Annotated in this window: 206 protein-coding genes, 2 tRNA genes, 20 pseudogenes and 2 riboswitches (2 of these 230 cut by a window edge); of the genes and pseudogenes, 110 read left to right on the forward strand and 118 right to left on the reverse strand. The window is 61.3% G+C overall.

The window, feature by feature from the left end:
* From ACERZ8_RS02275 to ACERZ8_RS02300, 6 genes and pseudogenes are all read left to right on the forward strand, one after another.
* Positions 1-1,284: pseudogene (locus ACERZ8_RS02275) on the forward strand (aspartate aminotransferase family protein); it begins 37 nt to the left of the window's first position.
* An 18-nt stretch (positions 1,285-1,302) separates the two neighbouring features.
* A complete protein-coding gene (locus ACERZ8_RS02280) occupies positions 1,303-2,901 on the forward strand; it encodes an FMN-binding glutamate synthase family protein (RefSeq protein WP_407590495.1) in 1,599 nt (532 codons plus the stop codon).
* 141 nt (positions 2,902-3,042) lie between these two features.
* Positions 3,043-4,204, forward strand: a pseudogene (locus ACERZ8_RS02285) (acyl-CoA dehydrogenase family protein).
* A 38-nt stretch (positions 4,205-4,242) separates the two neighbouring features.
* Positions 4,243-6,261 (forward strand): acetate--CoA ligase family protein, encoded by a 2,019-nt coding sequence (locus tag ACERZ8_RS02290; RefSeq protein WP_407590496.1) that lies wholly within the window; start codon positions 4,243-4,245, stop codon positions 6,259-6,261.
* A gap of 3 nt (positions 6,262-6,264) precedes the next feature.
* Entirely contained in the window at positions 6,265-6,873 is a 609-nt protein-coding gene (locus ACERZ8_RS02295) for a DJ-1/PfpI family protein (protein WP_407590497.1), read from the forward strand.
* Positions 6,870-7,655, forward strand: a complete 786-nt coding sequence (locus ACERZ8_RS02300) for a carnitinyl-CoA dehydratase (protein WP_407590499.1) — start codon at positions 6,870-6,872, stop codon at positions 7,653-7,655. Before ACERZ8_RS02295 ends, ACERZ8_RS02300 begins: the two co-directional genes overlap by 4 nt.
* Here ACERZ8_RS02300 and ACERZ8_RS02305 read toward each other — a convergent pair.
* A complete protein-coding gene (locus tag ACERZ8_RS02305) occupies positions 7,652-8,629 on the reverse strand; it encodes a cytochrome-c peroxidase (protein WP_407590500.1) in 978 nt (325 codons plus the stop codon). The genes ACERZ8_RS02300 and ACERZ8_RS02305 overlap by 4 nt on opposite strands.
* A 5-nt stretch (positions 8,630-8,634) precedes the next feature.
* Positions 8,635-8,958: a cytochrome c peroxidase gene (locus ACERZ8_RS02310; protein WP_407590501.1), complete on the reverse strand. Its 324-nt coding sequence runs from the start codon at positions 8,956-8,958 to the stop codon at positions 8,635-8,637.
* On the opposite strand from ACERZ8_RS02310, the gene ACERZ8_RS02315 reads away from it, so the two are divergent.
* The 4 genes from ACERZ8_RS02315 (at position 8,959) to ACERZ8_RS02330 (ending at position 11,534) form a co-directional block, all read left to right on the forward strand.
* Complete coding sequence (locus tag ACERZ8_RS02315; protein ID WP_407590502.1) at positions 8,959-9,429, forward strand: tetratricopeptide repeat protein; 471 nt, start codon at positions 8,959-8,961, stop codon at positions 9,427-9,429.
* 230 nt (positions 9,430-9,659) lie between these two features.
* Complete coding sequence (locus tag ACERZ8_RS02320; protein ID WP_407590503.1) at positions 9,660-10,415, forward strand: SDR family NAD(P)-dependent oxidoreductase; 756 nt, start codon at positions 9,660-9,662, stop codon at positions 10,413-10,415.
* A gap of 75 nt (positions 10,416-10,490) precedes the next feature.
* Complete coding sequence (locus tag ACERZ8_RS02325) at positions 10,491-10,979, forward strand: GNAT family N-acetyltransferase (RefSeq protein WP_407590504.1); 489 nt, start codon at positions 10,491-10,493, stop codon at positions 10,977-10,979.
* Between the two features lie 45 nt (positions 10,980-11,024).
* The gene (locus ACERZ8_RS02330) at positions 11,025-11,534 is read left to right on the forward strand and encodes a DinB family protein (RefSeq protein ID WP_407590506.1); all 510 of its coding nucleotides are present in this window, start codon (positions 11,025-11,027) and stop codon (positions 11,532-11,534) included.
* Positions 11,535-11,856: 322 nt separating this feature from the next.
* Here the strand turns inward: ACERZ8_RS02330 and ACERZ8_RS02335 are convergent, their stop codons facing one another.
* From ACERZ8_RS02335 to ACERZ8_RS02365, 7 genes are all read right to left on the reverse strand, one after another.
* Entirely contained in the window at positions 11,857-12,273 is a 417-nt protein-coding gene (locus tag ACERZ8_RS02335) for a hypothetical protein (RefSeq protein WP_407590507.1), read from the reverse strand.
* A gap of 70 nt (positions 12,274-12,343) precedes the next feature.
* On the reverse strand, positions 12,344-13,402 hold the full coding sequence (locus tag ACERZ8_RS02340) for a TRAP transporter substrate-binding protein (protein ID WP_407590508.1): 1,059 nt from the start codon (positions 13,400-13,402) through the stop codon (positions 12,344-12,346).
* 32 nt (positions 13,403-13,434) lie between these two features.
* Positions 13,435-14,964, reverse strand: a complete 1,530-nt coding sequence (locus tag ACERZ8_RS02345; protein ID WP_407590509.1) for a TRAP transporter large permease — start codon at positions 14,962-14,964, stop codon at positions 13,435-13,437.
* Positions 14,965-15,546, reverse strand: coding sequence for a TRAP transporter small permease (locus ACERZ8_RS02350; protein ID WP_407590511.1), 582 nt, complete (start codon positions 15,544-15,546; stop codon positions 14,965-14,967).
* 152 nt (positions 15,547-15,698) lie between these two features.
* Entirely contained in the window at positions 15,699-16,211 is a 513-nt protein-coding gene (locus ACERZ8_RS02355; protein ID WP_407590512.1) for a flavin reductase family protein, read from the reverse strand.
* Positions 16,211-17,101 carry an aldo/keto reductase gene (locus tag ACERZ8_RS02360; protein WP_407590513.1) on the reverse strand — a complete coding sequence of 297 codons (891 nt, stop codon included), beginning with the start codon at positions 17,099-17,101 and terminating at the stop codon, positions 16,211-16,213. The genes ACERZ8_RS02355 and ACERZ8_RS02360 overlap by 1 nt, the downstream gene beginning before the upstream one ends.
* Complete coding sequence (locus ACERZ8_RS02365) at positions 17,101-18,255, reverse strand: LLM class flavin-dependent oxidoreductase (RefSeq protein WP_407590514.1); 1,155 nt, start codon at positions 18,253-18,255, stop codon at positions 17,101-17,103. The genes ACERZ8_RS02360 and ACERZ8_RS02365 overlap by 1 nt, the downstream gene beginning before the upstream one ends.
* Positions 18,256-18,361: 106 nt before the next feature.
* On the opposite strand from ACERZ8_RS02365, the gene ACERZ8_RS02370 reads away from it, so the two are divergent.
* Positions 18,362-19,072, forward strand: a complete 711-nt coding sequence (locus ACERZ8_RS02370) for a GntR family transcriptional regulator (RefSeq protein ID WP_407590515.1) — start codon at positions 18,362-18,364, stop codon at positions 19,070-19,072.
* A 13-nt stretch (positions 19,073-19,085) separates the two neighbouring features.
* Positions 19,086-20,192 (forward strand): Gfo/Idh/MocA family protein, encoded by a 1,107-nt coding sequence (locus ACERZ8_RS02375; protein WP_407590516.1) that lies wholly within the window; start codon positions 19,086-19,088, stop codon positions 20,190-20,192.
* Between the two features lie 393 nt (positions 20,193-20,585).
* Here the strand turns inward: ACERZ8_RS02375 and ACERZ8_RS02380 are convergent.
* Positions 20,586-21,907 (reverse strand): annotated as a pseudogene (locus tag ACERZ8_RS02380) (GH1 family beta-glucosidase).
* Positions 21,908-21,911: 4 nt separating this feature from the next.
* Positions 21,912-22,937 carry a substrate-binding domain-containing protein gene (locus ACERZ8_RS02385; RefSeq protein ID WP_407590517.1) on the reverse strand — a complete coding sequence of 342 codons (1,026 nt, stop codon included), beginning with the start codon at positions 22,935-22,937 and terminating at the stop codon, positions 21,912-21,914.
* 247 nt (positions 22,938-23,184) lie between these two features.
* Between ACERZ8_RS02385 and ACERZ8_RS02390 the strand changes: the two genes are divergently transcribed.
* The 5 genes from ACERZ8_RS02390 (at position 23,185) to ACERZ8_RS02410 (ending at position 29,853) form a co-directional block, all read left to right on the forward strand.
* Positions 23,185-24,543 (forward strand): ABC transporter substrate-binding protein, encoded by a 1,359-nt coding sequence (locus ACERZ8_RS02390; RefSeq protein WP_407590519.1) that lies wholly within the window; start codon positions 23,185-23,187, stop codon positions 24,541-24,543.
* Between the two features lie 111 nt (positions 24,544-24,654).
* Positions 24,655-25,890: a carbohydrate ABC transporter permease gene (locus tag ACERZ8_RS02395; protein ID WP_407590520.1), complete on the forward strand. Its 1,236-nt coding sequence runs from the start codon at positions 24,655-24,657 to the stop codon at positions 25,888-25,890.
* Positions 25,890-27,044: a carbohydrate ABC transporter permease gene (locus tag ACERZ8_RS02400; RefSeq protein WP_407590521.1), complete on the forward strand. Its 1,155-nt coding sequence runs from the start codon at positions 25,890-25,892 to the stop codon at positions 27,042-27,044. Before ACERZ8_RS02395 ends, ACERZ8_RS02400 begins: the two co-directional genes overlap by 1 nt.
* A 9-nt stretch (positions 27,045-27,053) precedes the next feature.
* Positions 27,054-28,709: an alpha-glucosidase gene (locus ACERZ8_RS02405; RefSeq protein ID WP_407590522.1), complete on the forward strand. Its 1,656-nt coding sequence runs from the start codon at positions 27,054-27,056 to the stop codon at positions 28,707-28,709.
* 52 nt (positions 28,710-28,761) lie between these two features.
* Positions 28,762-29,853, forward strand: a complete 1,092-nt coding sequence (locus ACERZ8_RS02410; RefSeq protein ID WP_407590524.1) for an ABC transporter ATP-binding protein — start codon at positions 28,762-28,764, stop codon at positions 29,851-29,853.
* A 24-nt stretch (positions 29,854-29,877) separates the two neighbouring features.
* Here ACERZ8_RS02410 and ACERZ8_RS02415 read toward each other — a convergent pair whose 3' ends face one another.
* A complete protein-coding gene (locus ACERZ8_RS02415) occupies positions 29,878-31,080 on the reverse strand; it encodes an ROK family transcriptional regulator (RefSeq protein WP_407590525.1) in 1,203 nt (400 codons plus the stop codon).
* 149 nt (positions 31,081-31,229) lie between these two features.
* On the opposite strand from ACERZ8_RS02415, the gene ACERZ8_RS02420 reads away from it, so the two are divergent.
* From ACERZ8_RS02420 to ACERZ8_RS02440, 5 genes are all read left to right on the forward strand, one after another.
* On the forward strand, positions 31,230-32,249 hold the full coding sequence (locus tag ACERZ8_RS02420) for a sugar ABC transporter substrate-binding protein (RefSeq protein WP_407590526.1): 1,020 nt from the start codon (positions 31,230-31,232) through the stop codon (positions 32,247-32,249).
* Positions 32,250-32,417: 168 nt separating this feature from the next.
* A complete protein-coding gene (locus tag ACERZ8_RS02425) occupies positions 32,418-33,485 on the forward strand; it encodes an ABC transporter permease (RefSeq protein WP_407590527.1) in 1,068 nt (355 codons plus the stop codon).
* Positions 33,485-34,252 (forward strand): ATP-binding cassette domain-containing protein, encoded by a 768-nt coding sequence (locus ACERZ8_RS02430; protein ID WP_407590528.1) that lies wholly within the window; start codon positions 33,485-33,487, stop codon positions 34,250-34,252. Before ACERZ8_RS02425 ends, ACERZ8_RS02430 begins: the two co-directional genes overlap by 1 nt.
* Position 34,253: 1 nt before the next feature.
* Entirely contained in the window at positions 34,254-34,871 is a 618-nt protein-coding gene (locus tag ACERZ8_RS02435) for a nucleoside/nucleotide kinase family protein (protein ID WP_407590530.1), read from the forward strand.
* A complete protein-coding gene (locus ACERZ8_RS02440) occupies positions 34,868-35,785 on the forward strand; it encodes a carbohydrate kinase family protein (RefSeq protein WP_407590531.1) in 918 nt (305 codons plus the stop codon). Before ACERZ8_RS02435 ends, ACERZ8_RS02440 begins: the two co-directional genes overlap by 4 nt.
* Here the strand turns inward: ACERZ8_RS02440 and ACERZ8_RS02445 are convergent, their stop codons facing one another.
* Positions 35,786-36,688: a LysR family transcriptional regulator gene (locus ACERZ8_RS02445; protein WP_407590532.1), complete on the reverse strand. Its 903-nt coding sequence runs from the start codon at positions 36,686-36,688 to the stop codon at positions 35,786-35,788.
* 101 nt (positions 36,689-36,789) lie between these two features.
* Between ACERZ8_RS02445 and ACERZ8_RS02450 the strand changes: the two genes are divergently transcribed.
* Both ACERZ8_RS02450 and ACERZ8_RS02455 read left to right on the forward strand, forming a co-directional pair.
* Positions 36,790-37,425 (forward strand): YceI family protein, encoded by a 636-nt coding sequence (locus ACERZ8_RS02450; RefSeq protein WP_407590533.1) that lies wholly within the window; start codon positions 36,790-36,792, stop codon positions 37,423-37,425.
* Positions 37,426-37,428: 3 nt separating this feature from the next.
* A complete protein-coding gene (locus ACERZ8_RS02455) occupies positions 37,429-38,169 on the forward strand; it encodes an SDR family oxidoreductase (RefSeq protein WP_407590534.1) in 741 nt (246 codons plus the stop codon).
* Positions 38,170-38,223: 54 nt separating this feature from the next.
* Here ACERZ8_RS02455 and ACERZ8_RS02460 read toward each other — a convergent pair whose 3' ends face one another.
* From ACERZ8_RS02460 to xylF, 13 genes are all read right to left on the reverse strand, one after another.
* Positions 38,224-39,492, reverse strand: a complete 1,269-nt coding sequence (locus tag ACERZ8_RS02460) for a type I glutamate--ammonia ligase (RefSeq protein WP_407590535.1) — start codon at positions 39,490-39,492, stop codon at positions 38,224-38,226.
* A 5-nt stretch (positions 39,493-39,497) separates the two neighbouring features.
* Entirely contained in the window at positions 39,498-40,718 is a 1,221-nt protein-coding gene (locus ACERZ8_RS02465) for a cytochrome P450 (protein WP_407590536.1), read from the reverse strand.
* Positions 40,715-41,428 carry a type 1 glutamine amidotransferase gene (locus tag ACERZ8_RS02470; protein WP_407590537.1) on the reverse strand — a complete coding sequence of 238 codons (714 nt, stop codon included), beginning with the start codon at positions 41,426-41,428 and terminating at the stop codon, positions 40,715-40,717. The genes ACERZ8_RS02465 and ACERZ8_RS02470 overlap by 4 nt, the downstream gene beginning before the upstream one ends.
* Before the next feature lie 48 nt (positions 41,429-41,476).
* On the reverse strand, positions 41,477-42,409 hold the full coding sequence (locus ACERZ8_RS02475) for a tripartite tricarboxylate transporter substrate-binding protein (protein WP_407590538.1): 933 nt from the start codon (positions 42,407-42,409) through the stop codon (positions 41,477-41,479).
* 34 nt (positions 42,410-42,443) lie between these two features.
* The gene (locus tag ACERZ8_RS02480) at positions 42,444-43,934 is read right to left on the reverse strand and encodes a tripartite tricarboxylate transporter permease (RefSeq protein WP_407590539.1); all 1,491 of its coding nucleotides are present in this window, start codon (positions 43,932-43,934) and stop codon (positions 42,444-42,446) included.
* Position 43,935: 1 nt separating this feature from the next.
* Complete coding sequence (locus tag ACERZ8_RS02485; RefSeq protein ID WP_407590540.1) at positions 43,936-44,676, reverse strand: tripartite tricarboxylate transporter TctB family protein; 741 nt, start codon at positions 44,674-44,676, stop codon at positions 43,936-43,938.
* The gene (locus ACERZ8_RS02490) at positions 44,673-46,031 is read right to left on the reverse strand and encodes an aminotransferase class III-fold pyridoxal phosphate-dependent enzyme (protein ID WP_407590541.1); all 1,359 of its coding nucleotides are present in this window, start codon (positions 46,029-46,031) and stop codon (positions 44,673-44,675) included. Before ACERZ8_RS02490 ends, ACERZ8_RS02485 begins: the two co-directional genes overlap by 4 nt.
* Entirely contained in the window at positions 46,028-46,408 is a 381-nt protein-coding gene (locus ACERZ8_RS02495; protein WP_407594133.1) for an IclR family transcriptional regulator domain-containing protein, read from the reverse strand. Before ACERZ8_RS02495 ends, ACERZ8_RS02490 begins: the two co-directional genes overlap by 4 nt.
* A 45-nt stretch (positions 46,409-46,453) precedes the next feature.
* Positions 46,454-46,828, reverse strand: a complete 375-nt coding sequence (locus ACERZ8_RS02500; protein ID WP_407590542.1) for a helix-turn-helix domain-containing protein — start codon at positions 46,826-46,828, stop codon at positions 46,454-46,456.
* Between the two features lie 170 nt (positions 46,829-46,998).
* A complete protein-coding gene (locus tag ACERZ8_RS02505; RefSeq protein ID WP_407590543.1) occupies positions 46,999-47,916 on the reverse strand; it encodes a glucokinase in 918 nt (305 codons plus the stop codon).
* Entirely contained in the window at positions 47,909-48,664 is a 756-nt protein-coding gene (locus ACERZ8_RS02510; protein WP_407590544.1) for an ATP-binding cassette domain-containing protein, read from the reverse strand. The genes ACERZ8_RS02505 and ACERZ8_RS02510 overlap by 8 nt, the downstream gene beginning before the upstream one ends.
* Positions 48,664-49,926 carry a sugar ABC transporter permease gene (locus ACERZ8_RS02515; protein WP_407590545.1) on the reverse strand — a complete coding sequence of 421 codons (1,263 nt, stop codon included), beginning with the start codon at positions 49,924-49,926 and terminating at the stop codon, positions 48,664-48,666. Before ACERZ8_RS02515 ends, ACERZ8_RS02510 begins: the two co-directional genes overlap by 1 nt.
* Before the next feature lie 122 nt (positions 49,927-50,048).
* Positions 50,049-51,038, reverse strand: a complete 990-nt coding sequence (gene xylF / locus ACERZ8_RS02520; protein ID WP_407594134.1) for a D-xylose ABC transporter substrate-binding protein — start codon at positions 51,036-51,038, stop codon at positions 50,049-50,051.
* Positions 51,039-51,259: 221 nt separating this feature from the next.
* Here xylF and ACERZ8_RS02525 point away from each other — a divergent pair, with 221 nt between their 5' ends.
* From ACERZ8_RS02525 to ACERZ8_RS02540, 4 genes are read left to right on the forward strand one after another with little or no spacing between them, the layout of a single operon-like run.
* On the forward strand, positions 51,260-52,462 hold the full coding sequence (locus ACERZ8_RS02525) for an ROK family transcriptional regulator (protein ID WP_407590546.1): 1,203 nt from the start codon (positions 51,260-51,262) through the stop codon (positions 52,460-52,462).
* Positions 52,455-53,300 (forward strand): FG-GAP repeat domain-containing protein, encoded by an 846-nt coding sequence (locus ACERZ8_RS02530; RefSeq protein WP_407590547.1) that lies wholly within the window; start codon positions 52,455-52,457, stop codon positions 53,298-53,300. Before ACERZ8_RS02525 ends, ACERZ8_RS02530 begins: the two co-directional genes overlap by 8 nt.
* Positions 53,282-53,611, forward strand: a complete 330-nt coding sequence (locus ACERZ8_RS02535) for a hypothetical protein (protein ID WP_407590548.1) — start codon at positions 53,282-53,284, stop codon at positions 53,609-53,611. The genes ACERZ8_RS02530 and ACERZ8_RS02535 overlap by 19 nt, the downstream gene beginning before the upstream one ends.
* A complete protein-coding gene (locus ACERZ8_RS02540; protein WP_407590549.1) occupies positions 53,599-53,952 on the forward strand; it encodes an ASPIC/UnbV domain-containing protein in 354 nt (117 codons plus the stop codon). Before ACERZ8_RS02535 ends, ACERZ8_RS02540 begins: the two co-directional genes overlap by 13 nt.
* Before the next feature lie 47 nt (positions 53,953-53,999).
* Here ACERZ8_RS02540 and ACERZ8_RS02545 read toward each other — a convergent pair whose 3' ends face one another.
* From ACERZ8_RS02545 to xylB, 3 genes are read right to left on the reverse strand one after another with little or no spacing between them, the layout of a single operon-like run.
* On the reverse strand, positions 54,000-55,268 hold the full coding sequence (locus tag ACERZ8_RS02545) for a cytochrome-c peroxidase (protein ID WP_407590550.1): 1,269 nt from the start codon (positions 55,266-55,268) through the stop codon (positions 54,000-54,002).
* A gap of 16 nt (positions 55,269-55,284) precedes the next feature.
* Positions 55,285-56,592, reverse strand: coding sequence for a xylose isomerase (xylA, locus tag ACERZ8_RS02550; RefSeq protein ID WP_407590551.1), 1,308 nt, complete (start codon positions 56,590-56,592; stop codon positions 55,285-55,287).
* A complete protein-coding gene (gene xylB / locus ACERZ8_RS02555) occupies positions 56,589-58,037 on the reverse strand; it encodes a xylulokinase (RefSeq protein WP_407590552.1) in 1,449 nt (482 codons plus the stop codon). The genes xylA and xylB overlap by 4 nt, the downstream gene beginning before the upstream one ends.
* 197 nt (positions 58,038-58,234) lie before the next feature.
* Between xylB and rpe the strand changes: the two genes are divergently transcribed.
* A complete protein-coding gene (rpe, locus tag ACERZ8_RS02560) occupies positions 58,235-58,924 on the forward strand; it encodes a ribulose-phosphate 3-epimerase (protein WP_407590553.1) in 690 nt (229 codons plus the stop codon).
* Positions 58,925-58,949: 25 nt separating this feature from the next.
* On the opposite strand, the gene ACERZ8_RS02565 is transcribed toward rpe, so the two are convergent.
* Positions 58,950-60,350 (reverse strand): class I adenylate-forming enzyme family protein, encoded by a 1,401-nt coding sequence (locus ACERZ8_RS02565; RefSeq protein ID WP_407594135.1) that lies wholly within the window; start codon positions 60,348-60,350, stop codon positions 58,950-58,952.
* Here ACERZ8_RS02565 and ACERZ8_RS02570 point away from each other — a divergent pair.
* Positions 60,282-60,431, forward strand: coding sequence for a hypothetical protein (locus ACERZ8_RS02570; RefSeq protein WP_407594332.1), 150 nt, complete (start codon positions 60,282-60,284; stop codon positions 60,429-60,431). The two genes, ACERZ8_RS02565 and ACERZ8_RS02570, sit on opposite strands and share 69 nt — an antisense overlap.
* Before the next feature lie 40 nt (positions 60,432-60,471).
* On the opposite strand, the gene ACERZ8_RS02575 is transcribed toward ACERZ8_RS02570, so the two are convergent.
* The 5 genes and pseudogenes from ACERZ8_RS02575 to ACERZ8_RS02595 all read right to left on the reverse strand — a co-directional run bounded on the left by ACERZ8_RS02575 (position 60,472) and on the right by ACERZ8_RS02595 (position 65,840).
* Positions 60,472-60,825, reverse strand: a complete 354-nt coding sequence (locus ACERZ8_RS02575) for a PaaI family thioesterase (RefSeq protein ID WP_407590554.1) — start codon at positions 60,823-60,825, stop codon at positions 60,472-60,474.
* Positions 60,806-61,876, reverse strand: a complete 1,071-nt coding sequence (locus tag ACERZ8_RS02580) for an acyl-CoA dehydrogenase family protein (RefSeq protein WP_407590555.1) — start codon at positions 61,874-61,876, stop codon at positions 60,806-60,808. The genes ACERZ8_RS02575 and ACERZ8_RS02580 overlap by 20 nt, the downstream gene beginning before the upstream one ends.
* Complete coding sequence (locus tag ACERZ8_RS02585) at positions 61,873-63,072, reverse strand: acyl-CoA dehydrogenase family protein (protein ID WP_407590556.1); 1,200 nt, start codon at positions 63,070-63,072, stop codon at positions 61,873-61,875. Before ACERZ8_RS02585 ends, ACERZ8_RS02580 begins: the two co-directional genes overlap by 4 nt.
* 3 nt (positions 63,073-63,075) lie before the next feature.
* Positions 63,076-65,168 (reverse strand): annotated as a pseudogene (locus ACERZ8_RS02590) (FAD-dependent oxidoreductase).
* Positions 65,169-65,342: 174 nt separating this feature from the next.
* On the reverse strand, positions 65,343-65,840 hold the full coding sequence (locus ACERZ8_RS02595; RefSeq protein ID WP_407590557.1) for a class I SAM-dependent methyltransferase: 498 nt from the start codon (positions 65,838-65,840) through the stop codon (positions 65,343-65,345).
* Positions 65,841-65,984: 144 nt separating this feature from the next.
* Between ACERZ8_RS02595 and ACERZ8_RS02600 the strand changes: the two are divergent.
* The 4 genes and pseudogenes from ACERZ8_RS02600 to ACERZ8_RS02615 all read left to right on the forward strand — a co-directional run bounded on the left by ACERZ8_RS02600 (position 65,985) and on the right by ACERZ8_RS02615 (position 71,848).
* Positions 65,985-67,753: pseudogene (locus ACERZ8_RS02600) on the forward strand (ABC transporter ATP-binding protein).
* Positions 67,746-69,667 (forward strand): annotated as a pseudogene (locus ACERZ8_RS02605) (ABC transporter substrate-binding protein). Before ACERZ8_RS02600 ends, ACERZ8_RS02605 begins: the two co-directional pseudogenes overlap by 8 nt.
* Entirely contained in the window at positions 69,664-70,692 is a 1,029-nt protein-coding gene (locus ACERZ8_RS02610) for an ABC transporter permease (protein WP_407590559.1), read from the forward strand. Before ACERZ8_RS02605 ends, ACERZ8_RS02610 begins: the two are co-directional and overlap by 4 nt.
* Before the next feature lie 4 nt (positions 70,693-70,696).
* Complete coding sequence (locus ACERZ8_RS02615) at positions 70,697-71,848, forward strand: ABC transporter permease (protein ID WP_407590561.1); 1,152 nt, start codon at positions 70,697-70,699, stop codon at positions 71,846-71,848.
* A gap of 24 nt (positions 71,849-71,872) precedes the next feature.
* On the opposite strand, the pseudogene ACERZ8_RS02620 reads toward ACERZ8_RS02615, so the two are convergent.
* Positions 71,873-73,887 (reverse strand): annotated as a pseudogene (locus ACERZ8_RS02620) (DEAD/DEAH box helicase).
* Between the two features lie 92 nt (positions 73,888-73,979).
* Positions 73,980-76,310 (reverse strand): mechanosensitive ion channel family protein, encoded by a 2,331-nt coding sequence (locus tag ACERZ8_RS02625; RefSeq protein ID WP_407590562.1) that lies wholly within the window; start codon positions 76,308-76,310, stop codon positions 73,980-73,982.
* Positions 76,311-76,594: 284 nt separating this feature from the next.
* Here ACERZ8_RS02625 and ACERZ8_RS02630 point away from each other — a divergent pair, with 284 nt between their 5' ends.
* The 8 genes and pseudogenes from ACERZ8_RS02630 (at position 76,595) to ACERZ8_RS02665 (ending at position 83,720) form a co-directional block, all read left to right on the forward strand.
* A complete protein-coding gene (locus tag ACERZ8_RS02630) occupies positions 76,595-77,818 on the forward strand; it encodes a glycosyltransferase family protein (RefSeq protein WP_407594136.1) in 1,224 nt (407 codons plus the stop codon).
* Positions 77,815-79,052 (forward strand): annotated as a pseudogene (locus ACERZ8_RS02635) (glycosyltransferase family 4 protein). Before ACERZ8_RS02630 ends, ACERZ8_RS02635 begins: the two are co-directional and overlap by 4 nt.
* A 62-nt stretch (positions 79,053-79,114) precedes the next feature.
* Positions 79,115-80,116 (forward strand): glycosyltransferase family 4 protein, encoded by a 1,002-nt coding sequence (locus ACERZ8_RS02640; RefSeq protein WP_407590564.1) that lies wholly within the window; start codon positions 79,115-79,117, stop codon positions 80,114-80,116.
* Entirely contained in the window at positions 80,113-80,697 is a 585-nt protein-coding gene (locus ACERZ8_RS02645; RefSeq protein ID WP_407590565.1) for a histidine phosphatase family protein, read from the forward strand. The genes ACERZ8_RS02640 and ACERZ8_RS02645 overlap by 4 nt, the downstream gene beginning before the upstream one ends.
* Positions 80,694-81,830, forward strand: a complete 1,137-nt coding sequence (locus tag ACERZ8_RS02650; protein ID WP_407590566.1) for a glycosyltransferase family protein — start codon at positions 80,694-80,696, stop codon at positions 81,828-81,830. The genes ACERZ8_RS02645 and ACERZ8_RS02650 overlap by 4 nt, the downstream gene beginning before the upstream one ends.
* A complete protein-coding gene (locus ACERZ8_RS02655) occupies positions 81,820-82,566 on the forward strand; it encodes a polysaccharide deacetylase family protein (RefSeq protein WP_407590567.1) in 747 nt (248 codons plus the stop codon). The genes ACERZ8_RS02650 and ACERZ8_RS02655 overlap by 11 nt, the downstream gene beginning before the upstream one ends.
* Entirely contained in the window at positions 82,563-83,042 is a 480-nt protein-coding gene (locus ACERZ8_RS02660; protein ID WP_407590568.1) for a class I SAM-dependent methyltransferase, read from the forward strand. The genes ACERZ8_RS02655 and ACERZ8_RS02660 overlap by 4 nt, the downstream gene beginning before the upstream one ends.
* A 111-nt stretch (positions 83,043-83,153) precedes the next feature.
* Entirely contained in the window at positions 83,154-83,720 is a 567-nt protein-coding gene (locus ACERZ8_RS02665) for a PA14 domain-containing protein (RefSeq protein WP_407590569.1), read from the forward strand.
* Between the two features lie 62 nt (positions 83,721-83,782).
* Here ACERZ8_RS02665 and ACERZ8_RS02670 read toward each other — a convergent pair whose 3' ends face one another.
* Positions 83,783-84,097 carry a TraR/DksA family transcriptional regulator gene (locus ACERZ8_RS02670; RefSeq protein ID WP_407590570.1) on the reverse strand — a complete coding sequence of 105 codons (315 nt, stop codon included), beginning with the start codon at positions 84,095-84,097 and terminating at the stop codon, positions 83,783-83,785.
* A gap of 687 nt (positions 84,098-84,784) precedes the next feature.
* On the opposite strand from ACERZ8_RS02670, the gene ACERZ8_RS02675 reads away from it, so the two are divergent.
* On the forward strand, positions 84,785-85,342 hold the full coding sequence (locus ACERZ8_RS02675; RefSeq protein WP_407590571.1) for an REP-associated tyrosine transposase: 558 nt from the start codon (positions 84,785-84,787) through the stop codon (positions 85,340-85,342).
* Positions 85,343-85,405: 63 nt separating this feature from the next.
* Here the strand turns inward: ACERZ8_RS02675 and ACERZ8_RS02680 are convergent, their stop codons facing one another.
* Positions 85,406-86,197, reverse strand: coding sequence for a hypothetical protein (locus ACERZ8_RS02680; protein WP_407590572.1), 792 nt, complete (start codon positions 86,195-86,197; stop codon positions 85,406-85,408).
* 273 nt (positions 86,198-86,470) lie between these two features.
* Positions 86,471-88,266 (reverse strand): annotated as a pseudogene (gene lepA / locus ACERZ8_RS02685) (translation elongation factor 4).
* A gap of 65 nt (positions 88,267-88,331) precedes the next feature.
* Between lepA and ACERZ8_RS02690 the strand changes: the two are divergent.
* Together ACERZ8_RS02690 and ACERZ8_RS02695 are read left to right on the forward strand one after the other, a co-directional pair.
* Positions 88,332-89,201 carry a hypothetical protein gene (locus tag ACERZ8_RS02690; protein WP_407590573.1) on the forward strand — a complete coding sequence of 290 codons (870 nt, stop codon included), beginning with the start codon at positions 88,332-88,334 and terminating at the stop codon, positions 89,199-89,201.
* Positions 89,102-89,770: a hypothetical protein gene (locus ACERZ8_RS02695; protein ID WP_407590574.1), complete on the forward strand. Its 669-nt coding sequence runs from the start codon at positions 89,102-89,104 to the stop codon at positions 89,768-89,770. The genes ACERZ8_RS02690 and ACERZ8_RS02695 overlap by 100 nt, the downstream gene beginning before the upstream one ends.
* Before the next feature lie 205 nt (positions 89,771-89,975).
* On the opposite strand, the gene ACERZ8_RS02700 is transcribed toward ACERZ8_RS02695, so the two are convergent.
* Positions 89,976-90,101, reverse strand: coding sequence for an entericidin, EcnA/B family (locus tag ACERZ8_RS02700; protein WP_299726999.1), 126 nt, complete (start codon positions 90,099-90,101; stop codon positions 89,976-89,978).
* A 188-nt stretch (positions 90,102-90,289) separates the two neighbouring features.
* Between ACERZ8_RS02700 and ACERZ8_RS02705 the strand changes: the two genes are divergently transcribed.
* A complete protein-coding gene (locus tag ACERZ8_RS02705) occupies positions 90,290-90,652 on the forward strand; it encodes a hypothetical protein (protein ID WP_407590575.1) in 363 nt (120 codons plus the stop codon).
* A 7-nt stretch (positions 90,653-90,659) separates the two neighbouring features.
* Here ACERZ8_RS02705 and ACERZ8_RS02710 read toward each other — a convergent pair whose 3' ends face one another.
* The 9 genes from ACERZ8_RS02710 to ACERZ8_RS02750 all read right to left on the reverse strand — a co-directional run bounded on the left by ACERZ8_RS02710 (position 90,660) and on the right by ACERZ8_RS02750 (position 96,500).
* Positions 90,660-91,241, reverse strand: coding sequence for a GNAT family N-acetyltransferase (locus ACERZ8_RS02710; protein ID WP_407590576.1), 582 nt, complete (start codon positions 91,239-91,241; stop codon positions 90,660-90,662).
* Positions 91,238-91,633: a ketosteroid isomerase-related protein gene (locus ACERZ8_RS02715; protein WP_407590577.1), complete on the reverse strand. Its 396-nt coding sequence runs from the start codon at positions 91,631-91,633 to the stop codon at positions 91,238-91,240. Before ACERZ8_RS02715 ends, ACERZ8_RS02710 begins: the two co-directional genes overlap by 4 nt.
* A complete protein-coding gene (locus tag ACERZ8_RS02720; RefSeq protein ID WP_407590578.1) occupies positions 91,630-92,091 on the reverse strand; it encodes an arsenate-mycothiol transferase ArsC in 462 nt (153 codons plus the stop codon). Before ACERZ8_RS02720 ends, ACERZ8_RS02715 begins: the two co-directional genes overlap by 4 nt.
* Positions 92,092-92,571 (reverse strand): UPF0262 family protein, encoded by a 480-nt coding sequence (locus ACERZ8_RS02725; RefSeq protein ID WP_407590579.1) that lies wholly within the window; start codon positions 92,569-92,571, stop codon positions 92,092-92,094.
* Between the two features lie 168 nt (positions 92,572-92,739).
* Complete coding sequence (gene hisD / locus ACERZ8_RS02730) at positions 92,740-94,041, reverse strand: histidinol dehydrogenase (RefSeq protein ID WP_407590581.1); 1,302 nt, start codon at positions 94,039-94,041, stop codon at positions 92,740-92,742.
* Positions 94,042-94,114: 73 nt separating this feature from the next.
* The gene (locus ACERZ8_RS02735; RefSeq protein WP_407590583.1) at positions 94,115-94,618 is read right to left on the reverse strand and encodes a GNAT family N-acetyltransferase; all 504 of its coding nucleotides are present in this window, start codon (positions 94,616-94,618) and stop codon (positions 94,115-94,117) included.
* A complete protein-coding gene (locus tag ACERZ8_RS02740) occupies positions 94,611-95,078 on the reverse strand; it encodes a DUF2948 family protein (RefSeq protein ID WP_407590584.1) in 468 nt (155 codons plus the stop codon). The genes ACERZ8_RS02735 and ACERZ8_RS02740 overlap by 8 nt, the downstream gene beginning before the upstream one ends.
* Complete coding sequence (murA, locus tag ACERZ8_RS02745; protein WP_407590585.1) at positions 95,075-96,346, reverse strand: UDP-N-acetylglucosamine 1-carboxyvinyltransferase; 1,272 nt, start codon at positions 96,344-96,346, stop codon at positions 95,075-95,077. Before murA ends, ACERZ8_RS02740 begins: the two co-directional genes overlap by 4 nt.
* Positions 96,339-96,500 carry a hypothetical protein gene (locus ACERZ8_RS02750; RefSeq protein ID WP_407590586.1) on the reverse strand — a complete coding sequence of 54 codons (162 nt, stop codon included), beginning with the start codon at positions 96,498-96,500 and terminating at the stop codon, positions 96,339-96,341. The genes murA and ACERZ8_RS02750 overlap by 8 nt, the downstream gene beginning before the upstream one ends.
* Positions 96,501-96,584: 84 nt before the next feature.
* On the opposite strand from ACERZ8_RS02750, the gene ACERZ8_RS02755 reads away from it, so the two are divergent.
* Positions 96,585-96,659 (forward strand) — tRNA-Thr (locus ACERZ8_RS02755).
* Positions 96,660-96,970: 311 nt separating this feature from the next.
* Here ACERZ8_RS02755 and ACERZ8_RS02760 read toward each other — a convergent pair.
* Positions 96,971-97,108 (reverse strand): annotated as a pseudogene (locus ACERZ8_RS02760) (phosphonate metabolism transcriptional regulator PhnF); the annotation flags it as partial.
* Here ACERZ8_RS02760 and ACERZ8_RS02765 point away from each other — a divergent pair.
* From ACERZ8_RS02765 to phnN, 6 genes and pseudogenes are all read left to right on the forward strand, one after another.
* Complete coding sequence (locus ACERZ8_RS02765; RefSeq protein WP_407590587.1) at positions 97,103-97,246, forward strand: phosphonate C-P lyase system protein PhnG; 144 nt, start codon at positions 97,103-97,105, stop codon at positions 97,244-97,246. The pseudogene ACERZ8_RS02760 and the gene ACERZ8_RS02765 overlap by 6 nt on opposite strands.
* Before the next feature lie 80 nt (positions 97,247-97,326).
* Positions 97,327-98,604, forward strand: a pseudogene (gene phnH, locus ACERZ8_RS02770) (phosphonate C-P lyase system protein PhnH).
* A 129-nt stretch (positions 98,605-98,733) separates the two neighbouring features.
* Positions 98,734-99,606, forward strand: coding sequence for an alpha-D-ribose 1-methylphosphonate 5-phosphate C-P-lyase PhnJ (locus ACERZ8_RS02775; protein ID WP_407590588.1), 873 nt, complete (start codon positions 98,734-98,736; stop codon positions 99,604-99,606).
* On the forward strand, positions 99,603-99,995 hold the full coding sequence (locus tag ACERZ8_RS02780) for a VOC family protein (RefSeq protein WP_407590589.1): 393 nt from the start codon (positions 99,603-99,605) through the stop codon (positions 99,993-99,995). Before ACERZ8_RS02775 ends, ACERZ8_RS02780 begins: the two co-directional genes overlap by 4 nt.
* Positions 99,982-100,677 carry an ATP-binding cassette domain-containing protein gene (locus ACERZ8_RS02785; RefSeq protein WP_407590590.1) on the forward strand — a complete coding sequence of 232 codons (696 nt, stop codon included), beginning with the start codon at positions 99,982-99,984 and terminating at the stop codon, positions 100,675-100,677. Before ACERZ8_RS02780 ends, ACERZ8_RS02785 begins: the two co-directional genes overlap by 14 nt.
* Positions 100,655-101,140: a phosphonate metabolism protein/1,5-bisphosphokinase (PRPP-forming) PhnN gene (gene phnN, locus ACERZ8_RS02790; RefSeq protein WP_407590591.1), complete on the forward strand. Its 486-nt coding sequence runs from the start codon at positions 100,655-100,657 to the stop codon at positions 101,138-101,140. The genes ACERZ8_RS02785 and phnN overlap by 23 nt, the downstream gene beginning before the upstream one ends.
* Here the strand turns inward: phnN and ACERZ8_RS02795 are convergent.
* Positions 101,122-101,802, reverse strand: coding sequence for a DUF1045 domain-containing protein (locus ACERZ8_RS02795; protein ID WP_407590592.1), 681 nt, complete (start codon positions 101,800-101,802; stop codon positions 101,122-101,124). The genes phnN and ACERZ8_RS02795 overlap by 19 nt on opposite strands.
* Positions 101,803-101,836: 34 nt before the next feature.
* Here ACERZ8_RS02795 and ACERZ8_RS02800 point away from each other — a divergent pair, with 34 nt between their 5' ends.
* Positions 101,837-102,979 carry an alpha-D-ribose 1-methylphosphonate 5-triphosphate diphosphatase gene (locus ACERZ8_RS02800; protein WP_407590593.1) on the forward strand — a complete coding sequence of 381 codons (1,143 nt, stop codon included), beginning with the start codon at positions 101,837-101,839 and terminating at the stop codon, positions 102,977-102,979.
* 51 nt (positions 102,980-103,030) lie between these two features.
* On the opposite strand, the gene ACERZ8_RS02805 is transcribed toward ACERZ8_RS02800, so the two are convergent.
* Complete coding sequence (locus tag ACERZ8_RS02805; protein ID WP_407594137.1) at positions 103,031-103,519, reverse strand: fasciclin domain-containing protein; 489 nt, start codon at positions 103,517-103,519, stop codon at positions 103,031-103,033.
* Between the two features lie 146 nt (positions 103,520-103,665).
* On the opposite strand from ACERZ8_RS02805, the gene ACERZ8_RS02810 reads away from it, so the two are divergent.
* Together ACERZ8_RS02810 and ACERZ8_RS02815 are read left to right on the forward strand one after the other, a co-directional pair.
* Positions 103,666-104,517: a DUF6502 family protein gene (locus tag ACERZ8_RS02810; RefSeq protein ID WP_407590594.1), complete on the forward strand. Its 852-nt coding sequence runs from the start codon at positions 103,666-103,668 to the stop codon at positions 104,515-104,517.
* The gene (locus tag ACERZ8_RS02815) at positions 104,514-105,485 is read left to right on the forward strand and encodes a hypothetical protein (protein ID WP_407590595.1); all 972 of its coding nucleotides are present in this window, start codon (positions 104,514-104,516) and stop codon (positions 105,483-105,485) included. Before ACERZ8_RS02810 ends, ACERZ8_RS02815 begins: the two co-directional genes overlap by 4 nt.
* Here the strand turns inward: ACERZ8_RS02815 and urtE are convergent.
* The 10 genes and pseudogenes from urtE to ACERZ8_RS02865 form a co-directional block, all read right to left on the reverse strand.
* Positions 105,482-106,177, reverse strand: a complete 696-nt coding sequence (gene urtE, locus ACERZ8_RS02820; RefSeq protein ID WP_407594139.1) for an urea ABC transporter ATP-binding subunit UrtE — start codon at positions 106,175-106,177, stop codon at positions 105,482-105,484. The two genes, ACERZ8_RS02815 and urtE, sit on opposite strands and share 4 nt — an antisense overlap.
* A gap of 1 nt (position 106,178) precedes the next feature.
* Positions 106,179-106,919: an urea ABC transporter ATP-binding protein UrtD gene (gene urtD, locus ACERZ8_RS02825; RefSeq protein ID WP_407590596.1), complete on the reverse strand. Its 741-nt coding sequence runs from the start codon at positions 106,917-106,919 to the stop codon at positions 106,179-106,181.
* A pseudogene (gene urtC, locus ACERZ8_RS02830) lies at positions 106,916-108,153 on the reverse strand (urea ABC transporter permease subunit UrtC). Before urtC ends, urtD begins: the two are co-directional and overlap by 4 nt.
* A gap of 43 nt (positions 108,154-108,196) precedes the next feature.
* Positions 108,197-110,152 carry an urea ABC transporter permease subunit UrtB gene (urtB, locus tag ACERZ8_RS02835; protein WP_407590597.1) on the reverse strand — a complete coding sequence of 652 codons (1,956 nt, stop codon included), beginning with the start codon at positions 110,150-110,152 and terminating at the stop codon, positions 108,197-108,199.
* A gap of 67 nt (positions 110,153-110,219) precedes the next feature.
* The gene (urtA, locus tag ACERZ8_RS02840; protein ID WP_407590598.1) at positions 110,220-111,497 is read right to left on the reverse strand and encodes an urea ABC transporter substrate-binding protein; all 1,278 of its coding nucleotides are present in this window, start codon (positions 111,495-111,497) and stop codon (positions 110,220-110,222) included.
* A 291-nt stretch (positions 111,498-111,788) separates the two neighbouring features.
* Positions 111,789-112,172, reverse strand: coding sequence for a hypothetical protein (locus ACERZ8_RS02845; RefSeq protein ID WP_407590600.1), 384 nt, complete (start codon positions 112,170-112,172; stop codon positions 111,789-111,791).
* 148 nt (positions 112,173-112,320) lie between these two features.
* Entirely contained in the window at positions 112,321-113,031 is a 711-nt protein-coding gene (locus ACERZ8_RS02850) for a class I SAM-dependent methyltransferase (RefSeq protein WP_407590601.1), read from the reverse strand.
* Positions 113,032-113,465: 434 nt separating this feature from the next.
* Positions 113,466-113,542, reverse strand: a tRNA-Arg gene (locus ACERZ8_RS02855).
* Positions 113,543-113,586: 44 nt separating this feature from the next.
* On the reverse strand, positions 113,587-114,051 hold the full coding sequence (locus ACERZ8_RS02860) for a GNAT family N-acetyltransferase (protein ID WP_407590602.1): 465 nt from the start codon (positions 114,049-114,051) through the stop codon (positions 113,587-113,589).
* Positions 114,039-114,350, reverse strand: coding sequence for an ETC complex I subunit (locus tag ACERZ8_RS02865; protein ID WP_407590603.1), 312 nt, complete (start codon positions 114,348-114,350; stop codon positions 114,039-114,041). Before ACERZ8_RS02865 ends, ACERZ8_RS02860 begins: the two co-directional genes overlap by 13 nt.
* A gap of 98 nt (positions 114,351-114,448) precedes the next feature.
* On the opposite strand from ACERZ8_RS02865, the gene ACERZ8_RS02870 reads away from it, so the two are divergent.
* Both ACERZ8_RS02870 and uvrB read left to right on the forward strand, forming a co-directional pair.
* Positions 114,449-115,603, forward strand: coding sequence for an adenylate/guanylate cyclase domain-containing protein (locus tag ACERZ8_RS02870; RefSeq protein WP_407590605.1), 1,155 nt, complete (start codon positions 114,449-114,451; stop codon positions 115,601-115,603).
* A 55-nt stretch (positions 115,604-115,658) separates the two neighbouring features.
* On the forward strand, positions 115,659-117,839 hold the full coding sequence (uvrB, locus tag ACERZ8_RS02875) for an excinuclease ABC subunit UvrB (RefSeq protein WP_407590606.1): 2,181 nt from the start codon (positions 115,659-115,661) through the stop codon (positions 117,837-117,839).
* Positions 117,840-117,879: 40 nt separating this feature from the next.
* Here the strand turns inward: uvrB and ACERZ8_RS02880 are convergent, their stop codons facing one another.
* Together ACERZ8_RS02880 and ACERZ8_RS02885 are read right to left on the reverse strand one after the other, a co-directional pair.
* Positions 117,880-118,062 (reverse strand): helix-turn-helix domain-containing protein, encoded by a 183-nt coding sequence (locus ACERZ8_RS02880; protein ID WP_407590607.1) that lies wholly within the window; start codon positions 118,060-118,062, stop codon positions 117,880-117,882.
* 143 nt (positions 118,063-118,205) lie between these two features.
* The gene (locus ACERZ8_RS02885; RefSeq protein ID WP_407590608.1) at positions 118,206-118,622 is read right to left on the reverse strand and encodes a hypothetical protein; all 417 of its coding nucleotides are present in this window, start codon (positions 118,620-118,622) and stop codon (positions 118,206-118,208) included.
* A gap of 315 nt (positions 118,623-118,937) precedes the next feature.
* Between ACERZ8_RS02885 and ACERZ8_RS02890 the strand changes: the two genes are divergently transcribed.
* Both ACERZ8_RS02890 and ACERZ8_RS02895 read left to right on the forward strand, forming a co-directional pair.
* Entirely contained in the window at positions 118,938-119,357 is a 420-nt protein-coding gene (locus ACERZ8_RS02890) for a hypothetical protein (protein ID WP_407590609.1), read from the forward strand.
* A gap of 204 nt (positions 119,358-119,561) precedes the next feature.
* Entirely contained in the window at positions 119,562-119,900 is a 339-nt protein-coding gene (locus tag ACERZ8_RS02895) for a hypothetical protein (RefSeq protein ID WP_407590610.1), read from the forward strand.
* Here the strand turns inward: ACERZ8_RS02895 and ACERZ8_RS02900 are convergent.
* Entirely contained in the window at positions 119,897-120,157 is a 261-nt protein-coding gene (locus ACERZ8_RS02900; protein WP_407590612.1) for a TFIIB-type zinc ribbon-containing protein, read from the reverse strand. The two genes, ACERZ8_RS02895 and ACERZ8_RS02900, sit on opposite strands and share 4 nt — an antisense overlap.
* A 70-nt stretch (positions 120,158-120,227) precedes the next feature.
* The gene (locus tag ACERZ8_RS02905; protein ID WP_407590613.1) at positions 120,228-120,698 is read right to left on the reverse strand and encodes a DUF427 domain-containing protein; all 471 of its coding nucleotides are present in this window, start codon (positions 120,696-120,698) and stop codon (positions 120,228-120,230) included.
* Positions 120,699-120,868: 170 nt separating this feature from the next.
* On the opposite strand from ACERZ8_RS02905, the gene ACERZ8_RS02910 reads away from it, so the two are divergent.
* Positions 120,869-121,465, forward strand: coding sequence for a hypothetical protein (locus ACERZ8_RS02910; protein ID WP_407590614.1), 597 nt, complete (start codon positions 120,869-120,871; stop codon positions 121,463-121,465).
* A gap of 39 nt (positions 121,466-121,504) precedes the next feature.
* On the opposite strand, the gene ACERZ8_RS02915 is transcribed toward ACERZ8_RS02910, so the two are convergent.
* Positions 121,505-123,790, reverse strand: a complete 2,286-nt coding sequence (locus ACERZ8_RS02915) for a glycosyl hydrolase family 28-related protein (RefSeq protein WP_407590615.1) — start codon at positions 123,788-123,790, stop codon at positions 121,505-121,507.
* 229 nt (positions 123,791-124,019) lie between these two features.
* On the opposite strand from ACERZ8_RS02915, the gene ACERZ8_RS02920 reads away from it, so the two are divergent.
* Positions 124,020-124,835 carry a cobalamin B12-binding domain-containing protein gene (locus ACERZ8_RS02920; protein WP_407590616.1) on the forward strand — a complete coding sequence of 272 codons (816 nt, stop codon included), beginning with the start codon at positions 124,020-124,022 and terminating at the stop codon, positions 124,833-124,835.
* 24 nt (positions 124,836-124,859) lie between these two features.
* Here ACERZ8_RS02920 and ACERZ8_RS02925 read toward each other — a convergent pair whose 3' ends face one another.
* Complete coding sequence (locus ACERZ8_RS02925; RefSeq protein ID WP_407590618.1) at positions 124,860-125,285, reverse strand: tellurite resistance TerB family protein; 426 nt, start codon at positions 125,283-125,285, stop codon at positions 124,860-124,862.
* A 143-nt stretch (positions 125,286-125,428) separates the two neighbouring features.
* On the opposite strand from ACERZ8_RS02925, the gene ACERZ8_RS02930 reads away from it, so the two are divergent.
* Together ACERZ8_RS02930 and ACERZ8_RS02935 are read left to right on the forward strand one after the other, a co-directional pair.
* Positions 125,429-127,006 carry a lysine--tRNA ligase gene (locus ACERZ8_RS02930; protein ID WP_407590619.1) on the forward strand — a complete coding sequence of 526 codons (1,578 nt, stop codon included), beginning with the start codon at positions 125,429-125,431 and terminating at the stop codon, positions 127,004-127,006.
* 63 nt (positions 127,007-127,069) lie between these two features.
* Positions 127,070-127,471 carry a DUF4864 domain-containing protein gene (locus ACERZ8_RS02935; protein ID WP_407590620.1) on the forward strand — a complete coding sequence of 134 codons (402 nt, stop codon included), beginning with the start codon at positions 127,070-127,072 and terminating at the stop codon, positions 127,469-127,471.
* Positions 127,472-127,474: 3 nt separating this feature from the next.
* Here ACERZ8_RS02935 and ACERZ8_RS02940 read toward each other — a convergent pair whose 3' ends face one another.
* The 4 genes from ACERZ8_RS02940 to ACERZ8_RS02955 are packed head-to-tail and all read right to left on the reverse strand — an operon-like array spanning position 127,475 to position 131,831.
* Positions 127,475-128,125, reverse strand: coding sequence for an ABC-type transport auxiliary lipoprotein family protein (locus tag ACERZ8_RS02940; RefSeq protein ID WP_407590621.1), 651 nt, complete (start codon positions 128,123-128,125; stop codon positions 127,475-127,477).
* Positions 128,122-129,900: an MlaD family protein gene (locus ACERZ8_RS02945; protein WP_407590622.1), complete on the reverse strand. Its 1,779-nt coding sequence runs from the start codon at positions 129,898-129,900 to the stop codon at positions 128,122-128,124. Before ACERZ8_RS02945 ends, ACERZ8_RS02940 begins: the two co-directional genes overlap by 4 nt.
* 18 nt (positions 129,901-129,918) lie before the next feature.
* Positions 129,919-130,710 (reverse strand): ABC transporter ATP-binding protein, encoded by a 792-nt coding sequence (locus ACERZ8_RS02950; RefSeq protein WP_407590623.1) that lies wholly within the window; start codon positions 130,708-130,710, stop codon positions 129,919-129,921.
* Positions 130,707-131,831, reverse strand: a complete 1,125-nt coding sequence (locus ACERZ8_RS02955; RefSeq protein WP_407590624.1) for an ABC transporter permease — start codon at positions 131,829-131,831, stop codon at positions 130,707-130,709. Before ACERZ8_RS02955 ends, ACERZ8_RS02950 begins: the two co-directional genes overlap by 4 nt.
* Before the next feature lie 208 nt (positions 131,832-132,039).
* Positions 132,040-132,133: riboswitch (glycine riboswitch) on the forward strand.
* Positions 132,134-132,149: 16 nt separating this feature from the next.
* A riboswitch (glycine riboswitch) is annotated at positions 132,150-132,257 on the forward strand.
* Between the two features lies 1 nt (position 132,258).
* On the opposite strand from ACERZ8_RS02955, the pseudogene ACERZ8_RS02960 reads away from it, so the two are divergent.
* Positions 132,259-133,551 (forward strand): annotated as a pseudogene (locus ACERZ8_RS02960) (D-amino acid dehydrogenase); the annotation flags it as partial.
* A 34-nt stretch (positions 133,552-133,585) separates the two neighbouring features.
* Here ACERZ8_RS02960 and dacB read toward each other — a convergent pair.
* From dacB to ACERZ8_RS02975, 3 genes are all read right to left on the reverse strand, one after another.
* On the reverse strand, positions 133,586-135,079 hold the full coding sequence (dacB, locus tag ACERZ8_RS02965; protein ID WP_407590625.1) for a D-alanyl-D-alanine carboxypeptidase/D-alanyl-D-alanine endopeptidase: 1,494 nt from the start codon (positions 135,077-135,079) through the stop codon (positions 133,586-133,588).
* A gap of 47 nt (positions 135,080-135,126) precedes the next feature.
* A complete protein-coding gene (locus ACERZ8_RS02970) occupies positions 135,127-135,741 on the reverse strand; it encodes a nicotinate-nucleotide adenylyltransferase (RefSeq protein ID WP_407590626.1) in 615 nt (204 codons plus the stop codon).
* A gap of 63 nt (positions 135,742-135,804) precedes the next feature.
* Complete coding sequence (locus tag ACERZ8_RS02975; RefSeq protein WP_407590627.1) at positions 135,805-136,275, reverse strand: MOSC domain-containing protein; 471 nt, start codon at positions 136,273-136,275, stop codon at positions 135,805-135,807.
* Positions 136,276-136,425: 150 nt separating this feature from the next.
* On the opposite strand from ACERZ8_RS02975, the pseudogene ettA reads away from it, so the two are divergent.
* The 3 genes and pseudogenes from ettA (at position 136,426) to ACERZ8_RS02990 (ending at position 139,722) form a co-directional block, all read left to right on the forward strand.
* Positions 136,426-138,079 (forward strand): annotated as a pseudogene (gene ettA / locus ACERZ8_RS02980) (energy-dependent translational throttle protein EttA).
* A gap of 227 nt (positions 138,080-138,306) precedes the next feature.
* On the forward strand, positions 138,307-138,648 hold the full coding sequence (locus tag ACERZ8_RS02985) for a hypothetical protein (RefSeq protein ID WP_407590628.1): 342 nt from the start codon (positions 138,307-138,309) through the stop codon (positions 138,646-138,648).
* A 705-nt stretch (positions 138,649-139,353) separates the two neighbouring features.
* Positions 139,354-139,722, forward strand: coding sequence for an eCIS core domain-containing protein (locus tag ACERZ8_RS02990; protein ID WP_407590629.1), 369 nt, complete (start codon positions 139,354-139,356; stop codon positions 139,720-139,722).
* Between the two features lie 161 nt (positions 139,723-139,883).
* Here the strand turns inward: ACERZ8_RS02990 and ACERZ8_RS02995 are convergent, their stop codons facing one another.
* From ACERZ8_RS02995 to ACERZ8_RS03035, 9 genes are all read right to left on the reverse strand, one after another.
* Entirely contained in the window at positions 139,884-140,147 is a 264-nt protein-coding gene (locus ACERZ8_RS02995; protein ID WP_407590631.1) for a hypothetical protein, read from the reverse strand.
* A 119-nt stretch (positions 140,148-140,266) separates the two neighbouring features.
* Positions 140,267-141,256, reverse strand: a complete 990-nt coding sequence (locus tag ACERZ8_RS03000) for an ABC transporter substrate-binding protein (protein ID WP_407590632.1) — start codon at positions 141,254-141,256, stop codon at positions 140,267-140,269.
* A 40-nt stretch (positions 141,257-141,296) separates the two neighbouring features.
* Complete coding sequence (locus ACERZ8_RS03005) at positions 141,297-142,142, reverse strand: ABC transporter permease (protein WP_407590633.1); 846 nt, start codon at positions 142,140-142,142, stop codon at positions 141,297-141,299.
* Positions 142,142-143,002: an ABC transporter permease gene (locus tag ACERZ8_RS03010; RefSeq protein WP_407594141.1), complete on the reverse strand. Its 861-nt coding sequence runs from the start codon at positions 143,000-143,002 to the stop codon at positions 142,142-142,144. The genes ACERZ8_RS03005 and ACERZ8_RS03010 overlap by 1 nt, the downstream gene beginning before the upstream one ends.
* A 54-nt stretch (positions 143,003-143,056) precedes the next feature.
* The gene (locus tag ACERZ8_RS03015) at positions 143,057-143,836 is read right to left on the reverse strand and encodes an ABC transporter ATP-binding protein (protein ID WP_407590634.1); all 780 of its coding nucleotides are present in this window, start codon (positions 143,834-143,836) and stop codon (positions 143,057-143,059) included.
* Entirely contained in the window at positions 143,829-144,326 is a 498-nt protein-coding gene (locus ACERZ8_RS03020; protein WP_407590636.1) for a DUF4760 domain-containing protein, read from the reverse strand. The genes ACERZ8_RS03015 and ACERZ8_RS03020 overlap by 8 nt, the downstream gene beginning before the upstream one ends.
* A gap of 33 nt (positions 144,327-144,359) precedes the next feature.
* Positions 144,360-145,820, reverse strand: a complete 1,461-nt coding sequence (gene hydA / locus ACERZ8_RS03025) for a dihydropyrimidinase (protein WP_407590637.1) — start codon at positions 145,818-145,820, stop codon at positions 144,360-144,362.
* Positions 145,821-145,889: 69 nt separating this feature from the next.
* A complete protein-coding gene (locus tag ACERZ8_RS03030) occupies positions 145,890-146,210 on the reverse strand; it encodes a hypothetical protein (protein ID WP_407590639.1) in 321 nt (106 codons plus the stop codon).
* A 10-nt stretch (positions 146,211-146,220) separates the two neighbouring features.
* Positions 146,221-147,471, reverse strand: a complete 1,251-nt coding sequence (locus tag ACERZ8_RS03035; RefSeq protein WP_407594143.1) for a Zn-dependent hydrolase — start codon at positions 147,469-147,471, stop codon at positions 146,221-146,223.
* Between the two features lie 158 nt (positions 147,472-147,629).
* On the opposite strand from ACERZ8_RS03035, the gene ACERZ8_RS03040 reads away from it, so the two are divergent.
* Entirely contained in the window at positions 147,630-148,241 is a 612-nt protein-coding gene (locus ACERZ8_RS03040) for a TetR family transcriptional regulator C-terminal domain-containing protein (RefSeq protein WP_407590640.1), read from the forward strand.
* Positions 148,242-148,291: 50 nt separating this feature from the next.
* Here the strand turns inward: ACERZ8_RS03040 and ACERZ8_RS03045 are convergent, their stop codons facing one another.
* Positions 148,292-148,435, reverse strand: coding sequence for a hypothetical protein (locus ACERZ8_RS03045; protein WP_407590641.1), 144 nt, complete (start codon positions 148,433-148,435; stop codon positions 148,292-148,294).
* Positions 148,436-148,778: 343 nt separating this feature from the next.
* On the opposite strand from ACERZ8_RS03045, the gene ACERZ8_RS03050 reads away from it, so the two are divergent.
* Positions 148,779-149,273, forward strand: coding sequence for a GNAT family N-acetyltransferase (locus ACERZ8_RS03050; protein WP_407594144.1), 495 nt, complete (start codon positions 148,779-148,781; stop codon positions 149,271-149,273).
* A gap of 70 nt (positions 149,274-149,343) precedes the next feature.
* On the opposite strand, the gene preA is transcribed toward ACERZ8_RS03050, so the two are convergent.
* Both preA and ACERZ8_RS03060 read right to left on the reverse strand, forming a co-directional pair.
* Positions 149,344-150,645, reverse strand: a complete 1,302-nt coding sequence (gene preA / locus ACERZ8_RS03055; RefSeq protein WP_407590642.1) for an NAD-dependent dihydropyrimidine dehydrogenase subunit PreA — start codon at positions 150,643-150,645, stop codon at positions 149,344-149,346.
* 25 nt (positions 150,646-150,670) lie between these two features.
* Positions 150,671-151,999 (reverse strand): NAD(P)-dependent oxidoreductase, encoded by a 1,329-nt coding sequence (locus tag ACERZ8_RS03060; RefSeq protein ID WP_407590644.1) that lies wholly within the window; start codon positions 151,997-151,999, stop codon positions 150,671-150,673.
* Positions 152,000-152,288: 289 nt separating this feature from the next.
* On the opposite strand from ACERZ8_RS03060, the gene ACERZ8_RS03065 reads away from it, so the two are divergent.
* Positions 152,289-152,495 (forward strand): cold-shock protein, encoded by a 207-nt coding sequence (locus ACERZ8_RS03065; protein ID WP_407590645.1) that lies wholly within the window; start codon positions 152,289-152,291, stop codon positions 152,493-152,495.
* Between the two features lie 176 nt (positions 152,496-152,671).
* Here ACERZ8_RS03065 and ACERZ8_RS03070 read toward each other — a convergent pair whose 3' ends face one another.
* Together ACERZ8_RS03070 and ACERZ8_RS03075 are read right to left on the reverse strand one after the other, a co-directional pair.
* On the reverse strand, positions 152,672-153,286 hold the full coding sequence (locus ACERZ8_RS03070; protein ID WP_407590646.1) for an SOS response-associated peptidase: 615 nt from the start codon (positions 153,284-153,286) through the stop codon (positions 152,672-152,674).
* A 1-nt stretch (position 153,287) separates the two neighbouring features.
* Complete coding sequence (locus tag ACERZ8_RS03075) at positions 153,288-153,923, reverse strand: arylesterase (protein ID WP_407590647.1); 636 nt, start codon at positions 153,921-153,923, stop codon at positions 153,288-153,290.
* Positions 153,924-153,974: 51 nt separating this feature from the next.
* Here ACERZ8_RS03075 and ACERZ8_RS03080 point away from each other — a divergent pair, with 51 nt between their 5' ends.
* The 4 genes from ACERZ8_RS03080 to ACERZ8_RS03095 all read left to right on the forward strand — a co-directional run bounded on the left by ACERZ8_RS03080 (position 153,975) and on the right by ACERZ8_RS03095 (position 158,674).
* Positions 153,975-154,667, forward strand: coding sequence for an ABC transporter ATP-binding protein (locus ACERZ8_RS03080; RefSeq protein ID WP_407590648.1), 693 nt, complete (start codon positions 153,975-153,977; stop codon positions 154,665-154,667).
* Positions 154,664-157,192 carry an ABC transporter permease gene (locus tag ACERZ8_RS03085; protein ID WP_407590649.1) on the forward strand — a complete coding sequence of 843 codons (2,529 nt, stop codon included), beginning with the start codon at positions 154,664-154,666 and terminating at the stop codon, positions 157,190-157,192. The genes ACERZ8_RS03080 and ACERZ8_RS03085 overlap by 4 nt, the downstream gene beginning before the upstream one ends.
* Before the next feature lie 67 nt (positions 157,193-157,259).
* Positions 157,260-158,129, forward strand: coding sequence for an inositol monophosphatase family protein (locus ACERZ8_RS03090; RefSeq protein WP_407590651.1), 870 nt, complete (start codon positions 157,260-157,262; stop codon positions 158,127-158,129).
* Positions 158,126-158,674, forward strand: coding sequence for a gamma-glutamylcyclotransferase family protein (locus ACERZ8_RS03095; RefSeq protein WP_407590652.1), 549 nt, complete (start codon positions 158,126-158,128; stop codon positions 158,672-158,674). Before ACERZ8_RS03090 ends, ACERZ8_RS03095 begins: the two co-directional genes overlap by 4 nt.
* Here the strand turns inward: ACERZ8_RS03095 and ACERZ8_RS03100 are convergent.
* The 3 genes from ACERZ8_RS03100 to ACERZ8_RS03110 all read right to left on the reverse strand — a co-directional run bounded on the left by ACERZ8_RS03100 (position 158,645) and on the right by ACERZ8_RS03110 (position 161,935).
* Complete coding sequence (locus ACERZ8_RS03100; protein WP_407590653.1) at positions 158,645-160,039, reverse strand: MATE family efflux transporter; 1,395 nt, start codon at positions 160,037-160,039, stop codon at positions 158,645-158,647. The genes ACERZ8_RS03095 and ACERZ8_RS03100 overlap by 30 nt on opposite strands.
* A gap of 75 nt (positions 160,040-160,114) precedes the next feature.
* On the reverse strand, positions 160,115-161,437 hold the full coding sequence (gltX, locus tag ACERZ8_RS03105) for a glutamate--tRNA ligase (protein WP_407590654.1): 1,323 nt from the start codon (positions 161,435-161,437) through the stop codon (positions 160,115-160,117).
* Between the two features lie 69 nt (positions 161,438-161,506).
* On the reverse strand, positions 161,507-161,935 hold the full coding sequence (locus tag ACERZ8_RS03110) for a DUF1801 domain-containing protein (RefSeq protein ID WP_407590655.1): 429 nt from the start codon (positions 161,933-161,935) through the stop codon (positions 161,507-161,509).
* Between the two features lie 99 nt (positions 161,936-162,034).
* Between ACERZ8_RS03110 and ACERZ8_RS03115 the strand changes: the two genes are divergently transcribed.
* Positions 162,035-162,964, forward strand: coding sequence for an MBL fold metallo-hydrolase (locus tag ACERZ8_RS03115; RefSeq protein ID WP_407590656.1), 930 nt, complete (start codon positions 162,035-162,037; stop codon positions 162,962-162,964).
* Positions 162,965-163,000: 36 nt separating this feature from the next.
* On the opposite strand, the gene ACERZ8_RS03120 is transcribed toward ACERZ8_RS03115, so the two are convergent.
* A complete protein-coding gene (locus ACERZ8_RS03120; protein WP_407590657.1) occupies positions 163,001-163,795 on the reverse strand; it encodes an alpha/beta hydrolase family esterase in 795 nt (264 codons plus the stop codon).
* Between the two features lie 90 nt (positions 163,796-163,885).
* Entirely contained in the window at positions 163,886-165,544 is a 1,659-nt protein-coding gene (locus tag ACERZ8_RS03125; RefSeq protein WP_407590658.1) for an NAD+ synthase, read from the reverse strand.
* 257 nt (positions 165,545-165,801) lie between these two features.
* Here ACERZ8_RS03125 and ACERZ8_RS03130 point away from each other — a divergent pair, with 257 nt between their 5' ends.
* From ACERZ8_RS03130 to ACERZ8_RS03150, 5 genes are all read left to right on the forward strand, one after another.
* Positions 165,802-167,235: an MORN repeat-containing protein gene (locus tag ACERZ8_RS03130; protein WP_407590659.1), complete on the forward strand. Its 1,434-nt coding sequence runs from the start codon at positions 165,802-165,804 to the stop codon at positions 167,233-167,235.
* A gap of 2 nt (positions 167,236-167,237) precedes the next feature.
* Positions 167,238-167,930, forward strand: a complete 693-nt coding sequence (locus tag ACERZ8_RS03135; RefSeq protein ID WP_407590661.1) for a hypothetical protein — start codon at positions 167,238-167,240, stop codon at positions 167,928-167,930.
* 280 nt (positions 167,931-168,210) lie between these two features.
* Positions 168,211-168,912: a VPLPA-CTERM sorting domain-containing protein gene (locus tag ACERZ8_RS03140; RefSeq protein ID WP_407590662.1), complete on the forward strand. Its 702-nt coding sequence runs from the start codon at positions 168,211-168,213 to the stop codon at positions 168,910-168,912.
* A gap of 218 nt (positions 168,913-169,130) precedes the next feature.
* The gene (locus ACERZ8_RS03145) at positions 169,131-169,493 is read left to right on the forward strand and encodes a hypothetical protein (RefSeq protein WP_407590663.1); all 363 of its coding nucleotides are present in this window, start codon (positions 169,131-169,133) and stop codon (positions 169,491-169,493) included.
* On the forward strand, positions 169,486-170,682 hold the full coding sequence (locus ACERZ8_RS03150; protein WP_407590664.1) for an HlyD family secretion protein: 1,197 nt from the start codon (positions 169,486-169,488) through the stop codon (positions 170,680-170,682). The genes ACERZ8_RS03145 and ACERZ8_RS03150 overlap by 8 nt, the downstream gene beginning before the upstream one ends.
* Positions 170,683-170,710: 28 nt before the next feature.
* Here ACERZ8_RS03150 and ACERZ8_RS03155 read toward each other — a convergent pair whose 3' ends face one another.
* Genes ACERZ8_RS03155 through ACERZ8_RS03165 form a run of 3 tightly spaced genes read right to left on the reverse strand, consistent with a single transcriptional unit; the run spans position 170,711 to position 174,329 of the window.
* Positions 170,711-172,084 carry a TrkH family potassium uptake protein gene (locus ACERZ8_RS03155; protein WP_407590665.1) on the reverse strand — a complete coding sequence of 458 codons (1,374 nt, stop codon included), beginning with the start codon at positions 172,082-172,084 and terminating at the stop codon, positions 170,711-170,713.
* 59 nt (positions 172,085-172,143) lie between these two features.
* Positions 172,144-173,673, reverse strand: coding sequence for a cryptochrome/photolyase family protein (locus tag ACERZ8_RS03160; RefSeq protein WP_407590666.1), 1,530 nt, complete (start codon positions 173,671-173,673; stop codon positions 172,144-172,146).
* On the reverse strand, positions 173,667-174,329 hold the full coding sequence (locus ACERZ8_RS03165; RefSeq protein ID WP_407590667.1) for an SDR family NAD(P)-dependent oxidoreductase: 663 nt from the start codon (positions 174,327-174,329) through the stop codon (positions 173,667-173,669). Before ACERZ8_RS03165 ends, ACERZ8_RS03160 begins: the two co-directional genes overlap by 7 nt.
* 306 nt (positions 174,330-174,635) lie before the next feature.
* Here ACERZ8_RS03165 and ACERZ8_RS03170 point away from each other — a divergent pair.
* The 10 genes and pseudogenes from ACERZ8_RS03170 to ACERZ8_RS03215 all read left to right on the forward strand — a co-directional run bounded on the left by ACERZ8_RS03170 (position 174,636) and on the right by ACERZ8_RS03215 (position 184,738).
* A pseudogene (locus ACERZ8_RS03170) lies at positions 174,636-176,206 on the forward strand (2-isopropylmalate synthase).
* A gap of 68 nt (positions 176,207-176,274) precedes the next feature.
* Positions 176,275-176,889 carry a VPLPA-CTERM sorting domain-containing protein gene (locus tag ACERZ8_RS03175; RefSeq protein ID WP_407590668.1) on the forward strand — a complete coding sequence of 205 codons (615 nt, stop codon included), beginning with the start codon at positions 176,275-176,277 and terminating at the stop codon, positions 176,887-176,889.
* Positions 176,890-177,120: 231 nt separating this feature from the next.
* A complete protein-coding gene (locus ACERZ8_RS03180; protein ID WP_407590669.1) occupies positions 177,121-178,167 on the forward strand; it encodes a rod shape-determining protein in 1,047 nt (348 codons plus the stop codon).
* 144 nt (positions 178,168-178,311) lie between these two features.
* Positions 178,312-179,211, forward strand: coding sequence for a rod shape-determining protein MreC (gene mreC / locus ACERZ8_RS03185; RefSeq protein WP_407590670.1), 900 nt, complete (start codon positions 178,312-178,314; stop codon positions 179,209-179,211).
* On the forward strand, positions 179,208-179,747 hold the full coding sequence (locus ACERZ8_RS03190; RefSeq protein WP_407590671.1) for a rod shape-determining protein MreD: 540 nt from the start codon (positions 179,208-179,210) through the stop codon (positions 179,745-179,747). Before mreC ends, ACERZ8_RS03190 begins: the two co-directional genes overlap by 4 nt.
* Positions 179,744-181,687, forward strand: coding sequence for a penicillin-binding protein 2 (gene mrdA / locus ACERZ8_RS03195; RefSeq protein ID WP_407590673.1), 1,944 nt, complete (start codon positions 179,744-179,746; stop codon positions 181,685-181,687). Before ACERZ8_RS03190 ends, mrdA begins: the two co-directional genes overlap by 4 nt.
* The gene (rodA, locus tag ACERZ8_RS03200) at positions 181,684-182,823 is read left to right on the forward strand and encodes a rod shape-determining protein RodA (RefSeq protein ID WP_407590674.1); all 1,140 of its coding nucleotides are present in this window, start codon (positions 181,684-181,686) and stop codon (positions 182,821-182,823) included. The genes mrdA and rodA overlap by 4 nt, the downstream gene beginning before the upstream one ends.
* Positions 182,824-182,828: 5 nt before the next feature.
* Positions 182,829-183,302, forward strand: a complete 474-nt coding sequence (locus ACERZ8_RS03205; RefSeq protein WP_407590676.1) for a hypothetical protein — start codon at positions 182,829-182,831, stop codon at positions 183,300-183,302.
* A 96-nt stretch (positions 183,303-183,398) separates the two neighbouring features.
* Positions 183,399-183,809 (forward strand): VOC family protein, encoded by a 411-nt coding sequence (locus ACERZ8_RS03210; RefSeq protein WP_407590677.1) that lies wholly within the window; start codon positions 183,399-183,401, stop codon positions 183,807-183,809.
* Complete coding sequence (locus tag ACERZ8_RS03215; protein WP_407590678.1) at positions 183,806-184,738, forward strand: 2-hydroxyacid dehydrogenase; 933 nt, start codon at positions 183,806-183,808, stop codon at positions 184,736-184,738. The genes ACERZ8_RS03210 and ACERZ8_RS03215 overlap by 4 nt, the downstream gene beginning before the upstream one ends.
* An 88-nt stretch (positions 184,739-184,826) precedes the next feature.
* Here the strand turns inward: ACERZ8_RS03215 and ACERZ8_RS03220 are convergent, their stop codons facing one another.
* From ACERZ8_RS03220 to ACERZ8_RS03245, 6 genes are all read right to left on the reverse strand, one after another.
* On the reverse strand, positions 184,827-186,842 hold the full coding sequence (locus tag ACERZ8_RS03220; RefSeq protein ID WP_407590679.1) for a M3 family metallopeptidase: 2,016 nt from the start codon (positions 186,840-186,842) through the stop codon (positions 184,827-184,829).
* A 37-nt stretch (positions 186,843-186,879) separates the two neighbouring features.
* Entirely contained in the window at positions 186,880-187,935 is a 1,056-nt protein-coding gene (locus tag ACERZ8_RS03225; protein WP_407590680.1) for a HesA/MoeB/ThiF family protein, read from the reverse strand.
* Positions 187,935-188,396, reverse strand: coding sequence for a dUTP diphosphatase (dut, locus tag ACERZ8_RS03230; RefSeq protein WP_407590681.1), 462 nt, complete (start codon positions 188,394-188,396; stop codon positions 187,935-187,937). The genes ACERZ8_RS03225 and dut overlap by 1 nt, the downstream gene beginning before the upstream one ends.
* Before the next feature lie 46 nt (positions 188,397-188,442).
* A complete protein-coding gene (coaBC, locus tag ACERZ8_RS03235; protein ID WP_407594145.1) occupies positions 188,443-189,636 on the reverse strand; it encodes a bifunctional phosphopantothenoylcysteine decarboxylase/phosphopantothenate--cysteine ligase CoaBC in 1,194 nt (397 codons plus the stop codon).
* A gap of 129 nt (positions 189,637-189,765) precedes the next feature.
* Positions 189,766-190,545 carry a ChaN family lipoprotein gene (locus ACERZ8_RS03240; protein ID WP_407590682.1) on the reverse strand — a complete coding sequence of 260 codons (780 nt, stop codon included), beginning with the start codon at positions 190,543-190,545 and terminating at the stop codon, positions 189,766-189,768.
* Entirely contained in the window at positions 190,542-191,420 is an 879-nt protein-coding gene (locus tag ACERZ8_RS03245) for an RNA polymerase factor sigma-32 (protein WP_407590683.1), read from the reverse strand. Before ACERZ8_RS03245 ends, ACERZ8_RS03240 begins: the two co-directional genes overlap by 4 nt.
* A gap of 92 nt (positions 191,421-191,512) precedes the next feature.
* On the opposite strand from ACERZ8_RS03245, the gene cobU reads away from it, so the two are divergent.
* From cobU to ACERZ8_RS03265, 4 genes are all read left to right on the forward strand, one after another.
* Positions 191,513-192,034: a bifunctional adenosylcobinamide kinase/adenosylcobinamide-phosphate guanylyltransferase gene (gene cobU / locus ACERZ8_RS03250; protein ID WP_407590684.1), complete on the forward strand. Its 522-nt coding sequence runs from the start codon at positions 191,513-191,515 to the stop codon at positions 192,032-192,034.
* On the forward strand, positions 192,031-192,603 hold the full coding sequence (locus ACERZ8_RS03255; RefSeq protein ID WP_407590685.1) for a histidine phosphatase family protein: 573 nt from the start codon (positions 192,031-192,033) through the stop codon (positions 192,601-192,603). The genes cobU and ACERZ8_RS03255 overlap by 4 nt, the downstream gene beginning before the upstream one ends.
* 59 nt (positions 192,604-192,662) lie before the next feature.
* Complete coding sequence (locus ACERZ8_RS03260) at positions 192,663-193,340, forward strand: glutathione S-transferase (RefSeq protein ID WP_407590686.1); 678 nt, start codon at positions 192,663-192,665, stop codon at positions 193,338-193,340.
* A 66-nt stretch (positions 193,341-193,406) separates the two neighbouring features.
* On the forward strand, positions 193,407-194,918 hold the full coding sequence (locus ACERZ8_RS03265) for a YifB family Mg chelatase-like AAA ATPase (protein WP_407590687.1): 1,512 nt from the start codon (positions 193,407-193,409) through the stop codon (positions 194,916-194,918).
* Here ACERZ8_RS03265 and ACERZ8_RS03270 read toward each other — a convergent pair.
* From ACERZ8_RS03270 to rsmI, 4 genes and pseudogenes are all read right to left on the reverse strand, one after another.
* Entirely contained in the window at positions 194,888-195,805 is a 918-nt protein-coding gene (locus ACERZ8_RS03270; RefSeq protein WP_407590688.1) for an alpha/beta hydrolase, read from the reverse strand. The genes ACERZ8_RS03265 and ACERZ8_RS03270 overlap by 31 nt on opposite strands.
* Positions 195,802-196,736, reverse strand: a pseudogene (gene gshB, locus ACERZ8_RS03275) (glutathione synthase). Before gshB ends, ACERZ8_RS03270 begins: the two are co-directional and overlap by 4 nt.
* A 106-nt stretch (positions 196,737-196,842) precedes the next feature.
* On the reverse strand, positions 196,843-197,265 hold the full coding sequence (locus tag ACERZ8_RS03280) for a YraN family protein (protein ID WP_407590689.1): 423 nt from the start codon (positions 197,263-197,265) through the stop codon (positions 196,843-196,845).
* Positions 197,266-197,289: 24 nt separating this feature from the next.
* On the reverse strand, positions 197,290-198,147 hold the full coding sequence (rsmI, locus tag ACERZ8_RS03285) for a 16S rRNA (cytidine(1402)-2'-O)-methyltransferase (RefSeq protein ID WP_407590690.1): 858 nt from the start codon (positions 198,145-198,147) through the stop codon (positions 197,290-197,292).
* Positions 198,148-198,236: 89 nt separating this feature from the next.
* On the opposite strand from rsmI, the pseudogene ACERZ8_RS03290 reads away from it, so the two are divergent.
* Both ACERZ8_RS03290 and ACERZ8_RS03295 read left to right on the forward strand, forming a co-directional pair.
* Positions 198,237-199,425: pseudogene (locus ACERZ8_RS03290) on the forward strand (penicillin-binding protein activator).
* Positions 199,426-199,453: 28 nt separating this feature from the next.
* Positions 199,454-202,225: a [protein-PII] uridylyltransferase gene (locus ACERZ8_RS03295; RefSeq protein WP_407590691.1), complete on the forward strand. Its 2,772-nt coding sequence runs from the start codon at positions 199,454-199,456 to the stop codon at positions 202,223-202,225.
* Between the two features lie 6 nt (positions 202,226-202,231).
* On the opposite strand, the gene ACERZ8_RS03300 is transcribed toward ACERZ8_RS03295, so the two are convergent.
* Positions 202,232-203,296, reverse strand: coding sequence for an AI-2E family transporter (locus ACERZ8_RS03300; RefSeq protein WP_407590693.1), 1,065 nt, complete (start codon positions 203,294-203,296; stop codon positions 202,232-202,234).
* Between the two features lie 290 nt (positions 203,297-203,586).
* Here ACERZ8_RS03300 and murJ point away from each other — a divergent pair.
* A pseudogene (gene murJ, locus ACERZ8_RS03305) lies at positions 203,587-205,124 on the forward strand (murein biosynthesis integral membrane protein MurJ).
* Here the strand turns inward: murJ and ACERZ8_RS03310 are convergent.
* Entirely contained in the window at positions 205,121-205,837 is a 717-nt protein-coding gene (locus ACERZ8_RS03310) for a rhomboid family intramembrane serine protease (RefSeq protein WP_407590694.1), read from the reverse strand. The pseudogene murJ and the gene ACERZ8_RS03310 overlap by 4 nt on opposite strands.
* 38 nt (positions 205,838-205,875) lie before the next feature.
* Here ACERZ8_RS03310 and trpS point away from each other — a divergent pair, with 38 nt between their 5' ends.
* On the forward strand, positions 205,876-206,895 hold the full coding sequence (gene trpS / locus ACERZ8_RS03315; protein WP_407590696.1) for a tryptophan--tRNA ligase: 1,020 nt from the start codon (positions 205,876-205,878) through the stop codon (positions 206,893-206,895).
* A gap of 170 nt (positions 206,896-207,065) precedes the next feature.
* A complete protein-coding gene (locus ACERZ8_RS03320) occupies positions 207,066-207,839 on the forward strand; it encodes a penicillin-binding transpeptidase domain-containing protein (RefSeq protein WP_407590697.1) in 774 nt (257 codons plus the stop codon).
* A gap of 279 nt (positions 207,840-208,118) precedes the next feature.
* On the opposite strand, the gene ACERZ8_RS03325 is transcribed toward ACERZ8_RS03320, so the two are convergent.
* Positions 208,119-209,261, reverse strand: coding sequence for a lytic murein transglycosylase (locus ACERZ8_RS03325; protein ID WP_407590698.1), 1,143 nt, complete (start codon positions 209,259-209,261; stop codon positions 208,119-208,121).
* A gap of 181 nt (positions 209,262-209,442) precedes the next feature.
* Here ACERZ8_RS03325 and ACERZ8_RS03330 point away from each other — a divergent pair, with 181 nt between their 5' ends.
* The 4 genes from ACERZ8_RS03330 to ACERZ8_RS03345 all read left to right on the forward strand — a co-directional run bounded on the left by ACERZ8_RS03330 (position 209,443) and on the right by ACERZ8_RS03345 (position 212,444).
* Entirely contained in the window at positions 209,443-209,928 is a 486-nt protein-coding gene (locus ACERZ8_RS03330; RefSeq protein WP_407590699.1) for a VOC family protein, read from the forward strand.
* 83 nt (positions 209,929-210,011) lie between these two features.
* Positions 210,012-211,118 carry a class II histone deacetylase gene (locus tag ACERZ8_RS03335; RefSeq protein ID WP_407590700.1) on the forward strand — a complete coding sequence of 369 codons (1,107 nt, stop codon included), beginning with the start codon at positions 210,012-210,014 and terminating at the stop codon, positions 211,116-211,118.
* Between the two features lie 61 nt (positions 211,119-211,179).
* Positions 211,180-211,758, forward strand: coding sequence for a nitroreductase family protein (locus tag ACERZ8_RS03340; RefSeq protein ID WP_407590701.1), 579 nt, complete (start codon positions 211,180-211,182; stop codon positions 211,756-211,758).
* A complete protein-coding gene (locus tag ACERZ8_RS03345; RefSeq protein ID WP_407590702.1) occupies positions 211,755-212,444 on the forward strand; it encodes an EI24 domain-containing protein in 690 nt (229 codons plus the stop codon). The genes ACERZ8_RS03340 and ACERZ8_RS03345 overlap by 4 nt, the downstream gene beginning before the upstream one ends.
* Here the strand turns inward: ACERZ8_RS03345 and ACERZ8_RS03350 are convergent.
* Together ACERZ8_RS03350 and mce are read right to left on the reverse strand one after the other, a co-directional pair.
* Complete coding sequence (locus tag ACERZ8_RS03350; protein WP_407590704.1) at positions 212,431-212,706, reverse strand: DUF1467 family protein; 276 nt, start codon at positions 212,704-212,706, stop codon at positions 212,431-212,433. The genes ACERZ8_RS03345 and ACERZ8_RS03350 overlap by 14 nt on opposite strands.
* Positions 212,706-213,110 (reverse strand): methylmalonyl-CoA epimerase, encoded by a 405-nt coding sequence (gene mce, locus ACERZ8_RS03355; protein WP_407590705.1) that lies wholly within the window; start codon positions 213,108-213,110, stop codon positions 212,706-212,708. The genes ACERZ8_RS03350 and mce overlap by 1 nt, the downstream gene beginning before the upstream one ends.
* Before the next feature lie 131 nt (positions 213,111-213,241).
* On the opposite strand from mce, the gene ACERZ8_RS03360 reads away from it, so the two are divergent.
* Entirely contained in the window at positions 213,242-213,961 is a 720-nt protein-coding gene (locus tag ACERZ8_RS03360; protein WP_407590706.1) for a response regulator, read from the forward strand.
* Between the two features lie 6 nt (positions 213,962-213,967).
* On the opposite strand, the gene ACERZ8_RS03365 is transcribed toward ACERZ8_RS03360, so the two are convergent.
* The 5 genes and pseudogenes from ACERZ8_RS03365 to katG all read right to left on the reverse strand — a co-directional run bounded on the left by ACERZ8_RS03365 (position 213,968) and on the right by katG (position 221,605).
* A complete protein-coding gene (locus ACERZ8_RS03365; protein ID WP_407590707.1) occupies positions 213,968-214,693 on the reverse strand; it encodes a GNAT family N-acetyltransferase in 726 nt (241 codons plus the stop codon).
* Positions 214,694-214,745: 52 nt separating this feature from the next.
* Positions 214,746-215,918, reverse strand: coding sequence for a DUF1501 domain-containing protein (locus ACERZ8_RS03370; RefSeq protein ID WP_407590708.1), 1,173 nt, complete (start codon positions 215,916-215,918; stop codon positions 214,746-214,748).
* Between the two features lie 10 nt (positions 215,919-215,928).
* Positions 215,929-217,320 (reverse strand): DUF1800 domain-containing protein, encoded by a 1,392-nt coding sequence (locus ACERZ8_RS03375; RefSeq protein WP_407590709.1) that lies wholly within the window; start codon positions 217,318-217,320, stop codon positions 215,929-215,931.
* Positions 217,321-217,415: 95 nt separating this feature from the next.
* Positions 217,416-219,265, reverse strand: a pseudogene (aspS, locus tag ACERZ8_RS03380) (aspartate--tRNA ligase).
* A gap of 165 nt (positions 219,266-219,430) precedes the next feature.
* On the reverse strand, positions 219,431-221,605 hold the full coding sequence (gene katG / locus ACERZ8_RS03385) for a catalase/peroxidase HPI (RefSeq protein ID WP_407590710.1): 2,175 nt from the start codon (positions 221,603-221,605) through the stop codon (positions 219,431-219,433).
* 219 nt (positions 221,606-221,824) lie between these two features.
* On the opposite strand from katG, the gene ACERZ8_RS03390 reads away from it, so the two are divergent.
* From ACERZ8_RS03390 to ACERZ8_RS03410, 5 genes and pseudogenes are all read left to right on the forward strand, one after another.
* Entirely contained in the window at positions 221,825-222,715 is an 891-nt protein-coding gene (locus tag ACERZ8_RS03390; RefSeq protein ID WP_407590711.1) for a hydrogen peroxide-inducible genes activator, read from the forward strand.
* A 78-nt stretch (positions 222,716-222,793) separates the two neighbouring features.
* Positions 222,794-223,498, forward strand: coding sequence for an ABC transporter permease (locus tag ACERZ8_RS03395; RefSeq protein ID WP_407590712.1), 705 nt, complete (start codon positions 222,794-222,796; stop codon positions 223,496-223,498).
* Entirely contained in the window at positions 223,492-224,205 is a 714-nt protein-coding gene (locus ACERZ8_RS03400; protein ID WP_407590714.1) for an ATP-binding cassette domain-containing protein, read from the forward strand. Before ACERZ8_RS03395 ends, ACERZ8_RS03400 begins: the two co-directional genes overlap by 7 nt.
* Positions 224,202-225,005 carry a substrate-binding domain-containing protein gene (locus ACERZ8_RS03405; protein WP_407590715.1) on the forward strand — a complete coding sequence of 268 codons (804 nt, stop codon included), beginning with the start codon at positions 224,202-224,204 and terminating at the stop codon, positions 225,003-225,005. Before ACERZ8_RS03400 ends, ACERZ8_RS03405 begins: the two co-directional genes overlap by 4 nt.
* Before the next feature lie 262 nt (positions 225,006-225,267).
* Positions 225,268-226,619: pseudogene (locus ACERZ8_RS03410) on the forward strand (IS66 family transposase); it runs 9 nt beyond the window's last position.

Here is a 226,619-nt window from a genome sequence, read left to right on the forward strand (position 1 = left end):
CACCCGTCGCGGTGTCAGGACAGGGCTGCTATCTGATCGATCTCGAGCGGCAAGCAGTACCTCGACGGATCGGGCGGTGCGGCAGTGTCCTGCCTTGGCCATGGCGACAAAGTTGTGACCGAAGCGATCAAGGCACAGCTTGATCAACTGGCCTTTGCCCATACCGGTTTTTTCACCTCTGAACCTGCCGAAGCGCTGGCGGATCTGTTGATCGAACATGCGCCCGCGGGCCTCGACCGTGTCTATCTGGTGTCAGGCGGGTCCGAAGCGACCGAGGCCGCGATCAAACTCGCGCGCCAATATCACGTCGAGAAGGGCGAACCGGACCGGGGCCGCCTGATCGCCCGCAAGCAAAGCTACCATGGCAACACGATCGGTGCGCTGAGCGCCGGCGGCAACGCGCGGCGGCGCGCGCAGTTTGCACCCTTGTTGCTGGACGTCAGCCATATTGATCCGGTCTATGAATATCGCCTGCGTCATGACGGTGAGAGCCTTGAAGACTACGGCCTGCGCGCTGCACAAGCCCTTGAGGATGAAATCCTGCGTGTTGGCCCCGAAACGGTCATGGCCTTCATGGCCGAACCGGTCGTGGGCGCGACGGCAGGCGCCCTGACTGCGCCGCCGGGCTATTTCAAACGCATCCGCGAGATTTGCGACAAATATGGCGTGCTGCTGATCTTGGACGAAGTCATGTGCGGCATGGGGCGCACGGGATCGCTCTTTGCCTGCGAACAGGACGGCGTGTCACCCGATATCCTGTGCATCGCCAAGGGGTTGGGGGCCGGATACCAGCCCATTGGGGCGATGCTGTGCAGCAGCGATATCTACGACGCGATTTCGAACGGCACCGGGTTTTTCCAGCACGGTCATACCTATCTGGGTCACCCGGCTGCGGCGGCAGGCGGATTGGCGGTTGTGAACGCCCTGCTGGATCGCAACCTGATCCCGCGCGTGCGCGAACAGGGTGACAAACTGCACGACCGGCTTGTGGCCCGTTTTGGCCAGCACCCCCATGTCGGCGATCTGCGCGGGCGCGGCCTGTTTCGTGGCGTCGAACTGGTCGAGGATCGGGATACCAAGACGCCCTTTGACCCCTCTCGCGGGGTGGCAGGCAAGATCAAGAAGGCAGCGTTCGAGGCCGGTCTGATTTGCTACCCGATGTCGGGCACCATTGACGGCAAGACCGGCGATCATGTGTTGCTGGCCCCCCCGTTCATCATCGAGGACGGCCAGCTTGACGAGTTGGTCGACAAGCTCGACACAGCCATTTCCGCCGTTATCTGATCTTCAAGGACATTTGATATGACGCGCTACAGCCTTCTTTTTGCGTCCACAGTGCTGACGCTTGTCAGTCTGATTGCCCTGTTCTGGTCAGGCTGGATGATTTTGTTCGTTGCACTCTTTGCGTTCCTGACCGCCCTTGGTGTCTACGACGTCATGCAGCCCAGCCATTCGATCCTGCGCAACTACCCCGTCATGGGCCATTTGCGGTTCCTGTTCGAAGGCATCCGCCCCGAAATTCGCCAATACCTGATGGAAAGCGATCAGGACGAAGAACCGTTTTCGCGCGATCAACGCTCGCTTATTTATCAGCGCGCCAAGGGGGTCGAAGACAAGCGCCCCTTCGGCACCCAGCAGCGTGTTTACGACTCGGGTTATGAATGGATCACGCATTCCGTGGTCCCGCAGCACCTGACCAACCACGATTTCCGCATTACAATCGGCGGCCCGGACTGCAAAAAGCCCTACGAGGCATCCATCTACAACATATCCGCGATGAGTTTCGGATCGATGTCGGCAAATGCCATTCTGGCCCTGAACACAGGTGCCAAAAAGGGCGGCTTTGCTCACGACACCGGCGAAGGCGGGATCAGCCGCTATCACCGCGACGGCGGCGGCGATCTGATCTGGGAAATCGGATCAGGCTATTTCGGCTGCCGCACCCACGAGGGGCGGTTTGACGTCGAAAAATTCGCTAAACAGGCCCGCGACCCGCAGGTCAAGATGATCGAGGTGAAATTAAGCCAGGGGGCCAAGCCCGGACATGGCGGCGTCTTGCCTGCCTCGAAAATCACCCCCGAGATCGCCGAAGCCCGCGATATTCCCATGGGCCAGGATTGCGTGTCGCCCTCGGCGCACCCCGAGTTTTCGACCCCCATCGAATTGATGCAGTTCATCGGCACGTTGCGCGACAACGCGGATGGCAAACCGGTCGGCTTCAAGCTGTGCATCGGGCACCGGCGCGAATTCATGTGCATCGTCAAGGCAATGATTGAAACCAAGATCGTGCCGGATTTCATCGTCATCGATGGCAAAGAGGGCGGGACAGGCGCGGCGCCTCTGGAATTTGCCAACCACGTCGGCATGCCACTGGTCGAGGGGCTGACATTTGCCCACAACACGCTGCTGGGTGCCGGTCTGCGCGACCGGATCAAGATCGGTGCCTCGGGCAAGATCGTGTCGTCCTTCGATATGGCCAAGATGCTGGCCTTGGGCGCGGACTGGGCCAATTCGGCGCGCGGCTACATGTTCGCCATTGGCTGCATTCAGGCGCAGGCCTGCCACACGAACCACTGCCCTGTGGGTGTGGCGACCCAAGACCCACTGCGCCAGCGTGCGCTGGTCGTGCCGGACAAGGCCGAACGGGTTTACCGGTTTCACAAAAACACCCTAAAGGCATTGGCAGAAATGACCGGGGCCGCTGGTCTGGCTCATCCCAGCGATTTTCGCCCGCACCACCTGCTGATGCGCGAGGGGGACCGCAACATGGTTACCGGCCAACAGGTTTATCCCTACATGCCGGACGGGTTTCTGCTGCGTGCAGAAGAAGATAAATACGGCTATCTCAAACGCTGGAATCGCGCCCGCGCCGACAATTTCGAACCCTTCGACGTCGAATAGCCCGGCACCCGTCAGGTCAGAACGGTTGCGTCTTGCGCGCATTTTTGTCTGAACTTGCCCACGCCCTGTCGGATTTGCCATGGCGTGCGCGGGCGCGTTGGGTTTTGGTACGTCCTGACCACCACGGACAGGACCCACACCATGCACTTTGGCCTCAGCGACGAACAAGAGATGATTGTCTCGACCGTGCGCAGCTTTGTCGAGAACGAGATCTATCCCCACGAGGCCGAGGTCGAGCGCACCGGCGAAGTCCCGCATGAACTTGGCGAGGCGATCAAGGAAAAGGTCATCGCGCTTGGGTTTTACGCCTGCAACTTCCCCGAAGAGGTGGGCGGCGCGGGGTTGAGCCATCTCGATTTCACGCTTGTCGAGCGCGAGCTGGGGCGCGGGTCGATGGCGCTGACCCACTTCTTTGGCCGCCCGCAAAACATCCTGATGGCCTGCGATGCGGATCAACGCGAACGCTATCTTTTGCCTGCGGTGCGGGGCGAACGCATGGACGCGCTGGCGATGACCGAACCGGGGGCCGGGTCGGACGTGCGAGGCATGAAATGCAGTGCGGTGCGGTCGGGCGGTGATTGGGTTGTGAACGGGTCCAAGCACTTTATCTCCGGCGCCGATCACGCCGACTTCTTTATCGTCTTCGTCGCCACCGGCGTGGATGAGACTGCCAAGGGCCCGAAAAAAGCGGATCACCACCTTTCTGGTGGATCGTGGCACGCCGGGGTTCGAGGTGCGCGAAGGGTACAATTCAGTCAGCCACAAGGGCTACAAGAACTGCATTCTGGATTTCGATGATTGCCGCTTGTCCGACGCGCAAGTGCTGGGCGAGGTCGATGGCGGGTTTGCGGTGATGAATGAATGGCTTTACGCCACGCGCATCACTGTCGCCGCCTTTTCCGTGGGCCGTGCGCGGCGCTGTTTCGACTACGCGCTGAGTTACGCGGCTGAACGCGAGCAATTCGGCCAGCCCATCGGCAAGTTTCAGGGTGTGGGTTTTCAGATCGCCGACATGATCACCGAAATCGACGCCGCCGACTGGCTGACCCTTGCCGCCGCATGGCGTCTTGATCAGGGCTTGCCTGCGAACCGCGAGATTGCCAGCGCAAAGGTATATGCCTCCGAAACGCTGGCGCGGGTGACGGATGCGACGCTGCAGATCTATGGCGGCATGGGCCTGATGGACGATTTCCCGATTGAACGATTTTGGCGCGACGCGCGGGTTGAACGCATTTGGGACGGAACCAGCGAAATTCAGCGCCACATCATCGCGCGCGATCTGTTGCGCCCGTTGGGGGCGTGACGGTGCGTGGCGACTCCGTACTCTGGGCGGCACTATAGATGCGCAGTCTGGACCGCCTGTTACGTCCCCGCTCAATCGCGGTGATCGGCGGGGGCGCGTGGTGTACGCAGGTCATTATCCAGTCGGAAAAGATCGGTTTTGTCGGCGCGATCTGGCCCGTGCATCCACGGGAGGCAATGGTCGCAGGGCACGGGGCGTTCCCGTCGCTTGACGACCTGCCGGAACCGCCCGATGCCGCATTTGTCGGGGTGAACCGAAACACCACAATCGATGTCGTCAACGCCCTGTCGCAAATGGGGGCCGGGGGTGCGGTCTGTTTTGCCTCCGGCTTTTCCGAAGCGGCGGCCGAAGACGCAGAGGCACAGGATCTGCAGGCGCGTCTTGTTGCTGCGGCAGGCGATATGCCGATCTTTGGGCCAAATTGCTATGGGTTCATAAATGCGCTCGATGGTGCGCTGCTTTGGCCCGATCAGCATGGCTGCACCCCCGTTGAGCGAGGCGTAGCGATCCTGACCCAAAGTTCCAACATCGCCATCAACCTGACCATGCAGCAGCGCGCCCTGCCCATTGCGTACATGATCACATGCGGAAACATGGCCCAGACTGCCCAAGCTCAGATCGCCATAGCCCTGCTGGACGACCCTCGCGTCAGTGCGATCGGGCTGCATATCGAAGGCTTTGGCAACCTGCGCCATTGGGAAGAACTGGCAGCCAAAGCGCACGCGCGCGGTATCCCCCTGATCGCCCTGAAGGTGGGTGCATCGGATCAGGCGAAACAGTCGACGGTATCCCACACGGCCTCGCTTGCAGGCAGCGAAGCTGGCGCACAGGCCCTGCTTGATCGGCTGGGTATTGCCCGGCTGCGCGCCCTTTCCGACTTTCTGGAAACATTGAAACTGCTGCACGTCTACGGACCGCTTGGCGGGACAAGGCTGGCTTCGATCAGCTGCTCTGGTGGAGAGGCCAGCCTGATTGCAGACATGGCGCTGGACACAGCCCTGACCTTTCCCCCGCTGGAGCACACGCAGGAAACCCAGTTGCGCGCCGCACTTGGCCCCATGGTCGCGCTGAGCAATCCACTGGATTACAACACCTACATCTGGCGCGACGCAGATGCGATGGCCGCAGCGTGGTCCGGGATGACCGGCGATGGGATCGATATGACCGTGTCGGTGGTGGACTATCCGGTCACAGATGCGGGCGACTGGACCTGCGCCACCGATGCCGCACTGAAAGTGCGCGCAGATACAGGCCGTCCATTCGGTGTGGTGGCCACCCTGCCCGAACTGATGCCTTTGGACGTCGCCTCCCAACTGATGGACGGCGGTGTGATCCCGTTCTTCGGATTGCGTGAGGCATTGGCGGCGATCGCGGCAGCTTCGACGCTGACCAAACCGCATGATCTGCCCTTGTGCCTGCCAGGTGACGGTGTGCCGACACAGACGCTGAACGAGGATACGGCCAAAACGGCTTTGTCCGCATACGGATTGGACTGCCCCGCGCGTATAAGCGGAGCCGTGCAAGACGTGATCGATATGGTGCAAAACTTGCGTGCGCCGCTGGCCGTCAAGGGCGTCGGGCTAGCCCACAAGACTGACGCCGGTGCGGTTCTTCTTGATCTCGATCACCGCGATATTGCCGATGCCGTGGCCCGTATCGGCACCCGTGACATACTGGTCGAAGAGATGGTGACAGATGGCGTGGCCGAACTGCTGATCGGGGTGACACGGGACAAGGCGCATGGGTTTGTCCTGACGCTGGGCGCGGGCGGCGTTCTGACGGAAGTGCTGCGCGTCACCGCCTCACTTTTGCTGCCGGTGACCGACGATGACATCAGGGCGGCCCTCGATACGCTCTCCATTGCACCAGTACTTGACGGCTATCGCGGCGGCCCTGCCGCAGACCTTGATGCCATCGTCAACGCCGCACTTGCGATCCAGGCCTATGTCCTTGCGCATCACAGCACGCTCAGCGAAGTTGAGGTCAACCCGCTGATCTGCACCCCCACACGCGCCGTCGCAGTGGACGCGCTGATCCAACTGGCCGAGGAGGCGTAGCCCATGCGGAAAATTGCCGCCGTGATTTTCCCCGACTTCGAGATGCTCGACCTTTATGGACCGCTTGAGATGTTTTCGTTTTTCCCCAAGGCCTTCGAAATCCGGACTGTGTCCACAGCGGCCGGACCGGTCAAAGCCTCGGGCGGGCCAAGCACTGTGGCCGAGGAGGCGTTTGGCGATGGAGTGGACTATGACATCCTGCTTGTCCCAGGCGGGCGTGGTACCCGGATCGCGCACAGTGACGAAACCTTGCTGTCATGGCTGAAAGATCAGGCAAGCAAGGCGGAATACACCACCTCGGTCTGCACCGGATCGCTGCTGCTGGCCAAGGCGGGCGTGCTGGAGGGGCGACGGGCCACCACGAACAAGCTGGCCTTTGACAAAGTGGCGGATCAGACCGATGGCGTCGACTGGCACCGCAAAGCGCGCTGGGTGAAAGACGGTTCGATATACACCTCGTCCGGCGTCTCCGCAGGCATGGACATGGCGCTGGCCGTGATCGAAGACTGCCTTGGTCCCAAGGCCGCGCAGGATGCTGCAACATATGCCGAATATATCCGCAATCCCGACCCCGACAATGACCCCTTTGCCGCCACAGGAGAGACCAAATGACAGACAGCCCGGTGAAGACACGTCGCGACGGTGCAATCCTTGAGGTCACCCTTGATCGGCCCAAGGCCAATGCCATCGATCTGGCCACCAGCGTGATCATGGGCGACACGTTCATGGCCTTTCGCGATGATCCCGAACTGCGGGTGGCGATCATCACCGGTGCGGGTGCCAAGTTCTTTTGCCCCGGCTGGGACCTCAAGGCGGCCGCAGACGGTGACGCGGTTGATGGCAATTATGGTGTCGGCGGTTTTGGCGGCTTGCAGGAAATGCGGGACATGAACAAACCCGTCATCGCGGCCGTCAACGGGATTGCGTGCGGCGGGGGCCTTGAACTGGCGCTGAGTGCTGACATCATTCTGGCGGCGGATCATGCATCCTTTGCCCTGCCCGAAATCCGGTCGGGTACCGTCGCGGATGCCGCGTCGGTCAAATTGCCCAAACGCATTCCCTATCACATCGCGATGGAATTGCTGCTGACCGGGCGCTGGTTCGATGTGCAAGAGGCGCATCGCTGGGGGCTGGTCAATGAAATCGTGCCCGGCGACGGGTTGATGGAACGGGCATGGGAACTCGCCCGCCTGCTCGCCTCGGGCCCACCCCTTGTCTATGCGGCCATCAAGGAAATCGTGCGTGACGCCGAGGATGCCAAGTTTCAGGACGCCATGAACCGCATCACCAAAAGCCAGCTGGCATCTGTCGAAACGCTGTATCGATCCGAGGATCAGATGGAGGGCGCGCGCGCCTTTGCGGAAAAACGCGATCCCGTCTGGAAAGGGCGCTAGGGCAGAGGCCCGTCCACCGGCAGCCCGCTGGGCACAGCGTCCGGAATGCCCAACCGGTCCGCCTGCGCCGTTGCACCGGTAAGAGCGTTCAGAAAAGCGATGATGGCATCGACGTCGCCGTCATTCATCGCAATCACCGTCCGGTTCTGCACCGCCCGCTGCCGCGCCATTTCGCGACTGTCCTGCCAGACCGCAAAGTCGATTTGCGCCAGCCATGGCACGTCCGGGAGTGCTGCGAGATCAGGCGACCAGTCATCAAACGACGCGGCGGGATTAAGGTGATGGCGCACAATCCCCTCAAGCGTCGGGTAGGCGCCGTTGTGCCCGTAAGGTGCAGTCAGAGCCACGTTGCGCAGCATGGGCGTGCGGAAGGCATAGGCATCTTCGAGCCGGTTGCTTTCCCCCATATGCCCCACATCGCGCACCATAGGGTCCCACTGGCGTGTGCGCCCCGGTCCGAATGGTGGTAGACCCAGTGCGTGAAACTTCTGATCCGTCATCAGCGCACCACTGTGGCAGTCGGCACAGCCCGCCTCTCCATAGAACAGGTCCAGCCCCCGTTTCTGTAGAGGTCCTAGCGCCTCGCCATCTCCGGCAAGGTAGGCATCAAAGGGGCTGTCAAAGCTGGTCCATTCCCAAATCATGAAAGCGCTGAGGGCATTGGCAATATCGGCAATGGTGATGTCGCTCGACTGGTCGATATGTGGGTATGCGTCGACAAACAGCGCTGCATACTCGGGAATGTGACGCACCCGATCCGTGAGGATGGGCCACGCATAATCGATGCGGTCATGCACCGCGCCCGCCACTTCGTTCTCCTTCGGATTCCCGGCCATTTCGAACTGCGCGACAAGGGGGAACACCGCCTGCGCGGCCAGCAAGTTGTCGAGACCGTCCGGCAGCCGTTCTTCGGCTGGGGAATTGAACCCGTTCTCGAAAGTGTCGGCGAGGCTGAGCCGTCCATCATGGAACATGACGGTCAGGTCCCGCGCGCCGAGGTTCCACAGACCCGGCGCATTGCGCGGGATGCGCTTGCGGATGCGGTCGTCACCGGTGCCGGCGGTGCGGTGCGGGCCAAGGCCAACACCCCCTCACCGATCCCGAGGCTGAGCCCGTCACCGGTGCCAAGGTCAGGGTGATGGCAGGTGGAACAGGCGATATTGCGGTTGCCCGACAGGATACGATCATAGAACAGCAATTGCCCCAGTTTGGCTTGTGCCGCGTCCACTGTGATGAAATCATCTGCGCCCAAAGGCTGCGGCAGATCGGTGGCAAAAGCCGGTGTCGCACTCAGGAGGATCACATGCGCAAACTTGCGATAGCCCTTGTTTTTCTTGCCGCCCCGGTTTTCGCCGAGTTGGAAGAGGCGCGCGACATGATGGAGGCCGGTCAGTACGAGGCCGCCTATGACGCTTTGTGGCCTGCGGCGCGGTCGGGCAATGCGGAGGCTGAGGAGTTGATCGGAGTTCTCTACGCCCTTGGCCTCGGGGTCGAGCGGGACGACGAGCGGGCGTTTGAGTGGTACCTGCGCGCCTCGATGAAGGGGCATCCCGGCGCGCAATCGGGCGTGGGCTGGTATTACGAGGTCGGGCGCGGCATGCCTGCCCCGGACCTTGTGCGCGCCTATATGTGGTACACTCTGTCGGCCATCGGAGGTGACCCCGATGCCGCCATCAGCCTTGAAGAGGTGGTCAAGAAAATGACCCGGGAAGAGATTGATCGCGCGCATATTCTGGTCAGTGACTACAAGGTCTGGATGTATCCGTTCCGCTAGAGTTTGGCAGGGCTTTCCACCTTTGAAAAGGACTACCGTGCCCGGCCTATCCCATGGGGTGTCCCATGGGGTGTCCCACGCAGGGACACGCCCCGCCCCTAAGGATATCAACAGGTTACAGAGGCGGTTTAACGATTTGTTCAGAAATTGACGACCTGAAGACCAACTGTGTTCTGGTCACAAAGGCCCCTCCGCGCTAGCGTGTTGCATTGATGTTAGGGGAACGGATTTTGAAAACAGTATTGATCACGGGCGGCTCAAGTGGTGTGGGTGCTGCGACCGCCAGGCGGCTGGCGCGCGACGGCACGTCGGTCATATTGCTCGCCCGCTCGGGCGATGCGCTGCAAGCCGTTGCAAAGGAGATCGGGCCAAACGCCACCCCTATTCCCTGCGACGCCTCTGACCCGGATGCGGTTGCACAGATGGCCGGGGACGTGATCGACCGCTTTGGCGTGCCGGATGCCATCATCAACAGCGCGGGTGCGGGCCAGTGGAAGACGGTGCAGGACACGACACCCCAAGAAGCGATGGCGATGATGCAGGCGCCGTATTTTGCGGCCTTCAACACGGCCCACGCGTTCCTGCAAGGGATGCTGACGCGTGGCAGCGGTGTGATCGCCCATGTGAATTCGCCCGCCTGTTTTGCGCCGTGGCCCTCAAGCGTTGGCTATGCCGCCTCGCGCGCCGCTTTGCGTGCCCTGCACGAAGCGATGTCGCAGGATCTGGTGGGCACGGGCGTGCACAGTTGTCACGTCGTCTTTGGCGAGGTCACGTCGCCCTATTTCGACAACAACCCCGGCACGGCAGAAAAGATACCGATGCTTGGCAAGATGATCCCGAAGATGAGCATGGAGGCTTGCGCGGATGTGCTGGCGGACGTGTTGGCCCGGCCAAGGGCGCAGGTGATCCAGCCCTTCATGTTGAAACCCAACGTGCTGACCGCGCGGCTGTTTCCGCGATTTGCGCGGTGGGCGTTGAGGTTCTGAGATAGCGTCAGCGCCAGACACCAAACGGCCGATTTCGGGACGACGCACAGCCGGTGAACCTGCTAGGCTGATCGTATGACCGGCATCCTCACCTACAGCTTTCGGCGCGTGACTGCTGATGATCTCGCCCTGCTTGCCACATGGCAATCACAGCCGCATGTGCGCCGTTGGTGGGACGCAGATGCGCCCTATGAGGCCGAAGATTTGGCCGACCCGAAAGTGGCGCGCTGGATCGTCTCGCTGACTGATCGCCCGTTTGCCTTCATGCAGGATTACACCGTGCATGGCTGGGACGACCATCACTTTGCCGGTCTTCCGCAAGGATCGCGGGGCATCGACCAGTTTATCGGAGAGCCCGAGATGATCGGCTGCGGGCACGGATCGGCGTTCATCAAACAGCGAATGAAAGCTCTTTTCGAGGACGGGGCCCCTGTCATCGCAACCGACCCGCACCCGGACAATGAGATGGCGATTGCAGTCTATAAAAAGCTGGGCTTCAAGCCGCTGGGACCAACTCAGGACACCCGGTGGGGTTTGATCCTGCCGATGGCTGCGAAACGATAGCGCAATCCTGATGACCAAAGCGCCTGCACCAAGGAGTAAGCTGTAATGATCGAAAAGAAATATGCCCAGACGATGGCGCGCTATGACAGATGGCAGAACCAGTCGCTTGTCGCGGCGGCGGACAAGTTGACGGACGCAGAGCGGTGGGAAAAGCGGGGCGCGTTCTTTGGCTCAATCGCGGAAACGCTCAATCATATCCTGTGGGATCATCGCATCTGGCTTGCGCGCCAGCGGGGCGACAGTGCGACGGCCCGTGAAATTGGCCCGAACCATCCCTACACCGATGCGCCGCGTGACTGGTCGGATTACAAGCGCCAGCGGGCTGAACTGGACGATGAGATCAGAACATGGTGCGATGGCCTGACCGATGCTGACATGTCGCGAGACGTGCAGTGGATGCGGGGCGATATGGCTGTCGAGACAGGCTTTGGCTTTAACCTTGTTCACATGTTCAACCACGCCACGCACCATCGGGGGCAGGTCCACGCCATGCTGACGGGTGCCGGTATTGATCCGGGGTCAACGGATCTGCCGATGATGCCGGAGACTGTTTGAACAGGAAGAGGCGGCGGGTTTTAGGTGCGCGAGGCGCAGGCTGACGGTGGCCGACCTGTGCGAGCGGGAGCCGATCTATTGCCAGTCCGCGGGGTGGCGATGCCACGCTCATTCCCGGGCACTTTATGGATCGAGGTTATCGCATCGCTGGCCTTTCATGCCAGCGTCAGCCAAATCGCCAGCCCGGGGGGCGGACTGGCGATGGATCGGCGCCTTCGGCTTGACTCCGATCCGGTTTTTGAGTGGTGGCGTTTCGATACGCGGCACGTTTGTCCCGCATCGCCGACCTCAACCGGATGCCGCGTCGCGCAGTTCGCCGCCGCTAAATCTCCACCGATGCGAAACGGGTGCGTTCCTTGACCGCCGTCCGACCGTCCGCGCGGTCCATCACGAAAGGGCCACCAACCTCGAACGGGAACTGGATGCGCCACGTGCCCTTGATCCGCTGGCCGTCCTCGCTGACTTGCCCGGCGTAGAACACGACTTCTTCACCGCCCTGCACAGAGGCCTGGTATTCCTTGGAAAAGGTGACTTCCCGCCCTGTCCGCAGGCCGGAAATCGACGCCACCAGATCCTTGTCCGGGATCGGGGAAAAGCTGTTGGGTTCGGATGTTTCGCCCCAGATCACGCCCGCGATGTCCGTCAGAGTGGCGACAAAGCTGACCGCGTCCTGGCCCGGGTTGTCGTAGTCGTAGACACCCGTCCACGCCCCGCTCAGGCTGAGGGATGGTTTGGTCATGACGCAAGGCTTTCAAAAACGAAACAAGCGGCGCCGGGATAGCGCCGCTTGCATTGAACGTCGAGTCCGATCAGTTCAGATCGGCTGCTCGGCTTGCATTCACGTCTTCTTCGGCCGCAGCAACGGCTGCTGTCAGCGCGTCAAAGATTTCGGGGCCGCGGGCCACGTTGTCCTTGAACCAGTCATAGACTGGTGTTGCGGCTTCGGCGAAGGCTGCCTTTTGCTCGGGCGTTGGGACGTAGAGGTCACCGCCACCGGCGACGAACTCTTCATAGGCGGCAATCGACTTGCGCTTGGGCGAGGCGAATGTGGCCTGTTGCAGGGCATAGAACCCGTCCACCACGACGCGGCGCATGTCTTCGGGCATCGCCATGAAGTTCTGGTTGCTCATCCACCAGAGCGCACCCATGTAGGCGTGCCCGTCCAGCGTGACATATTGCAGGCCCGCATCTGGGAATTTCATGCCCATAATGTCGGTGATGCCGTTTTTGGAGCCTTCGACAACGCCCGTCTGGAACGAGGTGAAGAGTTCAGGCCATGGGATCGGGGTCGGGGATGCGCCCAGCGCCTTGACCAGTTCCTGTGGCAGGTCGGCGACCACGGTGCGGATTTTCAGCCCTTCCATGTCGCCGGGCTCGGCCACGCGGCGTTTGGTGTTGGCAAAGTTGCGCCACCCGCCTGTATTGCCCACGGTCATCAGGCGGATCGCGCCGCCGGAATCCTCAAGCGCCATGTCGCGCATGGTGCGGGTGAAGTCGCCGGACAGAACGTGTTCGGCGATGCGGTCGTCGGCCATCAGGTAGGGCAGATCGAGCACCTGCACGTAAGGGAAGATGCCGGAGGCGCCGCCCGATGTGGAGATGTAGACGTCAATCGAGCCGTCGGCCACGCCTTGCAGGCACTCGGCGCCGTTCGAGCACAGTTGCGTGCCGATGAACAACTCGACTTCCATGGCGCCGTTGGACGCGGCCTCCACATAGTTCTTGAAGACGACGAGGCCGTCATAGTCTTCGTCATTCTCGTTCGAGTTGGCGGTGGCGCGGATCGTGTATTCCTGCGCGGTTGCCATCATGGCAGAGCCTGCGACAAGCGCGGCACCCATGAGGGTTTTGAGGGTTGTGTTGAGCATGTATTTGGTTCCTCCCGTTATGTCTCAATCGTTTAGTTTGCGAACCCCGTCAGACGGGGAATGGTCATCGAAATGGCCGGCACGTACGTAATCAGAAAGATGACAGCAATTTCGACCGCAAGGAAAGGCAAGATCGCCTTTGCGATGGTTTCTACTTTCTCCCGACTGACTGCGGCGGCCACGAACAGCACCAGCCCCATGGGCGGCGTGGCAAGCCCCACGGTCAGGTTGACGCTCATGATGATGGCAAAATGGATCGGGTCGACGCCAAGATCGGTGAAGATCGGGGCGAGGATGGGGCCGAGTATGATGATCGCGGGCCCCGCATCCAGGAACATGCCGACGATGAACAACAGCAGGTTGATCAGGAACAGCAGGACCAGCGGGTTTTCCGACAGCGTCAGGATGTAATCCGCGAGGATCTGGGGCGCGTAGGACAGCGACACCACGGTCTTGAACGCCATGGCTGCGCCCACCAGCAACAGCACGATGGCCGAGGTCAGGCCCGCCCGGCTGAGGATGTCGGGCAGGTCGCTGAGGCGCATGGTGCGCAGCACGAAAAACGCCACGAACACCGCATAGGCCACGGCGACAGCGGCGGCTTCGGTCGGAGTGAACACTCCGCCCAGAATACCGCCAAGAATCAGCACAGGCGTTTGCAACGGCACGATGGCGCGTTTGCAGATTGTGCGGAATTCGCTGCTCACCAGGGTGCGCAGGGCCAGCATCAGCGCATGTGCAATCACAATTGAAACGAGCAACGGTGCAAAATACGCCACCAAGACTGCCAAGCGCGACGGCAATACGGAAGCCAACGGGATCGCCAGTTCGGATATACTAGAAGTCACAGCCTCCGGTAGAAGGGCCCAGATCAGCACACCTATGTTCAGCCGCACAAGCGCGAAGGACACCCAGTTTTCCAGCGGTTTCAACTCGACACCGTCGAATTCGACCCGTTTCGCCGCGGGCAGGTCGTAGTGATCAGCCGTCAGACGGATCATGACCATCAGGCCGACACCCACAAGGATGCCGGGCACGATGCCTGCAAGGAACAGGGCGGCCACGCTTTCGCCCATCACGTAGGCGTAGATGATCATGATGCCCGAGGGCGGGATGATCGGCCCAATCACCGAAGAGGCGGCCGTGATTGCGGCGGCGTAGCGGCGGGTATAGCCCTCTTTCTCCATGGCCGGAACCAGCATGGACCCGAGCGCGGAGGTGTCCGCCACGGCAGAGCCGGACAGACCCGCAAACAGAATGGACGACAGCACGTTCACCTGCGCAAGACCGCCGCGCAAATGGCCCATGAGGGCTTGGGAGAACTGCACAAGGCGGATGGTGATCCCGCCCTTGTTCATCATCTCGCCCGCCAGCATGAAGAACGGGATGGCCATCAGCGGAAAGCTGTCCATACCGTTGTAAACATTGCGATAAAGCAGCGTGAGATCTTTTTCCTGACCGTTGAGCCACAAAAGCAAACCGGGCGCGGCCAGAAGGCCGAAGAAGACCGGCAGACCGATCAGCAGGAACAAGAGGAAGAGTGGAAGGAACCAGATCAGCATTTATTCGGCCCCCGCCATGTCTGCGCCATCGATCACCGGCAGGCGATCACCGCCGCCCAGCATCTGAACGATGCTGCGCAGGATCAATTCGATGTTCACCACCAAAAGCAGGACGACCCCGACAAGCAGCGACAGCATCATCCAGCTGCGCGGAATGCGGAACCACCCGTCAAAAGTCGGGATGTAAAGGGATGCGGTGGCAAAACGGCCCCCGAAGCCTGTCACTTCACTCCACCCGATCTGGACGGCGACAAACAGGATCAGGACGGAAATCAGCAGAAGGATAAGCGAAAGCACCGCGCCGACCCGTTCAGACATAAGGCCCGAGATCATGTCGAGCGCCACAAAACCGCCGCGCCGGAAGGCCGTCGGCGCCATCAGGCCCGTCATCCACAGCATACAGAAACGCGCGGCCTCGTCCGGCCAGGGAAGGGCGTTGTTGAACACGTATCGCGCAACGACCTGAATGAGAATGGCAACCACCATGACAGCAATTGCGACTATGCCGATCGCGCGCCCAATCTTGAGAACGAATGCGATCACGGCATCCATCGGTGCAAGCACCGCCAGCAAAAAGCCCATGCGGGCCCTCCCTCTTGTGGTGGCCCGATGGTTAGTCCATCGGTGCCGTATATGCGCGGTTTTCCCGCGCGTTGGATGCCCGCCTTTGGCGGTGCGTGTTGTTGTCGGGCCGCGCGGCGGGTGCCGCGTGGCCTTTTGTTTTGCCGCGGCTCCTAGCCGTTCAGCGTGCCGAAATCACCGGCGAAAAACGTCAGCGGGGCCCCGTCGCGCATAGACGTACGCTGAACCTGGCCCACGACAATCACGTGATCGCCTGCATCATGTGCGGCCACCCTGCGGCATTCGAACCGGGCAAGGCAATGATCAAGCAACGGTGCGCCATCCGCGTTCACCTCGTGCGGGATGTCACCAAGCGCGTGGGCGTTGCGGGCGACTTGCGTGCACAGGTCCTGCTGTTCGGCGGCCAGCACGTGTATCGCATAGTGATCTGCCGCGTCGAAATAGGGAAAGCGCCGTGCGGCCCGGTCCACCGACCACAGCACAAGCGCCGGATCGAGCGAGACCGAGGAAAAGCTGTTGGCCACGATGGCCACAGGCCCATCCGCACTGGCAGCCGTGATCACAGTAATGCCGGTGGCGAATTTGCCAAAGGCGTCGCGCAATTGGCGCCCCGACGTTTCGTCAGGCGTAAACATCGTGGGTTGGTTGGGGTCTTGCATTGTCATCATGCCACCTCGTGTCCAAGGGCTGCCTCGTAAAGGCGGAACCATGTGGGTCGGTCGAGCGACACGTTCGTCGCGTCGCTGATTTTCTTGATCCGGTCCAGATTGTTGGTGCCCATCACCGGAAGGATGCCTGCGGGATGTGCCAGCAGGAAGGCCACCGCGATGGCGGCGCGGTCAACGCCATGGGTCGCGGCCAGTTCGTCCATGACGGCGTGCAGCTTGTCACTGCCCGACATCAGCCCACCGCCACCCAAGGGCGACCACGCCATCAGGTGATGCCCGTGGCGCTGGTGGAATGCCATGTCGCCATTGGTGAACGGGTTGATCTCGCCCAGCGAAATCTCGATCTGGTTGGTGACCAGTTGCGTTTTCATCGCCGATTGCAGCAGGTCCCAGTCATAGGGGCGGAAGTTCGACACACCCACCGCGCCGACCTTGCCGGATTTCACCGCCTCATCCAGTGCCGCGCCGGTTTCGTGATGATCCATGAACGGGTCGGGGCGGTGGATCAGCAGCAGGTCGATGTGGTCAATCGCCATGTCCCGCAGCGAGTTTTCGATGCTGGACATGATGTGGGCGCGGGACGTGTCGTAATATTTGACGGGCGCATCGGCATAGCGCCCCATCGGCGCGACGATGTCGCATTTCGTCACGATCTCCATCTTGGCGCGCAGACCGGTGTCGGCCTTGAGTGCTTCGCCCAGGATCGCCTCGGCCACGTAGCCGCCATAGATATCCGCCTGATCGAAGGTCGTGATGCCCTGATCGAGACAGGCGTTGATCTTGGCCTGCACATGGGCCGTCGAGGTGTCGGTGTCATCGCCAATCCGCCACATGCCGTAGACAATGCGGGAAAAGTTGAGGGTCTGGGATAGTTGGACGCGGTCCATCAGCGGCGCTCTCCTGCGGCAAGGGGTGTGGCAGGTGCGCTTGCGGGCACCCGGCCATAAGCATGGGGCAGCGAGCAGGTTTTCAAGTGCGGCATGACGCGCGATCCGAAATGTTTTGCCTCGTCAATGTGCGGATAGCCCGAGAAGATGAAGGCGCGGATGCCCATCTTTTGATACTCTTCGATCTTGGACAGGACCTGATCGGTGGAGCCAACCAATGCCGCACCACAGCCTGAGCGCGCCCGGCCCACGCCGGTCCAGAGGCCCGGTTCGACATAGCCGAATTTGTCCGCCAATTCGCGTGCCTTGGCCTGATGCGCCACGCCGAGCGAGCCGGAATCGAGGCCCCGTTCGCGGATCAGCTGGCCGTATTCGTCGTCGAGTTTCGATACGATGTAGTCCGCGTATTCGCGCGCCTCTTGTTCCGTATCGCGCACGATCATGTGCACGCGCAGGCCGTAATCGAGGGTGCGGTCGTATTTCTCTGCCACTGCGTTCACGTCACGCATCCGCCCGGCGAGGTTCTCCTGTGGTTCCGGCCACATGAGGTAGACGTCGCAATGCTGCCCGCAAAGCTCCAGCGCGGACGGTGAATAGCCCCCGAAGTACAAGAGCGGGCCGCCGGTTTGGTAGGGGCGTACGGGGTCTGTTGTAAGCCCTTTGAAATTGTAGACTTCGCCCTCGTAATTGATCTCGTCCCGGGTCCAGGCCTGTTTCAGGATCTCCACCACTTCGCGCGAGCGCTGGTAGCGGTAATCGCTGTCGGCTTTCTCTCCGGGGAAATCGGACGAGATGATATTGACCGTCAACCGGCCCTCAAGCATGTGATCGAGGGTTGCGATGGTGCGCGCCAGCATGATCGGCTGCACCTCGCCGCAGCGCACGGCGGCCAGCAGGTTGATCTTTTCGGTGATGGGCGCACAGCCTGCAACAAACGACAGCGTATCCTGCCCGACCTGATAGGAAGACGGGCACAGGATGTTGCGAAAGCCCTGCGCCTCGGCCTCGCGTACGATGTTGCTGCAATGCGCCCAGCTTGACCGCAGATCGCCGTCCGGCACACCCAGGAACTGATAGTCATCCGAACACAGTGCCGAAAACCACGACACCTCGGCGGCATCAAGATCAGGGGATGTGATGGGGACAATGGTCATATGGGGCAGCGCCTTGGTTCGAGTGGTAACTTGCCTCTTGCGTAACATTGTCATTGATGTAGATCAATAGTGTATCAATTTTCATCTGCCCGGACCAGACGCCGCCGTGTCACAGCCCCAGAACTCACCCCATGCACTGCCGATCTACGTGCAGATCGCCGAGTTGCTGACGCGTGATATCGTGGCGGGTCGGCTGATCGACGGAGAGCGGCTGAAGCCTGAACGCGAGATGGCCAGCGAACTTGGCGTCAGTGTCGGCACATTGCGCAAAGCCCTGCGGGATATGGGCGAAAAGGGGCTGATCGAAAGCGTACAGGGGTCGGGCAACTATGTCCGTGCAGGCGGGGATACGGGCACGGTCTATGCCATGTTCCGGCTCGAACTGCTGGACGGCGGTGGCCTGCCGCGCGCCAATGTCCTGTCGCTCGATCACATCGACAAGCCCGAAGACCTGCCGCCATTTGGCACATCACAACGTGCGACTCGCATCCGCCGCCTGCGCTCCCTCAATGACACAATCATGGGGGTCGAGGAGATCTGGCTGGACGCGGATGCCGGATTGATCGATTCAGCGACGATGTCCGAATCTCTTTACGCCACCTACCGCAAGGAACTGGGCCTGTGGATTCAGCGCGCCGAAGACCGGGTGAGCCTTGGGCCTGTGCCCGACTGGGCACCCGACGCCTATGTGCCACGCTCCGGCCAAACGGTCGGCTATATCGAACGGCTGAGCTGGGCCGACCGCCCCAAACCTATCGAGTTTTCGCGCACGTGGTTCGACCCGGCCCGCGCGGTCTATGTCCAACGATTGAAATAAGGAACGCCCCGGGATGGCACAAATGGTGAGATACGGCATTATCGGATGCGGCATGATGGGCCAGGAACACCTGCGCAATATCGCGCTGTTGCCGGATGCGGGTGTGGCGGCGGTTTTCGAACCCGATGCCGGGATGGCCGCAAAGGCACAGGAATTCGCGCCCGGTGCGGCCATTGTCGGCAGCGTCGAAGAATTGCTGGCCGTAGACGATCTTGATTGCGTGGTGATCGTCAGCCCCAACTATTGCCATGTCGCGCAACTGGAAGAAATCGCGGCAACGCGGCCCCTGCCCTTGCTTGTCGAAAAGCCGCTGTTCACCGACCCCGAGGACGTCGCAAAGCTGGCGGCATTCCGCGACAGCTATCCCGCGCCGATCTGGGTCGCGATGGAATACCGCTATATGCCCGTGATCGCCAGTTTTCTGGCGCACTCACAGGCGGCGACGGGCGGGATCAAACAGCTGTCCATCCGCGAACACCGCTTTCCCTTTCTGCCAAAAGTCGGCGACTGGAACCGGTTCAACCGCTACACGGGCGGCACCTTTGTCGAAAAATGCTGCCACTTCTTTGATTTGATGCGCCACGCCCTTGGGGCGGAGCCGGTGCGTGTGATGGCATCGGCCGCACAGGCCGTGAACCATCTGGACGAGTCCTATGACGGGCAAGTGCCCGACATCATCGACAGCGGCTATGTCATCGTGGATTTCGACAACGGCACACGCGCCATGCTGGAATTGTGCATGTTCGCCGAAGGATCGGCCTATCAGGAGGAACTGTCCGCCGTCGGCCCCGTGGGCAAGATCGAAGCCTTTGTGCCCGGCCCGGGCCGGTTCTGGCCTGCCCATCTGGGCCCTGCCCCGGTGGCGAAACTGGTGACGTCGCCGCGCGCGCCGCAAGGGCCGATGGTGCATGAGATCCCCGTGGACCCGCTGCTGTTGCAGGCGGGCGATCACAACGGATCGACGTTCTTTCAGCATCAGCGGTTTTTGGCGCTGGTGCGGGGGGAAACGGATGTGCCCGAGGTGTCACTGCATGACGGCTGGGCGGCGGTCGCTATGGGCATCGCCGCGCAGGAAAGCGCGCGGACGGGTGCGGCGGTGGACCCGCGGCGGTGGATGTAGGGCAGCGTTGGATGTGAAGGAGGGTTTGAGCGCCTTGTTTCCAATGTGACCACGCCAAAGGCCATGAGCTGAATAGTGGGTGCTCTCTCGCTACAGTTCGTCGACTTCTGTGCTGTAGTATTCGGAACTTCTCGACGTGGCTCGATTGGTTTGACGGGTTCCGGGACGACCTTTGGTGCGGCGCTTTAAGAAGGTCAAATACAGTATAAAGGCGATGAATGGCACAGATTGGAGAATGTGATAGTCATATAGAAAGCGAAGAAATTCCATACTAGCCTCAATCGTATCCACTTCCTGCCTTCGCCGTTTCAGGCGAAAACTTGGAAGTGAACTGTGTACCAAAACTTGGACCCAAATAAGGCATCCAAGTCCTGCAGTGCGGCCACCCCTCGCCTACCTGCTCAGCATGTCCCTGAACGCATGCCAGCTTGCCTTGGGCGTGCGTTCCAGCGTGTCGAAATCGACGTGCACCATGCCGAACCGCTTTTCATAGCCCAGCGCCCATTCGTAATTGTCCATCAGCGACCAGGCCATGTAGCCCTTGACCGGAACACCCTTGGCAATCGCGTCGCGCACGGCGGCGAGGTGGCTGTTGAAATATGAAATGCGCGCCGGATCGTCCACGACGCCATGCGCGACCGTATCGGCATTCGACATCCCGTTTTCTGTCACATAGATCGGCAGATCGCCGGTGTATTCCTGTGCCGTGCGCACAAGGAAATCGTGCAGGCCCTGAGGGTACACTTCCCACCCCATTTGTGTCTTTTCCAATGGTCCCTCGACGGCGTTCAGGTGCGGCCAGGGGCCGTCGTTCCCGGCCAGAAGCGAGCGGGTGTAGTAGTTGAGCCCGGCCCAGTCGAGCGGTGCGGCGATTGTGCCGAAATCGTCCTGCCAGTTGTCGGGCAAGTGCGGGCCCAGCGCCTTGACCAGCCGGTCGGGATAGCGGCCCTTGAAGGCGCCGGAGACAAAGAAGTGGTTGTAATAATCGTCATAGAGCGCCGCCGCCTCGATGGCTTCGGCGCTGTCGTCCGCCGGGGCGGCCCATTCCATATTGAACACCGCCCCGAGGTTCTGAACGCCCATTGCGCGCATACGTTCGATGGCCGTGCCATGGGCCAGCATGACGTGGTGCATGGCCCGCGCCGTTGCGCGGATGTCGCGCAGACCGGGTGCGTGCGCTCCGACAAAATGGGACAGCCAGGACACGCACCAGAATTCGTTGATCGTGGCGACCGAAAACATCCGGTCACCAAGGCGGCCCATCACGGCCTCGGTAAAGTCGCCGAACCAGCCTGCAATGTCGCGGTTGCGCCACCCCCCTGATCGGCCAGCGCCGAGGGCAGTTCCCAATGGTACAGCGTCGCCATGGGTTTGAGGCCGCGTTCCAGCATCGCGTCCGTCAGCCGGTCATAAAAGTCGAGCCCGTCCGGATTGACGTGACGCCCGTCCGGCATCACCCGCGCCCAGCTTGTCGAGAAACGGTAGGCATCAAAGCCCCCGTCCCTGAGCAGATCAAGGTCTGCCTCGTAGCGATGATAGTGATCGCAGGCCAATGCCCCGTCTTCGGCGCGCACCACGTTGCCGGGTGTGGCCGCAAAATCGTCCCACATCGCGCGGCCCGCGCCGCCGAATTTGTGACCTTCGATCTGGTAGGCCGACGTGGCCGCGCCAAACAGGAAACCATCGGGAAAATCGGAGCGTTTGTGGGTCAACATGCGCTTACTCCTTCAGTGGACCGGTGGAGCCGCCGACGACGAACTCGGCCTCCCACAAGGTGTGGACATGTACAGCGCCCGGCGTGTCGATCCGGTCGATCAGCATCTGGGCCAGCGCCTTGCCTGCTGCGCGCACCGATGATTGCATGGCGGTAAACACCGGCGGCACCGCGCTGTTGCGGAAATAGCTGAGGCAGTCGTCAAACGTGGCAATCGACACGTCCTGACCGGCGCGCAGGTCGCGATCATCCAGCGCCCGGCGCACACCAGCGGCACAGATGATGGACGAGACAAGAAAGGCAGTGGGCGGATCGGCCAGATCGAACATGTCGACCGCGCTGCGGTAGCCGTAATCCTCGGTCATCTCATCCTGAGTCATGAGGGCCGGATCAACGATCAGGCCGGACGCCTCCATCCCTTCCTCGTATCCCTTGCGGCGGCGTATGGCGAAATCCAGCTTTTCCTGACCGTTGATCAGCGCGATCCGGCGATGCCCCAGAGTCGCCAGATGCCGGGTTGCCTCGTAAAAGGCGCGGCGGTTGTTCACGTCGAGGTATGAATAAGGCACCCGCGCACCGCTTGAGCGGCCATGGACGACAAAAGGCAACCCAAGGTCGTCGAGCAGTTGGAGGCGCGAATCGTTGAACCGCGGCGCGTGCATCACGATGCCGTCCACGGCCCCGCGCGCCTTGAGACGGCGATAGGTTTCGGCCTCATCGCGTTCGCCGACACGGGTGAGCATCATGTCATAGCCATGCTCGGCATAGGTTTCTCCGGCCCCGGCCATGAAGTCACCAAAGATCGGGTTCACCATTTCGCCCGAATCACCCACCGAAATAACGTGCCCGATGCAGCGGCTGTGACCGGTCGCGAGGCCCTGGGCACGGGTGTTGGGACTGTAATCATGCGCTTGCGCTGCGGCCACGACACGGGCGCGCGTGGCCTCGGACACTTCGGGATATCCGTTCAGTGCGCGGCTTACCGTTGTCTGGCTCAGCCCCAGATGTTTCGATAGTTCCTTAAGATTCACAGCATTCCGATCCAAAGCGCTTTAAGGTTCGGCGACGCTACCCAATGGCGGCACCTTCGTCAAAACCTTCGCAGATTCCACTCTTGCGTGTTAATCTTTATTCAGCCCCATCGCGCACAGGGTTTGACAGCCATGATTTTTTGAGCGACGGTCAGGCCATTCCAAAGCGCTTTGGCAATTTGTCATTGCGCAGGCGGGCTGTCCACTGGACGGTGCGACTTGGGCATAAAATGGGAGGATAACCAAGATGACCAGAACTCTACTGGCCAGTGCAGCTGCATTGGCGATCACGGCTGCCACCGCGCATGCGGACGGCCACATTGCTTTCCCGATCGGCGAAGGCCCCTTTAGCTGGGACAGCTACAACGCATGGGCCGAAAACGCACCGGACCTGAGCGGCCAGACTGTCACAGTCTTTGGCCCATGGCTGACACCAGAAGATGGTTACCTGAACAACGCTCTGGCCTATTTCGAAGAGGCGACAGGCGCGGACGTGATCTATACCGGGTCGGATTCTTTCGAACAGCAGATCGTGATCGACGCCGAAGCGGGTTCCGCCCCCAACATTTCCGTCTTCCCACAGCCCGGCCTTGCGTCGGTGATGGCGGGCAAGGGTCAATTGTCGCCGCTGGGTGATGACATGGCATCCTGGGTTGCCGAAAACTACGCGGCTGGCCAGTCCTGGGTCGATCTGGGCACCTATGCGGATGCCGACGGCAACGACCAGATGTTCGGGTTCTTTTACAACGTGAACGTCAAGTCGCTGGTCTGGTACAACCCCGAGAACTTTGAAGATGCAGGATATGACATTCCTGAAACCATGGAAGAGCTGAAGGCGCTGACAGACCAGATCGTCGCCGATGGCGAAACACCATGGTGCATCGGTCTGGGAAGTGGTGCGGCGACAGGCTGGCCTGCGACCGACTGGGTCGAGGACATGATGCTGCGCACGGTCGAACCCGAAGTCTATGACCAGTGGACCACAAACGAAATTCCGTTTGACGATCCACGCGTTGTCGCCGCCATCGAGGAATTCGGCCACTTTGCCCGTGACGATGCGAAAGTGTCCGGCGGGGCGGGTGCAGTTGCCTCCACCGACTTCCGCGACAGCCCCAAGGGCCTCTTCTCGTCACCCCCACAGTGCTACATGCACCGTCAGGCGTCGTTCGTGCCTGCCTTCTTCCCTGAAGATGTGGAATTTGGCGTGGACACCGGCTTCTTCTACTTCCCAAGCTATGCCTCCAAGGATCTGGGCAACCCGGTTCTGGGCGGTGGTACGCTGATGGCTGTGACAAGCCCTTCGGATGCGACGTCTGAACTGATGAAGTTCTTCCAGCTGCCGATCAGCCACGAGATCATGATGGCGCAGACCGGGTTCCTCACACCCCACAAGGGCGTCAACACCGAAGCCTATAAGGACGACACGCTGCGCGCGCTGGGTGATGTTCTGCTGGGCGCGACCACGTTCCGCTTTGACGGATCCGACCTGATGCCCGGTGGCGTCGGTGCGGGCACGTTCTGGACCGGCATGGTCGACTATACCGGCGGCAAGGATGCAGCGGCTGTGGCCAGCGACATTCAGGCCAGCTGGGAAGCGCTGAAGTAAGCGATCTCTCCACTCACGACAACGACCAGTCCGCCGCATCGGTGGGCTGGTCCAAGACCAGACCGCAAACGGTCAACAAGGGCCAAAGGCCCGTGACAAGGGAGACAGTCCATGAACCCGGCAATCCAAGGCTTGATCACCATCATCATCGGCGTCGGTGGGTGCATCGCCTATTTCTACTTTTCCAATCAGTTTCTGGACAAGGTCCTGTACCCTGCCAAAGGGCCCAAGGCGGGTCAGAACATCAACCGCGCCAACATGATCCGGCCCTGGTTGTTCCTGTTCCCCGCGATGTTCGCCCTTGGCCTTTACCTTGCCTACCCCGTCTTCGAGACCCTGCGCCTGTCCCTGACAGATCGCGATCTGGACGGCGGGTTCGTGGGTTTGGCCAACTACAACCAGATGTTCGGCGAACCCAAATTTTGGGAGGCGCTGCGCAACAACCTGTTGTGGCTGATCATCGTGCCCGCCGCATCGACCGCGTTTGGCCTTCTGGCCGCGCAACTGACCGACCGGATCAAATGGGGGTCCGTGGCCAAGTCGCTGATCTTCATGCCCATGGCCATCTCTTTTGTCGGCGCGGGCGTGATCTTTAAACTGGTCTATGAAACGCGCCCCGCGGATCAAAACCAGATCGGCATTCTGAACGCCGTCTGGCTGCAGTTTGAGGGCGGCATCGGATCGCTGTTGTTCCTGCAATTGCTGCCAGCACTCATTCTTTTGGCATTCGGCGCCATCGTGGCCTACGTGGGCTGGATTTTTGTCCGCCCCATCGCGGAAAGCCGCCAAAACGGCGGTGGTGCCGGGCTCATTCCGCTGCGCCTGTTTGTCGGCGCTGGCGCGCTTTATCTGGTGTACCTGTCCGTGACCTCGTTGGTCGGCATTTTCACCTTTGACTATCCTTATGGCGAACCGCAGACATGGCTGACCATTCCGTTCTGGAACAGCTTTATGCTGATGGTCGTGTTGATCTGGATTCAGACAGGTTTTGCCATGGTGATCCTGTCCGCCGCGTTGCGCGGCATCCCAGAAGAAACAGTCGAGGCCGCCATCGTGGACGGGGCCAACCCGTTCCAGGTCTTCTTCAAGATCAAGGTGCCGCAGATCATGGGCACCATCGTCGTGGTCTGGACCACGATCACCATCACTGTTCTCAAGGTCTTTGACATCGTGTTCGCGATGACCAACGGCCAGTGGGAAACACAGGTTCTTGCCAACTACATGTTCGACAAACTGTTCCGCGCAAATGACTGGGGCGTCGGGTCTGCCGCAGCCATCGTCATCATGGTGATGGTGTCCCCCATCCTCGTCTGGAACGTCTACAACGCCCGTAAGGAGATGAAATAATGGACAATATCGCTGGTTCCAAATCTTCCCTTGGCTGGGCCGTCAATATCTCGGTCGTGCTGCTGGTCGCCTTGTGGGTGTTCCCCACCTTCGGTCTTCTGGTGTCGTCCTTCCGCACCGCTGACCAGATCTCCGGCTCCGGCTGGTGGGCTGCCCTGTTCCCGTCCGAGCAAACCGAACGCTACCGGGTCGCTGACCCGGACGACAACCGCGTGGCGCGCGGCGATCTGTTCGTGGTCGAGGGCAACCTCTTTGAAGAGGGCAGCGACGTCGGCGAAATCCAAAGCTGGGGCACCTCGTCACGTGCGGTCGATGCCTATGCCGCCGGAGAAGTCGCCGACCTAGGGGACGGAGAGACATTTACCGTCGATGCAGACGGCAACTATGTCTGGACGGGCAATGACGAGCAGATCAGTGGCCGCGGGCAACGCGCCTTTGTCACGGCTGTGTCACCGCCGGAATTCACCACCAACAACTACGTCAACATCATGACCAGCGGGGATTCCAACGACAACATGGCCAAGGCGTTCTTCAACACGCTGACCGTGACGATACCGGCGACGATTATTCCCATCGTGGTGGCCGCCTTTGCGGCTTATGCGCTGGCGTGGATGGACTTTCCGGGCCGCGCGATCCTGATCGCCTGTGTTGTGGGGCTGTTGGTTGTGCCGCTGCAACTGGCGCTTATTCCGCTACTGAAACTGCATGTGGGGATCGGCATCGGCAAGGGATACCTCGGGGTCTGGCTGGCCCATACCGGCTTCGGCTTACCGCTCGCCATCTATCTCTTACGCAACTACATGGTCGGTCTGCCCCGCGACATCATCGAAAACGCCAAGGTGGACGGCGCGACGGATTTTCAGATCTTCACCAAGATCATCCTCCCTCTGTCGTTCCCTGCCTTGGCGTCCTTTGCAATCTTCCAGTTCCTGTGGACATGGAATGACCTGCTGGTGGCCAAAGTGTTCCTGATCGACGCAACAGGCCAGACAACGGTGATGACCGACCAGATCGTGAACCTGCTTGGGACACGGGGCGGCAACTGGGAGATCCTTGCCACGGCGGCCTTTGTGTCGATTGCCGTGCCACTGGCCGTGTTCTTTGCGATGCAGAAATATCTTGTTCGCGGGCTTTTGGCCGGTTCGGTAAAGTAAGGGGTTTCGATGAACGAAAGGGCTGATATCGACATGGGCAAAGCGCTTGTAGCCGACAAGGACTGGTGGCGTGGTGCGGTGATCTATCAGATCTATCCGCGCAGCTTTCAGGACAGCAATGGCGACGGGATCGGTGATCTGAACGGCATTACCCAGCGCCTGCCCTACATTGCGTCGCTGGGTGTCGATGCGATCTGGATTTCGCCCTTCTTCACGTCGCCGATGAAGGATTTTGGATACGACGTGTCGGATTATCGCGGGATCGACCCGATGTTCGGCACCATGTCCGATTTCGACGTCCTGACCGAAACGGCCCACAGCCTTGGCCTGCGCGTGATGATCGATCTGGTGCTGTCGCACACGTCCGACGAACACCCGTGGTTCAAGGAAAGCCGTGCGGACCGCGTCAACGAAAAAGCCGACTGGTACGTCTGGTCCGAACCCAAGGATGACGGCACGCCACCCAACAACTGGCTTTCGATCTTTGGCGGCTCTGCCTGGCAGTGGGACGGGCGGCGCGAACAGTATTTCCTGCACAATTTCCTGACATCGCAGCCCGATCTGAATTTCCACTGCCCCGAAGTGCAGGATGCGCTGCTGGACGTGGTGCGGTTCTGGCTGGACCGGGGTGTGGACGGCTTCCGGCTGGACACGATCAACTTCTATGTCCACGACAAGGAACTGCGCTCGAACCCTGCGTTGCCCAAAGAACAGCGGGACGCCACGATTGCGCCCAGCGTGAACCCTTATAACCACCAGCTGCACCTTTATTCCAAGAACCAGCCCGAGAACCTCGCCTTTCTCGAACGGTTCCGCGCAGTGCTTGAGGAATACGATGCCGCCGCCGCCGTGGGCGAAGTCGGCGATGCCCAGATGGGCCTTGAGATCATGGGCGAATACACGACCGGCGATAACCGCGTGCATATGTGCTACAGCTTTGAGTTGCTGTCGCCTACAATGCCGACGGCAGACCGCATCGTTAAGGTGATGGGTGACGTGGACCGGCTGGTCAGCGATGGCTGGGCCTGCTGGGCGTTTTCCAACCACGACGTGATCCGACACATGACGCGCTGGGATTTGTCACCGGCGGCGGCACGGGCACTGTCAACGCTGATGATGTGCCTGCGCGGCTCGACCTGCATCTATCAGGGCGAAGAGCTGGGGCTGCACGAGGCCGACGTCGCTTTTGAGGATTTGCAGGACCCGTACGGCATCGAATTCTGGCCCGAATTCAAGGGCCGCGACGGGTGCCGCACGCCGATGGCGTGGGAAGCATCCAACCGGAATGCGGGCTTTACCACCGGTGATCCGTGGCTGCCCGTCAGCCCCGAACACGCGCACAATTCCGTTGCCGCGCAAGAGGCTGATCCGGGATCGCTGCTGCACCATTACCGCAAGGCCATCGGCTTTCGAAAAACCCACCGCGCCTTGCAAAAGGGCGGACATGACGGTGTGAAGGCCACCGGTGACGTGGTCCATTTCATCCGCCAGCACGAGGGCGACGAGATTTTCTGCGCCGTCAATCTGAGCGAAACAACCGCGGCCCATGATCTGCCGGATGGCACATGGGTCACCATAGGCGCCGAGTTGGGAAGTATCGGACCCGGCGCTGACAACAAACTGCACCTGGGGCCCTGGCAAGTGGCTCTGGCGCGCAAGACCTGAAGATATCAACAAGCGCCCGAACCAGCGGGCGCGTCCACGGGAGGGGACGACCATGGCTGACTTGAAACTTACAGATGTTGCCAAGACGTACGGCGGCACGGTCAATGTGCTCAAGGAGATCAATCTCGACATCGAAAAGGGCGAGCTGATCGTCTTTGTCGGCCCGTCGGGATGTGGCAAGTCCACGCTTTTGCGCATGATCGCGGGGCTGGAGAGCATTTCGGACGGCACGCTCGAAATCGACGGCACGGTGGTGAACAATGTACCCCCGGCGCAGCGCGGCATCGCGATGGTGTTCCAGTCCTACGCGCTTTACCCGCACATGACGGTGCGCGACAACATGACGTTCGCACTGAAACTGGCGAAGAAGTCGAACGAGGAAATCAACGCCGCCGTCGACAAGGCCGCGCGTATCCTGCAACTTGAACCCTACCTTGATCGTCTGCCCAAGGCCCTGTCGGGCGGGCAGCGTCAGCGGGTTGCCATCGGCCGTTCCATCGTGCGTGATCCCAAGGTGTACCTGTTTGACGAACCGCTTTCGAACCTTGATGCCGCCTTGCGCGTCGCCACCCGGATCGAGATCGCGCAGCTCAAGGAATCCATGCCCGACAGCACCATGATCTACGTCACCCACGACCAGGTCGAGGCGATGACACTGGCCACCCGGATCGTCGTGCTGGCCAACAAGGGCATCGCGCAGGTCGGCACGCCGCTGCAACTGTATGAACGCCCCGAAAACGAATTTGTTGCGCAGTTCATCGGCTCACCCGCCATGAACCTGCTGCCCGGTGAGGTTGTCGAAACTGGTGCGCAGACCAAGATCAAGATGGCCACCGGTCATGTCATTTCTTCGAGTGTGCCCACGACGGATGCGGACAAGGGCCTGAAGGTCAATGTCGGCGTGCGCCCCGAGGATATGACCGTGACGACAAGTGATGACGCGGTCTATGAAGGGGTCGTGGATTTCACCGAAGCCTTGGGCGAAGTGACCATCCTGTATTTCAAATCGGAAGGTGGCGCAGAACCGGTTCTGGCCAAGATGCCGGGCATCCATCAGGGCCTGCGCGGCAAGACAGTCAAGGTCACAGCCGTCCCTGAAAAGGTGCAGTTGTTCGCCAACGGCCAGTCGCTGCACTATCGTTGATTGGGCAGGCGGGGTGCGCCCCGCCTATCCGTGATCAAACATCGCGGCAGAGCGATCCAGCATCAACTGACTGATGATGGGGCCTGCCGCGGCCCCGATCCCGCGGGCATTTCCACCGATATGTCCTTCGACGATGACCGGGGCAATCAACCCGCGCATGTCCTTCTTTGCCAGATACTTGCGCGTCAGTTCGATCAAACGCTGGCGCACTGCGGCAGGCAAGGCACCATCAATCACCACCGCCTCAAAATCGATGATTGAACAGCACGCGATCATGGCCGTGGCAAGGGCCTGCGCGGCCTGATCCAGCCATGGCTCTACGTGCGCGGGCCAATGCGACCAGTCCTGCGGCCGTTGCCAAAGCTGGCGGGGATCCTCGCCAGCTTTGGCAAGGGATTGCTCAAGCGTGCTGATGGATGCCAGCGCAATCAACTGACGTTCGACGCCGTTAATATCTGCCACGGGCAACGGGCCAAAGGCACCGGCATTGCGTTGATTGCCCTCGAACACCGCATGATCCAGCACGATGCCCCCGCCGATGAAGGCGCCGACAAAGAAATACACGTAGTCGCGAAATTCGCGGCCGATGCCAAAAATATGTTCAGCGCGGCAAGCGGCAGTCGCGTCATTCACCATATGAACCGGCAGGCCGGTGATCTCGGCAGCCTCTGCAACAAAATCCGCATCACGCCACGCGGCAAAGTCCGCTGCCGGAGCGCCGATCAGTTCGTGCCAGTTCCACAACTCGAACGGGGCAGCAACGCCGATACCACACAGGCGGCTGCGCATTTCTTGGGGCATGTCATCGATCAGGCTGGCATATCCTGAGCGCAGAAATCCAAACACGGTTTCCGGCAAGGGATAGTCATAGGTTTCACGAATTTGCTGGCGCACACGGCCCAGCAGATCGAGCACAACCAGATCGGCACTGCGCCGACCCACCTTGAGACCGATGGAATACACACCATCGGCATTCAGCGCATACGGCACCGACGGTTTGCCGACTTTGCCTTTGACCGGCTCGCCCTTCCGCAACAACCCGTCATGATCCAGCTTGCGCAAAATGACCGACGCTGTCTGCGGCGACAGGCCGGTGCGCCGTGCCAGATCACTGCCGGGCAAGGCTCCGTTGCGTTGCAGAATCGAAAGCAGCAACCGTTCGTTGTAAGCGCGCACGCCGGTCTGATTGATGCCACCAGACAGCTTGCGCACATGGTCGACTGTCATGACCAATCTCTCCCCGCCGCATATTCAGACTCAGCGGAGTTAATAAATCAAGTTTATTTATTAATTGACACCAGATCAGAATCGCGTTTCCCTAAGGGCAGTCGACGTCGGGTGGAGGCCCGGATTGACCAACAACTTGGGAGGATACCATGAAGAAACTACTTCTCGGCACGGCCTGTGCCATGACGGCAATGGCGGGTGCGGCATTCGCGGATGGCCACAGCCCCTCGGCCTGCCTGATCACGAAAACCGACACGAACCCGTTCTTCGTGAAGATGCGCGAAGGCGCGGCGGCCAAGGCGGAAGAGCTTGGCATTACCCTCAATTCCTATGCGGGCAAGGTCGACGGTGACCATGAAACGCAAGTGCAGGCGATTGAAACCTGCATCGCGAACGGTGCCGACGGTATCCTGCTGACTGCGTCCGACACATCGTCCATCTCGCCCGTTGTCCAACAGGCACGGGATGCCGGCCTGCTGGTCATCGCACTCGACACCCCGCTTGAGCCCATCGACGCGGCGGACATGACATTCGCGACTGACAACTTCCTTGCTGGTGAGTTGATCGGCAAATGGGCCGCCGCCACGCTGGGCGACGAGGCCTCCAATGCCAAGATCGGCATGCTGGATCTGGCCATCAGCCAGCCCACGGTTGGCGTTCTGCGCGATCAGGGCTTCCTGACCGGCTTTGGCATCGACATCAAGGATCCCAGCAAATGGGGTGATGAAGACGATCCACGCATCGTTGGCCACGACGTGACATCTGGCAACGAAGAAGGCGGGCGTCGCGCGATGGAGAACCTGCTGGCCATCGATCCCTTCATCAACGTGGTCTACACGATCAACGAACCTGCGGCTGCGGGTGCTTACGAGGCACTGCGGGCCATCGGACGTGAAAACGACGTGCTGATCGTGTCCGTGGACGGTGGTTGCCCCGGCGTCCAGAACGTGGCCGAAGGCGTGATCGGTGCCACATCGCAGCAATACCCATTGCTGATGGCATCCCTTGGGATCGAAGCGATTGCAGCCTGGGCCAAGGATGGCACCAAGCCCGAAGCGACCGAAGGCAAGAACTTCTTTGACACAGGCGTCTCGCTGGTCACAGATCAGCCTGCCGATGGCGTCGAAAGCATCTCGGTTGCCGAAGGTACCGACCGCTGCTGGGGGTGAGTGTCTGAACGCCGGGGCTGCGGTCCCGGCGCAAGCGCTCCGGTGGGGCGTTTGAGACAATCACAGGCGGCTCTCCGGGGATGATCCCCTTCGGGAACCGAACTCCAAGACCATCAAGGGGCGGGCCATTCGCCTGCCCCTTTTCACGCCGTCAGGAAGGGAAGCCCAATGTCACCATCTGACAACCACGAATCTGCAGCCAGCAGCGCCGTCGATGCGGTCGCTCAGTTCGAAGACACGCGCACTGGCCTTGTCGGACGTTTGCAAAACCGATTGCACCAGACACCATCGCTTGTGCCGCTGATCGTCCTGCTGTTTTCCGTGATCCTGTTCGGCGTCCTTCTCGGCTCTCGCTTTTTCTCGCCCTTCGCGCTGACACTGATCCTGCAGCAGGTGCAGATCGTGGGCGTTCTGGCCGCAGCCCAGACATTGATCATCCTGACTGCCGGGATCGACCTGAGCGTCGGAGCCATCGCAGTGCTGTGCACCGTGGTCATGGGCAAGGCGACGTTCAGTTACGGCATCCCACCCGCAGTCTCGGTTGCCATCGGTCTTACGGTCGGCACAGCCCTTGGGGCCATCAGTGGCTGGCTGGTCAGCCGCATGAAACTGCCCCCCTTCATCGTGACGTTGGGCATGTGGCAGATCGTGCTGGCGGCGAACTACCTTTATTCCTCAAACGAAACCATCCGCAGTCAGGACATCGAGGCTGACGCGGCGTTCCTGCAATTCCTCGGCACAAAGCTGCAATTTGGCGGGGCGACCTTTACACTGGGCGTGGTGCTGATGATCCTTTTGTTCGTGGGGCTCGCCTATGCGCTGCGCTCGACCGCGTGGGGGCGACACGTTTATGCCGTGGGGGATGACCCCGAGGCGGCGCAGCTTTCAGGCGTTGATGTGCACAAGACCTACATGTCCGTCTACATGGCAGCCGGGCTGATCTGTGGGCTGGCAGGTTGGGTGATGATCGGGCGTTTCGGGTCCATCTCGCCCTCTGCGACGACGGGGGTCATTGGCAACATTCAGGCCATCACGGCCGTTGTGATTGGCGGGATATCCCTGTTTGGCGGGCGCGGATCGATTGCAGGCGCGTTGTTCGGCGCGCTGATCGTGGGCGTCTTTGAATTGGGTCTGCGCATGGCGGGCGCTGATCCGCAATGGACCTTCATGTTGATTGGGTTGCTCATCATCGCAGCCGTCGCCGTGGATCAGTGGATCCGGGAAGTGAGCGCATAATGGAACCCATTCTCAAAGCACGCAATCTGGTCAAACGCTACGGCAAGGTGACGGCACTTGATCATGCCGACTTCGACCTCTACCCCGGCGAAATCCTTGCGGTGATCGGCGACAACGGGGCCGGAAAGTCCTCGATGATCAAGGCGGTGTCAGGGGCGACCATCCCGGACGAAGGACAGGTCTGGCTGGAAGGCAAGGAAATCAAGTTCCGTTCCCCCATTGAGGCCCGCGACATGGGCATCGAAACGGTATACCAACAGCTGGCCATGTCCCCTGCCCTGTCGATTGCCGACAACATGTTCATGGGGCGCGAGCTGCGCAAACCGGGGATCATGGGCAAGGTATTCCGCCAGCTCGACAAGTCGGCGATGGAAAAGTTTGCCCGCGAAAAGCTGTCTGAACTGGGCCTTGCCACCATCCAGAACATCAATCAGGCGGTCGAATCCCTTTCGGGTGGTCAGCGTCAGGGCGTCGCCGTGGCCCGCGCCGCGGCCTTTGGATCAAAGGTGGTGATCCTCGATGAACCTACTGCCGCGCTCGGGGTCAAGGAAAGCCGCAAGGTGCTGGAACTGATCCAGGACGTGCGCAGCCGTGGCATCCCGATCATCCTGATCAGCCACAACATGCCGCACGTGTTCGAAATTGCCGACCGTATTCATGTGCATCGCCTCGGGCGGCGGCTTTGTGTGATCGACCCAAAAGACCATTCCATGTCCGACGCCGTGGCCTATATGACCGGCGCCGCGGTTCCGGAGATGGCGGCCTGACATGACCCTCGACCAGATCTGCGCGCGCATCCTCGCGCAGCCACCCGCCCCGCACCGGCGGCTCGTGGCCGTCGCGGGCCCGCCCGCAAGCGGCAAAAGCACTGTGGCGCAGGCTCTGGCCGCGCATCTGACGACACAGGGCGAAGCGGCGGCAGTCGTGCCCATGGACGGCTTTCACCTCGACGACCGGCTGTTGCAACAGGACGGCACCCAGAACCGCAAGGGCGCGCCGAACACCTTTGATGCAGACGGTTTTGTGCGCATGATCAGGGCCCTGCAATCCCCCGATCCGGTTATCTACCCCATTTTCGACCGCAGCCGCGAGATTGCCATCGCAGGCGCGGGCCGCGTTCCGGCCAGCTGCAAGACCGTGATCGTCGAAGGCAACTACCTGCTGCTCAACATGTCGCCATGGGACCAACTGCACGATCTCTGGGCCCTGTCCATTGCGCTCAACCCGCCGATGGAGCTATTGATCGACCGTCTTAAGGCCCGCTGGGTCGAACATGGCAAACCGGGCGCGCAAGCCTGGATCGACACAAACGACGTGCCCAACATCACGACTGTACAAAGCAAGTCGGCCCCGGCTGACATTATCTGGACGGAGGTGCCCCAATGATCCTGTGCTGCGGCGAAGCGTTGATCGACATGATCCCGAACGAAGCCGGAGCCTACACGCCCCATGTGGGCGGGGCCGTGCTGAACACCGCTATCGCCCTGGGGCGTCTGGGTGTCTCGACCGGGCTGATCACAGGCCTGTCCTCCGATCCGTTCGGGGCGATGATTGCGGAGCATATGACCGCCAGCAATGTCTCCACCGCCTACGCGGTGCGCAGTGCACGCAACACCACGCTGGCCTTTGTGCATCTGGACGAGGGGCAGGCCACCTACACGTTCTACGACGAAGGCACGGCCACCCGCGAAATCCGCCCGGATGACATCGATCCCGCACCGCCGGAAACCGAGGCGATGTTTTTTGGCGGCATATCGCTTTGCAACCCGCCCGTGGCCGACAGCCTGTTGACCCTTGCCTTGGCACAGCCCGAACGCCGTCTGGTGATGGCCGATCCCAATATCAGGCCCAGCTTTGTCTCGGATCACGACGGCTACCGCGCCCGCCTCAACGCGCTGATCGGGCGGGCTGACATCATCAAACTGTCCGATGACGATCTGAACTGGATCGAACCGGGGACTGCATCGCTGGCCGACAAGGCGCAGGCGATCCTTGCACGCGGGCCAAAGATGTTCCTGCTCACCGAAGGCGGGGATGGGGCCACGGTCTATCTGCAAGGCGGGCGGCACCTGCACGTGGCTGCGCAAAAGGCGACGGTCGTGGATACCGTCGGTGCCGGGGATACGTTCAACGCAGGCTGTCTTGCGGCATTGCGTGCGGCCGACGCGCTGCACCCCGCCGCGATAGCCGATCTGCCCGAAGCGATCCTGCACGACATGCTGACACTTGCAGCACGCGCCGCAGCCGTCACAGTGTCTCGCGCAGGGGCAAACCCGCCATGGGCCAGCGAACTGGCCTGATCAGGCGCGCCCCAGCCGCACTTGTCGGCGCAGGAAATCCATCACCGCGCGCACTTTGGCCGGCAGGTAGGCCCGACTGGGATAAAGCATCCACGCGCCAGTATCGAATGCGGTCGCGGTGACATCGTGAGCCGGAAACAGGTCGATCAAAGTGCCTTGGCTCACGTCATCATCCGTCATCCAGTCCGCCAGCAATGCAGGGCCTAATCCGTCGCGGGCCGCGGCCCGCAGCGCCAAAGCGTTTGAGATCAAGAAGGGGCCGCTCACCGGTACAATGACCGCTGCGTCGTTGCGGCGGAACCGCCATTCGGTGCGATACTCGGGCAGTGTCATGCGTAGACATGCAAGGTCGCGCAGTGCCTCGGGGCCTTCGGGCATTCCGAACTGCGCCACCCACGCGCTGGACGCAACCACACGATAGCGTGTGGTCATCAAGCGCGTGCTGATCAGATCACCCTTGGGCGCAGGGGCCAAGCGGACCGCCAGATCAACTTGCGCTGCCACCAGGTCCACCGGCTGATCGCTCAGCAGCATCTCTAATTCGATCTCCGGCAATGCGTCATGCAGGGCCGCCAGACGAGGTACGATCACCTCCTGCCCGAAGGCCACGGAGGCCGTCAGCCGCACGCGCCCACTTGGCTGCGCGCCAACCTGTGCCGCCGCATCCCGCGCCAGATCAAGGTCATCCAGCAGCGGCCCGATCCGGCCCAGATACAGCGCGCCAGCCTCTGTCACCGTCAACTGGCGGGTGGACCGCTGAAACAGGCGCAATCCCAACTGCGCCTCGACCCCGGCGACAATGCGACTGACAGACGATGGGTCGATGTCCAGCACGCGGGCGGCCCCGGCAAAGCTGCCGTGATGCGCAACAAGCTGCAGGGTTCTGAGGGCATTCGTGTCCATTAATGTGATTATTGCACGATAGTAGTGGGTTTTGCAGCATTTTTTGCAAATTTTGCACGGGTTAAACCACTGTCATCACCAAACCTGAAGGAAAACCCGTCATGATCCGCACCCTCCCCCTCGCCGCCCTGCTGATGGGCACCCTGCCCGCTCAGGCGGCCCCGACAGAATGGACACTCGACCTTGGCCACGCGCATATCGGTTGGGAAATCAATCACATGGGCCTCAGCCGTACAGTGGGCCGCTTCAACACGTTTGACGGCACATTTCTCATTGATGAGGACAACCCAGCGAATTCCAAAATCACTTTCACAATCGATGCGGAAAGTATCGACAGCAACCATCCGGAACGCGACGCGCATCTGCGCCACGCTGACTATCTGGACGCCGAGAACGCGCCGCAGATCACGTTCACCTCGACAGAAATCCTGATGCTGACCCCCACCAGCGGCAAATTGACAGGCGATCTGACAGTGCGCGGGCAAACGGCGCCCATCACACTTGAATTCACCATGGTGCGCGACCGGACCTATCCCGATTTCATCCCCAACTATGACGAGGTCCGCGTCGTCGGGTTTGAGGCGACCGGAGAGATCCTGCGGCTGGATCACGGCATGGATTTCATTGCTTTTCTTGACAGCCCCACGGGTCTGAGCGTCGATCTGGACCTGCATTTAGACCTCGTGCAATGCGCAGGCTTACCCGACACCAACATCCCCTGCACATGGGGGCGTTGAGCGTTGGACCACGTCAAAGGCAAGACTGTCCTGATCACCGGGGCAAGCAAGGGCATCGGCGCAGCAACAGCGCGCACACTGGCCGGAATGGGCGCGCATGTTGTCCTTGCCGCACGCTCGGCAGAGGCGCTGGCAAAGCTGGCGCAGGAAACGGGAGGGCGCGCTTTTCCATGCGATGTCAGTGACTTTGCACAAGTGCGCGCACTGATAGAGGCCACTGGCCCCATCGACACATTGATCAACAACGCAGGCCTGATCGATCCGATTGCGCGGCTGGCGGACAGCGACCCGGGCGCGTGGGGACGTGTTGTCGACGTAAACGTCAAAGGGGTATATCACGCCTTGCGCGCCGTCCTTCCGGGTATGATTGAACGCGGATCCGGCACGATTATCAACATCTCGTCCGGGGCGGCCACTTCCGCGCTGGAAGGGTGGAGCCACTATTGCGCGACCAAGGCCGCCGTCCTGTCACTGACCCGTGTCGCGGACAAAGAAATGCGCAGCGCCGGCGTGCGCGTGATTGGCCTGAGCCCCGGCACAGTCGCCACGGACATGCAGCGCAAGATCGCCGCCAGCGGGATCAACCCGGTCAGCCAATTGGGATGGGAGGCGCACATCCCCCCGGAGTGGGTCGGTCAGGCGATTGCCGTTCTGCTGGGCCCGAAGGGCGACGCGTATTGCGGCACGGACTTTTCCCTCAAGACCGAGGAAGGAAGAGCGGCGGCCGGACTGCCCCCGCTGTGACACAGACCCGGTGCGCGGCGGAATGGTCCGTCATACCGCAACTGTTCCGAACTCTCAGACAAAAGGCAGATAGTAGTCGCGCACCTCATCCACCGACTTGTCTTTCAACCGCTTCCATTCGTCCTGCTTCAGGAAGATGACGGCATCGCAGATCTCTTCTCCGACCGCCATACGCAGAGGTTTATCAGCGTCGAGCGCATCCAAGGCCCGGTCCAGCGCGGAGGGAACATGGCGGGTCGCGCGCACATTTTCGAGCCCGTCCAGATCCTCGGCCTCAGGCAGCGCATACTCGTTTTCAACCCCAAGCAATGCCGCCTGCAACACCGCCGTCACCGCAAGGTAGGGGTTGGTGGCGCAGTCCGCCATGCGATGTTCCAGACGCGCAGATTTCGGCGAGGCCACGGTCGAGCGGACCGTGACCAGACGGTGATCGTCAGCCCAGTTCGCCCAGTAACCAGCCATCGACGCAGGCCCCAGCCGATCATAGCTGTTCACAGTCATCGCAAGCAGTCCGGCCAGCCCCTCGTGGTGATGGATCAGCCCAGCAATACACCCTTTGGCCACATCAGACAGCGCCCCATCCGCCGCGATCACATTGGCCCCGCTTTCATCCGCGAAGCTGAAGTTGACGTGCAGGCCCGACCCGCCCCGATCAGGAATTGGTTTGGGCAAAAAGGTAAGCAACAGACCCAGACCTGCCGCCACTTCGCGCGCCATGGTCTTGAACAGGAACGCGGCATCACAGCCCGCCACGGCATCATCGAACTGCATCGTCAGTTCGAACTGCCCGTTGTCATATTCGCCGTTCATCGACTCGATCGGCAGGCCGACCTCCTGCGCTGTTGTCCACAGGGCGTTCATCAGACCCTTCGGGTCGTTCTGCGGCCCCGTTCCGTAAACAAAGGCGCCGGGCGTGTCATACGGAGTCCACACCCCATCTGCGTCCTGCTCAAAGACGTAAGCCTCCATCTCCAGACCGATTTTCGGAGTGAGCCCGCGGGCCTGCCACTCCGCGACAGTGGCCTGCAAACGCGCGCGCGCGCACAGACCAAAGGGTTTGCCATCGACGTGCAGCGTGCCAAGGGCAATCTCTGTATCTGCCTGCCAGTCGGGGCGACGGGCACCATCCAGAACCAGTTCGACATCCGGAATGCCATCAAACACGCCTGCCCCCGGCACAGGGATCAAGTCGCGATCAAAGGTCGTGCCGAACACGCCCCTTGCAAAGCCGATCTTGCCGCCAGCAGCGACCTCTGACGGCACATATTTGCCTCGCGGCAGGTTGAGCAGATCACAGAACAGAACACGGGTGCGTTGGGTCATGGGCGTCACTTCAATTTTGGGCGCAGGGTCAGCGATTTGACCCCGCAGATAAAATTCGAACGGGTCCAGGTCGGCGCGGATGTGGCCTCAAGGCCCGAGATGCGCGAGGCAAGTTCCTGCAACACGACCTTCAGTTCCAGCTTGGCCAGCCACATGCCAAGGCACACATGCGGGCCACCTTGCCCAAAGGCAACATGGCGGTTCGGACTACGATCAAGATGCGCGGTGTTGGGGTCGTCGAACACGGTTTCATCACGACTGCCTGACACGAACCACATCAGCACCTTGTCGCCTTCGCGGATCGTTTGCCCGTGCATTTCGACATCCCGCGTGGCCGTGCGGCGAAAGTGCAAGGTGGGGGAGGCAACGCGGATGAACTCGTCCGCGCAGGTGTCCCAAACCGCACCGGATTGCAACTGACCCAGCAAGTCCTTTTGCTGGGTGAGCAGCCAAAGCGCCATGGCGATGGAATAGCGCGTCGTGTCGTTCCCCGCGGCCACCAGAAGGCAGAAAAAGTTCTTGAAATCCTGCCCGTGAATGGCGCCGCCTTCGGCCTGCAGCACGCGCGCCAGAATGCCCGCATCGTCCACTGCGCGCGATCCATCAAGGATCTGCTGGGCATAGTCATACAACTCCACACCCGCAGGCGAGCGGAAGGGCATCATGGCGTAGGCGTCCGTGTTGACCTTGTCGATGACGGTGGTGGTGAAATCCGGGTCCGTGTTCCCGATCAGCGCATCGCCCCGCTCCACCAGCCAATCAAGATCAGCGTCCGGCACCCCCAGAATGCGGCCCAGCATCAGCATTGGCAGGCGCTTGGCGATGTGCTCGACCCCGTCAAACTCGGCATGGGCAAGCGCTTCATCCACGATGTCACGGGCCAGATCACGGATCAGCTGTTCGAACCCGGCCATCACAGGCTTGGCAAAGGCCGGATTGACGATGCGCCGCGTCGCGGTGTGTTCCGGCGGGTCCGTTTCCTGAAAGGTGCGGCGGGCGAGGTATTCTTCACGGCTTTGATCTTCGATCCGGATGCCTTGGGCGCTGGAAAATGTGCCCGGATCCTTTTGCGCAGCCATGATGTCGGCGTAGCGCGTGAGCGACCAAAACCCGCGGTCACCGCCATGATCCGGCGTCCAGTGGACCGGAACGTCGCGTCGCATCTGGGCGAACGTGGCGTGCGGCACCCCGTCCACAAAGCTGTCGTGATCGGCCAAATTCTTCACGGCGTCCCTCCGAAAAAGCAGGTGGCCCACCGGGCGAACACAGCGCCATCATTGCGGGCAGTCAGTGTCGCCTCGGTTTCAGCCATTTGCGCGGGCGTCAGCACGGGTTTGGTGAAATCGAGCACGCAACGCATGAACGGGTCAGTGAATTCGGGATGCGCCTGCGTGGTCAGGATATGGCTGCCCTTGGTGAACCCGGCGACTGCACATTTGGCGGAACGGGCATAGCTCTCGCATCCCGCGGGCAGTTGCGTCACCGCGTCGTGGTGAAACTGGTAAAGGTTCAGATTGTCTGCGGGTGGCAGCATGTAGGGCAGCGTCCGCGTGATCTCGACCCGGTCGATCCCGATGTTCCAGTCCTGCCGCGCCACCTGCCCCCCCAGCGCAACTGCAATCGCCTGATGACCAAAACACGCACCCACCAGCGGTTTGCGTGCCGCGTCACACCCCCTGATGAAATCATAAAGCGCAGGCAGGAAGGCCAGATCATCCAGCACACTCAGCGGCGAACCGGTGATCAGATAGGCATCCTGTTCGTTCACATCTGCCGGCACCTCGCCTCCAATCGTCATGTAGACACGATAGGCAAAGCGTTGATCCTGTTGATCAAACAGGTCGCGAAAGCGGTGCGCGTCGTCAGGAAACGCATCGCCGACCTCGACCGAACGGTCGTGGTTCACTTGCAGAATGCCGAGTTTCAGACGGGCCATATGACTACCTGCTGCGAAGGGGCGACCCGAAAGGGCCGCCCCATCAGTTCAACGGCCAAGGATCTCGTTGATCTCGGCTGATTTCGCGCGATCCGCCTCGATACGCGCCTGCGCCTCGTCCTGACCTTGCCAGTACACAGCAGCCCCGGTTTCCGCCATCAGCGCCTGTGCCTCGGGGGACGCCATCGTTTCTGCGGCCACGGCAGCGATGGTGTCGATCACCTCTTGGGGGGTGCCCTTGGTCACGAACAACCCGTTCCAAAGTTCGATATCATTCACACCGGATTGCGCCGCGACAGTTTCGACACCGTCCAGTTTGGCAATCGGATCGGCCCCGATATTGCCCAAGACGTTGATGTCGCCAAGGCAGGGTTCGATCAGCGCGAGCGTTGTGTTGATCACATCCGCATCGCCCGAGGACAGCGTGTTGCAGTCCAGCAGATCGAACGCACTGTCATCAGCGAACTCGAACCCCATCTTGACGGCGGCGGCCATGGACACGGCGGTGGGTGTCAGGCCCGCACCGAAGTGGCCCAGCACGACGTCATTATCCTGTGCGTGTTCAGCCAGTTCCGCCATGTTGGAATAGGGCGCGTCACCAGAGGCGGCCAGCACAAACGGATAAGTCAGAAAGATGCCCACCGGTACGAAACTGTCTTCCTCGATACCGATGTCGATCTTCGGGCCGACAATCGGCACACCAATCACGAAAGAGCCAATGACCGATCCGTCATTGGGGGCATTCAGCACTTCAAGCGCGCCGGGGAACGGGCCATCGCCGCCACCGGGGCGGTTCACGACAGACGCAGGCTGGCCCGTCGCTTCGGCCATGTCTGCGGCGATCATCCGTGTCAGGATGTCCTCGAAATCGCCCGGAGGCCACGGCACGATAAACTGTACAGGTCCCGTCGGGTATTCTGCCAGCGCAGGCCCGCTTAACGCGGCAAGCGCGAAGGCTGCTGATGTCAAAAGCTTTTTCATAGTCACTCTCCCTGAGTTTGTTTTGCTTTTTCAGTTAATGCTCGAACCTTCGGCTTCGAAGGCTGGTGAAGACCGTGACACTGATCACGATCAGGATAACAACGAACAATGTGCCCGACACAGGCCGGTTGACCAAATCGAACACGGTTTTGATCTGTCCGGACCCGGCGGTCAGCTTGTCGATCATGATCGAGCCGAGGACGAGGCCAAGCACGATGGGCACAAGGGGCCAGTCCAGACGGCGCAGGATAAACCCGAGGAACCCAAACCCGGCTGCAAACATGCAATCGGTGAACGAATTTCGGATCGAAAACACGCCGACAAAGGCGAGGATCAGGATAAACGCGCCCAGCAGGCGGTTTGGAATATAGATGATCCGCGCAATATGGCGTGTCGAAACCAGCAGCGTGATCACCACCAGCACGTTGATGATGAGCAGCGCGAAAAACAGCGAAAACAGGAAATCCGGGTTGTTCTCGAATATGTCCGGGCCCGGCTTGATCCCTGCGTCGAAAAACACAACCATCATCATGGCCGTCAGCGCCTCGCCCGGCACGCCTAGCGCCAGCAGGGGCACCATGGCCGCCGCAGGCACGGCATTGTTGGACGCCTCGGATGCGATCAGCCCGTCAGGCGCGCCGCGCCCGAACTTGCCGGGGTCGCGCGATATGGCGCGCGCGGTCGAGTAGCTGAAGAACTGTGCTACAAACTCGCCCACGCCGGGGATAATCCCCATGATCGTGCCGTATCCTGCACTGATCGCCGCGACGGGTTTGAACCGCCCCAACTCACCAAATCCGCGCAGCAACCCACCCTTCAGCCGTGCCTCGGGCGGGTCCGCGTCTTTGCCCGTCAGCAGGAACAGGGCCTGCGAAATCGCAAAAATGCCCACGATCACCACGATGAGGTTGAAGCCGGGAAAGAGGTATTCGACATCGAACGTATAACGGTCGATCTGCCGCGTGGTCTGTCGCCCCACCAGCGAGATGAGAAAGCCGAGACCAAAGAGCAGCGCGGCAATCCCCATCGTCTTGCGGTGCGCCGCCACGAGCAGGACGGCGCCCAATGCGGCGGCCATAAAGATGTCTCGCTGTCCGAACAGCGCCCCAAGGTCGCGCAGATACGGGCCAAACAGCATCAGCGCCGACAGGCCCAGCAATATGGAAAAGCATCCGCCAAAGAAGGATGCAGCATAGGCCAGCGACAGCGCGCGCGCCGCCTCTCCGCGCCGGGTCAGCGCATAGCCGTCATAGGTCGTCAGCGCATTGACCGGTGTGCCGGGTGTGTTGATCAGAATCGCCGGGATCGCCCCGCCATACATGGACGAGCCATAAACCCCTAGCAGCAACACGAGGCTGACCAGATCATCCAGGAACACCGTTGCAGGCAACAGGATGGCGATGGCGATGGCAGGGCCAATGCCGGGCACCGCCCCGATGGCAAGCCCCCCAACCGACCCGATCAGAATCGCGACCAGAACGGGCCAGCTGGCCAGATTGTCCAGACCTGCCCAAAACGCCTCCATCTCAGAACCAAACCTGCATGAAGGTTTCCATGGCCGGCGGCAGTTGGTCATAAAGCCAGATGTTCGCCGGCGTGCGGATTTGCAGGCCCGTGCGAAAGATCAGCACGATTACAAAGCTGGCGGCCAGACAAATGCCAAACCAGCGCAGACCACGATAACCCAAGCGCCATGGCAGGGCAGTTCCAAGGATCAGTGTCGCAACCAGATAGCCAAGCACGGGTACAAGGGCGGTATAGGCCACGAACCAGCCCACATATTCCAGCGCCCGCAGCCATTGCGTCAGCTCATAGGCAACGCCAGTGGGTTGCTTGAACCGGACCCGCCATGCCTGCGCCCGCAGCGCGCCGCGCAGGTTCCAGAACGCAGCAGGCACAAGGATGCAAAGGCAGATCAGCGGCGCGACCCAGCCCTGTTTCAGAATACGACCCAGACGCGATACCCGGCCCTCGGGTGTCGCGAGCCCGAACTGGTCCATCCAGTAGCGCGCCATGTTGGCAGGCAATTTGCGGTCCTCCCACCCCGTCTGGCTGAAGAAAAAGACCAGAAAGAACAGCGCCACACCAACCATGAACAGGGAAAAGATCAGATCCCCCCGGCCACGGCGAAAGTCGGTCACATCCTCGACGTTGATCATGTGCGCTGGCGGGCAGGTGCTGGAAAAAGCGCGCGTTTCGATACGGGCGCGCAGCGGGGCCTGCCGCACAGCGCTTTTGAGCGCAGGGGCGCAGGCCCGGCTTTTCATGTGGCGGCAACCGCTTTCAGGCCTGCCTCGGTCGCGGACAGTATCTTTCGCACGTGGCTTTCATCGACGATCAGGGGCGGGGACAGGATCACGTTGTTGCCCGACACACGCACCATGACGCCGTCTTCGTACGCGGCCTTCTGGAAGGCCAGCGGTGCGGCCTTGCTCACTGGCGTCTTGGCGGCGCGGTCGCTGACCAGCTCGATGGCGCACATCAGGCCCTCGCCGCGCACATCGCCCACGACTTCATAGCGTGTGGCAAGTTCCTGCAAGCCCGCCTTCATCTCTGCCCCGCGCGGTCCGGCGTTTTCCCAGGGTTTGATGCGCACCGTTTCCTGCATCGTGGCCACCGCGGCAGCAGCCCCCACAGGGTGCCCGGAATAGGTATAGCCCATGTCGACGGACCCGGCCCCGCTGCGATCATCCTCGAACACAGAGACGATGCGATCGGCAATCATCACCGCCCCGAAAGGAAAGTAGCCGTTTGTGATGGCCTTCGCCGTGCACATCAGATCGGGCTGCACACCCCAGTGGCGCGAACCTGTGGGTGACCCGGTGCGGCCAAAGGCGGTGATCACCTCATCCACGATCAACAGCACGCCATGCTTGTCGCAGATGTCGCGCACAAGGCCCATGAAACTGGGATGCGGCGGGATCACTCCCCCGGCACCCAGTACGGGTTCCATGATGAAGGCAGCCACGGTATTGGCCCCCTGAAAGGCGATCTCGCGCTCCAGCATTTTTGCGGACAGGTGGGCGAGCTCTTCGGCCGTCTCTGCCCCGAACGGGTTGCGATAGAGATAGGGGCCGGGAATGTGATAACAGCCCGCCAGCAAAGGCTCATACGCATTGCGGAACTTGGAATTGCCATTGATCGATATGCCGCCAAAGTGGGTTCCGTGATACCCTTTTTCGAGGCTGATGAACTTGGTGCGCGTCCCCTCGCCCCGGATGCGATGGTACTGTCGGGCAAATTTCAGCGCAATTTCGATACTGTCCGACCCGCCGGACGTGAAAAAGCTGCGCGTCATCCCGTCCGGGGCAAAGAAGTCGGCGAGCAAATAGGCCAGCTCGATCGCCTTATCATTGGTGGTACCGCGAAAGGTCGAATAGTACGGCAACGCCTCAAGCTGGTCCGCAATCGCGGCTTTGACCGGTGCGCTGGAATAGCCGAGGTTCACGTTCCAAAGGCCGCCCACAGCGTCAATGCTCCGGTGCCCATCCACATCCGTGATGTAAACGCCTTCGCCCCCGGTCAGGATGGTTGGCGGGTTGGCATTGCTGTCTGCCGGATGCGCCATCGGATGCCAGAACTGGCGGGCATTGTGTTCTTTCAGGAAATTGCTGTCTTTCATGACGCCGCCTTTTCTTGGCTTGGGGTCCATGCGTTCTGTACGTCCGGTGGAACAGTCCCGCCCATGGCTTCCGAGATGTCGCGCCCGTGGTCCATCAACAGGCGGGCCAGACGCGCTTCGACCTCGTTCCCACCCCGGCTGGTCGGATAGGCGACAGAGCAGGTGGCAACGGCGCGGCTTGCCGCATCAAAGACAGGAATGGCAACTGATGAGACACCCAAGCGCAACGCGTCCCGGTTGCGGGCATATCCACGCCGCGCAATCGTGCGCAACTCGTCCGCAAGGGTGGCCTTGTCCGGTGCCGCACCCCCGGCACCCAGGTGCGCGGATCGGCCAATGCGAGGTCCAGAACACCGCCGGGTGAAAAGGCAAGGTATGCCTTGCCAGAAGACGTCGCAAAGAGCGGTGGCAACCCATAGGCGTCAAAGCTGACGCGCACCGGATGGTCGTGATGTTCCGCGTGGTAGACATCGACTAGGTCGAGATCCCTGCAAGCGCGAGATGTGCACAAGTTCTCCGGCAGTGCGGCTGAGGGCGTCGATGACGGTGCGGACCATTTCGACCTCGGGCACGGTGCGCGACCTCATCCCGGCCAGTCGGGTCAGCGCCGGGCCAAGCCGATAGGCTCGCGTTTCCTTGTCCTGTTCCAGAAACCCAACCTGTTCGAGCGCGACAAGGTGGCGGTGCACAGTCGCCTTGTCCCGCCCCGTCAGGCGCTGCACATCCGACAGCCCCAGCCGTGGGTGCGTGTCAGAGAACAGGTCCAGAAGTCCAAGAGCTTTGGCGACGGTCGACATGGACCAAAGCTTGACTCACCTCGTTTCACCTTGCAACGGATTTATGCGTCCATTGGTTCATTATATGAACCAATGAGCTGGATATTTCAGATGCGTTAGCAAGCCTTCACGCCGCTTTGTCGATCACCGACAATGCGTTAGGCCAAATCCGATGAGATGAAATAGACGCCCTACTGTGTACCGACGGTCAGAAAACGCGCGCAGCCCTGCAGGGCCGATGCATCGTCGTTGAGCAAGTAAGTGGGAATGCCCGCCATCCGCCCACCGAATCCCGTTTCGTCCAACAAAGGGGCCAGCGCAAGCGCACGGGTGTCCCCACTCAGCAAAGTCCGCGCGAGGCTGCCGTTGAAATAGATGCCCCCTTCGGGAAGGTAGAGATACGCCATTTCGCGCACCAAAGCGCCCAACGCACGGGCCACGATGGCAAGGGTTTCGGGCCCACCTTCGGCGGTTTGGACTTCTTCCGGCGCACAGGCATGTCCGGTGCGACCGGCATGCAGTTTCGCCAGCCCCTTGCCCGCCAGCAGATGCTCAACAGTATCAAACACATCCGTTTGACCAATTGCATCCGCCACGATGGCCTCGACCGAATGGGGTAGACGGGCATGTCCCATCTCTGCCGAAAACACCACGCCGGATGGGCGATGGGTCAGGGCCACGTTGAACCCGGTGCCCAGCCCCACGACCAGTGCCTGCGGTTCGTCCGGTGTGGGTGTGCCGCTCAGATGTGTGAGGGACGCGTCGGGCAACACGCAGATCGCGTGACCCAAGGCTTCAAGATCATTCAGCAGATGCACCCGTGGCAGGGACAACTCGCGTTCCAACTCAACCGCATCAAAGTGCCAGTTGCGGTTGGTCAACCGCCCCTCGCCCTTGCCCACGGGGCCGGCAATGGCCACGGCGGCCGAGGCGATCATGGGTTGATCCGCGATATAGCCACGCGCCAGATCGGCAAAGCTGTCGTAGTTGTCATTGCGAAACCGTTGCACGGTGTCGGCGCGCACGCCGCCCGCGTCGGCCAAGGCCAGGCGGCAGTTTGTGCCGCCGACATCAGCTACGAGGTTCGGAGCGCCCGCACCTTCACGCATCAACCGTCTCTCCGGGTTTCTTGCCCATGATGATCATCGACAGCACGTCGTCCTCGGTCACGTCCTCGACCCGTTCGGTGCTGACCAACTGGCCGTTCTTCATCACCGACACACGGTCGCACAACTCCATCATTTCGCGGGTGTCGTGGCTGATCAGGAAGATGCCGAGGCCTTGGGCCTTCAGCTCTTTGATCAGGTCCGCGACCATGGCCGTTTCGTGCACACCAAGGGCCGCAGTCGGTTCGTCCATGATCAGGATACGAGCGTTGAAATAGACCGCACGCGCGATGGCCACCGACTGGCGCTGACCACCCGAGAGCGAGCGGACAGGTTCCGAGAACCGTTTGAAGTTGGGATTGAGGCGCGCCATGATCTTGCGGCTTTCGGCCTCCATCTTGGTGTCGTCCACCAGACCGAACCGGGTCGTAATCTCGCGCCCCAGGAACAGGTTTGAGGCCGCATCGAGGTTATCGGACAAGGCGAGCGTCTGGTAAATGGTCTCGATGTTCTGGTCGCGTGCATCTGCGGGTGTGCGGATATCGACCTTCTTGCCATCAACATAGATCTCGCCAGCGTCCTTCTTGTAGGCCCCGGACAGGATCTTAATCAATGTGGATTTGCCAGCCCCGTTGTGACCCAGCAGGCCAACCACCTCACCCGGCATCAGGTCGATGGACACATCGTCCACCGCCTTGATCCCGCCGAAGTGGATCGAGATGTTGCGCATTTCAAGCAATGGAGTTGTCATCAGGCTTCTCCCGTTCTGCGACGATAGAGGATGTCGACCCAGACAGCGAGGATCAGAACCGCCCCCACAATGATATTCTGGAACGGCGCATCAACGCCGACCATGCCCATGCCGGACACAAGGCTTTGCATGATAAAGGCCCCAAGGATCGCGCCATAGATCGTGCCAACCCCACCGGCAAGGGCCGTACCCCCGATGACGGCGGCAGCAATCACGCGCAATTCGTCCAGCGTGCCCAGATCGTTGCCGGCAGAGGCCAGACGCGCCGAGGCGACGATGGCGGCCACACCGGCCAACCCGCCCATCAGGGCAAACACCTTGACCGTCAGCAGTTTGGTGTTGATGCCTGACAGCTCTGCCGCATCCGGGTTGCCGCCCATCGCAAAGATATAGCGGCCAAAGCGGGTCTTGCGAGCCACGATGGTCATGATGATGGCGATGGCGATCACGATCAGAACCGAGATCGGGAAGCCGTAGGCCTCGGTATAGCCTTCGGGCATCTCAAGGCCCTCGCGTTCGAAACGGCGTTGCAGCACGCGCGTCGGCACTTCGTAGGCGTTGATGATGGCCGTGATCCCGGCGATGGCGGCAACCAGAATGGCCGCCAGCGCGTATTCGGCCCACAAAGGTTTGACGGCGATGTCATGCGACATCTGCTGACGGCGCGAGCGCATCAGGAACCAGACAGTTGCGGCGGCCCCGACAGCGGCCAGCAGCCAGCTTGCCGTGACACCGATGGTGCCACTGGCCCCACCCAGCATGACAAAGTTCGCATCCAGCGGCGACACGGTTGTCCCGCGCGTCACCCACCATGCGGCCCCGCGCCAGATCAGCAGACCACCCAAGGTCACGATAAAGGACGGGATCATGAGGTAACCGATCATCCAGCCCTGAAACCCGCCAATCAACACGCCCAGACCTATGCCGACAAGCACAGTCACAACGACAATCACCGGGCTGCCAAAGCCCACGATTTCCGGCAACCAAAAGGCCTGCACCAACCCCATGACCATGCCGATCACACCGACAATGGACCCGATGGACAGATCGATATTGCGGGTCACGATCACAAAGACCATGCCCGTCGCCATGATGGCCACAGAGGCGGTCTGAAGTGTCAGGTTGAAAATGTTGCGCGGCGTCAGGAACGTCCCGCCCGTCGCGATATTGAAGATGATGGCAATGAGCAGAAACGCCCCGATCATCCCCAGCAGCCGCGTGTCCAGCTGCAATGTCTTGATAAGTTTCCCAAGGCCGCCCATTGGTGGTTCCCCCGTATTGCCGCCAGACAGGCGGCCCCCCTATCCGCCCTCCCGGCGGATGTTGTGAAAAGGGCCCCACCCCCGCCGTGGAGGATGGGGCCCCTTTTCTCAGTGAGACTGCCTTATTCGCAGACAGCGACGCCCGACACGCCCTGGCACAGCACGTCCTTGGGGATCCAGCCGGCATCCAGAACGAGGTTCAGGTTGTCCTTGGTGATCGGCTGTGGAGCCAGCAGCATCGCGTTGACTTCCACACCGCCGGGAGATGTGAATTTGCCCGCGCCTTCGATGGAGTCCATGGCTGTGCCATTGGCCAGCGCAACAGCGATCTCACCGGCGTTGCGGCCCAGTTCGCGGCTGTCTTTCCAAACGGACACGGTTTGGGTGCCTTTGGCCACGCGGTTCAGCGCGCCATGGTCACCGTCCTGGCCGGAAACGGGGATACCGTCCATGCCTTGCGCTGTCAGGGCTGCGACAACGCCGCTCGCCATGCCGTCATTGGAAGAGATGACCGCGTCGACGTTGTTGTCGTTCTGGGTCAGGATCTGCTCCATGTTGCGCTGTGCGTTGGCCGGGGCCCATGCGTCGGTGTAGGTTTCGCCGACAATGGTGATGTCACCGGAATCGATCGCGGCCTGGATGACCTCTTGCTGACCGCCACGCAGGAAGTCGGAGTTCGGATCGGTGGGCGAGCCCTTGATCATCACGTAGTTGCCGGTTGGCTGCAGGTCGAACACGGCGCGCGCCTGCATCCGGCCGACTTCGATGTTGTCGAATGTCAGATAGAAGGCACGCGGGTCTTCAATCAGGCGGTCATAGCCGATGACGGGAATGCCTGCGGCTTCGGCGGCATCAAGGGCCGGGCCGATGGCCGCGCCGTCCTGTGCCAGAATGATCAGCGAGTCGACGCCTTGTGTGATCAGGCTTTCGATGTCTGCCAGCTGTTTCGTGGAAGAAGACTGCGCATCTGCGGACAGATAGTTCGCACCAGCTGCGTCCAGCGCCGCCTTGATCGCCGCTTCGTCAGTTTTCCAGCGCTCTTCCTGAAAGTTCGACCAGCTGACGCCAACCGTTTTGGCGTGACCGTCTGCAAAAGCCGGGGTCGTGAGCATCGTGGCAGCCGCGAGGGCGCCAAGTATCGTACGTCGTTTCATTAAGTGTCCTCCCAAAGACATAGCCCCGCCGTCATGGGTTTGCGGTCGGGTCGCACATTGATAGCCGTTTAAATTCGAAAAGCAAATTAAATTGGACAGCCCTCTCAAAAACCGCCATCATCCCATGCAAGGGGTTCGCGGCCATGTCGCGAACGGGAGGAGAAAAAGGAAGTCTTTTCATGGCGTTCCGCCACCAGAAAGTCGAAAGCAGACGGCTGTTGCTGCGCGAGATTTCTCAACGCGGCCCGGTGCCGCGCATTGATCTGGCCGACCGTACAGGAATCAGTCGGGCCACGGTAACCTCCATCACAGCCGAACTTTTGCGCGGTGGTCTGATCGAGGAAGTGCCAAGGGATTCGTCCAGTGACGAGACACCGCGCGGGCGTCCGCGCGTCGATCTCAAGATTGCGGGGCGGGCCCACTTGATTGCCGGTCTCAAAGTGTCTGATGTCTCGATCTCCCTCGTGTTGATGGATTTCGAGGGGGCCGACGTTGCCTTCCATGAACACGCGATCGCACCGCGTCGCTACACCCCCGATGCGCTGGCGGATGAAGTGTATCAGGGCCTGGCCAGACTGTCGGAAAAGGCACAATGCGCGCTGTCAGATATCTCGGGCGTGGGCGTCGGGCTGGCGGGTATCGTCGATGCGGGCAATGGTCTGGTCTATTGGTCCCCATCGCTTGATCGGCGCAACGTGCCCTTTGGTGCGGTCCTGTCCGAACGTCTGGGCATCGCCGCCTATGTCGACAACGACGCGAACCTCGTGGCGATGGCTGAACTGACCTTTGGCATTGGCAAGAACCATTCCGACTTCATCGTCATCACCATCGAAAGCGGTGTGGGCATGGGCATGGTGCTGGGCGGGCATCTTTACCGGGGTACACGCGGCTGCGGGGCAGAATTCGGTCATACCAAGGTCCATCTGGACGGGGCCCTTTGCCGTTGCGGCCAACGCGGCTGTCTTGAGGCCTATGTGGCCGACTACGCCCTCGTGCGCGAGGCCCACAGCGTCGGCAACGTTGCCCAGATGGCCCCAACCTCCAAGGCCGTCACCGCCGTTCTGGCCGCGGCCCGCGAGGGCGACCCAACCGCGCGCACCGTAATCGAGCGGGCGGGCAAGATGTTCGCGCTTGGTCTGGCCAACCTCGTCAACATCTTTGACCCCGAACTGGTGATCCTCGCAGGCGAGCAGATGCAGTTTGACCACCTCTATGCCGATGCAGTGATCGAACAGATGCGCAAAAGCATCGTGGACATCGACAAACCCGCACCCGACGTGGTCGTTCACAAATGGGACACGTTCATGTGGGCCCGGGGTGGTGCGGCCTATGCGCTTGAGTTCGTGCAGGACACTGCCGTCGAGGCCCTAGAAGATGCGTAGCGCCGCAATCCTCGTTGCGACCCTGATCGGCCAAGATGTCACCGCAGACACACCGCGATTTCAACCCGTCGACGTCCCGCCCCACGTCTATGACGGCGGGTGGGAGCATTTCGTGGGCGGGGGGCTGGCCGTGCTGGATTGCGACGGCGATCAACGCCCCGATCTGGTCGCCGCCGGGGGCAGCAATCCGATGCAACTGCTGCGCAACACCTCTGTTGATGGCGGTGCCATCCACTTTGAACCTGCGCCGTCCCAGGCACTGAACCTGACAGGCACAACCGGGGCCTACCCGCTTGATATCGACAATGACGGCATCCTTGATCTGGTTGTGTTGCGCGTTGGCCCCGACACCGTTTTGCGTGGGCGCGGCGATTGCACGTTTGAGGCGATGCCCTTCACCTTCGCCGATCACTGGACCACTGCCTTTTCGGCCACGTGGGAGGGCGGACAGACCGCGCCCACCCTCGCCTTTGGCCATTACGTCGACCGGCACGACCCCGACGGCCCGTTCGAGGCCTGCGATGTGAACCACCTGTGGCGTCCCGACGGCGCGACATACACAGTCACCGATCTGGCGCCCGGCCACTGTGCCTTGTCGATCCTGTTCACCGATTGGGCGCGCACCGGTCGGGCGGACCTGCGGGTGTCCAATGACCGCCACTACTATGTGCGCGATGGGCAGGAACAGCTTTGGGCGATGGAGGACAAACCCCGGCTTTTTCCGAAAAAGACGGCTGGGCGCGCCACATGCTTTGGGGCATGGGGATCGCGACCCGCGATCTGGATCGCGACGGGCGGGACGAGGTGTTTCTCAGTTCCATGGGCGATCAACGCCTGATGCGCCGGACTGGGGATGCCCCGGCTTTTGCAGATGTCCCCTTTGCCATGGGCGTGGCGGCGCAGCGCCCCTATGTGGGCGGTGATGGCCGCCCCTCGACCGGGTGGCACATCGCCTTCGGGGATGTGGACAACGACGGGCGCGACGATGTGTTCATCGCTAAGGGAAATGTGCAGCAAATGCCCGGCAATGCGATGGAAGACCCCAACAACCTCTTGATGGCGCAGGAGGATCGGACCTTTGCCGAGGCCGGCGATGTGGCCGGTGTCGCCTCAATGCATCGTGGCCGGGGGCGGCCTTGGTTGATCTGAATGCGGATGGATTGCTTGATCTGGCCGTGGTGAACCGGCGCGCGCCGCTGGAAGTCTGGCAGAACTTCAATGCCGATACGGGTCATTGGCTGAGCATTGATGTGCATCAGGACGAGGCCAACACCCAAGCCGTGGGCGCGTGGATCGAGGTCGATGACGGCGCAAGCGTTCAGGCGCGCGAAGTCACTGTCGGCGGGGGTCACGCAGGCGGGGTCGCAGGGCCGCAGCACTTTGGCCTGGGTGATGTTGAAACCGTGCGCGTCCGGGTGCGCTGGCCTCATGCTGATTGGTCGGACTGGCGCGAAGTAGCTGTGGATCAGGTTCTGAACCTCACGCGGTAGACCCAAAGGCCGCCTGTCGGCGACACCAATTTTTTGGGGGCTGGGCCTCAGCGGTCGATGGGCAGCCCACTGGGCACTGTGTCCGGAATACCAAGCGCGCCGCGGATGCTTTGCGGATCAGTCAGCGCGTTGAGAAAGGCGATAAGGTCACTGACCTCGTCGTCAGACAGGGTTTGCGGAGCCAGCACGTTGGCAGCCGCTATGGCGTCCATTTCCGGTTGATCCGTGAGCACCCGCAGATCATCCGCGTCAAACCCCGGCATGACCGCTTGGGAAATGTCATACGCCCTCAGTGCCTCCACGGGATCGAGATGGTGGCGCACCACCCCTTCGAGCGTGGCATAGGCCCCGGCATGTCCATAGGGCGCAGTTTGCGCAACGTTGCGCAAGGGGGGCGTGCGGAAGGCGTAGGCATCATTCGGATCGCCCGTCACCCGCATGCGGCCCGTGTCGCGTGCGTGGCGTTCGAACCGTGCAGCCTTGCCCGGCCCGATCTGGGGCATGGCGATGGCGTGAAAATCGTGATCCGTCTGGAACCGGCCCGCATGGCAGTCAGCGCAATCCGCTTTACCGTAGAACAGCTCCATCCCGCGCATGGCGGCGGGCTCCATCTTTGTGCCGTTGCGCAGATAGAGGTCAAAGGGGCTGGCCACGCCGCGCCATTCAAAGTCGAGAAAGGCGGCGAGTGCGTCGGAGATGTCAGTGAAGGCCACCGCCTTTGGCCCGATCACTGCATCGAAACGGGCGCGATATTCCGGGATCGCCTCGACCCGTTTGGACAGGATATCCCATGCGCCGCCTGCGCCCGTGAGCAGCCCCTGACGGACGGCTTGCGCCACGTCGTTTTCGGTGTAGTGCCCGGCCATTTCATCCGCCGACAACACCGGGAACATGGATTGTGCGGAGAGGGCAGAGGCGAACCCTGCCTCCATTTCCGAGCCCAGAGGTGTGCGGATGCCCGAGGGGCGGCTTGCGTCTTCTTCCAACCGGCCATCGTGGAAGAATACGGTGAATTCGGTGGCCCCAAGATTGAACAGCGGGGGCGCGTTGCGCGGAATGCGCTGTTCGGGCGGGTTGTCGGCAACGACCGTGCGGTCGGGGCCAAGGCCCTTACCCCCATCCCCGATCCCCAGCGACACCCCGTCGCCGGTGGCGAATTTGGGGTGGTGACACGTGGCGCAGGACACGGTGCGCGACCCCGACAGGACGGGGTCGTAAAACAGCAGCTGACCCAATTCGATCTGCGCACTTGGATGATCGGGAAAGACAGGTTCTTCGTACGGCAGATCGCCCGCCCACAAAGGCGCAGCGATCATTCCAAACAAAAGGGCCTTAAACGAAACGCGAGACATAATTCTCCAATATCTCCTGCCGACCGGACCGGGGTTGCGGCTCGATTCCGTGGCCCAGCACCCGTTCTGAAATCGTGGCGAGATCGCTTTTGAGCATCGCCTGCGCCTCGTCCCGGTCCCATCCGGCATAGCGGGCGCTCAACGCGTCTTCCAGACCACCATCCTCGATCATCGCCGCCGCAGCTTTGAGCCCACGCGCACAGATGTCCATCGCCCCGACATGGGCGGCGATCAAATCCTCGGCATCAAGGGACTGGCGGCGCAGTTTGGCGTCAAAGTTCGTCCCTCCTGACCCGAGACCACCCGCCTTGAGGATGTGGTAGTAGCACAAGGCCACTTCCGGCACGTTGTTGGGGAACTGATCAGTGTCCCAGCCGGACTGATAGTCGTTGCGGTTCATGTCGATGGAACCGAGCATCCCTTCGGACGCAGCCACGGCAATCTCGTGTTCAAAACTGTGGCCTGCCAAAATCGCATGGCCCTGTTCGAGGTTCAGTTTGACCTCATCCTCCAGCCCGTATTTGCGCAAGAACCCGATGCAGGTCGCCGCGTCATAGTCATACTGGTGCTTTGACGGCTCCTGCGGTTTCGGTTCGACAAGGATCTGGCCCTTGAAGCCGATCTTGTGCTTGTACTCGACAACCATGTTCAGAAACGCGCCCATGTGGTCCAGCTCGCGCCCCATGTCGGTGTTGAGCAGGGTTTCATACCCCTCGCGCCCGCCCCAGAGCACGTAGTTTTCACCGCCCAGTTTCAGCGTCGCATCCATGCAGGATTTAACCGTCGCAGCGGCATAGGCGAACACATCTGGGTCGGGGTTGGTCGACGCCCCCGACATCCAGCGCCGGTGGGAAAACATGTTGGCTGTGCCCCAGAGGCAGCCAACCTTCTTGCCGTCCATCTTTTCCAGGAAATAGTCGGTGATCTCGTTCAGACGGTCGATGCTTTCGGACAGCGTGTCGCCTTCGGGGCGCACATCCGCGTCGTGCCAGCAGAAATAGGGCACGCCAAGGCGCTCGAACATGTCGAACGCCACATCCGCCTTCATCTTGGCGCGGCCCATATCGTCCTGCGGATGCCAGGGGCGGATGAAGGTCTGGCCACCAAACGGATCGCCGCCTTCCCACGCAAAGGAATGCCAGTAGGCGACGGCAAAGCGCAAATGGTCTTCCATCCGCTTGCCCATGACCTTTTCGTCCGGATTGTAGTGGCGGAAGGCCATCGGGTTTGTGCTGTCTGGCCCCTCAAATGTGGCGGGCGGGACGGCGTCGAAAAACGTGGAGGTCATGGCATGGCTTTCAAAGTTGGGTAGGCGGCCGCAAAACCGCGATAGGCGTCCTCGTAGGCGGCGACGAGGCTGCCCTGGGGGTGGATGATATCCGCGATGGGCGGTTTCGTCATGATGCTGGCCGGATCGGCACCGGTCACACCGCACATGGCAAGACGGGCGGCACCGAGGGCGGCGCCGAACGCGCCCTCTTCGGGGCGTTCCAGCGGGATGTTCAGGGTGGTGGCGAGCATACTGCACCATAAATCCGAGCGACTTCCGCCCCCGATGGCAAGGGCCGTTTCAAGGCTGGCCCCGGTCGCCTTCAGCGCCTCGAAACTGTCACGCAGTGCGAATGACACGCCTGCCATGACAGCGCGGGTCAGGTCGGCACTGTCCGTGCCCACGCCAAGCCCGGTAAACCCGGCCCGCACATGGGCGTCATTGTGCGGAGTCCGTTCGCCGGAAAGGTAAGGATAGAACTTGACCGCACCGGGCGCTTGCAACGTATCGCCCGCACCTTTGGCAAGGGCCTCGGCACTCTGGCCCGTCACACGCGACAGCCAGTTGAGGCTGTCCGTCGCGGCCAGCACAACGCCCATCTGATACCAGCGGCCAGGGATCGCATGGCAAAACGTGTGCACCGCACTTGCGGGCAATGGGGCATATGTGTCCCGCCCTGACAGCACCACACCCGAGGTCCCGAGCGAGACAAAGCCCTGCCCTTCGCCGAGCGCGCCCACGCCACAAGCGGCCACCGCATTGTCCGCGCCACCCGCGATCACCTTGCAGGTGGCGGGCAGGCCAAGATCGGCGCGCGCCGGTTGCACATCGCCTACCACCTCGCTGCCCTCAACAAGGTCGGGCATCTGGGCTTGTGTCATCCCCCCGACGGAAAGCAGATCATCCGACCAGCTCCGCGCGCCCACATCCAGCCACGCCGTGCCTGCAGCATCCGACATCTCGGTCACATACCGCCCAGTCAGCCACCACACGACATAGTCCTTGGGCAGCATCACGCGGGCCACCTTGGCAAAGATGTCGGGTTCGTTGTCGGCAACCCATGCCAGTTTCGGCGCGGTAAAGCCGGGAAAGACAATATTGCCGCTGATCGCGCGCGCCGCAGGATCGCTGTCGATGGCACGGGCCTGCTCAAAACTGCGCGTGTCGTTCCACAGGATGCATGGGCGCAGCACCGCACCCGCTTCATCGACTATTACAGCGCCGTGCATGTGACCGGACAGGGCCAGCCCCTCCACTGCGTCAAAGGCTTGTGAATGTTCGGATTTCAACGCGGCGAGCACGGCCGAGACACCGGCGATCCAGTCGGCAGGGTCCTGCTCGCTCCACCCCGGCACGGGGTTGGACACATCATAGGTTGCGTCAGCACTGCCTACCGCACGGCCCTCTCCGTCCACCAGCAACGCCTTGACACCCGAGGTGCCCAGATCAAGCCCCAGAAACATCGAATTTCCTCCCTGACGGGCACTGTCACCCGCATTAATTTGTATGTCAAATTAAATAAACCCGATTACGAGAACGACGATGAAGTCGACGATAGACGAGTCCCGCTTCTCTGATTTCAAGAAATCCTTCCCGAACGGTCCCTTTCCACCCGGACAACGGCCCGCTATATCGCGACCGACCCTGACAGGAGCCTGCCATGACATTTGATCGCGCCATCAAAATCGCCCCCTCCATCCTCGCCGCAGACTTTGCCAGTTTCGGTGCCGAATGCGCAGCGGTCGAAGCACAGGGCGCGGATTGGATTCATGTCGACGTCATGGACGGGCATTTCGTGCCCAACATCACCTTTGGCCCGGCCACCTGTGCGGCGATCCGGCCCCACATCAAGGGCGTAATGGACGTGCATCTGATGATTGCGCCCGTTGATCCCTATATCGACGCCTTTGCAGATGCAGGGGCCGATGTTCTGACCGCCCATGTGGAGGCTGGCCCCCATATTCACCGCACCTTGCAGGCGATCCGCGGCGCGGGGATGAAGGCCGGTGTTGCGCTGAACCCCGGCACGCCAGCCAGCGCGGTGGCTGAGTTGATGGATATGGTCGATCTGATCTGCGTGATGACGGTGAACCCCGGCTTTGGCGGTCAGAAGTTCATCGACATGACGGCCAAGATCAAAACCCTGCGCGACATGATCGGTGACCGGCCTGTGCATATCGAGATCGACGGTGGCGTTGATCCCAAGACCGCGCCACTGGTCGCAAAAGCAGGGGCCGACGTGCTGGTCGCAGGATCAGCGGTGTTCCGGGGTGGGTCGGTCAGCGACCCGGCCCCTTATGGTGATAACATCCGCGCCATTCGCGCAGCAGCGACAGGCGTCTGGGCCTAGGTCAACAGGTCGGCAAATGTCTCGATCAGCTTGTGTTTGAGGATCTTGCCCGTGGGCGCGGCGGGCAGACTGTCTGCAAAGACGTAGACCGACGGGCGCTTGTACCCGGCCAGTCGCGCCGCCACAAAGTGCGCAAGGCCGCCTCGTCCAGTTGCGCACCACTGGCAAGCTGGACAAAGGCCAACACGTCTTCATCCCCGTCCCGCGCCCGTCCGATTACAGCGGCCTGCACAACATCCGGATGATCGTTCAGCGCCGCCTCGACCTCGGGCGGGTAGACGTTGAAACCGCCATGGATGATCAACTCTTTGCACCGTCCAACAATGTGCAGCCGCCCGTGATCATCGACGCATCCCAGATCACCCGTGCGCAGCCAACCATCTGGGCCAAGCACTTGTGACGTCGCTTCGGCGTTGCGAAAATAGCCCTTCATAACATGCGGACCGCGCGTCAGCACCTCGCCCGTGCCGTTGCCACCACCTGCCACGGCGTCGTCGATCCTGATCTCGACATCGGGCAAGGCCGGTCCGACCGAGGTATCGGGATCGCCGATCGCGTTATGCGTCGCCGCAATCCCCGCCGTGCTTTCCGTCATCCCGTAACCGTTCTGCAGGGCCACGCCATAAAACGCCTCGGCCTTGCGCTTCCATGCGGGATCAAGCGGGGCCGCCCCCGACGACACAAAGCGCAGAGTGTCCGAGCCAAGCTGTTCAAGCCCTTGCCCCTCGGCATGGGCCATCAGTAGCGCATGCATCTGCGGCACGCCCGAAAACAGGGTGATGCCGCGCCGCAACCCATCAAACACCGCACTCACATCGAAGCGCGGGATCAGCCGGACAGTTGCCCCCACATGCACCGATGCCAGAAGGATCGAACACAAGCCAAACACATGCGTGATCGGCAACACGCCATAGATTAGATCGTGCGATGTCATACCCCGGAATGTGGCCGATGTGGCCCCGCCAAAGCGCAGGTTGGCATGGGTCAGCATCACGCCCTTGGGATCGCCCGTGGTGCCGGTGGTGTAAAGGACAACGGCCACATCCGCGTCACCGGGCAGATCGTCACCGGGCGCACGCACCATATCCAGACCACCCCACGGCCCAAGGCACGGCGCTGCCTGATGGTGCAGCGCATGTCCCGCCGCATCCTTCGACACGTCTGAGGTAAACAGCAGCACACGCGGGCAGGCATGCGCAATAATCCTGTCCATTTCTACGGCGCTTTGACGGGCATTGACCGGCACGGCCACAGCCCCCAGCCGCCATGCGGCAAACAGGGCAGCGACAGCAGCGGCGCAGTTTTCCGAGGCGATCAGCACGCGGTCGCCCCGCCTCACTCCTGCGGCTGTCAAAACGTGCCCGAGAGCGGTTGCAGCGTTATCCAGATCGGCATACGTCCATGCCGCGCCCGTCGCATCTTCCAGCGCCAGCGCCTGACCACCCAACGCGACCTGATCGTCCAGCAGATGTTCGACGCGCGCGCCTATGATTTCACCCGCTTGTAGACACCTGACGCAGTGGCGATCACGGTGCCGTCCGCATCCGTCACAACCCCTTCTGCAAAGACAAGCGACCGTCCACCCCCGAAATCTCGCCCTGCGCAGTCACCCGCCCCGCACGTGCAGGCGCAAGGTATTGCGTGGTCATCGAGATCGTCATGAACCGCGTGTCACCTGCCGCATCACCCGTCAGGGACGCCGCAAAGCCCATTGCATTGTCCAGCATGCACGCCAGGATACCGCCATGCAGCCCGCCGTGGCGGTTGGTGTGCTGCGGGCCGATGTCGAGGTGACACCGTGCGGTGCCATCCCCGGCGGAGATGTCGACGACATAGCCCAGCAGCGTCTGCGCGCCCGTCTCATCCCGGATAATGCCCGCTTCAGGCGGCAGAGAGGGCAATGAACCGCTCCAGATGATAATCCGTGTCGCCAAAGCGGTGATCGGCCATGATGATCCGCTTGGCGATATGGGCCAGTTCATATTCCTGTGTCATGGCGATGCCACCATGCATCTGGATCGCTTCTTCGGCAACCAGCCGCCCGGCGCGTCCAATCAGGTTCTTTGTGGCCGACAGATGCAGATCGCGGTCATGCGCCTCAAGGTTGCCCGCCGCATTGATCACCGCACTGCGCACCTGTTCCAACTCGATCAGCAGGTCCGACATGCGATGCGCAAGCGCCTGAAACGTCCCGATGGGCCGCCCGAACTGCTTGCGGGTCATCAGGTAGTCCTTGGTCAGCGCCGTGGCGGTTTCCATCGCCCCCAGCGCCTCGGCACTGATGGCGACAAGCGCGAGGGTGTTGACGGCCTCGTAGTCGGCAAGCGTCAGGCCAAGCGGGGTGGCGGGCGTTTTGTCCAGCGTCACTTCGGCGGCACGTCCACCCGCCAGCAACGGATAGCCCTGAATGGTCAGCCCCGGTGCGCCCTGCGCCACAAGGTAAAGCCCAATGGCATCTCCATCGCGCGCGGACACGATCAGATGGTCCGCGGCCTCGGCATTCATGACCACCGCCTTGCGCCCGGTGAGTGTATCGCCATCCGCCTGCGTATGCACATGGTCCAGATCATAGCGCCCACCGGGCTCGCCATGGGCCACGGCCAGATGCAGCGCACCTGCGATGACCTCTTCGACCATGTCGGACTTGCCAGCAGCTGCCAGAAGCCGCCCGCCCATCAACACACTGTCAAGCACGGGTTCCACGACCCCCGCCCGCCCCAGTTCTTCGAACACGACGGCGATGTCGAATCCAGCACCGCCAAAGCCGCCCTGCTCTTCGGTGAACAGCGCACCCAGCACACCCAGTTCGGCCAGTTCCGCCCAAATGCTGTCAGACAAGCCCGTATCGGAGTCGATGATTTCGTTGCGCACGGACGTGGTGTATTTGTCACGCAAATACCGGCGCAACGTGTCCTGCAGCATTTGCCGCTCTTCTGTCAGATCGAAATTCATGCGCCACCGCCCATCGTCACCTTGGCGATGATACCGCGCTGGATTTCGTTGGACCCGCCAAAGATCGACAGTTTGCGGTTGTTGAAATACTGCGCCGCGACCGGGCCCGCCTCAAGTCGGTCAGGGATCATGTCATTGGCCCCCTCAACGGCTTCAGAGGCGAAGGGCATGGCGTAAGGCCCCACGGCACGGCGTGCCAGATCGTTGATTTCCTGGCGGATAATCGATCCCTTGACCTTGAGCATCGACGCCTCAAGCCCCGGTGCGCCCCCGGCAGCGGCCTGAGAGACGATGCGCAGGTTGGATGTCGCCATCGCGCGCATGTCGATTTCAACCTGCGCCACGCGTGCGGCAAAATGCGGGTTCTGGATCAGTGGTTTGCCATTGTGGTTCTCGGCGCGCGCCAGCCGTTTGACCGCTGCAAGCCCCGCCTGGCTGGACCCGACACCGCCCAGACCCGTGCGTTCATGGGTGAGCAGATACTTGGCATAGGTCCAGCCCTTGTTCTCCTCGCCCACAAGGTTTTCGACCGGCACTTTCACATCCGTGAACCAGACTTCGTTCACCTCCGGACTGCCATCCAGCAGAATGATCGGCCGCACCTCAACGCCGGGGCTGTCCATATCGATCAGCAGGAAACTGATCCCCTCCTGCTGCTTTACATCCGGATCCGTACGGACAAGGCAGAAAATCATGTTGGCGTGCTGGCCAAGGGTCGTCCACGTCTTTTGCCCGTTGACGACATAGTGGTCCCCGTCGCGCACGGCCTTGGTTTTCAACGACGCCAGATCAGACCCGGCACCGGGTTCGGAATAACCCTGACACCACCAGTCCGACCCATCCAGAATGCGGGGCAGCCAATGGTCCTGCTGTTCCTTCGATCCGAATTTCTGCAAGACCGGCCCCAGCATCGACAAGCCGAAGGGCACGATGCGCGGGGCGTGTGCGGCAGCGGCCTCGACATCATAGATGTGGCGCTGCACCGCGCTCCATTCCGCGCCGCCAAAGGCGCGTGGCCAGTTCTGCGCCAGCCAGCCTCGGGCATTCAGGATGGCATGCCAGCGCTCCATATCCGCCTTGTCCAACTCACGGCCACTGCGCACCTTGTCGGCGATATCGCCTGGCAATTCGTCGCGCAGAAACGCGCGCAATTCGTCCTGAAAGGCCAGTTCTTCGGGTGTGTAACTCAAATCCATGTCTCAGCCTTCCTTGTTCAGATCATCGAAAGTACGGCCCGTCGCCACCAACTGTTCAAGCAGCGGGGCGGGTTGCCAGAAATAGGGGTCTTCTGCGGCATAGGTCCTGATATCGGCCAGCAGCCCCTCAAGCCCGACAATATCCGCCCATTTCAGCGGCCCGCCGCGATAGCGCGGAAAGCCATAGCCAAACAGCAGCGTCATATCGACATCCAGCGGGCGGCGCGCGATGCCATCGCCCACAACTTTGGCCGCTTCGTTGACCATGGCCGCCATGTAACGGCGCACGATTTCCTCATCCGAAAAATCGCGAGGGGTGATGCCTTGGGCGGCCCGCTCGGCCTCGATCAGCGGCATGACATCCGGGTTGGGCACGCGCGCCTTGGGGCCTGCCGCATAGTCGTAATACCCCTTGCCGGTCTTCTGGCCGAAATGCCCGTCTTCGCACAGCCTGTCGGCATAGCCCGCGTCGCGTGCGCGCGGGTCCAGCCCTTCGGCCCGTTTGCGTTTGCGCACGGCCCAGCCGATGTCGAGGCCCGCAAGGTCAGCGACCGCAAACGGCCCCATCGCAAAGCCGAACGCCTCAAGTGCAATGTCGATCTGATAGGGCGAGGCCCCGTCAAGGATCATGTGATCGGCGCAGGTGCGATAGGTCGACAGGATGCGGTTGCCGATAAAGCCGTCGCACACCCCGGCACGCACGCTGATCTTGCCAAGCGCCTTGCCCAGCGCGAACCCGGTCGCCGCCACATCAGGTGCGGTCGCATCGGCAACCACCACCTCAAGCAGCTTCATCACATGTGCAGGCGAAAAAAGTGCAGACCCAGCACATCCGCAGGGCGCGAGGTTGTCGCGGCAATCTCTTTGATGTCGAGATAGGAGGTGTTGGAGGCAAGCACCGCCCCCGGCTTGCACACCCGATCAAGTTCAGCGAACACCGTTTTCTTGACCTCCATGTCCTCGAACACCGCCTCGATGACCAGATCAACCTCCGCCAACGCGTCATAGCTGGTGGTCACTGTCAGGGCGCGGTTCAGCATCGCGTCATGCTGATCCACGCTGATCTTGCCGCGTTTCAGCGCACCGGACAGATTGCCCGCGATGCGCCCGCGCGCCGCTTCGCCTGCCTCGGGCGACATCTCCAGCATGTGAACCCGCAAACCCGCCAACAGGGCGGCCGTCGCGATCCCCGCACCCATGGTGCCGCCGCCGATCACACCGATGTCGTCCAAGGGCCGGGGTGTAATCCCTTTGAGTTCGGGCAGGTTCCCCACTGCGCGTTCCGAGAAAAACGCATGGATCATGCCCTTGCGCTGGTCTGTCTGCATGAGGTCAAAGAAGATCTGGCGTTCGGCCTTCAGACCTCCGGCAAAGTCGTTCTCGTAAGCGGCCTGAATGGCACGCACGCACCACGCAGGCGACACCTGACCTTTCGAACGGGCGAGCGTAGCCTCAAAGGCCGCATCCCAGTCAATGGGGTCAGGCAAGGGCAACTCGCTCACCGCGCGCCGACCCGCGCCATCCGCAAGCAAGCCTTCGGCATAGGCGATGCCGTTCTCCTTGGGGTCGCCGTCCTTGATCACGTCAACAATGCCAAGCTCATGCGCTTTTTGGGCCCCGATCTGGCGACCCGTGGTCATCACATCCAAGGCGGCTTCAACACCCGTCAGGCGCGGCAGGCGTTGCGTTCCACCTGCACCGGGCAGCAGACCAAGGTGTACCTCGGGCAAACCCACGCGGGCCGAGGCAACCGCGATGCGGTAATGACAGCCCAGCGCGACCTCAAGCCCGCCACCAAGCGAGACCCCGTGCATCGAGGCGACGACAATCAGCGGTGAGGCTTCGATCCGATTGATCAGGTCAGGCAGGTAAGGCTCAAGCGGCGGCTTGCCAAACTCGGTGATATCGGCCCCGGCAAAGAACGCGCGCCCTTCGCCCACGATCAGCACCGCGCGCACGCCCGCGTCGGTCTCGGCCTTGTCCATGCCGTCCCACAGGCCCTGACGCACCGCCTGGGACAGCGCGTTCACGGGTGGGTTCTGAACCGTCAGCACCGCGATATCGCCGTGGCGGGAATAGGCTATCTTGTCGCTCATGGAACCTCCCGGTGTTGCTGGCAGGTGCGGGCCACGCGCCGCACTTCCACATGCACCTGTTCAGCCTAAGACACGCGGCCAAAAGGGCAAGCCCTCGCAAAACCGACGCCACGTCCATCTTCTCTGATTGGGAAAAATCCGCCCGGAGGTTCAGTCAACAACACGCGCCGAAGCTCAGGCCTCGCGGCGATAGATGAAACAGCGCCCGGGCACTGCGCCGTCGGGAAGGGGTTGTTCCACAAGACGCTCAAAGTACATCCGGTCCGAGGATACCATCAGCCCGCCCACCGCCAACAACGGCTCCACAAGCGGAGAGACATTACGGGCAAAGATGTCATTCTTGACCCTGTCATGCCCGCCCAGATCGGCGTGGATCAGGGTTGCCGTGGCCCCGAACCGTTTGAGCGCTGCGGGCAAAGTATCAAACACATCGCCCAGCAACACCATGTCAACGGGCGGCGTGCTGTCGGGATGCGATGCAACGGCGCGCTCAAACACAAAAATGTCACGCGCAGGCATGATATGGCGCATGTGGTGATAGGTGCGCCCATTGCCCAGACCCAGTTCGAACACCGGCCCGGGCAAATCTGCAATGGCGCGCGCGGCGTGGTCCAGACAGGCCCGCTGCGACACCATCCGGTCGACAAACAGATCAAGGCGGCTTTGGGTCATGCACATATTCCTTTGGCTTTTGACTTAGATGGTCCAGATTCTCGAAAATGTGTAGCAACAATCGCGACATAACCTGTGTATGGACGTGACTGTCGGAATCGGGTTGACTGATCTTCGGCATGCCTGCGCAACAAAGGACGGTATATGGCCCCCCTGCTGGACGTGAGAAACCTGTCGATCGGCTTTGGCGAGGCACCCCCGGTGGTGGCAGGCGTCAATTTCTCGGTCGATGCCGGGGAAACGCTGGCACTTGTGGGCGAAAGCGGGTCGGGCAAGACGCTGACCTGTCGTTCGGTCCTGCGCATCCTGCCGGGCACCGCACAGTTGCGCAGCGGTTCGGTGGAATTCGGCACAGGGGCCGCGCGCACCGACCTTCTGACTCTTGGCAAGAAAGAGATCAGGGCCATTCGCGGCAATGTGATTTCCATGATCTTTCAGGAACCAATGCGCTCGCTGTCTCCGCTGCACCGGATCGGCAATCAGGTCGCCGAGGTGCTGACCCTGCACCGCGACATGTCGCCGGCCGAGGCCAAGCGCGATGTGCTGGCGACCTTCGAGCGCGTCGGCTTTGCAGATGCCGAACGGGCCTTTCGCGCCTATCCGTTCGAGATGTCGGGGGGCATGCGCCAGCGCGCGATGATCGCAATGGCGATGGTGGCCAAGCCCGAACTGCTGATCGCGGATGAACCCACAACCGCGCTTGACGTGACGACGCAGGCGCAAGTGCTGGGCCTGATGAAGAACTTGCAGCGCGACACCGGCATGGCGATGATCCTTGTCACCCACGATCTGGGCGTGGTGGCCAACATGGCTGACAGCGTTGTGGTCATGAACAAGGGGCATGTGATGGAAAGCGGGCCAGCCGCGGCTGTGCTTGGCGCGCCGGGACACGGCTATACCAAGAAACTCTTTGCCGCCGCCCCGATGATCCCGCAGGTCGCCGAACCCTCGGCCCCCGTGGTCGAGGATGATCTGATCCTTGAGCTGAAAAACGTCTCCAAAACCTATGCCGTGCGTGCAGGGGGTGGCGCGAACGCAAGCTGGTGCATGCCTGCAGCGACGTGTCCTTGAAACTGCCACGCGGCAAGACGCTGGCCGTGGTCGGCGAAAGCGGGTCAGGCAAGACAACATGCGCGCGCATCGCGCTCGGGGCCGAAGTGCCGGACGAAGGCTCGCAGGTTCTGTTCCGCCCGGACGCCAAGGGCGATCCGATCAACATCACCGCGCTCAGCCGCGCAGAAAAGGTGGCCTTTCAGCGGCAGGCGCAAATGGTGTTTCAGGACCCCTATTCCTCCCTCTCGCCCCGAATGCGGGTGCAGGAGGCGCTGACCGAACCGATGGAAATCCACAAGATCGGCAACAAGACGGCGCGGCGCGACAAGGCGGCCGAGATGCTGCGCTGGGTCGGGCTGAACCCCGACATGCTCAAACGCTACCCCCACGCCTTTTCCGGCGGTCAGCGCCAACGCCTGTCCATCGCGCGCGCATTGACACTGGACCCGGTTCTGCTGGTCTGTGACGAACCCACCTCGGCGCTGGATGTGTCGGTGCAGGATCAGATCCTGACGCTGCTGGAACGCATCCGCGACGGGATGGGGCTGAGCTATCTGTTCATCAGCCACGATCTGGCCGTTGTGGCCCGCATCGCCGATGAAGTGGCCGTGATGCGTCAGGGGGTTGTCGTCGAACAGGCCCCGCCCGACACTCTGTTTTACAGCCCCCGCCACCCCTACACCAAGGCCCTGATCGCAGCGCAGCCCGAACCGGACCTGACGCGCCCGATCGATCTGGAACTGGTGTCGCGCGGTGCGGGATCGCCCAGCGGCTGGGGTGAAGAATTCCGTTTTGAGGGGCTCGATGCGCCCGACCTCATCCAGGTCGAGCCCGGACACAAGGTACGTTGCCATGTTTAACCGATTGAGTGCCCTGATCCTTGCGACCCTCGTGGCCCTGCCTGCCGTCGCCCAACCTGTCGTGCAGGAAAGCCCGTTCTGGGAAAGCGAAATCCGCAAGGGCAATATGGACCCGGCGGCAATGCGCATCCCCGACACGCCGCTGATCGTCGATCTTGAGGCCAAGGGGCGCACCTTTGGCACCCAGGGCGGCACATTGCGCACAATGGTCACGCGGTCCAAGGACGTCCGCCAGATGGTTGTCTACGGCTATGCCCGCCTTGTGGGATATGACGAGAACTACCAGCTCAAGCCCGACATCCTGCGCGACGTCGAGGTTGAACAGGGCCGCGTCTTTACCCTGCATCTGCGCCCCGGTCACCGCTGGTCAGATGGGGCGCCCTTCACCTCCGAAGATTTCCGGTATTGGTGGGAACACGTCGCCCAGAACGAAAACCTCAGCCCCAATGGGCCACCCGAAATCATGCGGGCGGGGGACGAATTCGGGACGATGTCATTCCCGGATGAACATACGGTCGTTGTGACCTTCCCGCGCCCCAATCCGATGTTCCTGCAGACGCTGGCGCAGGCCGCGCCGCCCTTCATCTTCCGCCCCTCACATTACCTCAAACAGTTCCACGTTGATTTCAACACGCCCGAGGCGATGGAGGCGATGATCGACGCCAAGCGGGTGCGCAGCTGGGCGCCGCTGCATAACAAGATGGACAACATGTACCAGTTCGACAACGCGGCCCTGCCCACGTTGCAGCCGTGGATGGTGGCCAGCGGCACGTCCTCGCGGCAGTTGTTTATCCGCAATCCCTATTTCCACCGCGTGGATGCGCGCGGCACGCAACTGCCCTATATCGACGTCGTTGAAATGGGCATTGTCGGGTCGGGACTGGTCGCGGCGAAATCCAACGCGGGCGAATCCGACCTTCAGGCCCGGGGCCTCGATTTCCGCGACGTCTCCATCCTCAAGAAAGGCGAAAAAGACGGCGCACCCTACCGGACCTACCTGTGGTCCAATGGCGCGGCGAGCCAGATTGCCATCTATCCCAACCTGAACTTTGCCGATCCGGTCTGGCGCGACGTCATACGCGATGCCCGCTTCCGGCGCGCTCTGTCGATGGGGATTGATCGGCGCATGATCAACCGCGCCCTCTATTTCGGGCTGGGCAAAGAGGGCGGGATGACCGCGCTCGCCAAAAGCCCGTTCTTTGACAGCAAGAACCTGACCAAATGGGCGATCTACAACCCTAGCCTTGCCAACCAGTTGCTGGACGAAATGGGGCTGACGACGCGCAACAAGGCGGGCATCCGCCTGCTGCCCGATGGTCGCCCGATGGAGTTCGTGATCGAAACCGCGGGCGAGCGGCAAGAGGTCGAAAATGCACTGGCCATCATCACCGACACGTGGCGCGATCTCGGAATTCAACTGATCATGCGCCCGCTCGACCGCGACATCCTGCGCAACCGCGTGTTCTCAGGCGTGACAATGGCGGCTGTGTGGTTCGGTTGGGACAATGGCATTCCACAGGCCTTCACCCCGCCCGACTATCTTGCGCCCACCGATCAGGTGTTCTTTGCCTGGCCCAAGTGGGGTCAGTATTACCAGACGCGCGGCGCCGCAGGTGAACCCATCGACCTCGCCCCCGCCAAGCGTCTGATGGAACTGAAAGATGCGTGGCAGAAAACCAACGTAGAGGCCAGGCGCGCCGACATCTGGCGCGAGATGCTGGCCATTCACGCCGATCAGCAATTCGGCATCGGCATCCTGTCCGAAGCCCCCAACCCGTTGTCGTGTCAGACCGCTTGCGTAATGTGCCCGAATACGGCGCATGGGCATGGGATCCGGGCGCCCATTTCGGTGTGCACCGGGTGGATGAGTTCTATTTCTCGGACGACGAGCAGATCGCGCAGGTTTCGAGATGATGTTCATCCGCTACGCCGTGTGGCGGCTGCTGACGATGCTGCTGACGCTGGCCGTGGTGTCGGTGCTGGTGTTCATCATCATCAACCTGCCCCCCGGTGACTACCTGTCCAACCAGATCGCCGAACTGCGCGCCACCGGTCAGGCGGAAGGAGTCGCGAAGGCCGAATTCCTGCGCACCGAATATGCGCTCGACCGGCCCTTGTGGCAGCAATACCTGATCTGGGTGGGTGCGATCCCCGGACCACAGGGGTTTTCCGGTCTGTTGCAGGGGGATTTCGGCTGGTCCTTCGAATTTGACGCGCCCGTCGCGGATATCGTCGGCGACGCGCTGTGGCTGACGGTTCTGGTGAACCTCTCCGCCGTGCTGTTTGTGTATCTGGTGGCGCTGCCCCTTGGCGTGCTGGCGGCGGCACGCTCTGCCACATGGGTCGACTACACGACGGCCTTTGTCGGTTATCTGGGTCTGGCCACGCCCAACTTCCTGCTTGCCCTCATGCTGTTCTATTACGGACACAAATACCTCGGCCTGCCCATCGGCGGCCTCATGTCGCCCGAGTTCGAGGGCGAGCCGATGTCCCTTGCCAAACTCCAATCCATCCTGATCCACCTGATCGTACCGACCTTCGTGATCGGTACGTCCGGGGCCGCAGGCATGATGCAGCGCCTGCGCGCCAATATGTTGGACGAGCTTTCCAAACCCTACGTCGAAACCGCGCAGGCCAAGGGCCTTGCCCCCACCAAGCTGCTGACGAAATACCCGCTGCGCATGGCCTTCAACCCGTTCGTGGCCGACATCGGCAACCTTCTGCCCGCGATGGTGTCGGGGTCCGTCCTTGTGTCGGTGGTGCTGGGGTTGCAGACAATCGGGCCCGCCCTGCTGACGGCCCTCAAATCGCAGGATCAGTTTTTAGCCGCCTTCGTTCTGATGTTCGTGGCCCTGCTGACACTGATCGGCACGATGATTTCCGACCTCCTGCTGGTGCTGCTTGATCCCCGCATCCGCTACGGCGCGCGAGAAGGATAAAGACATGAGCAACCTTCCCGACGGCCGCTTTATCGACGACGCCCCCTACGATCCAAATGTGGACCTGTCCGCGCTTGACCGCACGGACATGGACGCCCCCAACTGGCTGCTGGTCTGGCGCAAGTTCCGCAAGCACCGGCTGGGCCTGATCTCGGGCATCTTCCTGTTTCTGGCCTACCTCGCGATCCCGTTCGCCGGCTTCTTTTCGCCCTACACGCCCAACGAACGCAGCGCCGAATACCTGTACCACCCGCCACAGGCGATCCGGTTCTGGCACGAGGATGAATTCATCGGCCCCTTTGTCTATCCGACCGAGGCGTTTGCCGATCTGGAAAACTACCGCTGGACCTACACCACGGATACGACCCGACCGATGCCGTTGCAGTTCTTCTGCAAGAAATCCGAATACAACCTCTTTGGCTTTATCCCATCAGAACGACACCTGTTCTGCGCACCCGAAGGGGCAACAGTGTTCATCTTCGGCTCTGACCGGCTTGGACGGGACGTGTTCTCGCGCATCTCTTATGGCGCGCAGCTATCGCTGACCGTGGGCCTCATCGGGATCACGGTGTCCTTTATTCTCGGCATCGGGTTCGGCGCGATTGCAGGCTATTTCGGGGGCTGGATCGACTGGGTCGTGAACCGCGCCATCGAAATCCTGCGCTCCCTTCCCGAACTGCCGCTATGGCTGGCCCTATCGGCGGCGGTGCCCAGCAATTGGGGGCCGGTGTCGGTCTTCTTCATCATATCGATCATACTCGGGTTACTGGATTGGCCGGGGCTGGCCAGGGCGGTGCGAAGTAAGTTCCTCTCGCTGAGAGAGGAAGAATATGTCAGAGCAGCAGAGATGATGGGGGCCAAACCGGGCCGCGTGATCCGCCGCCACCTGTTGCCGAACTTCATGTCGCACCTGATCGCATCGGCCACGCTGTCCATCCCCGCGATGATACTCGGCGAAACCGCGCTGTCCTTCCTTGGTCTCGGCCTGCGCGCACCTGCGGTCAGTTGGGGTGTGATGCTGAACGACGCGCAGAACCTCGCAAGTATCGAGATTTATCCTTGGACGGCGATCCCGATGCTGCCGATCATCATCGTGGTGCTGGCGTTCAACTTCCTTGGCGACGGTCTGCGCGACAGTCTGGACCCCTACAGCTAAGGCGTGGTGGGGTGAAACCCCACCCTACCCTTTGCGTTTGGGGGGCTGTCCGCCACCTTGCGCGGCTGCACGGCGGGCCTTGTTCTTCTTGCTGTTCCACTTGGCCTTTTTCGGCGCGCTGACACTGCCATCCTGGACGGCTTTTTCCATGGTGCTCGGCGCCTTGGCGAACGGCTTTTTCCCACCCGGTTTGCCCTTGGGCTTGGTCCCCGGCTTGGGCTTGCGTGGTTTCGGGGTCGAGGTGTCGTTCCAGTCAATGGGGGCGGCATCATTGCGCGGCTTTGGCGCAGGTGCTGCATCCGGGTCCCAGACCTTTTGGCCGAAGGCTTCTTTGGCTTGGGCGCATCGGCAAAGCCACGTTTGGGTTTGTCACCATAGTCGCGTTTGGGCTTGTCGCCATAGTCCCGCTTGGGCTTGCCACCGGGCTTGCCTTCAAACCGTGGCTTGGGCTGGCTGGCCGCATCCGGCACACCGTCAAGCTGTGTGACCTTGGCCCCGCCTTCGACCTGCATCGCATCCCCGAGGTTCTGGACAAAGCCTGCGACCGCTTCGGTCTTCAACTCCACATAGGACATATCACCCTGAATGCGGATCGCGCCGATGTCGTCCTTGGTGATGTCGCCCGCATTGCACATGATGGGCAGCAGGCGGCGCACTTCGACGCCCTGATCGCGCCCGCCGGTAACGGAAAACCACGTGCTCGGCCCGAAGGGCGCGCGCGCCTTGGGCGCCTTGTCGCCACCACCGACAGCCGACAGGTGTTCAGGCGCGGAATGGCGCAGGCCATGGATGCGCAGCACTGCGGCGGCAAGCTGTTCGGGGCTAAAGGCGTCGACAAATTTGGCGACCATCTCGGCCTCGCCCTCTGCGATCTCATCCGTCCACATGGGATCATCCATCAGACGGGTTTCATCCGCGGCGCGCACAGCATCGGCAGACGGCGCGTCGATCCATTCCGCATCAAGTTGCGCGGATCTCAGGATGCGGTTGGCCTTGGACCGCACCTTGGCAGTCACGATCAGCGCGCTAGTGCCCTTGCGGCCCGCACGGCCCGTCCGACCCGAACGGTGCAGCAGTGTTTCGTGGTTGGAAGGCAGTTCGGCGTGCACCACCAGATCGAGGTTGGGCAGGTCGATCCCGCGCGCCGCCACGTCCGTGGCCACACAGACCCGCGCGCGCCCGTCACGCATCGCCTGCAGCGCGTTGGTGCGCTCGCCTTGGGTCAATTCCCCCGACAGCGCCACAACGGAAAACCCGCGATTGGACAGACGCGTGGTGACGCGGTTGACCATCGCGCGGGTGTTGCAGAACACAATGGCATTGGGCGCCTCGTGGAACCGCAACACGTTGATGATCGCGTTTTCGGCGTCGTGATTGGCCACCATCATCGCCTGATAGGTGATGTCGGCGTGCTGCTTTTCGCCCGTGGTGGTGGCAATACGGATGGCGTCTTTTTGATAGGTCTTGGCCAGCTTCGCGATCTGCGCAGGCACCGTGGCCGAAAACATCAGCGTGCGGCGGCTGTCCGGGCATTCGCCGAGGATGAATTCAAGGTCTTCGCGAAAGCCCAGATCAAGCATCTCGTCCGCTTCGTCCAGCACAACGCCGCGGATGGCGCTCAGATCAATAGAGCCGCGCATGATGTGATCGCGCAACCGCCCCGGTGTGGCGACGACGATGTGTGCACCACGGGCAAGGGCGCGCTTTTCATCGCGCATGTCCATGCCGCCAACGCAGGACGCCATGACAACGCCCGTCTCACCGTAAAGCCAGCCAAGCTCGCGTTTGACCTGCATCGCTAATTCGCGCGTGGGGGCAATGACCAATGCGAGCGGCGCATCCGCCATCTGGAAAAGTGGCTCATCTCCCAAAAGCGTCGGGCCCAGCGCCAGACCAAATCCCACCGTCTTGCCCGATCCCGTCTGGGCCGACACCAGAAGGTCAGCGCCCACAAGGTCCGGGTCAGTCACAGCCTCTTGCACAGGGGTAAGGTCGGTATAGCCGCGGGCGGTCAGTGCGGTCTGGAGCGGTGTGATCACGGGGTCAGGTCCTGTCAAAGCGAGGGCCACGGGCACAGGCCCGCCGCCAAGCCTGCGCGCCTATGCCCTTTGCGTCCGCTTGTCGAGGGGCTTTATCGGTCGTCTCCGTCCTGCGCGCCGCCTTCCATCAGGTCTTCTTCGATCGAGGCCTGGGCGGCGGCGGTGATCGCCTTGCGGTCTTCGTCGGTCAATTCGTCGAGCTTTTTGTCGTCCGCCAGACGCACGGTGACTTCGCGATGGGCAAACTTGATGCCTTCGCGCGCGAACAATTCGCGGATTTCCTCATAGACCTTCTTGCGCACCAGCCACTGATCGCCGGGCTTGGTCATGAACTTGACCCGGATGATCATCGCGCTGTCCTGCATCTCGATCACGCCCTGCGATTTCAGGGGCTGTATAAAGTTCTCGCCAATCACCGGATCATCCAGCAGCGCCACGCCCAGCTTCTTGATCAGCTTGCGCACATGCTCAACATCCGTGTCGTAGGTGACGCGCAGGGGCAGTTTCATGATCACCCAATCGCGCGAATAGTTTGTCAGCACCTGAATCTCGCCAAAGGGCATGGTGTGCAGCGCGCCAAGGTGGTGGCGCAACTGGAACGAGCGCACGGAAATCTTTTCGACCGTGCCTTTGACACCGCCCACGTCGATGTATTCACCCCGCCGGAACGCATCGTCAAAGAGGAAAAACGCACCCGAAAAGATGTCGCGCACAAGGCTTTGGCTGCCAAACCCCACGGCCACACCCAGAATACCGGCACCGGCAAAAAGCGGGCCGACATTCACGCCCATCTCCATCAGCGTGATCAGGAAGATGGTCAGCACGATCAGGATCAGCATGAAGTTGCGGAACAAAGGCAGCAATGTCGCCAGACGCGACGCACTGGTGCCGCCACCTTCGTCACCCAACTCACCCTCACCCATATCGCCCTGCTCATCCGCGATCTTGCGGTCGATCCAGATGCGAAAGGCATAATAGGCGATGTAGCCCAGAAAGATGATGACCACGATATCAAGCAACCGCTCGGCAATGCTGCCTGTTTCAATACCAACGCCCGGGCTCCACATGCCGATAAAGGCATAGCTGCCCGCCACAAATGCGATGATGCCCGCGATGCGCCGCGCCAGATCCTCAAACGAGGTCAACTGGCCACGGGGCGGGCCGGCAGGCGCTGCGTCTTGCCCGCCTTCGACGGCGTCATCGGCCTGATGTTCGCGCAGATAGCGGCGGCGCGCAAAACCACGCTCGATGTAGAAATTGAGCACACCATACACCACGACAATCGTGGTAATGATCAGCCAACTGCCCACCAGCAACGGCACCCCGTCCGCATCGCCAAGGACCAGACGAAAGGTCTGCTCGCCCCAGGCAAACAGGCAAAAGACAATGCTGATCGGCGCCCAGATGCGCGACAGGGTGCGCAACGCCCAACTGGCCGCCTCGGGCGCGGTGCCATTCAGGATCGCCTCGGTCACCGCGCGCCAGTTGAACAGCACGATCAGGATGCTTTGCACCATCGCGACAAAGGACAGCAGCGACAGCAGAAAAACATAGACTTCGTAATTCAGGCCCAGTTCGCGGATCCACACGCCGAACAGCACGGTGGAAATCCCCAGAAACGTGCCGACATACAGCCAGATATACAGCTTTTTGGCATCCCGGTCCGACAGCATCGGAATGCGGTATTGCGCAAGGTAAGGCGACAGGATCATGCGCCAGACGCTGGCCACAACGCGGATCACGAAATAGGCGATGTTGATCATCGTCGCTGTGAACTGCAGCGCCGGGTTTTCGAGCGGGCCAAAGATGATTGTCCCGACGATAAAGGCCACCGCAATCGACACCAGAATGCCGATCAGACCCATGAAGAACCGGAACATCAGGAAGGGCATCTTTTGCCCGTAACCTACGGGATTTTCCATGATGCGCCCGACGACAAATCGCTTGATGATGCGCCTGCCATAGACTTCGTTCTGAAAAAGGATGCCGATGCCCAGCAGGCCCAGCGACAGGTACAAGACCTCGAAATAGGCGAAAATCGTGCCGTCCGGGCTCGTGGCCCTCAGGATGTAAAGCACTTCGTTGAACGACGCCGGAAGGTTGCGAAAGCCGTCTGTCAGGGCGGTGCGAAAGGCCATCGCGTCGTCCTGAATGGACATCAGCGCACTGCCCATATCCTGCGATTCCGCGTCGGCCGCCGCGGCTTCGACATCCGTCAGGACGCGCCCATTGGTGTCGATCACAACGACGCTCACACCATTTTCGGAGGCTGCGCGCATCACCTCGTCGATCTCTGATGGGCTGCTGTCTTCGGCGCTGCCGATCAGGCTGGTCAGCCCCTGGGCCTGCGCAGGCAGGGGCAAAAGGCCAATGGTCCACATAAGGGCCGCGGCCATCAGCACCCAAATCGCGTTCTTCTTCATCTTGGCCCCGCCCCATAATCAAGCACGGTGACGCTAGCGCTGCACAGGTGCAAAAACAATTGCACTCTGCGCTAAATGTGAACGCGCTTGTTTTGCAATGTGAACTTTTACGTGCCATAGCGCGTTGGCGGGTCAGGCGTTTTGCGCTTTTGACCGTTATCGGGCGGTTGGTCGGCAATACGGCCTATGACTTGAAAACACGGGGCGCAGTGCGCTACCAACCAATGAAGTTTTCCGGACACTCCAGGGAAGTGGCCGGAAAGAACAGGAACAAGACGATCACGATGGGCGCTTACAAACATGCCACACCGGGTTTGTCCGGGCAGCGCCCGAGACGCGTCGTTCTTTACAGCCACGATACGTTCGGCCTTGGGCATCTGCGCCGCAGCCGTGCACTGGCCTCGGCCCTCACGCAATCAGGCACTGTCGGCTCGGCCATCATCCTGACGGGCAGTCCTGTGGCGGGTCGCTTTACCTTTCCACGCGCGGTCGATCACGTGCGCCTGCCGGGCGTCAAGAAACTGGCCGATGGCAGCTATGTCAGCCAGAACTCCGGCATGGGGCTTGAGGCCACGACATCGCTGCGCGAGGGTCTGATCAATTCGACCATCACGCAATATGACCCCGACCTGTTGATCGTCGACAAGGAACCCACCGGTTTTCGCGGCGAACTTTTGCCGACACTTGAAACCCTGACACAAAGCGGGCGCACCCGTATCGTGCTGGGTCTGCGCGACGTGCTGGACGAACCCGAAGTGCTTGAATCCGAATGGCAGCGCAAAGGGGCGTTGGAGGCGACCGAGAAGTATTATGACGAGGTGTGGGTTTATGGCCCGAAATCCGTCTATGACCCGACGCAGGGCCTGCCCTTGTCGGACGCGGTGCGCGCCCGGACCCATTGGACGGGCTATTTGCGCCGCGCCATCATCGACCCGGCAGACGTGCCCGACACACCCTACATCCTGATCACCCCCGGCGGGGGCGGCGATGGTGAGGCGATGGTTGATCTTGTCCTGAAGGCCTACGAACAAGACCCCGACCTTGGCCCCCACGCGGTGCTGGTCTACGGCCCCTTCCTGTCCGGCGACACCCGTGATGCGTTCGAAACCCGCGTCGCCGCACTGGACGGACGCGTGACGGCGACCGGTTTTGACAGCCGCATTGAATCGCTGTTTGCAGGCGCGCAGGGCGTGATCTGCATGGGCGGCTACAACACGTTCTGCGAAGTCCTGTCTTTCGATCAGCGCGCTGTCATCGTGCCCCGCACCAAGCCGCGGCTGGAACAGTGGATCCGCGCGCACCGCGCCGAAGAACTGGGGCTGGTGCGCAACCTCGATGAATTCCGCGACGGGCTGTCAGCGGAGTCGATGATTGCCGCCATCCGCGCCCTGCCCCACCAGCAACGCCCCTCGCAGGCCGGGGCCGACGGTCTGCTGGATGGTCTGGACGTCGTGATCGAACGCGCCCGCCTGCTGATGCGCTCATCGCTGATCGACGCAGCCGAATGAGGTCAAGCGGGCCGCGTCTGGCCGTGGCCGTCAAAGGATGGCCGCGCCTGTCAGAAACATTCATCGCCCAGGAACTGGTGGCGCTGGAACGTGCGGGCATAGACTTTGCTATATGGTCGCTGCGTCATCCCACAGATACCAAGACACACCCGCTGCACGATCAGTTGGCAGCACCTGTGCATTACCTGCCTGAATATCTGCATAACGAACCGTGGCGCGTGCTGCGCGGCGTGTTTTCGTCCATGGCGCGCCCGGCCTTCTGGCGCACGGGCGCGCAGTTTCTGCGCGACCTGTCCCGTGACGTCACCCGCAACCGCGTGCGCCGTTTTGGTCAGGCCTGCGTGATGGCCCGCGAACTGCCCGCAGGCACCGACGCGATCTATGCCCACTTTCTGCACACGCCGTCCTCGGTCGCACGCTACGCGGCGGGCCTGCGCGGCGTGCCTTGGGCCTTTTCCGCCCATGCAAAGGACATCTGGACCTCCCCGAGTGGGAGCTGCGCGAAAAGCTGGACGAGGACAGCACCGGGGCCGCGTTTGGGGCAACCTGCACGGCCTTCGGGGCGGATCACCTGAACGATCTGGCGGCCACCACCCCGGTCGATCTGGTCTATCACGGCCTCGACCTGTCCCGCTTTCCCGACCCGCCCGACCGCGCGGCGCGCAAACCGGGTGACCCCTATGCCCTGCTGTCTGTCGGGCGGCTGGTCGAGAAAAAAGGGTTTGACCGACTTATCGACGCGCTCGCCCTTTTGCCCCCAGACATCGACTGGCACTGGACCCATATCGGCGGCGGTACCCTGAACAACGACATGCGTGCACGCGCCGAGGCGCACGGGATCAGCGCCCGCATCACGTGGCGGGGCGCCTGCGATCAACCCGAGGTGATCGCCGCCATGCGCGCCGCCGACCTGTTCGTGCTGCCCAGCCGCATCGCCACGGACGGTGACCGCGACGGCCTGCCCAACGTCCTGATGGAAGCGGCGAGCCAACTGCTCCCCATCCTCTCCACCCCCGTCTCTGCCATCCCTGAATTCATCGACACTGGCGTGCATGGCATCCTCTGTGCAGATGATCCCGAAACACTGGCGGGCGAAATGGAACGGCTCGCCAAAACGCCAAGCCTCGGGCCAACCCTCGCGAAAGCAGCACACAAACGCCTGCACGCGGATTTCACGATGCAGCCCGGCATCGACCACCTTGCGCGTCGGTTGCGCGCGGTGATGGCGCAATGACGGTCGCCTTCTTCGCCCCGCTCAAACCCCCGGATCACCCGGTGCCCTCCGGGGATAGGGCCATGGCACGGGCCCTTGTCGCCGCCCTTGAGGCGGGCGGGTACACCGTGCAGCGCGCCTCCGCTCTGCGGCTATACGACGGGGCCGGAGACAGCGCGCGGCAGGACACCCTGATCGCTGAAGCAGAGGCCGAGGTGACAAGACTGCTGGCCTCCGACAGCGCAAAGAACTGGCGCATCTGGCTGACCTATCACAACTACTACAAGGCCCCCGATCTGATCGGCCCCAAGGTCGCACATGCCCTCGACATTCCATACATCCAGGTCGAAAGCACCCGCGCGCGCAAACGGCTGACAGGGCCGTGGGCACAGTTCGCGCACGCTGCCGAGGCCGCCAGCAATGCGGCACAGGCGATCTTCTACGTCACCCAAAGGGACGCGGAAACGCTGCGCCGGGATGCACCTGACGGCCAAATGCTGCACCACCTTGCCCCATTCCTTGCGCGCAGCGACTTGCCCGGGGCCAGCACGCTCACCGGGCCTATGCTGAGCGTCGGCATGATGCGCCACGGGGACAAGCTGGCCTCGTACCGGCTGATCGCAGACACGCTTGCGGCCCTGCCCGACAGGCTCGACTGGCGGCTCGACATCGCAGGCGATGGACCGGCCCGGGATGACGTCACCGCGCTGATGGCACCCTTTGGGCAGCGCGTGCACATGCGCGGCGCGCTGGACGCAGATGGGCTCGACGCGCTTTATGCACAGGCCAGCATGATGCTCTGGCCCGGCGTGAACGAAGCCTTTGGCCTGACCTACCTCGAAGCGCAGGCCGCAGGCGTGCCCGTGATCGCACAGGACCGTCCCGGCGTGCGCGACGTGGTGCACGGGCCAATGTGCAACATCGATGGCGGGCCTGTCGAAATGGCCGAACGCATCGTCCACCTGGCCACGGATGCCAGCGCACGCCGGGCCGCAGGGACACGCGCACGCACCGAAGTCGACGCGCATCATCTGCTGGGGGCGGCGGCCCAAACACTGCACCAGACGATCGAGGCGCTGACATGATCCGGCTTGCCCTCTTGCGCCACGGCCACACCGCGTGGAACCGCGCGGGCCGCATTCAGGGGCGCACTGACATCCCGCTCGACGACGCGGCGCGCGCGCAACTGCGCGACCTGCGCCTGCCGCCGGGATGGGAAAACGCCGACATCGTGGCAAGTCCGCTGTCGCGCGCCATGGAAACGGGCGCACTGGTCACCGGGCGCACACCCCGCGCCGAACCCGCCCTGATGGAGATGAATTGGGGCGATTGGGAAGGGGCACATGGCAAAGTGCTGAAGGCGGACCCGGACTCCGGGTTTCGCGATATCGAACACTGGGGATGGGACTATTGCCCACCGGGCGGCGAACGCCCCGAAGACTTGCGCGCACGCTTGCACCCATGGGCCACAGCCCTGAACCGCGACACAGTCGCAATTTGCCACATCGGCGTGATGCGGGTCTTGATGGCCATGGCGACGGGCTGGGATTTTGACGGCCCCGCCCCCTTCACGATCAAGCGCAACCGGCTCTTTGTGCTGCATATCGACGGCACAGACTGGACAACATACGACGCACCCGAACGCCTGATCGGACGCACGCCATGAAGGTGATGATCGTCGTCACACACCTGCTGGGCACGGGCCATCTGGCACGGGCGCTGACCTTTGGGCGGGCGTTCCGCGATGCCGGGGATCAGGTGCTGGTTGTGAGCGGCGGAACAAGGGTGCCGCATTTTGATTCCACTGGGCTGACCCTTGTGCAATTGCCCCCCGTCCGCTCGGACGGCACGGACTTTACCACCCTGTTGCAGGACGGCCCTGACATCGCAGGCCCCGATCACATGCAGGCGCGCGCAGATCAACTGATCAAGACGCTCACTGACTTTGTGCCTGACGTGCTCATTACCGAGTTGTTCCCCTTTGGCCGCCGCATCCTGCGCGACGAATTCCGCACTCTGCTTGAGGCGGCGACTGGCATGGGCAACCCCCCGCTGATCCTCGGATCTGTCCGCGACATCCTTGCCCCACCCGGCAAACCGGCCAAGGCCGCCTTTGCCGAAGACATGGTCGGGCGTTTCTATGACGGCGTGCTGGTTCACTCGGACCCCGACGTGGTGGCGCTGGAGAGCAGTTGGCCGGTGTCGGAAGTCATGGGCCATGCCCTGCATTACACCGGCTTTGTCGCGCCTGCGCCCCCTGCATACGACCCACGCCCGAACCACACGATTCTTGTCAGCGCAGGCGGCGGCAGCGTCGGCGACCGCATGTTCGACGCCGCACTTGATGCCGCTTACCTCATGCCTCAGGTGCACTGGCTGTTTCTCGTCGGAGGGCCAAGTGCGCGGCGCGACAAGCTGATCAGCAAGGCGCCCCTGCATGTGGGCGTTGAACGCCCGCGCCCCGACTTTCGCAAGTTGCTGCAGGGGGCGGTGGCCTCGGTATCCATGTGCGGCTACAACACGGCGCTCGACGTGATGCAAACCGGCGTCCCCGCTGTCTTTGTGCCCTTCGACGACGAGGGCGAAGTCGAACAGGGCCTGCGCGCCGACGCGCTGAGCGCGCAGGACGGCATAGAAGTTCTGCGACAGGATGCGCTGAGCGGCCCTGCCCTGGTCATGGCGCTTGACGATGTGCAGGGTCAACGCGCCCGCCCGCCCCGCACCATTGGGATGGACGGGGCAGCGCGGACAGTCGACATCACGCGCGCGTTGCGAACAAGGCAAACAGATGGCCTGTGACTGGACACCGCTGCGCGCCGCCCTCGCCCGGTATCGCGCCGACGGCCTCGATTTGCCGTTCTGGTGGCGCGACGATGACGCCGTGGCGGCAACTCCGGCCTTGGATCGCCTCGCCGCCCTTGGTGCGCGCACGGGTATGCCGATCCACCTCGCCATCATCCCGGCCCACGCGCAGGACACGCTGGTGCAGGCCATTGATCCCGACCGGCTTGTCCCGGTTGTGCACGGCTGGGCGCATCACGATCACAGCGCGGGTGACGACAAAAAGAACGAATTCATGACCCAACGCCCGGATGCTGCCCGTGATGCGGCGCGCGCGATGGAGCGGATGAGACACCTGTTCGGAGTGCAACTCAGGCCCATGTTCGTCCCCCCGTGGAACCGGGTCAGCGCCGATGTCATCCGGGGTCTGCCCGCCCAAGGCTACACGGCCCTGTCGACCTTTGGGCCCCGCAAAGCACCCGATGCCGCCCCCGGCCTTGCCCAGATCAACACCCATATCGACCCTATCTGGTGGAAAGGGACGCGCGACCTTGTGGAGCCCGACCAGCTGATCACCCAAACCTGCGCGCACCTTGATGCGCGCCGGGCGGGCGTCGAGGACCATACTGAGCCGTTTGGCATTCTCACCCACCATCTTGTGCACACAGACGCAATCTGGAACTTCACCGCAGCCTTCGTTCAGGAAATGCAGGATGGCGGCGCAACACCATGGACGACGGAGACCACAACATGAGCAGACTAGAGTCCATGCGCCGCCGCCTCAGCGCGCAGATCGACGGGATCAACTGGGCAGCCAGCCTGATCCGGGACACCGATGGCGACGTCCTCGAAATGGGGCTGGGCAACGGGCGGACCTATGACCACCTTCGGCAGGAAATCCCGAACCGGCGGATCTGGGTGATCGACCGGGTGCTGAAACCGCACCCCAGTTGCGTACCGCCTGCGGAAAACTTCCTGCAGGGGGAGGCGGACGACATGCTGCGCCATCTGGCCTCTCAGGGCTGCAAGATGGCGCTCGCGCACTATGACTTCGGGCACGGGATCAAGGATCTGGACGTGGCCGAAGGCGGGGCGCTGTCACCACTGATTGCGGCCGTGATGGCGCCGGGCGGGCTGGTGCTGTCGCAACAACCGCTGATCGGGCTCGAACAGATCACAGGGCCGGACACAATCGACCCGGAACGCTACCTGTTCTACCGCGCGCCGTAACGTCCGCATCACAATCGCCGTGTGACCGGTTGTCATCCGCGCGTGCTCCATTTTAGACTGTTGCCAATTCAAGGCCACAGCAAAGTGGCCAGTCCAAGGGGAGTAAACGGAATGACGATGTTAAGAACGGCTGCGCTGGCAGGCGCAGCACTCATGGTGGCGGGCGCCGCCTTTGCCGCACCACTCAAACTGAAACCAGCCAACCCGCAGCCCAGCGGCCTCAAATCCGGGCTGGCCGTGGAATATGTGTACCCGCTGGACGTCAAGACGCTGCGGCAGGCCGAACGCTACCTCAAAGAGGCCAAGCCCGGCACACCGCTCAAAGGGCTCGACTACCGCGACACCGCACAGGGGGAAAAGACACTCACCTCCAAACAGGCCGAACACGTGGTGGCCGGGATCACGGGCTATGTGAAATTCGACAGTGCGGGCACCTATACAATCGAATTCCTGACCAATGACGGGCTCGACGCCAAGATCGGCGGACAAGAGGTCGGCTATTTCGACGGGCGGCAAAGCTGCCGGGAAACGCCTGCGGTGCAGGTCGAGGTGCCACAGGCCGGATGGTACCCGGTCGACATCACCTATTTCCAACGGGTGGGCACGTCATGCCTGCTGATGAAGGCTGGTCAAGGCGCACCCGACTGGATGCCGGACTCCGCCTTCGGCTACAAGTAACCCGCAATCGCGAAACCATCCAAAGGGGGGTGCCTCAACAGCGCCCTCCTTTTGTCGTCCGCTCACACAGCGCAGGACTTGCAGAACGGCGTCGCGGGCAGCAGATCCAGACGGGCCTTCGAAATCTCGACCCCGCATTTCACGCAATCCCCGTAGGTCCCGGCCGCAATCCGGGCAAGGGCGGCGTCAATGCGGATGACCTCGTTCAGTTCGGCATGGCCCAACGCCTCCAGCACCTCGTCCCCCTGCCGCTCGGACGAGCGATCTTCGAGGTCTTTCGGGGCCGGGGCATCCAGCTGCTGCTCGATCTCGGTCAGATCGCCCACCAGTTCGGCGCGGCGGGCCTCAAGGGCCTGTTGTCGGTCTGCAATGCGCATCACACATCTCCTGTCTTGTTTGACAGACAGGATGGGGCGGGGCGGGCCTGCGCGCCTTGACACAAATCAAGCCGTGCGGCGGCGTGTTGCGCAGGGCTGGAAAAGCGAAAGGCGCCCGGTGGTCCGGACCGAAGCCCTCGCCATCCTGACGCCTTCTTGAACCTATCATCCCCCCAGAGGGCGATTTGGGCCCAGCTTGCTCGGGGTGTTGCCACCCATCGCCGAGAGTGCGCGCCTTGCGACCCACGCTCCCCCGCATCAACCCTTTTGACACCGCCCTGTCGTCACGACCGTTTCCGATCCACACGATATGAGCCTGCATCCTCCTGGCTTCTGCTCGACTGACCTGACCCCGAGGGATCTATCCAGTTCTGCTTGCCACCCTGAGGGGCCTTTGCGTCCACCGCTTTGTTCGAAGAACGCTGCGCCGGTGAGTTGAGATTGCGATAGGGGGGCGAGTCGTGCAACAGAAAAATAGGGCCGATGCGGAATTTCTTGTGGATAAAGTGTTGAATACTATGGGTTATTTTCGGGGGATAAGTCGGGGATAAGTGCGAAATTCTGTTGTGGGACGGTGCGTTAGAATGGGTCAGATTTGGTGTCGTATGGGGCGGGTTTTGGGGGCCGCAAAAAACGTCGGGTGCGTGGTTTCACGCACCATTAACCATCCCACACCCATGATCCGATATGCCCAATTACCTCCGCCCCAAGGTCACCGGCGCCACCATCTTCTTCACCGTCGCCCTCGCGCAACGGGGCGGGCGGTTGCTGGTTGATGAGGTCGAGGCGCTGCGCACAGCTGTGCGGATCACCCGCAACGAACGCCCGTTCGACATCGACGCCTTCGTCGTCCTGCCCGACCATTTACATTGCGTCTGGACGTTGCCGAGCGGAGATCGCGACTACGGCACACGCTGGGGCGCGATCAAAGCACGTTTCACACGCAACATACGTGACAAGGGTAGGGTGGGTTTTCAACCCACCCATGCGAAACATCTCGGACACGCGGTGGGGTGGAACCCCACCCTACCCCGCTCCCCAAGCAAGATCGCGAAGGGGGATGCAGGCATATGGCAACGCCGGTTCTGGGAACATCACATTCGGGATGAGGCCGACTATTGGGCACACGTCCGCTACTGCTGGCTGAACCCCGTGAAACACGGCTTCGTCGAACGCCCCGAAGACTGGCCCTATTCCAGCGTACATCGCGACACCCGTTTTCAAGTCCACATGAACTTGACGTAGGGCGGGGCTTCACCCCACCGATGGCGTCAATTGACTGCACTTAAGCTAATCGTCACTTTTCGGTCAAAACCTCCAAAGAAGTTCACTACCTATAGAGTTTCTGTCATCGTGTTCAAAAAGGTATATTGGTGAAATATTTCGAGCCACGTCAGAAATAGCATTGATTAGGATTGGATCAACAACATCCTGTTCATCTTCGAATAAAAAATATACATTTCCACATGATACAGAAACAAAGAAATTACTTCTATTTTTAAAAAATATCTCTCTATTTTTTGCGCTCGGCCGCGCTCTTTGTAATAGCTGTCTGGTTTCATCGTCGGAATATAGAGAAGAAATTCTTTCCGCACGAAGGATCGCCGCGTCTTCACATGCGGCATTTAGTCCTGCGGCCAAGTTGTCGATCGTTGCTACAGCTTCAATCGCGGCAAGGAATGCATCCTCCAACCTTTCTTCACTGTTCGCGACCTGCAACTTCAACTCGTCAAGTTCTTCGATGCGTTCCGGCAGCATCCCAAGACGTCCATCGATGCGACCGACATCCTCAGATACACGAAAAAGAACTTCGGAAATGGATGTACGCTCTCGTTTATCTGAGTTTATCAAACCAGTATTTGTAACGATTTTCGAACCGTTCGCTCTTACTTCCGTAATTGCAGCCAAAATACTGGCTGAGTTGTCTGAAGCAATCGCTCTGATTTCAGCCAAGTCTCCAGAATTTGATGCAATATCCGCCCTTATGTCTGAATAGATTAAGAATAATGCACCGGCTATGCCGACAAACAAAAGTCCAAATATACCCACAATCTGTCGGCGAAACGCCTTCACTACAATCTTTAACTGATCATCATCCATAATATTTCAGTCTCTAAAAAAACATCTTCAGTTGCAATCCAATCTCGACATCAGAATACTAGTCTTCTGAGACTTGGCAACTTTTTCTTACGTATCCGAAAAAAAATTAGCGCCCCAAGGCGAATACGAATGCGCTACAGAAACTTTTTTGGTTTTAGGGTCCTCAAAACCCTAACGAACCCCTAATTCACCTCTGTAACCCATTGATTTCACACACCCCGAGTCATGTCCCACGCTGGGACACCCCTCAACGGCAGCAAAAAACCGGAGCCGTTACCCGTCCATTTTCAGCGCTGAAATGAACGCTTCCTGCGGGATGTCGACCTTCCCGAACTGGCGCATTTTCTTTTTCCCGGCCTTCTGCTTGTCGAGCAGCTTCCGTTTCCGGGTGGCATCCCCCCGTAGCATTTGGCCGTCACATCCTTCCTCATCGCCGACAGGGTCTCGCGCGCGATCACCTTGCCCCCGATGGCCGCCTGGATCGGGATCTTGAACATGTGGCGCGGGATCAGGTCCTTCAGCTTCTCCACCATCGCCCGCCCTCGCATCTCCGCCCGGTCGCGGTGCACCATCATCGACAGCGCATCCACTGGCTCATCGTTCACAAGGATCGACATCTTGACCAGATTGTCCTGCCGGTACCCCGTGAGTTGATAATCAAAAGACGCGTACCCCTTCGTCACCGATTTCAGCCGGTCATAGAAATCGAACACTACTTCGTTGAGCGGCAGATCATAGACCGTCATCGCGCGGCTGCCCGCATAGGTCAGGTCCATCTGGATGCCCCGCCGCTCCTGACACAGTTTCAGCACGTCACCGAGGTAGTCGTCGGGCACAAGGATCGTCGCCTTGATCCGCGGCTCCTCCACATGGTCGATGGTGGACGGGTCAGGCATGTCGGCCGGGTTGTGCAGCTCAGTCATCGACCCGTCGCGTTCATAGACATGATAGATCACCGACGGCGCCGTCGTGATCAGTTCGATGTCATATTCCCGCTCAATCCGGTCGCGGATCACTTCGAGGTGCAAGAGCCCAAGGAATCCGCATCGAAAGCCAAAGCCCAGCGCGGCCGAAGTCTCCATCTCGAAACTGAAGGAGGCGTCGTTCAAGGCCAGCTTGTCGATGGCGTCGCGCAGGTCTTCGAACTCGTTGCTGTCGACGGGGAACAGACCGCAGAAAACTACCGGTTGCGCTGGTTTGAAGCCCGGCAGCGGCGTCACTTCCTTGCGCTCGTGTGTGATCGTGTCGCCCACGCGGGTGTCCCGCACCTGCTTGATCGAGGCGGTCAGGAAGCCGATCTCGCCGGGCCCGAGGCTGTCGACGACCTGCATCGCCGGACGGAACACGCCGATCCGGTCCACGTGGTGGACTGTGTTGTTGGAGAGGAACCTGACCTTCTCCCCCTTTTTCAACCGCCCGTCGATCACACGCACCAGAACGATCACGCCGAGGTAGCTGTCGTACCAGCTGTCCACCAGCATCGCCTTCAGGGGCGCATCCTCGACCCCCTTGGGGGCGGGCAGGTGCTGTACGATCGCTTCGAGCGTTTCGGTGATGCCCTGCCCGGTCTTGGCAGAGACCTGAATGGCACCCGAGGCATCAATCCCGATCACGTCCTCGATCTGTTCGGCGACCCGGTCGCAATCGGCGGCAGGCAGGTCTATCTTGTTGAGAATTGGGACAATTTCATGATCCGCATCGATGGCGTGATAGACGTTTGCAAGCGTCTGCGCCTCGACCCCCTGGCTTGCATCGACAACCAAAAGCGAGCCTTCGACCGCGCGCATGGAGCGGGAAACCTCGTAGGCGAAATCCACGTGGCCGGGCGTGTCGATCAGGTTCAACACGTAATCCTCGCCATTTTGCGCGGTGTAGTTGATGCGGACTGTCTGGGCTTTGATGGTGATCCCGCGCTCGCGCTCGATGTCCATGCTGTCAAGCAGCTGCGCCTTCATATCCCGTTCAGAGACCGTGTTGGTCGACTGGATGAGGCGGTCGGCAAGCGTAGATTTCCCGTGGTCGATATGGGCGACGATGGAGAAATTGCGGATATGTGAAAGCGGTGTCATGGTTGGGATATGTAGGGGTTTTTGGGGGTGGTCAATGGGGATGGTGTTTTGCGGGTTGGGTGTGTGTGACTGAGGTTGATTTTTCAAACGCAGCGAGCGTGCGAGCGTGGCTCGAAACTCAAAGCATTGAAAAGCGATGTGTGATGTGCAGCCGAGTGGCCCTGCGCGTTTTGGCGGGAATTGGCCAAGCAAGGGGGGATTTGCAAGACAGGCTTGCGCTGGCTGTGTTTCGTGCAGTGCTTGCGACTGCGGTTCTAGGTGTGGGTCGACAGGAAGGTAGGAGTGAGTTGGAATCCGCCGCCCAATTTGCTGCTGTTGCCTTAGATTCCGATGACGTTCGCTGGGCCGCCGGTAGGGCCAGCAATGTAGAGCATTCCACCGCGAGTTCTGCGGACTCTAGCGCCATGGGCCTTATTGCTTCCAGTCGATCCTACTCCACTGTTGTAGACGCGGCCAATGCCGCTTGGGACCTAGACGCAGCAGCCCGCTGTCTAACCTTTGTACATGGTCGCATCATTGATGCCGCTGAGGCTGATGCTCAGAACCAGTCAAGCATGTTGTTGCAAATGGCTGTTTGGGATCAAACCGAAGAAAGAATTAGTCAAGACCGAGATCATGTCGAATTATTGACCTTCCTTGATAGTCACTCGGACTGGACCTTTTTCCGGCGCTGGTACGCGCAGATGTGGGACGGCACGTTCCGCGATTGGGACCTCGCAATCGAGGTGGCGACATTGCCGCCTGCTCTGTGGGAAGGAGAGGATGCGCTGGCCAAGGTTGCCGAGGCGATCCGGGGATTGAGGCGCGTCGGCGGACACAAGTGTCTGTTCCTCTGGTGCGCAATGCCGACGATACAGCATTTCAACTGGACGCCGAAGAACCGCTCCCCACGGAACTGCTGCAATACATTAGAGAGCGCGTTGGCGGTGCGCTGACAACCGCTCTCGAAAGTGGCGGAAATAATGGCTTTGACGACACCTGCCCGGAAGCGGTCGCAATTTCCCAAGCACTTCAAAGCAGCAATCCAAGCGCGGTTGCGGGTCTTTTGAACGACGCAAGTCTGATGTTTCAAACCAATTTGGGTGATTTGTATCCAGAAGATGGGGCATTGATCCGGCTTCAAGCCGCTGCGTTCTCGGGTGCCGAGGAAATATGTGACACAGATGACCTCGCGCGCAAACGCTGTCTGCGCGCAGCGCAATTGTATGTACGCCAGAATCCAGAACCTATTGATCAACAGGAATTGGAGGAGTTCACCGACGTTGTCGCTGAGGAAGCCATCGGAGAAGCTGCGGAAATCATCCGTGCTGACGGGCGCGCGGTAGCGAGCGGCAAAAGGGTTGGAAGATTTGTTCGCGCCCGCTTTGCGAATTACTCAACAACTATCGTCGAATGGATCGACAAAACCAAAAAAGGGGCTGCTCGCATCGAATGGTTGTGGAAAATGGCGCGCAAGCTTTTGGATGCATTTCAAGACCCGCCTGAAGGTGGTCCGCCGCTATAACCTAGCCGCACCATCGGCAGACCACTTGAAGAGCGTGGATACTACAGCGCTCGACACTGGGTGGGCGTGTAGCGCCCTCCACGAGGGGAGGCTCGGGCGCGGCACAAGCTTTGATTTTGCATGAAGCCAAAAATACCGAGTTTGCCGCTAAGGTGGCGTGGTGGGGTGAACGACGCCCTACCGGTGATGACCCACGGCGCGACGCTTAAATCGCCCGATCAACCGCATCCGCCGCTCGCGTGATGTCCCGTCCTACCCCTTTGGCCGTTTCGCAGGCGGCGAGGGTTGCGGTTGCGATGAGTGCGATCAGGATCAGGCGGGTGCGGGCCATGGGAAACTCCGGTTTTGCTCGCCCCGATATAGGCGGGCCTCTGGCGCGGGTCAAATGCCGCCTTGCACCGGGGTAAACATCGCCCAAACGGCACGCTGCTTCGTGAATTGCTCTTGGCGGCGAAATCCGGCATAGTCTGCGCCATCAGAGCGGGACAACCCGCCAGAGCAGATCAGAGCAGTTCCTTTATGAGACCAACGTTGATCCTGATCACGGGTGTAGCCGCCATCGCCCTGACCGCCTGTTCCAGCGGGTCCGGGCGCTATTCCAGTGCCGCAGCACCACGCGCGCCGGTGTCCCTGTTTGCCACCGGGCCGATCTATTCGGCCTGTCTGCAATCGGATCGCAAACAGGCGAACCGGGCGCAATGCGGCTGCGTGCAGGCGGTGGCCAACCAGTCTTTGGCAGCGGACGACCAGCGGCGCGGTGCGGGCTTTTTCAAGAACCCGCATCAGGCACAGGAAGTACGCACCTCGAACCGCGCGATTGACGAACGGTTCTGGCTGCGCTGGAAGGCTTTTGGCGACAGTGCGGCACAGATCTGCCGCTGATGGTCAGTCAGAGATCGCGCGCCCAGATCTGCAGGGGCTTTTCCGTCTCGACCACCTGATCCACGTCTTTCCACGCATAGCGGGCCACGACGCCCGGAAGGCGCTCGTATCCGCGCTTTTTCCAGAACGGGTCAAGCGGCAGGTAGGCTGATGGTCTGAGCGGATGATCAGGCGGGCGCATGACGCTTGCGAAACAGATTTGAGTGAACCCCATGCCGCGTGCGTATTCCTCGCGCTCGTCAAAGAAACGGTGGCCCAGCCCGCGTCCGCGATAGCGCGGCAACAGCACGCTTTCCCCACAGTAAAACATCGTATCAATGTCGATAGAGGAGCCCGCGAAGGCGCGCGCAAAATCACCGATATGTTCGGTCAGCGGCGCGCCAGTCGAAGCCCCGACAAGCCAATCCCCGTCATAGACAGCCAGCGCCAGCGCACGCTCGGAATGCTCGTAGGCCTGCAGGTACTCGCGTTCGCTTTCAAGCGTCCCTTCATAAAGATAGGGCCAATCGCGAAAGACAGCGATGCGCACCCGGGCAATGTCATCCAGCGCCTCGGTCAGGGCCGCGCCGGTGAGGGTTTCCAACCTCATGCCGACACCTGCCGGGTCCAGTCTGCTAGGTTGTAATAGGTTGTCACCCGCGCGATGCGCCTGTCCACGATGTCAAAGAACGACCCGGCGGGCAGCTGATAGGTTTGCCCATGCGCTTCGGGCAGGCCCTCATCGGTGACAAGATAGGTGCCGTTCACAACATATTCGGCGGCAGCGCGTGTGCCCGAGGGATCAGACAGGATCACGATATCGCTCAGCGTCTCGGCATAACAGCGGCTCATGTGGGCGCAGAATTCTGCAAAGGCGGTGCGCCCTTTGCGCACTTGCCCTTCATTGACGTGATGGGCCACGTCATCGGTCAGGCACGCCAGCATGGCATCCGTATCGCCCGCATTGAACGCATCAAAGTAACGCGTGACCACTTGCATCATGATGCCTCCTGCGCCGGGCCCCAGCGTTCCACCAGACGCGCAATGATCTGATCACGGGCCGAACGGTAGCTGGTCAGTTTTGCTTCGCGGGTCTCGCCCAATCCGGTGGGATCAAGGATGGGCCAGTATTCGACTTCAAGGTGATAAAAACGCGTCAGTTCCAGTGCGCGGCGCTGGCTGGCCGGGGACAGGGCGACGACCAGATCAAAGGATGACAGATCATCGCCCCACTGTTCCATCTCGTCAAAACTGCGAGACCGGTGGCGGCTCAACTCGACATCCAGCTCCTGACAGACGGCTATGGAAAAACCGTCGATCTCCATATCGTTCTTGACGCCAACCGACTGGACATAGGTGCCCTGGCCGTAAAACTTCTTCATGATCCCTTCGGCCATCGGGGACCGGACCGCATTGTGATCGCAGCAAAAGAGCACGGATTGCGGCAGGGGGTGCGTCATTTATCCGCCAAAATGCAAGACACAGATCAGGGTGAACAGGCGGCGGGCCGTGTCGGTGTCGACTTCGGCCTTGCCCTCAAGGCGTTCCTGCAAGACCCGGCTGCCTTCGTTGTGGATACCGCGGCGCGCCATATCGATGGTTTCGATCTGCGACGGGGGCAGTTTCTTGACCGCCTCGAAATAGCTTTCGCAGATTTGGAAATAGTCTTTGACGACCTGCCGGAAGGGTCCAAGAGACAGGTGAAATTCCGCCGCCTTTTCCGCCGCTTCCGTCTGCACGTCAAAGACCAGCCGCTTGTCACGGATGGACAGGCTGACAGAATACGGGCCTTCGGGCACGGCGCGCCCGTCCCGCGCGGGCAACACAAATGTGTTGTCCTCAAGCAGGTCAAACATCGCCACCTTGCGCTCTTGCTCGATCTCGGGCGTGGGCGCAGGCAGGTTGGCGTCGTCAAGGGTGATCTGAGCAATACGGGTCATAAACAACGGTCATATCAACGAAGGTTCAGGCCGTGATCCTTACGCAAGCGACGCTGGCAACACAATGGCAGCGGGAAATTTTCATGTTGCCGTCCGCAATGCCGCTTGTCTGATTTCAGAAAATTCCGGGCGACGCGCCCAAAGGCGCGGGGGCGCCCCCCCTTTGCCCTATCCGTTCAGCTTGCGCAGCCGTGCCGTGACCGACAGCCCGTGCGCCTCAAGGCTCTCGGACGTCGCCAACCGCTCGGCCCCCGGCCCGATGGCGCGCAATGCGTCCGGCGTCATCTGTGCCAGCGTCGTGCGTTTGACGAAATCCATCACGGACAGCCCGGATGAAAACCGGGGCGAGCGCGCGGTCGGCAACACGTGATTGGGCCCGCCGATATAGTCGCCAATGGCCTCAGGCGTCCATTGCCCCAGAAAAATCGCGCCCGCATGGGTGATCTGTGCCGACAGCGCCTGCGGGTCATCGACGCAAAGTTCCAGATGTTCGGGTGCGATGCGGTCCGACAATGCGGCGGCAACATCCAGCGAGGGCACAGTGATGATCGCCCCGAAATCCCGCCAGCTTGCCCCGGCAATCGCACGCCGTTCCAGCGTTTGAAGTCGCGCTTCGACCGCTTGCGCCACCGCCTGACCAAAGCCCGCATCGGTCGTGATCAAAAGCGACTGCGCGCTTTCGTCATGTTCCGCCTGGCTCAGCAGATCCAGCGCGATCCAGTCGGGATCATTGTCGCCATCCGCGATCACGAGGATTTCGGACGGGCCTGCAATCATGTCGATGCCGACCTTGCCGAACACCCGACGCTTGGCAGCGGCAACAAAGGCGTTGCCGGGGCCCGTGATCTTATCCACGGGCGCAATCGTTTCGGTGCCATAGGCCAGCGCCGCAATCGCCTGCGCCCCACCGATGCGATAAATCTCGTCCACGCCTGCGATCTGTGCGGCCAGCAATACCAACGGGTTCAGCACACCATCCGGCGTGGGCACGGTGATGGCCAGACGCCCGACACCGGCCACCTTGGCCGGAATGGCGTTCATCAGGACCGAGGACGGATAACTTGCCAATCCGCCGGGCACATAAAGGCCCGCCGCAGATACCGGCGTCCAACGCCAGCCAAGTGTCGCGCCCACATCATCCGTCCACTGTGCGTCTTCGGGCATCTGGCGGGCGTGATAGGCCCGGATGCGCGCGGCGGCCAGTTCAAGAGCCTCACGGTCCCCCGTGTTGACTTCGGCTATGGCGGCGTCCACCTCTTCGGGGCTGATCCGCAGGGTGTCTGGCGTCAGCGCGACCCGGTCGAACCGTTCTGTCAGCTCGATCACGGCGTCATCACCCCGCGCGCGCACGTCCGCAATGATGTCCGCGACAACGGCGTCGACATCCGGGCTGTCCTCGCGCTTGGCAGTCAGCAGGGCCGTGAACCGCGCCTCGAAATCCGCATCGCTGTAGTCAAGAAACTGGGGCATCGGGAAACCTCGTTGATTGCTGCGGACATAGCGGCGCGCACCCGCGGCCTCAAGCCTGCAAAACGGCGCAGCCTCAGGGCGTCTCAGTCCGGATCATCATCACGTCCCGCTCTGGCCCGTCCGCACCAAGAATGGCATTGGGAATGGCCCCCGCCTCGACAAAGCCAAGACGTTCATAAAGTCGCCGGGCAGCCACGTTCTGATCGTTGACGAACAATTCGAACTGCCAGATGCCGTGTGCCCGTCCGAAGTCCATCGCGTGATGTATCAGCGCCTGCGCCACGCCCTGTCCACGTGTGACAGGTGAGACATATAGCGGTCCAATCTCGGCACGGTGGCGGGCGCGTTCCAGCGTGTTGGGGTGCAAGCCGACAAACCCGACGGCGGTATCTTCCAGAAAGGCCAGCCACCTGTCCTTGGCGGCACATGCCTCGGCGTCCTGCGCCAGCGGGATCGCGCGCGCCGCCTCTGCGCTCATCATAAACGCCTCGGGGTGGCGCATAATGCCGTCCAGGCGAAGCGCGCGCCACGTCTCCACATCATCCGCAGTCGTTGCGCGGATGAACAGGTCAGTCATCGTGGTGCGGCGCGGATTTCGACGGGGCGACATAAGGACGTGTCACATCCTTCAACGTCGCCTCGATCGCCTCGACTTGCAAACGGACCGCACCGTCCCCTGCCAAGGTCAGCACGATGTGCCCGGACCCGTCCTCGCCCGGCTCAAAACTGATGGACAGCAGGGACAGGATCAGATCCTTGTCCGCGCGATCAATGCCCTGGCTCGCCACGTTCAGAACCGTGTCAAAGGCCAGCACCGATTGCACCCGTTCCGGCGCGTGGCGATCCTTGCCCGCATCTTCCCAGCGGAACCGGTTGACCAGCATCGCGAAACGACGCTGGCTGCGCGCGTATTTCATCTCGGTGATCGGAAACACGCAATCCTGCGCCAGCGACGAGATGACCTGCAAGTCATCTGCGTCCAGCGCGCCAAGGTTCAGCGGCGCCTCGCGACCATCTTCAAACCGTGCGTCACTCATTCGCCCTGAACCCGTTCGATCTGCGCACCCACGCCCGAAAGCTTGCGCACCACATGTTCATACCCGCGATCAAGGTGATAGACGCGGGCAACGCGCGTTTCACCCTCGGCGGCAAGACCTGCGAGGATCAGACTGACAGAGGCGCGTAAGTCCGTGGCCATGACCGGCGCGCCTTTCAGCTTGTCCACACCCGTGACCGTCGCGGTGCCGCCATGCACTTCGATGCTTGCGCCCATCCGCGTCAACTCGGGGGCATGCATGAACCGGTTCTCGAAAATCTTTTCTTCCAGCACCGATGTCCCTTCGGCGGTGCACAGCAGCGCCATCATCTGCGCCTGCAGATCGGTGGGGAAACCGGGGAAGGGTTCGGTGGTCACATCAACCGCCCGGATACGCCCGTTCTTGCGATGCACCTTGAGGCCCTTGTCCGTCTCTTCCACGCTGACGCCAGCGGCATCCAGCTTTTCGCAGAATGTGCCCACCAGATCGATACGCCCGCCCAGCAACTCGACTTCACCGCCACAGATGGCGGGGGCCAGCATATAGGTCCCCAGCTCGATCCGGTCCGTCACCACCCGGTGGGTCGCCCCGTGCAGGCGATCCACGCCCTGAATGGTGATGGTCGAGGTGCCGTCGCCGTCGATCTGCGCCCCCATGGCCCGCAAGCAATCAGCAAGATCAACGATCTCGGGTTCGCGCGCGGCGTTGTTGATGACGGTCGTGCCCTTGGCAAGCGTCGCCGCCATCAGGATATTTTCAGTCGCACCGACAGAGGCAAAGGGAAAGTCGATGACTGCCCCTTTGAGTTTGCCGCCCACCGCCTTGGCATGCAGGTAACCATCGCGCAGATCAATCTCGGCGCCCATCTTCGCCAGACCATCGGTATGTATGTCCATGGGGCGCGCGCCAATGGCGCAGCCGCCGGGCAGCGACACCTCGGCATGGCCCTCGCGCGCCAGCAGCGGGCCAAGCACGAGGTTCGACGCCCGCATCTTGCGCACAATGTCATATTCGGCGCGGGTGTTGATGTGGCCATGGCACGACATCGCCTGCACCTGCCCGTCCTGCATCGAGGTGACTTCGGCCCCCAGCGATTGCAGCAGTTGGGTCATGGTGCGGATGTCGCTGAGACGCGGCGCGTTGGTCAGCGTCAACGGCTCGTCACTCAGCAAGGTGGCGGGCATCAGGGCGAGACACGCGTTCTTGGCCCCCGCAATCGGGATCTGCCCGTTCAGCGGCCCATTGCCGCGCACCACAATACTATCCATCGTCCTGCTCCTTGCCTGTGTCATCCGCTTGGCCCGTGTCTTTGCGCGCTTTGGCTTGTGCCTTGCGTCGACCCAGATTCGCCTGCAGCGCCGCCTTGAGGCGGGCCTCGCGGTCATCCTTGGCCTTGGATTGGGGTGCGGTTTTATCTGCCATGCCGCCTCTCTATCGCAGGGGTGCGGGGGCGTCCAGAATGGGGTTGCGCGAGGTGTCGATTGGCGCTAGTCACCCGCCCACGGCGCTGTGGTAGCTCAGTGGTAGAGCACACCCTTGGTAAGGGTGAGGTCGAGAGTTCAATCCTCTCTCACAGCACCAGATCATTCAATTCCCGAACCAACCGCGCGCCATGTCGTTCTGTCAGGTCTCGACTTACGGGCAACCTTTCAGGTTACCCTGAGTGCGAGAGTTCAATCCTCTCTCACAGCACCAGCCTTTCCAATTCCTGAACCAACCGCGCGCCAGGTCGTTCTGTCAGGTCTCGACTTACTGGTAACCTGTCAGGTTACCCTGAGTGCGAGAGTTCAATCCTCTCTCACAGCACCAGACCTCTCAATTCCCGAACCAACCGCGCGCCAGGTCGTTCTGTCAGGTCTCGACTTACGGGCATGCCTTCGGTCGGCGCTCTTTCACGCCTCCCCCAATGTCAGAGTCACCCTTTCCCCGGCGAACCACGTGCGCCCGTATTCGACCTGCACGCCATCAGGGTCCACATTGATCCCGACGCTCCGCAATATTGGGGCCCATTCCGAAATGCGCAGGTGCAGACGGGCAAAGCCACCGATGTCGAGGCAATGATCATGGACCCGTTGCGCGTTGCGGCCGAGGCGCGCAGAGCGTCCCGCGCCGCCAAGGCCGCTACCACCAAAGTCGATTTTTTCACCATGGCGCGGGGCGAAGACTGATGAACTCTGCCAGGCTCAGCGGCGGCTTCGCCGATCCGCCCATGCAGTCCGCAAATGCGTTTCGGGCCGTGATGCAGGCCATGGCGCGCCCCGGATCGGTGTACGAGATCGGTGGGGCCGTGCCGCCAGCACCCTTGTCCGTCGCGGCCGGAACGGCGATCCTGACGTTGTGCGACCCCGACACCGGGATACATCTGGCCGGCCAGAACGATACAGCCGACGTGCGGGACTGGATCACCTTTCACACTGGCGCGCCCTTAGCTGGCGCAGAATCTGCAGCCTTCGTCATCGGCACCTGGGACGCCATTGTCCTGAACGAACTGCCAATCGGCACACCCGAATATCCGGACCGATCCGCCAGCTTCATTGTCGAATTGGCGCGACTGGACACCGCGGGCGCAACATTGCGCGGCCCAGGCATCCAAGACGTGGCGCACGTGAGCCTGCCTAAGCGCGCCGCATTCCAGCGCAAGGCGGCACTGTTTCCGTTGGGGCTCGATTTCATCTTCACCTGCGGCGCGCAGATCGCCGCCCTGCCGCGCTTTGGCAGTGCGGCACCGCTGGACACCGAGGCGATGGCCTATGACCGGCGCATCTCGGCCACGTTCAAGGACGCGCCGGGCGGGCAGGTGCTGGGTCCGACATTCGACTACACGCACCGTCTGCTCGATCTCAAACTGGCCGCGGATGGCGAGGTGCCGGAGGCGGCGCGCGGTGATGAGGCGGAAACTCACAAACCGCACATCATGGCCTTTCTGGAATAGGAAGGCTTGGTTCAGCCCGAACCGCAGGGTCCGGACACACCGCCCGACCTGACCCGCGAACCGCTGGAACTGCCCGCCAGCCGTGTGCTGCGTCTGCAGTCGCTCGCGCGCGGAGATGAAGGGTTTGTGCTGGGCAGGGCCTATTCCACCCAGCGCGGATACGCACGCACGCACGCCTTTGTCGCCGAACTGCGCATCGGTATCTGCACGGTGGAAATGGAGAACCCCGAACTTGGGTTTGCCATCGAAATTGGCGAGATCGAAGTGACCGAATGCGAGACGGTGAACCAGTTTCAGGGTTCAAAAACCGACCCGCCCCAGTTCACGCGCGGTTATGGGCTGGTCTTTGGGATGTCAGAGCGCAAGGCGATTTCCATGGCGCTGGTGTATCGGGCCTTGCGCTGGAAAGAGTTGGGTGAGGACGACATGGGAGCCCCTGCGCAGGACGAGGAATTCGTTCGCTACCACTGCGACAACATCCAGGCGACCGGGTTCCTCGAACATATCAAGCTGCCACACTACGTTGATTTTCAGTCCGAACTTGAATTGATCCGCGCATTGCGGCGCGCGGCGCAACAGAAGGGGGCAGAATGAGCTTTTTGCAGATTTCGGGAGCCTCCGGCGGGAGTTTATCTGGCGAGATGAAGGGACAGGCAGGCGGTTGGAATGAGTCCGTGCCCGCCAGGATTTCTATTCTTGGGCGCAGACATGGGGAGCAATTCATTGTCTGATTACAACTTCGCCTATCTCGACGAACAGACCAGGCGGATGATCCGCCGCACGATCCTCAAGGGGCTGGCGATCCCCGGTTACCAAGTGCCTTTTGCCAGTCGCGAAATGCCGATGCCCTACGGCTGGGGCACGGGCGGGGTGCAGGTGTCAGCGGCGGTGATGACGGCGGACGACGTGTTCAAGGTGATCGATCAGGGCGCGGACGACACAACCAACGCCGTTTCCATCCGCCGTTTCTTTGAACGCACAGCAGGTGTGGCGACGACCGAGGCGACGCGTGAAGCCACCATCATCCAAACCCGCCACCGTATCCCCGAGCCACCGCTCAGCGCGGATCAGATCCTCGTCTATCAGGTGCCGATCCCCGAACCCTTGCGCTTTCTTGAGCCGTCCGAGGTTGAGACCCGCAAAATGCAAGCTCTTGAAGACTATGGGCTGATGCAAGTGAAACTTTACGACGATATCAGTATGCACGGGGCGATTTCGACCGCATATGCCTATCCGGTGCGCATCGAGGATCGTTACGTGATGGATCCCTCGCCCATCCCCAAATTCGACAACCCCAAACTGAGCATGGCCGCCATCCAACTGTTCGGAGCGGGGCGCGAGCAGCTGATTTACGCGCTGCCGCCCTACAGCAAAGTCGTCAGCCTCGATTTCGAAGACTTCCCCTTTGCGCCGACCAAGGCCGATCACCCTTGCGCGCTGTGCGGGGCCACCGACAGCTATCTGGACGAGGTGATCACGGATGATGCGGGCAGCCGCCTGTTTGTTTGTTCGGACACCGATTACTGTGGCGGCAGACGCGCGGCAGGACATGTCGGGGCAGAAGACACATCCACCTTTGAGGAGAGACAGACATGAGCGAAACCCTTGGCATCGATCACCTTGGCCTGACGGTAACGGACCTGGCCGCAAGTGTGGCCTTCTTCACCGGTGCGCTCGGGTGGACGCAATTTGGCGGCAACGCCGATTATCCGTCGGCCTATATCACCGATGGCCATTCCAAACTGACGCTTTGGCAGCAGCGCGGCGACGGTGCCTTTGACCGGCACAAGAATGTCGGGCTGCATCACACGGCGCTCAAGGTGGCATCCGCGGCACAACTTCTGACCCTGTTTGATACGGTGGCGGCATGGCCCGGTGTCGAGGTCGAATTCGCCCCCGAACTGTCCGGCAAGGGACCAAAAGAGCATTTCATGATCCGCGAACCGGGCGGCACCAGACTGGAACTTGCCTATGACCCAAGATGAGGCGCGGCCTCTGCTGCAGGTGCATGGCCTGTCAAAACGGTTCGGGGCCCGGATCGGGTGCGCGGATGTGTCCTTTGATCTTTATCCGGGCGAAGTCATGGGGGTCGTGAGCGAATCCGGGTCGGGCAAGACCACCTTGCTGAACTGCCTGTCCGGGCATCTGCCACCCGATGCAGGCCGCGTGATGTTTGACACCCGCACGGACGGGATGCGCATGAATGTCAGCGCCGGTGGCAATGTCGGGGAACGGCTGATGGCTGTGGGCGCGCGGCATTACGGTGACATACGCGGGCAGGCGATCGACTGGCTGGCCCTTGTCGAGATTGCCAACGACCGCATCGACGACCGACCCAGCCAGTTTTCCGGCGGTATGCAGCAGCGTCTGCAGATTGCACGCAATCTGGTGACCGGACCACGGCTCGTGTTCATGGACGAACCGACCGGGGGCCTTGATGGCGACAACCGCGCCGTGGTGATCGACATGATCGCCGAGGCCAAGGCGCGCGGTGCGGCCATCGTGAGCATCTTCCATGACGATGCTGTGCGCGAACAGGTGTGCGACCGCGAAATCGATGTCAGCGCATTTGCCCCGGGGTTGCGGCATGACGGGCCGCATGATCGCAATTGTGGGTCCCTCAGGCGTGGGCAAGGATACGGTGATGCAGTCGATGGCCGGGGCTGATCCGCGCCTTGGGCTTGTGCGCCGTGTGATCACCCGACCCAGCACCGCCGGGGGCGAGGCGTTTGACGGCGTCGACATGGCCCGCTTTGCGGCCATGCGGGATGCCGGGGACTTTGCGCTGTGGTGGGCGGCCCACGGGCTACACTATGGCATTCCGGCAGGCGTGGATGCGGACCTCGCAGCAGGGCACGATATGCTGGCAAACCTGTCACGCGGCGTGCTGGACGCAGCACAGGTGCGCTTTCCCAGCCTCGTGATCATCGCACTCACAGCCAAACCCGACGTTCTGGCCAGCCGCCTTGCAGGACGGGGCCGCGAGGATGCGGCAGACATCGCACGCAGGCTTGAACGGGCCGGATCAGGTATCCCGGACAGCATCAACGCCGTCGTGATCGACAATTCCGGCGCACTGGACACAACGGTCGACACCGCATTGTCCGCGCTCTATCCGGAAAGGGTATAGCGATGAATTTGCTGGAATTTCCCATGCTCATCCTCACCCAGAAGGGTCAGACCGTCGATGTGGTAGGGGGCGAGGTCAAGGTCGGACAACGGATCGGCAAGGGCCGTTTGCGCATGGTCCGCCGTTTCATCATCAAGCGGGCCGGTCAGCGTCAGATGAAAGCGGAACTGGTCAAGGACATAAGGGTATCCCCAGCGCACCAATTGCGCTTCTTGGGCCGCGCTCAGCCGTGCACCGCGGCGCTTGGCCAATTCGGCCTCGGTCGGCGGGGCGCGATAGGCATCCAGTTCCTGAACGCCGCGTGCTGCCAGCGCGGCCAGATCGGATGCATCCCCGGACGGCACGAGCGCCAGAAAGCGACCCAGCCGCGACAGTTTCAACCCGTCAAGCGCGACAGGTGCCGCATCCGCACACAAGGCATCCACCGCGTCCGACAGCCCCTGGGCCGTTGTGCCCTCGGCCAGATAAAACGGCGGTTTGATGGTGCCATGGAACCCGTATTTTCGCGGACGCGCCGTGATATGCGCCACATCAAGCCCGTTCATTTTCGGATGCGGGCGTGCAACGCCGTCGGCGCTGTCCCATCCCAGCCAACGCGCCCCGAAATCAGCCAGTGGCGTGCCCGGTGCGGGCGTGTAGTAGATGGCGTAGCGCGTAAACATGAACGATCCCATTCCAGTTTGAGATGACAGTCACATGACACAAGAAACGATCCTCGCCAACGCCAAGCTGATCCTTCGGGATGAGGTTGTGACCGGCAGCCTGAAATTGCGTGATGGGCTGATCGCATCCATGGATACCGGTGCATCCGTTCCCGTCGGGGCGCTTGATTGCAACGGCGACTACCTCGCGCCCGGTCTGATCGAATTGCACACCGACAATCTTGAACGCCACATCACCCCACGCCCCAAGGTGGAATGGCCGCATGGGCCCGCCATTCTGGCACATGACCGCGAAATGGCGGGGTGTGGGATTACGACCGTGTTCGATGCGATGCGCGTCGGCTCGATCCCTGAAAGCAAGGGGCGCTACCTCAAATATGCGCGCGCTTTGTCGTCAGAGCTGTTGGCCCTGCGCGCCCGCGGTGCGCTCAAGATCAGCCATTTCCTGCACCTGCGCGCCGAGATCTGTTCAGAAACCCTGCCTGATGAGCTTGCCGAATTCACGCCCGAAGACCGCGTGCGCATTGTCAGCCTCATGGACCACACGCCGGGGCAACGCCAGTTTCGCGATATCGAAAAGATGAAGGGCTATGTCATGGGCAAGCGACAGATGAGCGAAGAGGACTTTACCGAACACGTCGCCAACCTGCTGGACTTGCAAAATCGCCTTGGTGCGATCCACGAGGCCGCAGCCGTGCGCGATGGCACACGCCTTGGCGCAGTTCTGGCCAGCCATGACGACACCACCGCCGAACAGGTGGGCACGTCGGCAGGGCACGGGGTGACGATGGCCGAATTCCCCACCACGGTCGAGGCAGCACAGGCCTGCCGCGACCACGGCATCGCCATTATCATGGGTGCCCCGAACCTTGTGCGCGGCGGGTCACATTCGGGCAACGTCGCAGCACAGGATTTGGCGGAACGGGAATTGCTGGACATCGTATCGTCAGATTACGTGCCTGCCGCCTTACTGCTGTCAGCCGTGCAACTGGGCGATGTCTGGGGCAATCTGGCGCGCGGCATCGCCACAGTGACGGCCAATCCGGCACAAGCCGTCAGTCTAAAAGATCGCGGTGTTCTCGAAGTCGGGAAACGCGCGGATGTGATCCGCTTTGCCATTGATGACGGCACAGCAGTGGCGCGTCAGGTCTGGAGCCACGGCACGCAGGTGGCCTGAGGCGGAAAGCACCCCGCAGGCGACATGCCCACGGGATGCGTCCGGAGTGGCTTAGGGCAGCAAAACGCTGTCGATGACGTGGATCACGCCATTGGAGGTCAGGATGTCGGCTTGAGTGACATTGGCCTGCTCGACCTTGACGCCATTGCGTCCGTCAATGTGCACGTTGGCCCCATTCACAGTCGCAACGCTCAGACGCTGACCAGCCAGATCGGCGGCAAGGGTCTGACCGGGCACCACGTGATAGGTCAGGATCGCAACCAGCTGGTCCTTGTTCTCGGGCAACAACAGGTTGTCGACCGTGCCGGCAGGCAGCTTGGCGAATGCAGCGTCCGTCGGGGCGAACACGGTGAAGGGCCCTGGGCTTTTCAGCGTATCAACCAGATCGGCAGCCTGCACGGCGGCAACCAGCGTGTTGAAGGACCCGGCAGCAACGGCGGTATCCACGATATCGGGCTGCGTGTTAATCTCGGCGCAGGCGCCCAGAGCGGCCAGGGTTGCACCAGCTACGGTCATCTTCACAAAGCTACGGCGTTTCATCATTCTGTCTCCTTTTGAGGTGAGGCGCGGGCGGCCATCACAATTCTTGAGTGGGAATTTTTCCCACACGAGGCGAAGTGACGCACTGCGCCGCAAAATCAAGGTTTGGCGTGGAAAAAAATTCCACGCAGCGCTAATGTCTGGTCATGGCAAGTGAAAATCAAACCAGCGCATCAGACGCATTTCTGCGTGTTCTCAGGGGGCTACTGCGCCCTCTGGTCCGCACAATGATCGCGCGCGGGCTGACAGCGCCGGTGATCTATGCCCTGCTGAAACGGGTCTATGTCGAGGTGGCACAGGAAAGTTTTGGCCTCGACGGCACGCCCCCCACCGACAGTCGCATCGCATTGCTGACCGGTGTGCACCGCAAGGATATCCGCACGATCCGCGCCGAAACCGACGACGGCACCGCCGAGGCGCGGCGCAAAAGTGCGCTGCTTGCCACGGTCATCGGCCAATGGATGTCGCACCCCGACTTCACCGACGCCAAAGGCGCGCCATCACCCCTGCCCCGCGCCGCTGACAACGCGCCCAGTTTCGAAACGCTGGTACAGTCCGTCAGCAAGGACGTGCGCCCGCGCACCGTGCTTGACGAGCTTGAACGCGGCGGACTGGTCAGCGCATCCGGTGACCTGCTGCACCTCAACACCGACACGATTGTCGGCAGCGCGACATCCTCCGAAAAAGAGGCGTTCTTTGGTGCCAATGTCGGGGACCACCTGGCCGCCGCCACAGAAAACCTGTTGTCCGACACACCGCCCTTTTTCGAGCGATCCGTGTTCTACAACCAGATGACACCAGAGGCTGTGGACGACATCGAAGCGCAAGCACGCACCCAATCCCAAACACTGCTCGAAGATCTGAACCGCCAAAGCAGTGCCGCACACCGGCGCGACAAGGACTCAGGCGGACCGCGCCAACGCTACCGTCTGGGCATTTACTTTTACCGCGAGGACGCAGAAAAAAGCGCCGAAGAACAAGGGCCAAAAGACAAGTGACACGCCTGAACCGACGCCATCTTCTTAGCCTGATGGGGGCGACAGCCCTTACGGGATGTGCCCCTGCCATTTCGACTGCACAACTCGGCGACGACCCGTTCGAAGGCGGGATCGGCGGCACCGGTATCGTCGGGTTGATGACCGGTGCAGGCTCTGTGCTGGTGAATGGCCTGCGGGTCGAATTGCCCTCGAACGTGCGCGTCTTTGCCAATGGGCGGGCCGCAAGTGACACGATGCTTGTGCCCGGCACGGCCCTCAGCCTGGTGGCCCGCACCCGGCTTGGCCGGTTCGAGGCGCAACAGATCGACATCGATGCCCCGCTGACCGGCACGTTGACCCGTAACCGTCAGGGCTATGCGATCAATGGAACGGCGCTGCGCCTTGATACGGCCCAATCCGCCGCGGCGGTGATCGGCCAGCGCGTTGTCGCACACGGCTTGTGGCAGCCCGACGGATCGCTGCACGCCAGCCTGCTGCAACTCGCCCCGCAAAGCGGCGACAGCGTTGCGGGTGTGGCCGTTGGCAGCCCGGATACCGGATGGCGCATTGGTCAGACGCCAATCAAACTGGCCGATGGCGACATCCTGATCGCCGGGCAATTCGCAATCGTGTCGGGGCAGTTCACAGGCGGCGCGCTTGCCAGCGCATCGGTGGAACTGGGGCGGTTCCGGGGCGGTCAGTCGCTGCGGCAACTGTCTATCGAAGGGTATCTCGAGCCCATCGAGGAAGACCCGGGCTTCCGCATTTCGGGCCTCGGGCACAGTTTTGCACGCCGCCTGACGCTCGATCCGTTCGCACGTCTGCGCGCGGTCTATTTCGGCCCCTATGACGGACGATTCCGCGCGCGCCGCGCCGTTGTGCTGCCCGAACCGCAACGTCTGCGTCAGGCGTTGCTGCAACCGGAAGAGGGCGAGAATTTTGCCAAAGGTCTGACCGGATCAGCGGCACGGGCCATCGACACCCGCTAGACCGAAACCGCCGCCAGCAGCGTGTCGCGCTCGATCTCATCAGCCCGCCCGCGCAGCTTTTCCGCACCACGTTCCAGCACCAAAAACTGATCGCCAAGCTCGCGGGCAAAGTCGAAATACTGCTCGACCAGCACAATGGCCATGTCGCCCCGGGCACGCAGTTGTGCAATCACGCGGCCAATCTGCTGGATGATGTTGGGCTGGATGCCTTCGGTCGGTTCATCCAGCAGCAGCAGCTTGGGGCGGGTCACAAGGGCGCGGGCGATGGCCAGTTGCTGCTGCTGCCCGCCGGACAGATCACCGCCGCGACGGCCCAGGAATTCTTTGAGGATGGGAAACAGGTCGAAAATCTCCTCAGGCACCGACCGTTCAGATCGAGGCAGGCAGGCAAACCCGGTTTCAAGGTTTTCCTTCACGGTCAGAAACGGAAAAATCTCGCGTCCTTGCGGGACGTAAGCCACGCCTTGTTGCGCAAGTGCATGGGCCGAAGCGCGGCCAATCTCGACTCCGTCCAAGCGATACGTCCCGCCCGAGCGCGGATGCGTGCCCGAAATCGCCTTCAGAAGACTGGTCTTGCCCACTCCATTGGTGCCCATCACGCAAGTGACTTCACCGCGGCGCGCGGTCACGCTGACCCGGTTCAGGATCTGACTGCCACCATAGTGCAGGGTCAGGTCCGTGATGTTCAGCACGTCATCTGCCAAGATAAACCTCGATCACTTTTTCATTGGCGGTCACATGGTCCAGCGTGCCCTCGGCCAGCACAGACCCCTCGTGCAGCACCGTCACCTTGCAATTGAGACGGCGCACAAATTCCATGTCATGCTCCACCACGACAACCGCGCGGGTCTTGGCCGCCTCGACCAGAATGTCGGTGGTGTGTTCCCGCTCTGCCGGGGTCATGCCCGCCGCAGGCTCATCAACCAGCAGCAAGCGCGGGTCCTGTGCCAGCAGCATCCCGATCTCCAGCCACTGTTTCTGGCCATGGCTCAACTCGCCCGCCTTGCGCGGCAGTTGATCGGTCAGCCCGATTTCGTCGGCCAGTTTCGCCACCGACGCGTGGTCCTCTCGCCTGGGCCGAAAGCGCAGAACCGCCCACGGGCTGCGGTCCTTTTTCAGCGCCATCATCAGGTTGTCGCTCACACTCTGATCCTCGAACACGGTGGGGCGCTGGAACTTGCGCCCGATGCCCGCCTGCGCGATCTGGCTTTCCGTCAGCTTCAGCAGGGACTGCGACTTTTCCCCGAACAGCACCGTGCCTTCATCCGGTTTGGTCTTGCCCGTGACGATGTCCATGAACGTCGTTTTGCCAGCCCCGTTCGGGCCAATCACTGCGCGCATTTCCGGCTCGCCGATCTGAAAGGACAGGTTGTTGATCGCCTTGAATCCGTCAAAGGATTTCGAAACACCGGAGACTTCGAGAAGGGTGCTCATTTGTCCGCCTCGCTTTCGCGCAAACTGCCCGGATCAGGGCCCAGATCCGCGCCGTGGCGGTTCGGGCCGGGCACAAGGTCGATCAGTCCGCCGATGCCCTTGGGGGCAAAAAGAGTGACGACGACAAAGGAAAAGCCAAGCAGCACGGTCCACCAATCCACCCAAGAGATCGTGTAGAACCCAAGGTTGATGTCCGGCGCCTGTCCGCCTGTGAACCACGTGGAGACAAGCGAGACAAACGCCGCCCCGATCACCGCACCATAGAGCCGCCCGCGCCCGCCAATCGCCACCCAGACCGCCAGATAGATCGACGCGATGGGCGCGATTTCCGCCGGGTTGATGATGCCCGCCTGAGGGTAATACAGCGCCCCGGCAATGGCGGCGATGACGGCGGTGAGGGTGAAGATGGTCAGCTTGTAGGCCTCCACCGAATAGCCCAGAAAGCGCACGCGCGCCTCGTCATCGCGGATGGCGCGGATGACCGAGCCGAACTTGCCCGACACGATCCACGCGCAAAGCAGGTAGGCCAGACCGAGGGCCAAAGCCGAAGCCCAGAGAAACCAGATCGACACGGTAGATTGCGGCACATCCCCAAGGCCCGGCAGATTCTGCAGACCCGACAACCCATTGTTGCCGCGCAAGCCGGAGTCGTTCTGAAACAAGTAGAGTGACATCGCCAGCGTCATCGCCTGCGTCAGGATCGACAGGTACACCCCCGTCACCCGGCTGCGAAACGCCAGCCAGCCAAAGACCAACGCCAGCAGCCCCGGCACAATCACGATGGCGGCCAGTTGCAAAGGCAGCGAATGGGCAAAGGCCCAGATCGGTGGAAACTCCGACGCACCCACGACGCCGAAAATCTGGGTGGCGATGCCTTGGGAAATCTCGCCTGCCGTGGGGGTAAGGGCGCAGCGGCAAGGCTTTGCACCACGATAATCTCGGTGCGCGCATACATCAGCCACATGCCGATGGCATAGCCGCCGATGCCAAAAAACGCCATGTGCCCGAGGGACAGGATGCCGCAATAGCCCCAGACCAGATCCATCGCGAGCGCGACCATGCACAGGCACAGCGTCTTGCCAAGTGTCTTGACGAAACTGGTGGAGATCACGCCGATCCCGAACCCTTCGGACAGGATTGTGACGCCAAGGGTGAAGAGCGCGAGGCAGGCAATGAAGATCAGCACAGACGGGTGGCGCTGGATGAATGGACGGGACTGGGGGCCAGCCGCCAGACCCCCGTGGTATTTTCGGCCAGAAGAAGCGGTATCAGTCATCTCAGGCCTCCGCCGCGCGGCCCTTGAGGGCGATGATCCCACGGGGGCGGAACTGGATGAACAGGATGATGAACAGGATCATGTAGGTCTGCGCCGCCAACGTGTTGGAGGGGTTGAGGAACTCGATCCCCTTCTGCATGGACCCCACCATGGCCGCACCCAGAAGTGTGCCCCAGATGTTACCGACGCCACCCACAACCACCGTCATGAACGACTGCACGATATAGTCGCTGCCCATTTCCGAGGTCACCTTGGCGTAAAGCCCGATGGCGACCCCTGCGATGCCCGCAATGCCCGACCCAAAGCCGAAGGTCAGCATGTTGATGCGATCGGGGTTGATACCCATGCTTGCCGCCATGCGCGGGTTTTGGGTGACCGCACGCACCTCTAGGCCCAGCCGCGTGCGGTTCATCACGATGAGGAACAGGGCAAGGAAGATCAGCGCCAGAATGAAAATCGCAATGCGGATATAGCTGATCGAAACAACGTCGTTGATCACCATCGACCCATCCAGCCAGCCGGGCGCAGTCAGCGGACGGGCCTGCGTGCCAAAGATGTTCTTGGCGAGCTGCTGCAGCGCGATGGACACCCCGAACGTGGCCAGCAGTGTTTCCAAGGGCCGGTGATAAAGCCAGCGGATCACCAGCCGCTCCATCGCGACCCCGGCGGCGAAGGTCACCATAAAGGCGAGCGGAATCGCCAGCAGGATCGACAGGGTGTGATCGGGCACAAAAAGCTGCACCACATAACCCGTATAGGCCCCCATCATGATGAACTCGCCATGGGCCATGTTGATCACGCCCATGACGCCAAAGGTGATGGCAAGGCCAATGGCCGCAAGGAAGTAGATCGACGCGAGCGAGATGGCATCGAGCGCCAGATCGGCAGTCTGGTTCAGCGCAAGCTTGGTTTCGATGCCGCTCAGCACCTCCTGGGCGGCCAGCGCCACGCTGGGTGGCGCTCCGATGAACACCTCAAAGAACTGGTAGGCGGCCAGCGCTGTGTCGATCTCTTCTTCGGTGGCGGCGGGGTCGGCCAAACCCTCGGCCACCAGCGTGGCAAAGGCGGCATTGCGGGCGCGGTCGGTGTCAAGGCTCGCCACCTGCACACCGGCCACGGTGCTGCCGTCAATGTTGCGGATCAGGGCCTCGCGCACTTCGCTGGCCGGGATCAGCGGCGGGGCGAGGTCGGCATCGACAAGCAGTTGATAGGCTTTGGTTTTCGGCAACGCCTCGTCACCCGTGCGCAGGGTACGCACCACCTCGGGGCCTTCAGGGACAGTTTGGCCCACTTCGATCCGCGTGGTGACAAGGGGGTTGAGCGCAGCGCGCGCATCGACGCCCAGATCACCGTCGAAATGTGCAATCGCCGCGATCTTTTCGGCCTCATCATCCCCGAATTCGATTGTCAGCAACCGTTCCAGCCGGGTCATGATAGCGGCCAGCGCCGGGCTGGGTTCGTCCGCGATCACATCGCGCAGGGCGGCAAGGTGGCTCTCCTTGGGGTCGCGGGCGATCGCGTCGAGCGCAAGGCGGCGGATGGCGGGGCTGTCATCGATCAGCTGGAATTTCACAAGGCCCGCCGCGATCAGGCCACGCACCCCGCTGTTGGGTTTAAGCTGGTCATAGGTGTCATCCGGGACTTCCCCCAGATCGGCCCCGTCAGCCACATCAAAAATGCGGATCGTGTCGCGGTCGATTTCCTCGGCAAAGACGAACAGGCCGGTTTCCTCGTCCTGCCACATCTCCTTGTCCTGCCAGCGTTCCAACACCTCTTGTGCGGCAGGCAGGCCGCTGGCGGTGAGTGCGTCGATGGCCGTCTGGATGGTGCGGCGCGAGGCCTTTGCGATCAGGTCGGCGTGGGTTTGCAGCACCTTTTGAATGGGGGCGTCCGCATTTTGTGCAGCGGCAGGCATCGCCAGCGCAAGGCAAACCATGAAAGCCAAAAGTCGTCGCATACACACCTGCCCCAAGTGGTCAGAGGGCGAAAGCCGCCCCCTGAATTGTCTTTTCAGATCAACGCGATCAGTAGTTGGATTCGATCTGCACGCAGGTCTCGGTCTGGGTGTTGTACATCCCGCAACCCAGCTCTTTCCAATCCGACACAAGCACAGCGGATTCAGGCAGGAAGTCGGTCCACGCATCGCCCGGCACTTCGGACGTCTGGCTGATGATGTCGAACTGTCCGTCGGCCTGAATTTCACCGATCAGCACGGGCTTGGCGAGGTGATGGTTGGGCAGCATCACAGCGGTGCCACCGGTGAGGTTCGGGAATTCCTGCCCGTACATCGCGGTGCGCACGGCATCGACATCCGTGGTGCCCGCCGCCGTGGCCGCGTTCACCCACATGTTGAAACCGATGTAATGTGCTTCCATCGGATCATTGGTCACGCGGTCTTCGCCCATGCGGGCTTTCCACGCTTCGACCCATGCTTCGTTGGCGTCGGACTCGGCAGATTGGAAGTAGTTCCAGGCCGCGAGGTGGCCGACGAGGTTGGATGTGTCGAGACCGGCGAGTTCCTCTTCACCGACCGAGAAGGCGACGACGGGGATGTCATCGGCAGAGATCCCGGCAGCGGCCAGTTCCTTGTAAAAGCCCACATTCGCATCGCCGTTGATCGTGGAAATCACGCCAACCTTCTTGCCATCCGCGCCAAGGGCGACGACATCCGCGACGATCTTGGACCAGTCAGAATGACCAAACGGCGTGTAGTTCACAAAGATGTCTTCGGCTGCGATGCCCTTGGCCTTGAGGTATGCCTCAAGAATGTTGTTGGTTGTGCGGGGATAGACATAGTCGGTGCCAAGCAGCGCGAATTTTTCGACGCCCAGTTCCTCAAGGAAATAGTCCGTGGCCGGGATCGCCTGCTGGTTGGGGGCAGCGCCAGTGTAGAACACGTTTTTCGAGGACTCTTCGCCCTCGTATTGCACAGGGTAGAACAGCAGGCCGTTCAGTTCCTCGATGACGGGCAGCACGGATTTGCGGGACACGGACGTCCAGTTGCCAAAGATCACATCGACCTCGTGCACGGTTAGCAATTCACGCGCTTTTTCAGCAAACAGCGGCCAGTCGGACGCGGGGTCGACCACAACGGCCTCCAACTCGCAGCCCAGCACGCCACCGGCGGCGTTCTGCTGTTCGACCAGCATTTCCATCGTGTCTTTGAGCGTCGTTTCAGAGATCGCCATCGTGCCGGACAGCGAGTGCAGCACACCCACTTTGATCGGGCAGTCCTGGGCGGCAGCGGGGAGCACAGTTGCCAGCAGTACGGCAGCGGTGGTTCCAAGAAGGGATTTTGACATTTCGTTTCCTCTAGCGCGGTGCGCGAGGGCATTGCGAAATGGACCAATCGGCCTCATATCACCCTTGCGCTTTAAGTTAGGCGCGTGCGGTGGTGTCCAGGGTTCCAATTCTGATGCCGCCGCACAATTAAACGGCCCTGACTGGACCGACGCCTATCTAGATGCGCCGCCGCGCAGAGGCCGAGTTCATCTTGTGGGTTGGTCAGGCCGCCCGACATGGCCGATTACTAATTGGGCAGAAATCCCGCCATGCGCGTAATTTCTGAGCGGAAAAACAGCGGATTTTCGGGCTTAGCCCTCAAGTAGCAGGTTTTGGCAGGCCTGCACGTTCAACTGCGTCTGCTGCCTCGCCATCTTTGACAGGCGCGCATCCGTCCCGAAATGGGCCGTGGTCAGCATCGCCGAATGGGCCAGCTTCGCCTCGATCCGACGCCCAAGTGTTTCACGCGCACGCTCGGACGGCATGACCGCATCAAGGATGGAGACAAAGCGCTGCCGCTGCGCCTGCAAGGCGTCACCACGCCCATCGCTCATCAGCCACGAAAACTCCATTTCAGCAGAGAGGCGCCCGGTGCATCCGGCAAAAACCAGCACCAGATCGTCATTGGCCCGCGCTGCGCCACTTATGCCTGTTATGATCAGCGCGCCTGCGATCAGCGTTCTTAATCTGCTCATATATTGAGCATTGCAGCCCAAAAGGCGTCGCGCAAGCGTGCAATATATAAAAATGAAACCACGCGTGCAGGGCGAACACAGGTCCGGACGTCAAAATGCGCCGCGGCTCAATCGGCCACGGCACATCTCATTCCCTACGCTGGAAGGCTCAGGTCTCGACCAGCATCACCTTGCAGAACTTCTTGCGCTGCGGAAAAATCTGCGCGCTCATCACAAAACGCTTGGTCTTGAGATAGCTGCAGATCAGGTCCGCCCGCTGCGCAGTAATCACGTCATCAAACACAAACGTGCAACCCTTGCCCGCCATCTTGGCCAGCTTGGGCAACGTGCGCTCAATCTCGGCATCATCATGGGTCGTGTCACAGAAAATCAGGCTGTACTTGCGCGAGATTGGGCAATCGATGAAATCACCGCGAATGAAATTCGACACATAAGGCAGCAGACGGTTGTCCTTCATGTTCTGGATCAACACGGCCACCGTGCCACCGGGGTGATAAACGGCGTCGGCCACACGGCCGTTCTGCTTGTTCAGATCCAGCGTTTCACCGAACCTTTCCTGCCATTCATTCGCGCTAGTGATGCCGAAATCGATGGTGTCGAAACTGACGGGGGCCGCACCATCGGCCTGCCGGTCACGCAGCCCCATCGCCAGTGCCGTGGTCGAACGACCGAGCCACGGACCAACCTCAAGCACGTGACCGGTGCTGAGATAGGCGGCGTTATAAAGCAGTGTCAGATCGTTGGGTGACATCCAGCCGTTGGGGTAACCCTTTGGGGTGTCGGGCAAGCGACGCTGATAGTACCGGTCATAAAAGACGTCCGGCACCACCATGTTATCCATGTTGGTAAATTGGTTCATCTGACGTTCCTCAATAGTGGACCTTTTGGCGGTCCTTAACCCTTGGTTAAGACAGTCTGGCGCGATCTGGCAACAATTATTGATGAATCAGAGGTGGTTACGGGATCAGAATTCAAGACTGTGACCATTGGGTCATGATCGAGATCTGGACACGCGCGGGTGTCGGGCGTACTTGTAGCGGCGCTCAAACCCGGATCGCGTGCCGCGCCGGGCAGTAACTCCAAGACTCCCAAGGCACGGAATCAAGGCCGCAGGCCGCCGTGCCATCGCCGGACCGGCCCGCGGTCAGGCGATTTTGCAGCCACATGCGCTTAGCTTGAGCAGACAACGTGTCTTGGCTACCATAAAACGCCTTAGCAGACAGGTCGGTTCGCCAGCCCCCGCTCCGCCGACGCCACGGGCTCGTCACCCATCAAAGGTATTCGAAAAAACGCTGGCGATCCCGGAAGGACTCGAACCCTCAACATCCTGATTAGAAGTCAGGTGCTCTATCCAGTTGAGCTACGGGACCGCGCGTTCCCCTCATGCCGCAGGTGCGGCCACGGGGCAAGGGTGTCAAAGCGTGGTTGTCATGAAAACGCTCAGCGGATCGACAGTGTAATCGCCAAATGGCGGGCATTCTTCGAACCCGTGCGCGGCATAAAGCGCGCGGGCCGGGGCGAACATCCCGGCCGTGCCGGTTTCAAGGCTGACACGGGCCATGCCCTGCGCGCGCGCCTCGTTCAACAGCCCGGCAAGGATGGCGCGGCCCACACCGCGTCCCCGCGCCTCGGCACTGGTGTGCATCGATTTCAACTCGCCGTGCCCGGGTTCAACCTGCGCCAATGCGCCCACGCCCAGAACGGCATCTCCATCACGTGCGGCCAACAAGGTCACATCGCGTTCCAGCAACGCGCCCGGTTCCATCACATGACAGCTTTCCTCGGGCGAGCTTGCGCGCATCAACTCGAAATGACGGATCAGCAGCGCCTGAACGTCCGGGCTGTCAGGCCTGTCGCGGGCAATGTTTAATGCGTCCATGCCCCACGCCGCCCGGTTGCGAAATTCTCGCCATAGCCGCCGGGGCGGATGTTGGCGCGGCGTTTGTTGGGGTCCTGAACCACGGCGTCGATCCCGTGATGATCTGCATATTCCTGCGCCGCTTCCTTGGTCTCAAAGGTCATGCGGACCTGTGCCTGCGTGTCATCGGACGACGTCCAGCCCATAAGCGGATCGACCGACCGCGCAGAGGCAGGCGCAAATTCCAGCACCCAGTGCTTGGTCTTGGCCGTGCCGGACGACATGGCAGTCTTGGCGGGCTGAAAGATGCGTGCGCGCATGGGATGGCTCCTGATGTTCCGCCCTCGTATATCGGAAATTCGCCCTGCCCGCGCAAGATACGATTTGTCTCAGATCGTAACAGTGCCATATCAGACAGATGCATGATGCCGTCCCTCTCATTCACTGGATCCTGACTGACGGGCGGATGCACGGGCTCAAGGCCCTGACCGACGGCCTCGGCCCCCGTCTGCGGGACGCAGGCGTGCCGCTGATGCGTCTGCGCATGGGGATGCGCACCACCCACCCCCTGATCGCCGCAGTCAGCTACATCTGGGACCCGCACGGAACCGATAGCGAAAATCCGGACCAGTTGCGCACCGGGCACGGCATGGAAACCCGCACCACCTATGTCGGCAGCCCGATGGAGATCATCTCAAACACCCAAGCCCCCTATCGCCGCCGTCTTGACGACAGTTTGGGGCCAGATGATCACCTTGTCCTGCACGAGCTGCGAGAACGCGGTGCCTCTGACTGGTACGGCAGGCCCATGGCCTTCGCCACCGGGTCGTTCGGCATGGTCATCTTTGTCGCCGATGGGCCGGGGTTCAGCGATGACGACATCGCGCTGCTCGACACCTTGTCAGACGTTTTGGCACCAGTGGTCGAGGCGCACCGCCACGATCACCTCGCCACCGCCATCGCCACCAGCTATCTGGGTCCCCGCACGGGCCGCCGGGTGCTTGAGGGTCAGATCACCCGCGGCGACATCGAAACGATCGAAGCGGCCATTCTGTTCTCCGACATCCGCGGCTGGACTGCGCTTAACGCCACCCGACCAGCGGGCGAAGCGCTGGAAATCGCGAACCGCTATTTCGAGGTGATCTCGGACGCCGTCGACTCCCATGACGGCGAAATCCTCAAGTTCATGGGCGACGGGGTGCTGGCCCTGTTTCCCAGCGACGGCAGCGAGGACGGACGACAGAACGCCTGCCGCCAAGCCATCGCCGCCGCCCATGCCGCCAAGGGGATCGCGGCCCTCGCCGAACTGCCCGTGGCCTTCGGGATCGGCATCCATTTCGGGTCTGTCCTTTATGGCAATGTCGGGGCCCGCGCCCGCATCGACTTTACTGTGCTGGGTCAGGCGGTGAACACCGCCGCGCGGGTCGAGGCCTGCTGCACCCGCCTGAACGAGGACGTGCTGGTGTCTCAAACGCTCGCCGATCAATCCGGCCTGAACATGCGTCACGTCAGCACCGAACCGCTCAAGGGACTCGTTGAACCCATGGCCCTCTTTGCCCCTGCCAATTCCTGACAGCAGCAACGCCGCACCCCCTTGCACGCAACGCCAATCAGGCCAAGTTAGCATCATGCCCCACGTACACACCGATTCCACCGACACCTTCCTCGCCAACCCGGCCGAAGATGTCCGCACCCGCCTCAAGCTCGAAGGCGGGCAGCGGCTGCGCATGAACACCGAATTCCAGCCCGCAGGCGACCAGCCCACCGCGATCCAGGAACTGAGCGCAGGTGTCATGGCAGGCGACCGCGATCAGGTGCTTCTGGGGGCCACGGGCACAGGCAAGACCTACACCATGGCCAAGGTGATCGAGGAAACCCAGCGCCCCGCCATCATCCTTGCACCCAACAAGACACTGGCCGCGCAGCTCTATGGCGAATTCAAAGGGTTCTTCCCCGACAACGCCGTCGAATACTTCGTCAGCTTCTACGACTACTACCAGCCCGAGGCCTACGTCGCGCGCTCCGACACCTACATCGAAAAAGAAAGCCAGATCAACGAACAGATCGATCGCATGCGCCACTCCGCCACGCGGGCGCTCTTGGAACGGGACGACGTGATCATCGTCGCATCGGTCTCCTGCATCTACGGCATCGGCTCGGTCGAAACCTACGGCGCGATGACGCAAGACCTCAAGGTCGGCAAATCCTACGACCAGCGCCAGGTCATCGCCGACCTCGTCGCCCAGCAATACAAACGCAACGATCAGGCGTTTTTCCGGGGCACCTTCCGGGTCCGGGGCGACGCGCTCGAAATCTTCCCCGCACACCTTGATGACCGCGCATGGCGGCTCTCCTTCTTCGGCGAGGAACTGGAAAGCATCACGGAATTCGACCCCCTGACGGGGGAAAAGACAGCCGTGATGGAGCATATCCGCGTCTACGCCAACTCCCACTACGTGACGCCAAAACCGACGATGTCCCAGGCCATCATCAAGATCAAAGAGGAACTCAAAATCCGCCTCGACCAGCTTGTGAACGAGGGCAAACTGCTCGAAGCACAACGGCTCGAACAGCGCACCAACTTCGATCTCGAAATGCTCGAAGCCACCGGCGTCTGCAACGGGATCGAGAACTATTCGCGCTACCTCACAGGCCGCGCCCCGGGCGAACCGCCCCCCACGCTCTTCGAATTCATCCCCGACAACGCCATCGTCTTTGCCGATGAATCCCACGTCTCCGTCCCCCAGATCGGGGGCATGTACAAAGGCGACTACAGGCGCAAATTCACACTGGCCGAACACGGGTTCCGCCTGCCCTCCTGCATGGACAACCGCCCCCTCAAATTCGAGGAATGGGATGCCATGCGCCCGCAATCCGTCTTCGTCTCGGCCACCCCGTCCGCATGGGAACTCGAACAGGCGGGCGGCGTCTTCACCGAACAGGTCATCCGCCCCACGGGCCTTCTGGACCCCATGGTCGAAATCCGCCCCGTCGGCACGCAGGTCGACGATCTGCTGGACGAAGTGCGCCGCGTCACCGCCGCAGGGATGCGCACGCTCTGCACCACGCTGACCAAGCGCATGGCCGAGGATCTGACCGAATACATGCACGAACAGGGCATAAAAGTCCGCTACATGCACTCCGACATCGACACGCTGGAACGGATCGAAATCCTGCGCGACCTGCGCCTCGGGGCCTTCGACGTTCTGATCGGCATCAACCTGCTGCGCGAGGGGCTCGACATCCCAGAATGCGGGCTGGTCGCGATCCTCGATGCGGACAAGGAAGGGTTCCTGCGCTCCGAAACATCCCTCGTGCAGACCATCGGGCGCGCCGCACGTAACGCCGACGGCCGCGTGATCATGTATGCCGACAAGGTGACAGGTTCGATGGAGCGCGCACTGGCCGAAACCGACCGCCGCCGCGCCAAGCAGATGGCCTATAACGAAGAACACGGGATCACGCCCGAGACGGTGAAAAAGAACGTCGAGGATGTGCTGGCGGGCCTTTATAAAGGCGACACCGACCAGTCCCGTGTGACCGCCAAGATCGACAAAAGCATGGCGGGCGGCAACCTGCAAACCGTGCTGGACGGGTTGCGCGCGGACATGCGCAAAGCGGCGGAGAATTTGGAATTCGAAGAGGCCGCGCGGCTACGGGACGAGGTCAAACGGCTGGAAGCAGTGGATTTGGTTGTGGCGGACGACCCACTGGCGCGGCAATACGCGGTGGAGAAGGCCGTGGGCGATGCGCAGAAGGCGGCTGGGCGGAGTACGGCCGGGCGGGCTGGGCAGCGCGGGGGAATGTAAAGCGGCGGAAGAAGCAATAAGCACCTTCCGCCGAGTTGTTTTAACCAGTAAGTGCACTTTCAACTGCTTTTGGATCAGCGTCTATCACCTTAAGCAGTGTGCGAGCAGGTCCGTCAGGAAACCTGCGACCTTGCTCCCAATTTCTCAAGCTCGACAAGCTAAAACCGAAACGGATTGCGAATTCCGCTTGAGAAATTCCGAGTTTTTCTCGAATTGCACGCACATCTATGTTGTCCGGAACTCGAACCTTTCGAGTTTTCGTTCCATTGATACCCCCCGTGCATGTTCGAGGGCCTGCTCTAGGCCCTTAATAACTTCATGCATGGTACATTCTCCTTTGCCTCTATCTCCAAGCCTGGGTAATACCTAGGCACTGCTGTTTGACGCTTTTCTCGCGTCTTTAATGCTAGTTTGGACAAGCTCGGCAGCTAGGCGTTCCATAGTTATTTCCTCCCGTGTTGTGGGTCCTGAAACCCGTTCACCCTCGTACACCGCAAGGATGTACAAAGGCATATTTAGATCATGGAAGAAGTACACAACCGTGATCTCGTCGAAGCCATTGGCCGTCTCAAATGCGAATACATTTGTCCGCACTTGGGAAAGCTTTCCCAATGGTTCCCCCACGTCTGGTTGGTAGGCTAAGCAGTCTACCAATTCATCGCGCTGACATTCTGTCAGCAATTCTTCAAGCATGACAGTTGCTTGAGGAACCTCTGCAACTGTAATCGGGTAGTCCGTCGCCATAAACGGAACACCCGGCACAGATTTCAAAATCTTTGACACTGTCCAACTCCATATTATCCTGCCTGTCGTTGCTGCCTTCCGGGTTTCTACTGCCCCTTGATACCCACATACGCCATTGGCGCACATACGTCAACGGCGTACCCGGCAAGTTTGCACCCGGCGGCACCGCCGGGCAGCGCCCGACCTCCCCCGGGAGGGCGCTATTGGCGAAGTCACCAGCCACCCATCCCACATCCATGCTTCAAAGCCATCCAGCAAACCAACTGCTCCAAAGCGCCCACCCAGGTCGGGCGCCGCCCTACGCACCAACGATCACCGTTGGCCTGACGCGTCAACCGGACTACCTTCCCGAACATGCGCCACCTCATCCCCCTCCTCCTCCTCACCACCCCGGCCCACGCGTGGGAGTTCACCCCAACTCCCATCTGCACCCTCACCCACACCGAGGCGCGCGCGGATGTCGAACTCACCTACGACCACACCACCCGCCTCTACGCGATCAAGGTTACCACGCCGCAAGCATGGCCCGCGGCCCCTGCCTTCTCCATCCGTTTCGACGGGGCGGCCCCAAACACCATCTCGACCCAAAGGCACCAGACCGACGGCGCGACGCTCACCGTGACGGACTCCGGTTTTGGCAACGTCCTCGACGGGCTTGAGTTCAACACAACCGCCACTGCCTTCACCCAGACCGCCGCCGTGACGGTGTCTCTGGAGGGCGCAGCAGAGCCCGTCCAGAAGTTCCGCGCCTGCACAACAGCACCCGTGGCCTGAGGCCAAAAGGTTAAGAGTCCCCTAATTCAGCTCTGTAACCCATTGATTTTTATAAGCCAAAGGGATGTCCCAGCATGGGACACCCTGAAACCCCAATGGTCGGGAATACCCCACTACGCGGCGCCCACAGGGTCGGCTACCCTCAACCTATTCAAGAATATGACTGCCTCCCGCCGTGCAAACGGCCTCAAAAAGGCGATTTTCATGACCCATTTATTGTTCGGCTTCGGTTTCACCCTCATCACCGCCCTGATCGTCATCATCGGCGACACGGCCATCAAATTCGCCGCCGACGGAGGCCACCCCATCTGGTCCGCCCTCGTTGTTCTGGGCTGCGTTCTCTACGGAATTTCAGCGCTGTTCTGGTTCTTCGCCATGCGCCACGTGACGCTGGTGCAGGCCGGCGTGGCCTACTCCATGATCACATTGCTGGCGCTGGCCATGATTGGCGCGCTCTGGTTTGGCGAGAGGCTCTATGCCCGTGAATATGCCGGGCTGGCCTGCGCCCTGCTCGCCATGGTCCTGCTGGCCCGCGTCGCCTAGAAGTCGAAAATATCGCCCAGCAGATCGCCCATGCCGCCCTTGCGCTTGCGCCCGCCCGGCCTGTCATAGCGGCGGTCCTGGGTACGTTCGCTCGGCTGTGGTGGGGGTGGTGGCGCGCTGTAGGCGGCCGCACGTTCAATAATCTTGTCCAACTCGCCCCGGTCCAGCCACACGCCACGGCACGCCGGGCAATAGTCGATCTCAACACCAGAGCGATCCGCGATCACAAGTTCGGTTCCGTCAATTGGGCATTGCATGTGTGTCCTCCTTTGGTCCTGACGGACAGATAGGTCGGGACCTGCCCCGGTACATCCGCACAAGTGGGTATCACCAGTGCCGCGTGCCCGGCGCGCCCTTGATCTGCCCGGTAAGATTGGGCGTCACCCAGCCGCCGTAAAAATCTCCCGGCTGCGGGATAACCTGCACCGCGCCGACAAAACACGCCTCCATCCGACCTGCATAAAACGCAAGGTGATCCCGAAGGGCAGCGAAACGCGCGGAGGGACTTGGATAGCTCCAGGCCGCGCCTTTCGCCTCGACTTCACCGGCGTTAATCGTCCAGTACGTTGCCCGCCCTTTCCATTCGCAAAACGACGTGCCTGACGATGGCGACACGTCACCGGAAATGTCCACGCGCGGCACGTAGTAGCTGGGCGCATGGTGCGTTTCGAGAACACGCAAAGCGGCAGTCGTGTCGACAACGACCGCTCCGCCCAGCATCACCCGCACCCGTTGCGGCACCGGTTCAAGCGCAGGGGGACGCGGGTAGGACTGAACATTTTCAACCAATAACTCCATGCCGCTGGACTTAATCCGCCCCGCCCCGAAGGCGAGGCCGTCCTAACGGAATGTTAACCAAGATGATGGCCAAGTCAGGTTTCATTAACCACTTTGGATCGCCCCGAATGCGCATTGCAGCGTTGCTCATACCCCTGATGTTGCCTCTGCCCGCCCAGGCAGGTGCATGGATGCGTGATGTGGGAACGGCGTTTTTGTCGTTCGGAACAACCCTGAACGAAGTCGGACAGGCAGACGGCTCAATTTACTTCGAATACGGTTTGCGTCCCAAGCTGACGCTGGGGTTCAAGGCCGACGCAGAAATGGATGTGGTCGAAGGGCGCATGGGGGATGGCACGGCATTTCTGTTCCTGCGCAAACCGGTACCAACGGGCGAACGCGCCTACAAACTGGCCTATGAAATTGGCCTTGGCAGCACGTTCGGCAGCGACACAGCGCCCCTTGTGCGCGCGGGTTTAAACTACGGGCGCGGCGTCACGTTCTGGGATCGGTCCGGGTGGGTGTCCATCGACACAGCGGCCGAATGGGAAACCACAGGGCAGAACATCACGCTCAAAGTTGATGGAACCGTGGGGCTGACACTGTCCGACAGCGTCCAGGTCATGATGCAGGTGTTTCTCAGCCGCACCGAAACAAACACCTCCACCACACTCGCGCCATCGTTGATCTGGCGGCCCAAACAGGATGGAGAAACCCGCTACCAGATCGGCTTGGAAGCCGAAGATGGAGAATATGCGCTGAAACTAGGGCTCTGGCGCAGCTTTTAAATCCGGGCGGACCCCGAAAGGCCCACCCGAAAAGAAATCTTAGTCTTTGTCCATGCGAACCGTTGCGCGCACCTGGCCCCGGACGGTCGAGGCGAACTCCAGCGTGAATTGATCTTCATTCGCGCCGATGCGACCCTTGCCAACCGGGTTCTCGAACACGCGCGCATTGGAGGTATTGCGGATGTCCCCGGTCAAGGCGACCGAGTCCACAAACTGGCAATAGCTCTCAAAGGGCAGTTGCTTGTTGGTGCTGATGGTCCAGATCTTGGCATTCGTGTTCTGATCATGGGCAACCAGCAACGGATTGGACGCCTGCTCCTGCACGTTGTGATAGGAATTGCCTTCGAAGTAGACCGAACGATTTCGATCATGGTTCAGATCGGAAAAGCTCGTATCGACACGCTCGGCCCGGGTCATCGATCCATTGATGCAACGGAACCGGTTCCCCGTGACCGAAACGCCGTTCAGGAAATGCCCTGACCCATGTGGTTTGACCACCAGATAGCTGAACCAGTCCGCCACATCGCTGGCCAGGAACACATTGTCGGTCAGGCTAAACGAGCTGAACGAGAACCCGGCGGTAAACTGTGGTGTCGGGTCCCGCTCGTTCGTCCATTCGACAAAACAATTGTCGATATAGTTGCCGCTGATCACACTGGCGGTGAAGTTGTCCTGCAGGACAATACCTGCCGTGCGAATGCCACCGGACACACCATCACCCTGGAAAAAGTGGTTGCCCATGATCAGGTGGTTCTGACCCGCCGCGCAGATGAAATGGCGGAACTGCGTGGCACGACAATCACGTATCTTGGCGTCGTTGGAATTCACGTTCAGCGCGATGGACGTACGCTGATCCACGGTCTGACCTTCTTCGGCGGACAGGAACTGGCAGCGATCAATCAGGATGCCCTGGCACCCGCCGCCAATGGACGTCAGGCCACGATCCTTTGGACGGCTGATAAAGCATTCCTGCAACTCGAATGTCGGCCCCGTCGGGGCAAGCAGGATGCCGCTGCACTTGCCGTTACACTGGAATTCGATGTTGGACATGTTGAACTTGGACAGCTTCGAAAAGCCGCTCAGGTCGACAAGATAGGGAAACCGGCTGAACGTGTAGGTCTGCGTGCCGACCGCATCATAGATCGGCGCGTTCAGTGTGATTTCTTCGGCCGCAATGTTGACATCACGGACATAGATTTCCCGACCCACGCCGTTGCCTTCAACAAGCGACCCGACCTCGATATTCGCAATGTTGGTCACGTTGGTGAGGGTGCGCGCATTGGACGTGCTGTAGGTTGCCGGGCTTGTGGCGACAATCGTGTCCCAGTTGTCACCGACGGCCTCAATTTGGCCATTGCGAATGACGCGACGGGTGTTGAACTGATCGCGGTTCGGCACAGCGGCTTGCATATCGATGGGTCCATCGACCTGCACCCGTCGTCCACCCAGATCCAGACTTTCGTGATCCGAACTGTTCAGCAGGGCCTGAAACGCCTTGCGAAAGGCAACGCCTTCCTCTCCAAACGCTTCGATGTAGGTCGGCAGATCAAAATTCTTGCGCAATAGCAGCATCTTGTCGACAGGCATATCGACTTGGCCCTCGAACTTCGCGGGGTGGTCAAAGGCGACGTCCTTTTCCAACCGGAATGTCCCTGCAGGCACCAGAATGGTACGCCCATTGGCTGCTGCGTTGGCCGCATCAAACGCATCGCTGTCATCCGTCGTTCCGTCGCCAACGGCACCAAAATCACGCACGTCCACGGTGGAAACAATATCACCCAGAAAGACCGACGATACGTCTTCAATCTCGATGTCATCAATGCGCACGATACCGCCATTTGGTCCCGTCAGACTGATACCAAAATGCCCATAGGCGGCGTCGCCGCCCCAGACGAAATCCACGCCACCCCGATTGCCAATTCCGACGATCGCCGACACCTCAACGACCTCGCCGTAGGATGTCAGCGGCACACTGGTCGATGTGACAGTGACTCCGCTGATCCAACTGCCGTCGGCCCGTGCGGCATATGCCGAGATCCAAGCCGTGGGGAGGTTGCCGCTAATTGCTTTGACGCGCGCTGTCACGCGCAGATAGCATCCGGGCGACACAGGCGTCTCACCCATATAGCGGACCCGCGTGTTGTCGGACACTTTCAGCAACTCCAGGCAACCGCCAAAATCCTGATCGGCTGGGACAAGCGCAGCGTTCGCAGCGTTCTGATACGTGTCAGACCCCGGCGTTCCAATCCCGCTCGACCAAACATCCAGACCATTCGCAAAGGGCGGCGGCATCAGCAGCACGCCATCAGTGATCGCCTTGTTCATCCATACATCCTTCTTTGCAGAGGCCGGAGGTTCGGCCTGTTCGGGATGTGGAAGTATCAACAGGGTGTTAACGGGCGGTCAGGCGGGCGTGCGATGGGCGATCGCGCCGCGCAACACAACTGTAAACCAAAGTTGACAGATCGAAGACTCATGCTCTACCGTCTACCCAGCGTTGAGATTCCGACTCGCCACCGGATTCGGCTGCGCCCCAAGGGGAGGGAACGCCAAGATGGACGCCAACCGACAGTTCGCCCATGACACCTTTCAGAAGGCACATTCCGACGTGCGCCGCCTCAAGGCGAAACTCCCCGAAGATTCAATCGATGGTATCGTCGCTGAAATCCTGAACCGCATCAAATCGCGAAATGCGACCAACAACACCTTGATCAACGCACCCTCTGCCCAACAGATCGAAAGGCTCGCCTACGCTCTGATCTCGGACGACGATCAGGAAGGCGCGCGCATCATTCAGAATCTGCGCGAAGATGGTGCCAGTCTTGAGGCCGTCTACCTCAGCTACCTTGCGGGGGCGGCCCGTCTATTGGGTGAGTGGTGGACGGATGACCACGTGTCCTTCGTCGAAGTGACAGTCGGCACCAGCCGTATCTATTCGATCATCCGCGGCCTCAGCCATCTGTTCACGCCGCGCGGCCCTGTCGAGGTCAAGTCAGCCGTGTTCGCCGCCGTTCCGGGCGAAACGCATGTTCTCGGCGTGCGCATGGCCAGCGACATCTTCAGGAAAGAAGGCTGGGATATTGACCTCAAAGTCGGCAAATCGCACGACGAACTGGTCGATGCCTTGTCGGCATCCGAAACCCCGATCATCGGATTGTCCGCGGCGGGCAGGCATTCTGCGGCTGATCTGGCGAAACTGGTCCTCGCCCTGCGGATCAACAACCCCAACGCCCGGATATTTGTCAGTGGCAACATCGCGCATGCCGCCGACGACATTGTCTCACTGATGGATGTGGACGCGGTGGCGACGGACATCCCGGCGGCACGCCAATTCATTGAAAAGGCATGGCTCAAGGGTCATCACGCCTGACGCACAGCCATCAATGCCAAGTGATCAGACTGTCAGATGCCGCGCCCGCGCCCCACGCTCAATCGCCGCTGCATGCAGCCGATCAATCTCCAGCTCATATCGCATCTCTTCGAGCAGGCGCAGTTCCGTCTCTTCCAGCGTGCCGTCCGCCGCAGCGACGTCACAGGCCAGGGCATAGGCCGTCTCATAAAGCCGCTCGGGCAAAGCCTCGCGCACAAGGCCGAACAACGCATCCAACCCGTCCTCCTGCTCAAACAGGTCAAACACCGTCTGCGCGACACCGTTCATCCGGTCCAGATCATAGCTGGCAAAAACCGGCAGGTGGTTCACGGCTGCATTGATCTTGACCAGTTCAGCCGTGCGGATGTCCTCATCCGAGGCCGAAATGGCGATCATCACAGCGACAAGGGCGTCCTGCGGCGTCAGGCTCAGTTGTTCGGTTTCGGACATGGGTCTTCCTTTCCACTTCGGCACCCCCTCAATATTGACGCCTGCCCCCCTCGCAATAGGTACCGGCGGGATGATGCGCGCCACAGGCCGCGTCGAATTGACCCCCGCACCGGGCGGACGGGCATGGATTGGGACAATACCTTATGTCGAGTTTGCGTGACAGTGCGATGACAAGCAAAGCGTGGCCATTTGAAGAGGCACGCAAGGTCCTCAAGCGCTATCAGAACGCCCCGCCGGAAAAGGGTTTCGTCCTGTTCGAAACAGGCTACGGACCGTCCGGCCTGCCCCATATCGGCACCTTCGGCGAGGTGTTGCGCACAACGATGGTGCGCCGCGCGTTCGAGGTGATCTCGGACATCCCCACCAAACTGATCTGTTTCTCTGACGATCTCGATGGGTTGCGCAAAGTGCCCGGCAACGTCCCGAACCCGGAACGGCTGGAACAGCATTTGCAGCGCCCCCTGACGGATGTGCCCGACCCGTTCGGCACCCATGAAAGCTTTGGACACCACAACAACGCTATGCTGCGGCGGTTTCTCGACACGTTTGGCTTCGACTATGAATTTGTCTCGGCGCGCGAGTTCTACGCATCCGGGCAATTTGACGAGATTCTGCTGAAATGCGCGGATAAATATGACGACCTGATGAAAATCATGCTGAAATCCCTGCGCGAGGAACGCCAGCAGACATACTCGATCTTTCTGCCCCTGCATCCCGAAAGCCGCCGGGTCATGTATGTGCCCATGAAAAACGTGGACGCGCAAAATGGCACTGTCACCTTTGACGATGAGACGGGCAAGGAATGGACGCTGCCCGTCACAGGCGGCAACGTCAAACTACAGTGGAAGCCTGATTTCGGGGCGCGGTGGGCCGCCCTTGGCGTCGATTTCGAGATGTACGGCAAGGAACACGCGACCAACGAGAAAATCTATGACGCGATCTGCCGGACACTCGGCGCGCGCCCGCCCGAGCACTACAGCTACGAGCTTTTTCTGGACGACAAGGGCCAGAAGATTTCGAAATCCTCGGGCAACGGCATCAGCATTGATGAATGGCTGACCTATGCCAGCACGGAATCGCTGTCTTACTTCATGTATCAAAAGCCCAAAACGGCGAAGCGGATGTATTTCGACGTGATCCCAAAGGCCGTTGACGAATACCATCAGCAACTGCGCGCCTACGCGACACAGGACGAGACTCAACAGCTGAACAACCCGGTGTGGCACATCCACGGCGGTGACGTGCCTGCCAGTGACATGGTGGTGCCGTTCTCGATGCTGCTCAACCTCGCCTCAGTCAGCAGTGCCGAGACCAAGGATACGCTTTGGGGCTTCATCCAGCGCTATGCGGCAGGCACAGGGCCGGAAACGCATCCCGGCATGGATCAGGCCGTCGGGTTTGCCGTGCGCTACTACAACGACTTCGTGAAGCCCACGAAAACCTATCGACTGCCCACAGATCAGGAGCGTGAAGCACTGGAGGCCTTGCGCAGCGAACTGACCGAATATGACGGCGCGCTGGATGACGAGGCGCTGCAATCCGTGGTCTACGCCGTGGGGCGCGACCGGTTTGACCCGCTCAGGGGTTGGTTCACCGCCCTCTACGAGGTGCTGCTCGGCGCAAGCCAGGGGCCCCGTTTCGGCGGCTTCATCGCGCTTTACGGCGTTGATGAAACCATCGCCCTCATCGATCAGGGGCTGGCAGGCGAACTGGTCCGCTAGACACCGGGCTTGGCGGACATCGGACATGCGCTATCATTCTTCTTGCACACAAGGAGATGACAGATGCGGAAATGGATGATGGGCGTCGCACTTGCGTCAGCCATGGCAGGGTCGGCATGGGCCCAGGGCACAGAGATTGAAGGCGTGATCGGCAGCCAGATCGAAGCCTTCAAATCCGACAACTTCGCCGAAGCCTTCGAATTCGCCTCGCCCAACATCCGTGGCATCTTCCGCACGCCGGAAAATTTTGGGCGCATGGTCACGCAAGGCTATCCGATGGTCTGGCGCCCATCCGAAGTCACCTATCTTGAACTGCGCGAGGAAAACGGCAGCTACTGGCAAAAAGTGCAGATCGTAGACGCCGAAGGGCGTGTACACGTGCTGGATTACCGGATGCTGGAAACCGAAGCCGGCTGGAAAATCAACGGTGTGCAGCTTCTGGAAAGCGTCGGCGTCAGCGCATAAGGATCAGAAACGCGGCGCGCCATATGCCGCGATTTCGCGAATGCTCCATTCCACCGCATCCCGCAACGTGCCGCCCAAGGCGAGATCGAACGCCAGGGTGACGTCACTTGCACTGTCAGAGGCCGCTTGCGTGATCTCTTCGAACGAGCGTGAGGCGATGATACGATCCGAAAAGGCATCCACAACCTTGATGTTCAGACGGACATCGACCTCAAGCGGTGCGTCCGAATTTTCCAGTGGCACAATCGCCTGAAACTCGCGAATGTCCGTCACGATCAGGAAATCGGCCCGCAAACCAATTGCGGAACTGCCCACCGCAGGAACGCGGCCGGAGTTTTCAAAACTCTCGATCATCAGCGACTGTACGATCAACGGCGCCCGGTTGACCCAGCGCGCCTGCGGCAAATACTGCACCCGAAGCGGCGTTGGCTGCACGGCAATCTGATCCGTGTCGACAGATGCGGTCGCAGTCGGTTCCTGCACCGCGATCTGATAGCGCAAGCGCGGCAGATCCGCGTCAAACGTACTTTTGGGTGTCAGCACATACAATTCGTTGGGGATGCTCGCCGCCGTCAAACCCGACAGCGCAGCACAGCCCGGCATGGCGATCAAAAGCAACAGAGCAAGCGGCCACGGTTTCGAAAAAGAGATCATCTACTGAACCTTGAGTTTTGAGTGCCCAGCAAAAAGCGTGCCGGGTCGCGTTCGATCTTGTTGACCAGCCGCTCGATATTGACGACCAGACTGCGCGCTTCTTCGGTAAAGCTGAGCGCCGAGGGCAAGCCAAGCCGGACGAAATCAGACAGTTGGCGCTGGTTGTTGCGCACGACTTGCTCCAGCGATGCCGTAAGGTTGGCCGCAGAGGTGGACGCGGCCAGCACCTGTTCGGTGACAGTGTCGATACTCTCCGCCGTCTTGTTCACCGTCGACGTCAGCGCGGTCGCCGCACCGCTCAGATCGGCGATCACACCTTCGACGTCTTCTTCGATGATGCGGTTGGCCATTTCAAACGTCCTGTTGGCCGAGGCCAGCGTGACCGACGCATCCTCCATCGCGGTAAAGACGGCTGCCAGCGTAACGTCCGCATTGGTAAAGGTCTGGTCCGCCGTCGCGATCAACGCAGTTCCGTCATCGGCAAAGGTGATGAACCGATCCGCAACCACCGACGCGCGGCTGCCAACCTCGTCGATCACACGGTTGGCCGTCTGCGTCGTGGTGCGCAGATCGTCCGTAAGGGGCGTCAACTGTTCGTCAAAATACGTGTTGGCGCGCGCCACCGTGGTGCGTGCATCGCGGATGGTCAGTTGCGCGTCATCCAAGGCCACCGTGGCGGAATCAAGCGCAACACCACTGCGATCCGCCAGATCGTCGATGCGACCCGCAATCCGCTGCACCTCGCTACCCGCCTCTGTGATGACGCGGTTCGCGGTCTGCGTGGTGGTGCGCAAGTCATCCGACAGGGGCACAAGGTTGGCGCTTGTGAACGTGGTGATCCCCTCAATCGCCGTATTGGCCGACGCAAAGGTCTGGTTCGCCGTTTCCAGCGTTTCAGTCGCGCCGTCCAGAACCACGCCGCCCCGCTCGGCAAGGGCGTCAATCCGTTCCGCAATCTCACCCGCCTGCACGCCGACTTCGCCAATGACGCGATTGGCTGTCTGGGTCGCGGTGCGCAGATCACCCGCCAGCGGCACCAGATCATCATTCGTGAACGTGCTCACCTGCGCGATGGTGCTATTCGCGGTTTCCAACGTGCCTGTCGCCGTCGTCAGCGTGGTTTCAGCCGTGCTGGCCAGTGAATCAAGCCGGTCGGTAAATGTCGCGATTTCGCGCGCGGCTGACCCCAGATCACCCGACAAAACTTCAAAGTCATCCAAAACAGTGTCGATGCGGGCCGAGGCAGAGGCCAGATTTTCCAGCATCGTCGACACCGCCTCCTGGTTTTCGGTGTTGAACACGTCATTGACGTTTTCCAGCAGCTCGACCGCACGGTCCAGAACCACCGGCGCGCCTTCGAACACCGACTGCAAGGCCGTGCGTTCCGACGGGATTTCACTGTTGCTGGGCAAGGCGACAGATGTCTCGGACCCACCGGACAGGCCGACAAAACTGACGCCTGTGACCCCTTGGGACTGCAACTGGGCCACGGTTTCGGTGTTCACTGGTGTGTCCGCCGCAATCTCGATGCGCACGCGCACCTGCGAGGAATCGTCCTCGTCCAGTTCCAGTCCCACCACCTGCCCGACAGGCAAACCGTTATAGCGCACGTCGCTGGCCGACCCGAGGCCCGAAACATCCTCGAACAGAATGTCGTAATAGGCGTACTGGCGGTCCACCTCGACCTTGGCCAGCCACAGCAGCAGGCCAAGGGCACCGATGATGCCGAACAGGGTAAACAGCCCGATCAGAACGTAGTTGGCTTTGGTTTCCATGTTCTTGAGCAGCCTTCCTCAGGTTTTCTCTTGTGCGGCGCGTGCGCGGGGGCCGGTAAAGTACTCCTGCACCCAAGGATGGTCGATCTCTGTCATGCCTTCAATCGGCCCTTCGAACAGCACCCGCTTTTCAGCGAGTACCGCAATTCTGTCGCAGATCGCATAAAGAGAGTCGAGATCATGGGTCACCATAAATACCGTAAGGCCCAACGAACGCTTCAATTCATTGATCAACTCATCATAGGCCGCCGCCCCGATAGGATCGAGACCCGCCGTCGGTTCATCCAGAAACACGATGGCCGGGTCCAGCGCCAGCGCGCGGGCGAGCGAGGCGCGCTTGCGCATGCCACCAGAAAGCTCCGAAGGCAGCTTGCCACAGGCCAGTTGCGGCAGGCCTACAAGGCTGATCTTCAGCTCCCCCAGCGCCTTCATCAGCGACGCGCTCAGTTTCAGATGCTCGCGCATCGGCGCTTCGACATTCTGCAACACGGTCAGCGATGAAAACAGCGCACCATCCTGAAACGCGACACCCCACTGCTTTTCTGCGCGCAACCGCTCTTCACGGCTGCCATGCAGCACATCCGAACCCAGCACATTGATCGATCCGGCAGCGGGGCGGTTCAACCCCACAATCGTGCGCAACAGCACCGATTTGCCCGTACCCGATCCGCCAACGATGCCCAGCACCTCACCCTTCCAGACATCAAGGTCCAGATTGTCATGCACAACCTGCGGGCCAAACTGGTTTCTCAGCCCACGCACAGTGATCACCGCCTCGCGGTCGCTCCGGGTTGCGGGGCTGTCGGTCATACACCCAGCTCCGAAAAGAAGATTGAAAACACGGCGTCGGCCACAATCACGAGAAAGATTGCCTGCACCACCGAGGTTGTTGTGTGCCGCCCAACACTGTCCGCAGATCCCTGAACTTGCATCGCCTGCCAGCACGCCACGGTCGCAATGATCGCGGCAAAGAACGGGGCCTTGATCATCCCGATGGCCAGATGCCAGATGTCGGTATTTTCCTGCAGGCGTGTGATGAACATGCTCGGGCTTACACCCAGTTCGATCCAGCTCATCAGCGCGCCACCAAACAGGCCGGACACGTTGGCGATGAAGCCGAGGATGGGCAACATGATCACCAACGCGATGACGCGGGGCAGCACAAGCACTTCGATAGGGTCAAGGCCAAGGGTGCGCATCGCGTCCAACTCTTCGCGCACCTTCATGGACCCGATCGAGGCGGTAAAGGCCGATCCTGACCTGCCCGCCACGATGATCGAGGTGAGCAAAATGCCCAATTCGCGCAGGATCGAGATGGCGATCAGATCGACGACAAACACCTCGGCCCCGAACTGGCGCAATTGCGAGGCCCCCTGAAAGGCAAGAACGATCCCGATCAGAAAGCTCATCAGAATGACGATGGGAATGGCGTGAAACCCGGTCTCTTCCATCTGGCTGACAAGGGCCGCAGTGCGCCAGCGACGCGGACGCACCACGCCATAGGCAAAGCGGGACAGTATCTCGCCCAGAAAACTCACAAGCGACATCGCCGATGCACCAATGCCAGCCGTCGCCGCACCGATACCCGCCACCCAAGGGATAAGGCCCCGTGGCGGAGCCTCAGCGCCATCCTCTTTCGGCAATGCCTCTTGGACGGTGTCGATCAGCGCCGTGCGATTGGACGAGGTATCGATCAACTCGACACTGACACCCTGCGCCTCAAGCCGCGTCTTGAGGGTCGCAATCAACCACGCGCCGCTGGTGTCGAGCGCCTCAAGACCATCCAGATCAATGCGCAGCGTTTTGGTGTCTGGCGTGGTCTTGCGGAACGCGGGTTCAATCGCCTCAAGGTATTCAATAACCAAGCGCCCGGCTACCTGCAGAACGGGCACATCTTTCGACTCGTCAATACGAAGCGTCGGGGCGGTCATACAACGTCAATCCAGCAGAGAGATCACAGAAAATCTGTGCGGCAACCCGTTTGTGATACCCCAACCCAACGGCAATGGCCACGCCTTTGCAGGGGGGCGGGCACCACGTTCGTGTCGCGCCGGACACGCTCGCCAAACACGCATCAAATCGTGCAATCAAATCGATTGACCGAACGGCATCCAACCCCCTATATCGCGCTCAGTCGCCAAGGCTGACATGGGAGAGCGCAGGTCGAGATCACCTGCCGCCGAAGGAGCAACGCCCCGACAAACTCTCAGGCACACAGAACCGTGCCAGCCGCGCCCGCCAAACGGGTACATCGACGATCTGGAGAGCGGTCGGGCGCAGACGCCCCCGGCCCACCGAAGGAGAAAGCGCCAGACCACCGGCGTCAAACTCTCAGGTTACGCAACAGATGGGGACGCGAACCGGCATGCCGCCGGGCGCGTCCATGTCAACTGCGTCGCTTTTTCGGGGGATCCCCACATGACCCATATCGCCGTGATCGGCGCCGGTATCACCGGTATCACCACCGCCTACGCTCTGGCCCGTCGCGGCTATGAGGTGTCCGTGTTCGACCGCAACCGCTATGCGGCGATGGAAACGTCTTTTGCAAATGGCGGGCAGCTGTCGGCGTCCAATGCCGAGGTATGGACACGTTGGGGCACCGTGATGAAGGGGCTGAAATGGATGTTCCACCCCGAAGCGCCCCTGCTCGTGAACCCCAAACCCAGCTGGCACAAACTGTCGTGGATGGCCGAGTTCATGGGCAACATCCCCCAATACGAGGCCAACACGATTGCCACAGCGCGTCTGGCCATCGCCGCGCGCGAACACCTGCTGGATTTCGCCAGCGAAGTCGGCGTCGACTTCGACATGGAACGGCGTGGCATCCTGCACATCTACAACAAACAGTCCGAATTCGACCACGCCCGGCGCGTGAACGTGCTGCTGGAAAAGGCGGGGCTGGAACGGCGCGAGGTGTCGGCAGACGAAGTGCGCAAACTGGAACCGGCCCTCCAAACCGAAACGCTTGGTGGGTTCTACACCGAAAGCGATTTCACCGGCGACATCCACAGCTTTTCGCGCAAACTCAGCGATGCCTGCGAAAAGATGGGCGTAAAATTCCATTACAAATCCATCGTCACCGAAATCCAGCACACCGGCGCCGACGTCCGGCTGGACTGGACTGAAGGTGCGGCGAAAAACAGCGAAATCTTTGACGGCATCGTGGTCTGCGCCGGGGTGGCCAGCAAGGCCATCGCCGGCCAACTGGGCGACCGCGTGAATATCTATCCGGTCAAAGGGTACTCGATCACCGTCAACCTCGACGATGCCGCGAGCCAAGAGGCCGCACCTTGGGTCAGCCTGCTCGATGATCAGGCCAAGGTCGTGACCTCGCGTCTGGGCAAGAACCGCCTGCGGATTGCAGGAACCGCGGAATTCAACGGCTACAACCTCGACATCCGCGATGACCGGATCAAACCACTGCGCGACTGGTGCGAGACGTTCTTTCCCGCCGTTTCCACGGAACACTGTGTGCCATGGGCGGGCTTGCGGCCCATGTTGCCCTCGATGATGCCAAAGGTCGGACCCGGCAAGAAACCCGGCGTCTACTACAACACCGGCCACGGGCATCTGGGCTGGACCCTGTCTGCTGCCACCGCCCAAGGGGTCGCGGACTGCATCGACGCGGCACGGATGAAAAACGCCGCGTGACAGGCGGGGCGGATCAGGATCCGCCTTACCTGCCTTAACTTCCGTACACAGCACCCCACCGGTCGATCAGCCGCTGCTGCATGACCTTGGCCCGTCCATTCCAACTGCGTGCGCCCTGCGGGGCCTCGCGGTTGGCCTTGGCGATCCGCGACCGCGTCGCCTCGTCTGCGGCAAAGATGGCGAATGCCATGACCCGCCCATCGCGGGCGGTCATGTACCCGGCCAGCCCGGACACAAAGTTCAGCGTGCCCGTCTTGGCATCGACACTGATCGGGTGGTTCTTGAGGATGCGCCGCTTTTCATCGCGCATCGCCACAGGTTTCAGGATCGGGCGCAGCACGGCACTGCCATGCGCCTTCACCAATGCCTGCACCATATCATCGGCTGTCATCTTGCTGTCGCCACCAAGGCCCGAATGATCGACCAGCCGCATCGCGCTGGTGCCAAGGGCGGCTTTGGCCCAGCGGTTCATCTCGGATGCGGACGCCTTGAGGCTGGCAGGCACGCGCCCTGTGCGACGCGCCGTTGCCGACATGCCGACCATTTCGGCGGTGATATTGGTCGAATAGCGCAGCATGGCCCGCAGGATGGTCCGCAAATCATCGCTTTGATGTTGGGCCAGCACCGTGCCACGCGGGGCGCGATCCACAACTTTGGGGTTCTTCAGCACGATACCGTGCGAGCGCGCCAGCGTCTGGAACACGTCGCCTGCATAAAGCGCAGGCTTGCGCACCGGCAACCAGCGCGCACCACCATTGCCCAAAGCGGCCTTGGCGACAGTCCAGTTGTCGCTGCGCCCCCCATCCGCGTAGGTGTAGACCGGCACACGGCGGTCCACGATCTGCATCTTGGCAACATACACACCCGGGCGCAGACGGTCCGAACGCGCATCCATCGTCACCCCATAGGAGCCGCCAGACCGCTTCCATTCGAAATGCACACGATTGTAATTCAGCGCGACGCCACTGACGGCAGGGCTATAGCCCACGTGATCCGGCTGATCCTTGTCGATGGTCTTGATGTAAGGCAGCGCACCTTCGGCCACTTTGAAATTTCCGCGCACTTCCCGGATGCCCTTGGCCTTGAGGGCAGCGGCCAGGGCGGCGAGCGCATTGGTGTCCAGTGTCGGATCACCCCCGCCCACCAAAATCAGATCGCCCTGCACCACACCACCGGACACCGATCCCGTGGCCATCACTTGCGTGGTAAACCGATGCGACGGTCCAAGGACGTTCAGGGCATAAAGGGCGGTCACCGCCTTGGCCACACTTGCCGGCGGCGTGCCGGTCTTGGCATTGCCACCTTCCAGTCGCGCTCCTGTTCGTGCGTCAGCAACCGCGTAGCACACGCGACCACCCAGCTTGGCCGCAGCGACAATCGCATCCGCACCGGGAACCGATTTCTTGAAATGGCCCACTCCGCGCGCCACGGGCCGCAAGGACGCCGTCGGAGGGGCGGACAAGGCCGTTGTGGCGGCACCGCTGGCGAGAAAACTCAGGAATACGCGTCTGGAAATCGTGCTGAACATAAGCGCATGTAACCCCAGCTTTGCGGGCCAAACAAGCACTCAACTGATCACGTTTCCTCAACCGCGCCCCATGCCCCCGCCGCGCGGATCGCGCTGGAGGATTGGCCCGACATCGCCACATTCACAAAGCACCACGCCGGGGCCTCTACACGCGACAGCATGTGGCTGGCCCGGCCCGAGATACGGTACTGTGCGTATAGTCGCGCCGCCCGGCTCATCCTTGCGGAAATCCGGTCACCGGGGCGGGCCAGAACGCCCACGGGAACACGCTCCATGATCCATTCCCAATCCTGCCAGTGATGCAGCTGGGCCAGATTGTCCGCCCCCATCAACCACACGAACCGCACGCCCGGATAACGCGCCATGAGGGCGGCCAGCGTCTGCGCGGTATAGCGGGTGCCAAGGTGCGCCTCGATATCCGTGACGGTGACCCGCGGGTCCTGCATGACAGTTCGGGCACGCGCCATGCGCCGTTCGAGCGGCGCGGGTCCGCGGGTTTTCAGCGGATTGCCAGGGCTGACCAGCCACCAGACATGGCTCAGGCCAAAACGCTTCATCGCCTCGCGGGTGATGTGCACATGCCCTTCATGGGCCGGGTCGAACGATCCCCCCAGCAGACCGATGGTCTGCCCGGGTCTGGCGAGTGGAAAGGCGTGGCGCATCAAGGGACTGTCCTGAACAAAAGGGGCCGCGACGCGGGACCGGACAGCAGATGGGCGCAATTGTCAATCAACGGGGCGCACCGGATCACCCAGCCTGACAAGACCGGGCGCGACAACGCTGGCGCACCAGCCCCCATGGCCACGCACCGCCACATACCCGCCCTGCCCGAACTCTTCCTCCATGCGCGAACAAGGCGCGCAAATCGTGCTCAGATGCAAAATGGCACCCCCCACAGCGATACGGCGATCCTTGAGGGCAGCCAAATTCAGCCCGGCAATCACGATGTTGCGCCGCAACGGCACTGGCAAAACCGGGGGACGGCCCAGATATGCACCAATGGCCGCAAGATGCTCTGCCTGAACAAGGGTCACGGCTCGCTTGCCCGGTCGCCCATGATCACCCTCAAGCCCGTCCTCCGTCACCTCAACCGCGTCGAGCGGCACCATATCGGCGCGGCGCTCCGGGCGCACACCGATCCAGTCCACACGGCCCGATTGGGCGTAACGGGCCATCATCGCATGCAGATCGCTCATCCCAATTCCCCCACTTCGCCCTTCACGCAGACGCTGACAGACACCGCCCCCACACGCAAACACCACAACCACACGACCCGCCATTGCACACCGCCATGTGCGCCTGTATCTGACGGGCAAACCAGTCCTTCGACAGATCAGGAGCGTGCCATGGCCGCCTACCAATACGTCTATCACATGTCCGGCGTTTCCAAGACCTATCCGGGTGGCAAGAAATGCTTTGAAAACATCCACCTCAACTTCCTGCCCGGGGTCAAGATCGGGGTCGTGGGGGTCAACGGCGCGGGTAAATCCACGCTGATGAAAATCATGGCCGGCCTCGACAAGGATTTCTCAGGCGAGGCCTGGGTCGCCGAAGGGGCCAAGGTCGGCTACCTGCCGCAGGAACCCAAGCTCGACCCCGACCTCAGCGTGCGCGACAACGTCATGCTGGGCGTGGCCAAGAAAAAGGCGATCCTCGATCGCTACAACGAACTGGCGATGAACTACTCCGACGAAACAGCGGACGAGATGGCGCAACTCCAAGACCAGATCGACGCCGAAAACCTCTGGGATCTCGACAGCCAGATCGACGTGAGCATGGAGGCGCTGCGCTGCCCCCGATGATGCGGACGTCACCAAGCTGTCAGGCGGCGAGGCGCGGCGCGTCGCCTTGTGCAAACTGCTGCTCGAAGCGCCTGAAATGCTGCTGCTGGACGAACCGACCAACCACCTTGACGCCGAAACCATCGCGTGGCTGCAACAGCACCTGATCGACTACAAGGGCACGATCCTGATCGTCACGCACGACCGCTATTTCCTCGACTCGATCACGGGATGGATTCTCGAACTGGATCGCGGCAAGGGCGTGCCATGGGAAGGCAACTATTCCTCCTGGGTCGAACAAAAGGCCAAGCGCCTCGAACAGGAAGCGCGCGAAGACAAGAGCCGCCAGAAAACGCTCGAACGCGAACTTAAATGGATGCGTCAGGGGGCCAAGGCCCGGCAGGCGAAATCCAAGGCGCGGATCAACAACTACAACGACATGCTGGAAACGTCCGAGCGCGAGCGTTTGTCCTACGCCCAGATCGTCATCCCCAACGGCCAGCGCCTTGGCGGCAAGGTGATCGACGTGAACGGGCTGACCAAGGGCATGGGCGACAAGCTCTTGATGGAAAACCTCGAATTCTCGATCCCCCCCGGCGCCATCGTTGGCGTGATCGGCCCCAACGGCGCGGGCAAATCGACCCTGTTCAAGATGATCACTGGGCAGGAAACCCCCGACGCAGGCAGCGTCGAAATCGGCGATACAGTGCAGATGTCCTATGTCGACCAGTCCCGCGATGACCTGAATCCGGACGACAACGTATGGGAAGCCATCTCGGGCGGGGCCGAACTGATCCAGCTTGGCGATGCCGAGGTCAACTCCCGCGCCTACTGCTCGTCCTTCAACTTCAAGGGCGGCGATCAGCAGAAAAAAGTCGGCCTCTTGTCCGGGGGCGAACGCAACCGCGTCCACATGGCACGGCTCTTGAAATCAGGCGGCAACGTGCTGCTGCTCGACGAACCGACCAACGATCTGGACGTCGAAACCCTGCGCGCGCTGGAAGACGCTCTGGTCGATTTCGGCGGCTGCGCCGTGGTGATCTCGCACGACCGCTTCTTCTTGGATCGGATTTGCACGCATATGCTGGCGTTCGAAGGGAACGCGCATGTGGAGTGGTTCGAGGGGAACTTTGAGGACTACGAGGAAGACAAAAAGCGTAGGCTTGGACCGGATGCCCTTGAACCCAAACGACTGAAACACAAGAAATTCGCTCGTTGACGTTGAACTTTACGAAGTAAATTCAACGGGTGCGAGGCAGCGTCCGCCCTGGCGGGCGCGTTCGCTCTTAGACGAAAAAAAGTGTTATTGGTGAGAAACTGAATTTCGAGAGGTGTGGTTTTGGATAAGTCAAAAAAAGTTGTTTTGTTGTATGCCCCATTGGTGACGAAGGATCACAAATCCGTCGCCAAAGTGACTGTCTACTCGAATATATTATCAAGCCGGGCTTGGAAGGTTTAGGCTATGGAGATCCAATTAGAGTAGATAAATCTGATAAACCGACTCACATCACTACTGAAATCATACAACAGTTAGTCGCAGCCGATTTGGTTATCGCTGATCTGTCAGCCTTGAACGCAAATGTTTTTTATGAACTTGGGATACGTCATGCCTACAAAAAACCTTGCATCTTGGTTTCCGATTGGGTTGAAAAACCTCCTTTCGATGTGGCAGGCATTAACACCATCAAATATGTTTACGATGACCCGACATCACATGCTCAAGTGATCAAGAGGATTCGTGTTCAACTAAGTGAATTGCACAAAAAAAGGAAGTTAGCAATCCGGTAACTGTTGCTCTTGGATTTGAAAAACTTGAAGAGAGTGGTGACAATTTGGAGCAACTAGTCCTGCAAATGTTTAAAAAAATTGAAGACCTTTCTCAAATTGTTGACGAACCAAATCATTCAACAGCTCCTCCTCCAAGAGTCAGACCGAGAGGAGACCAAATTTCCAGCCATAGCATTAGAACTCGGCGACAGCGTCTTTCACCAAAAATTCGGTGAAGGAAGGGTGACAGATATTAAAGGCGACAAGATTGAAGCTCGTTTTAATAAATCAGGAACAAAGACAGTTGTTTCGCGCTTTCTTCAACATCTTCCGTCCTAGACATGCCTCACAAGCCAGCCCAAGCCCCCGCCCGCGGGTCGAAGGCCGTCTTGCAAAGGCTCCTGTGGAGCCTTTGAGGCCGCAGAGGGTCGCAAGAACCCGGGGGCGGCAAAGTCGCCCCCGCCCATGGGGGCGGTCGGGGGCGGCGAAAACGCGGGGCGTTTCCGCTGGGAACAATTCAAACCTATCAAGTCGGACCCTCCCGCGCATCGCTTCGCGATACGCTGCCGGGTGACGCGCCCGCAAGCGGACGCTGAGCCGGCGAAAACGCGGGGCGTCTTGGCTCCAACCAACCCCAAACCCCCTACAGCTTTCCCCTACTTCCCGCATCGCCACCCGCCATGCTATACTCCCTCGTATTGAACACATCCCCATTGGAGAAGCCGCATGGCCAACGACAAAATCAAGAAGATCGTCGATAAGGTGAAGGGCAAGAAAGCCAAGGTCAAACCGATCAAGACCGAACCCGAGGGCACCAAGGCCTCCAAGCTGCCGCCGGACGTGGTCGAAGCACTCGAAACGGAATTCGGGGCCGACCTGAAAAAGGCGCGGGTCCATGTCGGCGGCAACGCGGGCGACATCTGCAAGGAGCTGGGCGCCAAGGCCTTTGCGATGGGCCCCAACATCTACATGGCCAAGCCCGGTGACGCCAAGAACAAGGAACTGCTGGCCCACGAACTGACCCACGTCATTCAGCAGGCCGGGGGCAAGAAGCTGCCCAAGGAGCAAAAGGGCAAGGTTCTGGTCTCGAAATAGGCTGAAAAACGTGGTGTCGGAAGGCGGACAAACCCTAACGGTTGGTTAATCCGCCTCTGTAACCCATTGATTTTTCATGAACCAAAGGGGTGTCCCAGCGTGGGACACCAAAAAAGGCCCCGCAGCGCGGGACCTCTCGGTCATCGTCGGATTTGCCCGGATCAGAGCAGGACCCACCACACCAGAAACGGCGGCACGGCGCAGCCAAAGGCGATCATGAACAGCTTGGCCCCGTGGCTGATCTTGCCAAACCAGCCATCGCCCAGCGCGCCCTCACCATAGGACATCGCCCCGCCCATCACCACGTAACCCTTGCGCTCGACCTCCCGTCGGGAGGCGTTGATCGACGACATCGCCCGCTCATAGACGGCGTCCTGACGGGCCTGTTCATCAAGGTCTGGTTGCAAATTTTCCATACGTGTCATGTGGCGCACTCCCTAATCAGGTCAAGAGATGGAGCGGCGATTGCTGATTTCCAGCGATTTGTCGCAAAAAAGGCCAGCCGTGTGGCTGGCCTTCGCTGTTTCAGTGATGGATCAGCGCGTCAGTTCAAAGCCTTGTCCGTGATCGCGTGGGTCCATGCCCCCTCGGGCGCCTTGGAAATCACCGGGTCTGACCCGCCCGACAGCAGCGAGGCGACGGTGCGTTCATAATCCGCCGGGTCCAGCGCCCCATTACTGCCCGCGGTCAGCTTGGCCACTTCGCCCATCATGCGTTTCTGGTGTTTTTCGGTCTGCGCCCCAGACGCATCGTTGTCCAGAACGATTTCAGCGGCTTCATCCGGGTTTTCCTCTGCGTATTTCCAGCCCTTCATGGACGCCCGCACAAAGCGGACCATCTTGTCCTCGAACTCCGGATCAGCAAGGTTCTCCTCAAGCACGTACAGCCCATCTTCGAGTGTGGCGACACCCTGATCTTCGTATTTGAACACCTGCAACTCTTCGGGCGTCAGACCCGCATCAATGATCTGCCAGTATTCGTTGTAGGTCATGGTCGACACGCACGCCGCCTGGCCCTGAAGGATCGGATCGACGTTGAAGCCCTGCTTGAGCACGGTAACGCCCCCATCAGATCCGTCCGTTGCAATGCCAAGCTGGCTCATCCACGACAGGAACGGGAATTCATTGCCAAAGAACCAGACACCCAGCGTCTTGCCCGCGAAATCGTCCGTGCTGGTCACGCCCGCATCCTTGCGGCAAGTTAGCATCATGCCCGACGATTTGAAGGGCTGCGCGATGTTGACCATCGGCAGACCTTTTTCACGCGCGGCCAAAGCCGCAGGCATCCATTCCACCGTCACATCGGCACCGCCCCCGGCAAGCACCTGCGTGGGCGCAATATCGGGGCCACCAGGCTTGATGGTGACGTTCAGGTCTTCTTCCTCGTAGAACCCTTTGTCGAGGGCCACGTAATATCCTGCGAACTGCGCTTGCGTGACCCATTTGAGTTGCAGCGTGACATCGTCAGCCGCGTGCGCTGCAAATGCGCTCAGGCCCAGTGCCGCACTCGCGGCTAAAGTTCTGATGGTTTTCATTTCATACTCTCCTTGTTGTATTGGTTGGTGGTCCGGGCCTTCATGAACGGGCCCGTTGGGATGGATGCCAGAATGTCACGACCCGCTCGATCAGCGCAACGCCTCCGTAGGCGGCGGACCCGACCAGAGCCGCGACAACAATTTCAGCCCAGACAAGGTCAAGCGCAAGCTGCCCCACAGACGTTGAGATGCGAAACCCCATACCACGGATGGGAGAGCCAAAAAATTCGGCAACAATCGCCCCGATCAGCGCCAGCGTGGTTGCGATTTTCAAGCCGTTGAAGATGAACGGCATGGCCATGGGCAGGCGCAGTTTGATCAGCGTGGTCATCGGGCTGGCCGCATAGGTCTGCATCAGATCGCGCTGCATCTGGCTGCTGGCCTGCAATCCCTGAACCGTGTTCACAAGCATCGGGAAAAAGACCATGACGACAACCACCGCCGCCTTGGACTGCCAGTCAAACCCGAACCACATCACCAGAATCGGCGCCATGCCGACAATGGGCAAGGCGGCCACGAAATTGCCCACGGGCAGCAAGCCGCGCCGCAGAAACGGAAAGCGGTCGATGAATACTGCCGTCAGGAACGCCGCGCCACATCCCAGAAGGTAGCCGCTAAGGGCCCCCTTGATCACCGTCTGGACGAAGTCCTCCCACAGGATGGATGTGGAAGCTGCAAAGCGCGCGGCGATGGCGGACGGTGCAGGCAACAGCACGGCAGAGATGTCGAGCCCGCGCACAACCCCTTCCCAGATCGCAATCAGGGTGACGCCAAACACAATCGGCATCAACAGCCGGACCAGTGCAGTGGCAGGCCGTCGCGACAGCCAGACGTTCAAGGACCACCCGACGATCCAGACAACCAACGCAAACAATAGCCAGCCCATCACGCCATCCCCATCCGGGCCAGCATGATCCGTTCGATCAACCCGATGATCGCTACCAGCAACGCGGCAAGGGCCGCCGCCATGATCAGCGCAGACCAGATCTGGATCGTCTGCCCGTAATAGCTGCCCGCCAACAGGCGCGCGCCCAGACCGGCCACGGCACCTGTGGGCAATTCGCCTACAATCGCGCCGACAAGGCTTGCCGCGACACCCACTTTGAGGGACGCAAACAGATAGGGCATCGAGGCAGGCAACCGCAGCCGCCAGAACGTCTGGGACGCATTGGCATTCCACGTGCGCATCTGGTCAAGCTGCATGACCTCAGGGCTGCGCAAGCCCTTCACCATGCCCACGACGACCGGAAAGAATGACAGGTACATCGAAATCATCGCCTTGGGCAAAAGCCCGGAAATTCCAACAGCATTCAGCACGACGATGATCATCGGGGCCAGCGCGAGGATCGGAATGGTCTGGCTGGTAATCACCCACGGCATGACCGACCGGTCCATGACGGTGTTGTAGACGATGCCCACCGCCAATAGAATGCCAAGGCCTGTGCCAAGGGCAAAGCCCAGCAAGGTCGCGCTGAGCGTCACCCAGGAATGCCAGACCAGCGAGCGTTTCGAGGTGATCTTTTTCTCCACCGTGGTGTCCCAGATTTCGACCGCCACCTGATGCGGCGCGGGCAGTTTGGGCTTGTCCTGCGCCCATGTGTCGGCAACCAGTTCGACCGCGCTCAACTCGACCCCGGCCCGTGTCGCCTTGTCATAGGCCCATGGCGCGTTCAGCCAGATCGCCGCCAGATACCAAATGGCAAAGATCGCAGCGACCACCGTCAAAACAGGCACAAGGTTGCGCATCACGGGCATGTTCCCCATTTCTCTGTTTTGAAAAAATCCCCACTGAAGGGCCGATCAACCATCTGCGTGCCCCGCCCGCAATCCCTCGCGCACCCGGTGCGCGACCTCCAGAAACTCGGGGCTTTCACGAATGTCGAGCGGACGTTCCTTTGGCAAAGGGCTGTCGATTACATCCGTGATGCGACCCGGGCGTGGGCTCATCACTACGATCTTGGTGCTCAGATAAACCGCCTCGGGGATCGAATGGGTCACAAAGGCGATGGTCTTTTCCGTCCGCGCCCACAGGTGCAAAAGCTGCTCGTTCAGATGGTCACGCACGATCTCGTCCAGCGCCCCAAAAGGCTCATCCATCAGCAAAATGTCCGCATCAAAGGCCAGCGCCCGTGCAATCGACGCGCGCTGCTGCATGCCCCCTGACAATTGCCATGGAAACTTCTTTTCAAATCCCGCCAGTTCGACCAGGTCCAGCACACGCGCGACGCGCTCGGACTGTTCGGCCTTGGAATATCCCATGATCTCCAGCGGCAGCGACACATTCTTGCCGATGGTGCGCCACGGATAAAGCCCGGCGGCCTGAAACACGTAGCCATAGGCGCGTGCCATCCGCGCCTCTTCTGGGCTGACGCCGTTCACGGTGATCGTGCCGCCCGTGGGTTGCTCAAGGTCCGCCATTACCCGCAAAAACGTCGTCTTGCCACAGCCCGACGGGCCGATGAAGGAGACGAAATCGCCCTTCTCAATATCCAGCGACACACCCTTCAGGGCATGGACCGGTCCGTCATTGGTCTGGAAAGTCAGATCAAGGTTCTGGGCGGAAATAACCGGATCAGGCACGTTTCATACCACGCAGCCTTGTCGCCAAAGCCTCCGTATTCGCATGCAGGCACGGGTTCTTCTGCCGCTCGCGCGCAACAAAAGATTCCAGACGATCCCAGTCTTTCAAGAACACTGTACCCCAATAGGAATTTATCATTTCCACTCTCACACCGCCATGCGCATGGGCAAGCGATACCAAACCATAGCGATGCAGCACCGCCTTGATCGCGGCACGCGTTTCATCACTCATTTTCTCAAGGTCCTGATCACATTTGGCCCCCAAAACACGGCGTTCTTCGCGGAATGTGTCATTACCGAAAACATCATACAGGAACACGGCACTTTCGCGCGCAAGCCGGGCTTCGTCCGCATTGACAGACCGGCGCTGAAACAAGACCTGCACCGCAATCAGGATAATCGCCAGACCCGCAAGGGTCGTGGCATAGGGCTCAACCGTCTCGATGGACGGCAGGCTTTCCCAGAACTGCAGCGCGCGCGGCGCTATCATACTCGCCACGTCTTCATACCGTATTCGACTGCATCAAATCCCCGCCGGAATATTCAAAGGATCACGCTCGATCATCTTGGGCGCGGTCAGCGCCTTCCACTTGCTCAAGGCCTGACTTGCCGACGAAAACGCAGGGCGCGGCACGAACTTGCCCCGCCCGGGTGCGGGTTGCGAATTCTGCCCCCAAGCCCAGATCACCTCACCGCGGGACAGCGTATAGCGGCTCTGCGCCTTCACTTCGAACCCTTCGAACACGTTGTAATCCAGCACCGAATGATGGTTGCTTGGCGAAATCGTCTTGGTGATCTTGGGGTCCCACACCACGATATCCGCATCGGCGCCTTCGACGATGGCCCCTTTCTTGGGATAGATGTTGAGAATCTTCGCCACATTCGACGATGTGCAGGCGACAAATTCGTTCGGCGTCAGCCGCCCCGTCTCGACCCCTTCGGTCCACAGCACGGCCAGACGTTCCTCCAGCCCGTTCGATCCGTTGGGGATGATGCGGAAATCGTCACGGCCCGCGCGCTTTTGGTCGGTATTGAACGCGGCATGATCTGTTGCCACGACCTGCAACGATCCGGCCTGCAATCCGGCCCAAAGACTGTCCTGATGGTCCTTGGACCGGAACGGCGGCGACATGACGCGACGCGCAGCATAGTCCCAGTCGGTGTCGAAATACACACTCTCATCCAAGGTCAAGAACTGGATCAGCGGCTCGCCATAGACGCGCATGCCCTTCTGACGCGCCCGGCGGATCGCCTCGTGCGCCTGCTCGCAGGACACATGTACGATATACAATGGCACGCCCGCCGCATCCGCAATGGTGATGGCACGGTTGGCCGCCTCCCCCTCGAATTCGGGCGGGCGGGAATAGGCGTGGCCCTCAGGCCCCGTGATCCCCTGATCGAAATATTTCTGCTGCATTTCAGCGACCAGATCGCCGTTTTCGGCATGGACCATGGGCAGCGCGCCCAACTCCGCGCAGCGCTTGAACGAGGCGAACATCTCGTCATCCTCAATCATAAGCGCACCCTTGTAGGCCATGAAATGCTTGAACGAGTTGACGCCCATATCGACGGCATCCTTCATCTCGTTGAAGACATCCTCGTTCCAGCCCGTGATCGCCATGTGATAGCCAACATCGGAACAGATCTGCGGCGCAGACTTGCGGTGCCATTCGTTGATCGCGTTCTTGATCGACCCATCCGCGCCCGGCAGGCAGAAATCCACGATCATGGTGGTGCCGCCGACCGCAGCCGCCCATGTGCCGGATTCGAAGGTTTCGGCCGCCGTGGTGCCCATGAACGGCATCTCAAGATGGGTGTGGGGGTCAATGCCGCCGGGGATGACGTACGCCCCCTCGGCGTCGATATATTCGTCGCCAGACAGGTCCTCGCCGATCTGCTTGATCACTTCGCCTTCGATCAGCACATCGGCTTTCCACGTCCGGTCTGCCGTGCAGACCATGCCACCTTTGATCACCTTGCTCATGTCATCTCTCCTCTGTCAGCTGTTTCTTCTGACGAAAAATACCACGGGGGTCTGGGGGCTGGCCCCCGGTCATACCGACGCAAAACACCCCAACGCCGGCCCATGCACACCTATGTCCAAAGGCCCGAAATCACTCTCAACACACAGCGAGAAATACCCCGCCAGCGGCAGATATACCACGCGATAAGACCCGTCAGTCCGGGTCACGCTCCAGCAGCGCTGTGTGATGCCGCCGGAAAAGTTCACTGTCGTCTCGAATGGCGGAACCAACGCGGACTGGAATGCGACCAAAGCGTTGCACTCGGCCCGCGTGGTGATCGGTGCCTCGACGATCTCCTCGCCGATCATCGCCTCGATACGTTCGGCCACACTCAGGTCAGGGTCAATCATCACGCGCCCCTCACCCGACAATCTCTGCTGTTTCGACCACCGCATGCATCAGCACATCCGTGCCCGCCATGGCCCAGTCTTTCGAAATCTCCTCAGCTTCGTTGTGGCTGAGGCCATCGACGCAGGGGCACATCACCATGGCTGTCGGGGCCACGCGGTTGATCCAGCACGCATCGTGCCCGGCGCCGGAAATTAGGTTCATGTGACTGTACCCAAGGCGCTCTGCTGCCGTGCGCACCGCACCCACACACCCCTCGTCAAAGGCCACCGGGTCAAACCCGCCCACTTTCTCGAATGCGATCTCAAGGCCCATGTCATCGGCGATCTTCTGGCCCTCGACACGCAACCGCGCTTCCATATCCTCGATCACGCTCAACTCGGGCGAGCGGAAATCGACGGTAAAGACAACCTTGCCCGGGATCACGTTGCGCGAGTTTGGATAGACATCGATATGACCTGCGGCACCCACAGCGTGCGGGGCGTGGGACCATGCGATCTCGTCCACTTTTTCCAGCACCCGCGCCATGCCCAGCCCTGCATTCTTGCGCATCGGCATGGGGGTTGAGCCGGTGTGACTGTCCTTGCCCGTGATGGTCACTTGGGTCCATGACAGGCCCTGACCGTGGGTCACCACGCCGATGTCCTTGCCTTCGGCCTCAAGGATCGGCCCCTGCTCGATGTGCAGCTCAAAGAACGCGTGCATCTTGCGCGCGCCTACGTCTTCGTCGCCACGCCAACCGATCCGGGTCAGCTCGTCGCCAAACTTTTTGCCGTCAGCGTCCTCGCGGTCATAAGCCCAGTCCTGCGTGTGTATGCCCGCAAACACGCCCGAAGACAGCATCGCAGGGGCATAGCGCGTGCCCTCTTCGTTGGTGAAATTCGTCACGACGATGGGATGTTTCGTCTTTACATCCAGATCATTTAGGGTGCGGATGATCTCCAGCCCACCCAGGACACCCAGCACGCCATCGTATTTGCCGCCCGTGGGCTGCGTGTCCAGATGCGAACCCACGTAGACGGGCAGTGCGTCCGGGTCAGTGCCCGCGCGCTCTGCAAACATGTTGCCCATCTGATCCAGACCCATGGTGCAGCCCGCCGCCTCGCACCACGACTGGAACAGGGCGCGGCCCTCGCCGTCTTCGTCCGTCAGGGTCTGACGGTTGTTGCCGCCCGCCACGCCGGGGCCGATCTTGGCCATTTCCATCAGGCTGTCCCAAAGCCGGTCGCCATTGATACGCAGGTTCTCACCCGGTGCCGCCATCTTATCCCCCGTCATGTCCGCAGCCGGACACTTTTTGACCAATTGGTAAAGCCACGATTGCCAAGGTGCGCTTTTGTGTCAAGAACTGCTTTGGTCAGAATTGCCTAGAGGGCACGCATCTGCCTAGACTTGTAGCATATCATTGCAAAGGATTGCACATGGCCGATGGCGTCCCCAAAAAGCCCACCCGCATCCAGCAGCGCAACAGGCACTTGATCCTCGATGCTGCGCTGGATGTGTTTTCGGCCCACGGTTATCGCGGAGCGACCCTTGATCAGATCGCCGAGGCCGCCGGGTTGTCCAAGCCGAACATCCTCTACTACTTCTCCGGCAAGGAAGAGATCCACGTCACCCTGCTCAATCAGTTGATGGAAACATGGCTCGACCCGCTGGTCGAACTGGATGCAGATGGCGATCCGATGACCGAACTGCTGGACTATGTGCACCGCAAGATCGACATGGCGCGCGATCTGCCACGCGAAAGCCGCCTGTTTGCGGGGGAAATCCTGCAAGGCGCGCCGCGTATGCATCCGCATCTCGAATCCGACCTGAAACCCCTGTTCGATGAAAAATGCGGGATCATTCAGGGCTGGATCGACGCGGGCAAAATCGCCCCGGTCGATCCGCGTCACCTGATCTTTTCCATCTGGTCGACAACGCAGCACTACGCCGATTTCGACGTCCAGGTGCAGGTGCTGTCAGATCAAGAGCCAATGGAAGGCGCGCGGCGCTATCTCGACACGCTGTTTCGCAGGGTGCTGGCCGTGTAGCGTACGGACGTGAACCACCTGAAGGCACGTTGCGCCATGAGGATGCCAAACTAGAAAAACAGAACATAGACCAACTGGATGAGCGCACCCGCCGGAACGGCAATCGCGCCTGCCACCAATGCAGCAGCCAGTAGAGTAGGTCGCACGGCAGGGGCGGTGATTCCAGCGACCGGTTTGGACGGGCTTTGTTTCATACCGTCTGTTAACCACGCTTTAGGTTTCTAAACGCTTAATCGCCGCATGGAATTGCCTCTTCAACAACATCCCAGCTTCGGCGCAGCGCTCGAAAGGCTCGGCGCGCATGTGGAGCGGATCGACATCAGCGGAGCAGCCCCGACCCAGATCATCAAACGCTTCGGGATGGCTTTCGCGCCGCGCGGGCCTCTCTGGCATGCCGAAGATGCAGTCGCTCTGCGCCGATCTCCGCTGCGGATCATCAACGCTGATCAGCCGAGTGATACGTACAGAAAGGCGGGGTTTCGCGCGCTCATGACCCCTGCCCATGTCGCCGAAATGAATCTGCGGGATACCGACCTGTTGGCAAGGGCAGGTGGAAAATGGCGAAACGCATGGCGCAAGTCGCAAAAATCCAACCTCAAACTCCGGCACACGCAATTCGATGCGGCCTTGCACAACTGGCTTCTTGTCGAAGATCGTAAACAACAACGTCGGCAAAAGTATCGCTCATTGCCGCACAGTATCATCCACAGCTTTTCGGCCATCAGCCCGCGTGATGTCATCGTGTTCTGCGCGCGGAAAAAGCACGACGACGTCGCCGCCATGCTGTTCCTGCAACACGGTGAGGTCGCGACATATCACGTGGGCTGGAGCAGCGCCCATGGCCGCCAGACAAATGCGCATTACGCCTTGTTGAAACACGCGGCCGATCACTTTGTCAGATGTGGCGTGACCCGGCTGGACCTTGGCACGGTGGATACGGAAAACGCGCCGGGTCTGGCCCGGTTCAAAATTGGCAGCGGCGCGCGGGTCCGTCCGCTGGGCGGCACCTGGCTGCGCATTCCGGGGCTATGATCCATGCCGTGTGACACCGGCCCACGCCGAGGCCCAGCCTAGCAGCAAGTCCGCCAAAACCGGTCCGCACTCACTCCGCCGCTGTCGCACTCGGGTTGTTGGGATGCGTCGTCCAGTTGGCGTATTCCGGTTCCACAACCTTTTTGGTGCGCGGATCGACTGTGCCGGGGTCCATCGCCTCCATGGTGATGCAATCTTCGACCGGGCAGACGTTGACGCACAGATTGCAGGCCACGCATTCCTCGTCGATCACCTCGAATACGCGGTCATCGGACATCGAAATCGCCTGATGTGACGTATCCTCGCAGGCCGCATAGCAGCGCCCGCACGAAATACACAGATCCTGATTGATCACAGCCTTGCTGACATAATTGAGGTTCAGGTACTGCCAGTCCGTCACATTCGGCACGGCGCGCCCGACCAGATCATCCAGACCGATCTGCTTTTCATCAAGGTAATCGCTCAACCCCGAGATCATCTCCTGAACGATCTTGAACCCATAGGTCATCGCCGCCGTGCACACCTGCACATTGCCCGCCCCAAGGGCGAGGAATTCGGCAGCGTCCTTCCACGTGGTCACCCCGCCAATCCCGCTGATGGGCAGACCGCGCAGATCGGGATCACGGGCGATCTCGGCTACCATGTTCAGCGCGATGGGCTTGACCGCAGGCCCGCAATACCCGCCATGCGCGCCCTTGCCGTCAATGGTCGGCTCTGGCGAAAACAGGTCGAGGTCGACGGACGTGATCGAGTTGATCGTGTTGATCAGTGACACCGCATCGGCCCCGCCATCCTTGGCCGCCTGCGCCGGTTTGCGCACATCCGTGATGTTGGGCGTCAGCTTGACGATCACCGGCATCCGCGTGTGTTTCTTGACCCAGCGTGTTACCATTTCGATGTATTCGGGCACCTGCCCGACGGCAGACCCCATACCCCGCTCGGACATCCCGTGCGGGCAGCCAAAGTTCAGCTCGACCCCGTCCGCGCCGGTGTCTTCGACCAGCGGCAGGATGCGCTTCCACGGGTCTTCCTCGCAGGGCACCATCAGGCTCACAACCATGGCCCGGTCGGGATAGTCACGCTTGACGGCCTTGATCTCTTGCAGGTTCACCTCAAGCGGGCGGTCGGTGATCAATTCGATGTTGTTCAGCCCCAAAAGGCGGCGATCCGCCCCGTAAATCGCGCCGTATCGTGGCCCGTTGACGTTCACGACAGGCGGCCCTGCCTCGCCAAGCGTCTTCCAGACCACACCGCCCCACCCGGCCTCAAAGGCGCGGCGGACATTGTATTCCTTGTCGGTCGGCGGGGCCGAGGCCAGCCAGAACGGATTGGGGCTTTTGATGCCCAGAAAGTCACTTGTCAGATCAGCCATTTGCCTAGCTCCCTTGCGAAGGGGATCACCCCGCCCCCATCAAAACGTCATGAATGTCCATCGCCGCATCGCGCCCCTCGGCCACGGCTGTCACGGTCAGATCGTCGCCACCCGAAGCGCAATCACCGCCCGCCCAGATGCCGTCCACGCTCGTGCGCCCGGCACCGGTCACCGCGATTTTGCCACCCGTCAACTCGGGCAGGCCGTCGCCTTCCAACGTCTGGCCAATGGCGCGCAGCACCTGATCGGCGGCGATGCGCACGCTTTGCCCTGTTCCGCTCATGTCGGCGTTCACATATTCGAACTCGATCTCACGGACTGCGCCGTTGCCATGAATGGCCGTCGGGACAACATGGGTCATGATCCGCACGCCCTTAGAGGCGGCGAGGTCCTGTTCGAACACACTCGCATTCATCCGATCACGCCCGCGCCGATAGGCCAGCGTCACGTTGAGCGCACCCAACAGCTTGGCTTGCACCGCCGCATCAACGGCCGTCATGCCTCCGCCGATCACAACCACATCGCGGCCCACGGGCAGCGTCGCCACATCCCCGGCCTGCCGCAAATCGGCGATGAAATCGACAGCATTCAGAACGCCCTCCTTGTCGCCCCCGTCGATGGCAAGGCCATTCACGCCGACCAATCCCATACCAAGGAAAACGGCATCGTACTCGGCCTTCAACCCCTCCAGCGTCACATCCCGACCCAGCGCCGTGCCATGTTCCAGCGTGATGCCACCAATCCCAAGCAGCCAGTCCACTTCGGCCTGGGCAAATCCTTCGGGTGTCTTGTAGGCGGCGATCCCGTATTCATTCAGCCCACCGGGCTTCTCGCGGGCATCCATGACAACCACATCATGCCCCAGCATCGCGAGGCGGTGGGCACAGGCCAGACCAGCGGGGCCCGCACCGACTACGGCGATCTTTTTGCCGGTCGCCTCTGCACGGGTGAATGGATGAATGCCCTGCTCTTGCAGATGATCAGTGGCATAGCGTTGCAACTGGCCGATCAGCACCGGCTTGCCCTCTGCCATCTCGCGCACGCAGGCCTCTTCGCACAGTGTCTCGGTCGGACACACACGGGCGCACATGCCGCCCATGATGTTCTGGGTCAGAATGGTCTTGGCCGCAGCATCGGGCGTGCCGGTGGCGATCTGGCGAATGAACAGCGGAATGTCGATATCCGTCGGACAGGCCGTGATACATGGCGCATCATGGCAGAAGTAGCAGCGATCGGCGGCCACAAGCGCTTCGTGCGCATCCAGTGCAGGATGCAGGTCAGCAAAGTTTTCCGCATAGTCCGCGGCATCCAACCGGCCCGCAGCCACGCCCGGCGTGAAAGGAGATTGCGTCATGATTGCTCCACAGCGACAAGTGTTTCGTGGCAAAACGCTCTCATAGACTATTATTTTTATCAACTGGTAAAATTATTCAGAGCGTATCAATTCTGTGCCGCTGCCCAAAGAAGCGGCAAGTTGCCAGAAACACAAAACCGATCCAAAAAACTTGATTTGCATTAAAAACCAGCCATCTTTGGCGTGCTACATCATCTATCGAACTGCTCCTACCGGCTCAGTCATTCGATCTCATGACGACGCCGAGCTGCCGCATAGTGCGGGCAGGACAAGACGAGGAGTAAAGACGATGGCCACTGGCACCGTCAAATGGTTCAACACAACGAAGGGTTATGGCTTCATCGCGCCGGAAAGCGGCGGCAAGGACATTTTTGTCCATATTTCAGCGGTCGAACGGTCCGGACTGACCGGTCTGGCTGACAACCAAAAAGTCACATTCGACCTCGAAGCGGGCCGTGACGGGCGCGAAAGTGCCGTGAATATCGCGCTGGTCTGAGGGCCAAAAACCACCACAAGGTTTCAAGGCGGTGCAGAACCATTGCGCCGCCTTTTCTGTCTGATGTAACTGGCCGTCAATCGCCGCACCCCTTCTCTGATTGAAAAAATTCGGGGAGCCGCGCCAGCGACGGGGCAGAGCCCCTCAGAAAACAGCGTCGCGCAGCGTCATTTGTCTCACACTCCGTCCCAGTCGACATCCCCTGCCTCTGAAATCTCCAGACGCCCCTCGGGCGAGGGCAGCATCAGCGCTTTGGCTGCGTCCAGATCATCCCCCATCCAAACTGTCAGATCATCACGCTCCAGCAGAACGCCCATGCGGTGATGGATCGGCGCGACATCGCCGTTCGGCGCGCAGGTTACCGCAGCAACCTGCGGCACGTTCATGCCCCCGGGTGCAGTCCACACATCGGTGATCGCGGCGAAATACAGGAAACCCCCGCCCTTCGGCGCAATCCGCCACGCAGTCTTGCGCCGCTTTTCACCCGTCCACTCATACCAGCCATTTACGGGGATCACGGCCCGACCGACCCCTTCAAAGGCGGACTTGTCAAACACGGTTTCGCTGCGCGCATTGATGATCTGTTCCATCACTGGTCGGCCTCGCGCATTCACGCGGCCCACAGGCACAATGCCCCAGCGCATCCGCGACAACGCACCGTCAAAGACAACGATCTCCTGCCCCGGTGCGATATTGCGCCGCGCAGGTTCGTTACCCACAACGCCCACCTCAACATTCAATGCGTCGGCCACTGCTGCCATCGGGTCCGTCAGGAAAAACCGCCCCGGCATGTCACTGCGCCCGGTTGATCAGGTCCAGAACTGCAGGCCCCAACCCTTCGACAATGCGCGCCACGCCTGCGGCATTCGGATGAATACCGTCCGCCTGCATAAACGCGCCCAGACTGGCCGGATCGACGCCAGCACCGCCCAACCCCTCAAAGAAACTCTCGACAAACAGCGTGTCATAAGCAGACGCCAGATCCGGATACATCCCGTCAAATGCCGCCTTGTACTCAGGCCCGTAATTCCCGGGCGCTTGCATACCCACCAGCAACACATCCACATCCGCGGCGTTCGCAGCGCTCAGAATACCGTCGAGGTTGGCGCGGCTGACCTCCGGCGCAATCCCACGCAACAAATCATTGCCCCCCAGCGTCACGATCAGCGCATCGACATCCGGGGTGAGGGTCCAATCGACCCTACTCAGGCCACCGGCCGTGGTATCTCCGGACACGCCCGCGTTGATCACGTCGACATCATGGCCCTGATCCTGCAGCCAGCGTTCAAGTTGCGGCACAAATCCCTGCTCCGCAGGCAGCCCATAGCCTTGGGTCAGACTGTCACCAAGGGCCGCGATCGTCACACCCTGCGACCAGGCCAGCGCGGGCCAAAAAACCAGAACAATCACGCCCATTGCCTTGCTCATGCTGATCTGACCTCCATATGACCCCGTAACAGACAATAAAGGCGCTTGTTGATGTCCGATCCAGTCCTGTCTCTTAAAAATGCGGCGCTCAGCCTTGATGGCAATGCCGGGCGGGTGGATATTCTGCACGGCATCACGCTGGATATCGCGCGCGGAGAGACGGTGGGGCTTGTCGGACCATCCGGTTCGGGAAAATCCTCGCTGCTCATGATCATGGGCGGGCTCGAACAGGCCACAGGCGGCAGCATCCACGCCCTCGGCCAGGATCTCACAGAGATGAACGAAGATGCCCTTGCCCGCTTTCGCCGCGGCCACATGGGCGTTGTATTCCAGTCCTTCCACCTGATCCCGACCATGACGGCCCTCGAAAACGTCGCCACGCCATTGGAGCTTGCGGGCGCGCGCGATGCCTTTGAACGGGCCGCAGCCGAACTTGAGGCCGTCGGCCTCGGGCACCGCTCCGGCCACTACCCCAGCCAGATGTCGGGAGGAGAGCAACAGCGCGTCGCCCTCGCCCGCGCCTCAGTCACCCGGCCCGAAATCTTGCTGGCAGACGAACCGACCGGCAACCTTGATGGTGCCAACGGCACGGCCATCATGGACCTACTTTTCGATCTGCGCGACCGGCATGGCGCGACATTGGTTCTTGTCACTCATGCGCCCGAATTGGCCGCGCGCTGTGATCGTGTGATCCAACTGGCCGACGGGCAGATCGCGCCGGACATGAAGGCTGCCGCCGAATGAGCCTTGCCACCTCGGCCCGTTTTGCAGCACGCGAATTGCGCGGCGGCCTGAAGGGTTTTCGTATTTTCCTCGCCTGTCTTGCCCTTGGGGTGGCGGCCATCGCCGCCGTCGGCTCGGTCCGCTCCGCCATCGAGGCGGGGCTGGAGCGCGAAGGCGCGGCGCTGCTCGGTGGAGACGCCGAGCTGGACTTCACCTACCGTTTCGCCAGCCCGGAAGAGCTGGCGTGGATGAACGAGGTCGCCACCGACGTCTCGGAAATCGCCGACTTCCGATCCATGGCCGTGGTGGACGGCCCGGACGGGGCCGAAAGGGGCCTGACCCAGATCAAGGCGGTCGATGATGCCTATCCGCTGATCGGCACAGTCGAACTCACACCGGACATGCCGCTTGATGAGGCCCTTGCCGTGCAAAATGGCCTGCCTGGCGCGGTGATGGAGCGTGCATTGATCGACCGCCTCGGCCTTTCTGTGGGCGACACGTTCCGGCTTGGCACACAGGATTTCATCCTCAGCGCCGAACTTACCCGCGAACCGGACAGTGCCGCAGGCGGGTTCGCTCTGGGGCCGCGCACCATCCTGCTGCGCACCAGCCTTGAAAACGCGCAACTGCTGGCCGCGGGCACACTGTTTTCCTCAAAATACCGCCTGACCCTGCCCCCCGGCACCGATCTGGCAGCGCTTGAGGCCGATGCCAGAGAACGCTTTGAAAACAGCGGTCTGCGCTGGACGGATTCGCGCAATGGCGCGCCGGGCGTGTCGGAATTCGTCGATCGCTTGGGCGCGTTTCTGGTGCTTGTGGGCCTGTCGGGCCTTGCCGTGGGTGGTGTCGGCGTATCCGCAGCCGTGCGTGCCTATCTCGCCGAAAAGACCAGCGTGATCGCCACCCTGCGCACGCTCGGGGCCGAACGCAGCACCATTTTCCAGACTTATTTCATCCAGATCGGCACGCTGTCCCTCCTTGGTATTGCCATCGGTCTTGCGCTTGGCGCGCTGCTGCCCGTGGCCCTTGCCCCGATCATCGAGGCGCGTCTGCCGATCCCTGCCAGCTTTGCCATCTATCCGGGCCCACTGCTGGAATCCGCCATCTACGGTCTGCTCACCGCCTTCGTCTTTACCCTTTGGCCACTGGCACGGGCCGAGGATGTGCGCGCCGCCACCCTGTTTCGTGACGCACTTGGCACGGCGCGGCTGTTGCCCGCGCCGCGCTATCTGGTCTGGATCGCCCTTGGGCTCATCGCGCTGATCGGGCTGGCGGGGCTGTTTTCGGGCACATGGTGGCTGACGCTGTGGACGTCAGGCGGCATCGCCTTCGCACTCGCTTTGCTGGCTATCGCGGCCACCGGCATCCGCTGGCTTTCGCGCCGCGCAGCGGCTCGGGCCCAGGGACGGCCAGCACTGCGCTGGGCGCTGGGTGCGATTTCCGGCACCCGCGAAGGGGCGGCCTCGGTTGTCCTGTCACTTGGCCTTGGCCTGTCCGTTCTGGCGGCAGTCGGTCAGATCGACGGCAACCTGCGCAACGCCATTTCCGGCAACTTGCCCGAAATCGCGCCCAGCTATTTCTTTGTCGACATCCAGCGCGACCAGATGGCAGGTTATACCGAGCGTCTGGAAAATGACCCCGCCGTCAGCCGCATCGACAGCGCGCCAATGCTGCGCGGCATCATCACCCAGATCAACGGACAACCGGCGGCTGAGGTCGCAGGTGATCACTGGGTCATCCAAGGCGATCGGGGTCTGACCTACTCTGAAACCCCCACCGAAAACACGCGCATCACCGAAGGCGAATGGTGGCCCGAAAACTACACCGGCCCACCGCAAATCAGCTTTGCCGCCGAAGAGGCCGAAGAGATGGGGATTGGCATCGGCGACGCACTGACCATCAACATCCTCGGGCGCGATATCACCGGCACGATCACATCCCTGCGCGAAGTTGATTTTTCCACCGCGGGCATCGGCTTTATCCTGTCGATGAACCCAAGTGCGCTCCAAGGCGCGCCGCATACGTTCATTTCGACGGTCTATGCTGAAGATGCGTCGGAGGCACAGATCCTGCGCGATATCGCCAACGCCTATCCCAACGTGACAGCCATTCGTGTGCGGGATGCCATTGACCGGGTGGCTGACGTGCTGGCAGGGCTGGCCGCTGCAACCTCCTACGGTGCGGCCGCCACACTCCTCACCGGGTTTCTTGTACTGATCGGCGCCGCCGCCGCCGGAACGCAGGCCCGCACCTACGAGGCGGCCGTGTTGAAAACGCTCGGGGCCACACGGCGGCGCATCCTGATCAGCTTTGCCACCCGCGCTGCCCTCTTGGGGCTGGGTGCTGGTGCTGTTGCACTGGCCGCAGGGATCGCAGGCGGTTGGGCCGTCAGCACTTATGTGATGGATACGGATTTCACCGTCATCTGGCCCTCTGCCCTTGCCATCATCATCGGCGGTGTGAGTGCGACGCTGATCGCCGGCCTTGCCTTTGCATGGGGTCCGCTCGCCGCGCGCCCCGCCCAGGTGCTGCGCGGGCGCGAATAAGCCGCGTTGCGACCCCAAGGCCCGCATGTCAGTTTGCGCACAGCAATGGAATCATGAAAGGCCCACCATGACCGACCAGTTGCCGATGTCCGTCACCGCACCGCTTACACCTGCCCAGAAAACCCAGTTGATCAACCTGATTCGCCGCGCCGCGTGGGCTGAGATCATGCCGCGCTTTCGGATGCTGGACGCAGGAGAGATCGGCACCAAGAAGGACGAAAACGATCTGGTCACCGCCGCCGACACCGGCGCCGAGGCGATGATCACGCGGGGGCTGCAAATGGCCTTTCCCCACGCCCTCATCATCGGGGAAGAGGCCGTGTCGAAGGACGCCAACCTGCTCAAAGGGATCGCCGAGGCCGAGTTGAGCTTTATCATCGACCCGGTGGACGGCACGTGGAACTTTGCCAAGGGCATGCCGCTGTTTGGAACGATCATCGCAGTGTGCCGGTTCGGCCAGCCCGTTCTGGGGTTGATCTTTGATCCGGTGGGCGATGACCTGATCATCACCGACAACACTTCGCCCAGTGTCTGGCAGACCCGGTCGGGGCGGCACCGTCCGATCCGCACTGCCGATCCCAAACCGCTTGACGAGATGGCGGGGTACATGCACATCCGCCTGATGCCACCGGCTGACCGCGCGCTGATGTGGTCGCGGGTCGGCGTGCTGGGCTATGTCGGCACGTTGCGCTGTTCGGCACATGAATACAGGCTGCTGGCCACCGGGGCTGCGGACTTCATCCTGTCGGGTCACCTGAACTGCTGGGATCACGCGGCAGGCGTTCTGCTGTGCCAGCAAGCCGGGGGCAAATCCGCCATGCTCAGCGGCGAGGCCTACAACGCATCCATGACGACGGGCTACCTTCTCAGCGCGTCGTGCGAGGCGGTCTGGGACACTGTCGCCAGCCATTTTGCAGACCTCGCGTCGGACACATGACGCCCTGGTTCTTTGGATATGGCAGCCTCGTCAATCGTGCCACGCACAGCTATCCCGAGGCTCAGGTCGCAACCCTGCACGGATGGCGGCGGGTGTGGGTGCGCACCGCATTGCGCGAGGTCGTCTTCCTATCGATCCACCCCGCCGCAGGGCACAGCATCCACGGTCTGATCGCAAGCGTGCCGAACGCGGACTGGGGCGCGCTGGACCTGCGTGAAAGCGGCTATGCCCGCATCAACGCAACGCCCCATGTGTCCCACGACGCACCCGCCAGCAGCATCGCTGCCTATCAGGTGCCAGCGGACCGCCAGCGCCATGGGGGTGATCATTGCATATTGCTCAGCTACCTCGACGTGGTGGTGCAAGGTTTCGTGCGCGAGTTCGGAGAGGACGGGGCGCGCGCGTTTTTCGACACGACAGACGGCTGGGACACCCCGGTGGTCGATGACCGCGCCGCACCTCGTTACTCCCGGGCGCAGTCCCTTACGGCGCAGGAACGGGCACTGACCGACGATCTACTTGCGCAGGTTCAGCAGCGACAATAACCGCCCCTCGCGGGCAAACCGGTCACGCGGGGCGTCGGCCACGCCGCCCGCCTCGATCACACGCAGCGCCAGCACCCATGCGATCACACCAAACACAACGCCTGCCAGCGCCTGCCCGATCAACACGCCCGGCGCCCCGAACAGGGCCGCGCCCAGCCAGACCATCGGCACCATGGCCAGCGTGTTGCGCCCCCAGTTCATGCCGGTGGAATAAAACGGATGGCCAAGGTTGTTGAACGCCGCGTTGCTGATGAACAGAACCCCGTTGAAAAAGAACAGCAGCGCCAGCGGCCCGCAGAACAGGTACACCAGTTCGCGGGTGATGCCGGTCGCTGAAAACAGATCGGCAATGGGCCCGCGCAGGGCAAACAGCACGACGGAAATCACCACGACGACAGTGGCGGCAAAGATCAGCGCCGCGTTGAATCCCGCTCTCACCCGGTCATATTTTCGGGCACCAAAATTCTGGCCCAGAATGGGGCCGACAGCCCCCGACAACGCAAAGATCACGGCGAATGACACCGGCATCAGTCGCCCCACAATGGCCATGCCCGCAACGGCCTCAAGCCCGTATTGGGCCATCGACCGGGTGACGATGGCCTGCCCCACCGGGGTGGCGAGTTGCGTCAGGATCGCGGGAAACCCGATACCGACCAGAGGCGTGAAATCCTTCACCATCCCCGACAGGTTGGGCCGCGGAAATCCACCGTGATGGCGCAGGATCGGGATCACCGCGGTCACCCCGATCACCACGCGCGCCGCGACAGAGGCAAGGGCCGCCCCGGTAAGATCAAGGCCCAGACCAAAAATCAGGATGGGGTCGAGCACCGCATTGACCCCTCCACCATAGATCGTGGCCATCATCGCGCGGCGCGCATCGCCGTGGGCGCGCAGAATACCGCCGCCCATCATGCCAACGACAAGGAACGGCAGCGATGGCACGATGATGCGCAGATACCCCTCGGCCAGCGTCGCGGTTTCCCCTGTTGCCCCGATCCAGGACACAAACAGGGGCACGTTGATCCACACAAATGCGGCAAAGGCAGCACCGAACCCGATGCCGTAGATCAGACCGTGAGTGCTGCGCGCCCGCGCCTCCTCTTCGTTTCCGGCCCCCAGCGAACGGGCGACCAGCGCGCCCACGGCAATCGCCATGCCGATGGAAAAGGACGTGGTGAAAAACAGGATCGACCCGGCATAGCCGACGGCAGCGGCCAGTTCGGCCTTGCCCAGCATCGCAATGAAAATCATGTCGATAAAATCGACCAGAAACACCGCCGTGATGCCCAGCGCCGAGGTCAGCGACATCACCGTCACATGACGCAACAGCGATCCCGAAACGAACTTGGCCTGCACATCAGCCACAGGCCCGTCCCTTCTCTGATTTCAAAAAATCCCCCCCGGAGGGCCGATCAAAGCCAACACGCGGGGGGCAGCAGGTCACCGCGCCTTGACCACGTGCAAAAGCGGCATCAGCGCCGCCATATCCGGCCCGTGGGCCTGACCGGTCAGCGCCTTGCGCAACGGCATGAACAACCCACGCCCCTTGCGCCCGGTCGCCTCTTTCACAGCACCTGTCCAGGTCGACCAAGTGTCGGCCTCAAACGGTGCCTCGGGCAACAGCGCGATGGCCTCCGCGACAAAGGCACGGTCCTCGTCCTCGATCACCGGGTCCGCGCCATCGCGGCACAGTGCCCACCACGCCTCCAGATCGTTCAGCGTCTCGATGTTGTCGCGCATCACTGTCCAGAACGCTGACGCCTTGTCGGCAGGCACACCGATGGCTTCGATGCGATCAGCAACCGCCTCAAGCGGCAGGGATTGCAGATAGCGCCCGGTCAGGGGGAACAGGTCTGCGGCGTCGAACTTGGTCGGGGCCGAGCCAAAGCGCGACAGATCGAACCCCTCGATCAGATCGGCCATGTCAGTGCGCAGCTCAATCGGGTCGGACGACCCAAGACGGGCCATCAGCGACAGCAGCGCCATCGGCTCCACCCCCCGTTCGCGCAGATCGCGCAACGCCAGCGTGCCAAGGCGCTTGGACAGCGCCTCGCCCTGCGGGCCGGTCAGCAGCGAGTGGTGCGCGAAGTTGGGCGGCGTGCCACCCAGCGCCTCGATGATCTGGATTTGAGTCGCGGTGTTGGTCACGTGGTCCGATCCGCGCACCACATCCGTCACTCCCATTTCGACGTCATCCACGACCGACGCGATGGTATAAAGCACCTGACCGTCCTGACGGATCAGGACAGGATCAGACACCGACGCTGCATCGATGCTGATATCGCCCAGGATGCCATCGTCCCACTCGATACGCTGCTGGTCCAGCTTGAAGCGCCACACACCGGTGCCACGCTCGGCGCGCAGCGCGTCTTTTTCCGCTTCGCTCAAGGCTAGGGCAGCGCGGTCATAGACCGGCGGCTTGCCCATGTTCAGCTGTTTCTTGCGCTTCAGGTCCAGCTCGGTCGGCGTCTCGAACGCCTCGTAGAACCGGCCATTGGCGCGCAGTTGCGCGGCAGCGTCATGATAGCGGTCCAGCCGCTCGGACTGGCGTTCGACCCTGTCCCAATGCAGGCCCAGCCATTCCAGATCGGCCTTCAGCCCATCGACATAATGCTCTTTCGAGCGCTCGGGGTCCGTATCGTCGATCCGCAGGATGAATGTCCCGCCCGCCTTGCGCGCGATCATGTAGTTCATCAGCGCGGTGCGCAGATTTCCGACATGGATGTAGCCTGTGGGGGACGGGGCGAAACGGGTGGTGGTCATGACTGATGCTCTCCGGGCTCTTGGCCCTGCCTTGTCATAGGGGCACTGCCTTGTCCAGTTTTGCGATGCTCAGCGGGTCGCGCGCACCGGCCAATAGGTGCCAAGATCGTTCAGGCCCGCAACGATCAGTTCGGACAGAACGTCCTGATCCACCCGTTCCAGACGGGTGACATACAAACAGGACTTGCCTTTGCTGTGCGGTCCAAGCCGCTCAAGAATGGGTCCGAAATCGGCATATCCCGGCATGATGTAGATCGACAGCTTGGCCTTGCGCGGCGCAAATCCCGTGGCCATCCACGTGCCCGACCGTCCCGAGGCATAGGTGTAGTCATATGCCCCGTAGCCAACGATGCCCCCGGTCCAGACAACAGGCGCAAAACCGGTGGCTTTGCGAAACAGGGCATCAAGGGCAATGGCCTCGTCCCTGCGCCGCTCCGGCTCTACAGTCCGGACCCACGTTTCAAAGGGCGTATCCTCGATCCTGGTCTTTTGGTTCATCACTCCACCCTCAAAAAAATCGATAATTTTTGCGTGAACACCCGTGACTGCGTCAAAATGGCACTATGTCTTGGGTATCTCGCAACAAGGATAACAGCCATGTCGACATCTCCCAAATTCTCTCGCCGCACGGCTTTGATGGGCGCCGCCGCCCTGCCACTGGCCGCCGCAACTGCCACCGCGACCCGTGCCGCCGCCCCGATGCTGGGCGTGGCGCAGGAAAACTTTCGCCGCGTCAAGGTTGGCAGTTTCGAGGTGACCACGCTGCTGGCCGGCACCCGACCTGTCGAAAACCCGCACCAGATATTCGGCCTCAACGTGGATGAAGAGACGTTCAATTCCGTCTCTGCCGCCGAAGGGCTGTCCACGGACGCGGCGCAATTCTTCTTTACGCCCACGCTGGTCAATAACGGGTCCGAACTGGTGCTGTTCGACACGGGTCTACAAGGGGCCGCGACAGTGCAGGCCATTGAATCTGCCGGATATACCGCGGATCAGGTGGACAAGGTCGTGATCACCCACATGCACGGCGACCACATTGGTGGCCTGTCCACCGATGGCACGCCAACCTTCGCCAATGCGGCGTATCTCACCGGCGCTGTCGAATTTGACGCGTGGTCGGGCACCGGCAACGAGAATTTTGACGGCAAGGTGGCCCCGCTGGCCGAGCAGATGACCATGCTTGACGATGGCGGCTCGCCCGCATCAGGCATCACCGCGATGGCCGCCTTCGGGCACACGCCCGGTCACATGGTCTACATGATCGAGGACGGCGGCACGCAACTGGTGATCGGCGCAGATTTCGCCAACCACTATGTCTGGTCGCTGGCCCATCCCGATTGGGAAGTCCGCTTTGACATGGACAAACCCGCCGCCGCCGCGACCCGCAAACGTCTGCTGGACATGATGGCGACAGATCGCACGGCCTTCATCGGCTATCACATGCCGTGGCCGGGTATCGGCTATGTCGAACGCAACGGCGAAGGCGGGTATCGCTACGCCGCGCACAGCTATCAGTTGATGCTGTAACCAGACACGCGTCGGTAGGGCGGGGTGAACCCCGCCTTACACCTTCCCGGCAGCCGCCAATCGCTCCCACGCATAGGCAAGGTAGGACCGGCTGAAACTGTGCCCGCCCTCAAAGGTGCAGAACTCCAGCACATCACCCCGCGCATTGTCCTGGCGCGCGCAATCCATGTCATCGACTGTCACGGTTGTCGCCGCGCCAAACCCGCCCGCAGCGCGGTACATCGCCAGCACATCCACGACATCCCCCTGCTTGGTTGGCCCGATGGGGCGACCCGCCAGCGGCACAGTCCTGTCTGTCGTGCCATGAATGTGAATGACAGATGCAGGCCCGCCACATGACTCTGGCGGCCCCTGCCAGAACGTGCCTGACACCGGCGCAAACCCCGCAAACAGGTCCGGGCGCTGGCAGGCCAGTTCCCACGTGACCATGCCCCCCGCGGAAAAGCCCGACATCATGATCCGATCCGCATCAATTGCAAATCGCGCCACCGCATCCGCAATAACCGCCTCGAAATATGCCATCTCTGCCGCACCAGTCGACTCCATGTCACTTGGCGCGCCCGGAATGTCCCAGTCGTCCCGCTCGGATTTCACCGCGATCAGCGCCAGTCCCATATCCGACACCATGCGGCGCAGGTTCATGTTGCGCATCACCCCGCGCGCAGATCCGCGATAGCCGTGGGCAAAGACGATGGCCCCGACAGGTGCGGCAGCACCATCAGGCATCGCGATGCGGTAGTGACGGTCACCGATTTCGCAATCCGTATCCGGGCCGCACGCAAGTGCTGGTGAGGCAACAAACAGCGCCAAAAGACAAAGGGCAAAACGCATTCGACGTACCTTTCAGGCGGGGCATGAGGACTCCGCCATGGACGGCATCAAAGCCCCCGACACAAGTCACATCCGCGTGTGACCCAGCCGTCAGGACGGCTCGCGCCACTGGTTCACAATGGGATAGCGGCGGTCCAGCCAGAACGCCCCCTTGGTCAGTCGCGCACCGGGCGCAGACTGGAACCGCTTGTATTCACTCAGATAAATCAGCCGTTCAATCTTGCGCGCAGTGTCCGCATCGAACCCGGCGGCCACACAATCGGCAATGGACCCGTTCCGATCCACAAGGATTTCCAGCATCGCGTCCAGATCGGGGTAATCCGGCAGGCTGTCACTGTCCTTCTGATCCTCGCGCAACTCGGCGCTCGGGGGTTTGGTGATGATGCGATCCGGGATCACCTCGCCCGCATTGCCCATCATCCAGTCACGGTGGTTGGCATTGCGCCAGCGGCACGTCTCAAACACGCGGGTCTTGTAGAGGTCCTTGATCGGGTTGTAGCCCCCGGCCATGTCGCCATAGATCGTGGCATAACCCACCGCGACTTCCGACTTGTTGCCAGTGGTCAGCAGCATCTCGCCAAACTTGTTGGACATCGCCATCAGCAACAGCCCGCGAATGCGGCTCTGAATGTTTTCTTCGGTCAGGTCGGCCTCAAGACCCTCGAACAGGGGGGCAAGGGTATCGGTCACCGCTGCCCGCGTGTCTGAAATCGGCACATAATCATAGCGGCATCCCAATGCCTTGGCGCAGGCCTCCGCATCCTCCAGCGAATGGGACGACGTGTATTCCGATGGCAGCATGACGCAGCGCACATTGTCCGGGCCCAGCGCGTCTGCGGCAATCGTGGCCACAAGGGCGGAGTCCACCCCGCCCGACATGCCCAAAAGCACCTGTTTGAATCCGGTCTTGGCGCAATAGTCGCGCAAGGCCGTGACCATTACCCGGTAATCCTGCTCCCATTCACCAGGGTGATGGGCCTTTTGCCCCTCGACCACGCGCCAGCCCTCGGGGCCACGCGCCAGATCGACATGGGCGATGACCTCGTCAAAGACGGGCAATTGCACGGCCAGCGCCCCACCGGGGTTCAGCGCAAAACTGCCCCCGTCAAACACCTGATCATCCTGCCCGCCCACCATGTTGAGGTAGATCAGCGGCAATCCCGTCTCAACCACGCGGGCAACCATCAGGTTAAGCCGTGTCTCGAACTTGGTTCTGTCATAGGGCGATCCGTTGGGCACAAGAAAGAACTCGGCCCCCGTCTCTTCCAGCGTTTCAGTGACATCCGAATGCCAGGCATCCTCGCAGATCGGCGTGCCGACACGAGTGTTGCCAACAGAATAGGGACCCCCAAGGGGCCCCGCATCAAAAATGCGCACCTCGTCAAACACAGTGTCATTGGGCAGATGATGCTTCAGGACGCGCGACGCGATGCGACCGTTCTTGCAGATGAGGTAGGCGTTGAACAACTCCGCCCCTTCGGCCCACGGACACCCGATGGCGAGCGCCGGACCATCGGCACATTCCTGCGCCAGGGCCTCGACCGCCTGCATGGCAGCGGTGTGAAACGCGGCCTTCATCACCAGATCCTGCGCGTTATAGCCGGTGATAAACATCTCTGGCAGGGCGACAAGATCGGCACCTGCGTCCCGTCCCGCTGCCCATGCCGCGCGGGCCTTGGCAGCGTTCCCGGGAATATCACCAACCGTCGGGTTCATCTGCCCCAGCGTGATGCGGAATGTGTCGGCCATAAGGGCGCTCCTTGAAACTCCGGCGTGATGTAGCAGAAAGCTGGGCCAAGGAAACCCGCACGCCACACGGCGCCTTCTCTGATTTCAAAAAAATCGCGGAGGGAGTCGCGCATGCGACCGGGGCTGGCCCCCGCGATACCCGCCACAGGCGAACCCGGCGGATCATTCGGGCAAGGCCATTGCCCCCCGCCACGCCCTGTCTTACCTTCACACCGCCTGCCGCACCACGGCAGGCCGACGATTCTGAAAGGTTGCCCATGTCTTTGCGCAGTTTGATTTTCTGCCTTGCCCTGTTGCCGGGGGCCGCGCTGGCGCAATCCGACGCGGTGCTGACCAAGCAATATGACGATGGCGGCATCTACGAAGGGACCTTCCGCGGCGGCCTGCAACACGGCCAGGGCACGTACCGGCTGCCCAATGGCTACGAGTACACAGGCGCCTGGGTCGACGGCGAAATCAAGGGCGAGGGCGTCGCCCGCTTTCCCAATGGCTCGGTCTATGAGGGCAGCTTTTCCAAGGGCAAACCCCATGGTTTCGGCAAGATCACCTTTGCCGATGGCGGCACCTATGAGGGCGACTGGGACACCGGGGCCATCGTCGGCAATGGCGTGGCCCTTTACGCCAACGGCGTGCGCTACGAAGGCGCGTTCCGCAATGCCAAGCACCATGGCAAGGGCGTCATGCAATCGCCCGGCGGGTATGAATACAAGGGCGACTGGGTGGACGGCGTCAAACAGGGCATGGGTGTCATCACCTACCCCGATGGCGCGGTCTATGATGGACAGATCGAAAACGGTGTGCGCCAAGGCACCGGCACCCTCACCATGCCCGACGGGCTGGTCTATGTGGGCCTGTGGAACAATGGCCAGATCGATGGCAAAGGCACCCTGACCCAACCCAATGGCGACGTCTACGAAGGTGACCTCGTCTCAGGCCGCCGCGAGGGCAAAGGGCGGGTGACCTACTCCAATGGCGACGTCTACGAGGGGCAGTTTGCCGACGACCGCCGCCACGGACAGGGCACATTCATCGGCAATGACGGCTACACGTATATCGGCCAATGGGTCGAAGGGCAGATCGAAGGGCAAGGTCGCGTGACCTACCCCGACGGCGCAGTCTACGAAGGGGCGTTCAAGGACGACCTTGCCGACGGCGTGGGCAAGATCACCTACACCGATGGCTCCACCTATGAAGGCGACTGGGTTGCAGGCGTGATCGAAGGCACCGGCAAGGCCACCTACCCCAACGGTGTGGTCTACGAAGGCGGGTTCAAGAACGCGCGCAACCACGGCAAGGGCGTGATGACCTATGCCGATGGCTACCGCTATGAAGGCGAATGGCGCGACGGGCAGCGGCACGGGCCGGGCACGGCCACCTATCCCGACGGCACTGTCTACACGGGCGAATTTCTGGACGGGCAGCGCCACGGGCAAGGCAAGATCGTAATGGCCTCGGGCTTTGTCTATGACGGGCAATGGACGCGCGGCGAGATCGACGGCGAAGGCGTGGCGACCTATGCCAACGGCGACATCTACGAGGGCACGTTCAAGAACGGCAAACGGCAGGGCTCCGGCACTATGCGCTATGCCACGGGCGAAGAAGCAACCGGAACCTGGGACAGTGGTGCCCTGAACGATGCGGCGGCCACCGACGATGACACCCCTGAAACAGACCCCCCAAGCGACGGCTGAAAATGCGCGCGCCATGGTGGCTTGCCCTGATCGCAACGGCCAGCCCGGCATGGGCGGACTGGGAATTCATCGACCGCTGGAGCGAGCCAATTCAGGATTTCGAGACGCGCGTGGCCACGACCACCAACGCGGATGGCTACGCGCTGCACCTTTACCGCAACCCGGTCGGGCGGGTCTATGTGCTGATCACTCTGCCGCAAGACAGCCCCGATCTGGCCCTGAGCGGACCAGTGGCGACACTCACGCCCGACGGTTTCGCGGCCAAGGTCATCGAGGCACAGGATGAACGCGGGCGAGTCGTCGAATACGCCATCAGCACCGGGCGCGCTGTGCGTGACCGCCTGTGGCACGGCGAAGGGCAGGCACCCGCCTTTGGCACCTTCCATGATTTGCTAGAGGCACCACGCCTTGACGCAACCCTGACGCTGGAAACCGAAGACATGGTGACAACCTCGTGGACGATGGAGGGTGCCGCAAAACCTATCGCGCAGGCCCTTGGCATATCGATGGGCGGCATCCCGGCCGGGGAAGAATGGGAAGAGGCCGCCGCGCAGGCCCTGTTGGCCGCCATGACCGCCTGCCAGTTCCCGAAACTGGACGTGATTTGCGTGCAGAAAGTGTCAGAGTGCAGCGCACAGATCAGCGACGCGCGGGACATCGACGCCTTTGAAACTTGCCTGGGCGGCGACGGCTAATTCGTCAAAAGACATCGACGACATGCGCGAATCACATGGGGCGAACCGCAATTTAAGGCGCAGAAAACACGGACATAATGCGCCAATACCGGCGGCTCCCCCAAACACTTCGCGTCAGGGGCGAGAAAACCTCCCGCCATGATGGAATTGCACGCGAAATCCGATTTTGACCGGGATCCCGCCGCAGAATGTGTTAATTTTGTGGCCTATTTTTGTGGGGGGTCTTCGGTTGAGACATTTTCTATTTGCAGCGGCTGCATTTGCCGTATCGACGGCAGGTTTGATCGCTGAAAAAGCACACGCCGTCACGATATACTCGGGTTCATACGAAGCAACCAGTGTAACGACGGGGGGCAACGACCACACGGTCTGGCTGCCGGGCCTGTTCAGTGGCGTCGGCGCGTACTGGCAGTTTGCGTCCGGAACCGGCGATTTCGTCGTCGGCGCAGGAAATGCCACGGCGATGCTGGACGGTCGCATCGACAACAACGGCAACTCCAACCTGCAGTTCGATCTGGACATCGATTTGGTCTTGCGCAACCCGAATGCACCGGGCGGCGGTGGCACCAAGGATGGTGGCATTGACGGTGGGTTGACCCCTGCGGAACGCGCAGCACTCAAAAGCACATGGTCTTTCTACGACATACAGTCGGCCACGCTGACAGGGGTCGGCGTGTTGGATGGTCTGGTCATGACAATGATCGGGTTTCCCCAGGCCCCCGGCGATATCCCGTTCCAGCTGGGTGAAAGCGCTAACGACAAAAATCAGGGCCTTGGCGTGTCCGGGTGGTTCAGCTGGCGCATCGACTCGCAAGCCACGAACACAAACTACGTCGCGCGCCCGAATGGATCGTCAAACAGCCATGGTGACATCAACATCAACATTTCTGCCGTGCCATTGCCATCCGCTGGCCTGCTGCTGATCGGAGGTGTCGGTGCACTGGGCGCAATACGCGCCAGACGGAAAAAGAAAGCGGCCTGATCCGCCCCACCATCCCCACAGGAAACGGCCCGCACGACCATGCGGGCCTTTTTCGTGCACGTCGATGCAGCACAGCTATCTTCGCAGCCACGCCGATCAAGGTGTCAACCTGTACGCCGAACGTCGCAAACGCGCTGCCGTATCAGAAGCATTGGACAAACCCGGCCAATTTCAGATAGGCGAAGCACCAGAGACTACCGTAGGTTGGAGGCCCCGACATGGCGACAGAAGGCAGCGCAGCACATAGTGTCCCCGGTTGGTTCGTGGCACCGGGTGAAGGGGACAGCCTCGCCTGGTTTGCGCTGATCCTGCTGGCCCTCGCGCTTTATGGTCTGGTCACGCTTTACGCCGCCTTTGATCGCTGGGCAGAACGGCAATCCGAAGGGACCCCGCTGGCCAAGACGATCCCGACCCTGCTCAGCATCGCGCTGCTTTACGAGATTTTCCCCTTGGGACATTTCAACATCCTGTTGCCCATCGCCGCGATTCTGATTGCGCTGATGGCAGACTGGTCACGCTTCCATCTCAACCGCACCAAACAGGGCGCGGCCACGCCTGCGGACGAGGTGCAGGATGTTTGAACTTCTGCTGACCTCCTTTCCCGTCATCATCCGCTATTTCCAGCTCAAGCGCCGGGGCGAAGTCATGACTGTGTGGAACATGCGCAGCGCCGTCTTCCTTTGGGCTGTCATGGCCTTTGCGCTGTTCCTGACGATTTTCTACTTCCATCCCAAAAGCTATTCCGGCCTGATCCCGTTCCGCACCGTGTCGGTCGTCGCCCAGACCAGCGGCCCGGTGACGTCCGTCAACGTGCTGAACGGCCAGCGCGTGGCTGCAGGCGATCTGTTGTTCGAGATCGAGGACAGCTCGCAGCAGGCCGCCCTATCGCAAGCGCAGGCACAACTGACCAGCGTCGATGCCTCTGAAAACATGGCCCGCGACCAGCTCGTGGTGGCCGAGGCAGGCGTCGCGCAGGCAAGGGCCGAAGTAGACAAGCTGACGGTTGATCTCGAAAACGCCCAGACCCTGCTGGAGCGTAATGTGGGGCGCGCTGACGACGTGCGCGCAACTGAGGCGGCGCTGACCTCGGCCAATGCGAACCTCACTGCGGCGCAAGCGCAGGTCGATCTGGCCCGCCTCACGCTTGCGGAATCGATCCCCGCCCAGCGCAGCGCCGCCGCGGCCGCTCTCGAAGGGGCCGAGGCCAATCTGGCCAAAACCAAGGTGCGCGCCTTTACGGACGGCACAGTCACGCAACTCGCGATGAGCATCGGCAGCCCGGCCTCGCAACTGATCCTGAGCCCGGCGATGGTCATCATCCCGGATCGGGACGCCGATCACCCCGTGCGCGTCACCGCCGGGTTCAGCCAGGTGGCCCGCGCCACACTGTATGACGGTATGCCAGCCGAGGTGGCCTGTGATGCCAACGTCAACCTGTCCTTCCGCAACGCGATTTTGCCCGCGCACATCTCTGTCATCCAACCTGCCATCGCCGCAGGTCAGGTCGTGCCCGGTGGCACCCTGCGCGAACCCAATAACGGGCTCGTGCGCGGCTCGATCCTTGTCTATCTCGAACTGGAACACCCCGAACACGAAGCCATTGCGCTGAATGGCAGCGGGTGCTTGGTGCAGACCTATACGAACAACCTGCCCGGCGTCTTTGGCCACATCATCAGTGCCACCGGCATCGTCAAGGCGGCAGGCCTGCGGCTGAAAGTGTGGGGATCGCTGGTATCTGGCGTGGGTCTGGCAGGCGGCGCGGCGCACTGATCGCACCGCACTGCACACACGCAGGCAATCACGTCACCAGATCGTTTTCCTTCTCTTCCTCGCGGGACTCGTCATGCGCGGCCAAAGCGATGCCAAAGGTCAGGATACCCACCCGGCCTGCGGTCATCAGCACAATGACGATGATCTTGCCCAGATCGCTCAACTCGCCAGTCAGGCCCATGCTCAGCCCCACGGTGCCCATCGCGGACCAGACTTCGAACAACAGGACTTCAAACGCCACATCGGCCTCGGTCAGCGCCAGCAGAAACAGGGCCACAGCCGTCAGCACCAGATAGTAAGACAGCGATGCCGCCGCATTCTGCAGCCGCTTCAACGGTATCTCGCGCTTGAAAAACCGGATGCGATCCCGCCCTTTGAGGGTCGAACGAACCAGTCCGACCAATGCAGCAAATGACGTCGTCTTGAGGCCCCCACCCGTGCCCGCAGGCGACGCCCCGACGATCATCAGGAAGAACAGCACGATCAAAGTGGCAAAAGACAGCGTCGAAATCGGGTGCGTGTTGAACCCAACTGTGGTCGAGGCCGTCATGACCTGAAAGAACGACGCCATCAGCCGCTCGGGCGGGGGCAGCGCCTGCACGCTGGGTTCGATCACAAAGAACAAAAGCGTGCCCACCAGCAGAAACAGCATCGTAATGCGCACGATGACCTTGCTGGTAAACCCAAGGTGACTGGTGCGCCCGGTCAACCCGCGCAACACATCCACAACGATCAAGAATCCCATCGCGCCCAGAATGCTCAGCGCAGACAGAACGAAATTCACACCCACATGATCGCGAAAGCCCATAAAGCTGTCGGAATTCAGGCTGAACCCCGCCGTCGCAAAGGCCGAGATTGAATGGAAAATCGCACTCCAGACCGGATCGGGCACCTCTGCGGCGACAAACATCGGGTAAAGGGCCAGCGCGCCTGCCGTCTCGACCAGCAGCGTGAACAGAACGACCGAGCGCACGAAGTATCCGGGTCGCACGTCCTCGGGCAGGTTGAAGACGTTGCGCGTCGCTTCTTTGCGCACCCGACCCAGACTGTCCGTCACTGAAAGCACGATGAACGTGCCAAGCGTCATATATCCCAGCCCGCCGATCTGGATCAGCAACAGAATGACCAATTCGCCCGCAAAACTGTAGCTGGTTCCGGGGTCAACTGTCACAAGGCCCGTGGTCGACACCGCGGATGTGGCAATGAACAGATTGTCGATGGCCGCCACGGGCACGGCCTGCATCAAGGGCAGCGACAGCAGCGCCCAGCCCAACAGAATGTAGCTCGTATATCCCAGCAACAGCAGTTTGGCCGGGCTGATATTCATCACGGCCATGCGCAAAGACGCCTGCCCGCGCGCAAATCTGCGCCCGACGGTCTGCCGTGTTGTGGGATCAGACATGCAGCCCCTCGTTTCAGATCACATTCTGGACAACGATCTGCGCGCCGTCCGGTTCCCGCTCAAATCACTTCGCCGTTCTGCATCTTGTCCAAAACCTGCTGCGCCTCTCGCAACACGGTTGCGCGCCTGTCCTCATCCATCCGGTCCCACGTGCGGTACATATTGCCCATCCGCGCATTGTTCGAAAACCGGTCCCGGTGCCGATCCAGAAAATGCCAGTAAAGCAGGTTGAACGGGCACGCCCCCTCGCCTGTCTTCACACTGACCTTGTAATGGCAGCCCTTGCAGTAATCTGACATCCGATTGATGTAAGCCCCTGAACTGACATAGGGTTTTGATGCAATCACACCGCCGTCCGCAAATTGCGACATGCCCACGACATTCGGGGCCTCCACCCATTCAAACGCATCCGCATAGACTGCCAGATACCATTCGGACACTTCTGACGGGTCTAGCCCCGCAAGCAGGGCAAAATTGCCGGTGACCATCAAGCGCTGGATGTGATGGGCATAGGCCTGCGTGCCCGTTTGTGCGACGGCCTTGGACACACAGCGCATCCTTGTCTCGCCACCCCAGAAAAACTCCGGCAATTTGCGCTGGTGGTTCAACCCGTTGCGGCGCGGATAATCCGGGCCCTCGTGGAAATAGATGCCGCGCACATATTCCCGCCAGCCGATCACCTGCCGGATGAATCCCTCCGCGGCGTTGATAGGGACATCACCGGCCTTCCACGCCTCTTCCACGGCGCGGCACACCTCCATCGGGTCCAGCAACCCGATGTTCAGATAGGGCGAAACCAGCGCGTGATAGAGGAACTGGTTGTCCGCCAGCATGGCGTCCTGATAATCGCCAAACTTTGCCAGCCCATAACGCACGAAATGCGCCAAGGCGCGACGCGCCTGACCCTGATCGGTGGCAAACCAGAAGGGGCGCAAATCCCCGAAATGATTGCCAAACCGGGCCTCGACCAGATCAAGCACGTCTTCGACCACATCGTCGGGCGTAAACTGCATCGGACCTGAAAAATCGACATCATCGGGGGCCGGTTTGCGGTTGTCGTGATCAAAGTTCCACTTGCCCCCCGCCGGCTGATCGCCTTCCATCAGCAGCCCGGTCTTGCGGCGCATCTCGCGATAGAAATACTCCATCCTCAACGCTTTGCGCCCCTCCGCCCACGCCTCGAATTCCGCATGGCTCGCGATAAACCGATCATCCTCAAGCAGGCGCACATCCAGCGGACAGTCCTCAAGCGCCTCGATCAGACGAAACTCCCCGGGCCGTATGGCAATCACCTCAGATGTGCCAAACTGATCGGCGCGGCGGATCAATTCACCCGGGATCGACTGGGTGTTGTCGGTATCATCCAGCTCTGAATAGGCCACCTGCCATCCGTCATCGCGCAGACGGGCCGCAAATTTGCGCATCGCGGCAAGGATCAGGGCAATCTTCTTGGGGTGATGGGGCACGTAAGACCCCTCCTCGCCCACTTCGGCCATGACGATCACGTCCGATGCCTTGTCCGCCGCATTCAGGGCCGCGATGCTTTCGCTCAACTGGTCGCCAAGGATCAGGATCAGCCGCGCTACCATGGGACAGTCGCACCCGAATAATCAAAAAACTGGCCTGTTTGCGCCGCACTCAACCCTTCCATGACCGATATCAGATTGTCCGCCGCTTCCTGTGGCGACACAGCCGGATGGCGACCCAGGTATTTTTCGGTAAATGCAGTTGCCACGGTGCCCGGATGCAGCGCCACCACCGCCGCCTGTCCATGGCTTCGCGCCAGCTCGATCGCGGATGTATGCACGATCTGGTTCACCGCCGCCTTGGCACTGCGATAACTGATCCAGCCGCCGATCCGGTTGTCCCCGATGGACCCCACGCGTGCTGACAACACGGCCAACACTGCGGGGCGATCACGTGGCAACAGATCGTGGGCATGGGACAGGACCAGGGCCGGTCCAATGGCGTTCAGGGCAAACTGATCCGCCATCGCAACGGGATCAATGCCCCTGATGGTCTTTTCCGGGGCCGCACCCGCAATCTCAAGGGCACCCGTGGCCACCACAACCCGCTCGTAAGGCCCCCGACCGGTCAGATGCATCGCCACCGACCCCGCATCCGTCACATCAAACCCGTCCACCGAGCGTGACAAAAGCTCCACCTCCGCGCCGCGCGCTGCAAACCCATCAGCCAAGGCCGACCCGATCCCGCCCGACGCACCAATAATCAAAACTCTGCTCATCGCCCAGACGTAGACGGCGCAGACGATCCATCAACTTCATCTCGCAAAATAAACTCCCGCTGGAGGCTCCCGCAGGGACCGCTTGGACAATGGCGGGAATTCCGGACTTCCCATTTGCCAAAGGCGCGGTATAACTACGCCCATGACACGCGCCACACATATCCCAACCGCACGCCTTTCGGGCGCGCTTGGCCGTGGCCTCCTGCTCCTAATCCGCCTCTGAGCGCAGCCCGTCGGCGCGCCCGCTCAGAGGATAGCCCGCGCGCCAAAAGGCTTCAGGAACAGACTTCAAAAAGAGATACCAAAATGACCGATACCGACAAATCCCAGGACCGTGTTGTCATCTTCGACACCACGCTGCGCGACGGCGAACAATCCCCCGGCGCCACCATGACCCATGCCGAAAAGCTCGAAATCGCGTCGCTGCTCGATGACATGGGCGTGGACATCATCGAGGCCGGATTTCCCATCGCCTCCGAAGGCGACTTCAACGCCGTCAGCGAAATCGCGAAAAACGCAGCAAACGCCGTGATCTGCGGCCTCGCCCGCGCCCAGATCGGCGATATCGACCGCTGCTGGGAGGCGGTCAAACACGCCAAGCGCCCCCGGATTCACACCTTCATCGGCACCTCGCCCCTGCACCGCGCCATCCCCAACCTGACCATGGACGAAATGGCCGAGCGGATCGAACAGACGGTCAGCCACGCCCGCAACCTCTGTGACAACGTACAGTGGTCGCCCATGGATGCCACGCGCACGGAACTCGACTACCTCTACCGCGTCGTCGAAATCGCGATCAAAGCCGGGGCGACCACCATCAACATCCCCGACACGGTCGGCTACACTGCCCCCGCGAAAGCGCGGACCTGATCGCCAAACTGATCGAAAACGTGCCCGGCGCGGATGAGGTCGTCTTTGCGACCCACTGCCACAACGACCTTGGCATGGCGACGGCCAACTCTCTGGCGGCCGTCGAAGCAGGCGCACGTCAGATCGAATGCACCATCAACGGTCTGGGCGAACGCGCGGGCAACACCGCACTGGAAGAGGTCGTAATGGCCCTCAAGGTGCGCAATGACATCATGCCCTTCCGCACCGGCATCGACTCCACCAAGATCATGAACATCTCGCGCCGTGTGGCGACCGTCAGCGGCTTCCCGGTACAGTTCAACAAGGCCATCGTGGGCAAAAACGCCTTTGCCCATGAATCCGGCATCCACCAGGACGGTATGCTCAAAAACGCCGAAACCTTCGAGATCATGCGGCCCGAAGATGTGGGCCTGTCAGCGACCAACCTCGTCATGGGCAAGCATTCAGGCCGCGCCGCCCTGCGCTCCAAACTCGAAGAACTCGGCTTCGAGCTGGGCGACAACCAGCTCAAGGACGTCTTTGTGCGGTTCAAGGAACTGGCGGACCGGAAGAAGGAAATCTACGAGGATGACCTGATCGCGCTGATGCGCACCACCACCGACCCCGAAGAGGACCGGATCAAGCTGGTCTCGATGCGCGTCGTGTGTGGCACCCACGGACCGCAACAGGCGGACATGGTGCTCGACATCGACGGGACCAGGCATGAGACCACCCAAAATGGCGACGGCCCGGTGGATGCGTCCTTCAACTGCATCAAGGCGCTGGTCGAGCACAACGCGCGCCTGCAACTTTATCAGGTGCACGCTGTGACCGAAGGAACCGACGCGCAGGCCACTGTCTCCGTACGGATGGAAGAAGACGGGCGGATCGTCACCGGCCAGTCGGCGGATACCGACACGGTGGTGGCGAGCACACGGGCCTATATCCACGCGCTCAACCGCCTGCTGGTGCGGCGCGAAAAGACCGGAAGCGACAAGCGCGAGGTCAGCTACAAGGACGTCAGTTGATGTCTTGACGGCATGTGCCGGGGTGGTAACGTCTCGGCACATATCCATTTGATAACAGGTCTAATTTAATGAAATATATTGCAATATCGGCGCTCGTCGCGCTGATCGGCGCCTCTGCTGCCACGGCCAACACAGTCACTGTTCTGGAATCCAATGCACCCGTCGGCAACTATGCCAACGCCTTGGGGGCAAGCGGAAACAACCTCGGCGCAGCGCCTTCAGGCACAACCGCATCCAACGTGATCGGCACGCTCTCGTGCCGCGCTGCCAGCGTTTGCGTCGGCGGACGGGCCGACCCGATTGATGCTTTCTATTTCGAAGTCAGCGCCAATCAGCAGATCACCGAATTGTCGATCTCCGGCACTTTGACGGGCACCCAAGCGCTGCAGTTCATCATCAACGATGTGACCACATCGACGGTGAGCAACCTGTTCACGGGCACAATTGCACCATCAGGCGCGCTGCAAATTCTGTCGACCACCGGCACGCCCATCGGGCCGGGCATCTACAATGTGGGCCTTGGCTTTTTCGGCGATCTGCAGACCGTGAATGACTTCAGCTATGCCTACACGATAAGTTCGACCATTGTCGAAACCAGCCCCGTCCCCCTGCCCGCCAGCCTGCCACTGGCACTTGCCGGGCTTGGTGCACTGGGTCTGATGCGGCGGCGCAAACGCGCCTGACGCGCCGGTCGGTCCATCTGATCAAGGTGGGCAATCTGTCCGCCTGTTCCCATTTTGCAGGCAACCTGCCTTTTGACAGCCTCGCACCGCCATACAGTCATTTGATCGGCACAATGGCGCTTGTAACATGGCGATTCCGGCCTTTAACCCACGCCCGCGCAACCCTATAAGAGCCCGAATTCCACGCACCCCCGAGTCGGGGTGCCAATAAGCATTCGAGGTGCGCAGCAGATGTCGATCTTCGGAAATCTTGGTGGGTTGTTTTCGTCCGACATGGCGATCGACCTCGGCACTGCCAACACGCTTGTCTACGTGAAGGGCAAGGGCGTCGTGCTGTCCGAACCCTCCGTGGTGGCCTACCACATCAAGGACGGCGTGAAAAAAGTGCTGGCGGTCGGCGAAGATGCCAAGCTGATGCTGGGCCGCACGCCCGGCAGCATCGAGGCGATCCGCCCCATGCGCGAAGGTGTCATCGCCGACTTCGACACCGCCGAAGAGATGATCAAACACTTCATCCGCAAGGTCCACAAACGCTCGACCTTTTCCAAGCCCAAGATCATCGTCTGCGTCCCCCACGGTGCGACTCCGGTTGAAAAACGCGCCATCCGCCAGTCGGTTCTGTCCGCAGGCGCACGCCGCGCGGGTCTGATTGCCGAACCCATTGCGGCGGCCATCGGTGCGGGCATGCCCATCACCGACCCCACCGGCAACATGGTCGTGGACATCGGCGGCGGGACAACCGAGGTGGCCGTTCTGTCCCTTGGCGACATCGTTTACGCCCGCTCGGTCCGCGTTGGGGGCGACCGTATGGACGAGGCGATCATTTCCTACCTGCGCCGCCAGCAGAACCTTTTGGTGGGTGAAACCACGGCGGAACGGATCAAGACCTCCATCGGCACCGCCCGTATGCCCGATGACGGGCGCGGGACGTCCATGCAGATCCGCGGGCGCGACCTGCTCAATGGAGTGCCCAAGGAAATCGAAGTCACGCAGGCCCAGATCGCCGAGGCGCTGGCCGAACCCGTCCAGCAAATCTGCGAGGCGGTGATGACGGCCCTTGAAACCACTCCGCCCGACCTTGCGGCAGACATCGTGGATCGCGGTGTGATGCTGACGGGTGGCGGCGCGCTTTTGGGTGATCTCGACCTCGCGCTGCGCGAGCAAGCGGGTCTGGCCGTGTCCATCGCGGATGAAAGCCTGAACTGCGTGGCCCTCGGCACCGGCAAGGCGCTGGAATACGAAACCCAGCTGCGCCACGCCATCGATTACGACAGCTAGGGCGCGTTAAGACTCTGCTAACCACGTAAGTATTTGAAATTATTGTGAATGCGAAATGTCCCAGCGTGGGACACCAGGTCACTTGCTATGGATCGGCAAATATCAGACCATCGCATCAACCTGCCCCAACTGAGGTGAGCAATCTTGGCCAAGGACAGCACAAATGTCGACTATACCGGCCCGCTGCGGCGGCTGGTTCTGGCTGTGCTGGTCCTGCTCCTGACGGGCACCTTCCTGCTCTGGCGGATCGACAGCCCCCGCGTCGAAAGGTTCCGCGCGCAGGTCACCGACCAGATCGTGCCGAACCTCGACTGGGCCATGGCCCCGATCACCGGCACCATCAACCTGGCCCGCGATTTTCAAAGCTACCGCCGCATTGTCGAGCAGAACTCCGAACTGAGGCGCGAACTGCGCCAGATGCAAAGCTGGAAAGAGGCGGCACTCCAACTCGAACAGGAAAACGCGCGGCTGCTCGATCTCAACAACGTCCGCCTCGACCCGCGCCTGACATATATCACCGGCGTCGTGCTGGCAGATTCCGGCTCCCCCTTCCGCCAGTCCGTGCTGCTGAACGTGGGCGCGCGCGACGGCATTGTTGAGGGCTGGGCGACCATGGACGGGATCGGCCTTGTGGGCCGGATTTCGGGTGTGGCGCAGAACACGTCCCGCGTGATCATGGTCACCGACGCCTCCAGCCGCATTCCGGCCGTCATCCAACCGTCAGGCCAGCGCGCCATCGTGGCAGGCGACAACTCGGCAGCGCCCCCCATCGACTTTCTGGAAAACCCCGACCTTGTGCGCCCCGGTGACCGGGTTGTGACCAGCGGAGATGGCGGCGTCTTTCCCGCCGGGCTGCTGATGGGGCAGGTCGCGGCGGACCCCGGTGGGCGGCTGCGCGTGCGGCTCGCGGCGGACTACGAACGGCTCGAATTTCTGCGCGTGCTGCGTCACTATGGCACCGAACCCGTGTCCGACACGACGGACGTTCTGGGCGGCAGCACCGCCGCGCAACTGACCCCCGAATTGACGGAGGTGACGGAATGAACGAACAGGTGTCTTCCCGCCTTTGGACCATGCGGCTGAGCTTTGGGCTGCTCGTGCTCGTCATCCTGTTTCTGCACCTGTTGCCGCTGCAAACCGGGGGCGGCGGGTTGATCTGGCCGGACTTCGTTCTGTGTTTTGCGCTGGCCTGGTCTGTGCGACGGCCCGAATTCGTGCCTGCTATCCTGCTTGCGGCCATGTTCCTGCTGTCCGATCTACTTTTGCAACGCCCGCCGGGTCTGTGGGCCGTTCTGGCCCTGATTGCCTGTGAACAGATGAAAGGGCAGTCGCGCGCGCTGCGTGATGCCCCGGTCGCAACCGAATTCGTATCGGTTGGAATTTGGATCGTGGGCGTGGGCATCGCGTACCAGATCATCCTGGCGATCATGCTGGTGGACGGCACGCCGATGATACCGGCGCTGATCCAGATCGTGGTCACGGTTCTGGCCTATCCGCTGGTCGTGGCGATCACCCACGGCATCATGGGCGTGCGCAAGGCCGCCCCGAACGAGTTGGGCGGCAAGGGGTTTGGCTCATGAAACGGCCCCGCATCGATGCCGAAGCCAGCCACCGTCTGATCACGCGCCGCGCAGCCATTCTGGGCGGCGTGCAACTGGCCTTTGTCGGGGCGCTCGGCGCACGGATGCAATTCCTGCAGGTGGATCAGGCGGATCAGTTCCGCCTGCTGGCCGAAGAAAACCGGATCAACATCCGTATCATCCCCCCGTCGCGCGGCGAAGTGTTCGACCGCAACGGCGTCGCATTGGCCCGCAATGTGCCCAGTTATCGCATCGTCGTGGTGCGCGAGGATGCAGGCGACGTTGACGAGGTGCTGGAGCGGCTGGCCAAGGTCGTGTCACTTGACGAAGAAGAAGTCGAACGCGCCATGGCCGAGATGAAACGCTCTGCCCCGTTCCTGCCCATCACTGTGGCGGACGAGGTCGCCTGGGAAGATCTGAGCCGTGTGTCGGTCAATGCCCCCGCCCTGCCCGGCGTCACACCCGAAGTCGGTCTGTCGCGCGTCTATCCCTTCGGATCGGACTATGCGCATGTGTTGGGCTATGTGGGCCCGGTCAGCGATTACGACCTTGAACGGCTGGATGACCCGGACCAGTTGCTCCGCATTCCCCGTTTTCAGATCGGCAAGGTCGGAGTAGAGGCCAAGGCCGAGAACCTGCTGCGCGGCAAAGGTGGTGCCAAGCGGGTCGAGGTGAACGCAACCGGTCGCGTGATGCGCGAACTGGATCGACGCGAAGGCACGCCAGGCTCGGATGTGCAACTGACCATCGACTCCAAGTTGCAAAGCTATGTGCAGGCGCGGCTGAGCGGTGAAAGCGCGAGCACGGTCGTCATGGACGTGACCAATGGCGATCTGTTGGCGATCTCCTCCGCGCCAACTTACGATCCCAACCTTTTCGTGCGCGGTATTTCCAGCCGCGATTACAGTGCGCTGACGGAAAACAAGTACCGCCCGCTGGCCTCCAAGACCGTGCAAGGCATCTATCCGCCTGGGTCGACCTTCAAGATGATCACGGCCATGGCGGCACTCGAGGAAGGGCTGATCGGCCCCGATGACACCGTCTATTGCCCCGGCCATCTTGAGGTGTCGGGGCGGCGCTTTCACTGCTGGAAACGGGCAGGCCACGGCTGGGTGAACCTGCAGAACTCGCTCAAGCAGTCCTGCGACGTCTACTATTACGATCTGGCGGTGAAGGTCGGGATCGAAAAGATTTCCGCCATGGCCAACCGCTTTGGTCTGGGCATACGCCACGATGTGCCGATGTCTGCCGTCGCGCAGGGTCTGACGCCAACCAAAGCGTGGAAGACACGCACACACGGACAGGATTGGCGGGTCGGGGACACGGTCAACGCCTCGATTGGGCAGGGCTATATGCTCGCCTCGCCCTTGCAACTCGCGGTCATGGCCGCACGTCTGGCAAGCGGCAACGAGGTGAAACCGCGCCTGATCAAATCCGTCGACGGTATCGAACAGCCCGTGCTTGGCGGCGGCAGCCTTGGTCTGAACGAAAACAACCTGCGCAAGATGCGGCGCGCGATGTTCGACGTCGTGAATGACCGGCGCGGCACGGGATATGGCAGCAGGATCATCGAAGACGGGATGCGCATGGCGGGCAAGACCGGCACCAGCCAGGTCCGCAACATCACAGCCGCCGAACGCGCGCGCGGCGTGACCCGGAACGAGGATCTGCCCTGGGAGCGGCGCGATCACGCCCTGTTCGTCAACTATGCGCCCTACGACAACCCGAAATACGCAGTGGCCGTGGTGGTCGAACATGGCGGCGGCGGCTCGCGTGCTGCGGCGCCCATTGCCCGGGATGTCACGCTTCAGGCCCTGTTCGGTGGCGACCCGCCCCTTGAGGCGTACCCGACCAAAGACCGCGACCGCATCCGGGAACAACAACGCGTGCTGCGCAGCATCCAGCCGCTTGCCAACATAAACGGCAAGGATCAGGCATGAGTTATCTTGAGTACAACGCCAAATACGTGCCCACCGGGCCGCGCAAGATCCTGTATCTGAACTGGCCGCTTGCCCTGCTGCTGGCGGCTGTGGCCGGGGTTGGTTTCCTCATGCTCTACTCGGTCGCCGGTGGGTCATTCAGCCCGTGGGCCGAACCGCAGATGAAGCGGTTTGCGCTTGGGTTTGTGCTGATGATCATGGTGGCCATGGTCCCGGCATGGTTCTGGCGCAACATGGCGTCGGTGGCCTATCTTGGCTCCCTATTGCTGCTTTTGGCGGTGGAATTCTTTGGCTCTGTCGGCATGGGGGCGCAGCGCTGGATCGACCTTGGGTTCATCCGTCTGCAACCGTCCGAGTTGATGAAGGTCACGCTGGTTCTGGTGCTGGCGGCCTATTACGACTGGCTGCCATCCTATCGCAAATCGCGGCCCATCTGGGTGATATTGCCCGTGATCCTGATCCTGATCCCGACGGCACTTGTGCTGCGCCAGCCCGACCTTGGCACATCGATCCTGCTGATGGCCGCAGGCGGCGGGCTGATGTTTCTGGCCGGCGTGCACTGGGCCTATTTCGCGGCGGTTTTCGCCGCCGGTGTCGGCCTGATCACCACTGTACTGCAATCACGCGGCACATCCTGGCAATTGTTGCAGGACTACCAGTTCAGGCGGATCGACACGTTTCTTGATCCTTCCTCTGACCCCCTTGGGGCAGGCTATCACATCACGCAATCCAAGATTGCGCTTGGTTCGGGCGGATGGACCGGGCGGGGGTTCATGCAAGGCACGCAAAGCCGTCTGAATTTCCTGCCGGAAAAGCACACTGACTTTATCTTTACCACGCTGGCCGAGGAATTCGGGTTCATCGGGGCGTTTTCGCTGCTCGCGCTTTATGCGCTGATCATCCTGTTCTGCGTGGTGTCGGCGCTGGCGAACAAGGATCGGTTTTCCTCGCTGCTGACCTTGGGCATCGCGCTCAACTTTTTCCTGTTCTTTGCAGTGAACATGTCGATGGTGATGGGCCTCGCACCCGTTGTCGGCGTGCCCCTGCCGCTGGTCAGTTACGGCGGGTCGGCCATGCTGGTCCTCATGCTCGCCTTCGGTCTGGCGCAAAGCGCGCATGTCCACCGTCCGCGCTGATCCCCATGCATCACCTCGCCCCCTTTGTCCCCCGCCCCGTTCTGCCGCTTGCCCCCATCACCGATCAGGGGTGGACGTTGAAACGCTACGCGATCCTGGCAGACGGGCGCCGCTATGACGACGCCATTGCCGCCGCTGCAACCACAGCAGCGCTGGCCCGGCTGCCGGACCCCGGACCATTGGAAGAGGAGGGCGGCAATCACGGGATTGGGTTCCAGATCATCCACTTTGCCGAAACAGCCGTCGTCGCACCCCTGTTCTACTGGCAGTGGGGCAGTGTGCTGGCCCATTGCGATCAGATGCGCGCGCCATGGGATGCACCAACCGCCTTCGGAACCGGCAAGACCGAGGTCTTTGGCTGCGTGTGGGAAATGGACATCGTCTCCTTCGAGGTGAACGCCTGGCGACGCACGATGCTGAGCGGGCAAGGCGCACCTGAAGCGCGGCTGGCAAACTACCTCGCCACAATGGCCACCTGACGCGGAGCATCAAAGGGGGTGCGTCTGAGGGCGGTGTTGTGCATCCGACCCGTCTGGCGCTACACCGATCCCAGACACCGCAGACCGGAGTATCCCATGGCCCTGTTTCACCTCGCTTTCAATGTCCGCGATCTGGACGACACGCGTACATTCTACGGCGATCTGCTTGGATGTGCCGAAGGGCGCAGCACGGACACCTGGGTGGATTTCGATTTCTTCGGGCATCAACTTTCGTGCCACATTGGCACGCCCTTCGCCTCTGCCCCGACCGGCAAGGTCGGTGATCATGATGTGCCAATGCCCCACTTCGGCGCGGTACTGCCCATGCCCGAATGGCGCGCGCTGGCAGACAAGCTGACGGCGCACGGCGTCGACTTCATCCTCGCGCCACAAATCCGGTTCGAAGGAGAGCCGGGCGAGCAGAGCACAATGTTCTTTACTGATCCCGCGGGCAACCCGATCGAGATCAAGGGCATGTCCGACCTGGACGGGGCCTTCGCCACATGAGCGTCAATGTCCTGTTTGCCGCGAGCGAGGCGCGCTGGTCGGAATACGAAGGCCCCATGCGCGACGCCCTCGCTGCCGTCGGAGTAGAGGCGCATATCGCCACCGACATGGCACCCGGCGACGTGGATTACATCGTCTATGCGCCCAATTCGGACTTACAGGATTTCACTCCCTACACGCGGGCCAAGGCTGTGCTAAATCTTTGGGCGGGGGTCGAGGCGATTGTGGGCAACCCGACGCTGCACCTGCCGCTGGCCCGCATGGTGGATCCGGCCCTTACCCAAGGGATGGTGGAATGGGTGACGGGCCACATCCTGCGCCTGCATCTGGGAATGGATGCACATATCAACGCCGCCCCCGGCACGTGGAAACCCAAAGCGCCGCCGCTGGCCTTTGATACCCGCGTCACGGTTCTGGGGCTTGGTGAACTCGGGGCGGCCTGTGCCACGGCGCTCAGCCAGCTTGGGTTTGATGTGGCCGGGTGGAGCAGGTCGCCAAAAGAGATCAGCGGCGTCACGTGCCTGTCAGGACCGGACGGTCTGGACGAAGCGCTGCAACGCGCCGACTATTGCGTGCTGCTGCTGCCCAGCACCTCGGCCACCGAAAACACGTTGAATGCACGCACCCTCGCATTGATGCCCAAGGGCGCCCGCATCCTCAACCCGGGGCGCGGCCCCCTGATCGACGATGACGCGCTGCTTGCCGCACTGGACACGGGCCAGATCGACCACGCCACGCTCGACACCTTTCGTATCGAACCACTGCCCGCAGACCACCCGTTCTGGACTCACCCAAAGGTTACGGTGACCCCGCATGTGGCCTCTGAAACGCGGGCGGCCTATTCATCCAAGACCATCGCGGAAAACATCCGGCGGGGCGAGGCGGGCCGACCATTCCTCTACCTGGTGGATCGGCAGGCGGGCTATTGATCTTCTTCTGATCGGAAGTACCACGAGGGTTTTGGGGGCAGAGCCCCCATTCACAAAAATAGATAGCGTCGCGCAAGCGGCCTTTGGATCACGCAGCCGCCAGCCCGCGTCCCTTCAGCAACGCCTCTACTCCGGGCAAGCGCCCGCGGAAGGCCTTGTACAATTCGCCCGCATCCACTGACCCGCCCGTACTCAGAATGTGAGCCTCTAGCGCCTGCGCCTGTTCGGGATCAAACGGCCCCCCTGCCTCTTCAAATGCCGCGAAAGCATCGGCATCCATCACCTCGGACCACATGTAGCTGTAGTAACCCGACGAATACCCGTCGCCCGCAAACACATGCGCGAAATGCGGCGTGGCATGGCGCATGGAGATCGCATCTGGCATGCCAAGGTCTTTCAGAACCTCGGCCTGCTTTGCCATCGGATCAGCGGGGGCCGCACCATCATGGAACGCCAGATCAACGATGGCCGAGGCGACATATTCCACCGTCTGAAAGCCCATGTCATACGTCGCCGCCGCCAGCACGTTGTCGAGCAACGCCTGCGGCATCGCCTCACCGGTTTCGGCATGGACCGCATAGTCACGCAAGACTTCCGGCACCTCCAGCCAATGTTCATAAAGCTGGCTGGGCAGTTCCACGAAATCGCGCGCAACCGAGGTGCCGCTGACAGATTCGTAGGTCACATCCGACAGCATCTGGTGCAGCGCATGGCCGAATTCATGAAACAGCGTGCGCGCGTCATCATAAGACAGCAGCGCCGGATCGCCCTTGGCAAAGTTGCACACGTTGATCACGACAGGGGCCTGGACCTCGGGAAACTTGGCCTGCGCGCGCATCGCCGAACACCATGCACCCGACCGTTTTGATCCACGGGCGAAATAGTCGCCGATGAACACCGCCACATGTTTGCCCGCCCGCGTCACTTCCCACGCGCGGCAATCCGCATGGTAAAGCGGGATGTCGAGCGGTTTGAACTCCAGCCCGAACAGGCGGTTCGCACAGGCAAATGATGCCTCGATCATCTTTTCAAGCTGAAAGTACGGCTTCACTTCCGCCTCATCCAGATCGTGCAATTCCTTGCGACGGCGCTCCGAATAAAACCGCCAGTCCCACGGGGCGAGCGGGCCGTTTACGCCATCCTGCACCATCATCTGCTCCAGTGCCCAGGCGTCGGCCTCCGCCTGCTGCTTGGCAGGTTCCCACACGGCCATCAGCAGATCACGCACCGCCTCTGGCGTCTTGGCCATTTCCGTTTCCAGCTTGTAGGCGGCAAAATTTTCATAGCCGAGCAGTTTGGCACGCTCTTGGCGCAAGGCGAGTATCTCGGCAGCGATCTCGCGGTTGTCCGTTTTGCCTCCATTCGCCCCGCGCGCCGTCCACGCCTTGTAGGCTTTTTCGCGCAGATCACGGCGGGTGGAGAATTGCAGAAATGGCACAATCAACGAGCGGGACAAGGTCACGACAGGTCCGTCCACACCTTTTTCCTCACCCGCGGCACGGGCCGTGTTCACGACAAAATCAGGCAGGCCGACCAGATCGCCCTCGCTCAGTTCCATGAACCAGTCCCGCTCGTCGGCCAGCAGGTTCTGGGTAAAGGACGTGCCCAACTCGGCCAGGCGCCCCTTGATCTCTTTCATCCGCGCCTCGTCCGCACCTTCCAGCGCAGCGCCCGAGCGGACAAACCCACGATGGGTCAGCATCAAAACCCGCGCCTGCTCGTCCGTCAGATCCAGTTGATCGCGCGCGTCATAAACCGCAGCCACGCGGGCAAACAGGGCCTTGTTCCCTGATATCTCGGCAAAATGCGCGGCCAGTTTGGGCGAAAAATCCCGCTGCAGGGCTTCACGCGCCGGATTACTGTCAGCACCTGCGACCGTGTAAAACGTGCCCAGCACCTTGTTCAGATCGCGGCCCACCGCTTCCAACGCTTCGATCGTGTTGGCGAACGTGGCGGGCGCGTCAGATTGCGCAATCGCATCGATTTCAGCGCTGTGGCGGTCCAGCGCAACCGTCAGGGCGGGCGCAAAATCATCATCCGAAATGGCATCGAAAGAGGCGATCTGGAACGGCGTGTCCCAGTCCTGCAAAAGCACGTTGGTCATATGGGCAAACTCCTTTGCACATCATGTAAGGTGCAGATCAGCCCGCCGCCACCGCCGATCCGCATGCGGGGCAATCGGGTCGGCATTTTACCGCGATTTTGCGGCTCTCGCTATAAAGTGCATCGTAAATGACCATTTCGCCGCGCAGGGGCGCACCGGCACCGGTGATCAGCTTGACGGCTTCGACGGCCATCATCGACCCGACAACCCCAGGCAAGGGGCCAAGCACGCCCGCCTCGGCGCAAGAGGGGGCAAGGTCAGCGGACGGGGCCTGTGGAAAGACGCAGGCATAACAGGGAGCACCGTTGGCGGGATCAAAGACGCTCACCTGCCCTTCCCACTGCGTGAGCGCACCGGAAATCAGCGGAATGCCTGCATGTACGGCGGACGCATTGACCAGATAACGCGTATCGAAATTGTCGCTCCCATCGATGACCAGATCATAGTCGGCCAACAGCTCATCCGCGATCTCATCCGTCAATCGACGGTGATAGGGGCGCACGGTGACGAACGGGTTTTGCGCCTGCATCGCACCTTGTGCAGAGAAAACCTTGGGGGTGCCGATCTGCGCATCGCGGTGAATGACCTGCCGCTGCAGGTTGGTGTTTTCCACAACGTCGTCGTCAATGACACCGATGGTGCCGACACCGGCCGCCGCCAGATACTGCAACACCGGCGCACCTAGGCCGCCTGCCCCCACAACCAGTACACGCGCATCCTTCAGCGCCTTTTGACCCGCGCCGCCAATCTCGCGCAGCACGATGTGGCGGGCATAACGGTTAAGCTCGGTGTCGGAAAACGAGCCGTCCGGTGTCGGGGCGGCCTTGTCCTCTTCGGCCTTTGCGCGCCGACGCAAGTGGCGCAGACCCGTGCGGTAGGCCAGTACCAGTGCTGCAAACCCACCAAGGATCAGCCAGAAGGCCGGGCTTTCGCCCGTCGCCATCCGAACCGGATGCCCGACCGGCAGGGCCACCTGCAACGCCAGCACAAGAACATAGAGAAGGGCAATCATGTTCCACCGCGCGCGCCGCGGCACTTTCATCATCGCGCCTGCCCCCCACAGAAGGGCGGCGAATGCAAAAACAGGAATCATCAGGTGCGCCCCGTCGATCCAAAACCGCCCGCACCGCGATCGGTTTCATCAAGACTGTCGGCAAGGGTGAACGCGGCCTGCACAACGGGGGCCACGACCATCTGGGCGATGCGCATACCGTGGGTGATCTCAAACGGTGCGTCGGATGTATTAAGCACGATCACCCCCACTTCGCCCCGGTAGTCGCTGTCGATGGTGCCGGGGCTGTTGACCAGCGCAATCCCGTGTTTCAGCGCAAGGCCGGACCGGGGGCGCACCTGCACTTCAAACCCTTGCGGAATGGCCATGGCCAGCCCCGTGGGGATGAGGGCACGCTGGGCGGGGGCAAGGGTGATGCCCGTCTGACCGGGAAAATTCGCGCGCAGATCCGCCCCGGCGGCACCGGGCGTCTCATACGCAGGCAGGGGGATGGACGCATCCGACCCCGCGACCCGCATCAGTGTCAAAACAACCGGATCCATCTTCATCTCGCAAAATAAACTCAATTTCCGACCTGACCAGTGGCGATCAGGCCAAAGCGTCCGCGATGCGCTGCGCCAATTGCGCCGCCACATCGTCCTTGGACATCCGCGCCCAAGTCTCGGTCCCTGCGTCCGAGATCAGGACCACCGCATTTTCGGACCCGCCCATGATGCCCGTTTCCGGAGACACGTCATTGGCCACGATCCAGTCACAGCCCTTCCGCTCACGCTTGGCCGTTGCGTTTTCGATCACGTCATCGGTTTCAGCCGCAAACCCGACGACAAGCCCGGGGCGGCCTGCCTCCATCTGCGCCACGTGGGCGAGGATGTCGGGGTTCTCTGCAAATTCGAGGATCGGCATCTTGCCCGCCACTTTCTTCAACTTGCGCCCGCTTGCGCTGGCCACCCGCCAATCAGCAACGGCTGCTGCGAATACGGCCGCGTCCACGGGTAGTGCCGCCTCAACTGCGTCTTTCATCTCTTGCGCGGTCTCAACTGCGATCACCTCGACACCCCCAGGCGGGGCCACATCCGCGGGGCCGGTGACAAACACGACCTCGGCCCCCAGATCGGCCAGCGCCCGCCCAAGTGCTGACCCTTGTGCGCCGGATGACCGGTTGGCGATATAGCGCACCGGGTCAATCGGTTCATGCGTCGGACCAGAGGTGAGCAGCACACGCTTGCCCGCCAAGGGGCGGGGGCCAAAATGCGCCTCGACTGCGGCCACAATCTCAAGCGGTTCGGACATGCGACCGGGGCCGAATTCACCGCAGGCCATGTCGCCCTTGTTCGGGCCGACAATTGCAACACCATCACCCGTGATCTGCGCCAGATTGCGCTGGGTCGCGGCATGATCCCACATGCGCACGTTCATCGCGGGCGCGATCATCACCGGCGTGTCCGTGGCCAGCAACAGGGTCGAGGCCAGATCATCAGCCCGCCCCTGCGCCATCTTGGCAATTATGTCCGCCGTCGCCGGGGCCACAAGGATCAGATCAGCAGAGCGGGACAGCTGGATATGCCCCATCTCGGCCTCGTCCGTCAGATCAAACAGATCGCGAAACACCTTTTCCCCCGCAAGGGCAGAAACGGACAGAGGCGTGACAAACTGCTCTGCGGCGCGGGTCAGCACCGGGGTCACCGCCGCCCCGCGTTCGCGCAGACGACGGATCAGGTCGAGGCCCTTATAGGCCGCAATCCCGCCGGTCAGGATCAGCAATATGCGTTTGTCTTGCAGCATGGCCGTCACTCCGGCTGGTTTTTGGGCTGTGCGACCATATGACGACCAGTCGACAAGGGCCAGCCCCGGAACCATTGGGGGCCAGCCCCCAAACACCCGGGGATTTTCCAAATCAGAGAAGGGGACAGGTCAGTCCTGTTTCTGGAAGGCCAGACAGGGATCATCACGGTCCACGCCTGCCGTGAACTCGATCACATCAAAGGTCCCGGGTGGCGCAATTCCGTCTTCGCCCTGGCCCAGCGCCACAACGGTCAGGTCCGGCGCCGCTTGTTTGAGGTAAACGGGCATGCCCCAATCGGTGCGCGCATGGCCATTGCCTGTGATCACCACGACCGGCCCGCCGGTCAGCTCAAACGCCCGCAACGCCATCTTGGCCAGTTCCGCATCGCGCAGGCGCTGGATGTCGACCATCGTTGGTAACATGTCTTCGGGCAATGCGTCGCAATGGGCGGTCATCTGCATCGATTCTCGGGCCGCTTGCATGCCCTCATCGAGCGGCGTCGTCAGCCCATAGGCCCCAGCGCCGATGCCAAAGGCATAGGCCAGCCCATCGGTCATCGCCTCGCGCGCCATCGTGCGGGTCACCCCGGCACCAAACACGCGCGCATCGGGGGCGGCGGCAAAAATCGGATAATACATCGCAAAATCGGGCCAGCCGGTGTTTTCCCACCCAAAGGCCGCAGACAACGTCGCCTCGTCCGCGCCAGGCACATGGGCCAGCGCCTGCCCGTTTGTCAGCATCTCAAAGACAAGCGCCTTGGGCTGCACTTCGGCAACAATCTCGGCCTGCCGCGCGTGATGGTGCGGGTTGTCATGCAATTCACCCAGCACGACGACATCCGCAGAAAAAGGGCCCGCCGAAACAGGCAGGCCCAACATCAGACAGATGGAGAGGGCGGCGGCTCTCATACCAGAAAGTGGTGAACTTCGCGGCTCTGGTTCTCAAGAGACTTGCGCATCTTGCCGAATGCAGCGGCCTCAAGCTGGCGCACACGTTCCTTGGACAGGTTCAGTTCCGCGCCAAGGCTTTCAAGCGTCCGGGGCTGGTCGCGCAGCTTGCGTTCGCGCACGATGAAGCGCTCACGCTCGTTCAGGGAATTGAGCGCAGACAGCAGCCACGCGCGCAATTGTTCCGTGTCATGGCTGTGCTCAACCATCTCGTCGGCCTGCGCGCTTTCATCAACCAGAGCATCGATCCACTCGCGCCCCTCATCCTCGACCGACTGCGTGGCGTTGAGCGAATAGTCGGACCCCGACAAACGCCCTTCCATCATCTCGACATCGTGCAGCGGCACGCCAATCTCGGTCGAGATCATCTGGCGCATCTGGTGTTTGTCCAGCACTTCGCCTGCCGCAGCGCTTTCACGTTCAAGACGGGCCTGAACGCGGCGCATGTTGAAAAACAGGGATTTCTGCGAGGATGTGGAGCCTGTGCGCACCATCGACCAGTTGCGCATCACATAGTCCTGTATGGATGCCTTGATCCACCACACCGCGTATGTCGAAAACCGCACGCCCCGGTCAGGGTCGAACTTGTCTGCCGCTTTCATCAATCCCAGACCTGCTTCCTGAATCAGGTCGTTCATGGGCGCGCCATAGCGTTTGAACTTGGACGCCATCGATATGGCAAGACGCATGTAAGCGGTGATCAGGCGGTGCAGTGCAGCTTCGTCCCGGTCATCGCGCCACGCATAGGCAAGTCGCAATTCTGTCTCGGCATCCAGCAGTTCAGCTTTCATCGCTGTGCGAGACAGCGAAAATTCTCGGGCAGTGTCCAATGGCATCTCAATCATCCCCCTGTGGATGTTATGCTTGTTTTGCGCACTTGATATGATTACGCACGGGGTCGCCTATTGGTTCACTCACGAGGTCGAAAATGTTGCCTTCTTTGACCTTTGTGCTAGGCGGTGCCGCGTCGGGTAAATCACAGACAGCAGAAAAGATAATAATTAACAGCGGGTTAATACCTGTGTACCTCGCGACGGCCCGGATTTGGGATGATGAGGTTCAATCGAAAGTTGATCAGCACTGCGCCCGTCGCGGCCCGGAGTGGGTGACAATCGACGCGCCCGTCGACCTGACGGCGCCCCTGTCCCAAGCGACCCCCGACCAAGTGATCCTGCTGGATTGCGCGACGATGTGGCTGACCAATGTGATGCTGGATGAGCTGGATCTGGCAGCCGCTCAATCCGACTTGCTGGAGGCCCTCGCCGCCTGTGCCGCCCCGGTTGTGGTGGTCTCAAACGAAGTGGGGCAGGGGATCGTGCCGGAAAACGCCCTCGCCCGCCGCTTTCGCGAGGCGCAAGGGCGGCTCAACATTGCGCTGGCCGCGCAGGCCGATCACGTCCTGCATGTGGTTGCCGGTCTGTCACGCACGCTGAAAGGGGCAGCCCAATGACAACATGGCACTGGGTGCGGCACGGGCCAACGCATCAGAAATCCTTTACCGGGTGGCGCGACGCCCCCGCCGATCTGTCAGACAGTGCCACGGTGGAACGGCTGAGCGCCTACCTTCCCGAGAATGCACTGGTGATTTCTTCTGACCTCACCCGCTCCGTCGACACAGCCAGCGCGATCCAAGGCACCCGCACGCGCCTGCCACATGATCCCGGCTTGCGCGAATTCCATTTCGGCACGTGGGACGGGGTCGGCTTCGCAACGGTGGCAGACTGGCATCCGGACCTCAGCCGCGCCTATTGGGAAGAGCCGGGCGATCACACCCCACCCGGCGGAGAATGCTGGAACGCCTCAGCCGCACGTATTGCCACAGTGGTGCGCCGTATCGAAGCCGCGCAGCCAGAGGCCCACATTATTGCCGTGGCCCATTTCGGCGTGATCCTGACACAAGTGCAGGCGGTGCTGGGTCTGTCGGCCAAGGACGTGCTGGCCCACAAGATCGACAACCTGTCGGTGACGACCCTGATCCCCCGCGCAGGCCAGGCGACACATATCAATCACTGTCCGTGATGACGCGCGCCACAAATCAGCGTTGGTCAGAGGGCACGCCCGGCGCTAGCGTCCGCCCCATGACCTATGACCTCTATATCGGCGATCGCACCTTTTCGAGCTGGTCCCTGCGCGGCTGGCTGATGATGGAAAAGTTCAACATACCGCACCGCGTCCACTTGGTTGGCCTCTACGCCGGGACGATGACGGCTGACATGGCACATCTTGCGCCAGCGCGTCTGGTCCCCGCCATGCAGACGCCCGACGGCACCATCGTCGCAGAAAGCATGGCAATGGCCGAAACTCTGGCCGAAGCACACCCCGCATCAGACATGTGGCCCACAGACCCGGTGGCGCGTGCCACCGCGCGCTGGTTGTGTGCCGAGATGGCAAGTGGCTTTGGCGCATTGCGCGCTGAATGTGCGATGCAACTGCAGCACGTCAACGCAGGCTACACCCCTTCGGACGCAACGCGCACCGACCTTGCGCGCATCGAAACGCTCTGGGCCCATGCCGCACAGTTCAAGACAGACGGTCCATGGCTGTTCGGACGTTACAGCCTGGCCGATGCCTTTTACGCACCTGTCTGCGCAAGGATTGTCGGGTATGACTTGCCTGTTGGCGAAGCCGCGCAAACCTATTGCGCGACAACCATCAATGACCCGGCCTTCAAGGCATGGCGGGCCGAAGGACTAAAGGTCACTTACGACCCCTTTCCCTACGATATGGGCGTCGCCACAACCGACTGGCCCGCCTGAGATCGCGTTAACCAATCCTAAACCACCGCAAGCTAGCCATTAACCATCTTAGGTAAGGGTGAGCAGATGGTGGCACGGGCCTACACGGTGGCATTCCAGGGGGTCGAGGCGCGCGAGGTCGAAGTGCAATGCGCCATGACGCCCGGCCTGCCCGCCTTTTCCATCGTCGGCCTGCCGGACAAGGCGGTGTCAGAGGCCCGCGAACGGGTGCGCGCCGCGCTGACAGCGATGTCCATCGCACTGCCCTCGAAACGGATCACGATCAACCTGTCCCCCGCCGACCTGCCCAAGGAAGGCTCGCATTTTGACCTGCCCATCGCACTGGCGCTGTTGGCCGGGCTAGGCATCCTGCCCGCCGATGCGGTCGAGGGGACAGTGGCCTTGGGCGAATTGTCCCTCGACGGCACGCTTGTGCCGGTGCTGGGTGCGCTGCCCGCCGCGATGGCCGCCGCTGAACAGGATCGCGGCTTGCTGTGCCCCGCCGGATCGGGGTCAGAGGCGGCGTGGGTCGACGCCACGCGCGTGATTGCCGCGGCCACGCTGGCCGATGTCGTGCGCCACTACACAGGGCTGGTCCCGCTGGAACCCGCCAAGGCCGGACAGATCGCCAGCGGCACGGGCCTGCCCGACTTGCGCGACGTCAAAGGGCAGGAACGGGCCAAACGTGCGCTCGAAGTGGCCGCTGCCGGGCGCCATCACCTCCTGATGGTCGGCACGCCCGGCTCGGGCAAATCCATGCTCGCCGCACGCCTGCCCGGCATCCTGCCGCCTCTTTCCGCGATGGAGGCGTTGGAAACCTCGATGATCCACTCCCTCGCCGGATTGCTGGATGCAGGCGGTATCTCCATGGACCGGCCATTTCGCGAACCGCATCACACGGCCTCCATGGCGGCGATCATCGGCGGCGGGCGCGGCGCCAAACCGGGCGAAGTCTCCCTCGCCCATAACGGCGTGCTGTTCATGGACGAATTCCCGGAATTCCCGCGCACCGTTCTGGAAACTTTGCGCCAGCCCATCGAAACGGGCGAGGTGATGATCGCACGCGCCAACAATCATGTGAAATATCCCTGCCGGTTCATGCTGGTGGCGGCGGCCAACCCCTGCAAATGCGGATACCTGTCTGAACCCGCGCGGGCCTGCGGGCGCGCCCCGGCTTGCGGCGACGACTATATGGGGCGGATATCGGGGCCTTTGATGGACCGGTTCGATCTGCGCGTGGACGTCCCACCCGTCAGTTTTACCGATCTCGATCTGCCCAGCGCGGGCGACAGTTCGGCCGAGGTCGCAGCACGGGTGGCCACCGCACGCGCGCGCCAGTTGGCCCGGTTCGAAGACACATCGCACCGCTGCAATGCAGACCTCAGCGGCGCGGCGCTGGACGAAATGGCCGCACCGGATGACGAAGGCCGCACGTTGCTGACCCGCGTCGCTGACCGGTTCGGTCTGTCAGCGCGCGGCTATCACCGGGTACTGCGGGTGGCGCGCACCATCGCCGATCTGGACGGATCGGACACAGTGTGCAAACCCCACGTCGCCGAAGCGGTCAGCTACCGGGTCGGGGCACTCGCCGCCGTCTGATTGATCATCCATTGCGCGATGGCATCAAGTGTCGCGTGCGCCTCGGGGATAAGAGTGTGAAACATAGGCCAGACATGGGGCAAGTTGTGCTCGACCGTCAGGTCAACATCGACGCCCTGTGCGCGCAGCGCCTCAGCCATGCGCAAGGTGTCGTCGCGCAGAATCTCGGAATCTGAAACGGCCAGCCACACCGGTGGCGCGCCCGTGAAATCGGCATGCAACGGGCTGACGCGCGGATCGTCGACAGCCTGCCCGCACAAATACGCATCCACCATGGTCTTGAATCTGGACGGCGGCAGAATGACCTCGGATCGATCATTCTCGATCATGCTCGCCCCGGAAAAGGCGAAATCCGTGATCGGGGACAGGCCGAACACGCCTGCGGGCATGGGCGCTTTGATGGCGACCAACTGGCCCAGAACCGACAGGGCCAGATTGCCGCCCGCACTGTCGCCGCCAATGATGATTTGCGAGGGGTCAATCCCCTCGTCCAGCAGGGCCTGATACGCGGCCAGCCCATGATCGACCGCCGCCGGAAACGGGTGTTCCGGGGCCAGCGGGTATTCGGGGATCACAGCACAAAAGCCCGCCTTTTTCGCGAGATGTCCAGCCATCTTGCAAATCGTGCGCGGGCTGCCAAACACATAGCCACCACCATGGAAATACAGCAGTGTGGGCGCGTCCTGCAGGCGCTTGGGGCGCATTTCAAGGGCCGGGCGACCCGCCAGATCGCGCCAGTTGGGCGCAACAGCAAGAGACCCGCGAAAAAACAGCTGCGCCTTGATCTCAAAGCTGGCGCGCAACGCGCGCGGGCTGGTGGCATAGGTCAGAAACGTCCGCTCCGTCCAGCGCAGGTACTGGTTCAGCAGGTCCGAACGCAGGCTCACGCCAACCTGCCTTCAATGGCCACCCAGATCTTTTCGGCGATGTTGACGCCGTCGAACCGCTCAAGTTCCTGAATGCCGGTGGGTGACGTCACGTTGATCTCGGTCAGGTAGTCGCCGATCACGTCGATGCCGACAAACACCTGCCCCTTTTCCTTGAGCAGAGGGCCGATGCGGGAACAGATTTCCAGATCGCGCTCGCTGAGGCCGATCTTTTCCGGGCGCCCGCCCACATGCATGTTCGAACGGGTTTCGCCCGCCGCAGGGACGCGGTTGATCGCGCCCACCGGCTCACCGTCAACAAGGATCACGCGCTTGTCGCCATTGCTGACATCGGGCAGGAATTTCTGCACGATCAGCGGCTCGCGGCTGAAACCGGTGAACAGTTCGTGGAGCGACGACAGGTTGCGATCGTTGACATCAAGGCGGAACACGCCCGCGCCGCCATTGCCGTAAAGCGGTTTCAGGATGACGTCGCCATGCAGCGCCTTGAACGCCTTGATCGTGTCCAGATCGCGGGCGATGGTTGTGGGGGTGTGAGGTCTGGAAAATCCAGAACCAGCAGTTTTTCGGGAAAGTTGCGCACCCAGAACGGGTCATTCACGACCAACGCGTGCCCCTTGAGGCGATCCAGCAGATGGGTCGAGGTGATGTAATGCATGTCAAAGGGCGGGTCCTGGCGCAGCCAGACAACATCGAAATCGGCCAGATCGACCTCGCGCATTTCGCCGAGGTGCACGTGGTCACCTTGCACACGCTGAACGGTGAAATCCTGCCCACGCGCGGTGATGCGCCCAGCTTGATAGGCCAGGTGATCAGGGGAGTAGAAGAACAGACTGTGCCCGCGCGCCTGCGCCTCTTCGGCGAGGCGAAAGCTGCTGTCGGCGTTTATGTCCACGGCCCCGATCGGGTCCATCTGAAAAGCGATCTTCATGGCGCATCTCCGGCAAGTGTTCTGCCCTAGATGGCGCAGCTATGTCGGGGGTGCAATGAAAATGGGCTGTGCAAACGCGCACCGAACCGGGTTCAACGGCCTGCTGCTAGACCCAACCGCAGAACGCGTTTTCCAGAATCGACACTTGGGCGTGCTGATCCATCAGCGCCACGTCAAAACGGATATCCGTCAGATTGCCCTGTGGACGTGTGCCGACAAACTCCTCTGCCGATGCGAAAAGACGGCGCACCTGCGCAGGTGTGATATGGGACATGGCGGCTTCAAAACTGTGGCTTTTCTTGACTTCGACCATCACAACGCCCGGACCGTCTGCGAAAATCAGATCAATCTCGCCGCGCTTGCCACGCCAGCGCATTTCCAGCAGCACATAGCCGCGTGCGCGGTATTCTGCGGCAACCGCATCTTCGGCCGCCAATCCCGCCAGATAGGACATGCGCCCACGGCTTTCGCGTCCAAGCGCAATGGCAGAGCCACTGTCAAATTCACGAGGGGCAGGCGCATAGGTCATCGCATCATCCTTTGGTCGTCTACATCAGTCTCGCGCGAGAGAAAGTGCCTGCTGATATACTTTCCGTCTGGGCACATTGAATGTTTCAGCCACGAACGCCGCCGCATCCTTCACAGACATATCCCGCAACGCTGACTCTAGGGCCGATTCGATGTCTTTTTCATTAACAGCCACCTGCGCCCCCCGCCCGATCAGCACCACGACCTCCCCTTTCACGTTTGCACTGGCATAGTGCTGTGCCAGCGCCCCCAACGTGCCGTGCCGTGTTTCCTCAAATTTCTTTGTCAGTTCACGACACACTGTGGCAGGCCTGTCTTCGCCCAGAACATCGGCCGCATCACGCAGCATCGCGCCCAGCCTTTTGGGGGATTCATACATGACCAGCGTGGCCTTTGTCCCCGACAGGTCCGCCAGCGCCGCTTTGCGCCCGCTTTTGGCAGCAGGCAGGAACCCCGCAAAATGAAAGGCATCCGTGGGCAATCCCCCGACAACCAGTGCCGTCAACACAGCCGACGGGCCGGGGGCACATGTGACGGCAACGCCTGCGCTCCGTGCGGCACGCGCCAGTTCAAACCCCGGATCGGCAATCAGCGGCATGCCCGCCTCGGACGCATAAGCCACGCTTTCCCCCGCACCTGCCCGTTCGACAAGGCGCGCAACCACGGCCTCCTTTGAATGCTCGTGCAGCGCCTCGATCCGGCGCCCGTTCAGCGGAACACCGTGTATATCCATCAATTTGCGCAGGGATCGCGTGTCTTCTGCCACCAGCACGTCCGCCGAGGCCAGCACATCCAGCGCCCTGAGCGTAATGTCGCGCGCCGTCCCGATCGGGACCCCGACAAACCACAGTCCACCGCTCAGAACGACCTTGAGATGATTCAACGCTGGACCCGCCTTTTTGTACGTTTATTATCCGCCCAAATGGAGCGGGCCAGAAGTGCACCGCCCGGGACAGCTGGGAGAGAGTTTTCATGTTTGCGTTTTTCAAGTCTCTGCGCAAGGCGACACGCCGCGCCATACTGCCCTTTGCGGCCCTTGCACTTGCCGCCTGCGACCCGGCAGCGCTTGGCGGATTGGGAGGCGGCGGCGGTGGCCCGTCGATTGATGCAACCAAACCTGTGCCCGTGGCCCTGCTTGTCCCGCGCGGATCGGGTCAGGCCAGTGACGACCTGCTCGCCAAGAACCTCGAAAACGCCGCCCGTCTGGCGATGCGTGATCTGAACGGGGTCGAGATCGACCTGCGTGTCTATGGCACCGCCGGAAACGCGCAGACCGCCGCCAATCAGGCCGCCGCTGCGATCAATGACGGCGCGCGGATCATCCTTGGCCCGCTTTATGCCGAGGCCGCAAATGCCGCCGGTGTCGCAGCCGCCGCCGAAGGCGTCAACGTGCTGGCCTTTTCCAACAATCCGACCATCGCGGGCGGCAATGTCTTTGTCCTTGGAGCAACCTTTGACAACACGGCCAACCGGCTGGTCAGCTACGCCGCATCACAGGGCAAGAACCGCATCGTCGTCGTCCACGCCGATGATGTGGCAGGACAGTTGGGGCGCAACGCCATCACGCAAGCCATCGCGCGCAATGGCGCATCGCTTGCAGGCACCGTCGACTACCCGCTGTCCCAGCAGGGGTTGATCGCCGCCGTGCCACGGATCAAGGCGACGGTGGACAATGCCGGCGCCGACAGCGTGTTCCTGACAGCGGCCCCATCCGCCGGTCTGCCCCTTCTGACACAGCTTTTGCCCGAGGCGGGCGTGTCGCCCACCAGCACGCAGTATATCGGCCTGACCCGCTGGGACATCCCGTCCCAGACGCTGGACCTGCCGGGCGTTCAGGGGGTGGTTCACCCTGCCCGACCCGAACCGAAGCATCGCCTTCAACAACCAGTACCAGGCCGCCTATGGCAGTGCGCCCCACCCGCTTGCAGGCCTCGCCTTTGACGGGATCGCAGCCATCGGGGCGCTGGTCAGCCGGGGCAACGCAAATGCGCTGTCGCGCTCTGCCCTCACACAAGGGTCGGGGTTTCAGGGGGCATCGGGCATCTTTCGGCTGCGCGGAGACGGGACCAATGAACGCGGGCTGGCCATCGCCACCGTGCGCAACAACCAGGTTGCCATCATAAGCCCCGCACCCGGTGGATTTGGTGGGGCAGGATTCTGAGCATTCACCGACCCCGCACGAGCATGTTGTGAGCGATATTGCCCTGCACGCGCCTGTCGCGCCTGCGCCCAAACTGATCTGTGAGGCCAGCGATATCTTTGATACCGCCGCGTTTGATGCGTTGCTGGACGCGGCTGTTGCGGACAATGCCAAGGGCGCGCGAACTGACATCCTTGCGCACCTGAAGGCGGCGCAAAAGGCTGGGCGCGCGCGCATTGCTGATGCGTTTCGGGCTGACCCATTTAACGCCCGCCCCACAACGCGGGCCTATTGCTATCTCGCCGATTGTCTGGTCGGTGCGGCGTTTCGCACGGCAAATCTGTTGCTGCATCCCAACCCGACCCCGACCAAGGGCGAGCGGATTGCCGTGCTGGCCGTCGGGGGATACGGGCGGGGCGAAATGGCACCCTTTTCAGATGTCGATCTGCTGTTCCTGACGCCTTACAAAATCACACCCTGGGCCGAAAGCGTGATCGAGGCGACCCTCTACATGCTTTGGGATCTCAAGCTCAAGGTCGGCCATTCCAGCCGCACGGTGCGCGATTGCATCCGACTGGGGGGCGAGGATTTCACGATCCGCACCGCCATGCTGGAACATCGGTTCTTGCTTGGCGATTCAGCGCTGGCAGATGAACTGGACACGCGCCTGCGCGCCGACCTTTTTGCAGGCACCGAACGGGACTTCATCCGCGCGAAACTGGCCGAACGCGAGTCGCGCCACATTCGGCAGGGGCAGCGCTATGTGGTCGAACCCAACGTTAAGGAAGGCAAGGGGGGCCTGCGCGACCTGCAATCCCTGTTCTGGATCGGCAAGTATATCTACAAGGTGCAGGACGCCGCAGAACTGGTGCCACTGGGCCTGTTCACGGACGAGGAATTCGACACCTTCGTCAAGGCCGAGGATTTCCTGTGGGCCGTGCGCTGTCATTTGCACCTTCTGACGGGGCGGCCCACTGAACAGCTTACCTTTGACATGCAGGTCGCCGTGGCGGATGCCATGGGATATGAGGACAAGGCCGGGCGGCGCGGCGTTGAAATCTTCATGCAGACCTATTTCCTTGAGGCCACGGATGTGGGCGATCTGACACGCATCTTCCTGACGGGGCTTGAGGCGGTGCACCTCAAGGACGAACCGCTGCTCGAACGGCTGTTCAAACGTAAACCACGGGTCAAACCCGGCTACGCCGTGATCCACAACCGCCTCGCCATCGAAAACGACACCGCCTTTCTAAGCGACAAGCTGAACCTCCTGCGCATCTTCGAAGAGGCGTTGCGGACCGGGATGCTGATCCATCCGGACGCGATGCGGCTGATCAAATCCAACCTCGATCTTATCGACGACGAAATGCGGCGCACACCCGAAGCGCAGGGCATCTTTATCGATCTGCTGCTGAAACACGGCAATCCGGAACGCGCATTGCGCCGGATGAACGAACTGGGGGTGTTGTCGGCCTTCATCCCCGAATTCGAACACATCGTCGCGATGATGCAGTTCAACATGTATCACAGCTATACGGTCGACGAACACATCATCCAGTGCATCGCGCAACTGGCCAAGATCGAGAAAGAAGAGCTGGTCGAGGACCTGCCTGTCGCCTCCTCCATCCTCAAACGCGGTGTAAACCGGCGGGTGCTGTACGTGGCCCTGTTGCTGCATGACATCGGCAAGGGGCGCTCCGAAGATCACTCGATCCTTGGCGCGCAGATGGTGCGCAAGATCGCGCCGCGTCTGGGCCTGAAACAGGAGGACGTGGACACCGCCGAGTGGCTGGTGCGCTATCACCTCCTGATGTCGGACATGGCCCAGAAACGCGACATCGCCGACCCGCGCACCGTGCGTGACTTCGCCAAGGCGGTGCAGACCGTCAAACGGCTCGATCTGCTCTGTGTTCTTACGGTCTGCGATATCCGCGGCGTTGGCCCCAATGTCTGGAACAACTGGAAGGCGGTGCTGATCCGCGCCCTTTACCGGCAGACCAAGCGCGCGCTGGAAGACGGGATGGAGGCGCTGACCCGCGACAATCGTGGCACCGAGGCCAAGAAGGCGCTGCGCGAGGCACTCTCGGACTGGCCGCGCAAGGATCTGCAGATCGAAACGGCGCGCCACTACGAACCCTATTGGCAGGGCCTGCACGTCACCGCCCACGTGGCTTTTGCCAAACTGCTGCGCAACGCCGATGAATCCGGGATCGCCATAGATCTGCACCCGGATGAGGATCGCGACGCAACGCGCATCTGCTTTATCATGCCCGACCATCATGGCATCTTTGCCCGCCTGACGGGCGCGCTGGCGCTGGTCGGGGCCAACGTGGTGGACGCCCGCAGTTACACGACAAAGGACGGGTACGTGACGGATGCGTTCTGGGTTCAGGACGCAGACGGCAACCCATTTGATCCATCTCGCCTGCCGCGCCTGCGCAAAATGATCGAACGCACCCTGGCCGGAGAGGTCGTGACGCGCGATGCCATCCGCGACCGCGACAAGATCAAGAAGCGCGAAAAAGCGTTCAAGGTGCCCACCCACATCACCTTCGACAACGAAGGGTCCGACATCTACACCATTATCGAAGTCGACACGCGCGACCGCCCCGGCCTGCTGCACGATCTCACACGCACGCTTGCGGCCAGCAACGTCTACATCGCCAGTGCGGTGATCGCGACCTATGGCGAACAGGTGGTGGACACGTTCTATGTCAAGGACATGTTCGGGCTGAAGTATTTCTCGGAAAGCAAGCAGGCGAGCCTTGAGAAAAAGCTGCGCGCGGCCATCGCCGAAGGCACCGAGCGGGCCGAGGGGTAGGGCCGCCTACGGCTCGCTGTCCGCCGCGCCCAGGAAACTGCCGATGGTCTTCATGCTCTCGACATTGTCGCAGATCACCTTGAACACCAGCAGGAACGGCACCGCGACCAATGCCCCCGCGATACCCCATAGCCAACCCCACAACACGACGGTCAGGAACACCGCAACCGTGTTCAACTCAAGGCGCTTGCCCACCAGATAGGGGGTCACGAACTGTGCCTCGAACGAGCTGAGCAGTTGATAGACCAGCGGGGCGAGCAATGCGTAAGACAGGCTGTCAAAGCTGAGGATCGCATAGGCCCCGATCAGAACCGACCCGATGATCCCACCCAGTATCGGCAGGAAATTCAGCAAAAAGGCGGCGATGCCCCAGATATAGGCGTATTCCAGACCGATCAGCCACATGGCGATACTGACACACACGCCAAGGGCCGCGTTGATGACCGTGATCGCCAGCAGGTAACGCGATACACGCCGCTCGATGTCATAGACAGTGTTGAGCGCGCGTTTCTTCTCGCTCATCGTACCAAAGGCGCGCACGATCTTGCGATAGAACAGATCGCCAGACGACAACAGGAACAGGGCGAGGATCAGTGCCACGACAATTGATGTGGCTGTACCAGCGGCGACGGAAAAGGCCGAGTCCATCAGGCCCGGCTGGCTGACAATGACCTCCTGCGGCCCAGCGTCAGTATCGCTGGCAAGCGATTCCACCTCTGCCGAGGCATCTTTGACGCGCTCAATCGTTTCGGTCACACCGCTTAGCTTGACGCGCAATTCCCGCATGATCTGCGGGGCATCGCGTGTCCAGGACGACACCGTTTCGCCCGCAAACAGGATCACAGCCGAAATCGCCGTGGCCACAAGCGTGATCAGAAAGGTCGCGGACAGCGCCGCCGGTATACCGACGCGCTGTGCGCCACGGTTGAGGGGGCTGAGGGTCAGCGCAAACAGAAACCCGAGAAGGACGGGAAGCAGCAGGTCACGCGCAAAATAGACCACCACGAAGGTGGCGAGCGTCGCCAGAATGGCGGCGCTGATGCGAAGTGCACGAATGTCTTCGTTCAACATATGTGACCGGCAAGGGCGCCGTCCCGATCCGCTGCTTTTTGGATTATCTCAAACCGAAAAACGACAGCACAGCGATGATGACCACAACCAGCCCGATGATGTAAATTAGTCTGTTCATGTCGTTCTTCCTTGTCATTTTAATGCGGCCAGACGTGACCTGCCCACTCTAACTCACCCGCCGCCATGTTCGTTCCATCCATGTTGCATTTTAATTCCGACACGTCCGAACGGGTGCTGCGGCGTGGTGCATGCTATTGCGCCGCTGACGCCCAAAGGCTACGCCAAAACCCATGAAACCGATCCGCCTCATGTCCGGGTTCCTGACCGTGGGCTTCTGGACACTGGCCAGCCGCGTGCTTGGCTTTGTGCGCGAGATCATGATCCTGTCGCTGATTGGTCCGGGCCCGCTGATGGACGCCTTTGTCGCGGCCTTTCGCCTGCCCAACATGTTTCGCCGCTTCTTTGCCGAGGGGGCGTTCAATGCCGCGTTCGTGCCGATGTTTTCCGCCAAGCTGGAAGGGGACGAGGACGCCGCCCGCTTTGGGCGCGACGCGCTCAATGGGCTGGCACTGGCGACGCTGGCGCTGACCGCCTTGGCGATGATCTTCATGCCTGCGCTGGTCTGGGCCACGGCGGGCGGGTTTGACGACAACCGCTTTGATCTGACGGTCGGATATGGGCGCATTGTCTTTCCCTATATCTTCTTCATGTCCCTATCGGCGCTGTTTTCCGGCATCCTGAACGCAACCGGGCGCTTTGCCGCCGCCGCCGCCGCGCCCGTCCTGCTGAACGTGTTTGTCATTGCTGCGATGACGCTGGCATGGGCCACCGGCGGCACAGTGATCACTTGGCTGATCTGGGTCATTCCCGCCGCCGGGATCGCGCAGCTTGCGCTGACCTGGGGGGCAGCGGCACAGGCGGGCTTTGGTCTGAAACTGGGCCTGCCGCGCTGGACACCTGACATGAGCCTGATGGTGCGGACCGCAGTGCCCGCCGCCCTTGCTACCGGTGTGATGCAGATCAACCTTGTCGTCGGGCAACTGGTCGCCAGCCAATATGACAACGCCGTCAGCTGGCTGTTCGCAGCCGACCGGCTTTATCAGCTGCCCCTCGGCGTGGTTGGCATCGCCGTGGGCATCGTTCTGCTTCCTGACCTGTCCCGCCGCCTCAAAGCGAATGACACAGGCGGCGCGCGCGAGGCATATTCCCGCGCGGGTGAGTTCGCGATGGCGCTGACCATCCCGTCGGCCATCGCGCTCATGGTGATCCCACTGCCCCTCGTGTCGGTCCTCTTCGGACGGGGGAGACGGGCGCCGACGATGTAGCCGCCATCGCGGTCGCCGTCGCCATCTACGGGCTGGGCCTGCCCGCATTCGTGCTTCAAAAAGTCGTGCAGCCGCAGTATTTCGCCCGGGGCGACACGCGGCGGCCCTTCCACTTTGCGCTGGTGGCCATGGTGATCAACGCAGGGATCGCAGTCGGCCTGTCGCCCATCGTTGGCTGGATCGCACCGGCGCTGGCGACAACCGTGGCGGGCTGGGCGATGCTGGGGCTGCTGTATCTGGGGCTACGCGGCATGGGCGACACAGTCAGCGTCGATGACCGCTATCGACGACGCCTGCCCCGCATTTTCGGGGCGTCCCTTGCGATGGGCGCCGTGCTGTGGATCGCGGCCATCATGCTCAAACCGGCACTTGGCACGGACTATGTGCGCTATGTCGCGCTGCTGGCCTTGATCGGATTGGGGGCGGGCAGCTATTTCGGAGCGGCACAGATGTTCGGCGCGCTCAAACTCTCGGAAATCAAAGGGGCCGTGCGCCGCCGCTAACGCCGCCGCAATGCGGACAGGACACGCGCCATGCCACCGGGAACGACAAAGGCGGTCAGGGCAAACCCCGCGACAAAGCCAGCCAGTTCACCGACCCAGGCATAGCCGACCTGAAACAGCATCCCGAAAACCAGCTGGATGCCCATCAGCACCCCGATCAGCATAAATGCCTGCCCCTGCGGGCCGCCACTGGCCACCTGCCGCTGCCAGTAAAGAAAGGTGTAAGTGCCGATCAGCCCATAGACACACGGGTAGGCCCCGACCAGCCAGGGCTGGTTGGTGAGCAGCCCAAACACCAGCGCACCAAAGATGCCGGACAAAAAGAACATCAGGACAACGGCCCAGCCGCCCAGAACCTCGCCCACCATCTTGCCCATGGCCAGCAGGATCACACCTGCGAACAGGGACGAGGTGAAGCTGCCGAACACAAAGGGATAGGTCACAAACCGCAGCATGTGCTCCGGCAGCAAACGGCCCTTTTCGACCATGAAATCAAAGGCCTCTCCCGAAAAGGAATAGGCATTGAGGGCATTAAGCCGCCAGCCCACAGCACCCGGCCCGCCCGCCAGACCAGCCTCGCCCGCGCTGAAAATCAGTTCCGGCAGTGCCAGCGCAGCAAACAGCAGCCACACGGCGGGCGGCAAGGGGTTCACGGGGCTGGGTTCACGGGTATAGGACATCGGCTTGGCCTGCTTGACGACTGTTGGCCCCATGGGTAAGCCAGCGACGCAGATTTGCCCAGAGGAAGCCGATGTCAAATGCTACATTTACCCCCCGCGTTTTCTCGGGCATCCAGCCATCGGGCGGGCTGACGCTTGGCAATTACCTCGGCGCGATCAAACGGTTCGTGTCCATGCAGGACGAGGCATTCGAGACGATCTATTGCATGGTCGATCTGCACGCGATCACCGTGTGGCAGGACCCCGCCGCGTTGCGCCACAACACGCGCGAACTGGCCGCCGGGTATATCGCGGCGGGCATCGACGTCGAAAAATCCATCCTGATCAACCAGTCCCAAGTGCCCGAACATGCGCAATTGGCCTGGATCTTCAATTGTGTCGCCCGCATGGGCTGGATGCAGCGGATGACGCAATTCAAGGACAAGGCGGGCAAGAATGCCCAAAACGCCTCGCTGGGCCTGTTCGGCTATCCGGCGCTGATGGCCGCCGACATCCTGATCTATCATGCCACGCACGTGCCGGTGGGCGAGGATCAGAAACAGCACCTGGAATTGACGCGCGACATCGCGACCAAGTTCAACCATGACTACAAGGTCGATTTCTTTCCCATCACCGAACCGGTGATCGAAGGGGTGGCGACGCGCGTGATGTCCCTGCGCGACGGGTCCAAGAAGATGTCCAAGTCCGACCCCTCGGATGCCAGCCGCATCAACATGACGGACGATGCCGACACGATTGCGAAAAAGATCCGCAAGGCCAAAACCGACCCAGACGCCCTGCCGTCCGAGGCCAAGGGGCTCGAAAACCGCCCCGAGGCGCGCAACCTCGTCAACATCTACGCCGCGCTTGCCGAACTATCGGTCGATCAGGTGCTGGCCGAACACGGTGGCGCGCAATTCGGCACGTTCAAACCCGCGCTGGCCGATCTGGCCGTGGCCAAACTTGCGCCCATTTCAAGCGAAATGGCCCGCCTGATGGATGACGTGACCGAAATTGACCGCGTGCTGGCGCGGGGTGCCGCACAGGCGCGCGAGATTACGGCACCCATCCTGAAAAAGACCTACGACATCATCGGGATGGTCGGGGGCTGAGGTGGCGCAATCGCGCTCCGACCTGTTCAACATGTTCACAACCCTTGCAGTGCTTTCAAGGAAATGGAACGCGCGGTAGGTAAAGCGTAACAGGGGCAAAGATCAGCAGGATGCCAATCACTCCTCCAGCGTCACGGACAGCACTGTGCCTGTTGTCAGCCTGCACTTTGATGGGTGAGGGCCTCAGGGCGCAGGTCTCTGCCGAGGCGCTTGATATCGGGCACCTTGTTCAGGCGACGGGCAATGAGGTCGCAGACTCAACAATCATCGTCAAACGCCTATCAGACGGCCAGATTTGGGCAAGCAATCCTGTGCGCGCGCAACACCGGTTTTCCCCGGCCTCGACATCGAAGATTCCGCACACACTGATCGCTCTCGAAAGCGGGATAGCCACCCCCGCCACAGTATTTCGATGGGATGGCGTGCCCAGAGGGAATGCCAGGTGGAACCAGGACCATTCACTGGAATCGGCGTTCAAATACTCTGCCGTTTGGGTCTATCAGAACATTGCCCGGACGGCCGGGCCGGACATCATGTCCGAAGGATTGGCCAGTTTCGAATACGGCAACGGGAATACAGGCTCGATCGATCACATCACCACCTACTGGCTGGATGACACGCTCACGATATCTGCCAGCGAGCAAATTGAGTTTCTCTCGAAGCTGGCCCTTGAACAATTGCCGCTGTCCAAGGCCACTTATGCGGCTGCCAAGGACATCATGAAAAGCGATCAGAATGCCAATTGGGTGATGCGCTCCAAGACCGGCTGGCGCTACAGCGCCGACGGCATGGATATCGGCTGGTATGTCGGTTGGCTGGACTGTTCGGACGAGACCTTTGTCTTTGCCCTGAACATGGACATGCCAGACACAAGGTACCTCTCGAAACGCAAAGACATCACCTACTCAATTCTCCAGGACATTGGCGCGTTCAACTGCGATTGATGGCCAGTGGCCCTTCGTGCGTGCGCAATGGGTCAGGTTGAGATTGATCCCTTGCCGGACGGCGGGAAAACGGATGGTTCCGATCACTGCCTTGCACGCAATCACAGACCTTCAGGCGCAAAGGCAAAAGGCCATTGCCGGTCCTGAAACCTGTGCAGATCGCCACGTTCGGTGGGTATGGGGCAAACGCCGAGTTTCTGAACAGATGGTTAATCCGCCTCTGTAACCCATTGAAAAATCATGGCCCACCAAGTGTCCCAGCATGGGACATGCCTGAGCCTACCCACCCAAACTCCGCAACAAGCCCACAGACGGATCCCCCGTCGCCGGTTGCCCGATACTGGTCTGATAGGCCGAAATCGCCGACTGACTCTTTGGCCCGATCACCCCATCAGCCCCGCCCGTATCAAACCCCCGCGCCGTCAGGCGCTGTTGCAGGGCGATCCTGTCATCCTTGGTCAGTCCGAAACGATCCGGCGGGAAGCTACCGCGCAAGGGTCCGCCCCCCGCGATCCGATCCGCCAGATGACCCACCCCGATGGCATAGGAATCCGAATTGTTGTACCGCTTGATGGCGTTGAAATTGGACGTCACGCTGAACGACGGCCCGCCCGGTTGCGGCGTGATGGTCCGTCCCGGCCCGGCCCCTTCCGTGCCCCAGCGCACGCCTCTGGTCCAGCCATTGCGCGACAGGTAGGCGGCCGTCGAGGCCAGCGAATCCGTGGGATCATCCGACCAGATATCGCGCCGCCCGTCGCCGGTGAAATCGACCGCGAACGCCTGATAGGAGGTCGGAATGAACTGCGTGTGCCCCATCGCACCCGCCCATGATCCCTTGAGATTGGCCGCAGACACATCACCCGATTGCAGGATTTTCAGCGCCGCCACCAACTGCTTTTCAAAGAACGCACCGCGCCGCCCGTCAAAAGCCAGCGTGGAGGTGGCCGAGACAACAGGCACATTGCCGCGCCGCTCGCCAAAGAAACTCTCAAGCCCCCAGATCGCCGTCACGATCTCTGGCGCCACACCATATCGCTGCTCAACCGCGGCCAAGGTGGCGCGATGCCGGGCATAGGCGGCACGCCCCTTGGCAACGCGTTCATCCGAGGCGGCGATGGACAGGTAATCCTCAAGCGTGCGGGAAAACTCCACCTGATTGCGGTCGCGCTTGACCACTCCGGGCAAATACCCGGTGCCGCGAAACCCTGCCGACAGCGTGGCATCCGACAGCCCCTGCGCGCCCGCGCGCGCCCGAAACGCGCGCACCCACGCATCATAGGCTGCATTCGGTGCCGGGCGCAGATCGGGCGGTAGCGCACCACCGGTGGAATGGGCCACCGCAGCCGGGCCAACGCCCGTACTGCACGCGGCAAGGCCAAATGCGCCCATGCTCAACAGGGCGGTTCTACGGGTCAAGGTCATGGGTCTGCACGCCTCATTGCTTTTGATCAGCGTAGCGCGTCCGGATTCCAGCGCAAAGCATGTTCTGAACGTATCGGCGGCACATCGCATCCATGCACCCTTTCTGCGCGCACGCGCAGCTTGTTGGCGCAGGGCGGAACACCCTATCTTTTCACCAGCCTTACCAAACAAAAGGATCGCCATGCCCGCCAAAGTGCACCCCGACACCCGCGTCGGTCATATCCACCTCAAAGTCAGCGATCTTGAGCGTGCCATCCATTTTTACAGTGACGTGCTGGGGTTCAGCGTCACCCAGCGCTATGGGACGCAGGCCGCATTTCTCGGGGCGGGCGACTATCACCACCACATCGGACTGAACACGTGGCACTCGCGCGGGGCAGGCCCGGCACCCGAACGCGCCGCGGGCCTCTATCACGCAGCGTTTCTGTTTCCCGACCGGGCCTCGCTTGGGGTGGCGCTGCAAAGGGTGCTGGATCACGGCACCCCCTTGGATGGGGCCGCAGATCACGGTGTGTCCGAGGCCGTCTATATCCGTGACCCGGACGGCAACGGTATCGAACTGTACCGCGACCGCGCACCCGCCGACTGGCCACGTGACGCAAACGGTGCCCTCAAGATGGTCAATGACCCCCTCGACGTGCCCGCCCTTCTAGCCGAAGCGCGCTGAGCACATCCTTTGGCACAATCCTGCCCTGCGTTGCGTCCACCCCCGATTTCCGCCAGTTTGCGCGCAAGTATTGAGGGGCGAAGATGAGCACAGGATTTTACTGGGACGAGCGGACGATGTGGCACGCCGGGGGCAACTATGCCTTCACCGTGCCACTGGGCGGTCTTGTGCAACCCTTGGCCGCGGGCGGTCTGCCTGAAAGCCCGGAAACCAAACGGCGTCTCAAGAACCTGATGGACGTTACCGGGCTGACAGATGCGGTGTCGGTGTCGAGTGCCCTGCCCGCGACAATGGATCAGATCCTGGCTGTGCATAGCGCAGACTACATCATTGAGTTCAAAGCGATGTCCGACGCCCAAGGTGGTGAAATCGGCCACCACGCCCCGTTTGCGAAAGGAGGGTTCGAACTGGCGGCCCTGTCCGCCGGCCTTGCCACGCGGGCAGTTGCGGACGTTCTGGCAGGCACGCATCAAAACGCCTATGCGCTGTCACGCCCACCGGGCCACCACTGCCGTGCGGATGAACCCATGGGCTTCTGCCTGCTCGCCAATATCGCCATCGCGATTGAGGCCGCCAAGACCGCACAACCAGACCTCAAGATCGCCGTGCTCGATTGGGACGTCCATCACGGCAACGGCACTGAAAGCATCTTCTATGACCGCTCAGACGTGTTCACACTCTCCTTCCATCAAGAGGGGAACTATCCCCTCGACACCGGGGCATTGGAGGATCGCGGGAGTGGAGAAGGCGTCGGTTACAACCTCAACCTGCCTCTGCCCGCAGGTACGGGCCACACCGCCTATCTGCACGCCATCGACCGGGTCGCCGTTCCGGCCATTGAAGCGTTCAAACCTGACCTGATCATCGTTGCCTGCGGCCTTGATGCCTGTGCCATCGACCCCCTCGCGCGGATGCTGGCCACCGCTGACACCTTTCGTCAGATGACGCTGAAGATCAAAGGGTTGGCGGACCGTATCTGCGACGGCAAACTGGTTCTGGTGCACGAGGGCGGCTATTCCGAAGTCTACGTGCCCTTCTGTGGCCACGCCGCGATCGAAGCGCTGTCTGGCAGTGCCATCACCGCGCCCGACCCGATGGAACGCGCGCTGACCTCGCGCCAGCCGGGTCCGCGTCTTGGCGCCTTCCTGATCAGCGAAATTGACCGCATGGCGTTGGAATTGGGCCTCTAACCCCTTGACGACACGCGGCTTAGCCCCGACATGGGGAAAGACATGTAAAAAGGCGTAACATATGCCCACACCCAACCCCGCCGCGCTCGACTTCCTGCTGACGCGCCGCTCGCGCCCGGCCAAGACACTGGCAGAACCCGTGCCTGATCGCGCAACACTCGAAACGCTGCTTCGGGCAGCAACGCGCACGCCCGATCATGGCAAGCTGGAGCCTTGGCGATTCATCGTGTTGGGTAAAGGGGCAATGCCCCGTCTGGCAGAGGCGGTACAAACTCGGGGCGAAGCGATTGGCCTTGATCCGGAACAGATCACAAAGGGGCGCAGCCAGTTTGATCAGGGGCACCTCGCCGTTGCCGTGATCGAAGTGCACAAACCGTCTGAAAAGATACCCGCGCTGGAACAGACCTATTCCGCCGGGGCCGTCTGTCTGGCCCTGCTGAACGCAGCACTGGCGGCCGGTTGGGGGGCCAATTGGCTGAGCGGATGGCCAAGCCACGACCGCGAATTTATGCAAGCCGACCTTGGGCTTGCCGACCACGAGCGCATTGCCGGGCTGATTCATATCGGCACCGAAACCAGCGCGCCGCCGGACCGCCCTCGCCCTGACCTCAGCACCATCACCGAATGGGTCGACGCATGATCCTGTCTTCTTTCTTTTCCGCCCTTGGCCAGATCGGCGACGCCCGCTTTCGCCGCGTCCTTTTGCTGGGTCTGGCACTGACCATCGCCCTGCTGATCGGGGCAACGTCCGGCTTTGTCTGGCTGATCGGATCGCTCACATCCGACAGCATGAACGTCCCGTGGGTCGGCGAAATCACTTGGCTGGATGATGTGATCAGCTGGGGGTCGTTCTTTCTTTTCTTTGTGCTGTCGATCTTTCTGATGATGCCTGTGGCCTCAGCCATCACCTCGATGTTTCTGGAAGAAGTGGCCGCCGCCGTCGAAGACCGTCACTACCCCAACCTGCCCCCCGCGATCAAAGTGTCCTTTGGCGATGCACTGGTCGACACGGTCAACTTTCTGGGCGTGCTGATCGGGGCCAACATCCCGGCACTGATCCTTTACGTGATGTTCCCGCCCTCGGCGATCTTCATCTTCTGGGGGCTGAACGGGTTTTTGCTGGGGCGCGAATACTTCACCCTCGCAGCCATGCGTCGCGTGGGGCGCACGCAGGCAAAAGAACTGCGCAGCGCCCATTCCGGCACCATCTGGCTGGCCGGCACGTTGATGGCAATCCCACTGTCGATCCCGCTGGTGAACCTGCTGATCCCGATCATCGGGGCCGCCACATTCACCCATCTTTATCACAAGATTACAAAGGCTTGAGTGCCCGATCAAACCAACTCATATCGCTGAGGGTGATCCATCCCGACAGGATGATGCCCGCGATGATGCACCACAACACAGCCGCCACGCCGGTCACGATCCACGCCTTGCGCTTGATGTTGTGAACCTGCGGAGCCCCTGCATGGGTGCCCGGCTCGATCTTGCCCAGATCGCCTTGCGTCTGCACCTTGATCGGCAGCGCGATCAGGAAGCACATCCACCAGATCACAGCATAAAGAACGAGGGCCGAGGTGATGCCCATCAGACCTGCTCCAATTCGGTCAGGGTGCCGTTCATATCCTTGGGATGCAGGAACAACACGGGCTTGCCGTGTGCTCCGATCTTGGGCTCGCCATCGCCCAGAACCCGCAGTCCGCTGGCCTTCAGGTGGTCGCGCGCCGCGATGATATCCTCTACCTCGTAACAGACATGGTGAATGCCGCCCGACGGATTCTTTTCCAGAAATCCGTTGATCGGGCTGTCATCGCCCAGCGGGTAGAGCAATTCAATTTTTGTGTTGGGCAGCTGGATAAAGACAACGGTCACACCGTGGTCCGGTTCATCCTGTGGCGCCCCGACATCAGCGCCCAGCGCAGTGCGGTACTGGTCGGCGGCGGCCTCAAGGTCAGGCACGGCAATGGCAACGTGATTCAGGCGACCGATCATGCGATGCTCCTAAAATGGGGTGGTTTGGCGCCCTTATCGCCAAGCTGCGGATGCCTTGCAAGGGTGGCGTTAACTCGCTGTTAGGCAACGGCACGTAACGATGAGTCGCAATAGCTGCTTGGAGAACGAAAATGGATACGACAGACCCGTTTGCGCCGAACTACCCTGCACCAACTGCCATGCGTCCGCTGCTTGGGCTGACAGTGCTGGTCATCGAAGACAGCCGATTTGCATGCGAGGCGTTGCGCCTGCTGTGTTTGCGCAGCGGGGCGCGTATCCGGCGTGCCGATACGCTGCGTGCGGCCCGGCGGCACCTGCAGGTCTATCGACCATCAGTTGCGATTGTCGACGTGGGCCTGCCGGACGGCAACGGGACGGACCTGATCCGCGAACTGGCCCCCTCCAACCAGCGCCCCGACGTCATCCTTGGCCTGTCCGGCGATGTCGACAGTGAGGCATTGGTGATGGAGGCTGGCGCTGACGGCTACTTAAGCAAGCCCATCGTGTCCCTCGCGGAATTCCAGGACCAGATCCTGTCGCATCTGCCGCATGAACGTCATCCCGCGGGCCCCCGCTCTGTTCCCAAGGAGATCGTGGAACCCGATCCCATCGCCTATCGCGATGACATGGCCCACGTGGCCGACGTTATGGAAGGCGCCAGTGACACTCGCACGCTTGACTACATCGCGCAGTTTCTTGGTGGCGTTGCACGCAGCGCGGATGATCGCGAGCTTGCCCACGCAACCGAACTGCTGGCCGCGAAACGGGCGCGCGGCGATTCAGCCGCGTCCGAGGCTGCGACCGTGGCAGGGCTGGTCCAACGCAGGCTCACCGAAAAAATCGCAATCTGACCCGGGTCAGGTCACCAGCGACGGGTCCTCGGCGGTGCGCACCAATTGCGTCAGATCAGACAGCCGTTCTATCTGCGCGCCATCAGCCGTGAAATTCGCCGGGTCCAGCCAGACGCGAAATGCCTCTTTCAATGCGGGCCATTCTGCGTCGATGGCGGCAAACCAAGCGGTGTCCCGATTGCGCCCCTTCACGACAGCGGCCTGACGAAACACACCTTCGTAACTCAGGCCCAGACGTTGTGCGGCGCGCCGCGACCCTTGGTTCAGCGCATCGCATTTCCATTCAAAGCGGCGATACCCGGCGTCAAAGCTCCACGCCATCATCAGATACAGCGCTTCGGTCGCGGCGCGGGTTTGCTGCAAGGCCGGGCTGAAATTGATGTGGCCAACCTCGATACTGCCCGCCGCCGGAGAGATGCGCAGGAAACTCGCAACCCCCTCATAGGCGTCCGTGATCTTGTTCCGGATCGCGTAGAATTCAACGGTGCTGTCTTCTTCGGTTTCACGAATCCAGCGATGATACTGCGACGAAGACGAAAAAGGACCGTAAGGTAGATAAGCCCAGACGTGATCCTGCCCCACATAGGCCCGATAAAGCAAAGCGGCATGCTGATCAGCGACCAGCGGCTCCAACCGGCAATAGGCCCCCTCCAACACCAGCGTGTCGCCCGGTGCGGGCGGGGGTGTCCAATCGGGGACGGGATCGTGATGCGGGCGATAAAGCGTAAACATACCGGGACGTTAGGCGCAGTGCTGCATGACGCCAAGCGAATTCACGCAAGCCCTAGAGCAACAGACCGAAATCCCGCCCCAGATCGAGGCCGGGAAACACCGTCCCTTCGAGGGTCGCGCGATCAACCCCGGTCAGGCCGCGCATGATCCATGCCGCGTGAGCGCGCACATCACCAGTCGGCATCAGGTCTCTGTCCTGATAGAGATTGCCTTCGGCCAGGCCGGGCCAGTCGCCGAAAACACGCCCTCCTCGCACCGCGCCGCCTGCCAAAACCATGAGGCCACCGGTGCCATGATCCGTGCCTTGCGTCCCGTTCTGGCGCACCGTGCGCCCAAACTCGGTCATCGCAACCACTGCCGTCTTGTCCCAGATATCACTTTGCAAGCGCGCCTGCAGCGTCAACAGAGTCTCGGACAACCGCCCCAACGCATTGCCCAATCCCCGTTTCTGAACATTGTGCGTGTCCCACCCGTTCAGCGAAAAGGCGGCAATGCGCGACTCCCGAGACAGTTGCAGTGCCGCGAATTCGGCAATCTCGACATGATCAGGCGATCTTTTCGTTTTGGTGCGATCCCCCACAGCCGCCAAAATCCGCGCCTCTGACAAGGCGGCATGCATCGCCGGGTCGGATTCCGTCACGAGATCAAGCAACCGCTCGGCCTGCGGGCTCAACTCCAACTCGGCATCGGGCGCCCAGTTGGCGACGTCCGCCGCTCCTGTCAGCAAGCGCATGTTCTCGCGCCCGATGGCATAGGCGGTCTGCCCCGTCACACCGGGCACAGTCTGCAACATTCGGTTCAACCATCCGTCGCGTGCGCCCGACAGGCTGGCTGTCCCGGCCTCAAGCAGATCCTGACCGTCAAAATGGCTGCGCTTGTTGCGGTATGGGGTCGAGACCGCGTGCACAAAGGCCAGATCGCCGGCCCGCCACATCGGCATCAACGCACCAAGACCCGGATGCAGCGCAAAATACCCATCCAGATCGTGCGCGCCCGCCTCCGGCCCACCGGACAGAGTCGCGCGCAGCGCAGCAAACGCCGGATCGCCGTAGGGCTGCACGACGTCCAGCCCGTCCATCCCGCCACGCAGAATAATCACGACCAGACGGGTGTCCCACGGAGCAGCGGCAAAGCTGAGCGGGGTCAGCAGCGGGCTGGCCGCCAGCGAACAGCCCACAACACCAGAGCGGAGCAGGAAATCACGACGGGACAAGGGCGCAGGCATGATCAGGCTCCTATCGGCGTTGAAAGGCGGGCGACATCAGCACAATGCCAATCGCCTCGGCCTTGCTTTCAGCGGCCTTGGCGGCAAAGCGCACCGGTTCATCGGCAAAGGCGCCCAGCGCTGTGTCCACAAACACACGCGGGTCTGGCAGCGGTTGGATCATGCGTTGGGGCATACGCATCGCCCATGTCACGCGGGCGGCGATCCCTTGCGGGGTGATCCAGTCTGCGTCGTTTTCGGACCACCCGTCCGGGCCAAGGGGCTGTTCCCACTTCTGTCCCATCGTTGCCAGCGGCGTCAGAATACCCTTGATGATCTGCCCCGGTTTGACGTCGGCAATTGCCTCTCTGGACGGTGCAAGCGCGCGGATGGACGAGGCGACAAAGTCAATCGGTGGCTTGTAGTTGTTCAATTCGCGCTGCCAGCATGACGGATGATCCAGCAGCGTTTCATAAAGCGGCAAAAGGGCGCCATCATGCGCCAGATAGGTCGCCTCAAGCGCATCAACCAAGGCACCGTCCGGATCGTCAGAGGTGAAATGCACCGCCAGTTTTGAGGCGATATGACGTGCCGTGGCCGGATGCGCGGCCAGATCAGCAAGGGCCGCGCGCACAGATGAATCATCGCCCCGGTCTTCGTAAGACTGCCCCAGAACAGTCTCCGCGCCCGGTTCGATGAATGCCTCGCGAAACTGATACCCCGTCTTGGCCTGAAAGGTCATGCCCGTGAACAGTTCAGCCAGTTGCGTGACATCCTCTTGGGTGTAGGGCCCCCCGACACCCAGCGTGTGCAGCTCCAGAACTTCGCGCGCCAGATTTTCGTTCAGGCCAGACGGTTTGCGTTCGCCCCGCCGCAGCGCCAGCTTGCTTTGCGGCCCCATCGATCGCGCCTGATCAAGGTAAACCAGCATCACCGGATGCATCACCGCAGATTGCAACAAGTCAGCAAAACGCAAAGAGATTGCCGGACGGATTGCATCGTCAACATAAGGCGTTGCCGCCTGTTTGAAGATACCGGTATTACCACGCGCGGTGAAATGATCCGCCCAAAACGCAACGATCCGCTCGCGAAAGGCAGTTTGGGTGAAACTGCGTCGCAACATCGCGTGACCGGCCCACCCGATCCACGCGCGCCGGGCGTTTTTGTTCAGTTGCTGGCGTTTTTGCCTGGCCACCTGTTCCTGCGCGGTCCCACGATGTTCGCGCTGCTCGACCCGGGCGGCCTGAACTGCGACGACACGGTCAAGGAATGTGCGGAACGCTTCGGTCGGAAACTGCGCTGCCATGTCATCCGGCCCGGTGAGGCCCGCCAACATCTCGGCGGCATCTCGCGGCGGCGCTATGACCGGCGACAGGCCATACCCGAACCGAATTTCAGCCAGTTGAGGGTCAAAGGAACGCATATACACTGCCCGGCAAGTTGCCCGATCCGATGGCTCAACTTACCACAGACCACAGACCGGTGCACATCGCGGTCGCGCGATTTGCGAACTACCGCTTAGTCCTGCGGAATGACGCGCAGGCCCAGTTCCATCAGCTGATCGCTGGTCGGTTCCGAGGGCGCGTTCATCATCAGGTCTTCGGCGCGCTGGTTCATCGGGAACAGGATCACCTCGCGGATGTTCTGCTCACCCGCCAGCAGCATGACGATCCGGTCGATACCGGCGGCACAGCCCCCGTGGGGCGGCGCGCCGTATTGGAACGCGTTGACCATACCGCCAAAGCGTTTGCGCACTTCGGCCTCGTCATAGCCTGCAATCTCAAACGCCTTGAACATGATTTCCGGGCGGTGGTTCCGGATCGCGCCGGACACCAGTTCATAGCCGTTGCACGCCAGATCATACTGGTACCCAAGCACGTCCAATGGATCGCCCTGCAACGCCTCCATCCCGCCTTGGGGCATGGAAAACGGGTTGTGTTCAAAGTCGATTCTGCCGGTTTCCTCGTCCTTCTCGTAGATCGGGAAATCGACAATCCACACAAAGGCATAACGATCTTCATCCGTCAGGCCCAATTCGGCCCCGATCACATTGCGCGCCCGTCCGGCGATCGCCTCGAACGCCTTGGGCTTGCCGCCAAGAAAGAACGCCGCATCACCGACATCAAGGCCCAGTTGCTGGCGGATCGCTTCGGTGCGTTCGGGGCCGATGTTTTTGGCCAGCGGTCCTGCCGCTTCCATGCCACCTTCAACCTCACCGGATTTCAGCTTGGCCTGGGCCTCTTTCACCGGGATGCCCAGTTCCTGCGCCACGGCATCTGCGGTCTTTTCGCGCCAAAAGATGTATCCCATCCCCGGCAGACCTTCCTTTTGGGCATAGGCGTTCATTCGGTCACAGAACTTGCGGCTGCCACCCGTGGGCGCTGGGATTGCGCGGATTTCGGTGCCGTCCTGCTCCAGCAGCTTTGCGAAAATCGCAAAGCCGGAATCGCGGAAGTGGTCAGAGACCACTTGCATTTTGATCGGGTTGCGCAGGTCTGGCTTGTCCGATCCGTACCAAAGTGCGGCATCGCGGTAGCTGATCTGCTCCCACGTCTCGTCCACTTTCTTGCCGCCGCCGAATTCTTCGAACACGCCCGTCAGCACGGGCTGGATCGTGTCAAACACGTCCTGCTGGGTGACAAAGCTCATCTCAAGGTCAAGCTGGTAAAAATCGGTGGGCGAGCGATCTGCTCGGGGTCTTCGTCGCGGAAACAGGGCGCGATCTGGAAATACTTGTCAAAACCCGACACCATCAACAGTTGCTTGAACTGCTGGGGGGCCTGCGGCAGCGCATAGAACTTGCCCGGATGCAGGCGTGATGGCACTAGAAAATCGCGCGCACCCTCGGGCGAGGACGCGGTGATGATCGGCGTCTGATACTCGCGAAACTCCTGATCCCACATGCGCTTGCGGATAGACGCGACAACATCGCTGCGCAGCTTCATGTTGGCCTGCATCTTTTCACGGCGCAGATCGAGATAGCGATAAGACAGCCGGGTTTCCTCGGGGTACTCCTGATCGCCAAACACCATCAGGGGCAACTCATCCGACGCGCCCAGCACTTCGAGGTCGCGCACGAACACTTCGATTTCACCTGTCGGGATCTTGGCGTTGATCAGGGACGCATCGCGCGCCTTCACCTCACCGTCGATGCGAATGCACCATTCGCTGCGCACCTTTTCCACCTCGTTGAACACGGGGCTGTCCGGGTCGCACAGCACCTGCGTGATGCCGTAATGGTCGCGCAGGTCGATGAACAAGACACCACCGTGATCGCGCACCCGATGCACCCAGCCCGACAGGCGCACAGTATCGCCCACATTGGCCGAGGTCAGCGCGGCGCAGGTGTGAGAGCGGTATGCATGCATGGTCAGGGATCCCTTCGGGGGTGTTCAAGATATCGGCGCAGGTACACCGCCCGCGCGGTGGAAAGTCAAGGCGGCAAAGCCCTTGGTCGCCCTTGTTTTCGGTGCGCAGACGCAAAAACGCGGGACAATGCCTGCCCCGCGTTTCATTTTCATTTTGGTTCAGGCTCAGGCCAGATCAAAGCGATCCGCGTTCATCACCTTGGTCCAGGCCGCGACAAAGTCACGAACGAACTTTTCGGCATTGTCGTCCTGGGCGTAGACTTCGGCATAGGCCCGCAGGACCGAGTTTGAGCCGAACACGAGGTCCGCGCTTGTCGCGGTGAACTTGGTTTCACCCGTCGCGCGGTCGCAGATCTCGTAGATGTCGTCCGGGCCGGGTTTCCACTCATACGACATGTCGGTCAGCGTCGTGAAAAAGTCTTGGGTCAACTGCCCCACCCGGTCGGTAAAGACGCCATGCGCCGTGCCACCATGGTTTGTGCCCAGAACACGCATCCCACCCAGCAGCACAGTTGCCTCGGCACCCGTCAGGTCCAGCAATTGCGCACGATCAAGGAACATGTCCTCACGGCTCTTGCGGGCATCTTTGGAATGCCAGTTGCGGAACCCGTCCGAAATCGGTTCCAGCACGTCAAAGCTGTCGACATCCGTCATCTCTTCGGTCGCGTCCCCACGCCCGGGGCTGAACGGCACTTCGATGTCGTACCCCGCGGACTTGGCTGCCGCTTCGATTCCCATGTTGCCTGCCAGCACAATGATGTCCGCCAGCGATACGCCGGTTTCTGCGGCAATCGGCTCCAGCTTTTTGAACACGCCGTCCAGACGTTCGCGCTCATTGCCTTCCCAGTCGCGCTGTGGTGCCAGACGGATGCGCGCGCCATTGGCCCCGCCGCGTTTGTCTGACGCACGGTATGTGCGCGCACTGTCCCAGGCCGTCGTGATCATGTCGGACTGGCTGATACCGGCGTCTGCGATCTTGGCCTTTACTGCGGCCACGTCGTAGTCGGTCTTGCCCGCAGGGATCGGGTCTTGCCAGATCAGGTCCTCAGCCGGAACGTCGGGGCCGATATAGTTGGCCTTGGGCCCCATGTCGCGGTGGGTCAGCTTGAACCATGCACGCGCAAACGTGTCGCGGAAATAGGCCTCGTCCGCCATGAACTTTTCGCAGATTTCGCGGTAGATCGGGTCGACCTTCATCGCCATATCCGCGTCCGTCATCATCGGCATACGGCGCACGGACGGGTCAGAGGCGTCGACCGGCATATCCTCTTCCTTGATGTCGATGGGTTCCCACTGGTTTGCACCGGCGGGCGATTTGGTCAGTTGCCATTCATAGCCGAACAGCAGCTTGAAATAGCCCATGTCGAACTTGGTCGGTTCGGTTGTCCACGCACCTTCAATACCCGACGTGATCAGCGAAGCGGCCAAGTCCGTCTGGCTCGGGTTGCCCCAGCCAAAGCCCTGCGCCTCGACGCCCGCACCTTCCGGCTCGGCCCCAAGCGCACCCGCATCACCATTGCCGTGTGCCTTGCCGACTGTGTGACCACCCGCAGCCAAAGCCGCAGTTTCTTCGTCATTCATGGCCATGCGGGCAAAGGTTTCGCGCACGTGCAGCGCGGTTTTCGCCGGATCAGGGATGCCGTTCACACCTTCGGGATTCACATAGATCAAACCCATATGCGTCGCCGCCAGCGGGTTGGACATGGTCGACGTGTCCTCAAGATCCTCATACCGGTTCTCGGACGGGGCAAGCCATTCGTCCTCTTCACCCCAGTTGATGTCGATCTCGGGCGCCCAGATATCGGCGCGGCCAAAGCCAAAGCCAAAGGTTTTGAGCCCCATGGATTCATAGGCGATGTTGCCTGACAGCAGCATCAGATCAGCCCATGAAATCGCATTGCCGTACTTCTTTTTAATCGGCCACAACAGGCGGCGGGCTTTGTCGAGGCTGGCATTGTCCGGCCACGAGTTCAGGGGCGCAAAGCGCTGGTTTCCGGTCGCACCGCCCCCGCGTCCGTCAAAGTGGCGATAGGTCCCTGCCGCGTGCCATGCCAGCCGGATCATCAGACCACCGTAATGGCCCCAGTCTGCTGGCCACCATGGCTGGCTGTCGGTCATCAGTGCATGCAGGTCAGCCTTGATCGCGTCGTAATCGAGGCCCTTGACCGCTTCGCGATAGTCAAAATCGGGGTCCATCGGATTGTTGGTCTTGCCGTGTTGGTGCAGCACATCGACTTTCAACGCATTGGGCCACCAGTCTTCATTCGTGCGCCCACCAAAGCTGGTCGTAAGGCTTGCGCCATGCATCACTGGGCATTTGCCGATATCGTTGCCGTCCATGTGTCTCTCCGATCAAATGTTATCTGTGCGCGACGTAAGGCAGGTCTGGAACGATTCTAGTCTTGCGCCGCGATTTGTTTCTTTAGGCCATGAAAGGGGTTTGGGTGCCATAGGATTCGGGCATCCCGGTGTCTCCCCCACCATGAATTGATCACAACTTACCAAGTCACAACCATTAGTTTAAGTTGCATTTCTTTATCGCGGTCATAGTTTGAGTTTATGAACAATCTCACCCTCCGCCACCTGCGCTATTTCGATGCCCTCGCCCGCGAAGGGCATTTTGGGCGTGCCGCCGAACGCTGCGCCGTCTCGCAACCGGCCCTGTCCGTGCAGATCAGGGATCTTGAGGAAAGCCTGGGCTTTGCCCTGTTTGAACGCGGGCCGCGACAGGTACGACTGACCGCGCGCGGCGACGCCTTTCGCATACGGGCCAGCGACATCCTGCGCGCAGTCGCGGATCTGGGCGAATGGGCAGAGACGGCGCGCGGCGGCGGGTTCGAGCGTCTGCGCCTTGGCGTGATCCCGACCATCGCCCCCTACCTGCTGCCCCGGTTCATCAGCGATGTGACCCAAGCCCATCCCGACATCGACTTGCATATACGCGAAACCGTGACGCCCCGCCTGATCGCGGAATTGCTCGAAGGGCGGCTTGATGCGGCCATCGTGGCCCTGCCCGTGGATGAACCGAGCCTTACCGAGTTGCCATTGTTTCACGAGGATATGGTCCTTGTCCGCCCCGAAGCCGACGCAGGCGCACCGCCCGTGCCTGCCGACGCGCTTGAGGACATGCGCCTTTTGCTGCTTGAAGAGGGGCACTGTTTTCGCGATCAGGCCCTGTCCTTTTGCAACATCAACCCATCCCGGCCACGCGACGGACTTGATGGCAGTTCCCTGTCCACGCTTGTGCAAATGGTGGGGGCAGGCATTGGCGTCACGTTGATCCCGGATATGGCGGTCGGCGTCGAAACCCGCTCGGCCCCGGTGTGCATCACGCGTTTTCGGACGCCGCCCCCGTCACGGACAGTCGGCCTTGTCTGGCGCAAGACCAACCCCATGGCCGATGCCCTTGCCCGGATCGGCGATATCGTGAAGGGCGCGGCACAGGGCTGAGCCCTCTTTGCACTGCCGACGAGACACGCTAAGCCGACTTTGAAACCAGCGGATCACGACGACAATGACGCGCCACACATGACAGAGATTTGGGAGGGGCTGCGCGCCGCCTTTTGGCTGATCGTCAGCCTTGATGCGGATCTGGTCGAGATCACGTTGCGCTCGTTGCATGTCAGCCTGACGGCGCTGGCCGTTGCCTGCCTGATCGCGCTGCCTGTGGGTACGTGGCTGGCGGTGCGCCGGTTCAAGTACCGCCGCGCAGCCATTGCAACCCTCAATGCGTTCATGGGCCTGCCGCCCGTCGTCGTCGGTCTGATCGTCTACCTGCTGCTCTCGCGTGGCGGGCCATTTGGTGTCTTGGGGCTGCTTTTTACCCCGACCGCAATGATCATCGCACAGGTGATCATCATCACCCCGCTGATCATGTCGATCACCCATCAGGCCATGCGCGAATTATGGGCCGAATACCACGATCTGCTGATCTCACTGAACACCACGCCGGGTCAGCGGGTCAGAACGCTGCTGTGGGACGGACGGCGCGCATTGCTGACGGCGGCACTGGCCGGATTCGGACGCGCCATTGGCGAGGTCGGCGCGATCATCATCGTGGGCGGCAACATTGATCACGCGACCCGCGTTCTGACCACTGCCATCGCGCTGGAAACCTCCAAAGGGGACTTCGCTTTGGCCCTGGGCCTCGGCTTTGTCCTGATCGCGCTGTCGCTGGTGGTGAACTACGCCACCCACGCGCTGTCCCAAACGGAACGGAGCGGGCGATGGTAGACAACCTGTTCCCGCTTGAGGTCACGGACCTCACGATCAAACGGCGCGGCAAGACGTTGCTGGGGCCGGTGAACCACACGTTCGAAGGCACTGGTCTGACCATGGTGATCGGGCCAAACGGGGCGGGCAAGACGACACTGCTCAAGGCGCTGCACGGGATCGAACGCATTTCATCCGGCGACGTCACATGGTCCGCTGCCGATGCCATCGTGCGGGCGCGACAGGCCTACGTGTTCCAGACTCCGACCATGTTGCGCCGGTCCGTGCGCGACAACCTCGCCTATCCGCTCAAACTGGTCGGCACGCCCCGCGCCGAGATTGAGGCGCAGTGCAAAGCGTGGGCTGCGCATATCGGCCTGACAGACGCGCTTGACCGCCCCGCCCCGCGTCTGTCGGGGGGCGAGCGGCAAAAACTGGCCCTCGCCCGTGCGCTGATCCGCAGGCCCGAAGTCCTGTTCCTTGATGAGCCTTGCGCGAACCTCGACGGGCAGGCCACCTCCGAGATCGAAGCCCTTCTGCTGAACGCGCTGCAACAGGGCACGCGGATCATCATGACCAGCCATAACGTCGGCCAGATCAAACGACTAGCCAGCGACATCGTGTTTCTGCTGTACGGACAAGCACACGAGGTGGGGGACGCCGAACGGCTGGATCAGCCCGAAACACCCGAACTCGCCGCCTTTCTGAAAGGGGACATCATCCGATGATGCGCCTTGCCGCTCTGATTGCCCTGTTCTGGACTGCCTGCGCGCAGGCCGAAACCCTCAGGCTGGCCGTCACAACGTCCTTTCACAACTCGGGCCTGTCCGACATCCTGTTGCCCGCGATTGAACAGGACACAGGCATCGACGTCCAGTTGCTGGTCGTGGGCACAGGGCAGGCATTGCGCCTTGGGCGCGCAGGCGATGTGGACGCCATTCTGGTGCACTCGAAAGCCGCCGAAGAGGCTTTTGTCGACGAAGGTCACGGCACCCATCGCACCGAGATCATGTACAATGACTTCGTGTTCGTCGGGCCCACACAAGACCCTGCAGACATCGCCAATGCCGACAGCGCCGCGCAGGTGATGACAGCCATCGCAAGGACGCAAAGCGCGTTCGTCAGCCGCGGTGATGACAGCGGCACACACCGCAAGGAACGCGCGCTGTGGCAAGCGGCCGGGGTGACGCCGGACGATCTTGGCGCATGGTATCTCGAAGTTGGCGCGGGCATGGGCGCCAGCCTCAACACTGCCGCGGGCCTCAATGCCTATATCCTCGCTGATCGCGCAAGCTGGTTGAATTTCGCCAACAAGGCAGAGCTGGCCATGCTGTTTTCCGGCGATCCATCCCTGTTCAACCAATACAGTTTCCTGCCCGTGAACCCCGAACGCCATCCGCACGTGAAATCCGGCGCGGTGGCGACGCTGGAAACGTGGCTGACAAGCCAACGTGCGGCGGCCCTGATCAACGGGTACATGATTGATGGACAAGCTCTTTTTGTCTTCAACGCAGGCGTCACCGACTAGATCTTCGTCGACATCAATCCGCTGCATCGCCTTCGCTCAAACCTGGACAGACTCCACATCATTGCAATCACCCTGACCCCAAACGAACAACGCCCCGCAGAAATATCTGCGGGGCGTTCGTTGTCAGTGGTTGCGGGAGGGCGCAACAGACGATTCCTGCGGCTAGCAGAGAGCGCGGTTCCGCGGCTTGTAGCGTAAAGCCATAGCCGGGTCTAAGGTCTCAACAGTGGTTTTGCACAACCACACCGCTAGGAGACTGGCTATGACCGCCACCTATTCTACCGCTTCGATCGTGCTGGTCGCCATCGACATTTCCAAACACCGCCATGAAGTGCTGATCGGCATCCCTGGCAAGAAGCACCGCCGACGTGTGACGGTGATGAACACGCTGAAAGGCTTCCAGCGCCTGTCTGCGAACATCGCCAGCTACGATCTGCTGGTGCGGATCGGATTCGAGGCAACTGGCAACTAACATCGGACGCTCGCGCACCATCTTGGCCAAGCCGGATTCGAACTGAAGCTCATCTCCTCTGTCGGCCTAGCCCGAACGCGCGAGGCTCTGCACAACAGCTGGGAAAAGAACGACCCGAAGGATGCCCAGGTCATTCTGCATATGCTGGAGATCGGCGCCGTACAGTTCTTCCAAGATCCGCTGGTGACCGGAACAGCCGACATCCAGGAACTGTCGAAGACCCACGAGATCGTTTCGCGCTCGAAGACCGAGCTTTGTCGAATACAGCCGCACGACAGAGTCTCCGCTCGGCCAGGAGATGATCGACCGCCTCGCACAACTACAGCATCGAGGACGAAATCCGCGGCAAGGATCCTGCAACCCGGATCGTGGTACGTCAGGAACTGTCCAGACCTATCGTCGAGGCGCTGCGCCCCCGGCTCGAGGCGCAACTCGAAATGTTGCCGTCCAATTCCGACCTTGCCCGGCACATCAGATACGGCCTCAAGCGCTGGCAGGGCCTGACCCGGTTCCTGGACGACGGGCGGATCGAGATGGATACAAACGCTGTTGAGAACGCAATTCGTCCGATTCCTCTTACAAGAACAAATGCTCTATTTGCGGGTTCCGATAACGGTGCGGTCACCTGGGCCCGCATGGCATCGCTGGTCGGCACATGTAAGCTAAACGGGATCAATCCGCAGGCTTATCTCGAACATGTCCTCGAGAAAATACTCGGCGGGCAAATGCAGGGCGATATCCACGAACTCATGCCTTGGAACTTCACCGCATAGTCAAGTCACAACTGGCACGGTGATCAGCCGACGCTTACGCATCATCGACAGTTCCTGAAGTTCTGCGGCATGGACCTCGCCACGATGCAATCGGGCATGTTCCGTGGCCAGAGCCGCATATCGAAATATGGCAACGCCCGGTTGCAGCGCACTCTTTGGATGGTCGACCATACCGCGGTTCTCAAGCCGACCAACAGCTTCCGGGACAAGTTCGAGCGCTACATCTCCAAGGATCGACACAACGCGCATCAGCGTCGCAAGGCCTATACGGCGATCGCGGCGAAGATGGCGCGCACCGTACACGCCGTGGTCAAGCATGGCGAACCCTATCGCCCCTTCTTCGAGGGGGTGAGCCCAGGCGGAAGGACC

It is taken from the genome of Tateyamaria armeniaca, from assembly GCF_045797845.1.
GTDB lineage: Bacteria > Pseudomonadota > Alphaproteobacteria > Rhodobacterales > Rhodobacteraceae > Tateyamaria > Tateyamaria armeniaca.

What these genes read in the sequence shown, in the direction of transcription:
- trpS (WP_407590696.1), top strand. Translation starts at nt 205,876, where the DNA reads ATGTCAAATGCTACATTTACCCCCCGCGTTTTCTCGGGCATCCAGCCA.
- ACERZ8_RS02975 (WP_407590627.1), bottom strand. Translation starts at nt 136,275, where the DNA reads ATGAGCGATCTGCATGCGATGATGGCCCGTTACGCCCAATCGGGCCGT.
- ACERZ8_RS02800 (WP_407590593.1), top strand. Translation starts at nt 101,837, where the DNA reads ATGACACAAGAAACGATCCTCGCCAACGCCAAGCTGATCCTTCGGGAT.
- ACERZ8_RS02950 (WP_407590623.1), bottom strand. Translation starts at nt 130,710, where the DNA reads ATGACCGACAGCCCCGCAACCCGGAGCGACCGCGAGGCGGTGATCACT.
- ACERZ8_RS02925 (WP_407590618.1), bottom strand. Translation starts at nt 125,285, where the DNA reads ATGTCCGAAACCGAACAACTGAGCCTGACGCCGCAGGACGCCCTTGTC.
- ACERZ8_RS02725 (WP_407590579.1), bottom strand. Translation starts at nt 92,571, where the DNA reads ATGACCCGTATTGCTCAGATCACCCTTGACGACGCCAACCTGCCTGCG.
- ACERZ8_RS02780 (WP_407590589.1), top strand. Translation starts at nt 99,603, where the DNA reads ATGAGCGAAACCCTTGGCATCGATCACCTTGGCCTGACGGTAACGGAC.
- ACERZ8_RS03405 (WP_407590715.1), top strand. Translation starts at nt 224,202, where the DNA reads ATGATGCGCCTTGCCGCTCTGATTGCCCTGTTCTGGACTGCCTGCGCG.
- ACERZ8_RS02295 (WP_407590497.1), top strand. Translation starts at nt 6,265, where the DNA reads ATGCGGAAAATTGCCGCCGTGATTTTCCCCGACTTCGAGATGCTCGAC.
- ACERZ8_RS02805 (WP_407594137.1), bottom strand. Translation starts at nt 103,519, where the DNA reads ATGAAACGCCGTAGCTTTGTGAAGATGACCGTAGCTGGTGCAACCCTG.
- dacB (WP_407590625.1), bottom strand. Translation starts at nt 135,079, where the DNA reads ATGTTCAGCACGATTTCCAGACGCGTATTCCTGAGTTTTCTCGCCAGC.
- ACERZ8_RS03255 (WP_407590685.1), top strand. Translation starts at nt 192,031, where the DNA reads ATGACAACATGGCACTGGGTGCGGCACGGGCCAACGCATCAGAAATCC.
- ACERZ8_RS02905 (WP_407590613.1), bottom strand. Translation starts at nt 120,698, where the DNA reads ATGGAGTTATTGGTTGAAAATGTTCAGTCCTACCCGCGTCCCCCTGCG.
- ACERZ8_RS02325 (WP_407590504.1), top strand. Translation starts at nt 10,491, where the DNA reads ATGACCGGCATCCTCACCTACAGCTTTCGGCGCGTGACTGCTGATGAT.
- ACERZ8_RS02955 (WP_407590624.1), bottom strand. Translation starts at nt 131,831, where the DNA reads ATGACCGCCCCGACGCTTCGTATTGACGAGTCGAAAGATGTGCCCGTT.
- ACERZ8_RS02300 (WP_407590499.1), top strand. Translation starts at nt 6,870, where the DNA reads ATGACAGACAGCCCGGTGAAGACACGTCGCGACGGTGCAATCCTTGAG.
- ACERZ8_RS03035 (WP_407594143.1), bottom strand. Translation starts at nt 147,471, where the DNA reads ATGGCGGCACCGGGTGAGAACCTGCGTATCAATGGCGACCGGCTTTGG.
- ACERZ8_RS02410 (WP_407590524.1), top strand. Translation starts at nt 28,762, where the DNA reads ATGGCTGACTTGAAACTTACAGATGTTGCCAAGACGTACGGCGGCACG.
- ACERZ8_RS02700 (WP_299726999.1), bottom strand. Translation starts at nt 90,101, where the DNA reads ATGGCCCGCACCCGCCTGATCCTGATCGCACTCATCGCAACCGCAACC.
- preA (WP_407590642.1), bottom strand. Translation starts at nt 150,645, where the DNA reads ATGGCTGATCTGACAAGTGACTTTCTGGGCATCAAAAGCCCCAATCCG.
- ACERZ8_RS02630 (WP_407594136.1), top strand. Translation starts at nt 76,595, where the DNA reads ATGGGCGCTTACAAACATGCCACACCGGGTTTGTCCGGGCAGCGCCCG.
- ACERZ8_RS02360 (WP_407590513.1), bottom strand. Translation starts at nt 17,101, where the DNA reads ATGGACCGCGTCCAACTATCCCAGACCCTCAACTTTTCCCGCATTGTC.
- hydA (WP_407590637.1), bottom strand. Translation starts at nt 145,820, where the DNA reads ATGAGCAAGGTGATCAAAGGTGGCATGGTCTGCACGGCAGACCGGACG.
- ACERZ8_RS02345 (WP_407590509.1), bottom strand. Translation starts at nt 14,964, where the DNA reads ATGCTGATCTGGTTCCTTCCACTCTTCCTCTTGTTCCTGCTGATCGGT.
- ACERZ8_RS03180 (WP_407590669.1), top strand. Translation starts at nt 177,121, where the DNA reads ATGTCGATCTTCGGAAATCTTGGTGGGTTGTTTTCGTCCGACATGGCG.
- hisD (WP_407590581.1), bottom strand. Translation starts at nt 94,041, where the DNA reads ATGCCCCAGTTTCTTGACTACAGCGATGCGGATTTCGAGGCGCGGTTC.
- urtD (WP_407590596.1), bottom strand. Translation starts at nt 106,919, where the DNA reads ATGAGCACCCTTCTCGAAGTCTCCGGTGTTTCGAAATCCTTTGACGGA.
- ACERZ8_RS02580 (WP_407590555.1), bottom strand. Translation starts at nt 61,876, where the DNA reads ATGAATTTCGATCTGACAGAAGAGCGGCAAATGCTGCAGGACACGTTG.
- ACERZ8_RS03360 (WP_407590706.1), top strand. Translation starts at nt 213,242, where the DNA reads ATGGATACGACAGACCCGTTTGCGCCGAACTACCCTGCACCAACTGCC.
- ACERZ8_RS02870 (WP_407590605.1), top strand. Translation starts at nt 114,449, where the DNA reads ATGCATGATGCCGTCCCTCTCATTCACTGGATCCTGACTGACGGGCGG.
- mrdA (WP_407590673.1), top strand. Translation starts at nt 179,744, where the DNA reads ATGAAACGGCCCCGCATCGATGCCGAAGCCAGCCACCGTCTGATCACG.
- ACERZ8_RS02650 (WP_407590566.1), top strand. Translation starts at nt 80,694, where the DNA reads ATGAAGGTGATGATCGTCGTCACACACCTGCTGGGCACGGGCCATCTG.
- ACERZ8_RS02435 (WP_407590530.1), top strand. Translation starts at nt 34,254, where the DNA reads ATGACCCTCGACCAGATCTGCGCGCGCATCCTCGCGCAGCCACCCGCC.
- ACERZ8_RS03320 (WP_407590697.1), top strand. Translation starts at nt 207,066, where the DNA reads ATGGGTGAGGGCCTCAGGGCGCAGGTCTCTGCCGAGGCGCTTGATATC.
- ACERZ8_RS02710 (WP_407590576.1), bottom strand. Translation starts at nt 91,241, where the DNA reads ATGAGGTTGGAAACCCTCACCGGCGCGGCCCTGACCGAGGCGCTGGAT.
- ACERZ8_RS02375 (WP_407590516.1), top strand. Translation starts at nt 19,086, where the DNA reads ATGGCACAAATGGTGAGATACGGCATTATCGGATGCGGCATGATGGGC.
- ACERZ8_RS02350 (WP_407590511.1), bottom strand. Translation starts at nt 15,546, where the DNA reads ATGGGCTTTTTGCTGGCGGTGCTTGCACCGATGGATGCCGTGATCGCA.
- ACERZ8_RS02470 (WP_407590537.1), bottom strand. Translation starts at nt 41,428, where the DNA reads ATGGCCCGTCTGAAACTCGGCATTCTGCAAGTGAACCACGACCGTTCG.
- ACERZ8_RS03265 (WP_407590687.1), top strand. Translation starts at nt 193,407, where the DNA reads ATGGTGGCACGGGCCTACACGGTGGCATTCCAGGGGGTCGAGGCGCGC.
- ACERZ8_RS03325 (WP_407590698.1), bottom strand. Translation starts at nt 209,261, where the DNA reads ATGACCTTGACCCGTAGAACCGCCCTGTTGAGCATGGGCGCATTTGGC.
- urtB (WP_407590597.1), bottom strand. Translation starts at nt 110,152, where the DNA reads ATGCGACGACTTTTGGCTTTCATGGTTTGCCTTGCGCTGGCGATGCCT.
- ACERZ8_RS02625 (WP_407590562.1), bottom strand. Translation starts at nt 76,310, where the DNA reads ATGAAGAAGAACGCGATTTGGGTGCTGATGGCCGCGGCCCTTATGTGG.
- ACERZ8_RS03310 (WP_407590694.1), bottom strand. Translation starts at nt 205,837, where the DNA reads ATGGGGCCAACAGTCGTCAAGCAGGCCAAGCCGATGTCCTATACCCGT.
- ACERZ8_RS02970 (WP_407590626.1), bottom strand. Translation starts at nt 135,741, where the DNA reads ATGCGCCACGCCTTTCCACTCGCCAGACCCGGGCAGACCATCGGTCTG.
- ACERZ8_RS03375 (WP_407590709.1), bottom strand. Translation starts at nt 217,320, where the DNA reads ATGCGTTCCTTTGACCCTCAACTGGCTGAAATTCGGTTCGGGTATGGC.
- ACERZ8_RS02315 (WP_407590502.1), top strand. Translation starts at nt 8,959, where the DNA reads ATGCGCAAACTTGCGATAGCCCTTGTTTTTCTTGCCGCCCCGGTTTTC.
- rodA (WP_407590674.1), top strand. Translation starts at nt 181,684, where the DNA reads ATGAGTTATCTTGAGTACAACGCCAAATACGTGCCCACCGGGCCGCGC.
- ACERZ8_RS03075 (WP_407590647.1), bottom strand. Translation starts at nt 153,923, where the DNA reads ATGAGCAAGGCAATGGGCGTGATTGTTCTGGTTTTTTGGCCCGCGCTG.
- ACERZ8_RS02400 (WP_407590521.1), top strand. Translation starts at nt 25,890, where the DNA reads ATGGACAATATCGCTGGTTCCAAATCTTCCCTTGGCTGGGCCGTCAAT.
- ACERZ8_RS03350 (WP_407590704.1), bottom strand. Translation starts at nt 212,706, where the DNA reads ATGGGCATCACCTCGGCCCTCGTTCTTTATGCTGTGATCTGGTGGATG.
- ACERZ8_RS03040 (WP_407590640.1), top strand. Translation starts at nt 147,630, where the DNA reads ATGGCCGATGGCGTCCCCAAAAAGCCCACCCGCATCCAGCAGCGCAAC.
- ACERZ8_RS02900 (WP_407590612.1), bottom strand. Translation starts at nt 120,157, where the DNA reads ATGCAATGCCCAATTGACGGAACCGAACTTGTGATCGCGGATCGCTCT.
- katG (WP_407590710.1), bottom strand. Translation starts at nt 221,605, where the DNA reads ATGGACGGCAACGATATCGGCAAATGCCCAGTGATGCATGGCGCAAGC.
- ACERZ8_RS02530 (WP_407590547.1), top strand. Translation starts at nt 52,455, where the DNA reads ATGCGTAGCGCCGCAATCCTCGTTGCGACCCTGATCGGCCAAGATGTC.
- ACERZ8_RS02910 (WP_407590614.1), top strand. Translation starts at nt 120,869, where the DNA reads ATGCGTGATGTGGGAACGGCGTTTTTGTCGTTCGGAACAACCCTGAAC.
- xylF (WP_407594134.1), bottom strand. Translation starts at nt 51,038, where the DNA reads ATGCTCACGACCCCGGCTTTTGCAGACGGTCACGCCAAAACGGTTGGC.
- ACERZ8_RS02995 (WP_407590631.1), bottom strand. Translation starts at nt 140,147, where the DNA reads ATGACACGTATGGAAAATTTGCAACCAGACCTTGATGAACAGGCCCGT.
- ACERZ8_RS03330 (WP_407590699.1), top strand. Translation starts at nt 209,443, where the DNA reads ATGCCCGCCAAAGTGCACCCCGACACCCGCGTCGGTCATATCCACCTC.
- ACERZ8_RS03345 (WP_407590702.1), top strand. Translation starts at nt 211,755, where the DNA reads ATGATCCTGTCTTCTTTCTTTTCCGCCCTTGGCCAGATCGGCGACGCC.
- ACERZ8_RS03400 (WP_407590714.1), top strand. Translation starts at nt 223,492, where the DNA reads ATGGTAGACAACCTGTTCCCGCTTGAGGTCACGGACCTCACGATCAAA.
- ACERZ8_RS02895 (WP_407590610.1), top strand. Translation starts at nt 119,562, where the DNA reads ATGACCCATTTATTGTTCGGCTTCGGTTTCACCCTCATCACCGCCCTG.
- ACERZ8_RS03045 (WP_407590641.1), bottom strand. Translation starts at nt 148,435, where the DNA reads ATGAAACAAAGCCCGTCCAAACCGGTCGCTGGAATCACCGCCCCTGCC.
- ACERZ8_RS02720 (WP_407590578.1), bottom strand. Translation starts at nt 92,091, where the DNA reads ATGACGCACCCCCTGCCGCAATCCGTGCTCTTTTGCTGCGATCACAAT.
- phnN (WP_407590591.1), top strand. Translation starts at nt 100,655, where the DNA reads ATGCAGTCGATGGCCGGGGCTGATCCGCGCCTTGGGCTTGTGCGCCGT.
- ACERZ8_RS03030 (WP_407590639.1), bottom strand. Translation starts at nt 146,210, where the DNA reads ATGATTGACCCTGACCTGAGTGTGGCCGAACGTATCGAGGCGATGATC.
- ACERZ8_RS03210 (WP_407590677.1), top strand. Translation starts at nt 183,399, where the DNA reads ATGGCCCTGTTTCACCTCGCTTTCAATGTCCGCGATCTGGACGACACG.
- ACERZ8_RS03300 (WP_407590693.1), bottom strand. Translation starts at nt 203,296, where the DNA reads ATGTTGAACGAAGACATTCGTGCACTTCGCATCAGCGCCGCCATTCTG.
- ACERZ8_RS02480 (WP_407590539.1), bottom strand. Translation starts at nt 43,934, where the DNA reads ATGGAGGCGTTTTGGGCAGGTCTGGACAATCTGGCCAGCTGGCCCGTT.
- ACERZ8_RS03145 (WP_407590663.1), top strand. Translation starts at nt 169,131, where the DNA reads ATGGCGACAGAAGGCAGCGCAGCACATAGTGTCCCCGGTTGGTTCGTG.
- ACERZ8_RS03060 (WP_407590644.1), bottom strand. Translation starts at nt 151,999, where the DNA reads ATGACGCAATCTCCTTTCACGCCGGGCGTGGCTGCGGGCCGGTTGGAT.
- ACERZ8_RS02705 (WP_407590575.1), top strand. Translation starts at nt 90,290, where the DNA reads ATGAGACCAACGTTGATCCTGATCACGGGTGTAGCCGCCATCGCCCTG.
- ACERZ8_RS03020 (WP_407590636.1), bottom strand. Translation starts at nt 144,326, where the DNA reads ATGATAGCGCCGCGCGCGCTGCAGTTCTGGGAAAGCCTGCCGTCCATC.
- ACERZ8_RS02505 (WP_407590543.1), bottom strand. Translation starts at nt 47,916, where the DNA reads ATGCGTGAAGGTGCGGGCGCTCCGAACCTCGTAGCTGATGTCGGCGGC.
- ACERZ8_RS03220 (WP_407590679.1), bottom strand. Translation starts at nt 186,842, where the DNA reads ATGACCAACGTGCTTTTGCAGGACTGGGACACGCCGTTCCAGATCGCC.
- ACERZ8_RS02785 (WP_407590590.1), top strand. Translation starts at nt 99,982, where the DNA reads ATGACCCAAGATGAGGCGCGGCCTCTGCTGCAGGTGCATGGCCTGTCA.
- urtA (WP_407590598.1), bottom strand. Translation starts at nt 111,497, where the DNA reads ATGTCAAAATCCCTTCTTGGAACCACCGCTGCCGTACTGCTGGCAACT.
- ACERZ8_RS03110 (WP_407590655.1), bottom strand. Translation starts at nt 161,935, where the DNA reads ATGAACCAAAAGACCAGGATCGAGGATACGCCCTTTGAAACGTGGGTC.
- ACERZ8_RS03395 (WP_407590712.1), top strand. Translation starts at nt 222,794, where the DNA reads ATGACAGAGATTTGGGAGGGGCTGCGCGCCGCCTTTTGGCTGATCGTC.
- coaBC (WP_407594145.1), bottom strand. Translation starts at nt 189,636, where the DNA reads ATGCTGCAAGACAAACGCATATTGCTGATCCTGACCGGCGGGATTGCG.
- ACERZ8_RS02890 (WP_407590609.1), top strand. Translation starts at nt 118,938, where the DNA reads ATGCGCCACCTCATCCCCCTCCTCCTCCTCACCACCCCGGCCCACGCG.
- ACERZ8_RS02660 (WP_407590568.1), top strand. Translation starts at nt 82,563, where the DNA reads ATGAGCAGACTAGAGTCCATGCGCCGCCGCCTCAGCGCGCAGATCGAC.
- ACERZ8_RS02935 (WP_407590620.1), top strand. Translation starts at nt 127,070, where the DNA reads ATGCGGAAATGGATGATGGGCGTCGCACTTGCGTCAGCCATGGCAGGG.
- ACERZ8_RS02850 (WP_407590601.1), bottom strand. Translation starts at nt 113,031, where the DNA reads ATGAACCAATTTACCAACATGGATAACATGGTGGTGCCGGACGTCTTT.
- ACERZ8_RS02445 (WP_407590532.1), bottom strand. Translation starts at nt 36,688, where the DNA reads ATGGACACGAATGCCCTCAGAACCCTGCAGCTTGTTGCGCATCACGGC.
- ACERZ8_RS02915 (WP_407590615.1), bottom strand. Translation starts at nt 123,790, where the DNA reads ATGAACAAGGCGATCACTGATGGCGTGCTGCTGATGCCGCCGCCCTTT.
- ACERZ8_RS03340 (WP_407590701.1), top strand. Translation starts at nt 211,180, where the DNA reads ATGCCCACACCCAACCCCGCCGCGCTCGACTTCCTGCTGACGCGCCGC.
- ACERZ8_RS02305 (WP_407590500.1), bottom strand. Translation starts at nt 8,629, where the DNA reads ATGTTCCATGATGGACGGCTCAGCCTCGCCGACACTTTCGAGAACGGG.
- ACERZ8_RS02750 (WP_407590586.1), bottom strand. Translation starts at nt 96,500, where the DNA reads ATGGCAGATAAAACCGCACCCCAATCCAAGGCCAAGGATGACCGCGAG.
- ACERZ8_RS03260 (WP_407590686.1), top strand. Translation starts at nt 192,663, where the DNA reads ATGACCTATGACCTCTATATCGGCGATCGCACCTTTTCGAGCTGGTCC.
- ACERZ8_RS03135 (WP_407590661.1), top strand. Translation starts at nt 167,238, where the DNA reads ATGCGCGCGCCATGGTGGCTTGCCCTGATCGCAACGGCCAGCCCGGCA.
- ACERZ8_RS02585 (WP_407590556.1), bottom strand. Translation starts at nt 63,072, where the DNA reads ATGGATTTGAGTTACACACCCGAAGAACTGGCCTTTCAGGACGAATTG.
- ACERZ8_RS03000 (WP_407590632.1), bottom strand. Translation starts at nt 141,256, where the DNA reads ATGAAAACCATCAGAACTTTAGCCGCGAGTGCGGCACTGGGCCTGAGC.
- ACERZ8_RS03240 (WP_407590682.1), bottom strand. Translation starts at nt 190,545, where the DNA reads ATGAGAGCCGCCGCCCTCTCCATCTGTCTGATGTTGGGCCTGCCTGTT.
- ACERZ8_RS02450 (WP_407590533.1), top strand. Translation starts at nt 36,790, where the DNA reads ATGATCCGCACCCTCCCCCTCGCCGCCCTGCTGATGGGCACCCTGCCC.
- ACERZ8_RS02920 (WP_407590616.1), top strand. Translation starts at nt 124,020, where the DNA reads ATGGACGCCAACCGACAGTTCGCCCATGACACCTTTCAGAAGGCACAT.
- ACERZ8_RS03085 (WP_407590649.1), top strand. Translation starts at nt 154,664, where the DNA reads ATGAGCCTTGCCACCTCGGCCCGTTTTGCAGCACGCGAATTGCGCGGC.
- ACERZ8_RS02865 (WP_407590603.1), bottom strand. Translation starts at nt 114,350, where the DNA reads ATGCGCGCACGCATCTTTCAGCCCGCCAAGACTGCCATGTCGTCCGGC.
- xylB (WP_407590552.1), bottom strand. Translation starts at nt 58,037, where the DNA reads ATGTTTCTGGGGCTTGATCTGGGCACCTCGGGTGTCAAGGCGTTGCTG.
- ACERZ8_RS03010 (WP_407594141.1), bottom strand. Translation starts at nt 143,002, where the DNA reads ATGCGCAACCTTGTGCCTGTTTTGACGGTGGTCGCTGCGATCTTTGCC.
- ACERZ8_RS02515 (WP_407590545.1), bottom strand. Translation starts at nt 49,926, where the DNA reads ATGGGCGGCCTTGGGAAACTTATCAAGACATTGCAGCTGGACACGCGG.
- ACERZ8_RS02640 (WP_407590564.1), top strand. Translation starts at nt 79,115, where the DNA reads ATGGCACGGGCCCTTGTCGCCGCCCTTGAGGCGGGCGGGTACACCGTG.
- rpe (WP_407590553.1), top strand. Translation starts at nt 58,235, where the DNA reads ATGACATTTGATCGCGCCATCAAAATCGCCCCCTCCATCCTCGCCGCA.
- ACERZ8_RS02510 (WP_407590544.1), bottom strand. Translation starts at nt 48,664, where the DNA reads ATGACAACTCCATTGCTTGAAATGCGCAACATCTCGATCCACTTCGGC.
- ACERZ8_RS02940 (WP_407590621.1), bottom strand. Translation starts at nt 128,125, where the DNA reads ATGATCTCTTTTTCGAAACCGTGGCCGCTTGCTCTGTTGCTTTTGATC.
- ACERZ8_RS02525 (WP_407590546.1), top strand. Translation starts at nt 51,260, where the DNA reads ATGGCGTTCCGCCACCAGAAAGTCGAAAGCAGACGGCTGTTGCTGCGC.
- ACERZ8_RS02740 (WP_407590584.1), bottom strand. Translation starts at nt 95,078, where the DNA reads ATGAGTGACGCACGGTTTGAAGATGGTCGCGAGGCGCCGCTGAACCTT.
- ACERZ8_RS02425 (WP_407590527.1), top strand. Translation starts at nt 32,418, where the DNA reads ATGTCACCATCTGACAACCACGAATCTGCAGCCAGCAGCGCCGTCGAT.
- ACERZ8_RS02990 (WP_407590629.1), top strand. Translation starts at nt 139,354, where the DNA reads ATGGCCAACGACAAAATCAAGAAGATCGTCGATAAGGTGAAGGGCAAG.
- uvrB (WP_407590606.1), top strand. Translation starts at nt 115,659, where the DNA reads ATGCCCCACGTACACACCGATTCCACCGACACCTTCCTCGCCAACCCG.
- ACERZ8_RS02535 (WP_407590548.1), top strand. Translation starts at nt 53,282, where the DNA reads ATGGGCGATCAACGCCTGATGCGCCGGACTGGGGATGCCCCGGCTTTT.
- ACERZ8_RS02415 (WP_407590525.1), bottom strand. Translation starts at nt 31,080, where the DNA reads ATGACAGTCGACCATGTGCGCAAGCTGTCTGGTGGCATCAATCAGACC.
- dut (WP_407590681.1), bottom strand. Translation starts at nt 188,396, where the DNA reads ATGGATCCGGTTGTTTTGACACTGATGCGGGTCGCGGGGTCGGATGCG.
- ACERZ8_RS02475 (WP_407590538.1), bottom strand. Translation starts at nt 42,409, where the DNA reads ATGAAAAAGCTTTTGACATCAGCAGCCTTCGCGCTTGCCGCGTTAAGC.
- ACERZ8_RS02440 (WP_407590531.1), top strand. Translation starts at nt 34,868, where the DNA reads ATGATCCTGTGCTGCGGCGAAGCGTTGATCGACATGATCCCGAACGAA.
- ACERZ8_RS02670 (WP_407590570.1), bottom strand. Translation starts at nt 84,097, where the DNA reads ATGCGCATTGCAGACCGACAACAGGCCCTTGAGGCCCGCCGCGCCGAA.
- murA (WP_407590585.1), bottom strand. Translation starts at nt 96,346, where the DNA reads ATGGATAGTATTGTGGTGCGCGGCAATGGGCCGCTGAACGGGCAGATC.
- ACERZ8_RS02365 (WP_407590514.1), bottom strand. Translation starts at nt 18,255, where the DNA reads ATGACCATTGTCCCCATCACATCCCCTGATCTTGATGCCGCCGAGGTG.
- ACERZ8_RS03125 (WP_407590658.1), bottom strand. Translation starts at nt 165,544, where the DNA reads ATGGCCGACACATTCCGCATCACGCTGGGGCAGATGAACCCGACGGTT.
- ACERZ8_RS03115 (WP_407590656.1), top strand. Translation starts at nt 162,035, where the DNA reads ATGTCGACATCTCCCAAATTCTCTCGCCGCACGGCTTTGATGGGCGCC.
- ACERZ8_RS03130 (WP_407590659.1), top strand. Translation starts at nt 165,802, where the DNA reads ATGTCTTTGCGCAGTTTGATTTTCTGCCTTGCCCTGTTGCCGGGGGCC.
- ACERZ8_RS02735 (WP_407590583.1), bottom strand. Translation starts at nt 94,618, where the DNA reads ATGACTGACCTGTTCATCCGCGCAACGACTGCGGATGATGTGGAGACG.
- ACERZ8_RS02615 (WP_407590561.1), top strand. Translation starts at nt 70,697, where the DNA reads ATGAGCAACCTTCCCGACGGCCGCTTTATCGACGACGCCCCCTACGAT.
- ACERZ8_RS02715 (WP_407590577.1), bottom strand. Translation starts at nt 91,633, where the DNA reads ATGATGCAAGTGGTCACGCGTTACTTTGATGCGTTCAATGCGGGCGAT.
- ACERZ8_RS03370 (WP_407590708.1), bottom strand. Translation starts at nt 215,918, where the DNA reads ATGCCTGCGCCCTTGTCCCGTCGTGATTTCCTGCTCCGCTCTGGTGTT.
- ACERZ8_RS02490 (WP_407590541.1), bottom strand. Translation starts at nt 46,031, where the DNA reads ATGAAAGACAGCAATTTCCTGAAAGAACACAATGCCCGCCAGTTCTGG.
- ACERZ8_RS03225 (WP_407590680.1), bottom strand. Translation starts at nt 187,935, where the DNA reads ATGATTCCTGTTTTTGCATTCGCCGCCCTTCTGTGGGGGGCAGGCGCG.
- ACERZ8_RS03245 (WP_407590683.1), bottom strand. Translation starts at nt 191,420, where the DNA reads ATGCCATTGGACACTGCCCGAGAATTTTCGCTGTCTCGCACAGCGATG.
- ACERZ8_RS03335 (WP_407590700.1), top strand. Translation starts at nt 210,012, where the DNA reads ATGAGCACAGGATTTTACTGGGACGAGCGGACGATGTGGCACGCCGGG.
- ACERZ8_RS02595 (WP_407590557.1), bottom strand. Translation starts at nt 65,840, where the DNA reads ATGACCCAAAGCCGCCTTGATCTGTTTGTCGACCGGATGGTGTCGCAG.
- ACERZ8_RS02655 (WP_407590567.1), top strand. Translation starts at nt 81,820, where the DNA reads ATGGCCTGTGACTGGACACCGCTGCGCGCCGCCCTCGCCCGGTATCGC.
- ACERZ8_RS02675 (WP_407590571.1), top strand. Translation starts at nt 84,785, where the DNA reads ATGCCCAATTACCTCCGCCCCAAGGTCACCGGCGCCACCATCTTCTTC.
- ACERZ8_RS03090 (WP_407590651.1), top strand. Translation starts at nt 157,260, where the DNA reads ATGACCGACCAGTTGCCGATGTCCGTCACCGCACCGCTTACACCTGCC.
- mce (WP_407590705.1), bottom strand. Translation starts at nt 213,110, where the DNA reads ATGATCGGTCGCCTGAATCACGTTGCCATTGCCGTGCCTGACCTTGAG.
- ACERZ8_RS03155 (WP_407590665.1), bottom strand. Translation starts at nt 172,084, where the DNA reads ATGTCTGATCCCACAACACGGCAGACCGTCGGGCGCAGATTTGCGCGC.
- ACERZ8_RS03215 (WP_407590678.1), top strand. Translation starts at nt 183,806, where the DNA reads ATGAGCGTCAATGTCCTGTTTGCCGCGAGCGAGGCGCGCTGGTCGGAA.
- ACERZ8_RS02340 (WP_407590508.1), bottom strand. Translation starts at nt 13,402, where the DNA reads ATGCTCAACACAACCCTCAAAACCCTCATGGGTGCCGCGCTTGTCGCA.
- ACERZ8_RS02335 (WP_407590507.1), bottom strand. Translation starts at nt 12,273, where the DNA reads ATGACCAAACCATCCCTCAGCCTGAGCGGGGCGTGGACGGGTGTCTAC.
- ACERZ8_RS03390 (WP_407590711.1), top strand. Translation starts at nt 221,825, where the DNA reads ATGAACAATCTCACCCTCCGCCACCTGCGCTATTTCGATGCCCTCGCC.
- ACERZ8_RS02280 (WP_407590495.1), top strand. Translation starts at nt 1,303, where the DNA reads ATGACGCGCTACAGCCTTCTTTTTGCGTCCACAGTGCTGACGCTTGTC.
- ACERZ8_RS02355 (WP_407590512.1), bottom strand. Translation starts at nt 16,211, where the DNA reads ATGACAATGCAAGACCCCAACCAACCCACGATGTTTACGCCTGACGAA.
- ACERZ8_RS02680 (WP_407590572.1), bottom strand. Translation starts at nt 86,197, where the DNA reads ATGGATGATGATCAGTTAAAGATTGTAGTGAAGGCGTTTCGCCGACAG.
- ACERZ8_RS03150 (WP_407590664.1), top strand. Translation starts at nt 169,486, where the DNA reads ATGTTTGAACTTCTGCTGACCTCCTTTCCCGTCATCATCCGCTATTTC.
- ACERZ8_RS03070 (WP_407590646.1), bottom strand. Translation starts at nt 153,286, where the DNA reads ATGCCGGGGCGGTTTTTCCTGACGGACCCGATGGCAGCAGTGGCCGAC.
- ACERZ8_RS02945 (WP_407590622.1), bottom strand. Translation starts at nt 129,900, where the DNA reads ATGGAAACCAAAGCCAACTACGTTCTGATCGGGCTGTTTACCCTGTTC.
- ACERZ8_RS02390 (WP_407590519.1), top strand. Translation starts at nt 23,185, where the DNA reads ATGACCAGAACTCTACTGGCCAGTGCAGCTGCATTGGCGATCACGGCT.
- ACERZ8_RS03005 (WP_407590633.1), bottom strand. Translation starts at nt 142,142, where the DNA reads ATGGGCTGGCTATTGTTTGCGTTGGTTGTCTGGATCGTCGGGTGGTCC.
- gltX (WP_407590654.1), bottom strand. Translation starts at nt 161,437, where the DNA reads ATGACCACCACCCGTTTCGCCCCGTCCCCCACAGGCTACATCCATGTC.
- cobU (WP_407590684.1), top strand. Translation starts at nt 191,513, where the DNA reads ATGTTGCCTTCTTTGACCTTTGTGCTAGGCGGTGCCGCGTCGGGTAAA.
- ACERZ8_RS03190 (WP_407590671.1), top strand. Translation starts at nt 179,208, where the DNA reads ATGAACGAACAGGTGTCTTCCCGCCTTTGGACCATGCGGCTGAGCTTT.
- ACERZ8_RS02430 (WP_407590528.1), top strand. Translation starts at nt 33,485, where the DNA reads ATGGAACCCATTCTCAAAGCACGCAATCTGGTCAAACGCTACGGCAAG.
- ACERZ8_RS02405 (WP_407590522.1), top strand. Translation starts at nt 27,054, where the DNA reads ATGAACGAAAGGGCTGATATCGACATGGGCAAAGCGCTTGTAGCCGAC.
- ACERZ8_RS03160 (WP_407590666.1), bottom strand. Translation starts at nt 173,673, where the DNA reads ATGGTAGCGCGGCTGATCCTGATCCTTGGCGACCAGTTGAGCGAAAGC.
- ACERZ8_RS02485 (WP_407590540.1), bottom strand. Translation starts at nt 44,676, where the DNA reads ATGAAAAGCCGGGCCTGCGCCCCTGCGCTCAAAAGCGCTGTGCGGCAG.
- ACERZ8_RS03280 (WP_407590689.1), bottom strand. Translation starts at nt 197,265, where the DNA reads ATGACCTATGCGCCTGCCCCTCGTGAATTTGACAGTGGCTCTGCCATT.
- ACERZ8_RS02420 (WP_407590526.1), top strand. Translation starts at nt 31,230, where the DNA reads ATGAAGAAACTACTTCTCGGCACGGCCTGTGCCATGACGGCAATGGCG.
- ACERZ8_RS03095 (WP_407590652.1), top strand. Translation starts at nt 158,126, where the DNA reads ATGACGCCCTGGTTCTTTGGATATGGCAGCCTCGTCAATCGTGCCACG.
- ACERZ8_RS02395 (WP_407590520.1), top strand. Translation starts at nt 24,655, where the DNA reads ATGAACCCGGCAATCCAAGGCTTGATCACCATCATCATCGGCGTCGGT.
- ACERZ8_RS02845 (WP_407590600.1), bottom strand. Translation starts at nt 112,172, where the DNA reads ATGAGCAGATTAAGAACGCTGATCGCAGGCGCGCTGATCATAACAGGC.
- ACERZ8_RS02330 (WP_407590506.1), top strand. Translation starts at nt 11,025, where the DNA reads ATGATCGAAAAGAAATATGCCCAGACGATGGCGCGCTATGACAGATGG.
- ACERZ8_RS02290 (WP_407590496.1), top strand. Translation starts at nt 4,243, where the DNA reads ATGCGCAGTCTGGACCGCCTGTTACGTCCCCGCTCAATCGCGGTGATC.
- ACERZ8_RS02545 (WP_407590550.1), bottom strand. Translation starts at nt 55,268, where the DNA reads ATGATCGCTGCGCCTTTGTGGGCGGGCGATCTGCCGTACGAAGAACCT.
- ACERZ8_RS02645 (WP_407590565.1), top strand. Translation starts at nt 80,113, where the DNA reads ATGATCCGGCTTGCCCTCTTGCGCCACGGCCACACCGCGTGGAACCGC.
- ACERZ8_RS03175 (WP_407590668.1), top strand. Translation starts at nt 176,275, where the DNA reads ATGAAATATATTGCAATATCGGCGCTCGTCGCGCTGATCGGCGCCTCT.
- ACERZ8_RS02930 (WP_407590619.1), top strand. Translation starts at nt 125,429, where the DNA reads ATGTCGAGTTTGCGTGACAGTGCGATGACAAGCAAAGCGTGGCCATTT.
- ACERZ8_RS02610 (WP_407590559.1), top strand. Translation starts at nt 69,664, where the DNA reads ATGATGTTCATCCGCTACGCCGTGTGGCGGCTGCTGACGATGCTGCTG.
- ACERZ8_RS02500 (WP_407590542.1), bottom strand. Translation starts at nt 46,828, where the DNA reads ATGTCGACCGTCGCCAAAGCTCTTGGACTTCTGGACCTGTTCTCTGAC.
- ACERZ8_RS02810 (WP_407590594.1), top strand. Translation starts at nt 103,666, where the DNA reads ATGGCAAGTGAAAATCAAACCAGCGCATCAGACGCATTTCTGCGTGTT.
- ACERZ8_RS02665 (WP_407590569.1), top strand. Translation starts at nt 83,154, where the DNA reads ATGACGATGTTAAGAACGGCTGCGCTGGCAGGCGCAGCACTCATGGTG.
- ACERZ8_RS02795 (WP_407590592.1), bottom strand. Translation starts at nt 101,802, where the DNA reads ATGTTTACGCGCTACGCCATCTACTACACGCCCGCACCGGGCACGCCA.
- ACERZ8_RS03205 (WP_407590676.1), top strand. Translation starts at nt 182,829, where the DNA reads ATGCATCACCTCGCCCCCTTTGTCCCCCGCCCCGTTCTGCCGCTTGCC.
- xylA (WP_407590551.1), bottom strand. Translation starts at nt 56,592, where the DNA reads ATGACCTCCACGTTTTTCGACGCCGTCCCGCCCGCCACATTTGAGGGG.
- ACERZ8_RS03165 (WP_407590667.1), bottom strand. Translation starts at nt 174,329, where the DNA reads ATGAGCAGAGTTTTGATTATTGGTGCGTCGGGCGGGATCGGGTCGGCC.
- ACERZ8_RS03365 (WP_407590707.1), bottom strand. Translation starts at nt 214,693, where the DNA reads ATGTTTACGCTTTATCGCCCGCATCACGATCCCGTCCCCGATTGGACA.
- ACERZ8_RS03065 (WP_407590645.1), top strand. Translation starts at nt 152,289, where the DNA reads ATGGCCACTGGCACCGTCAAATGGTTCAACACAACGAAGGGTTATGGC.
- ACERZ8_RS03080 (WP_407590648.1), top strand. Translation starts at nt 153,975, where the DNA reads ATGTCCGATCCAGTCCTGTCTCTTAAAAATGCGGCGCTCAGCCTTGAT.
- ACERZ8_RS03120 (WP_407590657.1), bottom strand. Translation starts at nt 163,795, where the DNA reads ATGCGTTTTGCCCTTTGTCTTTTGGCGCTGTTTGTTGCCTCACCAGCA.
- ACERZ8_RS02460 (WP_407590535.1), bottom strand. Translation starts at nt 39,492, where the DNA reads ATGACCCAACGCACCCGTGTTCTGTTCTGTGATCTGCTCAACCTGCCG.
- ACERZ8_RS02860 (WP_407590602.1), bottom strand. Translation starts at nt 114,051, where the DNA reads ATGGACGCATTAAACATTGCCCGCGACAGGCCTGACAGCCCGGACGTT.